The 226645-nt window shown below is 60.1% G+C and carries 225 protein-coding genes, 3 tRNA genes, 1 other RNA gene and 1 pseudogene (2 of these 230 only partly in view); 127 read left to right on the top strand and 103 right to left on the bottom strand.

The window, feature by feature from the left end; genetic code table 11:
- From plsX to D3P04_RS03935, 3 genes are all read right to left on the bottom strand, one after another.
- Positions 1–980 carry the 5' portion of a phosphate acyltransferase PlsX gene (gene plsX / locus D3P04_RS03945; protein WP_119746156.1) on the bottom strand. The gene continues 130 nt to the left of window position 1, outside the view, so 980 of the gene's 1110 nt are visible here — the first part of the coding sequence; its start codon is at positions 978–980; its stop codon lies beyond the left edge, outside the window.
- A 22-nt stretch (positions 981–1002) separates the two neighbouring features.
- On the bottom strand, positions 1003–1209 hold the full coding sequence (rpmF, locus tag D3P04_RS03940; protein ID WP_119746154.1) for a 50S ribosomal protein L32: 207 nt from the start codon (positions 1207–1209) through the stop codon (positions 1003–1005).
- Positions 1210–1441: 232 nt separating this feature from the next.
- Complete coding sequence (locus D3P04_RS03935; protein WP_119746152.1) at positions 1442–1972, bottom strand: YceD family protein; 531 nt, start codon at positions 1970–1972, stop codon at positions 1442–1444.
- 151 nt (positions 1973–2123) lie between these two features.
- Here D3P04_RS03935 and D3P04_RS03930 point away from each other — a divergent pair, with 151 nt between their 5' ends.
- The 5 genes from D3P04_RS03930 to D3P04_RS03910 all read left to right on the top strand — a co-directional run bounded on the left by D3P04_RS03930 (position 2124) and on the right by D3P04_RS03910 (position 5796).
- Positions 2124–2573 (top strand): outer membrane protein assembly factor BamE, encoded by a 450-nt coding sequence (locus D3P04_RS03930; RefSeq protein ID WP_119746150.1) that lies wholly within the window; start codon positions 2124–2126, stop codon positions 2571–2573.
- A gap of 7 nt (positions 2574–2580) precedes the next feature.
- Entirely contained in the window at positions 2581–3318 is a 738-nt protein-coding gene (locus tag D3P04_RS03925) for an SseB family protein (RefSeq protein ID WP_119746148.1), read from the top strand.
- A 65-nt stretch (positions 3319–3383) separates the two neighbouring features.
- Positions 3384–4076: a CDP-alcohol phosphatidyltransferase family protein gene (locus tag D3P04_RS03920; protein ID WP_119746146.1), complete on the top strand. Its 693-nt coding sequence runs from the start codon at positions 3384–3386 to the stop codon at positions 4074–4076.
- A gap of 58 nt (positions 4077–4134) precedes the next feature.
- Positions 4135–5109 (top strand): iron exporter MbfA, encoded by a 975-nt coding sequence (gene mbfA / locus D3P04_RS03915; protein ID WP_119746144.1) that lies wholly within the window; start codon positions 4135–4137, stop codon positions 5107–5109.
- 18 nt (positions 5110–5127) lie between these two features.
- A complete protein-coding gene (locus D3P04_RS03910) occupies positions 5128–5796 on the top strand; it encodes a nitroreductase family protein (RefSeq protein WP_119746142.1) in 669 nt (222 codons plus the stop codon).
- 61 nt (positions 5797–5857) lie between these two features.
- Here the strand turns inward: D3P04_RS03910 and D3P04_RS03905 are convergent, their stop codons facing one another.
- From D3P04_RS03905 to D3P04_RS03890, 4 genes are all read right to left on the bottom strand, one after another.
- On the bottom strand, positions 5858–6280 hold the full coding sequence (locus D3P04_RS03905) for a thioredoxin family protein (protein WP_119746140.1): 423 nt from the start codon (positions 6278–6280) through the stop codon (positions 5858–5860).
- 27 nt (positions 6281–6307) lie between these two features.
- Entirely contained in the window at positions 6308–7021 is a 714-nt protein-coding gene (locus D3P04_RS03900; RefSeq protein WP_119746138.1) for a cytochrome c biogenesis CcdA family protein, read from the bottom strand.
- A 135-nt stretch (positions 7022–7156) separates the two neighbouring features.
- Positions 7157–7699: a molybdopterin adenylyltransferase gene (gene mog, locus D3P04_RS03895; protein ID WP_119746136.1), complete on the bottom strand. Its 543-nt coding sequence runs from the start codon at positions 7697–7699 to the stop codon at positions 7157–7159.
- Positions 7696–8925 carry an argininosuccinate synthase gene (locus D3P04_RS03890; RefSeq protein WP_119746134.1) on the bottom strand — a complete coding sequence of 410 codons (1230 nt, stop codon included), beginning with the start codon at positions 8923–8925 and terminating at the stop codon, positions 7696–7698. The genes mog and D3P04_RS03890 overlap by 4 nt, the downstream gene beginning before the upstream one ends.
- 207 nt (positions 8926–9132) lie before the next feature.
- On the opposite strand from D3P04_RS03890, the gene ilvA reads away from it, so the two are divergent.
- Positions 9133–10380: a threonine ammonia-lyase IlvA gene (gene ilvA, locus D3P04_RS03885; protein ID WP_119746516.1), complete on the top strand. Its 1248-nt coding sequence runs from the start codon at positions 9133–9135 to the stop codon at positions 10378–10380.
- A 44-nt stretch (positions 10381–10424) separates the two neighbouring features.
- Here ilvA and D3P04_RS03880 read toward each other — a convergent pair whose 3' ends face one another.
- From D3P04_RS03880 to D3P04_RS03825, 12 genes are all read right to left on the bottom strand, one after another.
- Positions 10425–10886 carry an NUDIX domain-containing protein gene (locus D3P04_RS03880; RefSeq protein WP_119746132.1) on the bottom strand — a complete coding sequence of 154 codons (462 nt, stop codon included), beginning with the start codon at positions 10884–10886 and terminating at the stop codon, positions 10425–10427.
- Positions 10887–10995: 109 nt separating this feature from the next.
- On the bottom strand, positions 10996–12813 hold the full coding sequence (gene ggt / locus D3P04_RS03875; protein ID WP_119746130.1) for a gamma-glutamyltransferase: 1818 nt from the start codon (positions 12811–12813) through the stop codon (positions 10996–10998).
- Between the two features lie 72 nt (positions 12814–12885).
- Entirely contained in the window at positions 12886–13428 is a 543-nt protein-coding gene (locus D3P04_RS03870; RefSeq protein WP_119746128.1) for a DsbE family thiol:disulfide interchange protein, read from the bottom strand.
- Entirely contained in the window at positions 13421–13564 is a 144-nt protein-coding gene (gene ccmD / locus D3P04_RS03865; protein ID WP_119746126.1) for a heme exporter protein CcmD, read from the bottom strand. The genes D3P04_RS03870 and ccmD overlap by 8 nt, the downstream gene beginning before the upstream one ends.
- Positions 13561–14286: a heme ABC transporter permease CcmC gene (gene ccmC / locus D3P04_RS03860; RefSeq protein WP_119746125.1), complete on the bottom strand. Its 726-nt coding sequence runs from the start codon at positions 14284–14286 to the stop codon at positions 13561–13563. Before ccmC ends, ccmD begins: the two co-directional genes overlap by 4 nt.
- A gap of 41 nt (positions 14287–14327) precedes the next feature.
- Positions 14328–14984 (bottom strand): heme exporter protein CcmB, encoded by a 657-nt coding sequence (ccmB, locus tag D3P04_RS03855; protein WP_119746123.1) that lies wholly within the window; start codon positions 14982–14984, stop codon positions 14328–14330.
- A 58-nt stretch (positions 14985–15042) separates the two neighbouring features.
- Positions 15043–15672 (bottom strand): heme ABC exporter ATP-binding protein CcmA, encoded by a 630-nt coding sequence (gene ccmA / locus D3P04_RS03850; protein WP_119746121.1) that lies wholly within the window; start codon positions 15670–15672, stop codon positions 15043–15045.
- Positions 15669–16022: an Mth938-like domain-containing protein gene (locus tag D3P04_RS03845; protein WP_119746119.1), complete on the bottom strand. Its 354-nt coding sequence runs from the start codon at positions 16020–16022 to the stop codon at positions 15669–15671. The genes ccmA and D3P04_RS03845 overlap by 4 nt, the downstream gene beginning before the upstream one ends.
- Positions 16022–16999 (bottom strand): protein translocase subunit SecF, encoded by a 978-nt coding sequence (gene secF / locus D3P04_RS03840; RefSeq protein ID WP_119746117.1) that lies wholly within the window; start codon positions 16997–16999, stop codon positions 16022–16024. Before secF ends, D3P04_RS03845 begins: the two co-directional genes overlap by 1 nt.
- 1 nt (position 17000) lies before the next feature.
- Positions 17001–18665: a protein translocase subunit SecD gene (gene secD, locus D3P04_RS03835; RefSeq protein WP_119746115.1), complete on the bottom strand. Its 1665-nt coding sequence runs from the start codon at positions 18663–18665 to the stop codon at positions 17001–17003.
- Positions 18666–18679: 14 nt separating this feature from the next.
- Positions 18680–19009: a preprotein translocase subunit YajC gene (gene yajC, locus D3P04_RS03830; RefSeq protein WP_119746113.1), complete on the bottom strand. Its 330-nt coding sequence runs from the start codon at positions 19007–19009 to the stop codon at positions 18680–18682.
- A gap of 175 nt (positions 19010–19184) precedes the next feature.
- Positions 19185–20348 (bottom strand): M20 aminoacylase family protein, encoded by a 1164-nt coding sequence (locus tag D3P04_RS03825; RefSeq protein ID WP_119746111.1) that lies wholly within the window; start codon positions 20346–20348, stop codon positions 19185–19187.
- Positions 20349–20410: 62 nt separating this feature from the next.
- Here D3P04_RS03825 and mazG point away from each other — a divergent pair, with 62 nt between their 5' ends.
- The 6 genes from mazG (at position 20411) to D3P04_RS03795 (ending at position 30620) form a co-directional block, all read left to right on the top strand.
- Entirely contained in the window at positions 20411–21223 is an 813-nt protein-coding gene (gene mazG, locus D3P04_RS03820; RefSeq protein WP_119746109.1) for a nucleoside triphosphate pyrophosphohydrolase, read from the top strand.
- Between the two features lie 155 nt (positions 21224–21378).
- Positions 21379–23181: a phosphogluconate dehydratase gene (edd, locus tag D3P04_RS03815; protein WP_119746107.1), complete on the top strand. Its 1803-nt coding sequence runs from the start codon at positions 21379–21381 to the stop codon at positions 23179–23181.
- A 174-nt stretch (positions 23182–23355) separates the two neighbouring features.
- Complete coding sequence (locus tag D3P04_RS03810) at positions 23356–24324, top strand: HesA/MoeB/ThiF family protein (protein ID WP_119746105.1); 969 nt, start codon at positions 23356–23358, stop codon at positions 24322–24324.
- 108 nt (positions 24325–24432) lie between these two features.
- Positions 24433–26976, top strand: coding sequence for a cation:proton antiporter (locus D3P04_RS03805; protein ID WP_119746103.1), 2544 nt, complete (start codon positions 24433–24435; stop codon positions 26974–26976).
- Between the two features lie 71 nt (positions 26977–27047).
- Positions 27048–29360 (top strand): Tex family protein, encoded by a 2313-nt coding sequence (locus D3P04_RS03800; protein WP_119746101.1) that lies wholly within the window; start codon positions 27048–27050, stop codon positions 29358–29360.
- A 15-nt stretch (positions 29361–29375) separates the two neighbouring features.
- Positions 29376–30620 carry an AGE family epimerase/isomerase gene (locus tag D3P04_RS03795; protein WP_119746099.1) on the top strand — a complete coding sequence of 415 codons (1245 nt, stop codon included), beginning with the start codon at positions 29376–29378 and terminating at the stop codon, positions 30618–30620.
- Positions 30621–30672: 52 nt separating this feature from the next.
- Here the strand turns inward: D3P04_RS03795 and D3P04_RS03790 are convergent, their stop codons facing one another.
- Positions 30673–31602: a LysR family transcriptional regulator gene (locus tag D3P04_RS03790; protein WP_119746097.1), complete on the bottom strand. Its 930-nt coding sequence runs from the start codon at positions 31600–31602 to the stop codon at positions 30673–30675.
- 85 nt (positions 31603–31687) lie between these two features.
- Between D3P04_RS03790 and D3P04_RS03785 the strand changes: the two genes are divergently transcribed.
- From D3P04_RS03785 to D3P04_RS03765, 5 genes are read left to right on the top strand one after another with little or no spacing between them, the layout of a single operon-like run.
- Entirely contained in the window at positions 31688–32875 is a 1188-nt protein-coding gene (locus D3P04_RS03785) for a CaiB/BaiF CoA transferase family protein (protein ID WP_119746095.1), read from the top strand.
- On the top strand, positions 32872–33825 hold the full coding sequence (locus tag D3P04_RS03780) for a hydroxymethylglutaryl-CoA lyase (protein WP_119746093.1): 954 nt from the start codon (positions 32872–32874) through the stop codon (positions 33823–33825). The genes D3P04_RS03785 and D3P04_RS03780 overlap by 4 nt, the downstream gene beginning before the upstream one ends.
- 24 nt (positions 33826–33849) lie before the next feature.
- Positions 33850–34836, top strand: a complete 987-nt coding sequence (dctP, locus tag D3P04_RS03775; RefSeq protein WP_220475262.1) for a TRAP transporter substrate-binding protein DctP — start codon at positions 33850–33852, stop codon at positions 34834–34836.
- 12 nt (positions 34837–34848) lie between these two features.
- Entirely contained in the window at positions 34849–35376 is a 528-nt protein-coding gene (locus D3P04_RS03770; RefSeq protein WP_119746091.1) for a TRAP transporter small permease, read from the top strand.
- Positions 35373–36659, top strand: a complete 1287-nt coding sequence (locus D3P04_RS03765; protein ID WP_119746089.1) for a TRAP transporter large permease — start codon at positions 35373–35375, stop codon at positions 36657–36659. Before D3P04_RS03770 ends, D3P04_RS03765 begins: the two co-directional genes overlap by 4 nt.
- An 84-nt stretch (positions 36660–36743) precedes the next feature.
- On the opposite strand, the gene D3P04_RS03760 is transcribed toward D3P04_RS03765, so the two are convergent.
- The 8 genes from D3P04_RS03760 to pyrC form a co-directional block, all read right to left on the bottom strand.
- Positions 36744–39968 carry an error-prone DNA polymerase gene (locus D3P04_RS03760; RefSeq protein ID WP_119746087.1) on the bottom strand — a complete coding sequence of 1075 codons (3225 nt, stop codon included), beginning with the start codon at positions 39966–39968 and terminating at the stop codon, positions 36744–36746.
- The gene (locus D3P04_RS03755; RefSeq protein WP_119746086.1) at positions 39965–41431 is read right to left on the bottom strand and encodes a Y-family DNA polymerase; all 1467 of its coding nucleotides are present in this window, start codon (positions 41429–41431) and stop codon (positions 39965–39967) included. Before D3P04_RS03755 ends, D3P04_RS03760 begins: the two co-directional genes overlap by 4 nt.
- Positions 41358–41927 (bottom strand): ImuA family protein, encoded by a 570-nt coding sequence (locus D3P04_RS03750; RefSeq protein WP_119746084.1) that lies wholly within the window; start codon positions 41925–41927, stop codon positions 41358–41360. Before D3P04_RS03750 ends, D3P04_RS03755 begins: the two co-directional genes overlap by 74 nt.
- 57 nt (positions 41928–41984) lie before the next feature.
- Complete coding sequence (locus D3P04_RS03745) at positions 41985–43181, bottom strand: multidrug effflux MFS transporter (protein WP_119746512.1); 1197 nt, start codon at positions 43179–43181, stop codon at positions 41985–41987.
- Positions 43182–43194: 13 nt separating this feature from the next.
- Positions 43195–43551, bottom strand: a complete 357-nt coding sequence (locus D3P04_RS03740) for a DMT family protein (protein WP_119746082.1) — start codon at positions 43549–43551, stop codon at positions 43195–43197.
- Entirely contained in the window at positions 43542–45029 is a 1488-nt protein-coding gene (locus D3P04_RS03735) for a replicative DNA helicase (protein ID WP_119746080.1), read from the bottom strand. Before D3P04_RS03735 ends, D3P04_RS03740 begins: the two co-directional genes overlap by 10 nt.
- A 330-nt stretch (positions 45030–45359) precedes the next feature.
- On the bottom strand, positions 45360–46031 hold the full coding sequence (locus D3P04_RS03725; protein ID WP_119746077.1) for an orotate phosphoribosyltransferase: 672 nt from the start codon (positions 46029–46031) through the stop codon (positions 45360–45362).
- On the bottom strand, positions 46028–47068 hold the full coding sequence (pyrC, locus tag D3P04_RS03720; RefSeq protein ID WP_119746075.1) for a dihydroorotase: 1041 nt from the start codon (positions 47066–47068) through the stop codon (positions 46028–46030). Before pyrC ends, D3P04_RS03725 begins: the two co-directional genes overlap by 4 nt.
- 227 nt (positions 47069–47295) lie before the next feature.
- Between pyrC and D3P04_RS03715 the strand changes: the two genes are divergently transcribed.
- The 6 genes from D3P04_RS03715 (at position 47296) to D3P04_RS03690 (ending at position 53274) form a co-directional block, all read left to right on the top strand.
- Positions 47296–47523 (top strand): antibiotic ABC transporter, encoded by a 228-nt coding sequence (locus tag D3P04_RS03715; protein WP_232844874.1) that lies wholly within the window; start codon positions 47296–47298, stop codon positions 47521–47523.
- Between the two features lie 95 nt (positions 47524–47618).
- Positions 47619–49037, top strand: coding sequence for a xylulokinase (gene xylB, locus D3P04_RS03710; RefSeq protein ID WP_119746071.1), 1419 nt, complete (start codon positions 47619–47621; stop codon positions 49035–49037).
- A 123-nt stretch (positions 49038–49160) separates the two neighbouring features.
- Positions 49161–49781: a 30S ribosomal protein S4 gene (gene rpsD / locus D3P04_RS03705; RefSeq protein WP_119746069.1), complete on the top strand. Its 621-nt coding sequence runs from the start codon at positions 49161–49163 to the stop codon at positions 49779–49781.
- Between the two features lie 133 nt (positions 49782–49914).
- Positions 49915–51312, top strand: a complete 1398-nt coding sequence (locus tag D3P04_RS03700) for a helix-turn-helix domain-containing protein (protein WP_119746067.1) — start codon at positions 49915–49917, stop codon at positions 51310–51312.
- A 167-nt stretch (positions 51313–51479) separates the two neighbouring features.
- The gene (locus D3P04_RS03695) at positions 51480–52784 is read left to right on the top strand and encodes a M23 family metallopeptidase (protein ID WP_119746065.1); all 1305 of its coding nucleotides are present in this window, start codon (positions 51480–51482) and stop codon (positions 52782–52784) included.
- On the top strand, positions 52774–53274 hold the full coding sequence (locus D3P04_RS03690; RefSeq protein ID WP_119746063.1) for a bactofilin family protein: 501 nt from the start codon (positions 52774–52776) through the stop codon (positions 53272–53274). Before D3P04_RS03695 ends, D3P04_RS03690 begins: the two co-directional genes overlap by 11 nt.
- 126 nt (positions 53275–53400) lie before the next feature.
- Here the strand turns inward: D3P04_RS03690 and coaD are convergent, their stop codons facing one another.
- The 3 genes from coaD to D3P04_RS03675 form a co-directional block, all read right to left on the bottom strand.
- Positions 53401–53892, bottom strand: coding sequence for a pantetheine-phosphate adenylyltransferase (gene coaD, locus D3P04_RS03685; RefSeq protein WP_119746061.1), 492 nt, complete (start codon positions 53890–53892; stop codon positions 53401–53403).
- 83 nt (positions 53893–53975) lie between these two features.
- Positions 53976–54437 carry a CBS domain-containing protein gene (locus D3P04_RS03680; RefSeq protein ID WP_119746059.1) on the bottom strand — a complete coding sequence of 154 codons (462 nt, stop codon included), beginning with the start codon at positions 54435–54437 and terminating at the stop codon, positions 53976–53978.
- A gap of 82 nt (positions 54438–54519) precedes the next feature.
- Positions 54520–55410, bottom strand: coding sequence for a LysR family transcriptional regulator (locus D3P04_RS03675; protein WP_119746057.1), 891 nt, complete (start codon positions 55408–55410; stop codon positions 54520–54522).
- A 100-nt stretch (positions 55411–55510) separates the two neighbouring features.
- Here D3P04_RS03675 and D3P04_RS03670 point away from each other — a divergent pair, with 100 nt between their 5' ends.
- From D3P04_RS03670 to D3P04_RS03660, 3 genes are all read left to right on the top strand, one after another.
- A complete protein-coding gene (locus D3P04_RS03670; protein WP_119746055.1) occupies positions 55511–57010 on the top strand; it encodes a CoA-acylating methylmalonate-semialdehyde dehydrogenase in 1500 nt (499 codons plus the stop codon).
- 72 nt (positions 57011–57082) lie between these two features.
- The gene (locus D3P04_RS03665; protein ID WP_408634350.1) at positions 57083–57505 is read left to right on the top strand and encodes a DUF952 domain-containing protein; all 423 of its coding nucleotides are present in this window, start codon (positions 57083–57085) and stop codon (positions 57503–57505) included.
- Complete coding sequence (locus D3P04_RS03660) at positions 57502–58575, top strand: quinone-dependent dihydroorotate dehydrogenase (RefSeq protein WP_119746053.1); 1074 nt, start codon at positions 57502–57504, stop codon at positions 58573–58575. The genes D3P04_RS03665 and D3P04_RS03660 overlap by 4 nt, the downstream gene beginning before the upstream one ends.
- Positions 58576–58690: 115 nt before the next feature.
- On the opposite strand, the gene cysE is transcribed toward D3P04_RS03660, so the two are convergent.
- Both cysE and D3P04_RS03650 read right to left on the bottom strand, forming a co-directional pair.
- Entirely contained in the window at positions 58691–59518 is an 828-nt protein-coding gene (cysE, locus tag D3P04_RS03655) for a serine O-acetyltransferase (protein WP_119746051.1), read from the bottom strand.
- A gap of 156 nt (positions 59519–59674) precedes the next feature.
- Positions 59675–60208, bottom strand: a complete 534-nt coding sequence (locus D3P04_RS03650) for a c-type cytochrome (RefSeq protein ID WP_119746049.1) — start codon at positions 60206–60208, stop codon at positions 59675–59677.
- Between the two features lie 119 nt (positions 60209–60327).
- On the opposite strand from D3P04_RS03650, the gene D3P04_RS03645 reads away from it, so the two are divergent.
- Positions 60328–61170: a prephenate dehydratase gene (locus D3P04_RS03645; RefSeq protein ID WP_119746047.1), complete on the top strand. Its 843-nt coding sequence runs from the start codon at positions 60328–60330 to the stop codon at positions 61168–61170.
- 21 nt (positions 61171–61191) lie between these two features.
- Here D3P04_RS03645 and D3P04_RS03640 read toward each other — a convergent pair whose 3' ends face one another.
- The gene (locus tag D3P04_RS03640; protein WP_119746045.1) at positions 61192–61647 is read right to left on the bottom strand and encodes a hypothetical protein; all 456 of its coding nucleotides are present in this window, start codon (positions 61645–61647) and stop codon (positions 61192–61194) included.
- A gap of 314 nt (positions 61648–61961) precedes the next feature.
- Between D3P04_RS03640 and ffs the strand changes: the two genes are divergently transcribed.
- Positions 61962–62058: signal recognition particle sRNA small type (ffs, locus tag D3P04_RS03635), an RNA gene on the top strand.
- A gap of 225 nt (positions 62059–62283) precedes the next feature.
- Here ffs and D3P04_RS03630 read toward each other — a convergent pair.
- Complete coding sequence (locus tag D3P04_RS03630) at positions 62284–62769, bottom strand: peroxiredoxin (RefSeq protein ID WP_119746043.1); 486 nt, start codon at positions 62767–62769, stop codon at positions 62284–62286.
- Between the two features lie 85 nt (positions 62770–62854).
- On the opposite strand from D3P04_RS03630, the gene D3P04_RS03625 reads away from it, so the two are divergent.
- Both D3P04_RS03625 and rsmD read left to right on the top strand, forming a co-directional pair.
- A complete protein-coding gene (locus D3P04_RS03625; RefSeq protein WP_119746041.1) occupies positions 62855–64057 on the top strand; it encodes an NAD(P)/FAD-dependent oxidoreductase in 1203 nt (400 codons plus the stop codon).
- A complete protein-coding gene (gene rsmD, locus D3P04_RS03620) occupies positions 64054–64629 on the top strand; it encodes a 16S rRNA (guanine(966)-N(2))-methyltransferase RsmD (protein WP_119746040.1) in 576 nt (191 codons plus the stop codon). The genes D3P04_RS03625 and rsmD overlap by 4 nt, the downstream gene beginning before the upstream one ends.
- A 51-nt stretch (positions 64630–64680) precedes the next feature.
- On the opposite strand, the gene D3P04_RS03615 is transcribed toward rsmD, so the two are convergent.
- Positions 64681–65853, bottom strand: coding sequence for a pyridoxal-phosphate-dependent aminotransferase family protein (locus tag D3P04_RS03615; protein ID WP_119746038.1), 1173 nt, complete (start codon positions 65851–65853; stop codon positions 64681–64683).
- 269 nt (positions 65854–66122) lie between these two features.
- Between D3P04_RS03615 and D3P04_RS03610 the strand changes: the two genes are divergently transcribed.
- The 3 genes from D3P04_RS03610 to dinB all read left to right on the top strand — a co-directional run bounded on the left by D3P04_RS03610 (position 66123) and on the right by dinB (position 69844).
- Positions 66123–67790 (top strand): ABC transporter ATP-binding protein, encoded by a 1668-nt coding sequence (locus tag D3P04_RS03610; RefSeq protein ID WP_119746508.1) that lies wholly within the window; start codon positions 66123–66125, stop codon positions 67788–67790.
- A 216-nt stretch (positions 67791–68006) separates the two neighbouring features.
- On the top strand, positions 68007–68729 hold the full coding sequence (gene ygfZ, locus D3P04_RS03605) for a CAF17-like 4Fe-4S cluster assembly/insertion protein YgfZ (protein ID WP_119746036.1): 723 nt from the start codon (positions 68007–68009) through the stop codon (positions 68727–68729).
- Positions 68726–69844: a DNA polymerase IV gene (dinB, locus tag D3P04_RS03600; RefSeq protein WP_119746034.1), complete on the top strand. Its 1119-nt coding sequence runs from the start codon at positions 68726–68728 to the stop codon at positions 69842–69844. The genes ygfZ and dinB overlap by 4 nt, the downstream gene beginning before the upstream one ends.
- Before the next feature lie 37 nt (positions 69845–69881).
- On the opposite strand, the gene pgeF is transcribed toward dinB, so the two are convergent.
- Genes pgeF through lgt form a run of 3 tightly spaced genes read right to left on the bottom strand, consistent with a single transcriptional unit; the run spans position 69882 to position 72563 of the window.
- The gene (gene pgeF, locus D3P04_RS03595; RefSeq protein WP_232844888.1) at positions 69882–70646 is read right to left on the bottom strand and encodes a peptidoglycan editing factor PgeF; all 765 of its coding nucleotides are present in this window, start codon (positions 70644–70646) and stop codon (positions 69882–69884) included.
- A complete protein-coding gene (locus tag D3P04_RS03590) occupies positions 70630–71688 on the bottom strand; it encodes a class I SAM-dependent methyltransferase (RefSeq protein WP_119746032.1) in 1059 nt (352 codons plus the stop codon). The genes pgeF and D3P04_RS03590 overlap by 17 nt, the downstream gene beginning before the upstream one ends.
- Positions 71685–72563, bottom strand: a complete 879-nt coding sequence (lgt, locus tag D3P04_RS03585; protein WP_119746030.1) for a prolipoprotein diacylglyceryl transferase — start codon at positions 72561–72563, stop codon at positions 71685–71687. The genes D3P04_RS03590 and lgt overlap by 4 nt, the downstream gene beginning before the upstream one ends.
- 117 nt (positions 72564–72680) lie before the next feature.
- Between lgt and D3P04_RS03580 the strand changes: the two genes are divergently transcribed.
- A complete protein-coding gene (locus tag D3P04_RS03580) occupies positions 72681–72932 on the top strand; it encodes an accessory factor UbiK family protein (RefSeq protein WP_119746028.1) in 252 nt (83 codons plus the stop codon).
- Here D3P04_RS03580 and D3P04_RS03575 read toward each other — a convergent pair.
- Positions 72920–73228, bottom strand: a complete 309-nt coding sequence (locus D3P04_RS03575; RefSeq protein ID WP_119746026.1) for a DUF6476 family protein — start codon at positions 73226–73228, stop codon at positions 72920–72922. The two genes, D3P04_RS03580 and D3P04_RS03575, sit on opposite strands and share 13 nt — an antisense overlap.
- On the opposite strand from D3P04_RS03575, the gene D3P04_RS03570 reads away from it, so the two are divergent.
- The 5 genes from D3P04_RS03570 to D3P04_RS03550 all read left to right on the top strand — a co-directional run bounded on the left by D3P04_RS03570 (position 73227) and on the right by D3P04_RS03550 (position 78453).
- The gene (locus D3P04_RS03570) at positions 73227–74252 is read left to right on the top strand and encodes an RluA family pseudouridine synthase (protein WP_119746024.1); all 1026 of its coding nucleotides are present in this window, start codon (positions 73227–73229) and stop codon (positions 74250–74252) included. The genes D3P04_RS03575 and D3P04_RS03570 overlap by 2 nt on opposite strands.
- A 158-nt stretch (positions 74253–74410) precedes the next feature.
- On the top strand, positions 74411–75319 hold the full coding sequence (rpoH, locus tag D3P04_RS03565) for an RNA polymerase sigma factor RpoH (RefSeq protein ID WP_119746022.1): 909 nt from the start codon (positions 74411–74413) through the stop codon (positions 75317–75319).
- Positions 75320–75444: 125 nt separating this feature from the next.
- Positions 75445–75855: a VOC family protein gene (locus D3P04_RS03560; protein WP_119746020.1), complete on the top strand. Its 411-nt coding sequence runs from the start codon at positions 75445–75447 to the stop codon at positions 75853–75855.
- A 54-nt stretch (positions 75856–75909) separates the two neighbouring features.
- The gene (locus tag D3P04_RS03555; RefSeq protein WP_119746018.1) at positions 75910–76932 is read left to right on the top strand and encodes a hypothetical protein; all 1023 of its coding nucleotides are present in this window, start codon (positions 75910–75912) and stop codon (positions 76930–76932) included.
- Positions 76933–77043: 111 nt separating this feature from the next.
- Positions 77044–78453: an amidase gene (locus D3P04_RS03550; protein ID WP_119746016.1), complete on the top strand. Its 1410-nt coding sequence runs from the start codon at positions 77044–77046 to the stop codon at positions 78451–78453.
- Positions 78454–78676: 223 nt separating this feature from the next.
- On the opposite strand, the gene D3P04_RS03545 is transcribed toward D3P04_RS03550, so the two are convergent.
- Complete coding sequence (locus D3P04_RS03545; RefSeq protein ID WP_119746014.1) at positions 78677–79438, bottom strand: NAD kinase; 762 nt, start codon at positions 79436–79438, stop codon at positions 78677–78679.
- Positions 79439–79614: 176 nt separating this feature from the next.
- Between D3P04_RS03545 and glyA the strand changes: the two genes are divergently transcribed.
- Together glyA and D3P04_RS03535 are read left to right on the top strand one after the other, a co-directional pair.
- On the top strand, positions 79615–80910 hold the full coding sequence (gene glyA, locus D3P04_RS03540; protein WP_119746012.1) for a serine hydroxymethyltransferase: 1296 nt from the start codon (positions 79615–79617) through the stop codon (positions 80908–80910).
- Positions 80911–80987: 77 nt separating this feature from the next.
- Entirely contained in the window at positions 80988–81830 is an 843-nt protein-coding gene (locus tag D3P04_RS03535; protein ID WP_333473091.1) for a DUF817 domain-containing protein, read from the top strand.
- Here D3P04_RS03535 and D3P04_RS03530 read toward each other — a convergent pair.
- From D3P04_RS03530 to D3P04_RS03485, 10 genes are all read right to left on the bottom strand, one after another.
- Positions 81787–82569, bottom strand: coding sequence for a crotonase/enoyl-CoA hydratase family protein (locus tag D3P04_RS03530; protein ID WP_119746008.1), 783 nt, complete (start codon positions 82567–82569; stop codon positions 81787–81789). The two genes, D3P04_RS03535 and D3P04_RS03530, sit on opposite strands and share 44 nt — an antisense overlap.
- Positions 82562–83425 (bottom strand): hydroxymethylglutaryl-CoA lyase, encoded by an 864-nt coding sequence (locus D3P04_RS03525; protein ID WP_119746504.1) that lies wholly within the window; start codon positions 83423–83425, stop codon positions 82562–82564. Before D3P04_RS03525 ends, D3P04_RS03530 begins: the two co-directional genes overlap by 8 nt.
- Complete coding sequence (locus D3P04_RS03520; protein WP_119746006.1) at positions 83418–84083, bottom strand: glutathione S-transferase family protein; 666 nt, start codon at positions 84081–84083, stop codon at positions 83418–83420. Before D3P04_RS03520 ends, D3P04_RS03525 begins: the two co-directional genes overlap by 8 nt.
- A complete protein-coding gene (locus tag D3P04_RS03515; protein ID WP_119746502.1) occupies positions 84080–86002 on the bottom strand; it encodes an acetyl-CoA carboxylase biotin carboxylase subunit in 1923 nt (640 codons plus the stop codon). The genes D3P04_RS03520 and D3P04_RS03515 overlap by 4 nt, the downstream gene beginning before the upstream one ends.
- A 76-nt stretch (positions 86003–86078) precedes the next feature.
- Positions 86079–86459: an ASCH domain-containing protein gene (locus D3P04_RS03510; protein ID WP_232844873.1), complete on the bottom strand. Its 381-nt coding sequence runs from the start codon at positions 86457–86459 to the stop codon at positions 86079–86081.
- 44 nt (positions 86460–86503) lie between these two features.
- Positions 86504–88108, bottom strand: a complete 1605-nt coding sequence (locus tag D3P04_RS03505; RefSeq protein WP_119746002.1) for a carboxyl transferase domain-containing protein — start codon at positions 88106–88108, stop codon at positions 86504–86506.
- The gene (locus D3P04_RS03500; protein WP_119746000.1) at positions 88105–89679 is read right to left on the bottom strand and encodes an AMP-binding protein; all 1575 of its coding nucleotides are present in this window, start codon (positions 89677–89679) and stop codon (positions 88105–88107) included. The genes D3P04_RS03505 and D3P04_RS03500 overlap by 4 nt, the downstream gene beginning before the upstream one ends.
- Positions 89676–90173, bottom strand: coding sequence for a lysozyme inhibitor LprI family protein (locus tag D3P04_RS03495; RefSeq protein ID WP_232844872.1), 498 nt, complete (start codon positions 90171–90173; stop codon positions 89676–89678). The genes D3P04_RS03500 and D3P04_RS03495 overlap by 4 nt, the downstream gene beginning before the upstream one ends.
- Positions 90174–90247: 74 nt before the next feature.
- Positions 90248–90778: a lysozyme inhibitor LprI family protein gene (locus D3P04_RS03490; RefSeq protein ID WP_119745998.1), complete on the bottom strand. Its 531-nt coding sequence runs from the start codon at positions 90776–90778 to the stop codon at positions 90248–90250.
- On the bottom strand, positions 90778–91938 hold the full coding sequence (locus D3P04_RS03485) for an isovaleryl-CoA dehydrogenase (protein ID WP_119746498.1): 1161 nt from the start codon (positions 91936–91938) through the stop codon (positions 90778–90780). The genes D3P04_RS03490 and D3P04_RS03485 overlap by 1 nt, the downstream gene beginning before the upstream one ends.
- Before the next feature lie 168 nt (positions 91939–92106).
- Here D3P04_RS03485 and D3P04_RS03480 point away from each other — a divergent pair, with 168 nt between their 5' ends.
- The 4 genes from D3P04_RS03480 to D3P04_RS03465 all read left to right on the top strand — a co-directional run bounded on the left by D3P04_RS03480 (position 92107) and on the right by D3P04_RS03465 (position 95074).
- Positions 92107–92652 (top strand): histidine phosphatase family protein, encoded by a 546-nt coding sequence (locus D3P04_RS03480; protein ID WP_119745996.1) that lies wholly within the window; start codon positions 92107–92109, stop codon positions 92650–92652.
- Complete coding sequence (gene cbiB / locus D3P04_RS03475; RefSeq protein WP_119745994.1) at positions 92649–93560, top strand: adenosylcobinamide-phosphate synthase CbiB; 912 nt, start codon at positions 92649–92651, stop codon at positions 93558–93560. Before D3P04_RS03480 ends, cbiB begins: the two co-directional genes overlap by 4 nt.
- Positions 93561–93680: 120 nt before the next feature.
- Positions 93681–94862 carry an acetyl-CoA C-acyltransferase family protein gene (locus D3P04_RS03470; protein WP_119745992.1) on the top strand — a complete coding sequence of 394 codons (1182 nt, stop codon included), beginning with the start codon at positions 93681–93683 and terminating at the stop codon, positions 94860–94862.
- A gap of 135 nt (positions 94863–94997) precedes the next feature.
- Positions 94998–95074 (top strand) — tRNA-Arg (locus D3P04_RS03465).
- A gap of 29 nt (positions 95075–95103) precedes the next feature.
- On the opposite strand, the gene D3P04_RS03460 is transcribed toward D3P04_RS03465, so the two are convergent.
- The 10 genes from D3P04_RS03460 to D3P04_RS03415 all read right to left on the bottom strand — a co-directional run bounded on the left by D3P04_RS03460 (position 95104) and on the right by D3P04_RS03415 (position 99447).
- Entirely contained in the window at positions 95104–96177 is a 1074-nt protein-coding gene (locus D3P04_RS03460) for a tyrosine-type recombinase/integrase (protein ID WP_119745990.1), read from the bottom strand.
- Complete coding sequence (locus D3P04_RS03455; protein WP_232844871.1) at positions 96153–96377, bottom strand: helix-turn-helix domain-containing protein; 225 nt, start codon at positions 96375–96377, stop codon at positions 96153–96155. The genes D3P04_RS03460 and D3P04_RS03455 overlap by 25 nt, the downstream gene beginning before the upstream one ends.
- Positions 96377–97012 (bottom strand): TRM11 family methyltransferase, encoded by a 636-nt coding sequence (locus D3P04_RS03450; RefSeq protein WP_119745988.1) that lies wholly within the window; start codon positions 97010–97012, stop codon positions 96377–96379. Before D3P04_RS03450 ends, D3P04_RS03455 begins: the two co-directional genes overlap by 1 nt.
- Positions 97013–97086: 74 nt before the next feature.
- Positions 97087–97731: an HNH endonuclease signature motif containing protein gene (locus D3P04_RS03445; protein ID WP_119745986.1), complete on the bottom strand. Its 645-nt coding sequence runs from the start codon at positions 97729–97731 to the stop codon at positions 97087–97089.
- Positions 97728–97967: a hypothetical protein gene (locus D3P04_RS03440; RefSeq protein WP_119745984.1), complete on the bottom strand. Its 240-nt coding sequence runs from the start codon at positions 97965–97967 to the stop codon at positions 97728–97730. The genes D3P04_RS03445 and D3P04_RS03440 overlap by 4 nt, the downstream gene beginning before the upstream one ends.
- Positions 97964–98161: a hypothetical protein gene (locus D3P04_RS03435; RefSeq protein WP_119745982.1), complete on the bottom strand. Its 198-nt coding sequence runs from the start codon at positions 98159–98161 to the stop codon at positions 97964–97966. The genes D3P04_RS03440 and D3P04_RS03435 overlap by 4 nt, the downstream gene beginning before the upstream one ends.
- Complete coding sequence (locus D3P04_RS03430) at positions 98158–98619, bottom strand: hypothetical protein (RefSeq protein WP_119745980.1); 462 nt, start codon at positions 98617–98619, stop codon at positions 98158–98160. Before D3P04_RS03430 ends, D3P04_RS03435 begins: the two co-directional genes overlap by 4 nt.
- Positions 98619–98939 carry a hypothetical protein gene (locus tag D3P04_RS03425; protein WP_119745978.1) on the bottom strand — a complete coding sequence of 107 codons (321 nt, stop codon included), beginning with the start codon at positions 98937–98939 and terminating at the stop codon, positions 98619–98621. Before D3P04_RS03425 ends, D3P04_RS03430 begins: the two co-directional genes overlap by 1 nt.
- Entirely contained in the window at positions 98936–99250 is a 315-nt protein-coding gene (locus D3P04_RS03420) for a hypothetical protein (RefSeq protein WP_119745976.1), read from the bottom strand. The genes D3P04_RS03425 and D3P04_RS03420 overlap by 4 nt, the downstream gene beginning before the upstream one ends.
- A complete protein-coding gene (locus tag D3P04_RS03415) occupies positions 99250–99447 on the bottom strand; it encodes a hypothetical protein (RefSeq protein WP_119745975.1) in 198 nt (65 codons plus the stop codon). The genes D3P04_RS03420 and D3P04_RS03415 overlap by 1 nt, the downstream gene beginning before the upstream one ends.
- A 133-nt stretch (positions 99448–99580) precedes the next feature.
- Here D3P04_RS03415 and D3P04_RS03410 point away from each other — a divergent pair, with 133 nt between their 5' ends.
- Positions 99581–99865, top strand: coding sequence for a hypothetical protein (locus D3P04_RS03410; RefSeq protein ID WP_119745973.1), 285 nt, complete (start codon positions 99581–99583; stop codon positions 99863–99865).
- Here D3P04_RS03410 and D3P04_RS03405 read toward each other — a convergent pair.
- A complete protein-coding gene (locus tag D3P04_RS03405) occupies positions 99862–100365 on the bottom strand; it encodes a hypothetical protein (RefSeq protein ID WP_147391879.1) in 504 nt (167 codons plus the stop codon). The two genes, D3P04_RS03410 and D3P04_RS03405, sit on opposite strands and share 4 nt — an antisense overlap.
- 237 nt (positions 100366–100602) lie before the next feature.
- Positions 100603–100914, bottom strand: coding sequence for a helix-turn-helix domain-containing protein (locus D3P04_RS03400; protein WP_119745968.1), 312 nt, complete (start codon positions 100912–100914; stop codon positions 100603–100605).
- A gap of 93 nt (positions 100915–101007) precedes the next feature.
- On the opposite strand from D3P04_RS03400, the gene D3P04_RS23920 reads away from it, so the two are divergent.
- The 19 genes from D3P04_RS23920 (at position 101008) to D3P04_RS03305 (ending at position 115971) form a co-directional block, all read left to right on the top strand.
- Positions 101008–101268 carry a helix-turn-helix transcriptional regulator gene (locus tag D3P04_RS23920; protein ID WP_119745966.1) on the top strand — a complete coding sequence of 87 codons (261 nt, stop codon included), beginning with the start codon at positions 101008–101010 and terminating at the stop codon, positions 101266–101268.
- Complete coding sequence (locus D3P04_RS03390) at positions 101237–101563, top strand: hypothetical protein (protein WP_182912721.1); 327 nt, start codon at positions 101237–101239, stop codon at positions 101561–101563. Before D3P04_RS23920 ends, D3P04_RS03390 begins: the two co-directional genes overlap by 32 nt.
- Before the next feature lie 337 nt (positions 101564–101900).
- A complete protein-coding gene (locus D3P04_RS03385) occupies positions 101901–102191 on the top strand; it encodes a hypothetical protein (protein ID WP_119745962.1) in 291 nt (96 codons plus the stop codon).
- A 2-nt stretch (positions 102192–102193) separates the two neighbouring features.
- Positions 102194–102484: a hypothetical protein gene (locus D3P04_RS03380; protein WP_119745960.1), complete on the top strand. Its 291-nt coding sequence runs from the start codon at positions 102194–102196 to the stop codon at positions 102482–102484.
- The gene (locus D3P04_RS03375) at positions 102481–103485 is read left to right on the top strand and encodes a hypothetical protein (RefSeq protein ID WP_119745958.1); all 1005 of its coding nucleotides are present in this window, start codon (positions 102481–102483) and stop codon (positions 103483–103485) included. Before D3P04_RS03380 ends, D3P04_RS03375 begins: the two co-directional genes overlap by 4 nt.
- Positions 103478–104611 carry a DUF7146 domain-containing protein gene (locus D3P04_RS03370; RefSeq protein ID WP_119745956.1) on the top strand — a complete coding sequence of 378 codons (1134 nt, stop codon included), beginning with the start codon at positions 103478–103480 and terminating at the stop codon, positions 104609–104611. Before D3P04_RS03375 ends, D3P04_RS03370 begins: the two co-directional genes overlap by 8 nt.
- A complete protein-coding gene (locus D3P04_RS03365; protein ID WP_119745954.1) occupies positions 104604–106436 on the top strand; it encodes a DNA primase family protein in 1833 nt (610 codons plus the stop codon). The genes D3P04_RS03370 and D3P04_RS03365 overlap by 8 nt, the downstream gene beginning before the upstream one ends.
- Before the next feature lie 317 nt (positions 106437–106753).
- Positions 106754–107635, top strand: a complete 882-nt coding sequence (locus tag D3P04_RS03360) for a hypothetical protein (protein ID WP_147391877.1) — start codon at positions 106754–106756, stop codon at positions 107633–107635.
- Between the two features lie 318 nt (positions 107636–107953).
- Positions 107954–108331: an HNH endonuclease gene (locus D3P04_RS03355; RefSeq protein ID WP_119745949.1), complete on the top strand. Its 378-nt coding sequence runs from the start codon at positions 107954–107956 to the stop codon at positions 108329–108331.
- Entirely contained in the window at positions 108321–108545 is a 225-nt protein-coding gene (locus D3P04_RS03350; protein ID WP_119745947.1) for a hypothetical protein, read from the top strand. Before D3P04_RS03355 ends, D3P04_RS03350 begins: the two co-directional genes overlap by 11 nt.
- Before the next feature lie 86 nt (positions 108546–108631).
- On the top strand, positions 108632–109183 hold the full coding sequence (locus D3P04_RS03345; RefSeq protein WP_119745945.1) for a resolvase: 552 nt from the start codon (positions 108632–108634) through the stop codon (positions 109181–109183).
- A complete protein-coding gene (locus tag D3P04_RS03340) occupies positions 109173–110891 on the top strand; it encodes a terminase large subunit (RefSeq protein WP_119745943.1) in 1719 nt (572 codons plus the stop codon). Before D3P04_RS03345 ends, D3P04_RS03340 begins: the two co-directional genes overlap by 11 nt.
- Position 110892: 1 nt before the next feature.
- Positions 110893–112137, top strand: a complete 1245-nt coding sequence (locus tag D3P04_RS03335; RefSeq protein ID WP_119745942.1) for a phage portal protein — start codon at positions 110893–110895, stop codon at positions 112135–112137.
- Between the two features lie 16 nt (positions 112138–112153).
- Positions 112154–113005: a head maturation protease, ClpP-related gene (locus D3P04_RS03330; protein WP_232844870.1), complete on the top strand. Its 852-nt coding sequence runs from the start codon at positions 112154–112156 to the stop codon at positions 113003–113005.
- Position 113006: 1 nt separating this feature from the next.
- Complete coding sequence (locus tag D3P04_RS03325; protein ID WP_119745938.1) at positions 113007–114236, top strand: phage major capsid protein; 1230 nt, start codon at positions 113007–113009, stop codon at positions 114234–114236.
- A gap of 61 nt (positions 114237–114297) precedes the next feature.
- Positions 114298–114912, top strand: coding sequence for a hypothetical protein (locus D3P04_RS03320; RefSeq protein WP_119745936.1), 615 nt, complete (start codon positions 114298–114300; stop codon positions 114910–114912).
- Positions 114909–115253, top strand: coding sequence for a head-tail connector protein (locus D3P04_RS03315; protein WP_119745934.1), 345 nt, complete (start codon positions 114909–114911; stop codon positions 115251–115253). The genes D3P04_RS03320 and D3P04_RS03315 overlap by 4 nt, the downstream gene beginning before the upstream one ends.
- Before the next feature lie 2 nt (positions 115254–115255).
- Positions 115256–115585: a phage head completion protein gene (locus D3P04_RS03310; RefSeq protein WP_119745932.1), complete on the top strand. Its 330-nt coding sequence runs from the start codon at positions 115256–115258 to the stop codon at positions 115583–115585.
- The gene (locus D3P04_RS03305) at positions 115582–115971 is read left to right on the top strand and encodes a DUF3168 domain-containing protein (RefSeq protein WP_119745931.1); all 390 of its coding nucleotides are present in this window, start codon (positions 115582–115584) and stop codon (positions 115969–115971) included. Before D3P04_RS03310 ends, D3P04_RS03305 begins: the two co-directional genes overlap by 4 nt.
- Here the strand turns inward: D3P04_RS03305 and D3P04_RS03300 are convergent.
- Positions 115968–116246 (bottom strand): hypothetical protein, encoded by a 279-nt coding sequence (locus D3P04_RS03300; protein ID WP_119745929.1) that lies wholly within the window; start codon positions 116244–116246, stop codon positions 115968–115970. The genes D3P04_RS03305 and D3P04_RS03300 overlap by 4 nt on opposite strands.
- 27 nt (positions 116247–116273) lie before the next feature.
- On the opposite strand from D3P04_RS03300, the gene D3P04_RS03295 reads away from it, so the two are divergent.
- The 11 genes from D3P04_RS03295 to D3P04_RS03245 all read left to right on the top strand — a co-directional run bounded on the left by D3P04_RS03295 (position 116274) and on the right by D3P04_RS03245 (position 128949).
- Positions 116274–116786 carry an HK97-gp10 family putative phage morphogenesis protein gene (locus tag D3P04_RS03295; protein WP_119745927.1) on the top strand — a complete coding sequence of 171 codons (513 nt, stop codon included), beginning with the start codon at positions 116274–116276 and terminating at the stop codon, positions 116784–116786.
- Positions 116779–116979 carry a hypothetical protein gene (locus D3P04_RS03290; protein WP_119745925.1) on the top strand — a complete coding sequence of 67 codons (201 nt, stop codon included), beginning with the start codon at positions 116779–116781 and terminating at the stop codon, positions 116977–116979. Before D3P04_RS03295 ends, D3P04_RS03290 begins: the two co-directional genes overlap by 8 nt.
- Before the next feature lie 2 nt (positions 116980–116981).
- Entirely contained in the window at positions 116982–117446 is a 465-nt protein-coding gene (locus tag D3P04_RS03285; protein ID WP_119745923.1) for a hypothetical protein, read from the top strand.
- Entirely contained in the window at positions 117443–117835 is a 393-nt protein-coding gene (locus D3P04_RS03280) for a gene transfer agent family protein (protein WP_119745921.1), read from the top strand. Before D3P04_RS03285 ends, D3P04_RS03280 begins: the two co-directional genes overlap by 4 nt.
- Before the next feature lie 167 nt (positions 117836–118002).
- Positions 118003–120783 (top strand): lysozyme family protein, encoded by a 2781-nt coding sequence (locus tag D3P04_RS03275; RefSeq protein ID WP_119745919.1) that lies wholly within the window; start codon positions 118003–118005, stop codon positions 120781–120783.
- Complete coding sequence (locus D3P04_RS03270; RefSeq protein WP_119745917.1) at positions 120783–121454, top strand: hypothetical protein; 672 nt, start codon at positions 120783–120785, stop codon at positions 121452–121454. The genes D3P04_RS03275 and D3P04_RS03270 overlap by 1 nt, the downstream gene beginning before the upstream one ends.
- Positions 121454–122059: a hypothetical protein gene (locus tag D3P04_RS03265; RefSeq protein ID WP_119745915.1), complete on the top strand. Its 606-nt coding sequence runs from the start codon at positions 121454–121456 to the stop codon at positions 122057–122059. Before D3P04_RS03270 ends, D3P04_RS03265 begins: the two co-directional genes overlap by 1 nt.
- Positions 122047–122442 (top strand): hypothetical protein, encoded by a 396-nt coding sequence (locus D3P04_RS03260; RefSeq protein WP_119745913.1) that lies wholly within the window; start codon positions 122047–122049, stop codon positions 122440–122442. The genes D3P04_RS03265 and D3P04_RS03260 overlap by 13 nt, the downstream gene beginning before the upstream one ends.
- Positions 122442–124463 carry a phage tail protein gene (locus tag D3P04_RS03255; RefSeq protein WP_119745911.1) on the top strand — a complete coding sequence of 674 codons (2022 nt, stop codon included), beginning with the start codon at positions 122442–122444 and terminating at the stop codon, positions 124461–124463. Before D3P04_RS03260 ends, D3P04_RS03255 begins: the two co-directional genes overlap by 1 nt.
- A gap of 61 nt (positions 124464–124524) precedes the next feature.
- Complete coding sequence (locus D3P04_RS03250; protein ID WP_119745909.1) at positions 124525–128400, top strand: SGNH/GDSL hydrolase family protein; 3876 nt, start codon at positions 124525–124527, stop codon at positions 128398–128400.
- A gap of 282 nt (positions 128401–128682) precedes the next feature.
- Complete coding sequence (locus tag D3P04_RS03245) at positions 128683–128949, top strand: hypothetical protein (RefSeq protein WP_119745907.1); 267 nt, start codon at positions 128683–128685, stop codon at positions 128947–128949.
- Between the two features lie 70 nt (positions 128950–129019).
- On the opposite strand, the gene D3P04_RS03240 is transcribed toward D3P04_RS03245, so the two are convergent.
- The gene (locus tag D3P04_RS03240) at positions 129020–129433 is read right to left on the bottom strand and encodes a type II toxin-antitoxin system HicB family antitoxin (RefSeq protein WP_119745905.1); all 414 of its coding nucleotides are present in this window, start codon (positions 129431–129433) and stop codon (positions 129020–129022) included.
- A gap of 30 nt (positions 129434–129463) precedes the next feature.
- Positions 129464–129652 (bottom strand): type II toxin-antitoxin system HicA family toxin, encoded by a 189-nt coding sequence (locus D3P04_RS03235; protein ID WP_119746496.1) that lies wholly within the window; start codon positions 129650–129652, stop codon positions 129464–129466.
- Positions 129653–129826: 174 nt separating this feature from the next.
- Between D3P04_RS03235 and D3P04_RS03230 the strand changes: the two genes are divergently transcribed.
- From D3P04_RS03230 to D3P04_RS03195, 9 genes are all read left to right on the top strand, one after another.
- Entirely contained in the window at positions 129827–130090 is a 264-nt protein-coding gene (locus D3P04_RS03230; protein WP_119745904.1) for an Acb2/Tad1 domain-containing protein, read from the top strand.
- 63 nt (positions 130091–130153) lie between these two features.
- On the top strand, positions 130154–130690 hold the full coding sequence (locus D3P04_RS03225; RefSeq protein WP_119745902.1) for a lysozyme: 537 nt from the start codon (positions 130154–130156) through the stop codon (positions 130688–130690).
- 3 nt (positions 130691–130693) lie between these two features.
- Positions 130694–131098: a hypothetical protein gene (locus tag D3P04_RS03220; RefSeq protein WP_119745900.1), complete on the top strand. Its 405-nt coding sequence runs from the start codon at positions 130694–130696 to the stop codon at positions 131096–131098.
- A 150-nt stretch (positions 131099–131248) separates the two neighbouring features.
- Positions 131249–131926, top strand: a complete 678-nt coding sequence (locus tag D3P04_RS03215) for a DNA-processing protein DprA (protein WP_220475261.1) — start codon at positions 131249–131251, stop codon at positions 131924–131926.
- 2 nt (positions 131927–131928) lie between these two features.
- On the top strand, positions 131929–132549 hold the full coding sequence (locus D3P04_RS23055) for a hypothetical protein (RefSeq protein WP_147391876.1): 621 nt from the start codon (positions 131929–131931) through the stop codon (positions 132547–132549).
- Positions 132550–132817: 268 nt separating this feature from the next.
- Positions 132818–133120, top strand: a complete 303-nt coding sequence (locus D3P04_RS03210) for a hypothetical protein (RefSeq protein ID WP_119745898.1) — start codon at positions 132818–132820, stop codon at positions 133118–133120.
- A gap of 65 nt (positions 133121–133185) precedes the next feature.
- Positions 133186–133434, top strand: a complete 249-nt coding sequence (locus D3P04_RS03205; RefSeq protein ID WP_147391875.1) for a hypothetical protein — start codon at positions 133186–133188, stop codon at positions 133432–133434.
- A gap of 3 nt (positions 133435–133437) precedes the next feature.
- Positions 133438–134055: an SOS response-associated peptidase gene (locus D3P04_RS03200; RefSeq protein ID WP_119745894.1), complete on the top strand. Its 618-nt coding sequence runs from the start codon at positions 133438–133440 to the stop codon at positions 134053–134055.
- A 9-nt stretch (positions 134056–134064) separates the two neighbouring features.
- Positions 134065–134322, top strand: coding sequence for a hypothetical protein (locus D3P04_RS03195; RefSeq protein ID WP_119745892.1), 258 nt, complete (start codon positions 134065–134067; stop codon positions 134320–134322).
- Positions 134323–134648: 326 nt separating this feature from the next.
- Here the strand turns inward: D3P04_RS03195 and D3P04_RS03190 are convergent, their stop codons facing one another.
- From D3P04_RS03190 to D3P04_RS03175, 3 genes and pseudogenes are all read right to left on the bottom strand, one after another.
- Positions 134649–134921: a hypothetical protein gene (locus D3P04_RS03190; protein ID WP_232844869.1), complete on the bottom strand. Its 273-nt coding sequence runs from the start codon at positions 134919–134921 to the stop codon at positions 134649–134651.
- 170 nt (positions 134922–135091) lie between these two features.
- Positions 135092–135220 (bottom strand): annotated as a pseudogene (locus tag D3P04_RS23915) (IS630 family transposase); the annotation flags it as partial.
- Positions 135221–135901: 681 nt separating this feature from the next.
- Complete coding sequence (locus D3P04_RS03175) at positions 135902–137374, bottom strand: MORN repeat-containing protein (protein WP_119746493.1); 1473 nt, start codon at positions 137372–137374, stop codon at positions 135902–135904.
- A 143-nt stretch (positions 137375–137517) separates the two neighbouring features.
- Between D3P04_RS03175 and D3P04_RS03170 the strand changes: the two genes are divergently transcribed.
- Positions 137518–139176, top strand: coding sequence for an NAD+ synthase (locus tag D3P04_RS03170; RefSeq protein ID WP_119745888.1), 1659 nt, complete (start codon positions 137518–137520; stop codon positions 139174–139176).
- Here D3P04_RS03170 and queG read toward each other — a convergent pair.
- The 8 genes from queG to D3P04_RS03130 form a co-directional block, all read right to left on the bottom strand.
- Entirely contained in the window at positions 139151–140176 is a 1026-nt protein-coding gene (gene queG, locus D3P04_RS03165) for a tRNA epoxyqueuosine(34) reductase QueG (protein ID WP_232844887.1), read from the bottom strand. The two genes, D3P04_RS03170 and queG, sit on opposite strands and share 26 nt — an antisense overlap.
- 76 nt (positions 140177–140252) lie before the next feature.
- Entirely contained in the window at positions 140253–140939 is a 687-nt protein-coding gene (fzlA, locus tag D3P04_RS03160) for an FtsZ-binding protein FzlA (protein ID WP_119745884.1), read from the bottom strand.
- A gap of 79 nt (positions 140940–141018) precedes the next feature.
- Entirely contained in the window at positions 141019–141732 is a 714-nt protein-coding gene (gene mtgA, locus D3P04_RS03155) for a monofunctional biosynthetic peptidoglycan transglycosylase (protein WP_408634349.1), read from the bottom strand.
- A gap of 120 nt (positions 141733–141852) precedes the next feature.
- On the bottom strand, positions 141853–146388 hold the full coding sequence (gene gltB / locus D3P04_RS03150) for a glutamate synthase large subunit (protein ID WP_119745880.1): 4536 nt from the start codon (positions 146386–146388) through the stop codon (positions 141853–141855).
- A 121-nt stretch (positions 146389–146509) separates the two neighbouring features.
- Entirely contained in the window at positions 146510–147238 is a 729-nt protein-coding gene (locus tag D3P04_RS03145; RefSeq protein WP_147391874.1) for a hypothetical protein, read from the bottom strand.
- Between the two features lie 28 nt (positions 147239–147266).
- Entirely contained in the window at positions 147267–148703 is a 1437-nt protein-coding gene (locus tag D3P04_RS03140) for an NAD(P)-dependent oxidoreductase (RefSeq protein ID WP_119745876.1), read from the bottom strand.
- 153 nt (positions 148704–148856) lie between these two features.
- Entirely contained in the window at positions 148857–149660 is an 804-nt protein-coding gene (locus tag D3P04_RS03135) for an undecaprenyl-diphosphate phosphatase (RefSeq protein ID WP_119745874.1), read from the bottom strand.
- Positions 149660–150646 carry a complex I NDUFA9 subunit family protein gene (locus D3P04_RS03130; protein WP_119745872.1) on the bottom strand — a complete coding sequence of 329 codons (987 nt, stop codon included), beginning with the start codon at positions 150644–150646 and terminating at the stop codon, positions 149660–149662. Before D3P04_RS03130 ends, D3P04_RS03135 begins: the two co-directional genes overlap by 1 nt.
- 231 nt (positions 150647–150877) lie before the next feature.
- On the opposite strand from D3P04_RS03130, the gene D3P04_RS03125 reads away from it, so the two are divergent.
- Positions 150878–150962, top strand: a tRNA-Leu gene (locus tag D3P04_RS03125).
- Positions 150963–151122: 160 nt separating this feature from the next.
- On the opposite strand, the gene D3P04_RS03120 is transcribed toward D3P04_RS03125, so the two are convergent.
- Together D3P04_RS03120 and D3P04_RS03115 are read right to left on the bottom strand one after the other, a co-directional pair.
- Positions 151123–152073, bottom strand: a complete 951-nt coding sequence (locus D3P04_RS03120) for a 1-phosphofructokinase family hexose kinase (protein ID WP_119745870.1) — start codon at positions 152071–152073, stop codon at positions 151123–151125.
- The gene (locus tag D3P04_RS03115) at positions 152070–152477 is read right to left on the bottom strand and encodes a metallopeptidase family protein (protein ID WP_119745868.1); all 408 of its coding nucleotides are present in this window, start codon (positions 152475–152477) and stop codon (positions 152070–152072) included. The genes D3P04_RS03120 and D3P04_RS03115 overlap by 4 nt, the downstream gene beginning before the upstream one ends.
- 79 nt (positions 152478–152556) lie before the next feature.
- Between D3P04_RS03115 and gltX the strand changes: the two genes are divergently transcribed.
- The 7 genes from gltX (at position 152557) to D3P04_RS03080 (ending at position 159794) form a co-directional block, all read left to right on the top strand.
- Positions 152557–153879, top strand: coding sequence for a glutamate--tRNA ligase (gene gltX / locus D3P04_RS03110; RefSeq protein WP_119745866.1), 1323 nt, complete (start codon positions 152557–152559; stop codon positions 153877–153879).
- 292 nt (positions 153880–154171) lie between these two features.
- Positions 154172–155101 (top strand): deoxyribose-phosphate aldolase, encoded by a 930-nt coding sequence (deoC, locus tag D3P04_RS03105; protein ID WP_232844885.1) that lies wholly within the window; start codon positions 154172–154174, stop codon positions 155099–155101.
- A gap of 11 nt (positions 155102–155112) precedes the next feature.
- A complete protein-coding gene (locus D3P04_RS03100) occupies positions 155113–157473 on the top strand; it encodes an aldehyde dehydrogenase family protein (protein ID WP_119745863.1) in 2361 nt (786 codons plus the stop codon).
- Complete coding sequence (locus tag D3P04_RS03095; RefSeq protein ID WP_119745861.1) at positions 157470–158129, top strand: HAD family hydrolase; 660 nt, start codon at positions 157470–157472, stop codon at positions 158127–158129. Before D3P04_RS03100 ends, D3P04_RS03095 begins: the two co-directional genes overlap by 4 nt.
- A gap of 126 nt (positions 158130–158255) precedes the next feature.
- Positions 158256–158897 carry a TetR/AcrR family transcriptional regulator gene (locus D3P04_RS03090; RefSeq protein ID WP_119745859.1) on the top strand — a complete coding sequence of 214 codons (642 nt, stop codon included), beginning with the start codon at positions 158256–158258 and terminating at the stop codon, positions 158895–158897.
- Positions 158890–159351, top strand: coding sequence for an SRPBCC family protein (locus tag D3P04_RS03085; protein WP_119745857.1), 462 nt, complete (start codon positions 158890–158892; stop codon positions 159349–159351). Before D3P04_RS03090 ends, D3P04_RS03085 begins: the two co-directional genes overlap by 8 nt.
- Before the next feature lie 11 nt (positions 159352–159362).
- On the top strand, positions 159363–159794 hold the full coding sequence (locus D3P04_RS03080; RefSeq protein ID WP_119745855.1) for a VOC family protein: 432 nt from the start codon (positions 159363–159365) through the stop codon (positions 159792–159794).
- Positions 159795–159968: 174 nt separating this feature from the next.
- Here the strand turns inward: D3P04_RS03080 and D3P04_RS03075 are convergent, their stop codons facing one another.
- The gene (locus D3P04_RS03075) at positions 159969–160625 is read right to left on the bottom strand and encodes a TetR/AcrR family transcriptional regulator (RefSeq protein WP_408634353.1); all 657 of its coding nucleotides are present in this window, start codon (positions 160623–160625) and stop codon (positions 159969–159971) included.
- Positions 160626–160761: 136 nt separating this feature from the next.
- Between D3P04_RS03075 and D3P04_RS03070 the strand changes: the two genes are divergently transcribed.
- The 8 genes from D3P04_RS03070 to D3P04_RS03035 all read left to right on the top strand — a co-directional run bounded on the left by D3P04_RS03070 (position 160762) and on the right by D3P04_RS03035 (position 170053).
- Entirely contained in the window at positions 160762–162798 is a 2037-nt protein-coding gene (locus D3P04_RS03070; RefSeq protein WP_119746492.1) for an NADH:flavin oxidoreductase, read from the top strand.
- 108 nt (positions 162799–162906) lie between these two features.
- Positions 162907–163752 carry a tRNA 2-thiocytidine(32) synthetase TtcA gene (gene ttcA / locus D3P04_RS03065; RefSeq protein ID WP_119745851.1) on the top strand — a complete coding sequence of 282 codons (846 nt, stop codon included), beginning with the start codon at positions 162907–162909 and terminating at the stop codon, positions 163750–163752.
- Between the two features lie 57 nt (positions 163753–163809).
- The gene (locus D3P04_RS03060; protein WP_119745849.1) at positions 163810–165096 is read left to right on the top strand and encodes an EAL domain-containing protein; all 1287 of its coding nucleotides are present in this window, start codon (positions 163810–163812) and stop codon (positions 165094–165096) included.
- A 132-nt stretch (positions 165097–165228) separates the two neighbouring features.
- Complete coding sequence (gene yidC / locus D3P04_RS03055) at positions 165229–167067, top strand: membrane protein insertase YidC (protein ID WP_119745847.1); 1839 nt, start codon at positions 165229–165231, stop codon at positions 167065–167067.
- Positions 167064–167822, top strand: a complete 759-nt coding sequence (locus D3P04_RS03050) for an MOSC domain-containing protein (protein ID WP_119745845.1) — start codon at positions 167064–167066, stop codon at positions 167820–167822. Before yidC ends, D3P04_RS03050 begins: the two co-directional genes overlap by 4 nt.
- Positions 167819–168469: a ribosome biogenesis GTP-binding protein YihA/YsxC gene (yihA, locus tag D3P04_RS03045; protein ID WP_119745843.1), complete on the top strand. Its 651-nt coding sequence runs from the start codon at positions 167819–167821 to the stop codon at positions 168467–168469. Before D3P04_RS03050 ends, yihA begins: the two co-directional genes overlap by 4 nt.
- A gap of 60 nt (positions 168470–168529) precedes the next feature.
- Positions 168530–169429, top strand: coding sequence for an acetylglutamate kinase (argB, locus tag D3P04_RS03040; RefSeq protein ID WP_119745841.1), 900 nt, complete (start codon positions 168530–168532; stop codon positions 169427–169429).
- A 105-nt stretch (positions 169430–169534) separates the two neighbouring features.
- The gene (locus D3P04_RS03035; RefSeq protein WP_119745839.1) at positions 169535–170053 is read left to right on the top strand and encodes a SixA phosphatase family protein; all 519 of its coding nucleotides are present in this window, start codon (positions 169535–169537) and stop codon (positions 170051–170053) included.
- A gap of 27 nt (positions 170054–170080) precedes the next feature.
- Here the strand turns inward: D3P04_RS03035 and D3P04_RS03030 are convergent, their stop codons facing one another.
- The 10 genes from D3P04_RS03030 to D3P04_RS02985 form a co-directional block, all read right to left on the bottom strand.
- The gene (locus D3P04_RS03030; RefSeq protein ID WP_119745837.1) at positions 170081–172360 is read right to left on the bottom strand and encodes a serine/threonine-protein kinase; all 2280 of its coding nucleotides are present in this window, start codon (positions 172358–172360) and stop codon (positions 170081–170083) included.
- A gap of 3 nt (positions 172361–172363) precedes the next feature.
- A complete protein-coding gene (locus D3P04_RS03025) occupies positions 172364–173131 on the bottom strand; it encodes a PP2C family protein-serine/threonine phosphatase (protein ID WP_182912720.1) in 768 nt (255 codons plus the stop codon).
- The gene (gene tagF / locus D3P04_RS03020; RefSeq protein WP_119745833.1) at positions 173128–173832 is read right to left on the bottom strand and encodes a type VI secretion system-associated protein TagF; all 705 of its coding nucleotides are present in this window, start codon (positions 173830–173832) and stop codon (positions 173128–173130) included. Before tagF ends, D3P04_RS03025 begins: the two co-directional genes overlap by 4 nt.
- On the bottom strand, positions 173811–177467 hold the full coding sequence (tssM, locus tag D3P04_RS03015) for a type VI secretion system membrane subunit TssM (RefSeq protein WP_119745831.1): 3657 nt from the start codon (positions 177465–177467) through the stop codon (positions 173811–173813). Before tssM ends, tagF begins: the two co-directional genes overlap by 22 nt.
- Entirely contained in the window at positions 177464–179215 is a 1752-nt protein-coding gene (gene tssL / locus D3P04_RS03010; RefSeq protein ID WP_182912719.1) for a type VI secretion system protein TssL, long form, read from the bottom strand. The genes tssM and tssL overlap by 4 nt, the downstream gene beginning before the upstream one ends.
- Positions 179215–180549, bottom strand: a complete 1335-nt coding sequence (gene tssK, locus D3P04_RS03005; protein ID WP_119745827.1) for a type VI secretion system baseplate subunit TssK — start codon at positions 180547–180549, stop codon at positions 179215–179217. Before tssK ends, tssL begins: the two co-directional genes overlap by 1 nt.
- Positions 180550–180665: 116 nt before the next feature.
- A complete protein-coding gene (locus D3P04_RS03000) occupies positions 180666–188285 on the bottom strand; it encodes a hypothetical protein (protein WP_119745825.1) in 7620 nt (2539 codons plus the stop codon).
- Positions 188286–188396: 111 nt separating this feature from the next.
- Positions 188397–190586 carry a peptidoglycan DD-metalloendopeptidase family protein gene (locus D3P04_RS02995; RefSeq protein WP_119745824.1) on the bottom strand — a complete coding sequence of 730 codons (2190 nt, stop codon included), beginning with the start codon at positions 190584–190586 and terminating at the stop codon, positions 188397–188399.
- 4 nt (positions 190587–190590) lie between these two features.
- Positions 190591–191838 (bottom strand): hypothetical protein, encoded by a 1248-nt coding sequence (locus D3P04_RS02990; RefSeq protein WP_147391873.1) that lies wholly within the window; start codon positions 191836–191838, stop codon positions 190591–190593.
- Positions 191839–191912: 74 nt separating this feature from the next.
- Positions 191913–192332: a DUF1036 domain-containing protein gene (locus D3P04_RS02985; protein ID WP_119745820.1), complete on the bottom strand. Its 420-nt coding sequence runs from the start codon at positions 192330–192332 to the stop codon at positions 191913–191915.
- Positions 192333–192403: 71 nt separating this feature from the next.
- On the opposite strand from D3P04_RS02985, the gene D3P04_RS02980 reads away from it, so the two are divergent.
- The 9 genes from D3P04_RS02980 (at position 192404) to D3P04_RS02940 (ending at position 200650) form a co-directional block, all read left to right on the top strand.
- Positions 192404–192892: a hypothetical protein gene (locus tag D3P04_RS02980; protein WP_119745818.1), complete on the top strand. Its 489-nt coding sequence runs from the start codon at positions 192404–192406 to the stop codon at positions 192890–192892.
- 21 nt (positions 192893–192913) lie between these two features.
- Positions 192914–193435, top strand: a complete 522-nt coding sequence (locus D3P04_RS02975; protein WP_119745816.1) for a hypothetical protein — start codon at positions 192914–192916, stop codon at positions 193433–193435.
- 19 nt (positions 193436–193454) lie between these two features.
- Positions 193455–194090 (top strand): MotA/TolQ/ExbB proton channel family protein, encoded by a 636-nt coding sequence (locus D3P04_RS02970; protein WP_119745814.1) that lies wholly within the window; start codon positions 193455–193457, stop codon positions 194088–194090.
- A gap of 69 nt (positions 194091–194159) precedes the next feature.
- Complete coding sequence (locus D3P04_RS02965) at positions 194160–194567, top strand: ExbD/TolR family protein (protein WP_182912718.1); 408 nt, start codon at positions 194160–194162, stop codon at positions 194565–194567.
- A complete protein-coding gene (locus D3P04_RS02960) occupies positions 194564–194962 on the top strand; it encodes an ExbD/TolR family protein (RefSeq protein WP_119745810.1) in 399 nt (132 codons plus the stop codon). Before D3P04_RS02965 ends, D3P04_RS02960 begins: the two co-directional genes overlap by 4 nt.
- Positions 194959–195996: a hypothetical protein gene (locus D3P04_RS02955; RefSeq protein WP_119745808.1), complete on the top strand. Its 1038-nt coding sequence runs from the start codon at positions 194959–194961 to the stop codon at positions 195994–195996. Before D3P04_RS02960 ends, D3P04_RS02955 begins: the two co-directional genes overlap by 4 nt.
- A gap of 200 nt (positions 195997–196196) precedes the next feature.
- Complete coding sequence (locus D3P04_RS02950; protein WP_119746491.1) at positions 196197–196916, top strand: Ntn hydrolase family protein; 720 nt, start codon at positions 196197–196199, stop codon at positions 196914–196916.
- A gap of 70 nt (positions 196917–196986) precedes the next feature.
- Positions 196987–198252 carry an MFS transporter gene (locus tag D3P04_RS02945; RefSeq protein WP_119745806.1) on the top strand — a complete coding sequence of 422 codons (1266 nt, stop codon included), beginning with the start codon at positions 196987–196989 and terminating at the stop codon, positions 198250–198252.
- Positions 198253–198373: 121 nt separating this feature from the next.
- Complete coding sequence (locus tag D3P04_RS02940) at positions 198374–200650, top strand: NADP-dependent malic enzyme (RefSeq protein WP_119746490.1); 2277 nt, start codon at positions 198374–198376, stop codon at positions 200648–200650.
- A gap of 6 nt (positions 200651–200656) precedes the next feature.
- Here the strand turns inward: D3P04_RS02940 and D3P04_RS02935 are convergent, their stop codons facing one another.
- A complete protein-coding gene (locus D3P04_RS02935) occupies positions 200657–201490 on the bottom strand; it encodes a hypothetical protein (protein ID WP_119745804.1) in 834 nt (277 codons plus the stop codon).
- A complete protein-coding gene (gene trhO, locus D3P04_RS02930; RefSeq protein WP_119746488.1) occupies positions 201487–202377 on the bottom strand; it encodes an oxygen-dependent tRNA uridine(34) hydroxylase TrhO in 891 nt (296 codons plus the stop codon). The genes D3P04_RS02935 and trhO overlap by 4 nt, the downstream gene beginning before the upstream one ends.
- A 103-nt stretch (positions 202378–202480) precedes the next feature.
- Between trhO and pncA the strand changes: the two genes are divergently transcribed.
- Together pncA and pncB are read left to right on the top strand one after the other, a co-directional pair.
- A complete protein-coding gene (gene pncA / locus D3P04_RS02925) occupies positions 202481–203077 on the top strand; it encodes a bifunctional nicotinamidase/pyrazinamidase (RefSeq protein WP_119745802.1) in 597 nt (198 codons plus the stop codon).
- Between the two features lie 69 nt (positions 203078–203146).
- Positions 203147–204439: a nicotinate phosphoribosyltransferase gene (gene pncB, locus D3P04_RS02920; protein WP_119745800.1), complete on the top strand. Its 1293-nt coding sequence runs from the start codon at positions 203147–203149 to the stop codon at positions 204437–204439.
- 232 nt (positions 204440–204671) lie between these two features.
- Here the strand turns inward: pncB and D3P04_RS02915 are convergent, their stop codons facing one another.
- The 3 genes from D3P04_RS02915 to arfB all read right to left on the bottom strand — a co-directional run bounded on the left by D3P04_RS02915 (position 204672) and on the right by arfB (position 207055).
- Complete coding sequence (locus D3P04_RS02915; RefSeq protein WP_119745798.1) at positions 204672–206099, bottom strand: inorganic phosphate transporter; 1428 nt, start codon at positions 206097–206099, stop codon at positions 204672–204674.
- A gap of 84 nt (positions 206100–206183) precedes the next feature.
- On the bottom strand, positions 206184–206636 hold the full coding sequence (locus D3P04_RS02910; RefSeq protein WP_119745796.1) for an NUDIX hydrolase: 453 nt from the start codon (positions 206634–206636) through the stop codon (positions 206184–206186).
- Positions 206633–207055 (bottom strand): alternative ribosome rescue aminoacyl-tRNA hydrolase ArfB, encoded by a 423-nt coding sequence (gene arfB, locus D3P04_RS02905; RefSeq protein WP_119745794.1) that lies wholly within the window; start codon positions 207053–207055, stop codon positions 206633–206635. Before arfB ends, D3P04_RS02910 begins: the two co-directional genes overlap by 4 nt.
- Before the next feature lie 200 nt (positions 207056–207255).
- On the opposite strand from arfB, the gene D3P04_RS02900 reads away from it, so the two are divergent.
- From D3P04_RS02900 to D3P04_RS02865, 8 genes are all read left to right on the top strand, one after another.
- A complete protein-coding gene (locus D3P04_RS02900; RefSeq protein WP_119745792.1) occupies positions 207256–208413 on the top strand; it encodes an NAD-dependent epimerase/dehydratase family protein in 1158 nt (385 codons plus the stop codon).
- Between the two features lie 254 nt (positions 208414–208667).
- Entirely contained in the window at positions 208668–209375 is a 708-nt protein-coding gene (locus D3P04_RS02895; protein WP_119745790.1) for a response regulator, read from the top strand.
- Positions 209375–210544, top strand: a complete 1170-nt coding sequence (locus D3P04_RS02890; RefSeq protein WP_119745788.1) for an FIST N-terminal domain-containing protein — start codon at positions 209375–209377, stop codon at positions 210542–210544. Before D3P04_RS02895 ends, D3P04_RS02890 begins: the two co-directional genes overlap by 1 nt.
- Positions 210531–211856: an ATP-binding response regulator gene (locus D3P04_RS02885; protein WP_119745786.1), complete on the top strand. Its 1326-nt coding sequence runs from the start codon at positions 210531–210533 to the stop codon at positions 211854–211856. The genes D3P04_RS02890 and D3P04_RS02885 overlap by 14 nt, the downstream gene beginning before the upstream one ends.
- A gap of 182 nt (positions 211857–212038) precedes the next feature.
- A complete protein-coding gene (locus tag D3P04_RS02880) occupies positions 212039–212665 on the top strand; it encodes a hypothetical protein (RefSeq protein WP_119745784.1) in 627 nt (208 codons plus the stop codon).
- The gene (locus D3P04_RS02875) at positions 212662–213003 is read left to right on the top strand and encodes a hypothetical protein (protein WP_119745782.1); all 342 of its coding nucleotides are present in this window, start codon (positions 212662–212664) and stop codon (positions 213001–213003) included. Before D3P04_RS02880 ends, D3P04_RS02875 begins: the two co-directional genes overlap by 4 nt.
- A gap of 117 nt (positions 213004–213120) precedes the next feature.
- Positions 213121–213807, top strand: coding sequence for a ribulose-phosphate 3-epimerase (gene rpe, locus D3P04_RS02870; protein WP_119745780.1), 687 nt, complete (start codon positions 213121–213123; stop codon positions 213805–213807).
- Between the two features lie 53 nt (positions 213808–213860).
- The gene (locus D3P04_RS02865) at positions 213861–214640 is read left to right on the top strand and encodes an SDR family oxidoreductase (protein WP_119745778.1); all 780 of its coding nucleotides are present in this window, start codon (positions 213861–213863) and stop codon (positions 214638–214640) included.
- A 45-nt stretch (positions 214641–214685) separates the two neighbouring features.
- Here D3P04_RS02865 and D3P04_RS02860 read toward each other — a convergent pair whose 3' ends face one another.
- Both D3P04_RS02860 and D3P04_RS02855 read right to left on the bottom strand, forming a co-directional pair.
- A complete protein-coding gene (locus D3P04_RS02860) occupies positions 214686–215006 on the bottom strand; it encodes a TM2 domain-containing protein (RefSeq protein WP_119745776.1) in 321 nt (106 codons plus the stop codon).
- Between the two features lie 87 nt (positions 215007–215093).
- A complete protein-coding gene (locus D3P04_RS02855; RefSeq protein ID WP_119746486.1) occupies positions 215094–215954 on the bottom strand; it encodes a D-amino-acid transaminase in 861 nt (286 codons plus the stop codon).
- Positions 215955–216130: 176 nt separating this feature from the next.
- On the opposite strand from D3P04_RS02855, the gene D3P04_RS02850 reads away from it, so the two are divergent.
- A complete protein-coding gene (locus D3P04_RS02850) occupies positions 216131–217090 on the top strand; it encodes an L-malyl-CoA/beta-methylmalyl-CoA lyase (RefSeq protein ID WP_119745774.1) in 960 nt (319 codons plus the stop codon).
- A gap of 102 nt (positions 217091–217192) precedes the next feature.
- Here D3P04_RS02850 and D3P04_RS02845 read toward each other — a convergent pair whose 3' ends face one another.
- Positions 217193–218062, bottom strand: a complete 870-nt coding sequence (locus tag D3P04_RS02845) for a TIGR02186 family protein (protein ID WP_119745772.1) — start codon at positions 218060–218062, stop codon at positions 217193–217195.
- Entirely contained in the window at positions 218062–218976 is a 915-nt protein-coding gene (locus D3P04_RS02840) for a sulfite exporter TauE/SafE family protein (RefSeq protein WP_119745770.1), read from the bottom strand. Before D3P04_RS02840 ends, D3P04_RS02845 begins: the two co-directional genes overlap by 1 nt.
- Before the next feature lie 159 nt (positions 218977–219135).
- Between D3P04_RS02840 and surE the strand changes: the two genes are divergently transcribed.
- From surE to D3P04_RS02825, 3 genes are read left to right on the top strand one after another with little or no spacing between them, the layout of a single operon-like run.
- Positions 219136–219954 (top strand): 5'/3'-nucleotidase SurE, encoded by an 819-nt coding sequence (gene surE / locus D3P04_RS02835; protein ID WP_119745768.1) that lies wholly within the window; start codon positions 219136–219138, stop codon positions 219952–219954.
- Positions 219955–219956: 2 nt separating this feature from the next.
- Positions 219957–220625, top strand: a complete 669-nt coding sequence (locus D3P04_RS02830) for a protein-L-isoaspartate(D-aspartate) O-methyltransferase (RefSeq protein WP_119745766.1) — start codon at positions 219957–219959, stop codon at positions 220623–220625.
- A gap of 36 nt (positions 220626–220661) precedes the next feature.
- Positions 220662–221810: a LysM peptidoglycan-binding domain-containing protein gene (locus D3P04_RS02825; RefSeq protein WP_119745764.1), complete on the top strand. Its 1149-nt coding sequence runs from the start codon at positions 220662–220664 to the stop codon at positions 221808–221810.
- A 43-nt stretch (positions 221811–221853) separates the two neighbouring features.
- On the opposite strand, the gene D3P04_RS23050 is transcribed toward D3P04_RS02825, so the two are convergent.
- The 3 genes from D3P04_RS23050 to D3P04_RS02810 form a co-directional block, all read right to left on the bottom strand.
- Positions 221854–222159: a hypothetical protein gene (locus D3P04_RS23050; protein ID WP_147391872.1), complete on the bottom strand. Its 306-nt coding sequence runs from the start codon at positions 222157–222159 to the stop codon at positions 221854–221856.
- A gap of 459 nt (positions 222160–222618) precedes the next feature.
- The gene (locus D3P04_RS02815) at positions 222619–224028 is read right to left on the bottom strand and encodes a TolC family outer membrane protein (RefSeq protein ID WP_333473090.1); all 1410 of its coding nucleotides are present in this window, start codon (positions 224026–224028) and stop codon (positions 222619–222621) included.
- Entirely contained in the window at positions 224025–224678 is a 654-nt protein-coding gene (locus D3P04_RS02810; RefSeq protein ID WP_119745760.1) for a protein-L-isoaspartate O-methyltransferase family protein, read from the bottom strand. The genes D3P04_RS02815 and D3P04_RS02810 overlap by 4 nt, the downstream gene beginning before the upstream one ends.
- Positions 224679–224804: 126 nt before the next feature.
- On the opposite strand from D3P04_RS02810, the gene D3P04_RS02805 reads away from it, so the two are divergent.
- A tRNA-Cys gene (locus tag D3P04_RS02805) sits at positions 224805–224878 on the top strand.
- A gap of 287 nt (positions 224879–225165) precedes the next feature.
- Here D3P04_RS02805 and D3P04_RS02800 read toward each other — a convergent pair.
- Positions 225166–226329: a mandelate racemase/muconate lactonizing enzyme family protein gene (locus D3P04_RS02800; RefSeq protein ID WP_119745758.1), complete on the bottom strand. Its 1164-nt coding sequence runs from the start codon at positions 226327–226329 to the stop codon at positions 225166–225168.
- Positions 226330–226528: 199 nt separating this feature from the next.
- Between D3P04_RS02800 and D3P04_RS02795 the strand changes: the two genes are divergently transcribed.
- Positions 226529–226645, top strand: partial view of a LysR substrate-binding domain-containing protein gene (locus D3P04_RS02795; RefSeq protein WP_119745756.1) — the 5' portion only. Its footprint extends 849 nt past the window's final position; 117 of the gene's 966 nt are visible here — the first part of the coding sequence; the start codon lies at positions 226529–226531; its stop codon lies off the right edge, out of view.

The following is a 226645-nucleotide window of genomic DNA, read 5'->3' as shown; positions in this document are numbered from 1 at the left end:
CCCGTGGCATCGGCAGAGCCGTGCGACTTCACGACAGTGCCGTTCAGTCCAAGAAATATCCCGCCATTGACGCGGCGCGGGTCAATTCTTTTCTGCAAACGCTTGAGCGAGGTCATCGCCAATAAAGCCGCGAATTTGGACAAGATCGAATTGGCGAATGCCTGACGCAGGAACTCACCGACCAGTTTCGCCGTGCCTTCCCCGGTCTTGAGCGCGATATTGCCCGTAAATCCATCAGTCACGATGACATCGACGCGCGCGGACGGAAGATCGCCCCCTTCGACGAAACCGACATAGCGGAAATGCCCCGCCTCGGCGGCGGCGGCGATCAGGTCGTTGGCATGTTTCAGTTCTGCCCGGCCCTTATGTTCTTCGGTGCCGACATTCAGAAGCCCGATTCGCGGATCGGGAATGTCCAGACCGTTGCGGGCATAAGATGCACCCATCAACGCGTATTTCAGGAGATCAGATGCATCGGCACGGATATCGGCGCCCACATCCAGCATGACATTGAAGCCGCCCGAATTCTGCGACGGCCACAGGCAAGCGATCGCCGGGCGGTTCACGCCCGGCAATTTCCGCAGCCGCAACATCGACAGCGCCATCAGCGCCCCGGTATTGCCGCAGGACACAGCGGCCCCCGCTTCTCCGGCGCGAACCGATTCGAGGGCGGACCACATCGAGGTATCACTGCCCTTGCGCACGATCTGACTGGGCTTGTCGTCCATCTTCACCACGCCTTCGGCATGGCGGATATCACAGCGGCCGACCAATTCCTTGCGCCGAGAGATCAGGCGGCCAAGCTGGCTTTCATCACCATGCACGACAAACCGTATCTCGGGATTCTTCATGGCGCTTTCGGCCATGCCGGCGACGACCACCGCGGGGCCACGATCGCCCCCCATGGCGTCAACCGAAATCACCACGCTTCCCCCTTCTCCAGAGGCGCATGGTGCCGATGTGTTCGGTTCGGTAGTCATCAAATGGCGAAGCCGACCCCGATCAGGCCGCGTCGTCGTCGAGATCGATTTCGTCAGCCTGCGCGATCACTTCGCGGTCACCATAGTGGCCGCAAGACGAGCAAACATGATGCGGGCGTTTCAACTCGCCGCAATTCGAGCATTCATTCGGGTTTCCCGCAACCAGAGCATCATGCGCACGGCGCATGTTACGCTTGGAACGGGTTACGCGGTTCTGAGGGACAGCCATGTCACAACCTCGGTTAGCTGGGTGCCCTGCCCTTGCGGCAAGCGCACCATGTGTATTGAATTCGCAAATGAACCGCGCAGATACGCCATGACGGGCGCGCCTGCAAGCCCTTGCAGCGGTGCTTGAGCGGGAAATGTGTTCTATCCGCCGCCGTGCGCCCGGATCGTGGCGCGAAACCCACGCTTTCGCAAGAGGGTTTCATCGCCGGAGGGCGCAGAAAGGGACGATCCCGTCACTCCTGATTCCCATCGCCTTTCAGCAGTTTGTCCAGACCGGCGAATGGTCTGCGGATTTCAGGCTCTTCGGTGTCGTCCGCCTCTGCCGGCAATTCCGCATCGGGCGCGCGCGGATAATCCGGCAAGGACAGCGTCAGTTCCTCGATCATCACTTCCGTCAGGTCGATGAACTGGCCCAATGGTTCCTGCGTCTCATCCGGCATTTCGACCTCTTCACCTTCAGGTGACTGGAAATGCGGCGAATAATGGCGTTGCACGGGCTGCGAAAGATCGGTTTTCACCGGCTTCAGGGTAATAACGCATGGCTGAACCACGCGCGCCGACAATTGACCTTCCAGTCCCCATGACTCGCCACCCTCGGCCCGCACATGCCCGGAAAATTCAAGCCTGGTCAGCCGCAGAAGCCCCAGATCCTCTGCGATGGCGGCCCGGGTTTCCTCGTCTGGACGCAGAATGAAAGGCGTGGCGGCACGAGGATTCAAATGCGCGACACGCAGACGTTGCGGATGAGATTCGGGGGCGGTCATAATGGTCCTCTGGGGGCCGGCAGGCAGATCGGCATCCACAAGGATACGAAACAGCGATGCCGAACGATGATGGATATTCTTGAGCGTCGGTGACGAGTTTGCTAAGGCGGACGGGCCGCGTCAACAGTCCGAGCAAAGGGAAACCGAATTCATGGCCGCCATACGGCAGATTTTGATTCTGGGCCTAGTGGCCATTCTCGGGCTTGCAGCCTGCTCCCCGGTCTATCGCAATCACGGCTTTGTTCCGCCTGACATTGACCTGGCGCAGGTCGTTGTGGGCCAAACCACGATGGATCAGGTGCCACAGCTTATCGGACGCCCATCCGCGCAGGGGCTGCTGACCGGATCGGGTTGGTACTATGTCGGCTCGCGCTGGCGCCATTTCGGCCCCCAGAAACCGCAGGAAGTCAGTCGCGAGGTCGTGGCGATATCCTTCGATCAGCAAGGTATCGTCCGCAATGTCGAACGATTCGGACTCGAGCAGGGTCGGGTCGTCACGTTGTCACGTCGCGTGACCGATACAAGCGTGACCGAGATCTCGCTGATCGGGCAAATCCTTGGCAACCTGGGCAATTTCCAGGCCGGCGATTTCATCGACTAGGGACGGCATGACCGCGCTTGATGAACTTGCGGTGGTGCCATTCCATGACGCCGCGTCGCCTCAGCGGGCAAGGATGCTGTCGCGGCTGGCGGATACCGAATTGTCGGTTGCGCTGGCCCGCGAACCCGCTGGGGATCGGCTCGAATTGCAGATATTCCCTCTGGAGTCGGGACCGGTCGCGCTGGCCTGCGACGGTGAAGACCGGCTGGCCGGCTTTTTCGGAAAGCCGGTATCCTTTGCCGCGATGCCGGGGCGTGTGCTGGCAGGGCTGCTGCAGCAGGAGAAGGCGGGGTTGCTTGTCAATCCGGGTTTTCCCTCGGAAATGCTGCTTGATGCCGCAATGCTGCACTGGCTGACAGATGCCCTAGCAGCAACGCCCGAGACCGACGAGGCGCGATTGCGCTTGACCGCCGCCGACCCGGCGACGGTCGAGGCATTGGCCGAGCCCTTGGCAATGCGGTTTGCGGATATGAGCGGGCTCATTTCAGCAGCGGCACTTGCCGGAATAGAGGGCGAAAATGGCCCCTCCGGCCATATTCTGCTGATCGCCGGAGCCGCGACCGAACATCAGCCCGCCATCGCCAAGGCGCTTGCCGAGGCGCTTTCCTTCCTGCCCCCGCAACCCGGCGGGGTGGATATCAGCTTCTCGGATACCAGGCCGCCACAAGCCGCCCTGCGTTTCAATCTTGAATCTTCCGAAACGCCGCCCGCAGAAAAGCCGAAGGCTCCCCCGCGATTGCGCTGATCGCCGCCGGACACGCGGGGAACAAGCCTGTTGCGCGGCACTCGCGAAACTGCCAGAAACGACGAATGCAGCTACGTCACAAGGCTTTGTTGGTACATCTTCTGACCGCAACCGGTGCGGTGCTGTCCATGCTGGCGATGCTGGCGGCGGCCCAATCCGAATGGTCGCTGATGTTCCTGTGGCTGGTCGTCGCCTTCGCCGTGGACGGAATCGATGGCCCCCTGGCGCGCAGATACGACGTCAAGACGAACTGGGCCAATTATGACGGCGTGCTGATGGATCTGATCATCGATTACCTGACCTATGTCTTCATTCCGGCTTTCGCATTGTTCCGGTCCGGCCTGCTTTCGGGCTGGACGGGATGGGTCGCGATCATCGTGATCGTTTACGGCAGCGTCGTATATTTTGCCGACACTCGCATGAAAACGAATGATAATTCTTTTGCGGGCTTTCCCGGATGCTGGAACATGGTGGTGCTGGTCCTTTTCGCGGTGAAACCGCATTGGGCCGTGATCATGCTGATCGTGATCGCACTGACGATCGCCACATTCACCAATATCAAGTTCATCCACCCGGTCAGGACGGAGCGCTGGCGGATGATCTCATTACCCGTCGCGATTCTCTGGGTGATCTTCGCCGCCCGCGCCGCCTGGGTCGATTTCCATCCGTCAAGCTGGGCGAACTGGGGGCTCGTGCTGACCTCGATCTGGCTGCTGCTTGCCGGCCCGTTGCAGCAATTGCTGCCAGAGCGCAGATGACCCCTGCAATGTGATCCTTCTGCAGCGATAGACAGGCCCCTGTATAAAGAAGAATACCATGCGGATGCTGAGCAATCGAAAGAGATTTTCCGACCTGACCGAACGCGAAGTGCTGGCGCTTGCCATCTCATCCGAAGAGGATGACGCGCGAATATACCGTAACTGGGCCGAATTCCTGCGCGAAGATTACCCTGCGACGGCGGCGATTTTCGACGGCATGGGCGAGGAAGAGGATGAGCATCGCAGGATCCTGATCGATGCCTATCGGCAGCGTTTCGGTGAAGCTCTTCCGGTGATCCGGCGCGAGCATGTGGCGGGCTATTACAGCCGTCGTCCGGCATGGATGATGCAGAATCTGTCTTTGGAAACCATCCGGGGCGAGGCCGCATTGATGGAACATGATGCGGCGGAATTCTATATTCAGGCGGCGAGGGTCACGACCGATGCGGCCACGCGCAAGCTGCTGGGCGATCTGGCAGCGGCGGAACGCGGGCATGAGCATCGTGCCGAGGAACTTGCCGATGAGCATCTGACACCCAAGGCGCGCGAAGACGAAGGCGCGGTCGCATATCGGAATTTCGTGCTGACATGGGTCCAGCCGGGGCTGGCCGGGCTGATGGATGGCAGCGTTTCGACGCTTGCGCCGATTTTCGCGACGGCATTCGCCACGCAGGACACATCGACGACATTTCTGGTCGGTCTGGCCGCCAGTCTGGGCGCAGGGATAAGCATGGGCTTCACCGAGGCCGCCTCGGACGACGGAATCGTGTCGGGACGCGGATCGCCGATCCGGCGGGGCATTGCCTCGGGGGTGATGACGGCACTTGGCGGTCTGGGTCACGCCCTGCCCTATCTGATTCCGCATTTCTGGACCGCCACGATCATCGCCTGCATCGTGGTTTTCATCGAGCTTTGGGCGATCGCATGGATACAGAACCGCTGGATGCAGACCCCGTTCTGGCGGGCTGCGCTTCAGGTGGTCGTCGGCGGCGGTCTGGTATTCGCAACCGGAGTATTGATTGGCGCAGGTTGACGCCGCAGGGAGGAAAAAATGACCTACAAACCCGTTCCCTTGCCCGATCGGGTGCAGCTTTCTCCGGATATGTCGCTGGCGAAACTGCGGGACTTCCGGGATTACATGCGGCGACGGCACAGCGTACGGGACTTCGCGGATACGCCCGTCTCGCGCGAGGTGATCGAGACCTGCATCGAGGTTGCAGGAACGGCGCCTTCCGGGGCAAACCAGCAACCTTGGCATTTCGTGGTCATCGGCGATCCCGCGATGAAAGCCCGCATCCGCAAGGCGGCAGAAGAGGAAGAGCAGGCTTTTTATGCGGGCGGCGGCGGGGATGAGTGGCTCGCCGCTCTGGAACCGGTCGGCACCGGACCGGACAAGCCGCATCTGACGATCGCGCCCTGGTTGATCGTGGTTTTCGCACAGCGTTACGGACTGAGCGGCGGCGAAAAACGCAAACATTACTATGTTCCCGAAAGCGTTGGTATCGCCTGTGGAATGCTGATCGCCGCGATTCATCACGCCGGGTTGGTCACGCTGACCCATACGCCCAACCCGATGCGCTTTCTGAACGAATTATGCGGCCGGCCAGTGAATGAAAAGCCGGTGATGATCCTGCCTGTCGGCCTGCCCGCGGATGACGCGGTCGTTCCGGAAATCGCCAAGCGCAAGAAGCCACTTGGCGAGATCCTTTCGGTTTTCTGATATCCTGTCCGACATCCCGGTCCCGTTGTCGGATTGAATACCGGTTCTGTCCCGGAAACGCTTAACCCTTCAGCCCCAGATCCATCAGGGACTGGATTTTTTCCTTGGATGTTTCCGCCACGACGCGCCCCAGTTCCTCTTCTCCGCGCAGGACGACAAGGGTCGAGCGACGCGGAATATTCATCTCGCTGACGATAGGTTTGTCTTTCCACATATCCCAATCGGCCAGCATGAAGGTCATGGCCTTGTCATAAGCTGGGTCCTCTTCGCGCAGGGCCGAGATCACCCTTGCCTGCGCCGCACAGGTCGTGCACCAGCTTGCCTTGAAATCAAGAAAGACGGTTTCGCCATTTGCCAATGCCTGCTCAAGCGCCTTGGGGTCGTAAATCACAAAATCATTTTCAGGCGTCTTATTCGCGAGCGTGACATGGGGCAGCGCAAATGTCAGGGCAGTACAGACGGTCAGAAAATTTCGGCGTTTCATGATTGGTAATCCTTCCTTGGTTGAAAATCAGATCGAGACAGAAAGATCCTGCAACCAGATCGGTAGATACTGGACGGCAAGAAATTCGAGATATTGAACGAACCCGGACATCAGGGCGATTCCGACAAGGATGAAGATGATCCCGATGACCGGTCGCGCCCTTATCGCCAATGCCTGCGCCCTTGCGCGGTTGCGCATCAGAAGATCGCGGGCGCCATATCCAAGCGCGAGGATCAGCGTGGCGACCCCGAAGGAAAATGCCAGCATGATCGCCCCTGCCTGAAACAGGCTTTCACCACTGCTGGCCAGGGCAATCGCCCCGCCAAGTGTCGGCCCGATGCAGGGGCTCCATGCGGCGCCAAGCAATGCGCCGCCTAAAGCCTGCCCCATCAGGCCGTGATTCCGGGTCTGGTCGATCCGGGCATCCGCGCGGGCGGCAAGCCCGGCAGTCGCGGTCTGGAACACGGTACCTGCCTGCGGCAGCAGCAATGCCGCGCCGAACAGCATCATGCCGATAGCCGCGATCATATTCAGCCTTTCCTCGGTCAGGCCAAGCGCCTGGCCGAAAGCCGCGACGAACAGGCCAAGAATGACAAAGGAAACGCTCATCCCGGCGGCCATCGCCACGGGGCCAAGCCGGTGTTGTCCCAGCGCCGAACCGATGACGATGGGCAGAACCGGCAGCACGCAGGGATTGATAAGCGTCAGCAAACCCGCGAGATAGGCAAAAATCAATGTCATCCTGTTCTCCTTTGCATGGAGATACGGATGTCCATTCGATGCCGTTACAAGGGCCGCCTCACGTTTCCGAGATGCATCCTGATCCCCTGTAATCCGCCCTCCGCCGTGGCCAAGGGCATTCTGTCCGTCCCGGCATCACGCGCCTTTCGGCCGGAACGCCCCGATCTTCGCCGGGTCGGTTTCGATCCGGGCGGCACCGATCAGATCAAGGCAATAGGGTACCGCCGCGAAGACCGCATTCATGCAGGTCGCGATCGCAGAGGGTTTGCCGGGGATGGTGATGATCAGGGTTTCTCCCCGGATCACCGCCGTCTGACGCGAAAGAATCGCGGTCGGCACCTCGGTCAGCGAGGCGCGGCGCATTTCCTCGCCGAACCCCGGCAGTTCCTTGTCGGCCACATCCATGACCGCCTCGGGGGTCTGATCGCGGGGCGCGGGGCCGGTGCCGCCGGTCACAAGGATCAGATCGGCGCCATTATCGGCCAGTTCACGCAGCTTCACGGCAACGCATTCGCGGCCATCCGGGATGATATGGCGGTCGATCTCGATGGGTGAGACGACCACGTCACGCAACCAGGTTTCGGCCCCCGGACCGCCCTTGTCCTCATATTCGCCGCGCGACGCCCGGTCGCTGACCGTGACAATCGCGATCCGGGCAGTCAGGCGCTGTTCGCTCATGGCTTGAAACGGGCGTTGCGGTTGCTGATCAGTTTCAGCCGCAGCGCATTCAGGCGAATGAATCCCGCCGCATCCTTCTGATCATAAGCGCCCGCATCGTCTTCGAAGGTCACATGCGCCTCGGAATAAAGCGAATGATCCGACCAGCGGGCCACGGTCCGCGCCAGCCCTTTATAGAGTTTCAGCCGCACCGTGCCGGTCACATGCTCTTGCGACTTGTCGATCAGGGCCTGCAACATCTCGCGCTCGGGCGAGAACCAGAAACCGTTATAGATCAGTTCCGCATATTGCGGCATGATCTGGTCTTTCAGATGCCCTGCCCCGCGATCCAGCGTGATCTGCTCGATCCCGCGATGCGCCTCAAGCAGAATGGTGCCGCCCGGAGTTTCATAGACGCCGCGCGACTTCATCCCGACGAAACGGTTCTCGACCAGATCGAGGCGGCCGATACCGTGCCTGCGGCCATATTCGTTCAACGCGGTCAGAAGCGTGGCCGGAGACATCGCCTCGCCATTGATCGCCACCGGATCGCCCTTCTCGAAACCGATCTCGATGAATTCCGGCTGATCGGGGGCGTTTTCCGGATGATCGGTGCGTTGATAGACGTAATCCGGCGCTTCCTCGCCCGGATCCTCCAGCACTTTTCCTTCGGACGAGGTATGCAGAAGATTCGCGTCCACGCTGAACGGCGCCTCGCCCCGCTTATCCTTGGCGATGGGAATCTGGTTCTGTTCGGCGAATTCCAGCAGCCTGGTCCGTGAAGTCAAATCCCATTCGCGCCATGGCGCAATGACCTTGATCGCGGGATCAAGCGCATAAGCGGCGATCTCGAAGCGCACCTGATCGTTTCCCTTGCCGGTCGCACCATGGGCAACCGCATCGGCGCCATGCTCTTGCGCGATCTCGACCAAGCGCTTGGAAATCAGTGGACGCGCAATCGAGGTGCCAAGAAGATACTGCCCTTCATAGACCGCATTGGCCCGAAACATCGGGAAAACGAAATCGCGGGTGAATTCCTCGCGCAGATCCTCGATATGGATATTCTCGGGCTTGATGCCCAGCATCTCGGCCTTCTTGCGGGCAGGCTCCAGTTCTTCGCCCTGCCCCAGATCGGCCGTAAATGTGATGACCTCGCAACCATATTCGGTCTGAAGCCATTTCAGGATGATCGAGGTGTCGAGCCCGCCCGAATAGGCAAGGACGACTTTTTTCGGCGCGTCGGACATGCGTTCAACCTTTTGTCAATTTTCCCGGGGAATAAGCCTCTTTCGCGGCTGTCACAAGAGCAGGCGCCGGTTTAACTGCCGGTTTCGCACCGCGATGGCCATTTCACGAGAATATTTGCCGCCGGGACCCGGCACTTTACATCGGATCCGCCCCTATCACGCAACGCCCCCTTGCCAATTCCGTTCATTCGCGGCATGGGCAAGACCATGGAAAACTTCGCTCAATCCGTCCGTCAGGCCGAGGCCGCGCTACGCGACCTGTTCGAGCCGACTCCGCTTCAACGCAATGACCATCTTTCTGCGAATTTCGGCGCCGATATCTGGCTCAAGCGCGAGGATCTGACCCCGGTCCGCAGTTACAAGCTGCGCGGCGCCTATAACGCCATGCGCAAGCTGATCGAAAGCGGCGCGGGCAGCAATGCGCATGTCGTCTGTGCAAGCGCGGGCAATCATGCTCAGGGCGTGGCCTATGCCTGCCGCCATTTCGGCGCGCGTGGCACGATCTTCATGCCGGTCACGACTCCGAAGCAGAAGATCGACAAGACCCGGATCTTTGGCGGCGACTCCATCGAGATCGTGCTGACCGGCGATTATTTCGACCAGACATTGGCGACCTCGCAGTCATTCGCGACCGAACATGGCGCCCAATTCCTAAGCCCCTTCGATGCCGCCGACGTGATCGAGGGGCAGGCAACGCTGGGTCTGGAACTGCTGGAACAACTGGGTCATGCGCCAGATCTTGTTGTCTTGCCCGTGGGCGGCGGTGGCATGTCCTCGGGCGTGGTCCGATATCTGGGCGAAACCGCACCCGAAACCGGCTTCGCCTTTGCCGAACCCCTTGGCGGGGCCTGCCTGCACGCGGCATTGAAAACCGGCGCGCCCGTCGCCCTGCCCGCCATAGATACATTTGTCGATGGGGCAGCCGTCGCCCGCATCGGCGGCCTGCCATTCGAAACCCTGTCCCGCTTCTCGCCCGAGGATGTGCATATCGCGCCCGAGGATCGCATCTGCCGCACCATGCTGGAGATGCTGAATGTCGAGGGGATCGTGCTTGAGCCATCCGGCGCGCTTGCCATCGACGTCTTGTCCGATATCGGCGATCTGACCGGCAAGACGGTGGTCTGCGTCTGTTCCGGCGGAAATTTCGATTTCGAGCGGCTTCCCGAAGTGAAGGAGCGCGCGCAGCGCTTCTCGGGCGTCAAGAAATATTTCGTGCTTCGGATGCCGCAGCGGCCCGGCGTGTTACGCGATTTTCTTCAGCTTCTTGGCCCGGACGACGATGTCTCACGCTTCGAATATCTCAAGAAATCCGCCCGCAACTTCGGGTCGGTGCTGATCGGGATCGAAACCAGCGAACCGGCCAATCTGATCGCTTTGATGGAGCGTCTGGACCACTCCGAATTCACCTATCGCGACATTACCAGCGACGATTTGCTTTCGGAATTGCTCGTATAACCACAGATTTTGCTCTGCCGGAGGTCATGGAACCCCGGCGGGCATCACGACCGCCGCCTTTTCCCGCCATAGCGCAGCGCGATCGTCAGCATCTCCCTTGCACCCGGATCGGCAAGCATGGCTGCCGCCCGTCCGGCAGGAAACCAATGCGCTTCATGGCCGGGCTCGGTTGGTGCCGACACTTGCATGACCGGGCGCGCAATCCAGACCGAGCACAGCTTTTCCGCGTAAAACCCATATTCCGGCATGAAACAAAACCTTCGATAGGCCCCAACCCTCCGTGGCGGGGCTATCGTCCAGCCGGTTTCTTCCATAACCTCGCGATGCAGCGCGTAAATCGAAGCCTCGCCAGGATCTATCCCCCCTCCCGGAAGCTGGAATTCAGGCTCGGCCCCATCCTGATATGTCAGCAAGATCCGTCCCTCACGTAACAGGACGGCATAGGCTCCGGGTCTGCGTCGATATTGCCGCCCCGGCTCGGGGGTTGCGCCAAAACGTGGGATCATCGGCTTTTTCTTTGCAAGAACTGAAACGCTCGACGCAGGCACGGCGCCTGACAACCCACAGCACATGGAGGCCCATCCATCCGCTTTCCGGTTTTCTTCGCAAACCGCCTCATCCGCCCAGCGCGATCCCTTCGCGGCGCGGATCGGCGCCCCCCGAAAGCCCTTCCGGTGTAATGGCAATGCCGTGAAGACCGGAATTCAGATCCGTCTCTTCGACCTCAAAACCGATATCCTGCAGCGGTTGCGTCAACTCAGCGGCGCTTGTCCCGGCCTCGACATCCATCGGACCGAAGCGATTGACGATATTCGGCAGGCCGATTGCCTGCTGAACATCCAGCCCCCAGTCCAGATAGCCGATGATCGCCTTTGCGGTATAGCCGATGATCTGGCTGCCACCCGGAGATCCGATCACCAGCACCGGCTTGCCATCCTTCAGCACGATGCTGGGCGTCATCGAGGATCGCGGCCGTTTGCCCGGTTCCAGCCGGTTGGCAATCGGATAGCCTGCCTCGTCATGCGTTTCGAATGAGAAATCGGTCAACTCGTTGTTCAACAGGAATCCCTGCGTGAACAGGCGCGATCCAAAGCCGTTCTCGATGGTCGTGGTCATCGAGAGGGCATTTCCCTCAGCATCGACGATCGAGATATGCGAGGTCGAGGGAAGTTCCAGCGCGCTGTCCTGCCCCCAGTTCATCGCATGCGACCAGCCGGGAGAACCGGCAGTGACCTCGGGCAAGGCATCATCACCGGCCAGCAGTTTCCCCCGCTCGGCCAGATATTCCGGCGCGACCAGCCCTTCGACGGGAACCGGAACGAAATCGCTATCGGCCATGTAACGCTCGCGATCGGCGAATGCCAGGCGCGAGGCATCCGCGATCAACCGCCAGCTTTCCGGATTTTCGGCCCCCAGCGAGGCCAGATCATAACCGCCCAGCATGCCAAGAATCTGCCCCATGGTCAGTGCCCCCGAGGAAGGGGGCCCCATCCCGCAGACATCGTGATCCCGATATTCCGCACAGACGACGGGACGTTCCTTGACCCGATAGGCAGCAAAATCACCCAGTGCCAGCAGGCCGGGATTGCCCTCGGCATTGCGCACGGTATTGACGATTCCCTCGGCAATCTCGCCGCTGTAAAAGGCGCTGCTGCCCTCTTGCGCCAGCCGTCGAAGTACATGCGCATATTCCGGGTTCTTCAGGCGATCCCCCGCTGCGATCGCCGTACCTCCGGGAAAGAAATATTCCTCGGTCGCGGGGAAGCGGCGCAGCCTTTCACCCTCTTCGGCGACCAGCCCGGCAAGGCGGGGTGAAACGGCAAAACCGTCCTCGGCCAGCGTGATGGCATCATCGAACAACCCGCCCCAGTTCACCTTACCCCAGCGGCGATGCGCCTCTTCCAGAAGCGCGGGCGTGCCGGGCGTGCCGACCGAACGCCCACCAACCACCGCATCATAGAATTCCAGCGGCTCGCCTTCCTCATCCTGGAAATAGCGCGGTGTCGCAGCCATCGGTGCAGTCTCGCGCCCGTCAAGCGTGGTCAACTCGCCGCTTTCAGCGTCATACCAGACAAGAAACGCCCCACCGCCAAGTCCCGAACTTTGCGGTTCTACCAATCCCAAAACGATTTGCACCGCCACCATGGCATCCGCCGCGGATCCGCCGCGTTCCAGGACCTTAGCACCCGCTTGGACCGCCAGCGGATTCGCCGCACTCACCATCCAGTTCTGCGCGGTAACCGGTTCGCCCGCTTCCTTGCTGGTCAATGCCGCCCGCGCCGCCTCGGAAAGATCGGCAAAGGCATCGCTTTCCGTGCTGGTTTCAGAACTCGCAGCTTCAGGAGCGACGGCATCCGTCGCCTGCTGCGCCATCCCCGGAAATGCCCATGCGCTGCCCAATAGCAGCGCCGTCACAAGACTGAACCTTGTCATGACTGCCCTCTCCATGCCTATCGCGATCAGGGGCAGTTTGTCGTGCAGCACTGCCGGGCGCAAGACACCCGATTACTCTTCGGCGGCAAGCGCCTTTTCAAGTTCCGGCAGGAAACGGTTGGTGTAATCCTCGCGGACCATCGGCCCCGCAAAGCGATAAAGGATTTCACCCTCGCCATTGATGATGAATGTCTCGGGCGGCGCGCTCACGCCCCAGTCGATCGCCCCGCGTCCCTTGGGATCGGTTGCCAGAGCATGATAGGGATCACCGTCCTTTTCCAGAAATTCGATCGCATTGGCCTCGGGGTCTTTCAGATCGATTCCGTAAACCGGCATGTCTTTCGACAATTCCATCAGCGTCGGATGCTCGGCCCGGCAGGGCGGACACCAGCTTGCCCAGAAATTCACCAGCTTCACGCCCGGCTGGCGCAGCAGCTCATCAGTCAGCTGCTCCTTGCCGGGTAATGTGGTCTGCGGCACGGCAGGCGTTTCGCGCCCGATCATGGTCGAGGGCAGCGATTGCGGATCGTCGCGTCCCATACCCCAAAGGAACAATCCTGCAAGCGCAGCAAAGACCAGCGGCGGCAGAATGACAAGCGGGGAAATCCTAGCCATGTTTCTCGTGCTTCTCCAATTCGCGGCGGGCGCGGGCATTCGCCGCCAAAGTCTGCCAGACGATCCCGATCAGCAGCAGGATGGAAACCCCATAGGCCGCCAGCACCGTTCCGGCATATTTTCCAAGCTCGATCATCCACGCATCTCCCTTGCCTGCAATGCGGCGAGACGCCGCCTTCGGATCTCGGTGCGGGTCCGGATCAGGACAAGCGCCAGAAACAACAACAGAAAACCCAGCATCGAAAGGTAAAGCGGATAGCGGTAAACCGCGCTCATCCTTTCACCCTCGGCGACCGAGAGCGAGGCGCCCTGATGCAGGCCCTGATTCCAGAACATGACCGCATAGCGGCTGAGCAAGGCGAAAACCGAACCGACCAGACACAGCACGCCCGTCAGGTCGGCGGCGCTGTCCGCATCCTCGATCGAGGACCACAAGGCGATATAGCCAATATAGAACAGCAGCAGGATCAGGAACGAGGTCAGCCGCGGATCCCATTCCCACCACGTTCCCCACATCGGCTGCCCCCAGATCGCGCCGGTCGCAAGGGCGATCAGTGTCATCACTGCCCCGACAGGCGCGGCGGCCTTCGCGGCAAGAGCACTGACATGATGCCGCCGGATCAGCCAGATCAACGAGGCGACCAGCATCATCACCCAGATATTGATCGCCATCATCGCCGCCGGCACATGCAAGAAGACGATCTTGACCGTCGAGCCCTGCCGGTAATCTTCCGGAGTCAGGAAGCCCCATGCGACACCGCCTGTCGTGCAGATCGCGGCGGTCGCCACCAGCCACGGCAAAACCGCGCCGGAGACGCGCATAAATTTGACAGGATTGGCGTATTCCCAGATCGACATGTGCTTCCCCTATCCCCGGAGCCTGCGCCCCTCAAGCCCGATCACCGCAGATTGACCCGCAAGGCGGCGGCGGCGGCGAACGGCACTAATGCCAGCACCCCCGCCGTGATACCCCCGAGGAACAGCATCGGCGTGAACGGATCCCCGGCTTCGGCGCCCCGTCGGGTGACCTCGGTGCCGAAAATCAGCGTGGGGATATACAGCGGCAGAACCAAGAGCGACAAAAGTAGCCCTCCGCGCCGCAGCCCGACGGTGACCCCCGCTCCGAACGCGCCCAACATGGACAGCGCCGGTGTCCCGATCAGCAGTGACAGGATCAGCCAGGAAACCGCCCCGCCCGGCAGATGCAGCAGCAGGCCGAAGACCGGTGCGGCCACCACCAGCGGCAATCCCGTGGTGATCCAATGCGCAAGCGCCTTGACCGCGACGACGCCCTCAAGCGGAATCGGTGCGGTTGCCAGCAGATCAAGACTGCCATCCTCGTGATCCAGTGCGAAAATCCGGTCCAGCGACAACAGGCTGGACAGCAATGCACCCACCCACAGGATTCCCGGCGCAATCGGGCGCAAAGCCTCGCTGTCGGGACCGACGCCAAAGGGCACCAGCGCGCAAAGGATCAGGAAAAACGCAACCGCCAGACCGAATCCGCCTCCGGCGCGGGTGGCAAGGGTGAGGTCGCGTTTCAGAAGGGCCAGCATCTGGGCCTCTTCATTGCGAAGCCGCGTTGCCCTGCATTACCGCTGACGGCCGGTCCGTTCATGCGAATGCCTCATTGAAGCCTGCGGGCCGTTCGACCCGGCCGGGCGTAGCGCGATACGGGGTCAGATCCAGCACCTGCGCTTCGTCCAGCCCCAGATCGATATGCGTCGCCATCAGTGCTGCCCCGCCACCCGACAAATGCATCCGGATCATGTCGGCAAAGCGCGCGACCGAGGCGGCATCCAGCGAGACGGTCGGCTCATCCAGCACCCAGAGGGGGCGGCCGGATACAAGCAGGCGAGCAAGGCCCAGCCGCCGCTTCTGCCCGGCGGATAATGCGAGCGCCGGGCGGTCGGCAAGCGCGGCCAGATCCATTCGTTCAAGCGCCCGGTCTTCATCGCCGCCGCCGAAAACCTGCGCCCAGAAGCGCAGATTCTCTGCCACGGTCAGAGCGGATTTCAGGCCGTCGGCATGGGCGGCATAAGCCACCGCATCCGCCGCCATCTCGATTCGCCCCGCTACCGGGGGTTGCAGGCCCGCAACGCAGCGCAGCAGGGTCGTCTTGCCGATCCCGTTCGGGCCGCGCAGGATCAGTGCCTTGCCCCCCTGCAAGGTGAAGGATACGCCTTCGACCGCCCGCAGCCCGCCGCGTGCCACGGCAAGGTCATGGACGGCCAGCAGGCTCACAGCGGCAGGAGCGCGCAGGCGACGCGACGCCCTTCTGACAGAGTCACGTTATAGATGCGCGCGGCAGTCGGGGAAGCCATGACCTCGACCATGACGCCGGCATCTTCCAGGGCCTGCGCGAGATCGGCAGGCGGGTGAGCAATCTCTTCGCCCATGCCAAGAAACAGCACGTCGATCTTGCCCGCCAGCGCCAGTAATGGCGCATGATCTTTAATCCCACCCCAGGGCTGCGCGCCACCCGCCTGCACGATTACCGGCCCATACAGCACGTCTCCGCCCACCCGGAAGAAGCCGGGGCCGTAACCGTCGACCGGCTGCGCTCCGTCAAAATCTGTGGGCTTCATTGCCATCAGGGAGCCTCGGCCCCCGGGAAGTCGGGCGAATCCGCCGGGGATTTCTTGGACCAATCGCGCTTGACACCCAACCAGAGCACGATGTTCTTGGCCATGTAGATCGAGGAATAGGTACCGATCACGATCCCGAAGGTGATTGCGAAGACAAAGCTGCGGATCACATCTCCGCCAAGAACCAGCAGGGCAATCAATGCCAGCAGCGTGGTTCCGGAAGTCATCACCGTCCGGCTAAGGGTCTCGTTCACCGACAGGTTCATCACCTCACGCAGTGGCCGTTTCTTGTATTTCATCAGGTTTTCGCGCAACCGGTCGAACACGACCACCGTGTCGTTGATCGAATATCCCACAATCGTCAGCAGCGCCGCCACCGTGGCCAGATCGAATTTGAGCTGAAGCAGGGAAAAGATACCCAAAGTGATCAGCACGTCATGGGCCAGGGACACGATCGCGCCTATTGCGAACTGCCACTCGAAACGCAGCCAGATATAAAACGAAATTCCGACCAGCGCGGCCAGAACTGCGTAAATGGCAGTGTTGATCAACTCGCCCGAGACTTTGGGACCGACCGACTCTACCGAGGGGAAGGTGATTGCCGAATCGACCTCCTGCAACGCTACCTTGACGGCATCAACGGTTTCGGCGCTCGCGGCTTCCGCACCTTCCTGCGCGCTTATACGAATCTGCGCGACATGCTGATCGGGGCCGAATGTCGGATCGAAAACCTCGGAAATCGCCACGTCGCCAAGCCCAAGAGGTTGCAAGGCTTCGCGATAAGTGGCGACATCCACGGATTGCGTCGATTCAGTACGGATCGTGGTGCCGCCCCTGAAATCGATGCCGAAATTCAGCCCGTATATCACCAGAACGACAACCGACAGAACAGCAAACAGCGACGATATACCGAAGGTCAGGGCCTGCCACCGGAAAAAATCGATCTGCGTATTGTCCGGGACCAGTTTCAGACGAAAAGCCATGTTACACCTCGATCTGGCGGGGACGGGCGCGGTGGAACCACATGACTGTCAATAGTCGTGTGACCCAAAGAGCGGTGAAAACCGAGGTGACGATACCGATGGTCAACGTCACCGCAAAACCCTTGACGGGCCCCGAGCCAAGAAAGAACAGGATCGCAGCGACGATCAGCGTCGTGATATTGGCGTCCACGATCGCGGACATCGCCCGTTCATAGCCTAGTTCAATCGCCCGTGCCGGGCCTTTGGCATGTCTCAGTTCCTCTCGTATTCGCTCGAAGACCAGCACATTGGCGTCGACTGCCATACCGATGGTCAGCACGATCCCGGCGATACCGGGTAAGGTCAATGTCGCACCGATCATCGACAGCACACCGAAGAGCAGTCCCATATTGATGGCAAGCGCAATCGAGGCAAAGACGCCGAACTGCCCATATGACAGGATCATCAGGGCAACCACCGCCACGAACCCCACGCCGGCTGCGATCTTGCCCGCATCGACGCTGTCCTGCCCCAATTCCGGGCCGATCGTGCGCTCTTCCAGAAAGTTCAGTTCGGCAGGAAGCGCGCCCGCGCGCAACAGCACTGCAAGGCGATTCGCCTCGTCAAAGGTCATCGAACCTGAAATCTGACCCGAGCCGGTCTCGATCGCCTGCCGGATCACCGGAGCCGAGATGACCTCGTCATCCAATACGATCGCGAAGGGCTGGCCGATATTGGCCGATGTATAATGCCCGAATTTCCGCGCTCCGGACGGGTTGAAACGGAATGTGACCGAAGGAAATCCGTTCTCGTCCGTGGCCGGAAGCGCATCGTTCAATTCTTCACCCGTGACGACCGGGTTTTCTTCGATCGTATAATAAACGCCTTCATTCTCGGCGTCGGGCAGCACGATCTGCCCGATATCGACCGATGCATCCGGGTTCGAGCCGGTACCCGCGACCGGGTTGAATGTCAGTTTCGCCGTCGTGCCGATCAGTTCCTTGAGTTCGGCAGCCGAACCGATGCCCGGCACCTGAATCAGAATACGGTCATCGCCCTGCCGGATAATCGTCGGCTCGCGAGTGCCGACCTCGTCGATACGGCGGCGGACAATCTCAAGGCTTTGCTGCATTGTCCGGTCATTCACGGCGATCTTTTCGGCATCCGACAACTGAATCGTCATCGTTTTGCCGCTGCCCGAGATATCCAGGCTGGACTGCCCCGCCCCTGTCAGACTGGTGATGGGATCCGAAAAGCCGCGGGCGATCTCGATTGCACGGGACATCTGATCGGGATTGGCAATCTCGATTTTCAGCGTCCCTTCCGGCGATTGCACCCGCCGAATCGCGCCGATGGTGGATCGCTCATCCGCAAGCGCGCGACGAAGTTCCGGCCAAAGCCCATCCATCCGCGACTTGTAGACCTGCTCGACCTGCACCTCGGCCAGCAAATGCGCGCCGCCACGAAGATCAAGCCCCAGATTGACCAGACCGCTCGGCAGCCAGCCCGGCCAGCCAGCCTTTGCCGCCTCGAGTTCCGGAGTGCTAGCCCCCGTCCTTTCGATCTGCGTGACGGCGTCGTTATGCGCCTCTACGCGTTTGTAGAACAGGTTGGGCGCGGCATAGGCCAGACCCAGCACGCAGAGCCCGATGATCAGGATACGTTTCCATCGGTCGATCTGAAGCATCTGTTATCCGGCCTTCAGCTATTGGCGGCAACGGGTTGGGTGGCGCTAATCACCTGCGCCACGGTCGAGCGCACCACGCGAACACGCACGCCCTGCGCGATCTCGACCTCCAACTCGTCATCGCGCGCACTGACAACCTTGCCGATCAAACCGCCCTGCGTCACGATCTGGTCGCCCTTTTTCAGCGCGGCCACCATCTCGCGATGCTGTTTCACCCGCTTTTGCTGAGGTCTGATCATCAGGAAATACATGATCGCGAAGATCAGTACCAGCGGGATGAACTGAGCAAAGGCGGCCCCGCCGGAACCACCAGCGGCCTGTGCATAGGCAGGAGTAGCGAACATTCAATTTCCTTTCGGCTGTCGGCCCGGGTCAATATGCCGGACCATCTCACGAGTTGGCGCGCAACCTATCTGCGTGACCGGTTATTGGCAAGAAACCGCATGCCCAAAGCTAACCTTCGGGTTCAGAACCGCGTGAACAAGCTTCCACCTCGTCATGCGGCGGGTATTTCCGGCTTCAATCCACCGGCTGGGCGCGTTCGACCAGACATGCGAAGAAACTGGCGCCGATCGGAGCGATATCGTCGTTGAAATCATAGCCCGGATTATGAACACCCGGCCCATCGCCCTGCCCCAGAAACAGGTAACAGCCCGGGCGCGCGTTCAGCATGTAACTGAAATCCTCGGCCCCCATCTCACGGCCATAATCATCGGCGACATTCGCCTCTCCCACCACCTCACGGGCGGTCTGCGCCGCAAAGGCTGTCTGATCTGGGTCGTTGACGGTAGCGGGATATCCCTCGTGATAGGTTAACGTTGCCGTAACATTGTAGGCCGCACCCTGCCCCGTGCAGATCTCGGACAGGCGGCGGCGGACCATTTCGCGCACATCCGGATCAAAGGTTCGTACGGTACCACAGATCCACGCATCATCCGGCACGATATTATCGGCACTGCCGGTATGGATCTGCGTCACGGACACGACCAGATCGTCCAAAGCGTAATGGTTGCGGCTGGAAATCGTCTGGATCGCAGTCACGATGCCCACGGCCGCCACCACCGGATCCGCGGTCAGATGCGGCATCGCGCCGTGGCCGCCGCGGCCGCTGATATCGATCTCGAAACTGTCCACGGCCGCCATGATCGGCCCCGGCGTGGTATAGAAGCTCCCCTGAGGCTGGCCGGGACTATTATGCATCGCGAAGACCCGGCCAATCCCGAATCGCTCCATGACGCCTTCCTGAACCATGACGTCTCCGCCGCCCCCAGCCTCTTCTGCGGGCTGGAAGATCAACGCCACGCGCCCGGTGAAATTCCGCGTCTCGGACAGATATTTCGCCGCCCCCAGAAGCATGGTCGTATGCCCGTCATGCCCGCATGCATGCATCCGTCCCGGCACGGTCGAGGCCCATTCCGCCCCGGTTGTCTCGGACATCGGCAGCCCGTCCATATCGGCCCGCAATCCGATCGTGTTTCCTCCGCCCTTGCCATTGATAATCGCGACAATGCCGGTCTTTCCGATTCCTTCGTGGATTTCGTCCACTCCGAACTCGCGCAGCTTCCCTGCGACGAATTTCGCCGTTTCATGGCACTCGAATCCCAGTTCCGGATGCTGGTGCAGATACCGTCGCCATGCAGTCATATCGTCAGCGAAGGAAGCGATTCGGTTCAGGACTGGCATGTGGACTCACCCTTCATGCTGTGGCAATCGGTTCATCGGAGCCGAGGACGGGATGAATTGCAATGGCTGACAGCAAGAACGCAGGCGCCGAGATCGCCCGCCTGATCGACATCATGGTCGAGTTGCGGGATCCGAAGACCGGCTGTCCCTGGGATATCGAGCAGGATTTCGCCTCGATCGCACCCTACACGATCGAAGAGGCGCATGAGGTCTCCGATGCCATAGACCGCAAGGCATGGGATGAATTGCCGGGCGAACTGGGCGATCTGCTGCTGCAGGTCGTGTTCCATGCGCAAATGGCGCAGGAACAGGGCATGTTCGATTTTGCGGATTGCGCCGCGGCAATTTCCGACAAGCTGATCTTCCGGCATCCGCATGTCTTTGGCGATGAAAGCCGCGACAAATCCGCCGAACAGCAGGTGAAGGACTGGGAGGCGATCAAGGCCGTCGAACGCGCGGGCAAGGCCGAACGCGGGACATTGGACGGGGTCGCGCTTGGCCTGCCGGCCTTGACACGGGCGGTCAAGTTGCAGAATCGCGCGGCGCGGGTGGGCTTTGACTGGCCCGATGCCGCGAATGTTCTGGACAAGATTGCCGAGGAAACCGCCGAACTGGTTGAGGCGCGCGATCATCTGGGACCGGACGAGCTTGAAGAGGAGTTTGGCGATCTGCTGTTCGTCATGGCCAATCTGGCGCGGCACCTGAAGATCGATCCGGAACAGGCATTGCGTCGCGCGAATACCAAGTTCACCCGAAGGTTTCAGGCAATCGAGGCCGCCCTGGCCTCGGATAACCGCCGCCCGGAGGATAGCGATCTTATCGAGATGGATCGCCTGTGGGATCAGGCGAAGCTGGCCGAAAAAGCCACCGGCTGAACGATCCCGCTTCCGAACCGGCGAATTTGACGGCTATTTCCCGCATGTGACGATCTGTTGAAACTTTGCGCGGTTATCGCTGCAAATCTCAAGCATGGGTTGAATTGTTATCGCTAACAGACTATTGTGTCTCCGAAGCCAGAGGAGGCCGCAAGATGACCCTTCACGCCACCATCGACCGTGTGACCGACCGCGTCCGCGAACGCTCGCAAGCCACCCGCAGCGCCTATCTGAAAAAGATCGCCAAAGCCGCCGAGGATGGCCCTCGCCGCGCGCATCTGTCTTGCGGCAATCAGGCCCATGCCTATGCGGCAATGGATGACAAGGACGATCTGGCGGGGTCGCGCAAACCGAATATCGGGATCGTCACGGCCTATAACGACATGCTGTCGGCGCATCAGCCCTATGAACGCTATCCCGATATCATTCGCCGCGCCGGGCGTGAAATCGGGGTAACTGTACAGGTTGCGGGCGGCGTTCCCGCCATGTGCGACGGCGTCACGCAGGGCCGCGCGGGGATGGAGCTGTCACTGTTTTCGCGCGATGTCATCGCTTTGGCCGCCGGGGTGGCGTTGTCCCATGATTGTTTCGATGCGGCGCTTTACATGGGGGTCTGCGACAAGATCGTGCCCGGGCTGGTGATCGCTGCGGCAACATTCGGCCATATCCCCGCCGTATTCATTCCCGCCGGGCCGATGCCGTCCGGCCTGCCGAATGACGAGAAATCGAAAATTCGCCAGCAATTCGCCGCTGGAGAGGTCGGACGTGACGCGTTGATGGCGGCGGAAATGGCCTCTTATCACTCCCCCGGGACCTGCACTTTCTACGGCACCGCCAACAGCAATCAGATGCTGATGGAATTCATGGGGCTGCATCTGCCCGGCTCCAGCTTCGTGAACCCGAATACGCCCCTGCGCGAGGCCCTGACCGTGGCCGGACTTGAACGCGCGGCAGCGATCACCCGGCTGGGCAACGATTACCTGCCCGCGGGCGAGGTTCTGGACGAACGCGCCTTTGTCAACGGAATCGTGGGCCTGATGGCAACGGGCGGCTCGACCAATCTGGTCATGCATCTGCCGGCCATGGCGCGGGCGGCCGGGGTGCTGCTGGATATCGCCGATTTCCATGATATTTCCGAAAATGTCCCGCTGATGGCGCGGGTCTATCCGAACGGTCTGGCGGATGTGAATCATTTCCATGCCGCTGGCGGCATCGGCTATATGATCGGGCAATTGCTGGAGGCGGGTCTGCTGCATGCCGATGTCAGAACGATCAACGGAACCGGCATGAACGGTTACACAGCTGAACCGAAGCTGGACGGAAGGCGTGTGCGCTGGGAGGCCGGGGCGAAAGAATCCCTGAACGACAAGATCCTCCGCCCGGCCAGCGCTCCCTTTGCCCGGACCGGCGGACTGAAACAGCTGGAGGGCAATCTTGGCCGGGGCGTCATCAAGGTCAGCGCCGTGGCGCAGGAACGCCATGTGATCGAAGCGAAAGCCCGTGTTTTCACAGATCAGGAGCAGGTGAAGGCCGCTTTCAGGGCGGGCGAGTTCATCGAAGACACGATTGTCGTCGTCCGCTTTCAGGGACCGCGCGCGAATGGCATGCCCGAGTTGCATTCGCTGACGCCATGCCTGGCTGTCTTGCAGGACCGGGGGCTTAAGGTCGCGCTCGTGACCGACGGGCGCATGTCGGGGGCTTCGGGCAAAGTGCCCGCCGCGATCCATATCTCGCCGGAAGCATCGGTGGGCGGGCCGCTTGCGCGCGTGCGGGATGGCGATCTCATCCGCATGGACGCCACCATGGGCACGATCGATTGCCTGGCCGAAGATTTCGACCACCGACGCCCCGCAGGTTTCGATCCCTCAGGCAGCAACGAGGGCATGGGCCGCGAGTTATTCGCAGCCTTCCGGGCCGTTGCCGGCCCTGCGACCGAAGGCGCCGGCGTGGTGGTCTGATCCTTCCTGGCAGCAAGGATAGCTTGCCGACGAAAGTGATAAATATATTGCCGCGTTTTGCAGATCTGAAGGCGCCGCCACGCGCCATATGAAACGCCATCCGTCAAATTCCGGTTGAAACACGTCGCGGGACACTCATATTTCTATCCGGAACCCGCCCAAGGAACCGCCGGAATGACCCGTTACGACCGTCAGACCATCCTGCCCGAGATCGGCTCTGCCGGACAGACCCGGCTTGCCGCATCGCATGTGCTTGTGGTTGGTGCAGGCGGGCTTGGGTCAAGCGTGATCCCGGCGCTTGCCGGGGCCGGGATCGGACGATTGCGACTGCTGGACGATGATCTGGTCAGTGAAAGCAATCTGCATCGGCAGACGATCTTCCGCATGTCGGATATCGGACAGCCCAAGGCCGATTGCGCGGCGCGGGAAGCCCGGCGGCTGAATCCGGAAATCGAACTTCAGGCAATTCGCGGATGGCTTGATCCCGACACGGCGGGGCCACTGCTGGAAAATGTCGATCTGGTCGTCGATGCGGCAGACAGCTTTGCCGTGAGTTACATTCTTTCGGACGAATGCGCCCGCCGCCGCTTGCCGCTGATCGCCGGATCGGTACTGGGCCGACAGGGATATGCCGGTGGTTTCTGCGGCGGGGGTCCATCCCTGCGCGCGCTTTTTCCCGAACTTCCGCGCAATGCCCAAAGCTGCGCGACAGCGGGCGTCATGGGCCCCGTGGTCGCGACCGTCGGTGCCCTGCAGGCGCAGATGGCCATGTCGGCATTGCTGGGCCTTGAACCTTCCCCCATCGGGCAGATGGTGACCGTCGATCTTGCCGGATGGCGCTTCAGCAGTTTCCGCTTTACCGATGCGCCCGAGCCTGACGGCCCTGCCCTGCCTTTCATTTCACGCAACGGGCTGCGCCCTTCTGATTGCGTGATCGAATTGCGCCCGGAAAGCGAATCCCCTTCACCCGTAGCACCCCATGCCCTGCGGCTTGGCCCCGAAGCAATCGCCGAATGGGAACCTCCTTCCGGGCAGCGCGTGGTGTTATGCTGCCGCAGCGGTCTCAGGGCATGGCGGGCGGCGCGGCAACTGGCGGACCGGGGGCATGCGGATCTGGCATTGCTGGCCGATGGACAGGCGTAAGCCACGGTTCGCTCGAATTTTAGCCGAAACGCATCAACGCTCCATTGTGATCGATTTTTGTTCCGGCAAGATATTCCCTGACCCGAAAAATCCGGCTATCGCAGAGCAATGGACATCGTTCTTCTGACCACCATTGCGGCGTCGCTTTTCGTCCTCATCGGGCTTGCCGAACCTTTGGCGGCGCGGCTGGCATTGCCTTACAGCGTGATTCTCGCGGTTCTGGGCATTCTGATCGGTGCCGCCGCAATCTTTTTCCTGCGCACCAGTCTGACCAATGCCCTGGACCCGGTGGCCGAGGCGATTCTGGCCCTGCCGATACGCTCGAACGTGTTCCTCTATGTCTTTCTGCCGACACTGATTTTTCAGGCAACGCTGGAAATGAACGTGCGGCGGATGCTGGATGACTGGGTGCCGATCCTGACACTGGCCGTCGTAGCCGTCGTCGTCGCCACCCTGACAATCGGTTATTCGCTGGCGTGGTTCAGCGGTTTGCCTCTGGTGGTCTGCCTGCTGATCGGATCGATCGTCTCCACCACGGATCCCTCGGCCGTCGTGGGGATTTTCCGCTCGATCTCGGCGCCGCGGCGTCTGGCACGGATCATCGAAGGCGAAAGCCTGCTGAACGACGCCGCGGCAATCGCGTTGTTCGGCCTGTTCATGGGCTTCGTCACGCTGGGCGGCGCGGACCCGGCTCTGGGCGAGGCGATCGGCGGATTTCCGATGTTGTTCGTCGGCGGTACGCTTGCCGGATTTCTGACCGCGCGTATCGCCGTCGTCCTGATGATGTGGTTCGCCCGCTTCGAACTGGCACAGATTTCGGTTTCGGTCGCGGTCCCGTATCTGTCCTTCGTTATGGCGGAAAGATTATTCGACGCGTCGGGCGTGATCGGCGTCGTGGTCGCAGGGCTGACCATGAGCATCATCGGCCCTGTCCGGCTGTCACCCGCCTTCTGGACCAATCTGCGCGAAGTCTGGGCCCTGCTTGCACATTGGGCCGGGGCACTGATCTTCATTCTCGCCGCATTGCTGATCCCGCGCCTTCTGGAGGATACACATGCCGGTGATTTCGCGCTTATTCTGGTTGTGATCGCTGCCGCCACCGTGGCGCGGGCAATCATCCTGTTCGGTCTGATGCCGCTACTATCAGCGGTGCGCGTCTCACCGCAGGTCAGCGGACTCTATCGTAGTGCGATCCTCTGGGGCGGCTTGCGCGGCGCGGTCACGCTGGCGCTGGCGCTGGCAGTGACCGAAAACCTGCGCGTACCGGTCGAAACGAAACGGCTGGTGGGGATTGTCGCAACCGGGTTCACCCTGTTCACGCTTCTGGTTCAGGGAACGACGCTGCGCTGGGTGATCGGAAAGCTGGGGCTGGACAAATTGTCCCCTCTGGATGTCGCGCTGTCCAATCAGGTGATCGCCGTATCACTGCAAACCGTGCGTGAGGAAGTCGCGGAAACCGCCGAGGATTACGAACTGACGCGCGAAACCGTCCGCTCGGAAGCCAAGCGTTTCGCCCAAAGGCTGGATGAGGCGGTCGCACATGCCGAAGCAGAGGATAATACCGAAATCCTCGACCGCGACCGGATCACGCTGGGCCTGATCGCGCTTGCAGGATATGAGCGCGAAGTGATCCTTGAACGGTTCCGAGAACGGGCGATAAGCGCACGACTGTCAGAAACGATGCTTTTCGACGCGGACCGGATGATCGAAGCTGCGCGGACAGGCGGGCGCACCGGATATCAGCGGGCGGCGCGGCGCAGTCTGCGCTATGGCAAGGATTTCAGATTGGCGGCATTCCTGCGCAACCGGCTGCATATCGCCACGCCACTTGCCCGCATGACCGCAGATCGTTTCGAGATGTTGCTCGCAAAGCGGCTGATATTGCGTGATTTATACAAATTCATCGATCGCCGGATCCGCCGCATTCACGGCCGCAGGGTCGCGGAACTCCTGCATGAATTGCTGAACCGTCGGGTCGAAGCCGTCGAAACTGCGATCGAGGGGTTGCGTCTGCAATATCCCGGCTATGCCGAAAAGCTGGAGCGGCGCTTTATCCGCCGCACCGCCCTGCGTCTGGAAGAACGCGAATACAGCGCCATGCATGACGACGGGCTGATCGGGTCAGAGCTGCATACAGCATTGATGCAGGACATCAGCCGGCGTCGCGCCGAGTCCGAAGGCCGGCCCCATCTCGACCTTGCGCTACCCAAAAAGGAACTGGTGCGGCAATTCCCGCTCTTCGCCGACCTGAGCGAAAGCGAGATGCGCAAACTGGGCCGCGCGCTGAGCACCCGCTATGTCAATGCGGGAAAGGTCATTCTTCGCAAGGACAGTACGGCGCATAGCGTCTTCTTCGTGTCCTCGGGCGCGGTTCAGCAGGAGACGGCCGGACAGACTGTCCGTCTTGGGCGGGGCGACATGTTCGGGCAACTGGCGGTCCTGACAGGCAAGCCGCGCCGGGCAGAGGTTACGGCGATTACGCCCACCAGCCTGCTGGAACTGAACGAAACCAGCTTCCGCCGGATTCTGAAACGCTCGCACGCGCTGCGCGAGGCCGTGCGTCAAAGTCTGGCGGGCAATCCCCGCCGGGCCGAACTCCTCGAGCTTCCGGAACTGAAGCTTGAAGAGAAAAAAACTACAGCCGCCGAGTAGCGCGGGTTTTCGCGCTTGGCGCATGGACGCCGCAAGGCTAGGACATTGTTTCCGGAACGAATGAGGATAAGATGGAGTCAGCCGAACGTATCACCCGCGTCATTGCGACCGAGATCAATGCCAGCGCCGGGCAGGTCAATGCCGCTGTGGAACTGCTTGATGGCGGCGCGACGGTCCCCTTTGTCGCGCGATACCGCAAGGAGGTGACGGGTGGGCTGGATGACAGTCAGTTGCGGGTCCTGTCCGAACGGCTTGCCTATCTGCGGGAGCTGGAGTCCCGGCGCGAGACGATCCTGAAATCCATCCGGGAACAGAACAAGCTGACCGACGAACTCGCGCGCAGCATCGCCACGGCGGAAACCAAGGCAACGCTTGAGGATATCTACCTGCCGTTCAAGCCCAAGCGCCGCACCAAGGCGATGATCGCCCGCGAGAACGGGCTGGAGCCATTGCTGCGCGCCATTCAGGAAAATCGCGGCTCCGAACCGCAGGAACTGGCGCAGGGCTATATTTCCGAAGCCGTTCCCGAGGCAAAGGCGGCGCTTGACGGCGCCCGGGATATTCTGGTCGAAGAATTGTCCGAAAATGCCTCTTTGCTGGGTGCATTGCGCGATTTCATGCGGACCGACGCGTTTATCGCGGCAAAGGTCGTGGGCGGCAAGGAAGAGGCCGGGGCGAAATTTTCCGATTACTTCGATCACCGCGAGAAATGGGCCGATATCCCCGCCCATCGCGCACTCGCCATCCTGCGGGCCGCCAAGGAAGAAGTGGTGACCATCGATATCTCGCCCGATCCCGACACGGGTATGGCGCGGGCTGAGGGGATCGTCGCGCAGGCCATCGGCAAATTGGGCGAACAGCCGGGGGATAAATGGCTCCGGCAGGTCGCCGGCTGGACATGGCGGGTGCGGCTGTCGAATAACATGTATATCGACCTGCTGACCGAGTTGCGCAAACGCGCCCATGACGAGGCCATCCGGGTCTTTGGCCGCAATCTCAAGGATCTACTGCTGGCCGCTCCGGCGGGAACGAAAGTCACGATAGGTCTTGACCCGGGCATTCGCACCGGGGTCAAGCTGGCTGTCGTGGATGCAACGGGCAAGCTGCTGGAAACGGCGACGCTGTATCCCTTTCCCCCAAAGAAGGATTTGGCGGGGGCAGAGGCTGCCCTGCTCGCTCTGATCGCGCGGCACGGTGTCGAATTGATCGCCATCGGCAATGGCACCGCCAGCCGCGAGACCGAACGGATGGTCGCGGATGTGCTGAAACGCTTGCCAAAAACGGTGAAGGTGCCGACCAGGGTTGTGGTGTCCGAGGCGGGGGCCTCAGTCTATTCGGCCTCGGAACTGGCGGCAAGGGAATTTCCCGATCTGGATGTTTCGCTGCGCGGTGCAGTCTCTATTGCCCGTCGCTTGCAGGATCCGCTGGCGGAACTGGTCAAGGTGCCGCCCGAATCCATCGGTGTGGGGCAATATCAGCATGACGTCGATCAGCGGCAGTTGACCAAAGCGCTTGAAGCCGTGATCGAGGATGCGGTGAACGCGGTCGGCGTCGATCTGAACACGGCCTCATCCGCGCTGCTCTCGCATGTGGCGGGACTGGGGCCGTCTCTGGCCGGGGCCATCGTCACGCATCGGGACGGCAACGGCGCATTCCATTCGCGCAAATCGCTGAAAGACGTCGCGGGCCTTGGCCCCCGCGCCTTCGAGCAATGCGCGGGCTTCCTGCGCATCCGCGAGGGCGACGAGCCTCTGGATGCGTCAAGCGTCCATCCCGAAGCTTATGGCGTGGCACGAAAGATCGTGAAGGCTTGCGGGCGCGACATCCGCGCGATCATGGGCGACGCCACGGCATTGAAGGGACTTCGTGCCGAGGATTTCGTAGATGACAAATTCGGCCTGCCCACGGTGCGCGACATCCTCTCCGAGCTTGAAAAGCCCGGCCGCGACCCGCGTCCCGGCTTTGTAACCGCGTCATTCGCGGAGGGCGTCGAAGATATCAAGGATCTGCGTCCCGGCATGTCGCTGGAAGGCACGGTCACCAATGTCGCGGCCTTCGGGGCTTTCGTCGATATCGGCGTGCATCAGGACGGGCTGGTGCATATCAGCCAGCTTGCCGACCGTTTCGTGAAGGACCCGAACGAGATCGTGAAGGTCGGCGATGTTGTCAGGGTTCGCGTGACCGAGGTGGATATCCCCCGCAAGCGCATCGGCCTGACCATGCGCAAGGATGGCGGGGCGCAGGAAGGACGAAAGGCGGGGGCGCAGGCACGCGGCCCGGCGGGGAATGCGCAAAATCCGGGACACGGCAAATCCGCGCCGCGCGGGAATGATCAGAACGGATCGTTCGGCGCCGCGCTTATGGATGCCATGCGGAAACGGTGAACCGGGAAGGAGCGGATGATGGGCGAACCCGGCAAGATTGATGCTGCGGGCTTGTGGCTTGAAGATGAAACGCATCGGGCCTTTCTTGTGCAGGATGCACGGAAGGCGCTTGATTTCTTCGATGCCAGCCCGCGTGCGGGGGGTGGTTTCCATACGCTTGACGACAGCGGCCGGCCCCTGCCCAGCGAATTGCAGGAACTGCATACGACAACGCGGCTTGTGCATTGCTATGCCCTTGCACAAATGGCCGGGCGGGCGGACAAGGCCGGGATCGTGGATCAGGGGATGACATGGCTGTGGCAGGGGCATCGCGACCGGCAGCATGGCGGCTATCTCTGGTCCGTGGATGCGGAGGGCGTCGCCGACGGGACCAAGCTGGCCTATGGTCATGTCTTCGTCCTGCTGGCGGCTTCCAGCGCGAAGCTGGCTGGCCACCCGGATGCGGATCGTCTTCTGGGCGATATCGTCGAGATTCTGGACCGGCATTACTGGGACGAAGACCAAGGGTTGTTTCGCGACGAGTTCACCCGCGACTGGCAGGTGTTTTCGACATATCGCGGCATGAATGCGAATATGCACGGGGTCGAGGCCCTGCTGACCGCCCATGAAGCCACGGGGGAAACCGCATTTCTGACCCGCGCCGGACGCATTCTCGCGTTTTTCATCGCCGGTGAGGCGGCCCGCAATGGCTGGCAAATCCCCGAGCATTACGACGAAAACTGGACTGCCGACCCGGACTATTCCGGTAACCCGATGTTCCGGCCGGCAGGCACGACGCCCGGGCATTCCTTCGAGATGGCACGACTATTGCTGCATTGGTGGGATCTGGCCGGAAGACCCGAGGGAGCTGCACCCGCTCATGCCCGCGAACTGGTGCAGCACGCCCTGCGCGATGCCTGGGATCGGCAGCGGGACGGACTGGTCTATACCCTGCGTTTCGACGGCGCTCAGCTTGACCTGTCGCGCTACTGGTGGCCGGTGACTGAAGCGATCGGCGTTCTGGCAAGCCTGATCAAACTGGAAGCCCGCGACGAAGACGAGACGTGGTACCGGCGCTTGTGGCAATTCGCGGATTCAGCTTTGATCGATCATGAATATGGCGGATGGTTTCCCGAGCCGCGCGACAATAAAACTCGGGCACAACCGCAGTTTACCGGCAAGCCGGATATTTACCACGCGCTGCAGGCCGACCTGTTCCCGCTTTTGCCCGGTCTGTCGCGAATGGCCGATACGCTTGCCCGGATGCACCCCTTGGCATGAAACGGCACGGCTTCGCGGCGGCACCACCGGAGGCATAACCTTCTGGCCGCATTCATCCGACAAGTTGCGCCTCCCATCGTCCATCGGTGACGGCTTTTCGCACCAGCGCAAGCAACAATGCGCGAATTGCCTCGGAGGCAAAGGTTCGTGGACGCGTGGCGACCTGACACAGATGCAAAGTACGTGACAGTTCCGGATTGGTGATCGCGCGGGCATGGACGGATCCGCGTTGCAACTGATCCTGCATGAACAGCCGCGTTCCGATCACACAGCCCAGCCCCGCATCGATACTTCCGGCAATGGCCTGAACCGAATTCATCTGTAGGCGCGCCCGCGCCTCGATCTTCTTGAGCAACGTATTGTCATCGATGAGTGCGCGGGCCGACACACCCTGACGCAGCAGGATAATCGGCAGTTCGAGCAATTCGGCAAAACTGATCGGGTCCTTGGTTTCTCCGATGATTTCCGAACGGCCAACGCAGACCATCGTTTCCTCAAGCACAGGTTCGGAATGGATGGCGGGGTCATTGGGCGGATTGTAAACCAACGCCAGATCCACCTCCGAGGCCAGCAGATAAGGCAAGGCGGTTCCCGAAAGGCTTTCGGTCAGGACCAGTTGCACATCCGGGTAATCATGCACCACTCTCGAAATGAACTCGACCCCAATCGCTTTGACGGCGGAAAAGGACATTCCGACCGAGACCGGGCCCGATACCTGCCCCACGCTATCCCTGAGATCCGTCTCGGCAGCGGCAATGGACCGCAGTATCGACCTTGTATGTTCATGCAGCCGATGCCCCGCGGCGGTCGGCTCCATTCCGCGTGGTTTGCGCAGGAATAGCGGGCTTCCAAGCCGGTGTTCAAGCTGTGCCAGATGATGGCTGAGCGCCGAAGCCGCCACCCGGAGGGTCTGCGATGCCTGTGCAAGCGAACCGCTTTCATAAATGGCTGCGAAATACTGTAGCTGACGGGTATCAAGCATTCTCGTTTCCAGAAGGGTTACATCCAAACATTATATTATTCCGCTGATTGGCTTTTGACTAATCTGCGAGTCGGGAGGATACCGAATGAATGATGATTTCAAGCCGCTTGCCGGTCTGCGCGTGATCGAGATGACCCATATGATCATGGGGCCGTCCTGCGGGATGTTCCTGGGCATGCTGGGTGCAGAAGTCATCAAGGTCGAACCGCCCGAGGGTGACAAGACCCGTGCGCTTACCGGGATGGGACGCGGGTTCCACCCGACTTTCAACCGTGGGAAGAAAAGCATCACATTGGATCTGAAATCGGATGCGGGCAGGGCCGCGATGCACCGCATTCTGGAAAGCGCCGATATCTTTGTCGAAAATTTCCGCGACGAGTCGCTGGCCGGAATGGGATTTGACCCCGAGATGCTGCGGAAGAAATATCCCCGGCTTATCGTCTCGTCTCTCAAGGGTTTTCTCAAGGGTCCCTATGAAAATCGCACCGCCATGGACGAGGTGGTGCAGATGATGACCGGCATGGCCTATATGACCGGCCCGACCGGACGACCGCTGCGGATCGGCTCTTCCGCCAATGACATCATGGGTGGACTGTTCGGCGCTTTCGCGGTGCTGGCCGCACTTCTCGAGCGCGGCAAAGATGGTAAAGGCCATGTGCTGCGCACCGGGCTGTTCGAAAATTGCCTGCTTCTGGTCGCCCAGCACATGGTGCAGTTCGATATCGAAGGCCGCGAGGCGCCGCCAATGCCCGAACGCGAGTTTTCCTGGCCTGTTTATGACATTTTCGAGTCCGGCGACGACCGGCAGGTCTTTATCGGCGCTGTGACCGAAGGCCAGTGGCTCACACTATGCAATCTTCTGGGTCTCGACGGTCTGCGCGACGATCCCCGCCTGCAAAAACGCATGGACCAGATAGAGGCGCGCGATTGGACCATTCCTATCGTCGCCAAAGCTGTGCGGGAATTCCGTTTCGATCAGCTTGCCGCGATGTTCGAAGATGCGGGCATCCCCTTTTCACCGATTCACCGGCCCGCCGAAATGTATGACGACCCCCATGTCCTGCGCCCCGATGGGTTATTCGCTTCGCGCTTGCCCGAGGGACAGGTTTTTCGTGCCCCGGTGATGCCGTTCGAGGTCGATGATGCCGCGGTCACCGGTGGCGCGCTCGACGTCGCGGGCATCGGCGAAGATACCCGCGAGATTTTATCCCGGGCTGGCTTGAGCGAAACCGAAATCCTTCTTGCCAGCGGCGCAAAGGACGTGATCGCATGAGCCGGATCGATGCGATCTATCCAACAGACAGGATAACCCTGAGAGAGGTCGGGCTGCGCGACGGCTTGCAGCTTGCCCGGGCTATCCCCTCTACCAGGGCAAAGATCGGCTGGATGAAACGCGAAACGCAGGCCGGTGTGCGGCATTACGAGATCGGTTCTTTCCTGCCCGCCGCCCGCTTTCCCCAATTCGCCGATATCGAGGCAATGCTGGATGCCGGTGAACGGCTGGACATTCATTCCGCCGGGCTGACGCTGAATGAACGCGGAGCGGAAACCGCGCTCCGGACCGGATTGCATGAAATGGTCTGTGTCATCTCGGCCACCGATGAGCACAGTCAGGCCAATATGCGCCGCTCGCGCAAATCCGCGGTGGAACTGGTCGGCAAGATCGTCACCATGCGCGATAACGATGCCCCGGACAAGATCGTCAATGCCGGGATCGCAATGGCTTTCGGTTGCTCGATCGCTGGCGAGGTAAGCCATGATGAGGTGATACGACTGGCCGAAACCTGCCTTGCCGCCGGCGCCGATATCGTCGGGATTGCCGATACGGTGGGCTATGCCGGGCCGAAACAGGTGGGGGCGCTATGCGCCCGGATAGAGAAATTATGCGCTGGCCGCGCCTTCATCATCCACTTGCACGACACGCGCGGCATGGGCATCGCCAATGCCGCAGCCGCACTGGACAATGGCGCGCGCGTCATCGATGCTTCGCTCGGGGGACTTGGCGGCTGCCCCTTTGCACCGGGTGCAACCGGCAATGTCGTCTTCGAGGATATCGTCTATCTAGCGGAAACCATGGGTTATCGGACCGGAATCGATCTCGCCGGCCTAAAGGCCGCACGGGCCATCGCGGAGGAGGCGATGCCGGGCGAACGATTTCACGGGACTCTGAATCGAGCCGGTCCGCCACCGAATATCAGTTGGAAAGCCAGCCGCGCGATCTGAAAAACATTAGGGAGGAAACCAATCATGAAATATATGACATCCGCCGCAATCGGCGCGGCCCTGTTTGTCTCGACGGCAACCGGTGTCGTTGCCGCAACCGAAATGCGTTGCAGCCACCAGCTTCCGCCGGGACATCATATCGCCAAAGTCGTCGAGCGCTGGGCGGAAGAGGTCGAGACACTTTCCGAGGGTGAACTGGATGTGCATGTCTTCGGTGCCGATAGTCTGGTCGGTGCCCGTGAAAACATCGTCGCCACCGCCAAGGGCGATATCGAATGCGCCTTCTCGCTGAATTTCCAATGGGGCAAGACATTGCCGATCATGAATGTGACCGTGGCGCCCTTTGCCTTTGGCGATATCGAGATATGGAAGAAATGGCCGGAATCCGAAGCTGCCGCATTTCTTGAGGAAAAATTGCTGGAAAAAGGCGTGAAGAATGTTGTCTGGATGTTCCAGACCAATACATCCGTCTTTACCACCAAGGGCGAACCACTGGTCAAGCCGGAAGACTTCAAGGGGTTGAAAATCCGCGGCCTCACACCGCCTTTCGATGCCGCTTTCGAGGCGCTTGGCGCTACTCCCACCGCATTGCCGGGTTCAGAGGTCTATCAGGCACTTGCCACCGGCGTGGTTGACGGCGCGATTACCGATGTGGCTGCCGCCGTTTCGCGCAAATATTACGAAGTTCAGGACGCATTCACGGTCGTTCCGGTCCTTTCTGCCTATCTGCACGGCTATCTGAATCCCGAATTCTACGATAGCCTGTCCGACACCTCGAAGGCCGCCTTGACGGAAGCCGGACTGAAAGCCTCGGAATGGGCGATCGAGGCATCGGTGGAAGCCGGCGATGCCGGCCCCGAGCAATTGCTTGAGAAAGGGGTAAAGGTCCATATCGCAACGCCCGAAGAAAATGCCGCGCTGGAGGCGGTCATGCGGCCGGCTTTCGACAAGGCTTTCGGTGAAGGCGATCCCGACAGCCAGAAGCTACTGGAATTGCTGAGCAAGATATGACCGGCGGTTTCCATGCATGACATCCGTTCCGAGAAAGGGGTAGGAAACGCCCCCTTCTTCCCCGATCGCATCATTACCGGACTGGTCCGCTTTTGCGGCGCGATCAGCACGGCATTGATCCTTGTGGTGCTGATCCAGATTACCTTCGCAGTCACGCGCCGCTACCTGATGGGTCGTCCTTTACAGTGGAACGACGAGATGGTTGGCTATCTGCTGGTGACCATGGTGATGCTTGGCGCCGCCGAAGCGCTGCGCCGGGGCGATCATATCGCGATTGATCTGGCGACTGCGCGGCTTGGCCCCCGCATGGGGCGTATCCAGTCCGTATTCGCCAGTTTCACGATCATGGTTTTCGCGGTAATCGTGGGGATATCGACCTGGGATTCGATCTCCTTCGCCCGCGCTTTCGGCTCTTATTCGGTCGGTTATATCGAAATCCAGACATGGATCCCGCAGGTGCCGGTCGTGATCGGGTCGGTGCTTCTGTTCCTTGCCGCCGGCCTTCGGCTGCTGCGCAGCATCCAGGAGGTGCCGAAGTGACGCTTTTTCTGGTCTTTGCCGTCCTGCTTCTGCTGCTTCTGAGCGGTATTCCGATCTTCGCTGCACTGGGTCTGACGGCCGGCGGAATCCTTTTGCTGGTCGAGGGCGATATCGACGGGCTTGGGGACGCGGTCTACATGCATATGAACAAGCCGGTCCTCAGCACCATCCCGTTATTTGTCTTCATGGCGCAGGTCATGATCAAGGCGCGGGTGATCGACGATCTTTATGATTTCGCCCATACGGTGATCGGCCATGTCAAAGGCGGCCTTGGTGTCGCAACCGTGCTGGCCTGCACCATCTTCGCCGCCATTTCCGGCTCATCCGTCGCAACCGCGCTTTCCATAGGGTCAAGCGCGATCCCCCAGATGAAACGCTTCGGCTATCCCGAACGCGATGCATTGGGCGTGGTCGCAGCCGGGGGCACACTTGGCATCCTGATCCCGCCTTCGGGCCCGATGATCCTGTATGCCGTCGTTTCGGACGCATCGATCGGTGCGCTCTTTCTTGCCGGAGTGGTGCCCGGCCTGTTGCTGGCGCTGGTCTTTTCGATCTTCTGCGTGCTGCAGGCCCGCGCCCGCCGCGGAATCGCTTCACCGGAATGGGCTGGCTGGCCCAGGGCCGTCGCGGCGTTCCGCCGATCGGTCTGGGCATTGCTTGCGCCACCGGTTGTGATGGGTGGCATCTATTTCGGCGTCTTCACCGCCACCGAGGCTGCCGCGGCTGGATCTCTTTATGCGCTTCTGGTCGCTGTTCTGGTCTATCGGAACTTTGGCCTGCGCGAGCTGTGGGACTGCGCCTATTCCACTATGCGCACATCAATGATGGTATTCATGATCATTGCGGGCGCGGCAATGTTCGGACATGCGATCACCCTGATCCGCCTGCCCGTCGGCGTAACGGAGACGGTGGCAGGCTTCGGCCTTGGTCCGATCGGTTTCATCCTTGTGGTCATGGGGCTGATCTTCGTGCTTGGCATGTTTCTTGAATCCATCGCCATCATCCTGATCACCACGCCCATCCTGCTGCCGACGATCACCAGTCTCGGGATCGACCCGATCTGGTACGGTATCCTGCTGATGGTCAATCTGGAACTCGCCATGATCACGCCGCCGGTGGGGATGAACCTGTTCGTCATCAAGGGCATTACCGATGCCACGCTTGGCACTATCGTCCGAGGTGCGGCACCTTTCGTTCTGCTGATGCTGGGTGGTATGGCCGTTCTGATTGCCGTTCCGGAACTGACGACCTGGCTGCCGAATGCTGCGGGTTTCGGTCGATGATCCGAAGTTGATCCCGGCGGCAAGATATCAGTTCCGGGCGACACGATCAGCTCTGGCACGCTCGGGGCTGCTTTTCGCACCGGATCAGTGAAAATCCCGGCTTGGGAAAAGCCGCTTCGCCTGCTCCCGCGGGTGCCGGGCCGAGGGTTGCGGCGGCCCGTTTCCGGCAATGCGTACGGGACCGTTGATGCTTGCCAGCATCAGGGACAGATCTTCGACTTTTTCCGCGATGACATGCACCACCTGCCCTTCACGCTCGATACGGCCGGTAACGCGTAACAGGCGGCCACCGATGATCGCATTGCGGTAACGTTCGTAGATTCGCCTCCAGACAACGATATTCGAGGTGCCGGTTTCATCCTCCAGCGTCAGGAAGATGACGCCAGAGGCTGTCGCCGGTCGTTGCCGGGTAATGACAAGGCCGGTCACGGAAACCCGGCCATTCATGATGGATAATCGCTCATGCACCATGCTTTCGGGCAAGTGCCGGCGCAGTATTTCCAGCGGATGCGCCCGCAGGGAAAGGCGCATCGAAAGATAATCCTCGATCACCTCCTGCCCCAATGTCATCGTGGGCAATGTCACTTTCGGTTCATCCACGCCCTCACCATCCGCGCCGAACAATGGCAGCATTCCCGGAGAGCGCAGGGCGCGGGCGGCCCATAATGCGCCGCGGCGGCCAACTCCGATTGCAGCGAAGGCATCCGCTTCGGCCAGCCGTTCCAATATCTCGGGCTTGATCCCGGCCCGGAGCCACAGGCTTTCGACATCGGGATACCCATTGCCCCGAGACTTGACGATCTGTTTCGCATCCTCTTCCTTCATCCCTTTGATCTGACGCAAGCCAAGACGCAATGCGAGTTCGCCATCGCCGCACGCCTCCAATGTGCAATCCCATTCGGAGTGATTGACCGAGACCGGCAAAACCTCGATCCCATGATCGCGGGCATCCCGTACAAGCTGCGCCGGGCCGTAAAAGCCCATCGGCTGGCTGTTCAGCAGGGCACAGGTAAATACCGCCGGATGATGACATTTGATCCATGCCGAAATATAGACCAACCGCGCGAAACTGGCCGCATGGCTTTCGGGAAAGCCATAATCGGCGAAACCTTCGATCTGGGCGAAACAGCGGGCGGCGAAATCCGGATCATAGCCGTTTTGCAGCATTCCCGTGATGAAACGATCACGAAACCTGTGGATCGTGCCCATGCGTCGGAAGGTGGCCAGCGAGCGCCGCAGATGATCCGCCTCGGCTGGCGTGAAGCCGGCAGCGATCACGGCGATCTGCATCGCCTGTTCCTGAAACAGCGGTATGCCATAGGTGCCTTTCAGAACCTCCATCAACTCGGGACCCAGATCCTCGACACTCTCCCGTTTCTGACGGCGATTGAGGAAGGGCTGGACCATGCCGCCCTGAATCGGGCCGGGGCGGACGATGGCGACCTCGCAGATCAGATCATAAAGGTCACGCGGCTGCATCCGGGGCAGAAAATTCATCTGCGCCCTGCTTTCGACCTGAAACACGCCCACGGCATCGGCCTTGCAAAGCATATCATAGACGGGTGATGCATCCGGATCGTCGTCGGGCCGAAAACTGTCCAGCGTCAGTTCCAGTCCGCGATGATCCTTCAGCAACTTGAAAGCCTTGCGGATGCAGGTCAGCATGCCAAGCCCCAGCACATCGACTTTCATCAACCCAAGGCTGTCGATATCATCCTTGTTCCATTCGATCACGGTGCGATCCTTCATCGCCGCGTTCTCGATGGGGCAAAGGTCATCCAGGCGACCCTGGGTGATCACGAAACCGCCGACATGCTGCGACAGATGCCGGGGGAAGCCGATGATTTCGCCGATCAGCCGGGCCGTCAGTCCGACGCGCCTGTCATTGGGATCAAGGCCGGCCACCCGCAACTCCCCGATATCCGGCCCTTTCGAGGAGGACCCCCACATCAACCCGGTCATCCGAGCCAGCACATCCTGAGACAGGCCCATGACCTTGCCGACCTCGCGAATGGCGGCGCGCGATTGGAAACGGATGACGGTCGCAGTCAGCCCCGCATGTTCGCGGCCATATTTCTCATATATCCACTGAATGACTTCTTCCCGGCGCTCATGCTCGAAATCCACGTCTATATCCGGGGGTTCACCGCGTTCTTTGCTGATGAAACGCTCGAAGATCAGGGTAATGGAACCGGGCTGCACCTCGGTAATGCCTAACAGATAGCAAATAACCGAATTCGCCGCCGAACCGCGCCCCTGACAAAGGATCCCTTCTGATCGCGCGAAACTCACAATATCGCGCACGGTCAGAAAATAGGGCGCATATTCCAGTTCCGCGACCAGCCGCAATTCCGTTTCGACACGCGCGGCGATGTTCGACGGCAGCCCATCGGGATAGCGCCAGATACCCCCCTCTCGCACCAATCGTTCCAGCCGCTCTTGTGCAGGTTCGCCATCCTGTTCCTCATCCGGATATTGCCCACGCAAATCACCAAGCTCGAAGGCGCAGCGGTCCGCGATGTCCATTGTGCGCCGGATCGCAGTGGGGTGGTGCTGAAACAGCCGCGCCATCTCGGCCCCGGGTTTCAGGCGGCGTTCACCATTGATCAGACGGTTCAGGCCGATATCGTCGATGGTGCAGCCGATCCGCAGACAGGTCAGCACATCGGCCAGGGGGCGGCGCGCGGCACGATGCATCAGCACATCGCCAACGGCTGTCATCGGCAGACAGGTCTTTTGCGCAACCCGCTCCAGATGATCGAAACGCAGCGGATCGCGCCCGTCATAACGCGGGACAGCCCCCAGATAGCAAAAACCGGGAAAACGGTGCCCCATGGCACGCAGATCGGCATGGCTGCAACCGCTTTCCAAAGGGTCCGGCGGCAGGGCGATCAGGATCATCCCCCTGCCCCATTCCTGCAAATCCCGGCTGCCCAGATGACATTCGCCCTTTGACGCCCGTCTCTTGCCCAGCGACAGCAGCCGCGTCAGCCGCGACCAGGCCGCGACATCGGTTGGCAATGCCAGCCATTCCACCGGGCTATCGGTCAGCACAAGCCGGCAGCCCGCGATAAATTTCGGCAAAGGCATATCGCGCGGAACGATAGGAGTGTCTTCCTCTGCCTGCGAGCGCTTCATCTCTTTCAACGCCGTCCAGGCGCGGACCACACCTGCGACCGAGTTACGGTCAGTAATCGCAATAGCAGCAAGGCCGAGTTGTGCGGCACGGGTGATCAGTTCCTCGGGATGCGATGCACCGGTCAGGAAGGTGAAATTGCTGGTCACGCAGAGTTCGGCATAATCTTTCATGCGAATTCTCCCTGCATGGCCCATGCCGGTGCCTGTGGCGTATGGAACAACCACAGACGCGGCCCCTGCCGCGTCTCGATCCGCCAATAGTCGCGGATCCCGCTGCGCCATGCCGGATCATCGAACCACCATTCCGGGGCAATCCGCTCGGGGCCCGTGGCCCGCAAGGTCGTGTATCCCCTCCGACGCCAGCGGAAGCGCACGGGCGGGTGGCCAGAAACGGCTGTGACCGGTTCGGGCGGGAAAATGATGAGCGGGCGCAACGGTCCGTATCGCGGAGGTCTGATCTCGGCCCGGCTATAGGCTGCGGCAGAAAGCGTGAAGCTACGCTCGGGGATGTCGCTATCGGCAGGAAGCAGGCGCTGCACATGCTGAAATCCCAGACGATTGCCAAGACGCGAGAACAGATCGGCAAGCGCATCCTCCTGATCTGGCGTATTGCCGATTTGCTCGGGCGGCAGGTTTTCCGTGACATGGGCATGAAGCCGCATGGCCTCAATGCCGAAACCCGCATCGACCTCTTCAAGCTTTCTGGTGAACAGCGCCGCGATCCGAAAAGGATCACGCATCGGACGGGCAAGACCGATCTCGATCCTTATCGTCGCCCGGTCCACCCGCATAAGCTCCAGCCGCAACCGGCGGGCACCCATCTCATGACGGGCCAGTTTTCTGCCGAGTTGTTTCAGCAGACGCAGCAAAGAGGCCATGACATCCGCCTGCAGGCCAATGGGTTCGGGCAGGGTCATCCTGACCCCGAAATGCGGCGCTTCGGGCTCCGCCGCCACCGGTTCGGACCGTTCCCCCAACGCCTGATCCAGCCGCATCATCAGCCCGGGTCCAAAGCGCCGCGCCAAAGACGCCCGCGGCTGGCAGGCCAGATCCCCGATCCGGGTCAGACCCAGCCGGGTCAGCCCTTCGGCTATCTCGTGTCCGATCCGCAAACCCGCGACCGGAAGCGTCGCGATTCCCCGTTGCAAAGCTCCGCCAGGAATGATCCCGCCACCATGGCGCGCCAATGCGAATGCCGCTCCGCGCGATCCGGCAATCGCCGTATCGATCGTGATGCCCGCCCGCGCAAACCGCGCATGCAGATCGTCACGCAGGGCTTCCTCGCCCCCGAACAGATGCGGCACCCCGGAAATATCCGCGATCAGCCCATCGCTGCCATCCTTTGCAACCAAGGGCGCGTAACGCAGCGTAAAACGCCGCAGCGCCATTAACCCCGCTGCCTCCCGCTGCAGATCGGCGGGATGAGTCACAAGCCGAGGACAGATCGCGCGCGCATCGGCCAAAGGCATTCCCCGGCGCAGCCCCTGCGCTTCGGCAGTCATGTTCAGGCAATGCAGATGAATTGTATTGCCTGACCGGTGACTTAAGGCAAATGGCCCCTTACCGGGTCGATGTCGCAGGTGGAGATCGCTTGCCAGTCTTGGAAACCAGATCGAAAGCAGCCGTTTCGCCATGCCAATGCAATATCCACTCGCCAAATGTTCCCTTTTTGTTCTTTTTAAGGGACCAGCGATGCAGAGTCGAGTCCGCGCCTCCCGCCACAGGATCACAATGCCATCTTGTTTCGGTGGCATTGCTGCCTGCCCCTTCACGGATCAGCATCAGCCCCGGAGTCTGCCCGGCCTCGGCAGCCAGTTGCAGCCGGCGGGCAACGGTCAGGGACATGGGAATTTCAGGTTCGGCGATGACCAGCCCGACCGGCTGGCTGCGCAATGCTTCCTCGGTGGACCACAGCAAATCCGTCTCGTTTTCGGGACGGATCAGATGCAGCCGCTCACCCACACCCTCGGGCAATCCGGGTAGCATCGGACTATGCAAAGCGCGGGCAGGCGTAATCCAGATCAGCGGGCCATCGTGGCGCACCGCCTGAAACAGCGCGAAAGCATGACGGCCCTGCCCCTCGGCTTCATGCATCCGCGCCGGAGCAAGATGGAACGGATCATGCAGCATGCCCGGTCATTCCTTCCAAATCTTCATCTTACGATCTATTGGTTATATCGCCCCGGTTTATTTTGCCCGGCTCAACTGCGCCTCTCGCCGAAGCACCCACAGGATCGCCAACAGCGCCCCTGCCGCCGAAACCGTCATGATGATCATCAGCGGCATGGCCCCTGTTCCGGGCTGCAAAAGTGCCCCGGCAAGCGCAGACAACACTGCGCCCCCGGCAATGGCAAGCGCCCCGCCCAATCCGCTGGCGGTTCCCGCAAGCTCGGGCCGCACACTCATCATTCCGGCATTGGCGTTAGGCATCACCAGCCCGTTACCCAAACCCATGCCAGCGATCGCACCGAAAAAGATAAACGGATCGACAATCCCGAAAAGAAGTACCGTCAGCGAAGAGGCAACGAAGAACAGGCAGACACATGTGCCGATCAGGATCATCCGATTCAACCCGAACCGCGCAGTGAACCGGGCCGACAGGAAATTGCCCGTCAGATAACCGACCGAAGGTGCGGCAAAGAAATACCCCACTTCAGCAGGAGAAAGCCCAAAGACATGCTCGCCCACGAAAGGAGCCCCGCCGAGATAGGCGAAGAAACAGCCTGATGACAGGGTTGCCGCAAGACAATAGCCCCAGAACCGCACCGAACGCGCAAGAATCGGGTAGTTCTGCGCCTGCTGCCGCATCGACAACCCGCCATCCCGAACCGTCTCGCCCAGATCGCGCCATGCCACGATGCCGACCAGCAAGGCCAGAATCCCCATCACCGCGAAATTCGCACGCCATCCATAGGCCTCGTCAAGGATCCCGCCGACCACCGGCGCCATCATGGGAACGACGGCCATGCCCATGGTCACGTAACCGATCATCGACGCCGCCTGCGCACCATCATACATATCGCGCACCACGGCGCGGGGCACCAGCATGCATGTTGCTATAACCGCCTGAATCAACCGGAAAATCAGGAAAATTCCGACATTCGGGGCAAGCAATGTCCCGATCGTCGCAAGGATGAAAATGGCCAGCGAAGTCAGCACGACCGGCCGTCGGCCCCAGCGATCGCTGATCGGGCCACCCAGAAGCTGCAGCACCGCACTGGCCCCGATATAGGCCGAAACGGAAAGCTGCATCACGCCGTATTCCACCCCGAAATCCCGCGCCATGCCGGGCAATGAGGGCAGGAACACGTTCATCGACAGCGCCGATACACCGGACAGCGCCACCAATGTCAGGATATGCGGAGGCGTTCTCCTACCTGCCATGCCTTCGGTCACCTTATCCCCAGTCATGGAATACGAACCATGCGCCGGCGCAGATCAGCATGAAGCCGACGCCATGCTGCCAACTCAGCTTCTCGCCAAGGTATCCCCACGAGAAAAGGGCAAAGACCGACAGGCTGATGACTTCCTGTATGGTTTTCAGTTGCGCGGCACTGAAATATCCGTACCCGATACGGTTGGCAGGCACCTGCAGGATATATTCAAATAAGGCGATCCCCCAACTGATCATGATCACGGTCAGAAGCGGCGCCGCCTTGAATTTCAGATGCCCATACCATGCCACCGTCATGAACAGATTTGACAGGATGAGCAAACCGATCGTGACAACCGGAACCGACAGGCTCACTCCCATGAACTTTGCCGATCCTTTGCCAGATTGCCGAAACGGGTGAATTGCCCCTCGAAGGCCAGTTCGACCGTGCCGATGGGGCCGTGCCGCTGCTTGCCAAGGATTACCTCAGCCTTGCCATGCACCTGCTCCATGATCTGCTGCCACTTGGCCATCGCGTCCAGATCGCTGTCGGATGGTTTTTCGCGTTCCCGGTAATATTCCTCGCGGAACACGAACATGACGATATCGGCATCCTGCTCGATACTGCCAGATTCGCGCAGGTCGGACAATTGCGGACGCTTGTCCTCGCGGTTTTCGACCTGACGCGAAAGCTGCGACAGCGCGATCACCGGGATATTCAATTCCTTGGCGATGGCCTTCAGGCCCTGGGTAATCTCGGAAACCTCGTTCACGCGGCTGTCCTTGGCCGTCGCCGGGCGCAGCAATTGCAGATAGTCGATAATCAGCACATCCAGCCCATGTGTCCGCTTGAGCTTGCGGGCGCGGGCAGCAAGCTGATTGATCGGCAGCGCGGGCGTGTCGTCGATATAAAGCGGGCAGTTCTGCAACGCATGCGCCGCCTCGACGAAACGACGGAATTCGGCCTCGTCCATATTCCCGCTGCGGATACGCTCGCTGGGAACCTCGGCCGCTTCCGACAGGATACGGGCGGCAAGCTGCTCTGCCGACATTTCAAGACTGAAAAAACCGACCACACCGCCTTCCACCGTGCCATGCGTGCCATCCGGTCGCTCGCCCAGCTTATGCACCTTGGAAACGTTGAAGGCGATATTCGTCACCAAGGACGTTTTCCCCATCGACGGCCGTCCCGCCAGGATGATCAGGTCGGAATTGTTCAGGCCGCCCATCTTGTTGTCCAGATCGATCAGTCCGGTCGGAATCCCTGACAACTTGCCGTCCCGCTGATAAGCTGCGTTCGCCGCCTGAACTGCGCCCGTCACCGCTTTGAGAAAGCTTTGGAATCCGCGCTCGGCCACGCCCTGCTCGCCCAGCTTGTACAGCGTCTGTTCGGCCGCCTTGATCTGCTCTTCCGCGTCATCATCCACCTCGACGGTCGAGGCCCGCGCGGCGATATCCTGCCCCAATGCGATCAATTCGCGCCGTAGCGCGAATTCCCGGATCATCTGCGCGTAATCACGCGCCGCATAGGCCGAAATCGCCACGCCAGCGATCCGCGCCAGATAAGGCGCACCGCCAAGCTCCTGCAAACCTTCGTCATTCTCCATGAAGGCCTTGATCGTGACCGGGCTTGCAAGCGCGTTCTTGCGGATACGTTCGGCGCAGATCTCGAAGATGCGGGCGTGAACGGGGTGATAGAAATGTTCGGGCTTGATGATCTGGCTGACCCGGTCGAAGACATCGTTATTGGTCAGAAGCGCACCCAGAAGCTGCTGCTCGGCCTCAAGCGAATAAGGAACGGCCTGCGCTTCGCCTGCCTCGCCTTCCTGTCCCGGAACGATCACCCGAAGATTGGTCATTTGCCCGCTGCCCCCGCATGCTGATTATTCGAAACATGATACGCTAAGTTATGGGTTTCGCAAATGGCGGGCTCACAAAATCTAGTGGGTAGAACGGGGGATAAGCTGTGGATAACCTGCTACCAGGAAAGTTCAGTTGTGATCGTTTTGCCTGAGCAAAGCCAGATAGGGCAGAAGCCCAATTCCCCCGATCAGCCATCTCGCCCAGCCAAACATGGGAGCGACAAAGCTCATCATTAATACGAAAAAGATGCTATATCCGATAACAAGAAGTTTCACCCGGTTCTGTTGCTTCATAAATTCACCCAAACTGTCTACCATTGTACTCTCTCACCCATTCGCCGCCTGCCACCCTTTCGGATCGCTCAGGAAGGTCTGCACCTCAGTCAGCGTGGCATCGTCGAAGGCTCCGCTTTCCCGCGCCTCGTTCAACACATCCCACCACGTGCACAGGTGATGCAGGCTGACGCCATGATCGGCAAGGCGCTGCGTCGTCTCGGGGAAAATGCCGTAATAGAAGATCACTGCCGTATGGGCGCAGCTCGCCCCGGTTTCACGGATCGCATCAACAAAGGACAGTTTGCTGCCGCCATCCGTGGTCAGATCCTCGACCAGAAGCACCCGCTGCCCCTCGGTCATCACGCCCTCGATCCTTGCATTGCGGCCATAGCCCTTGGGCTTCTTGCGCACATAGCTCATCGGCAGACCAAGACGTTCCGCAACCATCGCAGCAAAGGGAATGCCCGCCGTTTCTCCACCCGCGATATTGTCGAAGGCTTCGAAGCCGGCATCGCGCATGATGGTCGCGGCAAGGAAGTCCAGCAAGGTCTGACGCACGCGCGGAAAGCTGATGATCCGGCGGCAATCGACATAGGTCGGCCCCTTCTTGCCCGACGCATAGGTGAAGGGTTGCTTGGCATTGAAATCGACCGCCTTTATTTCCAGCAGCATTCGGGCCGACAGGCGGGCGATCTCTTCGCGTGTGGGATAGGGCAGACTCATAGGTCCTCCAGATGCCAATAGAGGGGAAAGCCGGGATCGAAGACGGTAACGGTTTCGTCTCCGGCAACAATGGTTGCGGGATATTCGGCAGGAATATCGCGGCGAGTCAGGCGAATGCGATCCTCATTCGGCGGCAGGTCATAGAACGCGGCTCCGTTCAGACTTGTGAATGCCTCCAATCGGTCCAATGCGCCCTCTTCCTCGAAGACATGGGCCAGTATCGACATCGTGTTCGGCGCGGTGAAGCACCCCGCACAGCCACAGGGCTGCAGCTTGGCCCGGTCGGGATGAGGCGCCGAGTCGGTTCCAAGGAAAAACCGCGCATCGCCACTGGTCGCCGCCTCGCGCAGCGCCAGCCGATGGGTTTCGCGCTTGGCAATCGGCAGGCAATAATAATGAGGGCGAATGCCCCCGGCAAAGATCGCATTGCGGTTGATCACCAGATGATGCGTGGTGATGGTCGCGCCGATATTCTCGCCGCTGCGCGCATAGGCCACCCCGTCAGAGGTGGTGATATGCTCCATTACCACCTTCAGTTCGGGATTTGCGCGGCGGACCGGATCCAGAACGCGGTCGATGAACACGGCCTCGCGGTCGAAGATATCGACATCGGGATCGGTGACCTCGCCATGCACGCACAGGGGGATGCCGGCCTCGGCCATCGCCTCGAATACCGGGCGGATACGATCGAAATCGGTCACCCCGCTATCCGAATTCGTCGTTGCGCCTGCCGGATACAGTTTCACCGCCCGGATGATGTCGCCCTGATGCGCCTTGATCACATCTGCCGGATCGGTCGTATCGGTCAGATAGAGCGTCATCTGCGGCTGGAAGGTCGCGCCTTCAGGCAGCGCCGACAGAATACGCTCACGATAAGCGGCAGCCTGCTGGCCGGTCACGACCGGCGGCACGAGATTGGGCATGATGATCGCGCGGCCGAAACCGGCGGAATGAGGGGTCACGGCGCGCAGCATCTCGCCATCGCGCAGATGCAGGTGCCAATCATCGGGACGACGAAGGGTGATATGATCGGTCATGAAACGCCTCATTGCATGCCGAAACAGGCTTTCCAAGCCGGATTAACCGGAAACCGAACAGTTTTCCGGGCGTTGCACTTGCGGCATCGCGTAAAACTGACGAAGAATGCCTTTTTTGGCGATAATGCCATCCGATTGGTAAAAATAAACAAATGACAAGAAAAACAGTTTCTTCATCGCCTTTTCAACTTTGGGCACAACTCACGCGAATCTCGGTGGAATCGCAAATGGTAATCGGCTTGCGTGTGGCGGGAATGCTTGGTCTCATCGCTCAGGCTCCGGGTGAACCTTACCGTATGGTTGCGGAAAAACAGGCGGCGGCCTCGGAATCCCTCTACGCCATGGCGCAGGCTGCCAGCCGGGGCGCCAGCCCCGAACAAGTCTTGTCCGAAGCGCTTAGGCCGTATGATAAGCGCATATCCGCCAATTCCCGCCGGCTGACACGTCAACTCTGAAAATTGGCCGCAAGGCAATTTCCACCGCTATCGCGAATTGCGCCGCAGCGATGGATAACGCAAGAATGCGACGACCAGTAACGGGGAGGGACATAATGTTTCTTGGGATCGATCTCGGCACCTCGGGGGTGAAGGTGGTGCTGATTGACGATGCGCAGCGCGTAGCGGGTACGGGGCATGCCGCCCTGACCGTGGCGAATCCGCATCCCGGCTGGTCCGAGCAGATACCCCAAGACTGGATTGCCGCCACCCGCCGGGCGATTGCTGATCTCGGCATGCCGCTGAACAAGGTAGCGGGGATCGGACTGTCGGGCCAGATGCATGGCGCAATCTGCCTTGACGGCAACAATCGGGTTCTGCGCCCTGCGATCCTGTGGAATGATGGCCGCGCCTCGGAGGAAGCGGCGCGGCTGGACGGCGATCCGCAATTCCGCAAGCTCACCGGCAATATCGTCTTCGCGGGTTTCACCGCCCCGAAACTGGTCTGGATGCAGAACCACGAGCCGGATCTGTTCGCACAGACCCGCCTGGTGCTTTTGCCCAAGGACTATTTGCGCCTCTGGCTGACCGGCGAGGCGATCAGCGACATGTCCGATGCCTCGGGCACCGCATGGTTCGATCCGGCGAAACGGGACTGGTCCGGCGATCTGCTATCCGCGACGGGCATGGAGCGCAGCCAAATGCCGGCGCTGGCAGAAGGCAGCGAAATTGCCGGATATCTGCGGGCGGACATTGCCGGCGAACTGGGCCTTCCCCCCGGTATTCCGGTTGCCGGAGGCGGCGGCGACAACGCGGCCACCGCGATCGGCGCAGGGATTACCGGTCCGGGGGTCGGTCTGGTCTCACTTGGCACATCGGGCGTCATTTTCGCGGCCACCGACCGTTTCCTGCCCGCACCCGAAACCGCGGTTCACGCATTTTGCCATGCCCTGCCCGGTCAATGGCACCAGATGGGGGTGATGCTTTCCGCTGCCGCCTGTCTGGACTGGTGGGCGGGGATCGCCGATCAGCCGGTTGGCAATCTTCTGGCGGAGTTGGACGATCAGCCCACCCCACCGGGCCCCATCGCATTCTGGCCCTATCTGAGCGGCGAACGGACGCCGCTGAACGATCCTGCACAGCGGGCCGGGTTCACCGGGTTGTCCTCGGGCACGACCCGGCCTCAGATGACCCGCGCCGTGCTTGAGGGCGTGACACTGGCTCTGGCCGAGAACATGGCCGCGCTGCGCGATGCCGGAGGCGGGGCAGATTCGCTGATCGCGATGGGCGGGGGCGCACGTTCGGATCTGTGGCTGGCAATGTTGGCGCAGGCGACCGGCGTGCCGATTCTGCGCCCGGCGGGCTCCGAGACCGGGGCTGGTTTCGGCGCGGCGCGTCTGGGGCTGATGGCCGCTCTGGGGGCTGGCGCAGATGCGATCTCGCAGCCGGATATTGCGGCGCGATTCGAACCCGACCCGGCACTGGTTTCCGGCTGGTCCGAAGGATTGGCGCGATTGCAGGTGCAGCGCGCTTGACTCTGGCGCCGGTGGGGCTATAAGCGCGCACTTCATTGGTGTTGGCGGCCCCCGCAAGGGGATGCCTGTCGGGCTTCGGCCAAAGGACAACGCCCTTCGTAACGCAAAAGAAGGAGATCAGCGATGACCAAACGCACCGCTGCCAAGTACAAGATCGACCGCCGCATGGGCGAAAACATCTGGGGCCGCGCCAAATCCCCGGTCAACCGCCGCGAATACGGCCCCGGCCAGCATGGCCAGCGCCGCAAGGGCAAACTGTCCGATTTCGGCACCCAGCTTCGCGCCAAGCAGAAGCTCAAGGGCTATTACGGCGATCTGACCGAAAAGCAGTTCCGCCGCATCTATGCCGAGGCCGAGCGGATCAAGGGCGATACCGGCGAAAACCTGATCGGCCTGCTGGAGCGTCGTCTGGATGCAGTCGTTTATCGCGCGAAATTCGTACCGACCATCTTCGCCGCACGCCAATTCGTGAACCACGGCCATATCGAAGTTAACGGCAAGCGTGTGAACGTGCCGTCCTATCGCGTCCGCGAAGGCGACGTGATCTCGATTCGCGAACGCTCGCGCCAATTGGCCATCGTTCTGGAAGCCGTCGCCCTGCCCGAGCGTGACGTGCCGGATTATGTGGAAACCGACCACAACAAGATGACCGCGACCTTCCTGCGCACTCCGTCGCTGGGCGATGTGCCCTACGCGGTGCAGATGGAACCGAACCTCGTGGTCGAATTCTACGCCATGAACTGATCTTCAGGGAAAATCGCAAGTTCCGGGCCGTCCTGTTGGGGCGGCCTTTTCATTTCCGCCCCCGATACGTGCCACCACTTGCCGAACCAGCTTTGCAAAGGATAAAATCAAGTTTGCAAAGTAAGGGACAGTCATGGCCACGCAAAAGATCTATGCCGGAACAGCCCTGCGGGAAACGCGGGCGCGAGAGGGGCTGACGCAGCGGCGCTTTGCCGAAACCCTGGGCGTCTCGCTTCCCTATCTGTCGCAGATGGAAAACAATCATCGCCCGATCTCCGCCGGTGTTCTGCTGCGGCTTGCCCGGGAATACGGGATCGACCTGACCACGCTGGCGGCCGGCGATGCGGAACGCATGGTCATCGACATGCAGGAGGCTTTGGCCGATCCCTTGTTCGATTCCACGCCGCCATTGGCGGATCTCCGGCTGGCGGCCACCAATGCTCCCATGCTGGCGCGCGCCTTTCTGGATCTCTACCGCGCGCATCGTCAGGGACAGGAACGATTGGCCGCGCTGGACGAAGCCATCGGGGCGGCCGGTCAGAACGCGGTCATCACCGCATGGGAGGAAGTGCGGGATTTCTTTCATTACTGCGACAATTACATCGACGCCGTGGACCATGCGGCGGAACGTTTCGCCTGCACGGATGGCAGGCGCGGCGATCCCTGGCAGATCGCCGTCGACGCCCTGGCCCAACGGGATATCCGCGTATCGGTCGTGGAACTCCCGACCAATTCGGTGTTCCGCCGCAATGGCGGAGAATTGCACATGAATGCGGCGGCCGAAAAACCCACGCGGGTATTTCAGCTTCTGCATCTGGTCGCGCTTGAATTGCAACGCGACCTTTTGGAAGCCACGCTTGACCTTGCCCGTTTCCGCACCCCGGTTGCCCGCGAAATCGCCCGTGTCGGGCTGGCGAATTACTTCGCCGGAGCGGCCTTGATGCCCTATCGCGAATTCCTTCAGGCCGCGCAGACCGAACGCCACGATCTGGAGCGTCTTTCACATCTGTTCGGCGCATCGCTTGAGCAGGTGGCGCATCGCCTTTCGACCATGCAACGTCCGGGGGCAAAGGGTGTCCCGTTCTTTTTCGTTCGTGTGGATCAGGCGGGCACGATCACCAAGCGGCATTCGGCGACACGGCTGCAATTCGCCCGTTTCGGCGGCGCATGCCCGCTTTGGAACGTGCATCAGGCCTTCGAACAGCCGGGTCGGTTCCTGCGGCAACTGGCGGAAACGCCGGACGGGGTCCGTTATCTGCTGTTGTCGCGCGACGTCTCGAAACATGCCGGGGCGTTCAATGCGCCGGTCAGGCGCTTTGCCATCGGTCTGGGCTGCGAGATCAAGCATGCGGATGGACTGGTCTATGCCAACGGGCTTGATCCGGGCAATCCGCTTGTGTTTGAGCCGATCGGGATTTCCTGCCGGATCTGCCCGCGACCGGATTGTCACCAGCGATCGGTTCCTCCGATAGACAGACCCTTGCGCATCCCCGACAACCGCGACGGCCCCCTGCCTTACGAGATCGCCTGAGCAAACACAATATCGGCGGATTATCGCCACTCAAAGCGCGTTTCAGCCAAAATATAGAGGTGCGACATAAGGAGAGTTGCCTTGTGGGCACAGCCTATTATTACCGCTAGGCAACTGGAACTGCAGCACCTCGAATAAAGAAGCGGGTGCGACATGAGGGACACACATTGCCAAAGCGCCTTATCAGCAGCCTGAACTCTTCCCTTGAACGATGGCTGCCCGAGAAACGTTTGTTTCTGCGTTCAGACGATGCGACCCGCTTTTTACGCCTCCGCCCCCTGACACAACTTGGCTGCCTGATGGGCGGCACGGTGATGTTCGGATGGACATTGTTCGCAAGCTCGGTGCTGGTCATCGACGCGATCAGTTCCGGATCGAATGAAGAGCAGATGGTTCAGGCGCATGCTGCATTCGAAGAACGGCTTGCTCAGCTTTCGTCCGAGCGCGATGCCCGCGCGGCCGAAGCATTGGCAACGCAGAACCGGTTTACCGCCGCCCTTCAGCAAGTGTCTGAAATGCAATCGCAACTCCTTGCATCCGAAAAGAAGCGGAGTGAACTCGAGACAGGTCTGCAGACCATCCAGTCAAGCCTGCGCCAGGCAATTTCCGAACGCAACGATGCCGAAGAGCAAATCCGCATGACAGATGGCAATGACGCGACGAACCATGCGCGGGATGAGGAAATCGCCGCTGCGTTGGATATTCTGTCTGGCGAGTTGCGCGATACCGCCAAGGCCCGGGGCGAAGCAGAGCGCAGCGCGGAAGTGGCCCTGAAAACGGCCGAGGAATTGCGGATCGAACGTGACCAGATCGTTACCCGCAATGATGAGATTCTGAACCAGCTTGAAAACGCCGTCACGGTCTCGGTCAAGCCGCTGGATGATGTCTTCCGTTCGGTCGGGATGGATCCGGATGAGGTACTGGAAGCCATTCGGAAAGGATATTCCGGTCAGGGTGGTCCGCTGAACCCGATTTCTTATTCGACCAGCGGCAATGCGGCCCTGAAGCAAAGCGAAACCAAGGCCAAGCAGATCGTCGTCACGCTGGACGAGATGAATACCTATCGCATCGCCATCGAAAAGCTTCCTCTGGCGATGCCGCTGAAAACCTCTTATCGCCTGACGTCGGGTTTCGGTCGCCGCTGGGGCAGGATGCATTCCGGAATCGATATGGCCGGCCCGACCGGTACCGCCGTTTATGCAACCGCGGACGGGGTCGTGAATTTTGCAGGCCAGCAAAGCGGTTATGGCAACCTGATAAAAATCTCGCATGAGCTGGGAACGGAAACCCGCTTCGGGCATCTGTCACGAATTCGTGTAAAACAGGGGCAAAGGGTGTCGCAAGGCGATCTGATCGGTGATATGGGGAGTACTGGACGCTCGACCGGACCGCATCTTCATTACGAAGTGCGTATGAATGGCCGGGCCGTAGATCCGATGAGTTTCATCAAGGCAGCAAACAATGTTTTCTAAGACTCGTGTGACCGAAAATCAGTCTCAGCAGCCAGCTTCCGCACCCAAGGAAGCCGAAGCCTACAACGCCCCCGCGCCCGAGCGCGCTGGCGAGAATGTGGTGCCAACCGCGCCGCGCGGCCGGACCACGCCATCCGTTCTGTCCTCTGATCTGACCGTGGTCGGGAATATCAAGACCGAGGGCGATATCCAGATCGAAGGCACGATCGAAGGTGATGTTCGTGCGCATCAGCTTACCGTCGGCGAAACCGCTACGATCAAGGGCGAAATCGTCGGTGACGACGTTGTCGTCAATGGCCGGGTCGTTGGTCGGGTCCGGGGTCTGCGTGTGCGGCTTTCGGCCAGCGCGCGGGTAGAGGGCGATATTATTCACAAGACCATCGCAATCGAATCCGGCGCCCATTTCGAGGGATCGGTTCAGCGTCAGGACGATCCGCTGGCGAATGGCGGCGGAACCAAGAAGCTCGCGCCGCCTGCCGCTAGCACGTAAGATTGTGATAACTTCGCGCTTCATTGCGTGAACAAGGCCCGCTTCAGCGGGCCTTTTCATTTTGTTGCCGATGTCTGACGCCGATCAGGCAGCCGCAATGGCACTTTGCCCGAAAATCTGTCCGGATCAGGTCAATTTTCTTATCAGGGCAGCCCGTACATCCGGCGTCACGAATTTCGACACATCGCCGCCCAGTCTGGCGATCTCCTTGACCAGTTTCGACGCGATGGCCTGTCTGCGCGCATCAGCCATCAAAAACACCGTCTCGACGCCGGAATCCAATGCGCGGTTCATGCCAACCATCTGAAATTCATATTCGAAATCCGCCACCGCGCGCAATCCGCGCACAATCACGGTTGCTCCGACATTGCGGGCGCAATCTATCAGCAGGTTCTCGAATGGATGAACGAGGATCTCTCCTCCGGTTTCCGCCATGATCGCATCGCATTCGGCGCGAACCATGGCGACTCGTTCCTCAAGACTGAACAGCGGAGCCTTGTCGCGATTGATCGCGACACCGATCACCAGCCGATCGACCAAAGCCATTGCCCGCTGAATGATATCAGTATGGCCCAAGGTGATCGGATCGAATGTACCGGGATAAAGGCCAGTGCGCATTGTTAGAATTCCTTATGCGTGAACTTGCCCTCAGGGAAAACTGATTTCCACCGGATCTGCAAGGCTTTGACTGAATTTCAGCCTTAGCTGCCCATGATCATGCCGGTCAGTGCCTCCTTCTCGGCGGCCAATTCCTTCAGCCGCCCGCTGACCGCATCTCCGATAGAAAGCACGCCCAGCATGTTCCCGTCATCATCGACCACCGGCAAATGGCGAAAGCGCCCTTTGGTCATACGGTCAAGAATGCTCAATGCATCTTCACCCACAGTACAGGTCTGGACAGAGGTCGTCATGACCTCGCGGATTGGCGTGTTCAGGATACCGCTACCCTTTTGCCCCAGTTGCCGGACGATATCGCGTTCGGACAGGATACCTTCCGGCTTGTAGCCATCAGAAGAAACAACGACGGCACCGATCCGCTTTTCGGCCAGAAGTTTTGCCGCGTCCTCAAGCGTGGCATCCGGAGCGATGGTGAAAATGGTTGCCGACACGACGCCGGGCTTGCCCGACAGGCCCTTCATCGACAAAAGCTGATTGACAAGCATTACAGTTCCTCCGCCCAGATTATTCTTTTATCATTTTCTTACATTCGCTTCACGTCAAGTCCGACCTCTCGCTGATGCCGCGTCAATCCGGCTTTGCCTCAAGCAACGCAATTTCTTGTCTGATTTCACGCCCCAATTCATCGGCAAGCAGGGTCATTCGACGAGAAGCGCGGTCATCCGCATGACGCAGCAGCCAGAAATTCCGGGTCAGGGCGATCTCATCGGGCAGAACCTTGCGCACGCCGGGCGCGAAGGGGATGGCAAAGTCATGCACGATCCCCAGCCCCGCCCCTGCCCTGATCGCCTGCATCTGGACGGAAACCGAATTCGAGGTGATCGCAGCAGCCTCGACCCCGGTTTCGGACAGATAATCCAGTTCCCGGTCGAAAATCATGTCGGGAATATACCCGATCATCCGGTGGTGACGCAGATCGGCCAGGCGCGCAATCGGGGGATGACTGCGCAGATAATCATCATGAGCGGCCAGATGCAGATGGTATTCGGACAGGCGCTGTACCGTCAGCCGCCCGGTTTCAGGCGGGGAAACCGCAATCGCCATATCCGCTTCGCGTTTCGACAGATTCACCACGCGCGGCAATGCGACGATCTGGATCTCCAGTCCCGGATGCCTTTCGCTCATCCGGTGGGCGATCTGCGGAAGCAGATAATTCGCACAGCCATCCGGTGCGCCGATTCGCAACTGCCCGGATATCCCCTCGTCCCGCCATGTCGCCTCAAACGCAGCGGCGGCCGCCTTTTCGGCCGCCTCGGCAGGTGCAACCAATCTGCCACCTTCGGTCGTCAATATGTAGCCTTGCGGGGTCTTGGCGAACAGAACCGCGCCGACCGCCTGTTCAAGCCGCGCGATCCGCCGCCCCACGGTCGAGGCATCCAGACCCAGCCGCCGCCCCGCCCCTGACAGGCTTTCATTTCGTGCCACGGCAAGAAATATGCGCAGATCGTCCCAATCCATGTCTGACCCTTGCAATTTTGCAAAATGCTTTTGTCACCCTGCCCCTTTCCGCAGCATTTGCGCAAGACTATGCTGCATCTGACAAATGCAGGAGGACAGCATGAAAGAGATTCACCACTGGATTGACGGGAAAGAGGCCAAGGGTACATCCGGGCGCTTCTCTGATGTGTATAATCCGGCCACCGGCGAGGTGCAGGCGAAATTGTCGCTTGCCACCAGATCCGAGCTGGACGCCGCCGTCGACAGCGCCGCGAAAGCGCAGATCAAATGGGGCGCGACCAACCCGCAGCGACGCGCCCGCGTGATGATGGAATTCGTACGCCTGCTGAACCGCGATATGGACAAACTGGCAGAGGCGCTGTCCAGCGAACATGGCAAAACATTCCCCGACGCCAAGGGCGATGTGCAGCGCGGGCTGGAAGTGATCGAGTTCTGTATCGGCGCACCACATCTGCTGAAGGGCGATTTCACCGACAGCGCCGGCACCGGCATCGACATGTATTCGATGCGTCAGCCGCTTGGCGTTGTCGCAGGGATCACGCCTTTCAACTTCCCGGCGATGATTCCGCTGTGGAAAATGGGACCGGCGCTGGCCGCCGGAAACGCGATGATCCTGAAACCGTCCGAACGCGATCCATCGGTTCCGCTGATGCTGGCTCAGCTTCTGAAAGAAGCCGGACTACCCGATGGCGTGTTGCAGGTCGTCAATGGCGACAAGGAAAGCGTCGATGCGATCCTCGACAATCCGGTCATTCAGGCGGTGGGTTTTGTCGGCTCGACCCCGATTGCGCAGTACATCTATGAACGCGCAGCGCAATCCGGCAAACGCGCGCAATGTTTCGGCGGTGCCAAGAACCATATGATCATCATGCCGGATGCCGATCTGGATCAGGCTGCCGATGCGCTGGTCGGTGCAGGCTATGGCGCTGCGGGTGAACGCTGCATGGCGATTTCGGTTGCGGTTCCGGTGGGCGAGAAAACCGCCGATGCATTGATCGAAAAGCTGGTGCCGCGTATCGAGAAACTGAAGGTCGGCCCCTGGACGGCGGGCGATGATGTGGATTACGGCCCGGTGGTGACCGCGGCGGCGAAAGAGAATATCCATCGCCTTGTCCAGTCCGGCATCGATCAGGGCGCGGAACTGGTCGTCGATGGTCGCGATTTCAGCCTCCAGGGTTACGAGGATGGCTTTTTCGTCGGCCCGCATCTGTTCGACCGCGTGACCCCGGATATGGATATCTATAAGACCGAGATTTTCGGCCCGGTCCTGTCCACCATCCGCGCCGGCAGCTATGAAGAAGCGATCGGGCTCGCCATGAGTCATGAATATGGCAATGGCACCGCGATCTTCACCCGCGACGGCGATGCCGCCCGCGATTTCGCCAACCGGATCAATATCGGCATGGTCGGGATCAACGTTCCGATCCCGGTACCGTTGGCCTATCACACCTTTGGCGGCTGGAAGAAATCGGGCTTTGGCGATCTGAACCAGCATGGTCCCGATGCCTTCCGTTTCTATACCCGGACCAAGACGGTCACGGCCCGCTGGCCCTCGGGCATCAAGGAAGGCGGAGAGTTCAACTTCAAGGCCATGGATTAATAGTCTGCCGGGGGGTTCTGTACCCCCCGGTATTCGTATGCCGGAGTACTGGCGATACGAAGAAGCCGGCCGATGATCCTTTTCGCGCCCCGAGAACTTCCCGCGATTCTGTGCGATACGCTCTTGACCACAAGGCGATGCCGGACGCAAAACGGCATCATGCTGATTTACAAGATCCTCCGAGAATCCGAATGGGCTGAACTCAGCGCCAAGGGCACATCCCCTGGTGCGCCGGTCGATATTACAGATGGATTCGTGCATTTTTCGACCGCCGCCCAACTGCCCGGAACACTTGCAAAACATTTCGCGAATGAGATCGGGCTGACTCTGCTGGCCTGCGATTCACTCGCAATGGAAGCGGATCTGAAATGGGAACCGTCGCGTGGCGGAGATCTTTTTCCGCATCTGTACCGGCCGCTTGCGTCATCCGATATTCTCTGGGCACGGCCGATCGAAGACGGGCCGGATGGCCATGAGATCGGGCCGCTGGAATGAGCATCATCGAAAAAATCGGCCTCAATGCGTTACTCCGTCTGGATCCGGAACAGGCGCATGATCTTTCGATCCGGGCACTTGCGCTTGGATTGGTGCCGTTGCCCGGCGCGCCGGTCACCTCCGACCGTCTTCGTGTTGCACTTGCCGGATTGTCACTGCCCAATCCGGTCGGGCTGGCAGCCGGTTATGACAAAAACGCCCGCGCTGTCCCGGCATTGATGCACGCCGGATTCGGTTTTATCGAACTGGGTGCCGCAACCCCGCGCCCACAGCCCGGCAACCCGAAACCCCGCCTGTTCCGGTTGCGCGAAAATCAGGCCATCATCAACCGCTTCGGTTTCAACAATGACGGCGCAAGCGCCATCGCCGCGCGGCTATCCGAACGCCCTTCGGGTATTCCCGTCGGGTTGAATATCGGCGCGAACAAGGACAGCACCGACCGTGCCGCCGATTTCGCAGAGGTGACACGTATCGCCGGTTCGGCCGCAGATTTCCTGACCGTCAACGTCTCCTCCCCGAATACAGAAAAACTCCGCGACCTTCAGGGGGCCGAGGCGCTTGCCGCGCTTCTGGACGGCGTGATGGAGGCGCGTGATGCCTTGCCGCGCCGGGTCCCGGTTTTCATCAAGATTGCACCGGATCTGGACAATGCGGCCCTGTCCGATATCGCCGCAGTCGCCCGCAATGCACAGATAGACGCGATCATCGCCACCAATACGACCCTGTCGCGCGACAATCTGACAAGCCGCTGGAAAACCGAGGCCGGGGGATTGTCGGGCGCACCGCTATTCGAACGCTCGACCGAGATACTTGGCAGGCTATATCGGGAAACGGGCGGAAAAATTCCACTGATCGGAGTCGGCGGTATCGGTTCGGCCCAGCAGGCATGGGATAAGCTTCGCGCGGGCGCGACAGCGATTCAGCTATATTCGGCGCTTATCTATCAGGGCTTCTCACTGGCATCCCGCATAGCCGAAGAATTGGATGACCGGTTGTCGCGTGAAAAAATCACGCTGCCGGAACTGACAGGAAGCGCACCGGGTCTTGGACCCGACAGCACTGCCTGGTAACCGGCCACACTCGCCAAAATCCACCCGCGCCTCAAATATCCCGGCGTCCGGAGACAGCACCCCGGTCGTCGCAGGACGCATAACAACGACCTTTCCAGTCACGCTGGCCCGCGCGTTAAATGTAATCTTCGATTCCCAGCAACTGGTTCATGCTTTGCGACGGCTCGGCGCAACCGGCATCGCCGATCACCCGCGCAGGAACACCGGCAACCGTCTTGCAATCGGGAACTTCATGCAACACGACCGATCCCGCCGCGATCCGCGAACAATTCCCGATCCGGATGTTCCCCAGAACCTTCGCCCCCGCGCCGATCATCACGCCGTCGCCAATCTTGGGATGGCGGTCGCCATCCTCTTTCCCGGTTCCGCCAAGCGTAACGGAATGCAGCATCGAGACATCATCGCCAACCGTAGCCGTCTCACCGATGACAATGGAATGGGCATGGTCGATCATGACACCAGTGCCGATCCGGGCTGCCGGGTGAATATCGACACCAAAGCATTCCGAGCAGCGCATCTGCACGAAATAGGCCAGATCGCGCCGCTCTTCCTGCCAGAGCCAGTTCGCCATGCGATAGGCCTGCAATGCCTGATACCCCTTGAAGAACAGAATCGGCTGGATCAGCCGATGCGTCGCGGGATCACGCTCGTAGACGGCAAGCAAATCCCTGCGCGCCGCATCCCCAAGCCCGGGCGAGGCGCGATAGGCCTCATCGGCGATTTCCCGCAAAATCTGTTCGCTCATCTCGCCGGAAGCCAGTTTTTGCGAGAACCGATAGGCCAGTGCGGCTTCAAGGCTGCGATGATGCAAAAGCCCCCCGTGGATCACCGAGCCCAGCAGCGGTTCGTTCCGAATCGCCTGCGCCGCCTCATCGCGTATCTGTGCCCAGACCGCGTCACGGTCGAGTTCCAACGGCTTCTTGTCGCCATATTGCATATTCATCGGGAAACCCGCGCTTGATGTTTAAGAGACAAGCATAGACCAAAACCCATATAGGGAAAAGCAGAGGGTGATACCATCCCCTGCCATGGTCTTACGGCCATTCCAACCGGGCAGGCGCGGATCAAATTCCCCGCAAGCCCGAAAGGCCGCCTTGGTTTATTCCACGCTTTGCAGATAAGCGATCAGATCCGCCCGATCTTCAGGCTTTTTCAAACCGGCAAAGGACATTTTGGTGCCGCTGACCACGCCTTTGGGATTGGTCAGGAATTCCTGCAGCGCCTCTGGCGTCCATTGCGGCGCTTCTGCTGCATGATCGGTCATACCGCTCGAATAAGCGAAGCCGCTGACAGAAGCCACATCGCGGCCCACGACTCCGTTCAGATGCGGACCTACGCCATCGCTGCCATCCACAGCGTGACAGGCTTTGCACTTGCCGAAGCCCTTTTCGCCCGCGGCGGGGTCGGCAGCTTCCATAAGAGCTGCGAAATCGATCTCTTCCTCACCGCCTTCGCCACCTTCCTCGGTTTCCGGAACCGGGATGGTGTAAGCCTGAGCATGTTCCTCACCCTCGCCATGCCCGGCCGAGCCAACGTGATAAAGAGCACTGGCCCCCCAGTTTACAAGCAGCAAGAACAGAAGTGCCCCGATAAGTGCCCCGGCTGCCTTGGTCACGGTCATGGTGTCGAACATCGCGTGCGGTCCCCGATTGGTAAGCTCGTCAATTCCGGCATTGTCTATCCGCTTTCGCTTTCCGGGATCAAGGTATAGTTATCCTGCCAAACCTAAAATTCCGACACTGGAACACAGACATGACCACGAATCGCATCGCATTTCAGGGCGAGCCCGGTGCCTATAGCCACGCCGCCTGTCGCAGGGCGCGCCCGGATATGGAGGCCATGCCATGCCGGACCTTCGAGGATGTGATTGAAGCTGTCCGATCGGAAAAAGCCGATCTGGCGATGCTTCCGGTCGAAAACTCCACTTATGGCCGGGTGGCAGATATCCACCATTTGCTGCCCGAATCCGGGTTGCATATCGTCGACGAGGCCTTTGTGCGGGTTCATATCAGCCTGCTGGCCCTGCCGGGAACCGAGTTGCACGAGATCCGCGAGGCCATGAGCCATACCGTGCTTCTTGGCCAATGCCGGGGCTTCATGCGTCAGCACGGCATCCACGGTATCACCGGTGCCGACACCGCAGGATCTGCGCAAGAGGTGGCGGCCCGCGGCATAAAGTCGCTGGCAGCGCTTGCTTCGCCGCTGGCGGGCGAGATTTACGGGTTGAACAGTCTGGCCGATCAGATCGAGGACCGCCAGAACAACACCACGCGCTTTCTGCTGATGTCGCGCGAGCCGGATCGCCGCCGCCGGAGCGAGGACATGCTGACCAGTTTCGTATTCCGGGTCAGAAACATCCCCGCGGCGCTTTACAAGGCCATGGGTGGATTCGCGACGAATGGCGTAAACATGACCAAGCTGGAAAGCTATATGGTCGATGGTGTTTTCACCGCAACGCAGTTTTATGCGGATATTCAGGGTCATCCCGATGATCCCAATGTTCAGCGGGCGCTGGATGAACTCAGCTATTTCACATCGATGCTGAATATTCTCGGGGTTTATCCCGCCGATCCGCTGCGGAAGACCCAGGCCTGAACGGAGCGCGGCCGCGCGGTCTCAGCCCAGCGCCCCCAGTTCGGAAATGAGTTCTCGAATCCGATGCTCGTAACGCCGGTCCAGTCTGGCCTTGCCCAGCTTGGCGGTTTGCAGCATCAGCCGCGCCCGCATGTTCCGCGGATGGATGTCCAACTCGTAAACAAGTCGTGAGCGATTTTGGCTCAGGGCGATGATGGTCGAATCGATCGTGATCTCAAGCGAATCGGAATGGCCGGTCATGGTCACATGTTCGGGCCGATCGAAACGTGTCACTTCCATGCGAATCCGGCGCTCTTTTCCCCGCCAGTCGAATACGATGTCCCAGGCCATTCCGGTGCCGGGCTCCTTGGCCGGATCGATTCGCGTGACACTGGCGCCGCGTGCGATCAGCAATTCTTCAAGCCGGTTGAAATCGTTCACTTTGTCAAAAAACTGCGGTGCAGGTTGATCTGCATCAATCCGAGTAGAAAATTTCATTATGGATCGCCCTGAAAACATGCCGGAATACGACGCGTCAATTGCCGCGCTCCGTTGCTGATAGTCGATTCCGGGCGAGCTATTCAACCATGTCGTCAACATCGGGCAGATCCAGTCATCAGTTGCTTACCGCATCTTAACCCATTTGATTCGATTGGCCCCGCCCACTCCCGAATCTCGGCCAGGATTCGCCCAAAGGTTGCAATGTTCCGCCGGTCGGCACGTCACCTGCCTCTGCGACGCCATGATCGTTCTGCGCGGGAACGAAACCCGACGGGGTTGCATCGCCCCGTTCGGCGTTCTACATGAATCGTGAGAGGTTGGTGCGGGCAGGCACCTCGCCAACCCGGTCAGGTCCGGAAGGAAGCAGCCGTAACGAGTCCCGCTTGGGTCGTTATCCAGCCTCTCACCTTCCTTCAAATCGGTATGCCGAAGATGACGGTTTCCTCTGCGGTTCCGCGCTGGTTCCATTGACGGTTGCGGCCATCGTCAAGATCAGGTCCGATACGATAATCCTATGCCGTCGATCATCCTGTCATGCCCGGCAATTTACGTATTGAGAACGGCCCCTAGCGACCAGACCGTTCAAGGCGGTTTGCTCCCCGGCCCTTCGGCCGGGAAGACCGCAGCTTTTCGTCAGACCTTCTCGAGCAGCGCTTCTCCGGCACTGACGCTGCATTGGCCGGGCGAATCCTCGATCTGGATCACCTCAACCTTGCCATCATTCAGCAATGCCGCAAACCGCTTGCAGCGGCCGAAAAGACCAGCCGGCGGGGCATCGAAGCTCAGCCCAAGAGCCTTGGTGACGCTGCCATCCGCATCTGCAAGAACCTCGATCCCGGCATCAGGCGCACCGGTCGCCTTGGCCCAGGCGTCACAGACGAACGGATCATTGACGGTCAGACAGATAATCCGGTCGATGCCCTTGGCGCGGAAATCATCAGCTGTACGGATAAAGCTGGGCATATGTGCGTTGGTGCAGGTTCCGGTAAAGGCTCCGGGAAGACCAAAAATAGCGACGCGCCCTTGAGCGAGATCATTGGTGTCGACCTCTTCGGGACCGTTTTCGCCGACCCGAAGCAGCTTTCCTGAGGGAAATGCGTCGCCGGTGGTAATGCTCATTGCCTGTCCTCCGTGAATTGCAATGGATTCGCGCCGACTATAGGTTGCACTGCGGCGACGGACCAGACGGCGGAAGGACAGGCTAATGCGGATCGTGATCCTGGGGGCGGGACAGGCGGCAGCGTCGATGGCCGCACGGCTACGCGCCAATGGGCATCACGGCCCGCTTACCGTGATCGGAGCGGAAGCCGCTGCCCCATATCAACGCCCTCCGCTTTCCAAAGCCTATCTGCTGGGAGATATGAGTCTCGACCGGCTGACCCTGCGTGCCCCCGAATGGTGGCAAGAGCAGGAAATCACCCTGCGCCTGAACGAATGCGCCCGGTCGATCGACCGCGAAACGCAAGAGATCGTCACCGAAAAGGGACGGATCGGATATGACATCCTTGCGTTGACGTTGGGGGCATCGCCGCGACGCCTGCCGGAAAACATCGGCGGAACTTTGGCCGGAGTTCACGTGATCCGCAATCTCGCAGATGTCGATCATCTTGCGCCGGAATTGCAATCGGGCCGCCGTCTGGTGGTGGTCGGAGGCGGCTATATCGGTCTGGAAGCCGCCGCGGTCGCACGCAAACTTGGCCTTGATGTGGCATTGGTCGAGGCCGCGCCACGCATCCTGAGCCGCGTCGCCGCCGCAGAAACCGCAGACATGATCCGCGAATTGCACCGGAAACATGGCGTCGAGATCATCGAAAATGTCGGGGTTTCCCGCCTTAACGGTGACAAGCGGGTCAGCGGAGTCACACTTCAGAACGGCCGGACCCTGCCCGCCGATTTGGTCGTGACGGGGATCGGTGTCGCCCCGGAAACAGCTCTTGCGCAAGAGGCCGGACTTGCCGTCGAGAATGGCATCGCGGTTGATGAATACGGACAAAGCTCGGATCCGGCGATCTGGGCCGCCGGTGACTGCGCCAGCTTTCCGCATCTGGGCAAGCGCATCCGTCTGGAAAGCGTCGGGAATGCCATCGACATGGCTGAACTCGTCGCGGACAACATATGTGGTGCGCGAAAACCCTATGTCGCGAAGCCGTGGTTCTGGTCGGATCAGTTCGACGCCAAGCTGCAAATCGCCGGGCTGGGCAACGGTCACGACCATATCGTGACAAGGGCCGGCGACCGGCCGCATTCCGGCTCGGTCTGGTACTATTCCGCGTCGCGCCTGCTGGCCGTGGACGCGTTGAACGATCCGCGCGCCTATATGATCGGCAAACGCCTGATCGAAGCCGGACGCTCTCCCACGCCCGAAGCCATTGGCGCTGCGGCCGATCTCAAGGCATTGCTTGCATGAGAATCGTCGGCGGCGCATTCCGGGGCCTGAAACTTGCCGAACTGGGTCAGGGCAGTGAGGCGACGCATCTGCGCCCGACTACGGACAGGATCCGCGAGGCGATCTTCAATCTGCTTGTGAACGGCAAATATGGCAATCCTGTCGCGGGGGCACGGGTGCTGGACCTGTTCGCAGGGACCGGAGCGCTGGGATTAGAGGCCCTGTCCCGTGGTGCGGATTTCGTGACATTTGTCGAAAACGGGCCGAAATCCCTGGGACTTATCCGCGATAATGCGGAACGCGCGCGTGCGATGAACAGCATATCCATCCTGCGGCGCGATGCGACAAGACCGGGCCTGAACGAAGGGCCACCCCATGATCTGATCTTCCTCGACCCCCCCTATTCCAAGGGGCTGGGAGAAAAGGCGATTGCGTCATGCCTGCAAAACCGCTGGATCGCGCCCGGGGCGGTCATCGTCTGGGAAGAAGCCACGGCGCCCAAGATCGCCGCGCCGATGCTGATGATCGATCAGCGAAAATATGGCCAGAGCATCATCACGATTGTCAGAATAGAAGGCAGCCTGACCGATTGATCCGCCCGAACCGGACAAGACCGCGCAAATGCCTCGGCAACCGCCCGGGTGTCACGCACGCGCAGCGACGATCCCGGCGGCGGCTTCAAGCGCGCCGCGGCCACGCGGGATGGACAGGGCAGCCATCCCCGCCTCCATAGCTCCTAAGGACGCCATCAACATGGCAGCGTTGCAGTAACCCATATGGGCAACCCGCAAGGCATTGTCCGGGTCACTCGCCCCCAGCCCGACACCAAGCGTCACTCCGGTATTGGCGCTCAGCCACTGACGCAGGGCGGAGGCGCCGGGCAATGACAGGGCCGTCACCGAATTCGCCCGGCTTACCGGATCCGCAATGGTCAGCCGGATATCGGGGTTTCCCGCGCCCCAGGCATCCACCGCCGCCCAGACGGTTTCTGCCAAAGCCGCGTGACGCGCCCAGACCGCATCCAGCCCTTCTTCGTCAAGCAGCATTCGCAGGGCTTCATCAAGCGCGAAAATATGCTGAACGGGGGGAGTACCGCCCCAGAACCGCCACAGGGCCTCGGCCCCGGCGCGTAAATGCCAGTCCCAGACCGGTGTGGTCAAAGCGGTACGGCCCCGTGCCGCAGCCCGGTCAGAGAACCAGACAAAGGCGATCCCCGGCGGGCACATCAGCCCTTTCTGACTGGCGGAGATCAGAACATCCACGCCCCAATCATCCATATGCATCGGCGAGCATCCCAGAGAGGCGATCGAATCAACGACCAGAAGCGCCGGATGCTGATCCATGGCGGCCCGGATGGCCGGAATATCCGCCGCGGCGGAAGTTGCTGTATCCGTCTGGCACAGCATGACCGCGCGGATACGGTTTTCGCGATCCTGCGCCAATCGCTCGGCCAACCGCCCCGGATCGGCAGGCGCGCAGCCGAAATCCATCACCTCAACCGCAATGCCCATCTCGGCCATCTGACTGGCCCAGGAACTGCCGAAATGCCCGGAAACAAGTAAAAGCGTTTCATCGCCCGGCGAGAAGATATTGGCGGCGACGGCCTCCCATCCCGCATGTCCGTTGCCGATATAGGGCGCGAGATTGGCACCTGTTCCGGCAAGCCGTTTCAGCTTTGCCATGACCTGCAGATTGAACTCTGCCAATTCCTCGCCGTAGATATCCGGAGACGCGCGGTGCATGGCGCGCAGCACCCGGTCGGGAACGGGCGAAGGGCCGGGAATGGCGATAACGGGGGGGCCGAAAGCAAGGCTCATTCTGTTCTTCCTTCACAGACTGCAAAATCGGTATGCCTGTTCCGATCTTTCGTCAACGGCCCCGACCGGAAGATCTTCACGACTTGCCCGCCCAGACCCAGACAGGCTATGCCCTATAGAGCGTTGCCCCTGCCGCAGACGGTCGGAGGTCTACCGCCCCGGCCAAGGAGACGAGCGTTCACGTGACCAGACCCGCCCCCCAGGAACTTCCCTCCCGCGAGCTGTTTTTACGTTTTTGGCGGGATTACCTGTACAAGAACCGCGGCGCCATGGGCCTGGCCTTTGTCCTGATGTCGATCGAGGGCGCGACTTTGGGGCTGATCTCCTGGATGCTGAAGCCGCTTTTCGACCGGGTTTTCGTCGGCAAGGACGCGGATGCGATCTGGTGGGTCGGGATGGCGATCTTCGGCATCTTCCTGCTGCGCGCCTTGACCCTGATCGCCAGCAGATCGCTGCTGAAACAGATCTCGCTGAATATCTCGACCGAGATGCAGCGCGATTTGCTGGCCCATATCCTGACACTCGATGGCCGCTTCTTCAATGACAATTCCCCCGGCGCATTGATCGAGAGGATACAGGGCGATACGATCGCGGTTCAGGGTGTCTGGTCAACGCTGATCACCGGGGCAACCCGGGACGTGATATCGCTGATCGGCCTGTTCGCCGTCGCCGTCGCCATCGATCCGTCATGGACAGTTGCCGCATTGATCGGGATTCCCCTGCTGATCGCCCCCTCCGCACTGATCCAGCGATATATCCGCCGCAAGATGCGGCAAAGCCGAGCGAATGCCAGCCTGCGCGCGACAAGGCTGGACGAAATCCTGCATGGCATCGCCTCGATCCGGCTGAATCGCGCCGAAACGGTGCAGACGGGCCGCTTTGACGAGATCATCAACCGGATCCGCCGCGCCGAGGTCAAGGTCGCCACGACCAGCGTCCTGATGCCTGCCTTGACGGATATCGTCACCGGAATAGGCTTTGTCGCCGTTCTGGCGCTTGGCGGCTCGCAGGTGATGGAAGGCACGCGCAGCATCGGTGACTTCATGTCATTTTTCACGGCGCTCGCGCTGGCATTCCAGCCGATGCGCCGCCTTGGCGGAACAGCGGGCAACTGGCAGACCGCCGCCGCCAGCCTTGAGCGGATTTACCAGACACTGGACACAAGGCCCACGATCCTGTCCGGCCCCCGACGCAATCCGCCCGCCGAGCTGTCGATCGAACTGGAGGATGTCTGGCTGTCTTACGAAGGCCAGACAGTTCTGCATGGGCTGAACTTTCGCGCCGAAGCCGGTCAGACGACCGCCCTTGTCGGGCCGTCCGGCGCGGGGAAATCCACCGTGTTCAATCTGCTGACACGAATGATCGATCCTGATCGGGGCAAGGTGCTGCTGGGGAACATACCGGTTTCCGATTACGATCTGGAGACGCTTCGCGACCAGTTCTCGACCGTATCGCAGGAATCGGCTCTGTTCGACGACAGCCTGCGTGACAATATCCTGATGGGCCGCCCCGATGCGGAAGAGCCCGCATTGCGGCAGGCACTCGAGGCGGCGCATGTGCTGGAATTCACCGAAGCGCTCAGCCGAGGGCTGGATTCTCAGGCCGGCCCGCGCGGCTCGGCCTTGTCCGGCGGGCAGCGTCAGCGGGTAGCGATTGCGCGGGCAGTGCTGCGTGACGCGCCGATCCTGCTGCTGGATGAGGCGACGAGTGCGCTTGATACAGGCAGCGAACGACTGGTGCAGGAATCGCTGGACCGACTGTCCAAGGGCAGGACCACGCTGGTGATCGCACACCGGCTTTCAACGATCCGCAATGCCGACAAGATCGTGGTGATCGACGCGGGAAGGGTTGTCGAACAGGGCAGCCATGACCAATTGATGGCAAAGGGCGGTGCCTATGCCAGCCTCGTCGCAATGCAATTCGGGGAAAGCACATGAAGAACCGCGCTTCCGTGAGTTTTTTCAGACGTTGCCGGACCGTCGCGATATATCGGTCTGCTGCGGCTCTGATCCCCGTCACCATCATCCTGCGGAGGTTCGCTTTGCGCGGCTCGGCAGTAGCACTCCCGGTATTTCTTTCCTACCCGAGCCATCTCAGGATCGATATTCCATAACCATATCGCCACGATATCGTGGCTTGCCGGAGAATTATGAATGAGCAATCGCCAACTCATCCGCATCACCGGCGAGGATCGGGTAGCATTCCTTCAGAACCTGGTCACCAATGATGTCAGCAAGGGTCCGTGTTGGGCGGCGTTACTGACACCCCAGGGAAAATATCTGGCGGATTTTCTGATCATACCGGTTGATGACACCTTGCTGCTGGATGTCGATGCCGGTCTGGCCGAAGATCTGCTGCGCCGCCTGACACTCTACAAACTGCGCTCAAAACTTGTTCTGGAGCCTGTTTCGATGTCCCTTGCCCGCGGCACGGGGCCGGCCCCCGAGGGCGCGATCATCGATCCACGGCACGAGGCGCTTGGCTGGCGGCTTTACGGCGGCACGGGCGAGGATGGCACCGACTGGGACGCCATCCGGGTGACGCATTGCATTCCCGAATCGCTGATCGAACTGATCCCCAATGAGACATTCATCCTTGAAGTCGGGTTCGAGCGTCTGCATGGCGTCGATTTCCGCAAAGGCTGCTATGTCGGACAGGAAGTCACCGCGCGGATGAAGCACAAGACCGAGTTGCGCAAGGGTCTGACCACCCTGCGCGTCGAGGGCAGCGCGCCTGTCGGCACCCCGATCACGCGTGAGGGCCGCGCGGTCGGCACGCTGTTCACGCAGTCGGGCGGACGCGGGATCGCGCATGTCCGCTTTGACCGGCTGGGCGACGGAATGGAGGCGGGCGCGGCCCGTGTCTTCCCCGAATGACGGAAGGGGCCGCAGCGCCCCGTGACGGCGGGCCAGAGCGGGTCCGCAAGATCATCCATATCGATATGGATGCCTTCTATGCCTCGGTCGAGCAGCGGGATGATCCGGAACTGCGGGGCAAGCCGGTCGCCGTTGGCGGCGCTGCCCTGCGCGGCGTAGTGGCGGCGGCAAGCTATGAGGCGCGGGTCTATGGGGTGCGCTCGGCCATGCCCTCGGTCACGGCCAAGCGGCTGTGCCCCGATCTGATCTTCGTGCGGCATCGTTTCGACGTCTACCGCGCCGTCAGCGGACAAATCCGTGACATTTTTCTGGATTACACGCCTTTGGTCGAACCCCTGTCACTGGACGAGGCTTATCTGGACGTCACCGACCATCTCTGGCCCGGACAGACCGCGACACAGGTCGCAAAAGAGATCCGCGCGCGCATCCGCGAGACGACCCGCCTGACGGCAAGCGCGGGGGTCAGCTACAACAAATTCCTCGCCAAGCTGGCATCGGACCAGAACAAGCCCGACGGTCTATGCGTCATCCCACCCGAGCGCGGACCGGATTTTGTGCTTTCTCTGCCGGTCGGCAAGTTCCACGGCATCGGTCCTGCCACCGCCGCCAAGATGCAGGCCATGGGCATTCATACGGGCGCAGATATGCGCGCACAGGAGCTGGATTTCCTGACGCGCCGCTTCGGCAAATCCGGGCGATATTACTGGAACATTTCGCGCGGGATCGACCATCGGCGCGTCAGCCCCGAGCGGGTCCGCAAATCTGTTGGCGCAGAGAATACCTATTTCACCGACCTGATGACCATAGCCGAGGTGAATGAGGCGCTTGCCCCCCTGTCGGACAAGGTCTGGCGGCATGTCTCGAAGAACCAGTTGCTTGGCCGGACAGTGACGGTCAAGGTGAAATTCGCCGATTTCAAACAGGTCACGCGGGCGAGAACCCTGCCCCACGCAATTGCATCACAAGAGGAATTTCTGATGCTGGCCCGCGAATTGGCCTCCACCGTCCTGCCCGATCCGCGAGGCGCGAGATTGCTTGGCATCACCTTGTCAGGTTTCGAACAGGACGACGCGCAGGATCAGGTGCAACTCGATCTTTTCCAGGATCAGGAATGACATCCTGCCCTGAATACGCCCCCCGCGCGAGGCTTTCCTACAATGCGATTGCCGAGATCAGCCTGCCGTAATCGGCATGCCCCTCATGCGTCGCACGGCGATAACTGAAAAAGCGTTCGGGATCGGAATAGGTGCAATGCCCGCACCATTCGGCTTCGACCCCTGCCGCGCGAAGGCGCGACAGGCCGAAGGATGGCAGATCAAACATCGGGCGACCATTCGGACCACCGCTGAAGAACCGCGAATATTCCGGGTCTTCCATCAGGAAATCTTCCATGAATTCGTCACCGACCTCATAGGCGCGCTGGCTGATCGTCGGTCCGATCACCGCGTGGATTTCACCGGCGCCCAATTCCTGCATCGCCGCGACCGTGGCCTCGATAATCCCGGAAAGGGCCCCGCGCCATCCAGCATGGCATGCTCCGATGATCCCGGCCTTCGAATCGGCCAGAAGGATAGGCTGACAATCCGCGGTCAAAATCCCCAGCGCCACATCGCGGCGCCGGGTCACCATCCCATCGGCCCTGATATCGCCGATCTTGTCCGGATCGTCATCCTCGCCCAGTGTCACCACATCGGCGGAGTGAACCTGCTTCACCGCCGTCAGCCTGTCAGGGGAAACACCCATGGCTGTCGCGACTCTCGCCCGGTTCAATGCAACCATTTCCCGTTGATCGCTGCTCCCGCGTCCACAATTCAGCCCGGCGAACAGACCCGAGGAGGCCCCGCCCTTTCGCGTGAAAAATCCGTGCCTTACATCAGCAAGCAGCGGGTAGGTCAGGATTTCAAGCGTCATCTGCATCGGCATTCAGCTCATCAAATCCGGGCACCGGGGGCGCCCCTTTCGGCCAGACGGCCATCGCTTTGAACAGGTGACCCATTTCCTGCCTGTCGGTCAAGCGTCTGAGCGCATCCAATGCGCCTTTATCTCCGGCGTCGTACAATCGCCGCGCGCGTGCTTCGGCACCAAGCGACAGCAGCCAATCGCCCTGATAGACCGGTCGCGACACCGCGGCACCCGCCCGGATCGCCACCGCCGCCAGTGGCGCGAAATCCACATGGGCCGTCAGATCCGCCTCGCCCGGGTTGGCCAGCGGATCTTCCGATGAATGTCCCCGAACCGCCTGAAACGTATCGCCAAAACCGTTCCAGCCGCCATAATCGACGATGATCGCGGCACCGCCGCAGGCGGCGATTCTTCCCGCAATCGCGGCCATGATCGCAATTGCTGCCGGGCAATCTTCAACGATATCGCCAATGCGCCCCTCTCGTGGAAGATCGATCGGGGGGGAAAGGCCCATACGCAAACCGTCATCCCCCAATCCGACAACCCGCTCGGCCCAACCCGTTTCGACACGCTGAAATTGCCGGACCGGCAGGGCATCAAAAAATTCATTTGCCATCATGAACAAAGGCTTGTTCGGTAGTTCCTCGATATTTTTTAGGTGCCGGACCTGACCCAACCGCTGCCGCTGCACCTGTCGCAGATGCGCCGAAGCCTCGATCAGCGTCACCTCAGCGGCTTGCGTCATGCCCGGAACGGCCTGCATGGCGCGCAGCATATCCGCCATCAGCGTTCCGCGTCCCGGCCCCGGCTCGGCCAGGGTGAAAGGCGCCGGACGGCCCTGATCCGTCCAGGATTGCACCAGAGAAAGCCCGCATAACTCCCCGAAAATCTGCGATATTTCCGGCGCAGTGATGAAATCTCCACCTTTCCCGAACGGATCGCGGGTCGCATAGTAGCCAAAGCGGGGATGCAGCAGGCAAAGCTCCATGTAATCGGCCAGCGTTATCGGCCCGGTCGCCCGGATACGCTGCACGATGATCTCGGCCAGCGGGGTCATGCGACCGGGTCACGACGCCATGCGCGAATGATGAAGAACAGCCCGACCAACAACATCGGCAGGGACAGAACCTGCCCCATGGTCAGCCCGATCACCGGCCCGCCGATGACATGGCCAAGCGGGTTGTCCGGAGTGATGAATTGCTGATCAGCGACCCGGAACAATTCCACGAATATCCGCGCAAGTGCGTATCCTGAAAGGAAAATCCCGAATGCGAGTCCCGGCCTGCGCAAACCGCCTGACCGCACGCAGGCCCAAAGGATCAACCCAAGCGCCAATCCCTCCAGTCCCGCCTCGTAAAGCTGGCTGGGATGGCGCGCGCATAGTCCCTCGATCCCGGGGCAGTTCTGCGCGGCCTCTCCGGGGAAGATCACGCCCCATGGCAGATCGGTCGGACGCCCCCAGAGTTCGGCATTGATGAAATTCGCGATACGCCCGAAGAACAGTCCGATGGGCGCGACCACGGCCATCGCATCGGCCAGTCGCAACGCAGGAAGCCCGCGTGCACGGCAGAACAACCATGCGGCCACGATCACACCCGCAAAACCGCCGTGAAAACTCATACCGCCTTCCCAGACCTTTACGATCTCGGCCGGATTGGAAAGATAATATGCCGGCTCATAGAAGAAAACGAAGCCAAGCCTGCCACCAAGAATCACACCAAGAATCACCCATGTCAGCAGATCATCCACCGCCTCGCCACTCATCGGTGCCCGGTCACCCCAGATGACGGACCCGCGCATCATGCGCACCATGATCCGCCAACCAAGCAGCAATCCGGCCAGATAGGCCAGCGCATACCAGCGAAGACTGAGCGACAGCCCCCCAAGTTGAATTGTGAATATTTCGGGTGATATCTCGGGAAACGGGATCATGCTGCCTCTGGGCCGGTTTTGCGGGCGCACGCTAGCGCCACCCGACGCAGTGTCAACATTGAACCCGGACAGAATGCAGCCCATATAGGGAGCGATCAACGCAGAGGAGCGGGTTAAATGGCTGCGCAGAACAAATTTTTCGACGATGTCTCGCAATTGATGACAAATGCGATGGGTGTCGCCCAAGGGGCCAAGACGGAGGCCGAGACCGCCATGAAAGGCTGGATCGACCGCTGGCTGGCGGATCGCGATTTCGTCACCCGCGAAGAATTCGAGGCCGTGCGCGAAATGGCGATCAAGGCGCGCACCGAGAATGCCGAACTGAGAGCGCGGCTCGATGCGCTGGAAACAGGGCGTCAGCGCGACTGAGCCTGATCGCGCAGCACCCCGTTGCGGTCGTAAAGCAGCACCTCACCCGTATCGGTGACGACCACGATCCAGTCACGGGCAAAGGTGACGGCATCGGCGCCTGCGCCTTCGGGCAGGGTAATGTTCTCGGGCAGTTCCGGCAGCACCGGTTGCCCCAGACGCGCCCATAGCAGCGCCACGATCGCCACCATCCCAAGCCCCATCACCAGCGACAATGCGGTGACAAGCGTTTTCAGGAAACGCAGCTCTGGTACCGCTTTCGCTGTCTCTTTCCAGTCGTTATCATCCTTGGTCATGTCGAACCTTGTCGTCACCATCCCGGCCAATCCGCCTGAGCGGCTTGATAAGGCCCTTGCGCTCGCAGTGCCAGAGGAAGCGGCGCTTTCGCGCACGCGCCTTGCACGGCTGATCGCGGATGGTGCGGTCAGCGGCCCCGAAGGCGTGGCGCGGGACGGAAAGGCGCGGGTGATCGAGGGACAGGAATACCGCATCGCCCTGCCCCAACCGGAACCCGTCGAGACGCGGCCCGAAAACATCCCGCTGGATATCGTCCATGAGGACGCGGATCTGCTTGTGATCGACAAGCCCGCAGGAATGGTTGTGCATCCTGCCCCGGGCTCGCCCTCGGGAACGCTGGTGAACGCGCTGCTGGCCCATTGCGCCGACAGCCTGTCCGGGATCGGCGGAGAGCGGAGGCCGGGGATCGTTCACCGGATCGACAAGGAGACGTCCGGCCTGCTGGTCGTGGCCAAATCCGACCGTGCGCATCACGGTCTGGCTGCGCAGTTCGAGGCGCATACAGCCCAGCGCCGATATCTGGCGCTTGCGCATGGCATCATCGATGCCGCAGACCCGAGGCTGCGCGGAATCGCGGGTGTCAGCTTCGAACCGGGTGGCATTCTCAGGATCACGTCGCGTCTGGCGCGTCACGCCACGGACCGGCAACGGCAGGCGGTTTATTTCGACCGGGGCCGCCACGCGGTGACACGGGCTCGAATGCTGGAGAGTTTCGGACAGCCTCCGGCGGCGATGCTGATCGAATGCCAGCTTGAAACGGGCCGCACCCATCAGATCCGGGTACATATGGCGCATGCGGGTCTTGGCCTGATCGGTGACCCTGTCTATGGCGGCGCGCGAAAGGCCTCTGCCAAAGCGCTGGGAGATGCCGCGCAGGCGGTCAAATCCTTTCCGCGACAGGCGCTTCATGCCGCATTTCTAGGCTTCATCCATCCTGTCAGCGGCACATCGCTGAGCTTTGAGAGCCCGCTCCCCGGCGATATGCAGGGGCTGTTGGCAGAGCTGCGCCTCGCGAAGTCTTGACATGAACGTGAGCCATTCCCACGTTATCATCCCAGAGAGTCCGGACAGTTATCCTCCAGCCCAATTCGCCCCTTGGCGGGCAAGCGCAGCCTCCTCCGCTCACGGAACCGTAACCGTGATATCTGCGTTATGTTTACCTCCGCGAAAGGCCTTTGATTATGGCTAATTATGCAAATCTACCCGCCCCCAGTCCCGAGCAGGGCCTGAATCGTTATCTTCAGGAGATCCGCAAATTCCCGCTGCTGGAACCCGAAGAGGAATATATGCTGGCCAAAGCATGGGCCGATCACGAAGATTCAGAGGCCGCGCACAAGCTGGTGACCAGTCATCTGCGTCTCGCTGCCAAGATCGCCATGGGCTATCGAGGCTATGGCCTGCCGCAGGCCGAGGTGATTTCGGAAGCGAATGTGGGTTTGATGCAGGCCGTCAAGCGCTTTGATCCGGAAAAGGGTTTCCGGCTGGCCACCTATGCGATGTGGTGGATCCGCGCATCGATCCAGGAATACATCCTGCGGTCATGGTCGCTGGTCAAAATGGGCACCACAAGCGCGCAGAAGAAGCTGTTCTTCAATCTGCGTAAGGCCAAATCCCGCATCGGCGCCCTGGAAGAGGGCGATCTGCGTCCTGAGCATGTCGCCCGGATCGCCAACGATCTGAACGTCACCGAAGACGAAGTGACCCAGATGAATCGCCGCCTGTCGGGCGGCGATGCCTCGCTCAATGCGACGGTGGGATCGGCGGACGGCGATTCCACGGCGCAATGGCAGGACTGGCTGGAAGACGAGGACGCCAATCAGGCCGAAGCCTATGCCGAAACCGAAGAACTCGGCACGCGCCGTCAGATGCTGATCGAAGCCATGAGCGTGCTGAACGACCGGGAAAAGGATATCCTGATGGAGCGACGCCTGCGCGACGACCCGATGACGTTGGAGGATCTTTCTTCCCGCTACAACGTTTCGCGCGAACGTATACGCCAGATCGAGGTTCGCGCATTCGAGAAACTTCAGGATCGGATGCGGATTCTGGCGCGCGAAAAGGGAATGCGGGTGCCGGAAGCGGCGGATTGATGTCCATGGGCGCCGCTGCCCAATCCCGTTTTCCTGTACGCTTTGTATTTTCAGTTCAAATTGTCGCGGCAGTTGGCAATATCATTCCCAATTGCTGTGGCTGGTGATGGCAGGCGCGGATAATCATGCTGGATCATCTTTGCATAACGGTCTCTGACCTGGCCCAAAGCAAGCGTTTTTATGCAAGGGCATTGGCACCGTTGGGCTACAGGATGACGATCGACCGTGCGGAAGGTGTCGGTTTCGGAGTGGCGGCAGGCGCGCTTCGATCCCGCGATCCGGATGGCGAGTTCTGGATCGCCCCCGGCACGCCGCGGCCCGAACTGGTGCATTTCGCCTTTGCGGCCAAAACACATGCCGATGTCGATGCCTTCCACGCCGAAGCCGTTGCCGCCGGAGGGGAAGATAACGGCGCGCCGGGACTGCGGGTACGATATCACCCGCATTACTACGCCGCTTTCATCCTGGACCCGGACAGATACAATATCGAAGCTGTTTGCCACGATGCCGCACGGCATTCTGACAGCAAGCATTGACCAGCCCTGTAGCCGCGCTATGGTCTTTGAAAACGATGGGTAAATTCCAAAACCATGACGGCGCTGACGCAATTCGAACGCCTTGAGGCGCAAGGCTCGTGGCGCGAGACGCCCGAGGCGCGGCTGCGTGAGGTGATCGTCTCTGTCGGAGAAGCCACATTAACGCTTTCGGACCCGAAATCGGAACGTCCCCTGTCGCATTGGTCCCTGCCCGCCGTGACCCGACTCAATCCGGGAAAACTGCCCGCAATCTACAGCCCCCGCGCAGATGGACCGGATGAAACGCTGGAAGTGGATGATCCGCTGATGATCGAGGCCATAGATCGCGTTCAGCGCGCGGTTCTGGCACGGCAGGCCCATCCCGGGCGGCTCAGGGGCGGACTTACATTGCTGACCGCATTGGCCATGGCCGCCGCAGCGGTCGTCTGGCTGCCCGATGCACTGACGCGTCATGCGGCGAATATCGCCCCTCCGGCCCAGGCCTTTGCCGTTGGGAATGCCATTTTGGCCGATATCTCCCGCAGCACCGGAGCCGTCTGCGAACGTCATTCGGGTCAGGCTGTTCTGGATTGGATCGCGCCAAAGCTGATCGCCGAGGATGCGAAGATCCGTGTTGTTCCCTCTCCGGTCAATGGCGCGCGTCGCCTTCCGGGCAATCTGTATGTGCTTGGCAATGATGTCCTGTTGACCGCCCCCGGACCGGCAGCGGCGGCAGGGCATCTGATGGCCGCGGAAATGGCGGTTTCGGATAAGGAGCTTTTGCTGAATGCATTGGAATATGCCGGTACCAGAGCGGTTCTGCAATTGCTGACGCTTGGAACGCTGCCCGAAAAGGCCATGCATGGATACGGAGAAACGCTTCTTCAGCAACCGGCCCCGCCTCCGGACCGCGACAGCTTGCTGAAAGCATTCAGGGAAAAGGGAATTCCAAGCGCGCCCTATGCGCACAGCCTTGATCCCACCGGCGCATCGGTTCTGGACCTGATCAAAGAGGACCCCTATCGCGATTCACCGCCACCGAAGGCGCTGCTGACGGATCCGCAATGGCTGGCGCTACAGCAGATCTGTGCAGGATGAAGGCCGATATGCGGAAACCCGAGGCGAACATATCCGCTGAGGCCAAGGCATTCCGCCTCTTCGCCTGCAACCGCTTAACCCCGTAACCGCCAAGACGAAAGCCCGGAACCGATGAGCAATCCAATCCATATGGACGCCGACACTCTGACCCGCGCCATGATCGCGGGCGAACTGACAGCGGAAGAGATCATGCAGGCCCATCTGGACCGGATCGCGGACACCAATTCCCGGATCAATGCCATTATCAGCCTTCGGGATCACGACGAATTGCTGGCCGAGGCAAGAGAGGCCGACCGTTCGCCCCGCAAGGGCGGGCTGCATGGATTGCCCATAGCAGTCAAGGACCTCGCGGCGGTTCAGGGTATCCGCACCACATGGGGCTCGCCCATCTATCGCGACCACATGCCGACGGAAGACCATGTAATCGTGACCCGAATGCGCGAGGCGGGGGCGATTTTCATCGGCAAGACCAATACGCCCGAATGGGGTCTTGGCTCGCATAGTTTCAACGAGGTCTTCGGCGTCACGCGCAACCCCTATGCCCCGGATCGCAGTGCCGGGGGCTCGTCGGGTGGCGCGGCGGCGGCTTTGGCGGCAAGGATGGTGCCGGTCGCCGATGGATCGGATATGATGGGCAGCCTGCGCAACCCGGCAGGTTTCTGTAACGTCTACGGTTTCCGGCCAAGCTGGGGGCTGGTGCCCGGCGAGCCCATGGGCGACAGCTTCATGACAACCATGGCGACATTGGGACCGATGGCCCGCAGCCCGCGTGATCTCGCGCATCTTCTATCGATCATGGCCGGCCCTCATCCCGCCCTGCCATTCGGCCGCCCGGGCGAGGATTTCGCAGCCGCGCTTGATGCCCCGGTCAAAGGCACCCGAATCGGCTGGCTGGGCGATTGGGGTGGCGCTTATCCCTGCGAAGAGGGGATCCTGCCGCTTTGCGAAGCCGCGTTGACGCAGATGGAAGGATTGGGATGCGAAATCATCCCCCTTTCACCCCCCTTTCCAGGGGAAAAGCTGTGGGAAAGCTGGATGACGCTGCGCGCCTTTCAAATAGCCGGAGGAAAACGCGCCCTGTATGACGACCCTGACAAACGCGCCCTGATGAAGCCGGAAGCGATATGGGAAATCGCACAGGGCCTGAGCCTGTCCGCCTCACAGGTTTACGAGGCAAGCGCGATCCGCAGCGAATGGTATCGCCGTGCGGCACGGTTATTCGAGGAGGTAGACATCATCGCACTGCCGACCGCGCAGGTCTGGCCCTTCCCCGCCGAATGGCGCTGGCCGCAGGAGGTGGGAGGCAAGCCTGTCGACACCTATCACCGCTGGATGGAAATCGTGGTGCCGGTCAGCCTTGCCGGATTGCCTTGCCTGTCAGTGCCGGTAGGCTTTGGCGCGAACGGCCTGCCGATGGGAATGCAACTGGCCGGAGCGACGGGAAGCGATGCTGCGATTCTCCGGCTGGGACAAGCGTGGCACGAGGAGACCAATTGGCCGAGCCATCTGCCGGATTTGTAATGAAACGATCAGTTCCGTGATGCCCGGAGGCAATGCCCGCCGCTGGCAGGTTCTGGAATCATTGGCGCGTAAACAGGCCGGGGGCGCTGCCCGTCGCCGGCTGGTTCTTGAACCAGTGGCGCACCAGCCGGCAACCCCCGAGGTATTTGGGCAAAGAAGAAGCAATAGCGAAGCGCCGACAAGATGTTGTTTGCGGTGGGGGCTTGGGAAGGGTCTTGCGCTGCTAGACAAATTGTTCGCGGATCAGCCGTTCTTCCAGCCCATGCCCCAGATCGAACAACAGGCGATGCGAGATATCGGCGGCACTATGGACATGCACCCGCGTGACATGCCGGACTGCGCCCGAATCGGCATCGGCCATGACCGGGCGGCGATCCGGGCTCAGCACCTCGATTTCGACCTGCGCCGCCTTTGGCAGCAACGCGCCACGCCAGCGACGGGGACGGAACGGAGCGATTGCCGTCAGGGCAAGCACCTCTGAATCGATAGGCAGGATCGGGCCATGGGCCGAATAATTATATGCGGTGGATCCCGCCGGGGTCGATACCAGAGCTCCGTCGCAGACCAGTTCTTCCATGCGCAGCTTGCCATCCACATGGATGCGCAGCTTCGCGGCCTGTGGCCCTTCGCGCAGCAGGCTGACTTCGTTGATGGCAAGCGCTTCGTGCAGGGAACCGTCCCGACAGGTGGCGCTCATCCTCAACGGATTGATGACCGTCTCTTCGGCCTCGGCCAGTCTGACGGGCAGGTCATCCTCGGAATAGGCATTCATCAGGAAGCCGACCGTGCCGCGGTTCATTCCATAAACCGGCAGATCACGTCCCTGCATCGCATGCAGGGTCTGCAGCATGAACCCGTCTCCGCCAAGCGCCACGACCAGTTCCGCGCTATCGGCCGGCGCACAGCCATAACGGGCCGACAAGGCGACCAGCGCCGCTTGCGCGACATCGGTCTGACTGGCGGTAAAGTGAATCCTGGGCGTCATTTTCTGCAAGCCTGTCTCTCTTGCCGCGCAGCATCGGTGCTGATCGGGTTGAACGCAAGCCCTCCTTCACGCCGCACTCGGAACCAAAGCTGTCGTTTTGCTGCTTTCAAGCTGCCCGGGCTTACGCTAAGACATCGCCATTCCGCCGCAGCTTTGCCAGAAAGGACGCGCGACCGATGAATGCATCTCTTCGCGACAATGGATTTTTCACCGAAACGCTGACCAGCCGCGACCCCGAGATCGCCAGCGCGATCGACAAGGAACTGGGCCGCCAGCGTGACGAGATCGAACTGATCGCGTCGGAAAATATCGTCTCCAAGGCGGTGCTGGAAGCACAGGGAACCGTCCTGACCAACAAATATGCGGAAGGTTATCCGGGCAAACGCTATTACGGTGGCTGCCAATATGTCGATATCGTCGAAACCCGCGCCATCGAGCGGGCCAAGGAGCTGTTCGATTGCGAATTCGCCAATGTTCAGCCCAATAGCGGCAGCCAGATGAATCAGGCGGTATTTCTGGCGCTTTTGCAGCCGGGCGATACCTTCATGGGGCTTGATCTGAATTCGGGTGGCCACCTGACTCACGGCTCGCCGGTCAATATGTCGGGCAAGTGGTTCAATGTCGTGAGTTACGGCGTGCGCGCGCAGGATCAGTTGCTGGATATGGACGCGATCGCCGAAGCCGCGCGCCAGAACAAGCCAAAGCTGATCCTTGCCGGTGGCACGGCCTATAGCCGCGTCTGGGACTGGGCCGCCTTCCGCAAGATCGCGGATGAAGTCGGCGCCTATCTGATGGTGGACATGGCGCATATCGCCGGTCTGGTCGCGGGCGGCCAGCATCCCTCGCCCCTGCCGCATGCCCATGTCGTCACCACGACCACGCATAAATCCCTGCGCGGCCCGCGCGGCGGGATGATCCTGACCAATGACGAGGGTATCGCGAAAAAGATCAACTCGGCCGTCTTCCCCGGTCTGCAGGGGGGCCCGCTGATGCATGTGATCGCGGCAAAGGCCGTCGCATTGCGCGAGGCGCTGCAACCCGGTTTCAAGGATTACGCCGCACAGGTCGTCGCCAATGCCCGCGCCATGGCGGATGAATTGATGAAGGGCGGCATCGACATCGTCTCGGGTGGCACCGACAATCATCTGTGCCTCGCCGATCTGCGGCCAAAGGGCGTGACCGGCAAGGCGACCGAAGCCGCGCTTGGCCGTGCGCATATCACCTGCAACAAGAATGGCGTGCCTTTCGATCCCGAGAAACCCTTTGTCACCTCGGGCATTCGTCTTGGCGCGCCGGCGGGCACGACCCGTGGCTTTGGCGAAGAGGAATTCCGTCAGATCGCCCGCTGGATCGTGGAAGTCGTTGACGGGCTTGCCGCGAATGGGGAAGAAAACAACGCCGCCATCGAAGACAAGGTTCGGGCCGAGGTGGCCGAGCTTTGCGCGCGTTTCCCGCTTTATCCCGATCTGTGAGATCAACCCGGCGGCTTGAACGCGCATTAGGGGACCGGGCGCGGCGGCATCTGCCCGAATGGATGGCAGAGTTCGCCATGTTCGTGTTCAAACAGGGCTGGGCCTGCCTGTTCGGCGGGCTCATGCTGTTGGCGATTTTCGTTACCCGAGCGATCTGGTCGCCCGACTGGCCGATACAACGCTATGATGCATTATTCGCCTTTGCCCTGCTGACACAGGCGGCATTCCTGATCTTCCGGCTGGAAACCCCGGCCGAAGCACGGGTGATCCTGTTGTTCCACCTGACCGGCACGGCGATGGAACTGTTCAAGGTCAATGCCGGGTCATGGGTCTATCCCGAGCCCGGCTTCTTCAAGCTTTACGGGGTGCCGCTGTTTTCGGGCTTCATGTATGCCTCGGTCGGTTCATATATGGCGCGGGTGATCCGTATCTTCGATATGCGTTTCGCGCCATATCCGCCCTTTGCCGTGACCGTGATCCTAGCCGTCGCAATCTATGTCAATTTTTTCACGCATCATTTTCTGCCCGACATCCGGCTGGTCCTGTTTGCGGCCACGATCCTGATCTTCGGCCGCACCCGGATCTGGTTCCGTCCGGGCCGCTGGTACTGGATGCCCCTGCCACTTGCGGCATTCCTGACCAGCCTGTTCCTGTGGCTGGCAGAAAATATCGGAACCCTGACCGGCACATGGATTTATGCCGGTCAGTCGGTTCTGGATCATGTTTCATTCGCCAAGATCGGCTCGTGGTATCTGCTGCTTTATGTCAGCTTTGTCACCGTAACCATTGCCGCGCGCGATGCGATCCGCGGCGACGCGCCTGCCCGGTTGGAAGATGGCTCGCAAATGGCGAAACCGGCCACGCCGCCGGACGAGATCAATTCTGCCAGCGCGGTTTACGTTTCTCGAAAAAGGCACTGATCCCCTCGGGGGCCTCATCGGTTTCCCAGACGGCAACCAGCCGGTCGATGCTGTCCTCGATCTCGGTCTGGGTGATCTTCGGACCAAGAAAGCGACATTGCGCCTTGGCCACAGCAATCGCCCCCGGCGCACCCAGCAGAAACGGCGCGATCTCGGCCTCGACCGCCGCGTCCAGATCGTCAGGCGCGACATGCCGGGCGATCAGGTTCAGGCTCATGGCTTCTTCAGCGCCGAAAATGCGACCCGAGAAGAACACCCGCCGCGCCCGGTCCTCGCCCATCCGGGCCAGAACATAGGGACCGATGGTCGCCGGGATCATGCCAAGTTTGACCTCGGTCAATCCGAATTTCGCGGTATCGGAGGCGATGGCGATGTCGCAGACCGACATCATCCCGATCCCCCCGCCAAATGCGTTGCCATGCACCCGCGCGATCAGGGGCTTGGGCAGAAGGTTCAGGGCCGACAACATCCCGGCAAGCCCCCTTGCCCCAGCCCGTCTGGCATCCGCATCTGCGGCGATCTGCTGCCGCATCCAGCCCAGATCGCCGCCGGCGCAAAAGCTTGCACCCTCACCGGCCAGCACCACCACCCTGACGGCGGGATCAGAGGCAAGCTGCGCCGCAGCCTTCGTCAGTTCCTCCTGCATCTGCTGCGACAGGGCGTTATGCTTGTCGGCACGCGCCAGCCATAATGTCGCCACGCCACGTGCATCGGTGTCGATCCGTATTGTCTCAAACATCTTTTTCTCCTCGCATCGATCGGGCCATCGCAGCCGCCTTGCCGATCACATCCATGTCCAACCCGGTGGCATATCCCTGCCCCGCAAGATGCAGCGCCACTTTTTCCGTCGCCACATTGCCCTTGGCGCCCGGCGCATAGGGGCAGCCGCCCAGCCCCCCGACCGCCGCATCGAAAACGCGCAGCCCGCGCGCCAGCGAAGCGTCGATATTCTGAAGCGCCCGCCCTGCCGTATCGTGATAATGGCCAGCCAGCCGTTCCGCGGGAATTTCGTCCAGCACTGCGGCCAGCATCGCGTCGACGGTTTCGGGGCGGCCCTGTCCGATCGTATCGCCAAGGCTGATCTCGTAGCATCCCATATCCCTTAATGCCGCTGCGACACAGGCTACCGAGGCCGGAGGCGTCGGACCGTCAAAAGGGCAATCGGTCACCACGCTGATATAACCGCGCACCGGGAGCCCGTCGCGCCGCGCCGCTTCGGTAACGGGGACGAAACGCTCCAGCGACTCGGAAATCGTGGCGTTCAGATTCGCCTTGCTGAAACCTTCTGAAGCACTGGCGAAAACCGCCACTTCACTGGCACGCGCAGCCTTTGCGCCGTCATAACCCTTCATATTCGGTGTCAGCACCCCATAGCTGACCCCCGGCGCGCGGGTAATTCCCGCCATGACCTCGGCGGCATCGGCCAGCTGCGGCACCCATTTCGGACTGACGAAGCTGGTCACCTCGATCCGCCGGAAACCCGCGCTGGACAGCAGATCGACCAGCGCGATCTTTTCCGATGCCGGGATCTGGCGCTTTTCATTCTGCAACCCGTCCCGCGGGCCCATCTCGAAGATTTCAACTGTCTCAGGCATCGGGAACCTCATAGAATTTACGGGCGTAAATCACCTGCTCCTCCGGTGCGGGCAAAGTCGCGGAAAAAGCGGGTCGGGCAGCACAACGTCCGAGATAGGCATTCAAGGCAGGCCGGTCGTCAAAGCGCACGAAGCGGGAGGCGATATAGACCGCATATCCCACAGCGCAATCGACGCCCGAGAAACCGGCTGCCATCAGCCATTCCCGGTCAGCCACCACTTTTTCAACACTGCCCAGCGCACGGGAAAGCCGCGCCGCCTCAAGCTTCATGACCGTTGGCGAACGCATATGCGCCTCGCGCAGGACGATATGATGCTGGGTCAGATTGGCGAGATGCTGACCCAGCGTTTCTGCAAAATGCAGCCAGTTCAGCCAATCGGCGCGCCCATCCGCGCCGGGCGCATATCCCAGTTCCGGCCCGCGTGTCTCGCAAAGATATTCGATACAGGCACCGGATTCGCGCAGGATCGTGCCATCGATTTCAAGCGCAGGCACACGACCCAGCGGATGAATATTGCTATAGGGTGGCTGCCGCATGGATTTGTCGAAAAAGGAAATCTCGCGCAATTCGTAGTGGCAGCCGATCTCTTCCAGCAACCAGCGCACGCGCATCGATCGTGACAAGGGAACATGCCACAATACGATCCGGTCGCTCATGCCTCCTCCTCCAGCCGGATCAGTGGCGAACCTGCCTCCACCTGATCACCGGGCTGCGTCATGACTTCCGCAATCACGCCGTCCCGCCAGGCGGTCAGGCTATGCTCCATCTTCATCGCCTCGAGCACGGCCAGACGGTCGCCCGCCTTCACCGCCTGCCCGGCTTCGACATGAACCGATTTCACCAGTCCCGGCATCGGAGCAAGCGTCACCTCGTCACCCGCAGCCGCCGCATCTCGCGCCAGAAGATCAGTCGGCGTCAGATGAACGGTACGTCCGCCGAATACGCTGACCCCGGCGTCATGAGTGACGATCCGGTTTCGACGCAGGCTGCCATCCACCCACCAGCGATCCCCTTGCCAGCGAACTTCATGGGCCGTTTCATCAACGGTCACCCGGGCGGCGCCGGGGCCAAGCACCTCGATCACCGCCTCGTTGCCATCCCAGCTGACGGTCCGGCGCAGCGGCTGCCAAAGCGTCATTCCTCCCTTGACCGCAGGATCGGCCAGACCTGAAAGCCCGACCACGCCCAAAGCGCGGGTCCGGGGATCCGGTTCGGCAGCAGTCACCAAAGCGTCCAGATCACGCTCGATCAGGCCGGTATCCACCTCACCCGAGGCAAAACCGTCATGCCGCGTCAATGCGATCAGGAAATCCAGATTGGTGACGGAGCCTGCAACCTCGGTATCGACCAGCCCCGCTTCCAGAGCCCGCAAGGCCACGGCACGGGTCGGACCATGGGTCACGATCTTGGCGATCATCGGATCGTACCACGGGCTGATACTGTCGCCCTGCCGCACCCCGGTCTCTATCCGGGCGCCTTCGGGAAAACGCAAATGCGCAAGCCGCCCGGTCGCGGGAAGGAAACCCGCCGGCACGTCCTCGGCATAAAGCCGCGCCTCGAAAGCATGGCCGGTGATCGACAATTCTTCCTGCTTCGCGGGCAAAGGCTCGCCGCTGGCCACGCGCAACTGCCATTCGACAAGATCGACCCCGGTGATCGCCTCGGTCACGGGATGCTCGACCTGAAGGCGCGTGTTCATCTCCATGAACCAGAATCCGTCAGGGCGCAGCCCGTTCGAACCGTCCACGATGAATTCGATCGTTCCCGCACCCTTGTAGCCGATCGCCTCAGCCGCGCGAACAGCCGAGGCTCCCATGACCTTCCGCATCTCGGGCGTCATGCCGGGGGCCGGGGCCTCTTCGATCACCTTCTGATGGCGGCGTTGCAACGAGCAGTCACGCTCGAACAGATGCACGGCGCGGTGCCCGTCCCCGAAGATCTGCAGCTCGATATGGCGCGGCCGCAGGATATATTTCTCGATCAGCACGTCAGGATTCCCGAAGGCATTGCGCGCCTCGGACTGCGCCGAAGCAAGCGCGTCGGCGAAATCCTTCGGATCATCGACCCGGCGCATCCCCTTGCCGCCGCCGCCGGCCACGGCCTTGATCAGGACGGGATAGCCGATCTGCCCGGCCATCTGCGCAAGATGCAAGGGATCCTGTTCCGCGCCGTGATATCCCGGCACGACCGGCACCCCGGCCTTTTCCATCAATGCCTTGGCCGCATCCTTCAGCCCCATGGCCCGGATCGCCCGCGCCGACGGACCGATAAATATCAGTCCCGCATCCTCGACCGCATCGACGAAATCGGGATTCTCTGACAGGAAGCCATATCCGGGATGGATCGCCTGCGCGCCGGTCGCCCTGGCCGCCTCGACGATCGCATCACCGCGCAGATAACTGTCGGCGGGGGACGGACCGCCCAGATGCACTGCCTCATCGGCCATGGCAACATGGCGCGCGGCGCGGTCGGCATCGGAATAGACCGCCACGGTTGCCACACCCATCCGACGGCATGAATCCATGATCCGGCAAGCGATTTCGCCGCGATTGGCGATCAGGATCTTGTGAAACATGGCAGATGCCTCCGGCGCGGATATTTGCTTGAAAAAGAAATCATGCATTTGCCTGGGCAGGTGAGCCCCAGCCGCATCACGATACGGCGCATGACAGCACCTCAATCAGTCTGAACCGCTCGCAAACCAGTTCCATATCGGGATCAAAGCCGCCATTGCGCGAGAAGTAATCAATATGACCCGCAGTCCATGCGTCAAAATCACCCTCGCCCTCGGCCAAGGCGAAATCCTCCGTCACCTCGCGAAAGCGGCGGATGGACACCTCTGTCGTCTCAATCAGAAGCGCCGGATTGCCGTCCCAGTCAAGTGCGGTATCGCGCCGCCCGACCTCGGGCAGCTCCTCGCCGCCCTCCGTGAAATCCCGCAGAGCTCCGCAGCTCGCAGTCTTTTTCCCCGATCGCACCAGCGCCAGAAGCCGATCACAGAGTTCCCGGCTGTCTCCGAAAGTGAAACTCACCGGCTTCTTCTTTGTATAAATACCCGAATCCGACATATCCGTATTCACATCCGGAAGACGCCGAAGCGCGTTGATGCAATCGGTGCGTTCAGGCTGGCGCGCAGTGACAGTGCCAGCACCTCGCGGCTCTTGCGCGGGTCGATGATGCCATCGTCCCATAATCGTGCCGAAGCATAAAGCGGGTGCGACTGGCGTTCGAACATCTCGATGGTCGGGCGTTTGAATTCGGCTTCTTCCCCGGCACTCCATGTCCCGCCCTGCCGCTCGATCCCGTCGCGCTTGACGGTGGCCAGCACGCCTGCCGCCTGTTCGCCGCCCATCACCGAGATCCGGCTGTTGGGCCATGTCCACAAGAAGCGGGGCGAATAGGCGCGGCCTGCCATGCCGTAATTCCCCGCTCCGAAGGAACCGCCGACAAGCATGGTGATCTTCGGCACCGAGGTCGTCGCCACCGCCGTCACCATCTTGGCGCCGTGGCGGGCGATACCCTCGTTTTCGTATTTCCGTCCCACCATGAATCCGGTGATATTCTGCAGAAAAACCAATGGAATGCCACGCTGCGAGCAAAGCTCGATGAAATGCGCTCCCTTTTGTGCGGCTTCCGAGAACAGCACACCGTTATTCGCGACAATTCCGACCGGGCAGCCTTCGATATGGGCAAAGCCTGTAACCAGCGTTTCGCCGAAACGCGCCTTGAACTCGTCGAAGCGCGAACCGTCCACGACGCGGGCGATGACCTCACGGATATCATACGGGGTCCGCAGATCGGCCGGGACGGCGCCAAGGATTTCGTCCGGATCATATGCCGGAGGCTCGGGCGCCTGCCAGACCACGCTGTCGGGCATCCGGCGGTTCAGATTGCCGATCGCGCGGCGGGCCTGTGCAAGCGCATGGGCGTCGTCCTCGGCCAGATAATCGGCCACGCCCGACAGGCGGGTATGGACATCGCCTCCCCCCAGATCTTCGGCAGTGACGACTTCGCCCGTTGCCGCCTTGACCAGCGGCGGGCCGGCCAGAAAGATCGTGCCCTGATCGCGAACGATGATCGTAACGTCGGACATGGCAGGGACATAGGCGCCGCCTGCCGTGCATGATCCCATGACCACCGCGATCTGCGGGATGCCGAGGGCAGACATTCGTGCCTGATTGTAGAAAATCCGTCCGAAATGGTCCCGGTCGGGAAAAACCTCATCCTGATTGGGCAGATTCGCACCGCCCGAATCGACCAGATAGACGCAGGGCAGATGACATTCTCCGGCGATTTCCTGAGCGCGAAGATGTTTCTTGACCGTCATCGGGTAATAGGTGCCGCCTTTGACGGTCGCATCATTGGCAACGACCATCACGTCCTGCCCATGCACACGCCCCACCCCGGCAATCACGCCCGCACCGGGGGCCGCGCCGTCATACATGCCATGCGCTGCCGTCGCCCCGATTTCCAGAAAGGGCGACCCGGGATCCAGCAGATTGGCGACCCGTTCGCGCGGAAGCATCTTGCCGCGACCGATATGGCGGCTGCGCGCTTTTTCTCCCCCTCCGGCGGCGGCGAGTTCGGCGGCCTCGCGGGCAGTCGCAAGCACCGCAAGATGGGCTTCGCGATTGGCTTTGAAAGCATCGGATGCCGGAAGGACCGCGGATTTCAGTTTCATTGCCTGGTTCTTTCGTCAAAGGACATATCGTGAGCTGCCTCGCTGACCGCTAATGCCCGCAATTCACGTCGCATGACCTTGCCTGTCACCGTCATCGGCAGAGAATCGAGAAAGGCGATTTCACGCGGATAGGAATGCGCGGCAGAGAAGCGTTTCGCATGGGCCTGCAACTCGGCGGAAAGCTTGTCTGAAACTTCAAATCCATCTCGCAGGACAATGTAAGCCTTGACGATTTCTGTTCTGACGGAATCCGGTTTTCCGATGACTCCGACCTGCGCGACCGCCGGATGTTTCAGCAGGCAATCCTCGATTTCCGAAGGGCCGATACGATAGCCCGCCGAGGTGATCACATCGTCATCGCGGCCCACGAAGCGGATATACCCGCCCTCGATCACGCCGCGATCGCCGGTGACCAGCCAGTCGCCACGGAACTTCTCGGCAGTCGCATCGGGCCGGTTCCAATATTCCAGCATCATCGATCCTGCCCCGCGCCGCACGGCGATATCCCCCTCGCCTTCGGCCGGAAAGCCGTCTTCACCGATCACCTGAACCTCAAACCCGGGGACCGGCTTGCCGATCGCGCCGGGTTGGGCCGGAAACATGCTTGATGCGGAGGAGGCCACCATATTGCATTCGGTCTGGCCGTAGAACTCATTGATTTCCAGACCGAATGCCTGCCGCCCCCAGTCCAGAATCTGTCCCCCGAGGGTTTCTCCGCCCGAAGCGACCGAGCGCAATCCATCGATCCGGATATCGGCAGCTTTCAGCATCTTGAGCGCCGTTGGCGGGAAGAAGATATTCCGCACGCCGCAATCGGCGATCAGCTTCGCCACCACGCCCGGCTCAAATTTCGGCATCCGCGCGGCGACAACCGGAACGCCAAGCGCCAGCCCCGGCATCAGCACATCGAACAGCCCGCCGATCCATGCCCAATCGGCCGGAGTCCACAGACAATCGCCGGGCTGCCCCAGCAGATCATGGCTCATCTCGACACCCGGCAGATGGCCGGTCAGCACCCGGTGGCCATGCAGCGCGCCCTTGGGCGAGCCGGTGGTGCCCGAGGTATAGATGATCACTGCAGGATCCTCGGGGCCGGTCTCGCGGGTCGCAAACGAACCGGCATCGGACAGACCCTCCTCGGGTACGATGATCTCCAGATCGGCAAAGGGGCGCAGCATCTCGCGCCCTTCCGCATCGGCGATCACCTTGCGCACTCCGGCATCGCGCAGGCGCAGTTCCAATGCGTCGGAGCCGAACAGCTTGAACAAGGGGATCGAGATCGCCGCCGATTTCCAGACAGCCAGATGCGCCGCCGCCGTCCACGCCGATTGCGTTCGCAACACCGCCACGCACTCGCCCCGCGCGGCGTGAAGCGCGTCAGCAAGATCAGCCGTCATCCGCGAGAGCTCCGCATAGGTGACGGGATGCGGCGCGCCGTCATAATATTCGATGATGGCAACGCCCCCCGGCTTATGCGAAAGGCATTGATCGGCCATGTTCAGATGTTCAGGAAAATCCCAGGCGAAATCGCGCCGCAACCTCTGATAATCATGCCCGGACAATGTGGTCATTCGCCCGTCTCTTCCACCAGCCGGGCATTCAGCAGCGTCCAATGCCGTGCCGCCTCGTCTCGCTGGCATTCCAGTACGGCCACTTCTCCGCTGATGTCCCGCGTTTGTGCGGAAGCCTTGGCGAAATCGCACAGGCTGTCCCGAAATGCGATCCAGGCATGTTCGGTCTTGCGCAGCATCTCTTGCGAATCGTCCCCTGCCTCGCCTTCCTGTGCGATCAGGGCCTGATAGGTTTCTTCAAGCCGCGCCTCCCAGGCCTGATGCGCGGCATCCAGGCAATTCTTCTCGACGAAATCGGGATCGTCGCCGGTATATTTCTTGCTGGCATAGTCGCGGCAGGCCTGCATTCCGGCATCGGTGCAATCGCCTTCTCCGGACGCAACGCATTGATCTATCGTCGCAGGATCGAAGCCCGACGCATCGCCTGCATCGGCAGGCAGAACGCCATAACTCATGGCAAAACCCACCATCGCAATCATTCCGAATTTCATCATGCTGCCCTCCTGATGATGATGATTAACCAACCCTGCCAAATGCATTGTGTTCCTGCCAAGCCGATAAAACAGGTTCATCCCGCGTCACCCCTGTCCCGGTGACGCTCCAGCCGGATGGTCTGTTGCGCGGTCATCGAAAGCAGGCAGTTTGCCGTCGCGGTCGCCGCGCCTGTGCCGCTGCCCCAGATTGAGCGCTCAAATGCACAGCTGCTGTCACGGAACGCGATCCAGTCCCGTTGCATTTCCTTCAGCAGCGGCACCTGTTTCGGCGCCGCAGGATCGGCATCGGCATTTATCCGATCCGCCTCTTCGGCCGCTTGCATAACTGCGCGATAGACGTCATTCAGATAGCGATCCCACAAATCTCGTTCCTGCATGGTGCAGTGAGACATGCCCGCGGTGGAATACCCGCCTTCCTCTTCCATGCATCGGGCGGCAGCGACCCCGATACAGCTTTCTGCATCCGCGTCATCACCCTGTTCGGCAGGCTGGGACGCATTTTCTCGGCATGTCTCCAGGACAAGCGGATCGATTTCCGGCATGCCGGGCTCCTGCGCCGAAGCGGTTCCGGCCATCACGCAAACGGCAAATACAAGACCGCGCATCACATCAGCCCCAGCAATTCCCGCCCGATCAGCATCCGGCGAATCTCGCTGGTGCCTGCGCCGATCTCCATCAGCTTGGCGTCGCGGAACAGGCGGCTGACCACGCTGTCATTCAGAAAGCCCGCGCCGCCAAGCGCCTGCACCGCCTGATGCGCCTGAACCATCGCCTGCTCGCTGGCATAAAGCACCGCGCCGGCCGCATCCTGACGGGTCACCTTACCCGCATCGCAGGCCCGGGCGACCTCGTAGACATAGGCGCGCGCGGTGTTCAGGGCGACATACATATCGGCGATCTTGCCCTGCATAAGCTGGAACGAGCCGATCGGCTGGCCGAATTGTCTGCGCTCGGAAACATAGGGCATCACCTCATCCAGACAGGCTGCCATGATCCCGGTTCCGATCCCCGACAGCACCAGCCGTTCATAATCAAGACCCGACATCAGGACGCGTACCCCGCGCCCCTCTTCGCCCAGAACATTCTCGAACGGCACTTCGCAATTCTCGAAGATCAACTCACCGGTATTCGAGCCGCGCATGCCCAGTTTGTCGAAATGCGGGCCGGTCGAGAATCCTTTCATCCCGCGTTCGACGATGAAGGCCGTAATGCCCTTGCTGCCGGCATCCGGGTCGGTCTTGGCATAGACCACGAGAGTCTGCGCATCGGGCGCGTTGGTGATCCAGTATTTGTTGCCATTCAGAACGTAACGGTCGTTCTTCTTCTCGGCACGCAGCTTCATGCCGACAACATCGCTGCCCGCACCTTCTTCCGACATCGCCAAAGCGCCGACATGCTCGCCGCTGCACAGTTTGGGCAGGTATTTCCCCCGCTGCTCATCGGTGCCGTTCAGCTTGATCTGGTTGACGCAAAGATTGGAATGCGCTCCATAAGACAGGCTGACCGAGGCCGAGGCCCGGGCGATCTCCTCGGTCGCGACGACATGGGCCAGATAGCCCATTTCCGCACCGCCCCATTGCTCGGACACGGTGATGCCAAGCAGGCCCAACTCTCCCATTTCGGCCCATAACTCGTTCGGGAAGGCATTGTCGCGATCCACCTCTGCCGCGAGGGGCTTCACCCGCTCTTGCGACCAGCGATGCACCATATCGCGCAGTGCGTTCACATCCTCGCCCAGATCGAACTGCATAGCCTGGGTGAACATGACGCCCCCTCCCCAATTATTGAACATTCGTTCATTTAATACGACAGAGAATCCCCTTACGTCAAGCAAAGCCTGCGCTTGATCCTGTCACAGGTCAACAATGCAGCTTTCGGACTTCTGCGAAACGCGGTAATCCCGCCCCACATGCTGTAACCGGGATCGAACGCCATGCGGCTAAAACTCCTTCGCCACGCCACGCCGATAAACAACGGATGCCTGGCCGGACGGGGCGACGTGGATGCCGATTGCAGCGATTCCAGGGCCTTCGCACAGATGCGCGACATGATTGGCGATGCTGGCCATGTCATATGCAGCCCGGCACAGCGATGCCGGCAGACGGCGAAAGCATTGAACCTGTTCCCCGCCCAGTTCGAGCCTGCCTTATGGGAGCAGGATTACGGAAACTGGGAAGGGAAACGCTTCGAGGATTTGCCGGATCTGGGCAGGATGGAGCCGGATGAGCTTGCCACATACCGCCCCGAAGGCGGAGAAAGTTTCGAAGATATGGCCGCGCGTGTCCTGCCGGTTCTGGACAGGCTCGGGGATGACACGCTGATCGTCGCCCATGCCGGAACCGTCCGCGCCGCATTATCCCTGACCGTCGGCCCGGCGGCCCTGTCCTTCTCGGTGTCTCCGCTATCGCTGACGATCATGCGACGGACATCCCAGGGTTGGGCCGTCGAGGCCGTGAACCTGACCGCGGGTCATGCATGAGTCCCGGAATCGCCCTGATCGCCTTGCTGGCGGATGCGGCATTCGGATGGCCCGACGCGATCTTTCGCCGCATAGGGCATCCGGTGGTCTGGATAGGCATGGCGATCGAGCGTCTGGAACGGCGGCTGAACCACGGCGAGGGCCGGTTTGCCAAAGGGATCGCGGCAAGCCTGCTTGTCATCCTTGCCGCAATTCTGCCCGCATTGTTTCTGCAATCCTTGCTGGGCCCTGTCGCCGCCGGGCTTCTGGCATGGCCGCTGGTGGCGGCGAAGTCGCTGCACAGCCATGTCCGCGCGGTCGAGGATAGCCTGCTGGAACAGGATCTGGCCCAGGCGCGCCTGGCAACCGCGCAAATCGTCGGCCGTGATGTCAGCCAGTCGAATGAGGCCGCATTGTCGCGTGCCAGCATCGAAAGTCTGGCCGAGAACAGTTCGGACGGTGTCATCGCCCCGCTTTTCTGGGCAGCAATCGCCGGATTACCGGGAATTGCCGCCTATAAGGCCATCAATACGCTCGATTCGATGATCGGCCACAGAAATGCACGCTATGCCGAATTCGGCCGTTTTGCCGCACGGCTGGACGATGCTGCCAACTGGTTTCCCGCACGGCTGACCGCGGTTCTGATGGTTCTCGCCTCGGGCTCGTGGCAGACATGGCGGATCACGCGGCGCGATGCATACCGACACCGCTCACCCAATGCCGGATGGCCTGAAGCGGCGATGGCGGCGGCTTTGCAGGTGCGACTGTCCGGCCCGCGCAGCTATGGCAAGCATTTCGTCGACGAGCCCTGGCTGAACGGCACGGAACGGGACCCGTCGGGCCGCGACATCCGGCATGCACTGGCCCTCTACCGACGAACCCTGATAGCGGCGGGCCTGTTTCTGCTGCTGCTAAGCCTCGCGCAATGACCCGTTCCCGGCAGCGCCGAGGCCGAACTGCCCCAACGGCACGAAATCGTTCGCCCGAATATCCGTTGCCACGCGAGGACTGAAACGTAAGATCAGGACCTATCTAGAATGGAGAGAGTCATGTCCGAGAACGAAATCGTCATCCTGTCCGGTGCCCGCACCGCGATCGGCACATTCGGCGGCAGCCTTGCCGCCATTCCGCCGATTGATCTGGCCACGGCCGTGACCACAGCGGCGCTGCAACGTGGCGGCGTCTCTCCGGATCAGATCGGTCATGTCGTGTTCGGCCATGTCCTGAACACCGAGCCGCGCGACATGTATCTTAGCCGCGTCGCCATGCTGAATGCGGGCATTCCGCATACGACCCCCGCGATGAACGTGAACCGGCTTTGCGGATCGGGGGCGCAGGCGATCGTTTCGGCCGCGCAATCGCTGATGCTGGGCGATGCCGATTTCGCCGTCGCGGGCGGCGCGGAAAGCATGAGCCGGGCGCCCTATGCTGTGACATCGGCTCGTTTTGGCGCGAAGATGGGCGATCAGAAGATGCTGGACATGATGACCGGCGCACTGACCTGCCCCATGGGCACCGGCCATATGGGCGTCACCGCCGAGAATGTCGCGGCCGAGCATGACATCAGCCGCGAGGCGCAGGATGAATTCGCCATGGAATCGCAGCGCCGCGCCACGGCCGCGATCGCCGCAGGATATTTCAGGGACCAGATCGTCCCAGTCGAGATCAAATCGCGCAAAGGCGCCATCTCCTTCGACACGGACGAACATCCCAAGGAAACCAGCCTTGAAAAGCTCGCGGGATTGAAAGCGGTTTTCCAGAAGGACGGCTCGGTCACGGCAGGCAATGCCAGCGGCATCAACGATGGCGCCGCCGCCCTGGTCCTGGCACGCGCCGAAGCCGCAGAGAAAGCGGGGCTCACGCCACGGGCGCGGATACTGGGCTATGCGATTGCCGGGGTGCGCCCCGAAGTCATGGGCATCGGGCCCGTCCCGGCAGTTGAAGCCTTGCTGAAACGCACCGGACTGACGGCGGCGGATTTCGACGTGATCGAATCAAACGAGGCATTCGCCGCACAGGCTCTGGCCGTCAACAAGGCGCTTGGCCTCGACCCGGCAAAGGTCAATCCGAATGGCGGGGCCATTGCGCTGGGCCACCCGGTCGGCGCGACCGGCGCGATCCTGACGGTAAAGGCACTTCACGAACTTGAACGGGGCGGCGGCAAATACGCATTGATCACCATGTGCATTGGCGGCGGCCAAGGCATCGCCATCGCCATCGAGAGGCTTTGATCTCGGGATCGTCAGCAGGTCGCGCCGTTTTTCATCACAACGGCGCGGCCCCTGACCAGCCGCCACGCAGGATCAGCAAACGCGCCGATTTCGGCATTGCACAATGCGGCCGCGATCGTTATGCAGCCTTGCAAGGCACCCGTAGCTCAGCTGGATAGAGCGCTGCCCTCCGAAGGCAGAGGCCAGAGGTTCGAATCCTCTCGGGTGCGCCATCATCAGAAACAGGCATTGTTTTTATTGATTAATCTGGCGTTTTTGGAAACTTCTTGATTTTGGTTTCCAAAGTTTGTTCTTTCTTTGCCCCCAGAATCCCTTTCTGATCGGCCTGTCTCGTATAATGAGAGACCTCAGAAAGGCTCGCGTGACCCGTCCAAGCACCGATCTGAGATGCAGTTGCTCCTGCCTCGGCCAGCGAAGCCGCGCGCGCTTTTCTCAGGCCATGTGCCGTGCAATCGTCAGCCAGACCGGCAGTTGACGCCGCTGCGCTTAACCATTGAGAAAGCCCTTTAACGCTGCGCGGTTTTCCGGTCCGGGTGGCAATCCAGATCATCTGCCCTTCCGGCAGGGCTTGCAGGAAATGTTTATGGTCTGCCGACATCGACGCTGCCCAGTCCGGCAACGACCATACGGGGCAAGTGGCAGGGCCAGCGGTCTTCGCTTGAACATAGGAAAGCCATCCATCGCGATCGACCTTCTGCCACCCCAAGGTCACAGCATCGACGCAACGCGCGCCTGTCCAATAAATCACCTCAAAGGCAATCCGTTCGGGACTTCTCGCCTTCCAGTAAGTTCGATAGGTCTCGATCTCTTTGGCCGTCCATTGCCGATGCGGTGTCACCTCCCCTTTCTGGGCCTTGATGCCGATCGACGGGTCGACCTCTATCCAGCCTTCCTCGACCGCAAATTTCAGAATCGATCGCCATGCCTTAAGCCGGTTCTGCGCGGCTCCAGGCGATAGAGCGCGGATATCCTTGCGCAGGTGATCTTGACGCAGGTCTTTCACCAATCCCGCACCTCGATCGCGACCGATTCGATCGAGCGTTCTGCGCCAAGTCGCGCGGGTGCTGTCCGCCATGCGCTTGTAGTCATGTGATCCGAGATATGCCTCACAAAGAGCCGATATACTGCCAGCAGGATGTCGCAGCTTTGGTGTCAGGTTCCCTGCAGCGACATAGGCAGCGATAAAATCGGGATGATGCTCGGGCAGGTCAGGCAATGGCATCAGATTGCCGTTGACGCGGCGATATACATAGCGCCTGCCGTCCGCCTTTCTGACGATCTTAATTCCGGTCAATCCCCGAACACGTCGTCGCATGTGTTTCTCCGATTTTCTCCCTCATCTGGCAAGCCAGAGGCGTATTCGTCAAGCGCAAGCCGATCATAGAGGCGCTTGCCGCCGAGCACCTTGCGAGGAATATTCAGCCCGCGCAGGGTGGTTTCGCTGACACCAAGATATGCAGCAGCCTGCGGCGACGGCAGTAGCCGCGGTGCAAATGTCAGGTCGGCCCGAGCCATCAGAACATCACCTCCTGTCGCGCATCGATGCGGTCCATCCACCGGAAATCGGGATATTGCCGCGGATGCGAACGGCCACGCGGATCGCGCTTGTCCCAGACGAACCAGGCGTTACGCTGGGGCGGACTGCCTTCGCCGGTGAAATCCAGCTTCCAGCGCATCAGATAGCAGTGGCTGAATGGATGTGTGTCCAGCAGCTCGCCCAGGCCATTCGCACGCGCCGCCGGCCAGTCCCAGGACAACAGCAGTGCGAGATAGTCCCAGGCCTTCATATTCAACGTGTGACGCAACCATCGGCCTTTACCGTCACGGGCGTTGATTTCGCAATAAGGCGGGTTGGTGATGATCGCGCGAGCTGGGCTGCCCGTGTAATTATAATAATTAGCGATCCAGCTGTCGGGACAGCCTCGGTCGATCAGGTCAGAGGCAAGGCAACCGATGCCCATCGCGCGGATCTCCCGGACCATGGCGCCATCCCCGCATGCCGGTTCCCAAACGATCCCGGATTCGCGGATGCGCTCGCCGTCATAGGCAATAAGCGCTCGGATCGCCTCGGGCTGACCGGTGGGATAGAAATCATCGTCCCGCCGCGTGTCCGCCTGCGGCCGGCGCTGTTCCGGCAGATCATCGAACATCGAAGATGCTCCGGCCTGCCTCGAGGACTTGCCGCTGATGGCACGAAATAGGGGTTTCGTGGATGGGGCCCGCGTCATGCTTTCTTCCGCCCCCGCTTTACTTCATGCGCCGCATGCCTGACTTTTGCGATGGCCATCAGCGTTGGCTTCAGCTCCTCGGGCGCGGAATCATATTTCAAGCCGGTCCAACGGCCGTTTAGCCGCGGCAGCATACCTTGCGGCACAAGCTCCCAGTTCGATGGGTCACAATTGGTTTTGTCGCCGTCGAGGCATTTCAGAACGTGGCCTTCGGGGACGGGACCGTTTACCTTTTCCCAAAGATATCGATGCTTATGCACCGGTCGGGTATCGGCGCCCGTCCAGGGATTGGTTTCCTCGACGATCATGATCACGTAGCCATCCTTGCTGTCGATGCGCTCATGACCGGGACCGCGATAATTGTTCGGCAGATTGCCCTTCTTGAACTGGGTGCGGGCGCTGTTCGGATTATAGGGCATCTTCTTGCCCTTGTTTTCAGGTTCGCGCCCCGGTTCGTAGCGGCCGGTCCTGCCGGTCATCCAGCCCTTCCGCTTGCAAAGCGCTTTCAGGTTGGTGAATGAAACATCGTCACGCTCAAACCGCGCGCAGAAAAGCTGATGCAGCTCGCGGCGGGGCATTTCCTTGCGCGCCTCGATCCACGCCAGTTCATCGGCATGATACGTGATCGCGCGGCCCTTCATGCGTCGGACTTTCCGATCTTCGGCAGCATTGGCAATACGGCCTGGCCATGCTCCGCGAAGAGCTTCGCCGCCTTCAGCTGGAGTTCTGCATTGCCAACGATCTGATCAGCGACTGAGACAATGGCTTCGGTCCGTTTGACTTCCTGCTCGATCTGCTCTCCGGACATCTGCTCTTCCGACAGACGCTCGAGCTGCGCAAACAGGTGATTATTGAGGTCGCCAAGTTTGTTTTTCATGATGTCCTCCAGGTTTCATCGATCGCCAGGCGGATCAGCTGGGCTAGATGTTCAATCTGATCGTCATTGGCTTCATCGCCTGCCAGCTTCATTGCTGCGGCCGTCCGCCCCATGTCACCGGTGTAGCCCTGGCGGGCTTGGAACTCGTATGCCGCGCGCAGCTGCTCGGGGGTGAAGGTGGGGCGATCGGTCATGCGTCACCGCCTTTCACTTCCGGCGGCGGCAATCGCAGGGGCCCATCGGTAGAAGTGATGGCGTCCCCCACCCGCCTGCCGTCCGGCAAATGGATATGAGGCAGGAACGCGGTATCGGTATTGAGGAAGCCAGCCGTCATCATCGCAGCCTGCGCCTTGATCCAGTCGGCCATGATCGCCCAGGCGGCGCTTTCCGCGACCTTCCTGCCTTTGGCCGCATGATCGGCCTCTTTGGTCCGTGGGCCTTTTTTATTCTCGCGGAACCACGCCTCGGCATAGGCACCGACACGGACGGGAATCGTTACCTCACGCCCATGCAGGCGGAACTGCGCGATAATCTGATCTGCGTCGTCATCGACCATGAAGCCAACAGCCGATGCGCCAACGCTGCGGAGCGTGTCGCGGATTTCCTTCTCACGCGCTTGGCCAGCCGTCGAGGATGAATAGGGAAGCGCCATCACGCAGCGCCTTTCTCGGCAGCGCGGTCCATGCGCTCAATCTCGGCCATAATCAGTGCGGCGGCCTTGACGAGATCGCGGCGCGGTGTCGTTGGCTTCCACCATCTTTCATCCCATGGCCAGCCGGCGGGTGGGGTTCCGATCTTCAGGACTGCGTGGCGAAGGCGCGGCGTGTAACAGGCAAAATCAGCATAGCTGCGTGCGGCCTTCAGGAGTTCTCTCCTGTCATGCAGATCATCATGTTCGAACGACCAGCCTTCCGCCTCGATCTGCCGGCGGCGCTCGGCCAGCACGTCTTCGACTGCTTTGCTGTGGGTCATCTGAACCCCCAAAGCGCAATCAAGCCGCCGATCGCAGTTCCGACTGCGCCGAACACGACATAAATCAGATCGCGCGGGAACAGTTGGGGTGATTCGAGCGCCAAATCCCAGCCGTCGCGTAGTCCTTCCTCATAGGCGTCAAGCTTACGGACAGTGGCAGCAGGATCGTCATACGAATCAAAAACGCTGATTGGCCCCTCCTGATCATCGCAGGCAGGCAGGTCGATCGGCAGCGACCAGTTGGGCGCTTCGCTCTCAGGGCCCTGATAGGTGATATGACCCAGGTGGCGGGTGACGATTGGATCGGTCATCACCGCCTCCCCTTATTGCCGATGATCGGAATATTGCGCTGTGAGATTTTGACGCCGCGAGAGTTGGCCCAGATGAACCAGGCAAACCCGCGGGCAACAGGTCCGGCAGCTTCCGCCAGTTGGGGATTGGTCAAGACTTGCCGGACCTGATCATAGATCGGATGCCGGGCAAGGGCGTCGTCAGGAAGAAATGACATGGTGTATCTCCAAACTTGTCGCGCATCCCTACGGTTGCGCGGTTGTGGAATTTGCGGTCAGGTAGAAGATGCCAGCCGCACTGTGCAGGCGCGGCTGGCTATTCCCCACGCAACGCACAGGAGAACGCGGGAAATGAGTGATATCGAGGAGAGGCTGGATGCGATCGAGGAGCGCCTCAACGCACTTGAGGGTAACGCGGAGCACGGTGGGCTTTATCGCGAAAACGGCGGGTTGGAGATCAGCCTGCGAGACACCTTTCGATATCTCGAGCACGTTGCCCGCGTCATGAACGGCATCTATGCCGCCATCGATCAGAGTAAGCTTTCGCCGTCCGACAGGGCAGACCTGAGGCAGCGCTTCTCTGACTATGATGCGGCAGTTATGTCTTTGGTTCGGCATCCCCGTTCCCCCGGTTAGACGACGTCCTGTCGCGGTGTGCGGACGGTCGATCCATCCTGCGGGTTAATCTCCACCCAATTCCTGAGACCGCGCTTGGCGATCAGATTTCCCGCTTCGGTGAACCGGAAGTCGACGATATCGCCTTCGTCTAAACCGAGGGCTTGGCGTCCCATCTCCATTTGTGCCTTGGTGGGCCGCCATTGGGTTGGATCAGTCATGGCGCGATGAGTACGCAATAGCGTTTGAAGCGCCTCCACCCATTTGCTCGACCCGTCAGGGTCCTGACGAATGATCTCACGGACGCCACCGATCAGATCAGCCAGGGGGGCTGGATCGGCGGGGGTGCCGCCAACGATTGTCCGCGGCACCCCAATCGTCGTCGCTAGCAAGTAGATTGCGGCTCGGCCAGTTGGATTGAAGGTATCTTGGCCAGCCAACTCAGCGGCCTGGCTCAGCACGGTTCTTATCAGGGTGTCAGCATCCTGATCGGCAAGGGCGTCGTCGGAAAGAAATGACATTGCGATGGTCTCCATCGGGTTGCGATGCAGATAAAATGACTGTCAGGAATATTCCTGTCAATCTTAAAAATTCTTGGTAGGAATTTTAATATTGCCGATTATGCAACTGCTACGCCCGAAGGGGTTGTATACCACACCCACGATCGGCAAGATGTTGCTACTTTGTTCTATCGGGGGTGGACATGAAGAATGAAGAGCGATTCGCAGAGCTCATAGGAGGCATGAGCGACGAAAGCTTTATTCGTTTTGTTCTCGCTCTTTCGCGCCAGGGGGAGTTAATGCCTCTGCCAGGTCCAACCAGCCTTGCTGGCGATCGGCTGGAAGATTGCGAAAGGCAGAAAGGAGCGCTCGCTCGGCCACGGTGCGATCGTCATCGAATAAGTCACGAACCTCAACCCCGAGGGCAACGGCAATCTTCTTAAGAACCCGCAATGTCACGCCGTCGAAGCCATTCTCTATTTTAGAGATGGTTGACTGCTTCAGGCCCGACATCTCTGCAAGGTCCTCTTGGTTTAAGCCGCGCGCACTGCGGATGCGATCGATATTCATATCGTTATAATCACCCCTATTGCATGCAGTGACAAACGCTTGACAGGAATATGATGCTTGACAGGAATATTCCTGACATTCATATATTGCAGCATGGCTACGCTCAAACATCATCTTGAAGCATCTGGTGAGACGCAGGCGGATTTCGCGATGCGCATCAATGTCCGGCAGGGGACGGTCTCTAAGCTTGTTAGAGGCGTCATGTTTCCAAGCTTAAAACTCGCCCAGAGAATTGAGCGGGCCACTAGCGGTCGAGTTGCCGTTTCCTCTTGGGACACGATCGACCCAATTTCCTGCAATCCCAACCAAAGCGAGACCTCCAATGAACAGTCCAAAGATTCGGACGCAGCCTGACACGCGCTTGCGTCAAATGTCCCATGCCAATCCGTTCGAAGGTCGCGGTCGCAATCCCGCCGCTGCTCGGCGTGCGCATATTCACCATCACCCTGATCGGGTGGATTTCCTGCGCCGCTGGTCACTGCTGATGATCGCGAGCTTTCCGAACCGTGAAACCTGCGCCGTCCATTTCGGCGTGACCTTCCAGACGGCGTGCAACTGGTTCGATGGGTTCAACGCACCTTACGGCCAGCATGTCGATTACGCGATCGAGACCCTGCCCCGTTACGCGGAAATCATGCGGGGCCAGTGATGACTTTCGGGCTTTCAGGTTGCCCGGGGCGGGGGAGCGGTTGGGTCGCAGTACCTGTTCGTCCACTCGCCACGGTTCCGGCCGCCTCGGGCGGGCTATCTACCGGGACCGTGGAACCTGCGGCTGGCCCGGCCGAGAGCTGCCTTTTGGCGGCGGGGCACAAGTTTTCTTCGGTGCCGACATCGCCTGTTCGACATCGATGACTGGCAGGGCGCACTGCTCGCCGCCCTGCCCTTTTTATTCGAGTTCCGCATCGCCGCATTCACCCCCGGCGGCGCGACTGCCCTGCCGCCAATCCCCCTCTCCCATGGCGGCAGGGCGGAGTTAGGAGAAGTAGATGGCAACCGACCGCAATCGCATAAGTGCTCAGATGATCGCACTGGAACTGGCCATGAAAGCCGCCCAGGGCGAAACCGATCAGGCAATGCTATCGGCCGCCCTCTGCGCGGTTCACGGCTCCTTTCCGGAATCTGATCCGCTGACGATCGAGCTGGATGATTTTGCCGAGCGCTTCCCGCGTTCCCGCCGCGATCCAGAACTTTTGCGCGATGCAGGCTGTCAGCTCTGGGGCGCAATCCGGCGCTCAAGCTGGCCCGCATATGCTCGCCGCGCAGATATCGAGGGCTGACCATGAAGCTGTCCCATTATGACCGAGCGATGATCCACGGGCTGGAAATCATGACCCGCCCGCATGCCGGCGCGGAGCCGGAAAACCACGAGATGATGGTGCGGATCCTCGGCATCTGTGCGGAACGATCTTCCGCTTATCCACAGTTGCAACCGCTGGTCCGCGAAGTGCAGCGGATCTCCGACAATCGCGGGCCGCATAGCGGGATCATCTATCCGATCCAGCTGGCGATGAATGAATTCGACCGGATGTGCATGGCCGTGCATTGGGACGCGGCAAAGAAGGGAAAATGACACTGTCGATTGAAATTAACTTGTTGCGCGGGCTGAACGAGCGCTGTCCGCAATATTCTTTTGACCGAGGTGATCTGATCGATCTCGCCGAATATGTTGCAGGCGAGATTGCCCGGGTTCGGCAGTCAGACATGTTGTTGACCGAAATTCTGAAACCTGTCGAGCCGGCACCCCCGTCAGCGGAAGCGCCGGACGTGCAACCGGAGCCGCCGGAATCGCAACCGGAAACCGTGATTTCGCAACCGGACACCCCGCCCGCTCAACAGCGCAAGGATGCCTGGACCGAAAAGCAGGATGACAAGCTGATCCAGATGAAACGGGCCGGATGCACGATCACAGCCATGGCAAAGCAGATCGATCGGAGCGAAACCGCCATTCGCGCCCGAATCCAGAAGCTGAAAGCCACGAAACCCAGTGCATGTGCCTTCGGTCGCACCTGGTCCGAGCAGGATGACGCGCAACTGATCCGCTTGAAATCTGCCGGTATGACTTGGGGGGCGATTGCGGCGGAGCTGGACCGGACCTCGCGAAGCGCCGAACAGAGGTATCTCAGGCTGAAAAAGCTCGGCGCGGTTACCGATCAAAAGGATTCTTCCCCCACACCGGAGCCGGTTGCGGAGACGCCAAAACCTCAAAGCGATCCAAAGCCGATCACGCCCGCTCCGCATGTCATCCCGGACACTGCCCGCGTTTCAGATATCGGCGACCTCTCTCACTTAACCATCCGGCAGCGTGCGCTGGTTATGCATCTCGCGAACCTGAACGATGATTTCGCGCCGATCGACGATCTCGATATCGTCGAAGGACTTATGGCGGGCAAGAAATCCACCACAATAGCTGACGAACTCGGCTGCCGTCCGGATGATGTCAACAAGCGCTGGCGGGCCATATTGACTGCGGATGTCGTTAATCATCACGGCACGCCGACGATCGACGGCCAGCAGGATGTCCTCACGGCCGCCCGTCACCTGGTGAAATGCGTCGAGGGTGCACATGGTTGACGCCGATCCCCGCATCGATGCTGCCCATGCAATGCCAATGGCCGAATTGGTCGATCGGCTCCAGATCGCGGGCTTGGTCAGGACCAGCGGCGAGTTGGTCGGGCCATGCCCGTCATGTGGCGGCAAGGATCGGTTCGGGATCAACCTGCAGAAACAGATATTCAACTGCCGGGTTTGCGGCGCCAAGGGCGATCAGATTGCGCTTGTGCAGCTCGCGCTCGGTATGGATTTTCCGGCTGCGCTTGAATGGCTCGTTGGCCCACGGCAGGAATTGACGCCGGCACAATTGGCCGAGCAGCGCCGAAAACGTGAGGCGGCAGAGCGCCGACGGCATGAAGCCGAGGAAAAAGCCCGGGCGCGCACCATCCGGGCCGCGCGCAAGATTTGGTTTTCGACTCAGCCTGCGGAAGGGACGCAGGTTCGGGAATACCTCACATTGCGGGGAATAACTCGAGAGAGATTGCCCGTTCTGCCGCCCTCGATCCGATTTGATCCCGAAGCCAGATATATGATCCCGGTGTCCGGGACCCGTGACGAGTGGCAGACCCTCCATGTGGGCCCCGCCATGGTCGCCGCGGTCGTTGATCCATCCGGTCGCGTCACAGCCGTGCATCGAACCTGGCTGGATTTGTCGCAACCCAAAGGGAAAGTGATCCTGCCCGATCCTCATAAGGATGGGGAATTGCTGCCTGCCAAGAAGGTGCTGGGCTCCAAGAAGGGTGGCGCAATTCGACTGGCAAGCGATCGCGACGCGCGGATCATGGTGATGGGTGAAGGTCTGGAAACCACGTTCTCCGCGCTGGTCGCACATCCTTATTTAGAGCCAGCATCCTACTGGTGCGGCGTGGATCTGGGCAATATGGCCGGACGCCGCAAGCTCGGACCCGGCCTCAAATATGCCGGGATCCCCGATATGGACGATGATCGCGCCTGGGTGCCGCCAGAGTCGGTGCGCCGGCTGGTCTTTATCCAGGACGGCGACAGTGATCCGCGCCTGACGCGAGCCAAGCTCGAAGCCGGATTGCGCCGTGCCATGATGCGACGGCCCGGCCTGTCGGCGGCCATCGCCTATCCAGGCGAAGGCAAAGACCTCAATGATATTCTGATGGGAGACGATCATGGGTGACCGGATCGACCAGGCGCGGGACGCGCTGTCCAATGCCGATAACGTAGACCTTCCCGAGGGCATGTCTCCGCCGGATGAGGAGCATGATATTCCCGAAGATTATGCCCCGCCGCCACCGCCACCGATCAATGGTCAAGAAGGAAGCGGCGATCTGCCGCCTGATCCGTTCGAAGACGCGGCCAAACAACCGCTGAATGATCTGGGCAACGGTAAGCGCTTCATCATCCATTTCGGCGAGGATGTTCGCTATGTTTCGCAATATGGCTGGATTGTCTGGGATGGCCGGCGCTGGGAGCGCGACGCGGAAATCAGTCGGGGTGTTTCCCCTCGGATTCGCAGCCTTGCACAGAAGATGTCGGAGCTGATCGAACGGGAGATAGACTATATCCAGCCCTCGAAACGGGACCGGAACTTGCTCAATGAAGAGCGCGACCTGCGAAAGCGGCGCATCGAGATCGAGGCAACGCCCGGTTACGCCAATGATGAAACGCTGACCGAAGAGTTGTCCAATATTGCCGGCCGACTGCGCGGCATCGATGCCGCCCTGAAATCCCACAAGACGATTATCGGCCGCCGGCTCACGCATGCGAAGAATGCCGGGAACTCAGGCCCAATGACCAATATGGCCGCCGAGGCCTCTGTGATGGTGGCGCATACGGTCGATCAGTTGGACCAAGGTGATCTCGATATCAACACGCTTTCAGGCGTGCTTCGGTTTCGCCGGATTCCCCCGGACCCCGCTTCCGGCATGTCGGCCATGGCTGATTTCGCGCTCATCCCACATGACCGTGGCCAGCTGCTGACGAAGATCGTGCCGGTTGACTATGACCCGGATGCGACATGCCCGCGCTTCGATGCTTTCCTCAAGGAAATCCAGCCCAATATTGAGATGCGACGATTTTTGCAGCGCTGGTTTGCGTTGTCGATGACCGGGCTCGATGTTCAGAAGCTGGCCTTCTTCCATGGCGGCGGGGCCAACGGCAAATCGGTTCTGGTCGATCTCATTGCCCGGATGCTCGGCGATTATTCCGCAACGGCGAAAATCGAGTCCCTTACCGGAAAGAACAAGAAATCCGGTTCGGAATCCCAGCCAGACCTCATGCCGTTGATCAATTCGCGCATGGTACGGACTTCGGAGCCGGAGGAAGGTCAGCGATTGCAAGAGGCCCTGGTGAAGGCCCTGACCGGCGGTGAACCCATGATGATCCGCGATCTGTTTACAGGCATGATCACCTTCACCCCGTTCTTCAAGATCACGATCTCCGGCAATCATCTGCCAGACATTCGCGGCGGCGATGACGGTATCTGGCGCCGGGTAATGCTCGTGCAGTTCCCCGTCCAGATACCGGAACACAAGCGAATCCCGAAAAAAGACATGGATGACATCCTTTGGGCAGAAAGGTCCGGGATTCTGAACTGGCTGATCGAGGGGTTGATCGATTATCTCTCCGGCGGCTTGCAAGAACCGCCCGAGGTTCTCGCGGCGACAGCCGACTACCGGAAGGACAGCGATCCGGTCGGCACGTTCCTTGGCGATGCCACAGTCGCCACCGGCTATGAAGGCGACTTCATGACCTCAAAGGAACTGATCGAGGCGTTCAACTTCTGGATCGAAGAGCGCGGCGAAACCCGATGGGGCAATAGGACTGTATCCCTGCGGCTTAAGGCCAAGGCGGATTCATGGCGACATCCGGAGAACCAAAAAACATTCAGTCCGGGTAAATCGGGTGTCACCGGTTATCGTGGCATCAGACTGTCCGACGAGTTCGCGCGCCGCATGCGCGACGCCGAGGCACGGGAAGGCTGGTCGTCATGGCCCAAATAACCCCGCACCCCACTTCACCATCATCAACGATCTGGCGGGCCTGCGGGCCCGTCAAACATGTCTGGCCTTCGGTGTTGGGCCTGACGGGTCCGAATACCGGGGCAGCCGGGTTTGAGTTCGCACGGGGTCAGGGGGATCCGCCATGAATGATTTCAGGGGCTTAATGCCGGTTTTTGGGCTTGAGGGCCTGACGGGCTTGAAATTCCAAGGTACGTGCGCGCGCGTAATTTCAAGGGGTAAGGGGGAAGCCGTTTCCCCGCATAGGTCGAAATCTCAAGCCCCTCGATCCCTCAAGCCCAAAATACCCCCTTAACCCATTGATAAGAAACAATCTGCATCACTCAAATATCGTAGTTCTCAAGCCCACCACTCTTTTACTCAAGCCCATCAAGCCCAACGAAAGAAAAGACAGAGCAAGGGATAGTATAATGGCCAGAATGGAGCGCAAAATGTTGAATACAGGCAATGCAGCGACAGCCGAATATCCGGGTCAGAACCGGATTGTGCGGGATGGACATGCCATTTCCCGGCTCGAAGCGGAGCGGCAACGCATTGCCAAGTTGAAGGGTGACGCAACCCCGCCAGCTGAATGCGGCTGGTTGATCCCCTCTGCACCCGGGCGTGGCGGTTTCGTGACATTCATGCCAGCCTCGATGCAGCTGAACGCCAAAGGCAAGTGGGAAAAGCAGCCGTCAGGATACGCTGGTCGCCACGCAGTACGCGCCGCCGATGTGTTCGATCAGATGATCGCCGCTGCCGAACGCGCGAAGAAGGGCTGGCCTCTGACACCGGGACAGATTGCGATCGGGCGTCGGTATCGCGACCTGGTCGAATGGCGCGCTGCCGGTGCAATCAAATGTTCAACCATCGACGGCAGGGTTGCAGGTTCAGGTGAGCGCGATTTCATGGATGCCTATCTGTCGGCTGGCCGGGAACTCGACGGGATGCGTCGGCGGATCGGCACAGGCATCGCCATGCAGGTTCGGCGTATCCGCCCCTCTCAACGTGGCAAGGCAGAGGCAGTGCCAATCCGTGACAGCGTGCTGATCGAGATGGTTTGCATTCAGCAAAAACATTTGAGCGATGTACTGAAAGCGCATTACTGGTCCACCTATGGCGGCAATCGGAAAGCCATCAGAGAGGCGCTGTGCGCCGCGCTGGACCGCATGATCGGATATCTGCCCGAAAAAAGGTGTTGACGTCTTACCTCCGTCTGTGGCAGGAGAATCATTATTATCTAGAAGTGCGCCCGCCGGGACCCCACCCCTCGCGGGCGCTCTTCGTTTCCGCGCTTTTGCCTGTGCCCCTCCCGTTCTCCATTCGGGTCGTACTCACATACTTGGGGCACAGACATGAGCGCGGCCTCGCGGGATGTCGGAGGGACTTTCGTTAATCGCCGCGCTCTTCGTATCGGAATACCAGGGGAAGCTGCCGCGCCCCGACTATGCGCTGGTCCGCCCGATGCGGACCCCGGCAGCCGAGCGGGTGGGAAGCCTGCACCTATCAAGGATCAACACATGAGCAGACTTGGACAGATGCCGTCGCGCTTCGCCGGTGTGGCCTCGGCTGGTCAGCGGTTGAGCAAATCATTTGCCGATCGTTCGGCTCAGCGCCGCACAGTCACGCCATGGCGGAACTGGTATAACAGCAAGGAATGGCGCGACCTTCGCTGGTCTGTCCTGGTCGCCGATCAGTTCATCTGCCGTCGATGCGGCACGCTCTGCGATCCCGATCCGGCAAGCCGGAATGAACCGAACGCCCCGGTCGCGGATCATCGCAAGCCACATCGTGGCGATCGTGCATTGTTCTTCGACCGCGACAACCTGCAATGCCTGTGCAAGCGATGCCATGACGGTGCGAAGCAGGCCGAGGAAAGGAAAGCCGGTGGCTATTGAAATCGAAGACATACGTCGCCTTGAAGTCAGAGACGGTGACACGATCGTTGTTCAGGTGGCGCGCCCTGTGACTGATAGCATCGCGCAATCCATCGTCGATTACTTCAAGCGTTCGGTCACAGCCGAGGTGAAAGTGATCGTCATCGACCCCGATGTGGGTATCAGCGTGATGTCGCGGCCTGTCATGAAAGAAGCTGCCCCGTCCCCCTGCTGATCGGACCGAGGGGGGGGGTGAGTCGAAAGTCCGGGGGTCGATCGGCCTCAGACCCGCGCCCCCCTCATTCGGAGATTTTTTTTCACATGACCCATGAAAATCCGGGCGACATCATTGGCCGGACCTTGTGGGGCGATCCGGTTTACAGGGTCTCTCGTGTGCGCGGCCGTCCGCCATTCGAATGGACGGAGGAAAATTCATTCAAAGTCAGCATGTTGCTGGCGGCGGGGTGGACCAATACACGGATTGCCGGAACGATCCTCGATCCACGCACAGGAAAATCCATCAGCGTGCCGACGCTGAAACGGTATTTTAGAGCCGAGCTGACCCAGCGTGATCATGCGCGCGATCAACTGGTCGCCAAGCAGCTGATGGTCGCCGCCGACCAGGCATTCGCCGGGAATGTCGGCGCGATGCGTCTGCTGGACCAATTGATGGCCAAAAACGATCAGAGGCTGGCCGCGTCGAAAATGACCCAACCGGACGCTGGTGACGATGACGGCGAAGAAGATGCAAAACCGACCTCCCGATATGTCGGCAAGGGCGAGCTGTCGCGGAAGAAAGCCAATGCGCTGGCGTCTGGCGAGGAACAGTCGGACTGGGGCAGCCTGTTGAGGCCGGGCAGCTATGAGAACTGACACGGTGCAGGTGCCGGAGGTTTGGGACACGTCCCTGCCCGACTGGAAGTCCCGCATCGTTAATCGCCAGCCGCTGATTCCTGATCTGCCTCTGTTTGACGCCGTCGCCGATAAGGCCCTGGCGATCTTCAAGCGGCTGCGGCTACCAGACGTAATCGGCAACCCGACCTTCGCAGAGGCCGGAGATGACTGGATCTTCGATTTCGTCCGCGCGGTTTTCGGCAGCTATGACCCGGAACGCAAGGTGCGGATGATCCGGGAATTCCTGCTGTTGGTCCCGAAAGGAAACGCCAAGACGACATATGCAGCGGCGATCATCCTTGTCGCTGCCATCATGAATGAACGGCCACATGCCGAGCTGATGTTGATCGCGCCCAGCCAGAAGATCGCGAAGCGCGCGTTCAGTCAGGCGGCCGGCATGATCCGCCTCGATCGAGAACTAGTGGCGATGTTCTCACCGAAGGCTTACAGCAACGAGATCGTGAAGCTCGATGACGTGGTGCCATCGCGCATTCAGATCGTCTCGGCGGATCCATCGGTTGTCACCGGCGCGATGTCGACCTTCACGCTGATCGATGAAACGCATGAATTCGCGAAGATGTCGAAGGCGGCCGATGTCTTCGCGGAAATCAAGGGATCGCTCGGCAAGCGTCCGGACGGTTTCCTGTTGCAGATCACCACGCAATCCAAGGCACCTCCCACAGGCGTCTGGAAATCGGAACTGACCATCGCCCGTAAGGTACGGGATGGTGAAATGCGGCGCTCGCTTTTGCCAGTGCTGTATGAACTTCCGCCCGAAATGGCGGCCAATGACGGATGGCGCGACCCTTCGACCTGGGACATGGTCAACCCGAACCTGAACCGGTCAGTGTTCGAAGATTACATCGCGGGCGAGATCGAGAAGGCCGAGATCGACGGCCCGCACCAGATGGCCCTGATCGCTTCCCAGCATCTGAATGTCGAGATCGGTCAGGGCATGAACGCCGATCGATGGGCTGGTGCCCTATATTGGGCGAAGAACGCCGATCCGGATCTGACTTTCGAGCGCATGCTCGAAATCTGTGACGTGATGGTCGCCGCGGGAGATGTGGGCGGGGCCGATGACCTCTTTGGCTTCTCGGCGATCGGGCGGCACCGGCATAGCAGGAAATGGTTGTCATGGTCATGGGCGTGGTGCTTGCGCCCGGTTCTTAACCTTCGCAAGAGCATCGCCCCGAAGCTCGAGGAACTTTCCCAACTGGGCCAGCTCGGGATCACCGACAGCGCGCAGGAACAGGTCGAGGCCGCCGTGCAGATTTGTTGCCAGATCAGGGATGCTGGCCTTTTTCCCGAGAAAGCCGGGATCGGCCTCGACCCTCATGGTGTCGCGGCACTGGTCGATGCACTGGAAGAGGAAGGATTCGAACTCGGCAAGGATATCGTGCCGGTCGGACAGGGCTACAAGTTGAGCGGCGCAATCAAGGGCGTCGAGCGCAGGCTGTTCGACGGTCGGCTGAAACATGGTGGGCAAGAGCTGATGACCTGGTGTGTCGGCAATGCCAAGGCGGAACAGCGAGGCAACAACGTGTATGTGACGAAAGAGGCGGCCGGCGTCGCCAAGATCGACCCGTTGATCGCGCTGTTCACAGGTGCAATCCTCATGGATGGCAATCCGGAACCCGTGGGCAATATCGAAGATTTTCTCAACCATCCCGTAGGTGTCTTCTGACATGGCGGGAAAGTTCAGCCTTGTTGATCGTCACGGACGTCCGATGGCGGCGCTCAGCGATCTGACCAAGGATCAGCGGCTTGTGCTGGCCGGAGGTGACCTTGGCTATTACGTGGCCTCGAATGCATCCGGCAAGGTTGTCACGCTATCGTCTGCCCTGACCATATCGGCGGTTTGGGCATGCATCACGCGCGGCGCACAGGCCATGGCCTCCCTGCCCCTCGACCTTTACCGCAAGACTGCATCGGGCCGCGAACGTCAGGAATCGCCACTTTCGGATTTGATCGGCCTGTCACCGAATGCGGACCAGACGCCGGTTGAGTTCTGGGAGGGAATGTTCTCCTGGCTATTGTCGGTTGGCAATGCCTATGCTGAGATCATCTGGATCAATGGGCGTCCTTCTTCGCTGACGCCACTGCCATCGACGCATGTGAAACCGTTCCGGAACAAGGTGACCGGTGAACTCGCCTATGATGTACGCGACCCGGGCGCATCGCACCGCCGCGTCATCAAGCGGGAGGATATGTTCCATCTGAGAGGATGGGGGTTCGGGGGCGATGAAGGTATGTCGCCGATCCGCTGGGGAACGCAATCGCTCGGCGCGGCGATGGCTGCCGACGAAGCCTCGGGAAAGATGTTCGGCGCAGGCATGCAGGCCTCGGGAGTCTTGAAGGCCAATCAGCGGATCGACGACACACAGCGACCGCAACTGCAGAAGCTGATGGATGATTACAGCGGTTCCTCCAAGGCCGGAAAGCTGCTGATCCTCGAGGCGGGGATGGACTTCCAGCAGCTGACGCTGAACCCCGACGATGCCCAGATGCTGGAAACCCGGCGCTTTTCCATCGAGGAAGTTTGCCGTTGGTTCGGTGTCCCGCCCATCGTCATCGGCCATTCCGCCGAGGGCCAGACGATGTGGGGCACAGGTGTTGAGCAGATTTTCCTGTCTTGGATGCAGCTCGGCATCAACCCGGTTCTGAAAAAGGTCGAGCAGAGGATCCGCAAGCAGCTGATCCCACTGAACGACCAGCGCAAAGTTTATGCCGAGTTCAACCGCGAGGCCATGCTGCAAATGGACAGCAAGGCAAAGGCCGAATTCCTACGGGCAATGGTGTCGAACGGCATCATGTCCCGCAATGAATCCCGCGACAAACTGAACCTCCAGCGCTCGGCTCAGGACGGCGCGGACGATTTGATGGTGCAGACGGCGATGTCGCCGATCGACCTGCTCAACGAAAGGATCTGAGATGGCCAAGAACCATATGCCGGTCGCGCATTTCGGTGTGCGGCCCGATGACATACGCGCGGAAGCCGCCCCGCCCAAAGCCTTCGATCGGTGGCAGCCCGAGGTTTGCGCGCTCGCACAGGATGGCGAAGATGGTCCATTCGTCATCGATATCATGGATGTCATCGGCGAGACTTGGGACGGCTACGGCATCACCGGCCGCAAGGTCGGCGCGCTCCTGCGTTCTGCCGGCGATCGCGAGGTTACCGTCAATATCAACAGTCCCGGTGGCGACGTCTTCGAGGGACTGGCCATCTACAACATGTTCCGCAATCACAAGGCTGACGTCACCGTGCGCGTTGTCGGCCTCGCTGCCTCGGCCGCCTCTGTCATTGCCATGGCCGGTGATCGCGTCGAGATCGCCCGCGCCGGGTTCCTCATGATCCACAATACTTGGGTTCTCGCTGTTGGCGATCGCCACGATCTCAATACCATTGCTGGCCAACTCGCCGCTTTCGATGAAGTCATGGCCGAACTTTACGCCCTCCGAACCGGCGCGGACGCCGGTGAGATCGGCAAGATGATGGACCGCGAGACCTGGTTGTCCGGCCGCGCTGCCATCGACCAGGGATTCGCGGATGACCTGCTCGCTGCCGATCTGATCGGTGTGAATGATCAAGCCCGCGCGCAGGCGCAGCAAATCAAGGCACTCGCGAAGGCCGAGGCTGCCATGGCCCGCGGCGGGCTGTCCCGTTCGGATCGTCGCGCCGCCCTGAAGGAAATTACCAGCAAGCCGAGCGCTGCTGTCAGCGGCAAGCCGAGCGCTGCCGAAAAGCTGTCTGCCCTGACGGGGTGGGCAAAATCTACTCTTGCCAATATGGAGAACTGACATGTCCTTTGACATGGAACATGCGTTCGGCGAGTTCAAAGCCGAATTCGACAAGGTGACCGCGAAGCTTCAGGATAGCGCAAAATCTGCGCTGGACGAAAACAAGCGCCTCGGCACCTTGACCGATGAAACCAAGGCCGCCGTGGATAAGGCGTTGTCCGATCAAGGCGATCTGAAAACCCGCCTTGATGAAATGGAAGCGTCGGCCCGAGACATGGAACAGCGCTTTGCCAGCGGTCGCCGTGGCGGTCCCGGCGCGCCGAAATCGCTCGGGCAGATGGTGGTGGATGATGCCGCCGAAACCATCAAGGCCCTGCACAAATCCGGCGTGAACGGCGATCACAGCCTGGGCGTCTTCAACGCAATCACTTCGCTTCCGGATTCGGGTGGCGCGTTGCTGCCCGAGCGCCGTGAAAACGAGATCGTGGCGGAACCGGACAAGAAACTTGTGGTCAAGGATCTGATCACCGTTGGCCAGACCGGCCAGCCGCTGATCAAGTATTTCCGCGAGATTTCCCGCTCCGGTGCTGCGGGGATCGTTCCGGATGACGGCGTGACCGTGAAACCGTTGATCGACAAGGTCTGGGATGCTGTCGAGGCTTCGGTGAAAACGATCGCCGGCCGGATGGAGATTCACAAGCACATGCTGGACGACATCCCTGCCCTGCGCACCGATATCGACACCACGCTGACCTATGAGGTCAACAAGGTCGAGAACGCGCAGATACTTGCAGGGGATGGAACTGGCGAGAATTTCTCGGGGCTTATCACCAATGCCACTGCCTATGCCCAGGGGGCACGGGAACCAGCTGGCGCAACCATCCTCGATCGGCTGCGCCTTGCCATGTTGCAGGTGTCCGCCGCCGGGTATGTCGTCGATGCGCAGGTCCTCAATATCTGGGACTGGGCTCAGGCCGAGATGTTGAAGGACACCACAGGTCGCTACATCTTCGGGAATCCGTTCATGGAAACGCCGACGCCGCGCCTCTGGGGCCGCCGAGTTGTCGACACTGAAGACATGCCCGAGGGTGATTTCCTTACCGGTGCGTTCAAGATGGCCGCGACCTATTACGAGCGCCAGGGGATCGAGATTCTTCTGTCCTCGGAAAACCGCGACAACTTCGACAAGAACATGCTCACGGTTCGCGGCGAAAAGCGTGGCGTCGTGGCGGTCAAGCGTCCGCTGGCGCTCTGCTATTACACGGCCCCCGCAGAGGGCGGCGCAGGCTGATCCGAACATCGGGCGCGGGATCACCCGCGCCCGTTTTCCACCCTATAGAAGGATTTAGGCCATGCCTAAGCTCAAAGCCCTTCGGGGCGCTATTGGTTCTTACGGTCGCGTCGCCGCCGGTGGCATCATCGATGTAGACGAAGCAGTCGCCGACAAGCTGATCAAGACCAAGCGTTTCGTGCGCGCGACTGAAAAGGACATCCAAGCCGCACAGACTGCGCAGAAAGCTGCTCTGGCGGTCGATACCCCCGGCGCTGGACCCGGCTTCCTGCCCATGCCGAAAACGCCAGTGGCCGCAGACCGCCTTACCCAGATGATCGAGCGTGGCGAAATCAGCCGCAACAAGGCCAAGGAACTGGTCGCGCTCGAAATTTCTCTGTCCACGGAAGAGGTTCAGGCGTTCATCAAGAAAGAGGCGGAGGAAGTCGCTGCCAAAATTGAAGCCGCCCGGGATGAACTCGATGCACGCGCGCAGGCATTGGACAAGCGGGAGCATGATCTTGTCGAGCGTGAAAAGGCAGTTGAAGCCAGCGACGGTAAGGCGAAGGAGGAAGCCGAGACCACGGCGGAAGCGGGCGCAGCGGAAGAAGCGAAGTCCGACGCCGCCACTGGCGCGCCAGCGGAAGCCAAGACCAAAGCTGAACCCGGTGCAAAAGCGGCGAAGTCCTCGAAATGATTGTCTCGCTGGCCGATTTGAAATCTCACCTCCGTGTTGGCGGTGATGATTTCGATGCGGACATTCAAAGCTACGCGGACGCGGCCGAGGCGCGCGTCCGTAACTGGATTGGCCGCGCCGTGTATGCGGTCGGCGATCCCCTTCCTGACACAGATTCCCCAGATTACGACCCCTATCAGATGGTTGCCGATGGCGCGATCATCGTCGCGATCAAGATGCTTGTATTCCATATGTTCTGGAATCGTGGCGGCAATGACGGGACGCAGAACGATGCAGTTCCCCCGCAAGGTGTTCGTGATCTGCTGTCCGGATATCGCATTTTCTACCGATCGGAGGTGTAACAATGTTCACCTCCAATAACCTCATGAGATCGGCAACCTTTTTCCAGCCGATCAAAGGACGTGATGCAGATGGCAAGCGGATCATCGAGGAAGTCGAGCGCTTCACCGTTCCGGCTGGCCTGAAGCCGCTTCGCGGAGGTGAGAGCGTCATGCAGGCTCGGCTTACCGCCCGATCACCTGCGATCGTCACCGTCATGGCGGATTCGCGGACGCGGACCGTTACCAGCGAATGGGTGCTGTTGATTTCCGGCCGCAGATATGAGGCCAAAGAAGATCCGCGCGAAAGTGAAGATTTCTCGCTGTTGGAACTCTTGGTTGAGGCTGTGGGATGAAAGCTGGCCGAAAGCTTCGCCAGATCATCATGGATCGGATCATCGCCGAAGTGCCTGACTTGGCTGGACAGGTCTACGATAAGGCTACTAAGGGAGATGCTTATCCTTATGCCACGATGGGACCGAGCTATTGGCGTGATGTCAGCGTCACCTGCATCGAATCCCGTGCGCAGACTGTGCAGGTCGATATTTGGCATTCAAAGGAAAGCAAGGGATTGCTCGAGGATTTAACGGATGAGGTTGCCGACGCGCTTCGAGGATGGGCCGATCCCGAGAGCCTGAGGATGCATCCGGCACAGATTTCGCTAGTCCGCGTGATGGATGACCCTGACGGGGTAAGTGCACATGGCGTGGTGCAGGTCGAGGTACGCTTGGAGCGAAGTTAGCAGGCTGTCCCATCGATTGTAAGAAATACCCAGGCTTTCATTGCCTCAAGAGTTTGCTGGTTTTCGTTGATGGATATTTTCTGCGCACTGCTGCAAACCGGACCGGTTTGAATGCCAGCCTTACAGTTTTCGAGGATATCACCGACAAACGATACGTGATCCTTGTGGCTTTCAATCAGGGCCGCTGCGTATTCGCAGGTCTCGGGCAATTCTTGAGCTGACAACCAAGACGGCGCGGATGCAGCGAAAAGCGTGGACAGAATTATGAAACGCATGGATTGCCCCTTCCTCTGGATAAGCAAATGGCAACGTTAAATCCGCGCATTGTCAATAAGCTGAAGCAGGTCCCGGACGTTGCGGTGAAAGCAGCGGCCCGCGCAATGGAAGAGGGCGCCGAAGAAATCGTTCAGGCGATGAAAGCTATCGCTCCGGTTGGCGCCTATGCCGGGGGTGGCGATCTGCGTGACAGCATCGGCTGGACGTGGGGTGATGTTCCTGCAGGCTCTTTCATGATCGATGAAATCCGCAGCGGCAGGAACCGTGGCGATCAGTATGCGACCCTGCGCATCAAAATCTATGCCGGCAGTCGAGAGGCATTCTACGCCAGATTTATCGAATTCGGCACGGCCCCCCATTCGCTTGAAACCAATGCTTCGGTGTTGCGGGGCCTTCGCCAGGACAAGGGCGGTGTCCATCCTGGGACACCCGCCCAACCGTTCTTCTTCCCTACCTGGAAGCAGATGCGGACCCAGTATCGCAACAAAATCCGTGCGGCGGTTCGCGCGGCAGTCAAGGAGGCATGGAAAAATGGCTAAGGCAATATTCATTCGGCGCTTTGATGCGACCGATACCAAGAAGGGTATCTCGATCCGCGTCCAGCCGTCCGATGAACCCCAAACTGTCCCCGGTTGGGTGATCGAGTTGGCCGTCAAGGCCGGAGCGGCCACTCGTATCGAGGGCAATTCAAGATCCACGGCGGACTCCGCCAGCAACAAGAAGGATGCCTGATCATGGCGGAATATCCGGAACTTCATTATCGCGGTGACATCATCGTGATGGTCGCGTGGGATCCGGCTGCACCGGAAACCTGGGTAAATTTCTGCGGAGCGGAAGGTGGCAGCCTGGTCATCGATAACGCCGTTCAGGAAAAGGCGGTCGGCGGATGCGATGAATGGGGCGCGCCCATCAAGAATATTCTTTCCTATGGCGCGCAAAGCGTCACCATGAACCTGAATGCCAGCCTTGCCAGATCGCAACGCGACAAGCTTCTGCTCTGGGCCAAGGGCCAGCTGTCCCTTCCGGTGCGCATTCATATCGTTGACGCGCCAATCGGCGAGACAGAGTATATCGATGGTATAGGGATTCTGCCGAGCCTTAACATCGAAGGGCTTGGCAATGTGACCAATGAGGCAATTACCACCACGCTGAACATTCGCTTCAAGGATGGTGTCGAATTCACCGAAGCGGCGGCATGACGCGCGCAGTCGATTTGCCCTGGCCGGGCGGGGAGCATGCTTTCCGCCTTGGCCTGAACGATCTCCGGACGATCCAGCAGAAGACGGATTGCGGGCCGGAATTCCTGTTGCACAAACTGAAGATCGGTCAATGGTATGCGGATGAGCTTTATGAAGTTCTGCGTGTCGGGTTGATCGGTGCTGGGATGAATCATGTCGAGGCGCGGAAGCTTGTGCAGAACGCGATGGAACGTGATCCCCTGATTGGCTTCAAGGTTCCTGCGATGGAGGTCCTTTCGAACACCTTATTCGGACCAGCGGATGATCCTGTGGGGGAGGATATACCGGTGGAGCCGACACCGGAGCCCGAAAAAACGGCAAGTGGAAATTCAGCACCTATTACGGACTAGGCGCTGCGATGGGATTCGACGCCGAACGAACCGGGGCCATGACTCCTTGGGAGTTGCTGGCCTGTTACGATGGTTGGGCGCGCTCGACTGGTCGCAAGGATTCGAACAGTGCAAGCAAGCCTATGTCGGTTGAGAAAATGAAAGATTTGGGGATCGAGGGGTTCTAGATGGCCGAGGAAGCCGACCTTCTATTAACAGCGGGATTTTCTGATGCCCAGCTTGTCAGAGAGGCCAATCGCGTCGTCGCCCTTTACAAGAAAAAGGGCGAGGAGGCCCAGAAAGCCTTCACCGATGCCCAGGGCAAGGTTACGAATACACAGGCGGCGCGGGCGCATGTTCGTGAGTTGGATCGGCTGTCGAAGGCATATGACCCAGTATATCGCGCGGCCAAGCAGTATGAGAACGAGTTAAAGCGACTTGATCGGGCGCTGGATATCGGCGCGATTTCCCAGAAGCAGTATACGGCACAAGTGGAGCAAGCCGCGCTCGCTTTGCGACGCGTCCAGAATCCGATGGCCGGAATAGACAAGCAATCCAGAAGCTTCGGTGGATCGCTCCAGCAGGTCGGCTATCAGGTCGGCGACTTCGCGGTTCAGGTTGGTGCAGGCACCTCGGCAACGCAAGCGCTCGGCCAGCAGCTTCCTCAGCTTCTTGGCGCGTTCGGTACTTATGGCGCGCTGGCCGGTGCGGCGGCGGCAATCACGATACCTCTGGGTGCCGCATTGATTAAAGCGGCGCTGGACGCAGAAACGCTAGAAGATGCAACCAAGAATCTGACCGAATCCACGGATGCATTTGTCGATGCAGCCGAGGCTGCATCTATGCCGATCGATGACCTGCGGATCAAGTACGGCAGTCTTGCCGATGAAATCGCCCGCGCAAATTCGGTAATGGCGGGTCTTACGGCCATCCAGGCGCGATTTGATCTGATCAACACGAGCCAGCGCCTCGGTAGCGGTCTCGGTTTCGACCTGACACCAACGCCGTTTGAAAAGGCCGACCTCACGCCGGACCAAGCGCAGCTGAACCAGCGCGCACAGGAAAAGGCGATGGATCGCTTACGGCGGATCACGGGTGCGACGGCAGAGCAGTTCGAAAAGCTGCGCATGGCAATCAACCGTACCGATACGTCCAATTCCATTGAGGCCGTGGTTAAGGATGCGGAGAATCTGCTTTCTGTTATCGCCGAGCTATCGTCCAACGACGGTGCTGATCGCGAAATGCTATTCGGTTGGGCTCAACAGGTCGAGGCAGTGTTGCGTCAAGCTGAGCGTCAGGTCGAGAACAGTGTCGATGAGCAAACCCGGACCTATAATCGTATCATCGAAGAGTTTGATAAGGACACGCAGCAATTCAAGGCCCTTCTGGCTGACCGTGCCACGGCGCAGAAAGCGCTAGATGAGGCCGTCAAGACGGGCACCGATGCGCAGATAGCGCAGTGGAAACGAGTAATCGCCGCTCAGGACGAACAAATTGCCAAGGCCTATGAGCAGGCGCAAAAAAATGATGAGGCATTCCAGCGCATTGCCAAATCCTTCGGCGCCGTGGAGGGTGGCATCAAAAGTTACTCTCAGGCTCTGGATTCGCTTTTCCCCGCTGCGAACAAGGGCATCCTTGACCTGATCGGTCAGGCGGAAGGAACCGATAAGGGCCGCAGCTACAATGAAACCCTGGGATATGGGGCTTATACCGGTGGTGCCGTGAATCTCACCAGCATGTCACTTCGCGATGTGCTGGCACTACAAAAACAGATACTCGACCACCCGAACAACCCATACAATTCGTCTGCGGTTGGCCGGTATCAGATCGTCAGTAAGACGCTGCGGAGCCTGATCGGGGAATTGAACCTGTCGCTTGATGAGCAATTTACACCTGAATTACAGGACCGTCTTGCGTTGCAGCTGGTTCGTCGCCGTCAAGGTCAGGGTACTGCCGGTCTGCGAAACGAATGGGAAGGGCTTCGTAATGTCCCCGATGCATCTATTATGTCTGCACTGGGTCAGCAGGTCATTCCGTCCGCCGATCCGGAGGTAAGCAAGGCCCTGAAAGAGCAGATCAAGGAGCGTGAACGCCTTGCCGATCAGGCCAAGAAGTATGGCGAGCAGCTTTCAACCAACCTCCTGACCCAACAACAGACTGCTGAACTGGAGCGGCTGCGTTCTGAACAGATCGCCGCGATCAAAGCTCAGGGCCTGGGCGAGGATGAAGAAGCGCGCGCCATCTCCGGCGTCAACGCCGAGATAGAAAAGCAGCGCACGGTTCTCAGTTTGCTTGCCGAGGCGAAAAAACGAAATGTCGATCTCGATACCCTGCTCGCTAACGGGTCTATGACATACCGTCAGGCAATCGAAGCCCTGGGTGAAGCGAAACGGCAGGATATCATCGCAACCAATGAACGGGCCATTGCAGAGGGTAAGGCTGGCCAGGCGCAGCAGTTCTGGAAGCAGCAGCAGGAACAGACCAAAAACGGTTTGCTCGACGCGATCGTCGCCGGCGAGAGTTTTGCGGATGTTTTGGAGAATCTCGCCCAGCACTTCGCCAAGGCCGCACTGCAAGCTGCTTTGTTTAACGAGGGGCCATGGGCAATGGGAGGTAGCGGCGGAGGATTGCTGAGCGGTATCGGCGATCTTGTCAGCGGTTGGTTTGGCGGTTTTCGCGCAGGCGGTGGATCCGTCTCACATGGCCGCGCCTATGTCGTCGGGGAAACCGAACCTGAATTGTTCGTGCCCAATGTCAGCGGCACGGTCCTGAACTCCCGGCAGATTGAACGGGCAATGGGTGCCGCGCCCCGGGAGGGCCGGAACAGCCAGTATTCTCTGGCCATGACCCTCGATCTGCGCGGTACGACAGGCGACAAGGCACTGGACCAAAAGCTGAAAGCGAACGCGCAGCATATTCTGGCACAGGTTCCCCATGCGATGCGCGAATTTGAATTGAACGGTGTCTGATGCAAGTCACATTTCCCCACCGTCATCTGGTCCGCGATGTCAGGTTTTATCCTATAGGCATGTCTTTGGAGCCGCAGCGCTCAATCAATGGTGCCGAGACCATCGTTCCGACCATGCGCGCGCGATGGATGGCGGCAGCGGAGTTCTTGCTGCATGATGAAGCCGGGACATTGGAATGGGAAGCGTTTCTCGCCCAGATGGAGGGGCGTATCGGCACAACGCTGGTTCCCTCATGGACGCGGTACCGGCCGAAGGATCGAGATGGCCATTCCTTGGCTTTTTGCGATACCGCCAATCTCGCGAATGCCCAGACCTGGGAGCATTTCGGCTTCGAGAATACGGTCCTCGACCGTGTCGTTGTCGCGGCAGATGCGCCGTTGCGGGCAATGCAGCTCGACATCTCGCTGAATAATACCACCGGCATCAGACCGGGACACAAGTTCAGCATCGATGACCGTCTCTATTGGTGCCAAGCGCATTGGCAGCCTGACGCCAATACCCATCGGATCATGTTCACGCCTGCACTCCGCCAGAATGTGACAGCAGGTACGCGGATTGAGATCGACAAGCCGGTTTGCCGGATGCGCATGGTCTCTGAGGAAGAAGGTGTATTCGGCCATGGGATCGATCTTCTACCTACGGTTCAGGTCAATTTCGAGGAAGCGATCTGATGGGGGCGCGTGAGGATCTTCTCGCTATCCCCGACGAATTTCTGCGCCATGGCCGGGTCGGTCAGGCTGCCCTTGTCTTCATGGATTTCCTCGATGCGCCGAAACGATGGTGGTCCGGCTATGGCGATCTCCCGGTTGGCGGGTTTACCTGGCAGGGTCTTGGCGACCTGGTCAGCATCAGCCCGATCGACACCTCGTATAGCATCTCTGTAAAGAAGGTGACATTCGAGCTGGCTGCCACGTCAGAGATGCTGTCACTCGCGCTTGCTGCCAAGTCGCGCGTCCGCGACCGCGCCGTCACGATCAGCTTGCAGCTCTTTGCCATGGAGGATGTTGCGGTCGGCCAGGATGATATCCAGCGCGGTCAGCCGATCGGCTCTCCTTTCTCCCTGTTCAATGGAACCATGCAGAAAATGCCTTGGTCCGCGAGCGGACCTGATGAACGGACAATCCGGTTGGAATGCGTGGGCTTGTTCTTCCGCCGCAATGCCGCCCCTCTCGGGCGCTGGACGGATACAGATCAGAAAGCCCGTTACCCGGGTGACCGAGGGTTGGAGCGTTTGCCGATCTACGCGAATGATTACGAGACCAGATGGCGAGGATAAGGCCGGCCGGCGCCACCGATATCTTGCGCGTGGTGGATATGATTGAGGCGTTGACCGTTGCCGTGAACGGTCCTGTGGCCGTCAACAGGACGCATACCGCCGAGACTGTCGCAGGGCTGATCAGCAGCCATGATAGTGCTGTCTGGGTATCGAACGGCGGATTTATCGCGGGTGTCATCCGCTGCACGGTCATCAGCCCGGAGCCAATCGCGACGGAACTCGGCTGGTATGCGTCCGATGGCTCGGGCCTCCTCCTGCTGAAAACCTTCGAGAAATGGGCGACGGATAAGGGTGCGCGATTGATCCAGATGTCAACCGGTGCGGAAGGGATCGACTTGTCACGGCTCGGCTATCGCCTGGCAGAAAGGGCCTGGGTAAAATAATGGCAGTCTTCACGCTGATCACAGCATTTGTTCTGCCCGGCGCGGGCGCGTTCTCGCTTTTCGGTTTTTCCCCCGCCGTAACCAATGCGATCTTCAATATCGGCAAAGGTGTCCTCTGGTCACTGGCTGGAGCCGCTCTGAACAGCCCGAGCATTCCGCGCCAGCAGGTGCTGGCCACGATCAGCCAGACCGATGCCGCGCGTTTGCGGGCTTATGGCCGCAATCTGCTCGGCGGGCAGCGCGCGTTCTTCGAGGCCAATAACGGGCAGTTACACCAGATCGTCGTCGCGCATCATGGCCGGGTCAATGACCTGGTCGGCTTCTGGGTCGACGGTGAGTCCGTGACACTGGATGCCGAGGACAAGGTGAACCGCTATACCGAGCTGTTCTTCCGGGACGGAAGCGGTTCTGGTGGCGATTATCAACGGGTGATCGACACCTTCCCCACACTCTGGACGGATGATCATCGCTTGCAAGGTCAGGCGACATTCTATGCAGTGCTCGGCGATCCTGCTGACGAGGATTTTCAGGAGTTTTTCCCGAAAGGTCCGCACACCAATGTTCAGGTTGAGATTGAGGGATCACTGGTCCCGAGCCTCGCCGGCCCGCTGACCTATTCCGAAAATGCTGGCCTCTGCATTCGCGATCTTCTGACCCACCCGGATGGCTGGAATATACTTCCCGCGCGGTTGTCCTCGGTCAGCTGGTCGGCATTCGTGAATCTGTGCGATCAGGCCATTCCCCTGGCGGCCGGTGGCAGTGAACCACGGTATCGGCTCTCCGGCTACTACGGCCTTGACGATCCACTGAAGGATGTCACAGCCCGGATGCTCGCGACCTGCGACGGCCAGATATATGAAACTGCCGAAGGCGAGGTCGGGATCCTCGGCGGGGCATGGTCGGAACCGGATGTCACCATCACCGCCGAAGACATCCTGTCGATCGAGATGGATGATGGGTTCGATCCGCGCACAAGCTATAATGTTCTGAAAGGCTCTTTCGTCAGCCCAGGCCATGCATATCAACCGACTCCGGTCGAAGAAATCAGGGACGATGCCGCGCTTGCGACACAGGAACGGCGGGTGGATCAGTTCGATGTCGAAATGTGTCCATCCGGGTCACAGCTGCAACGCCTGATGACAATCAAGTTCGCCAAGGATCGCCGTGACCAGGTCGGGAAAATTCGGACGAATCTGGTCGGCCTGAAAGCCCGCTTCCCGAAAGGTGACGGAATCCACACCATCCGCGTGCAGGCCCCGGAATTCGATCTCGATGGCGTCTTCGAGGTCACCTCGCACAGTTTCTCGATTCCGGACGGTTTCTGCGAAATCGGCATCGCCAGCATCGAGAACCCCTATCCCTGGACCACGGCGATGGAGAGGCCCATCCCTCCGAGTGTGAGCGAGATGAGCAAGCCGATCCACACGCCGCCGCCGCTGGAGGGCATCACGCTCACCCAGGAACTGACACAGCTTTCATCCGGAGTGACAGGGGTCAAGCTCGCGGCCCGCCTCAATGACCCAGGTCGGGACGATCTGGAATTACGGGCACAGGTGGCCGAGGGAACCCCGCTGCCGTCCGACAATTCCGCCGGATGGTCGGAAATGCTTGTCGCCGGATATCGCGCCGAAACCAGCATTCTGAATGATGGCCAGCAATATACCGTGCGCCTTCGCTGGAAAGGCCGCGGAAGCTGGATTTCGGCTGGCACCGTTACCGTCGTCGCCAATCCGACGCCCCCTGCCCCACCTTCAGAGTTCGGGGCCATGATTACCGGCAGCGATGTGTATCTGGACTGGATCAACCCGGCCGCCGATTTCTACCGGACGCGCATCTACCGAAACACGGTGAATGATTTCGGAACGGCGGACCTGATCGCGGTGGTCGACGGGCTTGAAGGCCAGCCCGCGAATTATACCGATCAGGCGCTCGCGTCTGGCACATATCATTACTGGGCCGTGACCCTGAACCCGTCATCCGTAAGCTCAGCGCCAGCCGGTCCGGAAACCGTCACCGTCTGACATCTCGAAAAACAACCCGACAATCGCCCGCCTTTGCGCGGGCTTTTTGCTGTGAGGCCACATGTCCGTTGCACTGATCAATGAAGTTTTGCGAGATTTTGAGCGCTATACCGGTGACGGAAAGCCGAATGCGCCCATTGGTCATCCGCTGCCGATCGGCGATCCCCGCAGCGGCATCCACAACCCGGCCAAGTTTCGCCTGCGTGAACTGCTGATCGCCATCCTCCAGGCTATGGGCGATCCCGACGCGCTTCAGGATATCCTCGATCAGCTGAGCGACAAGGCAGATAATTCGGATGTCGAAGCGCTAGCGCAGCGAAACGTCGCGACGATATGGCTGGCCGATTTCTCTGGCGTCACCTTCCCGCCTGGTACCGACACAGTTCTGCAGAGACAGAATTCTGGTGGCGGTTTCTTTAGAATTTGGATGTCTGTAGATACTCCTACGCCTCCAAATCCTTCTATCCATCAGCAGGACGCCACGGGGCAGTGGTGGGAACTGTTTTACGATAGCACTCAAGTTGAGTTTAGAGGCACTCGCCTTTTCAATGGCCGTCAAGACGCCGCCGATCTACTGACCAGTAATCCCCCTGATGCGCGAATCCATCGGGTGTTTTCTCTGGAAAATGGCTTTCTGGCGGCGCGCGCTCGCAACGCCCAGCTGGACGCCTTGTTTTCAGTATCTCCATACTGGGGGATTGAGGCTGCAATCCGTCTTAACGGTTCACCCGCAAGCCCACTCATCAGTGGTCGAGCAAATGCAGGTGAGTTTCTTGACCTCGATCTAGGTCCTTTTGATTCCACTGATTATGAAATCAACTGGCAATGGTCTGCCACCGGAATCGGCACCCAGAATTGGTTCCTCATCTCCGGCGCGACGGGGGCATCCTATCGCTTGGGGGACGATCAAGAGGGCAGGTTCCTGCGCGCTCGGATCAGGCCCGCTGGCGAACTCGGCACCTGGACCGTTTCAAACGTTATTGGCCCGGTCGGTGAACGTCTTGCAGGAACGCTCCCAGACGATGTGAGCGCATCCACCGCTGGCATTGGCGACAGCCGTTCGCGACTGCCGCGCTTCCACGATAATGTGCTTCTTCCGCACGATTTCCGAGATGGCGTTGGCGCTGCCCCACCGCTTGATCTGTACAAGGATCATTCGATCGTAGCCGGTATGGAATGGCTCGGGAACGTCAAAGCCCCCCTTCCGTCAGCTGCCGCCAACCTCCTGACCACTTACGATCCACCCGAAAATGTAATCCATCCCTGTGTCGTGGAGTTCTTCAATGAGTTCTGCGGCTACCGGTTTGTGTGTGCGATCACAGCCTATCCCAATGGCCCGGCGCTGGAAGATCCTTTCGTCTACGGCTCGAATGATCGTGTGAACTGGACCTTCCTGGGGACAGCTCCGCAGCCGCTCGATGTGAAGTTGCCAGTCGGCGGCTCCTACAACAGCGATACCTTTGTCACTCACGATCCTCGCAAGGGCGAGTTGATTGTCGGATATCGTCGTTACGAGCCGCGCACGGATGGAGACAGCAGCGAAGCAAACTCAGATGTGGTTCTTCTCTGCCGCTCAAGCCGGAATGGATATTCCTGGTCAGATGCACGAGAAATTCTGCGCATCCCTGCGGATGAGCAGATCATGCTTGCGCCCACCATGATCTTCGATCCCGCAACAGGGATCTGGCACATGTGGGTGATCAATCGTCCGGTCATGAATCATTGGACTGCCCCATCTCTCTATGGACCATGGACCCTCGACGCTGCGGAAACTGACCTATCCGTTTTCGATACGCCACATCATCACGAGATCAAGTGGGTTGGCGATAAACTGGTCTGCCTGATGTATTCTCGAGGCGATGGCAATTTGTTCTTCGGCGTGTTCGAGGACGGTTCTTGGACGGACATCATCTGGAACATGACCGGTGTTCTCGATCCGCGACCGGCATCGCTATACAAGGCGTCCTTTGTTCCTCTGATCAATGCTGAAACGCAAAGGATTTCCTTTGATCTTTGGTGGACAAACGGGGCCGCTGGTCCAGCGGGCGGCACGGACATGGGGCATGGCCGAAAGCTCCAATATTCACGAACGAGCATTTCCGCCCTGACTGTAACAAAAATCCCAACCACTGTAGATCAAATCTCACAGAAAGTGAATTTGCTCGGCGCCGCAGTTGACGGTTTCGGAAACGCCAAAACCGAAGGATATCTGACCAAGGGGAACGGGCAGATTGCCAGTGCTTCGGCAAGCTGGACCTATACTGATTTCATCCCGGTCAGAGCAGGTCAGGTTGTCGAATATGTCGGCGGCATCAACCGCGATCAGGGCGCAGCCATCGCCTATTACGACTCCAATCAGGGTTACGTTGCAGACGGCCTGGTCGCCGATCCCGCCGGGTCCGGGCCGATCCAGAGCCTATCCGCTTCCGTTACCATCCCCGCCGGAGTGTCCTATCTGCGGGCAGCCACGATCAACACCGGGACGTATGGCCTGACCTATATCCCCTCCGGCTCGACCTCGCCGGAGGCGTTTGCAGAAAGCGTGATTTCCACCATGGAACATGCTGCCGGTGTTGAAAAAATGCGCCTGCAAACGGCCCTTAACGCATTGCTGAGCGGGTCAGCATTGCCGTCCAAGCTGGCAAACCTGCCCGGTATCGGTGACAGCATTACAGTCGGCGCGAATGCCACGACCGCTGCAAACCGGTTTCTGAACCGCGTTGCTGCCGCGCTGGGAGCGACGGTCACGAATTACGGCATCGGCGGCACCGTTCTGCAAAACAGCAATGGCTCAGGCGGCACGCCGTTGAACAACAATGGCCGGGATCGTTTTCGCGGTCTCTTCACGGGCGGCAGCAAGAAAGACTTCGCGTTGATTGCCTATGGCTTCAATGATGCCCGCTACACCGCGGCTCCGAGCACTTTCAATGCTGCAGCTTATAAGAACGATTACCGGGAGATTCTGGTCGGCCTGCTTTGCGACGGATACCGGCGCGATCAGATCCTCATCGTCGGGCCGCATTATATAACCGATATTGGTTTGAAAACCGGATCGGAGGGTTTCACTGGCCAGACCCGCGCAGGCTTCGAAGAATATGTGACCGCCGCGCGTGACGTGGCAGAGGAATTCGGCACCCTTTATTTCGACAGCTATGCGCATATGCGAGATTACATGCGCGCTAACGGGTCTCCCTACGACATGTCCACATTTTCAGACAATGACGCTTGGGATTTGGGGGATGATTCAGCGACCTATGTCGGGGCGCTCACAACCGTTTCCAACAATCAGGGAGGCAATGTATCACCCGTTCCGGAGGGCGATCTATGGATTTCAGCCGATATTCGCCGCCTCGGCGGAACGACCGGACGCGCTCGAGTTCAAATCCGCTGGCTAAGCTCAGAGAACCCCGACACCGTAATTTCCACGACCAGCGGCGATTACATCACGCTTTCGGACACGTCTGTTCAAATATTCACCAATGAAGGGACGCCCCCGGAAGGAGCTGTATTCTATGACCTGATGCTCACGGTTGACGGTGCAAATACTGACGGTCAGGTTCAGTTTTCGAACATAACTGTGGGTCAGGGCGTCATATCAGACGACAACATCCATCCGACCAATCTGGGACACGAGGTAAGCGCGACCGGAATTATCGAGGAAACGACCGTTCTTAATCAGCGATCGGGTCCAGTGATCACAGGGTGGAGCGCCTCGGGCGGTGACATGCTTCTGGCATGGGCGCCCGTAGCAGGTGCCGTGTCGTATGAAGTCGCGATTGTCGAGTTTGACAGCCTGGTCATTCCGGCCGCCGAAGCGGTTTCAGCTACGCAGCACAGGTTTTCCGCGCCGCCGACAGGACGCCATACCGGAATGGTGCGAGCTGTATTCTCAGACGGGCCCGGACCATGGTCCGTTTCGAACCCGGCGGCGATTTAGCCTCCGGCTCATCATCTGCATGATCATCTATGAGGCCCTTCGCCAGTTCCTTCTGGATCTTCCGCCTTTCCCGCGCCTCGCGCAAAGCGCGCTTTTTCGCCAGCTTTTCAAGCGCGTCTTTGAATTCATCCATGGGTCATACCGATCCTAGCCATAGGCGATAACTCGCCCATGGCTGCACGTTATGCAAGCGCATTTCGGCTAATTCTTTGTGTCCGCGACACTTCGATGTTTCGTCAGCCCCGCCTCGCGCGGGCCTTTCAACACCCATAAGGAGGCCACATGGCTTGGGAATTCGATAAGAGAGTCAGCTCCGGCAACCTGCTGGTGGCTGCCGGGATGGCTGTGTCAGTAATCTGGGGGTATTCTCAACTCACAGCCACCGCCGAGCGGCTAAATGAAAAAACCTCGGATCAAGCCAAGGCGATCGCCTCCAACGAAGCCCGCATTCGATCTGTCGAATACACGACAGCCCGACAGGATGAGCGGTTGATCCTGATCCTCGACAGCCTGCGCAAGATCGAGGCGAAGATCGACAGGGAGCCATGATCTAAGCGCCGACTAGCTCCCTGCTCGGCTCGATCGCGGGCGGTGACCCGACCTATCGGCCGGGTCCCGTTCAGGCAGGCTCCAGCTCAACCAGAACTGATTTGTCGAGCGCGGCAAATGCTTCTTCCAGCTGAGCCAGCTTATTTTCATGATTCGGGTCAAACAGGCGATCCACCTTGGTTCGTGACCAGCCGGTTGCGCGCACAAGATCAGCCCGGGACATGCCCGCTTCCGCCAGCGCCCAGAACATCTGAATCTTGAGATCCAGATACAGGGGAACGCGGGCATGATGCTCGCCTTTTGACGGCCGAGGAATATCAGTGAAGCCATCCATGCGGGCCGCAATTGCTTCCTGGACAGCATCAGCACCATGCGAGATGGCGTCAGCAATATCGTCGCCGAAGGTCGTCACTTCGGGAAGATCAGGGCACGTAACCAGATAGGTGCCGTTATCGTCAGGGGTCAGTTCCAGAGGGTATTCCATGGGTCGGGTTCCTTTCAGGTAACCCCGGCATCAGTTGATGCCGAGGTCTTTCTTGATCTTGTTCACCAGCCCTGTTCCGAGCTCTTTTCGGGAACCGTGCATCGGAATTTGTGAAGTCCGATCCCCGAGGCGAACAGTGAGGTGACCGCTTCCGCCCTTGTGGGTCTCGAATGTGGCACCGTGCTTCTTGAGCAGCTTCTGCAGTTCTTTGCTGTTCATGAAGATAATATACACATCTGTGTAATAATAGTCAACAGAAGTGTGTAATTATTCATGCAATGAATCTGCCTGATCCCGATCATCCGCCGCCCTCAGGGGCGGCTTTTTCATTCCGTATTAAACGGTTTCGCCTGCTCAAGCGTCAATGAGCCCAGTCAGCAGAAGGACACTGGCATGCACATTAAGATTCACACCGCCGCTATTCCCGATGGCGAAACCCACATCAGCAACAGCGCCGCCAAGCTGGTCCGGATGGGCTTTAATCCGAGTCGCCTTGAGCCTGTCGATCGCATCAAGGCCCTCGCTGCCGCACTGATCAGCGAATGCGAAGCGATCCGCGACCAGAAAGGGGAAGGCGCGCGCGAAGCCGCGATCGCTATCACCGATGTTCAGAAATCCAGCATGATGGCCGTTGCGGCCGCTACCGCGTACCTCTGATCGCGCCGGCAGTCCTGGACGCGTAATGCCGCCCTCAGGGGCGGCTTTTTCATGGAGAATGTTATGAACCAATTCCTGTCCGCGCTCTGGGCGTGGATTGCCTCGCTGTTTGCGACCAAGCGCAAAGCGGCGACCACGACCGGCGCTGCTGCCGTTCTCGCTGCCGCTGCCGCGTTCGTCGGCCCGTGGGAAGGCGAACGCACGGAAGCTTATCTCGATCGCGTCGCCAGCCCGCCGGTCTGGACGGTCTGTTACGGCGAAACGCGAGGCGTCAAGCAGGGCGACCGCTACACCTCGGCCGAATGCAGCAAGATGCTGATGACCGCCTTGGCATCGTTCCGAGACGGGCTGACGAAATGCATCCCTGCCCTACCCCAGCAGCCTCGTGACGTCCAGGTCGCGCTGGTGTCCTGGTCCTACAATGTCGGCACCGGTGCCGCTTGCAGCTCGACGCTGGCGAAGCGCGCCAATGCGGGCCGATGGCGCGATGCCTGCAACGAGCTGCCACGCTGGAACAAGGCCGGCGGAAAAATCGTGCAGGGCCTCGTGAACCGCCGCGCTGCGGAACAGCGCATCTGTCTTGCAGCCATTGGAGGTTAAGTCATGAGCATCATCGACAGCATGCAGAACATTCTGCAACCAATCATCGTGGATTATGCCGTCTGGCTGATTCTGGCAGCGCTGGCGTGGTTTTTTCGTCGCCTGCCCGAGCGCTGGCGGATCGACATCGAGGCTAAGCACCGCGAAGCACTGCATTGGGCGCTGTATACCGGTGTCGGCCTGGTCATCGATAACTTGCAGCGTCATCCGTCGATCGCAGTGCCGGATCGCGCGGCCGGCGAGATTGTGGATTATGTCCGCCGGTCAGTTCCCGGCGCAATACGCAAGCTCGGCCCGTCTCAGGAGCAACTGGAACAGATGGCCCGTGCAAAGCTACAGGAACGGCTGGACGCGATCACCGGTAGAGATAGATTGACTGAGGCTTTGGAGGACGCTGGGATAAGGTAAAGATACAGCAAGACCTATCGAATCCGTTGCATTTCACGACAGGATCCGTAATGTTTTTACATGACTTATCAGCGGCACGCAAATTCTGGGCCAAGTCGGGAGAATCTACGTAAGCGGTATATTCCCCCATCCTCCCAGCATGCGCTTCCAATGCGCGACCTGCTGGAGCAGATTGATCGAGGATCGCTTCAAGATCGACAGTATTCTATGCTCAGCATTGATGCAGCCGCCGCAAATGATCGCGGCCCACGCATTAATTATGCGGGTGATCTAAATATACTAGGGCGACCGGCTATAGCAGTAATCGGAGCGCGTGACGCAAGCGAAGACGGTAAGCACCGCAGCTATCAGTTGGGCAAACAACTTGCGAGTAGGGGTATCACGGTAGTGTCAGGACTCGCCGCGGGCATTGACCGAAATGCACTTGAGGGAGCCATTCAGGCAGGTGGGAAAGTCGCGGCGGTTATCGGAACCCCGATTGACACTGCTTACCCTGCTGCCAACAAAAGGTTGCAAGAGTTGATTGCCGCTAATCATCTGCTTGTCTCTCAGTTTCCGAATGGGTCGAGAGTTTTCCCGAGTAATTTCCCTGCTAGAAATCGAACAATGGCAGCTCTTACTGACGCAAGCGTAATAATAGAGGCATCTGAAAGCTCTGGCACATTGCATCAAGCCGCTGAATGTAAGCGCTTAGGGCGATGGTTGGTAATAGCGAAAAATATGCTCGATAATCACAGGGCGGAATGGCCGAAAAAATTTTTATCCTATGAAAAATGCCATGTACTTGTTAATACTGATAAACTGTTAGAGGCTGTATACGGAATATAGACTTGAAGGTCGTTTCTCTTGTTGGATATCCGAGTTACCAAGAATCCGGACTGCAGTTCGATAAACAGGATTGGGTTGCGCACAATCTTGTCAAGGCGCTGAAAGGAAAAGAGTTTCGAGGATATTCGAATGTTAAAATCAATGGTACCAACCACAGAATTACAAAGGACAACAGGCAACCAGTAATTGATCTCTTTGGAAGCGCGATTTCAAAATATATGAAGCGCCTTCCTGCTGGTGCGGCAGTCTTCATAGTTCCAAGTTCTGATTGCTTGGAGTTTTCTGATGATCCGAAAGCTCAATCCATTGCCGCTTCCATCGCGTCTGCTGGATGCGAGCATCGAGTTTTCATACCTTTTCGTTGGTCAAGCCGTCTCCCAAAAGCCGTCGATGGCGGCAACAGAAACTATCAGTTTTTGGCGCAACATTTAGAGCTTCATCCGCCACCGCATGTTGCGAATGTTGTGCTGATTGACGATGTAGTGACTACTGGCGGTCATTTGCGTGCATGCTCTGAAGTGTGCCGGCGTCACAATATCGTGGTTTCGTCGGCTATATGCTTTGCGAGAACAGTATGGGATCGACCAGAAGATATTTTAAAAAGTAGCGTTCAAATTTTATGAATCTGCTTGACGTACACCACTGCGGCTAGCTTTAAAATCGAAGTCTTACGTTTCTCCTATCATCGCTGATGATTTTTCCAGCACCCAGTTTCAAGCCCCTTCCTTACCCGTTCCCCCGGCGGCCATCTGTCATAGGCAAGACCATTCAGGCTCGGAGGTAGGTCCTTCCGACCGCATAATTCGAGATGTGAGGCCCACCTAACGTTGACTCAAATGTTCTCTTTATGTTCTCATTGAGGCTTGATTCGTCAAGAGGTGAAAGACTGGTATGAGACGCTCTACGCCACAGAAGAAAATCGACGATCGTGCGTTCCCCGTCCGCGTTATCGTGGAGCTCCCCGAGATCGGGAAGCACCGGCCACTCGATGAAATGTATCAATGGCTGGACCAGAATATCGGCAGGGGCGACTATGCGTGGCACTCCGGCGGCCGCAACCCCCTGTTGGGTGAATGCGTGGCCTTATATTTCCGCCACCCAAAGCCGGCCGTCGATTTTCTTGCAGCCATCCCGGAACTAAAGCTGTCGGACGGCACCATATTTCCAAGCTATACTTCGCCATACCGAAGCTAATGCCCGCCGTCCCGTCCTCCAACAAGTTCCGAAATCGCATGGTCTACCACTGTGCGGCGGACAGGATGCTGATGACCGTGTATTGCGGCGGCTGCCGCCGGCGCGTGCACTACTGGGCATCCGACCTGGTGAAGGTTCTCGACCGCTTCCACGAAGCGCACGATCCACCGTGGCCCTGTTCCCGTTGCCGAAGCCGGGAATATCTCGCCATGACCTGGCATGTGCCCTCTGCGGCAGAACTGGCCAACGGATTGACTGTGCGCCGCCCAGTCAAGAAGATCGAGAAATGGATCTGGCGCAACGAGAGGGCGTGAAGCATGTGCAATCTCTATAGCAATACGACCTCGCAGGAACTGGCGCGCAGGGTATTCGATCGGATTGACGATCGCGCGGGAAACGTTCAGCCCGGCGAGGTCTATCCGGATCAGCTTGGGGCAATCATCCGGCACGATGGCGACGGCTTCGAACTGGTCAAGGCACGATGGGGAATGCCCTCTCCAAAATTCGCCCTGAAAACCGAACGTGACCCGGGCGTCACCAATGTCCGCAACCTATCATCCGGCCATTGGCGGCGCTGGCTCAGCAAAGACCACCGCTGCCTCGTCCCTTTGACCAGTTTCGCGGAGCCGCGCGGCAAGGGGATGGGCAATCAGTGGTTTGCCCATGCTGATGACAAGCCCATGTTCTTCGCCGGCATCGAGGTCCGGGACTGGACCAGTGTCCGCAAGGTAAAGGAAGGCGAGACCACAGATGATCTCTATGCCTTTCTGACCTGCGAACCGAATGCCGAGGTCAAGGCGGTTCACCCGAAGGCGATGCCGGTAATCCTGACCGAACAAGAAGAATGGGACAGTTGGATGGGCGGCATATCGGCCGCCGAACTTCAGAGGCCGCTACCAGATGGATCTCTGAAGCTGATTGAAAACCCCGTTTAGGAGGTCGAAATGGCAGACAAAGACAGAGAGTTGATCATCGAGGTCTGCGCCAGCGGCACTGAACCCGCAGAATGGCTGGTGTCAGGCCCGAAATATGAAGACGAGGAAATTACTGGCGGCGACGTCATTCGCAGCACCCGCGAAGCTGCCATTGATGAGGCCAGGCATCGTGCGACATGGGTGAAGAAACAGTCGGTTCGCATCGAAGTTGCGGCCGGAGATGGCCACGACGCGGAAGAGTGGGTGGAAGACGCCGCATCTTCGTAGGTAATCTTACGGATAGCGTGCAAGTGAGGGTCCGAGGTACGTCACCGGTGTGCGGGCTTTGGCGGCCCGTGTGTCCAAACTTGACCCGCGCTGGCTCTCTGGCGCGGGCTTTTTCATTGACTCAACCGTTCCCGTGGTTGAAGCTGGCGGAATAGCGAATATGGATCTCATAGCCCGCGGCCCCTCATCTGGCGCGGGCTATTTTTTGCGCATTGCTACGTAGGTAATCTTACGGATTGGATCACGCAGGTAGACCCGATATCTTCCCTGCATTAGGCACTCACACTTACGATTAAGCCCGCGCACCGGAACCAGCGCGGGCTTTTTCATGAGCCGATCTCTTTCGCCAGCTTCTCCAGCGCCGCGATCGGCGCGTCATAAGCCCCGTTCGCCTTGGGGAACTTTGCTCGCTGACTGCGGTAAAAGGCCAATTGCTCCGGCAGTTCCTCGATCGGGAATGTTCCTGACCAGTATCGTCCGGTCAGGGTGAATGTCTTGTCGTCGTGAGTCGCTTTCATGGGGCGGTAGTGAACGAACATGGCCTGAAGCACAACACCGAAAACCGCCTTGACTGGTTTCCAAAATCGTTCGTAACTCATTGATTCTTATACGGCCAATGGGCTACCGGTTTCCAAACTACCTGACTGATAAATAACAATTACTTGGCACCTCTCGGGTGCGCCATAAAATCAATGACTTAGGATTCTGACCTGCTGACTTCGGTCCTGTTTCGGTACGGAAATGCTTCATTTTAGCCTCTCATTGATGTGCGGATCGCTTTTCGCACAGCACCGCCTTTATGGCTGCCGGGATTGTCCATCACGATGATGTCCCCGGGTTTCAGCGTGGGTGCCAGTACCTTCTCGACATAGGTGCGGAAGATCTCGCCATTCACCGGGTCGGCAAACCCGCTTCACATACGGGCGCGCTCCTTGGCGACCAGCGTCTTTTTTTGAAACTGGACCCGCAGGCAGGAACCACCAGACCGTGTCCCACACCGCGCTCAGCCAGCAGCGCCTGTGCAGCCCTTTCACCCGTCAACTCCGGACAGCGCCGGACCTGATCGAGCAGCCAGTCCCGATGTGGCTCAAGAACCGGCTTGCGATACCCGCAATCTGCTTGGGGCACCGAGCCGGGCCGGGCAGCGCGCTGTGTCCATTTCACAACGCTTGATGGCGCCATCGAAAACCGCGCGCCGACTGCACGGCAACTCTCTCCGGCCTGCATCGCAGCAATCGCAGGTTCACGAAGATCATTCGAAAAAGGTTTCGTCATCCATGCTGGCCTCCTTCATCAGCATGGATTCTGAATCACAGATACGCCCAAACGGGATCCTAAATCGATGCACAGATAACCGGATATGCTCTAGCTATCCCGGCGATCCGGGGCGGCGCTCCCGGCCGTCGCGGGACGCAACAATAGGGCTTCCGGTCAAACAGGACGCGGAATCTGACATGAGAACGCAGACAATCCGGTCATCACCCGCCCGAAAACAGAAACCGCGCAAGGCCGTTTCTGTTAATATCCAGCAGGATCTCCGGAATCCGAAATCTGGCGTGTTCCAATGTTGGCCCGCCAATCACTCTTCCCCGGCAGCCGGGGTCTCATCGGGCAAATCCGGAGTTTCCGCCGCTCCATCCTGCTGTTCGGGTTCCGGAGTGGCTGCCTCATCGTCGGGATCAACCAGCCGGTTTTCCTCCCATTCGCCGGAGGCGACCTGTCCGGTTGCGTAGCGCATGATCCCCTGACCCTGACGCTTGCCGATAACGAAGTTCCCCTCGTAACGGTCGCCATTGGAATAGGTGGCAACGCCCTTGCCGTGGATCTCGCCTTCTTTCCAGCCGCCGTCGTAAACGAATCCATCGGGGGTGGTCAGCTTGCCCTGCCCCTCGCGCAGCCCATTGACGAATCCGCCGGTATAAACCGTTCCATCGGCATAGGTGGCCTGCCCTTCTCCGTGCCGCTGCCCGTCTTTCCACGCGCCGGTATAGACATAACCATCGGGATAGGACATCCGGCCCTGGCCGTCATTCTGGGCGTTCTTGAAGCTCCCTTCGTAAACCGTACCATTGGCATAAGTCGCCTTGCCGTCACCCGCGATCACACCCTCGGCCCATTGGCCCTCATAATTCGAGCCGTCGGGATAGGTGATCTTGCCCATTCCATGAGGCCGGTCCCCCTTCATGCCTCCGTCATAGACCGAACCGTCGGGATAGGTGATCTTGCCCTTCCCCTCCATCCGGCCCTCGACCCACTGGCCGGTATAGACATAGCCGTCCTTGCCGGTGAATGTCCCCTGCCCATGCCTGCGGTCATTCCTGAACTGGCCATCATAGACATCGCCGTTGGCATAAGTCGCCACGCCATGCCCCTCGCGCTTGCCCTGCCGCATCTCGCCTTCGTAACGGTCGCCCGAAGGTTGCTCCAGAACACCCTTGCCCGACATCTGCCCGGCCGCCCAGATACCGTCATAGGTCATCCCGTCGGGCATGGTCAGCTTGCCCTGTCCGGCAGGCTGTCCCGCAAGCATCGCGCCCTCGTAAACCGAACCGTCGGGATAGGTGACCTTGCCCTGCCCCTCCTTGACGCCGTCATTCCAGTCGCCTTCGTAACGATAGCCGTTTTCCTGCGTCAGCTTGCCCTTGCCGTGATGCTTCCCGTCGACGAACTGACCGGTATAGACACTGCCATTGGCATAATGCGCCTCGCCCTCGCCGGTCGGCTCTCCGGCAGTCCAGTCTCCCGCATAGGTGCTGCCGTCGGCATAGGTGATCTTCCCTTCACCATCCGGTTTGCTGCCGGCGAAATGTCCCTCATAGACCGAGCCGTTGGGAAAGGTGGCCTTGCCTTGACCAAGGATCTCGCCATCCACCCAATCGCCCTCGTAACGATAGCCGTTGGGAAGACTATAGGTGCCCTGCCCATGCTGACGGCCATTGCGAAACGTGCCTTCGTAGACGCCGCCGTCATCATATTCCTTGGTGATGACCTCTTGCGCCAATGCCGCATCGCCTGCCGCTGCCAGCATCAGAGCAAACAAACCCGCTTTCATCGACGCCCGAATTGCCGCCATCATCGCCTCGTCCTTGACCTTTTGCCCCATGGTCTACCCTAAGCGCCCTGCTTGCGCAAAGGCCGACTTTTCCTTTCCCGCATCATCCCCTATCACAGGGGCGAGAGAACAGGGGCATTGCCATGACCGACCGCTTCCGCCTGACCATCGGCCAGTTGAACGCCACCGTAGGCGACCTTGCCGGCAACTCCGCCCGCGCCATCGAGGCGTGGCAGACGGCCAAATCCGCGGGTGCCGATATGCTGGCGCTGCCCGAGATGTTCATCACCGGCTATCAGACTCAGGATCTGGTGCTGAAACCGGCATTTACAGCACAGGCGGTCGAGGCGATCCAGAAAGTCGGCGCGGCCTGCACGGATGGCCCGGCGATCGGCATTGGCGGTCCTTGGCGCGACGGCGACAAGCTGCACAACGCCTATTGGATTTTCAAGGATGGCAAACTGATTGCCCGGGTTCTGAAGCATCACCTGCCTTACAAACAGCTTTTCGACGAATTGCGCCTGTTTGACAGCGGCCCGATCAGCGGCCCCTACCCGGTCGGCGCGGCCCGGATCGGCTCGCCCATCTGCGAGGATAGCTGGTATCCCGACGTCGCCGAAACGCTGGCGGAAACCGGGGCCGAGCTGCTAATCGTCCCGAACGGCTCACCCTATCATCGCGAGAAGCTGGATCTGCGCATGGGCCATATGGTCGGGCGCGTGATCGAGACCGGCCTGCCGCTGGTCTATGTGAATCTGGTCGGCGGGCAGGACGATCAGATCTATGACGGCGCAAGCTTCGTGCTGAACCCCGGCGGACAGAAGGTCGTGCAGCTTCCTGCCTTCGAGGAAGCCATCACCCATGTCAATTTCACCCGCTCATCAGAGGGCTGGCGCGCCGAGCCGGGCCAGATGGCGCCTCAACCCGACATATGGGAGCAGGACTACCACGCCATGATGCTGGGTCTGCGCGAATATCTGCAAAAATCCGGCTTCGCCAAGGTCGTATTGGGTCTGTCCGGCGGCATCGATTCGGCACTTGTCGCGACCATTGCCGCCGACGCGATCGGCCCCGAAAATACCCGCTGCGTCATGTTGCCCTCGGAATACACCTCGCAGGGCAGTCTGGATGACGCAGCCGACTGCGCCGGACGGCTGGGAACGCGGTTGGAAACCATCAGGATAGACGGCGCACGCAATGCTGTAGAGGGGGCACTCTCTCATCTGATGGAGGGCACCAGCCCCGACATCACCGAAGAGAACATCCAGTCCCGCCTGCGCGGCCTGATGCTGATGGCAATCTCGAACAAGTTCGGCGAGATGTTGCTGACCACCGGCAACAAGTCGGAAGTCGCGGTGGGTTATGCCACGGTCTATGGCGACATGGCGGGCGGCTATAATCCGATCAAGGATCTGTACAAGACCCGCGTGTTCGAAACCTGCCGCTGGCGCAATGCAAATCACTGCCCGTGGATGAAAGGCCCGGCGGGCGAGGTGATCCCGCCGCAAATCATCTCGAAACCGCCTTCGGCCGAGCTGCGCCTCGATCAGAAGGATGAGGATTCGCTTCCCCCCTACGAGGTGCTGGACGCGATCCTGGAAGGGCTGGTCGAAAAGGATCTCGCGCTGGGCGATCTGGTAAAGCAGGGTTTCGATGCCGAAACGGTAAAAAAGGTCGAAAAGCTTCTGTATATCAGCGAATGGAAGCGATATCAGGCCGCCCCCGGCCCGCGTATATCGACCAAGGCCTTCTGGCTGGATCGCCGTTATCCATTGGTCAACCGTTGGCGGGACGAGCTCTAGGCATCAGTCGCCCGGCCGCCCATCGGGCCGCATCGGCAACGGTTTCGTCGGCATCATCCGTCAGGCCCTGCGCCACCGCCATCAATTCCGGTGCGTCGGAATTCCCGATGGCGTAAAGCACATTCCGCACGAAGCGGTCCCGCCCGATGCGCTTGATCGGACTGCCCGAAAAGCGCGCGCGGAATCCGGCATCGTCCAGCCGCGCCAGTTCCTCCAGAGGCGGCGCATCGACAATGCCGCGATAACGCATTTCCGTTCCGGCCTGCGCGAACTTGTTCCATGGGCAAACCGCGAGACAATCGTCGCAACCATAGATACGGTTGCCCATCAAAGGCCGCAATTCCGGATCGACCGGCCCCTTATGCTCGATCGTCAGATAGGAAATGCAGCGCCGCGCATCCAGTTGAAACGGCGCGGGGAACGCGCCTGTCGGGCAGATATCCAGACAGGCGCGGCAAGAGCCGCATCGCTCCTGTTCCGGCTCATCTGCAGGCAATTCAAGCGTCGTGAATATCGACCCCAGGAAAAACCAGCTTCCCAGTTCCCGCGACAAAAGATTGGTATGCTTGCCCTGCCAACCCAGCCCGGCCGCCTGTGCCAGCGGCTTCTCCATCACCGGGGCGGTATCCACGAATACCTTGATTTCATTTCCGGGATTCTGCTCAAGCAGCCACCGGCCCAGCCGCTTGAGCCGCTTCTTGACCAGATCGTGGTAATCCTTGCCTTGCGCATAAACGCTGATTGCCGCCCGCTCGTGCTGTTCCAGCACTGTCAGCGGATCGTGATCCGGTGTGTAAAGCTCGGCCAGCATGATGACCGAGCGCGCCTCGGGCCATAAAGCTGCCGGATTTCCACGCCAATGGGCGCGTTCGGCCATCCATCCCATCTGCCCGTGTCGCCCGGCCGAAACGAAAGCCTGCAATCTCCCGGCAATCTCGGGCACGGCATCGGGCCGCGTCACGCGCATGGCCGAGAACCCCACGGCACGGGCCTCGGCCATCAGGTCGGCTTTCTTCTTCACGGAAATATCCCGGAGGGAATCGCCGGCAGGCAACGGGGAGCAGCGCCCCCCTGAGCTATCCGAAGTCCAGCTCGGCATAATGTGGAGCCGGTTGAATACCCGGCACCTGATCCGCAAGAATCGGGCGGAAAGCCGGTCGCGACTTGATCGTCGCATACCAGTCGCGCACCATCTCGGACCGGTCCCAATCCACGTCCGAAATGTAATCCAGACAAGAGAAATGCGCCGCCGCGGTGAAATCCGCCAATGTCAGGCTGTTACCCGCAAGCCAGCGGCGCGCCTCAAGCAAGCTGGCCAGATAGTCGATATGCTCCTTGACGGCGCGCAGCCCATCCTTGACGGCGCGGCTGTCGGGATAGCCCGCGCGGGTGATTTTCTTCCAGACCCGCTCTTCAAGGATCGGGCGCGTGACCTCGGCATTGAACTTGTCATCGAACCAGGCGCAAAGCCTGCGAACCTCGTGCCGTTCGGCCGGAGATTTAGGCATCAGGGATGGATTGGGCACCGTTTCGTCGATAAATTCAACGATGGCCTGACTTTCGGCCAGCATATTACCACGATAACGCAGGACCGGCAGCTTTCCGGCGGGATTGCGCCGCTTCAGATCGGGCGGATTTTCCCAATACCGCTCTTCGACCAGTTCCACTTCGATCTTCTTTTCCGCAAGGACCAGCCGCACCTTGCGACAGAAGGGGGACAGCATCGTGTGGTATAGTCGGGTGGTCTGGGTTGAACTGTTCATCGCCTGTCTTGAAATCTCTTCTTTGTGCAACGCTGTATTGTTAAGATCCCCCGCCTCGCGTTGCAACCGGTGCCACAACTCACAAGCAATCCGCGCGCCCGTCCCGCGCAATCGTGGCGGCGCCATCGGCAATTGCCCGCGACCGGTTCGAGGCCTGTTGCGGGCTGCGCAATTTCGGCGCGGGCAGGATTGCCGCCAGCCGGGCGGATTGCACCGGGGTCAGCATGTCCGGCGTTGTTCCGAAATATTCCCGGGCGGCGGCATGTATACCGAAAATTCCCGGCCCGAATTCGGCCACGTTCAGATAGACCTCAAGAATGCGCTGCTTCGACCAGAGCGCCTCGACCAGCGGCGTAAGGACGGTTTCCAGAAACTTGCGCGACCAGCTGCGCTCCTGCCACAGAAAGACGTTCTTCGCCGTCTGCTGGCTGATCGTCGAGGCCCCCCGCGAACTGCCCGAGGCAATGACACGGCGGATCTCGATCATGTCGAACCCCCAGTGCCGGCAGAAATTCGCATCCTCCGCCGCCACGACCGAGCGGCGCATGACCGGGGCGATATCCTCGAAATCCGTCCATTGGCGCGGCTTGATCGAATGGTTGCGGGAATCGGCCACGATCGTCCATGTGGTCGGTGGATTGATCAGTCCGAAGAACCCGACTACCAGCGCCATCAGCAGGAACAATCGCAGCAGAATCCATCGCAACCAGATCATCAGCCTGCGCATGGGCCGCCAGCGGCTGCCTTTGGCAGCCGGGACGGGCGCATCATGCGCGGGCGTTCTGAGCAACATCCGAAGGATCATGACCGGGCTTTGTCACGTCATGTCGCGTGCAGTCAAGCTAGAGGATTGAAAATGATGGAAACGACCCCGATCGGAGCCGTTTCCTGAAAGCGCGACCATCGAGGCGGATTATTCCGCCGGGATCGATTTCGTATCGTCAACCGCCTGAATCGGATGCGCCAGATGCGGCAGCATCTCTTTCGGGCAGACCTGAAGGAAATTATGCTTCTCTTGTTCCCAGTTCTGCAGGATCTCGTCGGCCTTGCGGGACAGGGTTTCCTTGCGATGCCGTTCGATCAGTTCCTTCAACTCGGTTTCCCAATGATCCTGCGTCACCGGGCACATGACCAGGGATTCCGGGTTGATATAGTCGCGCGCAATGCTGTCGGGATCGTAAAGATAGGCCATGCCACCGGTCATCCCGGCGCCGAAATTCGCGCCAATGGATCCAAGGATCACCGCGACGCCGCCGGTCATGTATTCGCAACCATTGGTCCCGCAACCCTCGATCACCACTTTCGCGCCGCTATTGCGGACGGCAAAGCGTTCGCCGGCACGGCCCGCAGCGAAAAGATAGCCGTCGGTCGCACCGTAAAGCACGGTATTGCCGATGATCGTATTATCAGAGGCTGCCAATGGCGAGATCATCGGCGGGCGTACGGTAATGGTGCCGCCGGAAAGCCCCTTGCCAACATAATCATTGGCATCGCCCGACACTTCCAGCTTCAGCCCCGGCGCAGCAAAAGCACCCAGCGATTGCCCGGCGCTTCCGGTCAGCCTGACCGTCAGGTGATCGGGTTGCAGATCGTTCCGCATGCCGAATTTCTGCACGATCATGCTGGATGTCCGGGTACCGATTGTCCGCAGCGTGTTGCGTACGGCATAGGACAATTGCATCTTTTCGCCATCCGAGAAGAACCGCTCGGCATCGCGGATGATTTCCGCGTCCAGCGTGTCCATCACTGCATTGCGGGGTTTCGAGCGGTCATAAACGATCTTGTCCCAGCCATCGACGGTGATCAGCAGCGGATTCAGGTCCAGATCGTCCAGATGCGCCGCCCCGCGGCTGACCTGGGTCAGCAGATCGGCACGTCCTATCACCTCATCCAGCGATCGTGCGCCAATGGAGGCGAGGATCTCGCGCACCTCCTGCGCATAGAAAGTGATCAGGTTCACCACCTTGTCGGCGCTGCCGGTGAACATCGCCCGCAGCTTCTCGTCCTGCGTGCAGACGCCGACCGGGCAGGTATTCGACTGGCATTGCCGGACCATGATGCAGCCCATCGCAATCAGGGCGGCAGTGCCGATACCGTATTCCTCGGCCCCCATCATTGCGGCCATGACGATGTCGCGCCCGGTGCGCAGACCGCCATCGGTGCGCAGTGTCACCCGTTCGCGCAGGCGGTTCATGGCCAGAACCTGATGCGCCTCGGTCAGGCCCATTTCCCATGGCAGGCCCGCGAATTTGATCGAGGTCGCGGGGCTGGCGCCGGTGCCGCCATTATGGCCCGAGATCAGGATCACATCGGCCTTGGCCTTGGCCACGCCTGCCGCAATCGTGCCGACACCGCTTGAAGCGACCAGCTTCACGGTGATCTTGGCGCGCGGATTGATCTGCTTGAGATCATAGATCAACTGCGCCAGATCCTCGATGCTATAGATATCGTGATGCGGCGGCGGCGAGATCAGCATCACTCCCGGCGTCGAGTGCCGCAGCCGGGCAATCAGCTTCGTCACTTTCATGCCGGGAAGCTGACCGCCCTCGCCGGGTTTCGCCCCCTGAGCAACCTTGATTTCCAGTTCTTCGCAGGCGTTCAGATATTCCGCTGTTACCCCGAAACGGCCCGAGGCAACCTGCTTGATCTTGGCAGAGCGATTGTCGCCATTGGCCATCGGATAGCTGTGCTCCGGATCTTCTCCGCCCTCTCCGGAATCCGATTTCGCGCCGATCCGGTTCATGGCAATATTCAGCGTCATATGCGCCTCGGGCGACAATGCGCCCAGCGACATACCAGGCGTCACGAAACGCTTGCGAATCGCAGTGATGCTTTCGACCTCTTCGATCGGAACAGGTTTGCCCAGCGGCTTGATATCCAGCAGATCGCGGATATGGATCGGCGGATTGGCCCGCATCTGCGCCGAGAACTGCTTCCACAGATCATAGGACGCCTTGTCGCAGGCCATTTGCAGCATCTTCATCGTCCGGGCTTCCCAGGCATGTTTTTCGCCCGAGCGGCGCAGTTTGTAAAAACCGCCAACCGGCAGCAACTCGACATTCTCGGCATGCCAGCCCTTGTGGTGGATATCCTTCAGCTTGTCCTGCAACCCGTACAGACCGATCCCGCTGATCCGGCTATGCATACCGGGGAAATACTCGGCCACCATGGCGCGGGACAGGCCCACGGCCTCGAAATTCAACCCACCGCGATAGGATGACAGCACAGAGATCCCCATCTTCGCCATGATCTTCAAAAGCCCCGCATCGATGGCATCCCGGTAGCGGCGCATATTCTCGATCAGGCTGCCTTCCAGAAGGCCCCGGTCGATCCGGTCACTGATCGAATCCTGCGCGAGATAGGGGTTCACCGTCGTCGCCCCGGCACTGATCAGCACGGCGAAATAATGCGGGTCGACACATTCGGCAGCGCGTACATTAATGGAGCAGAAGGTGCGAAGCCCCTTGCGCGTCAGCCAGCTATGCACCGCACTGGTGGCAAGGATCATCGGCATGCCGATCCGCTCTGGCCCCTGATGCTCATCCGTCAGCACCAGATGCCCGGCGCCCGAGCGAACCGCATCTTCAGCCTCGGCACGGATACGGGCCAGCCCCTGGGCCAGCGCTTCCTGTCCCGCACCATCGGCAAATGTGCAGTCGATATGCGTGACGGCCTCGCCGAACATCCGGCACATCTCGGCATATTCGCCGTTGGCGATGAACGGGCTTTCCAGAATCAGGATCTCGGTCTGGGACGAATTTTCATCCAGCACGTTCTTGAGGTTCCCGAACCGGGTCTTGAGACTCATCACCCGCGTTTCGCGCAAGCTGTCGATGGGCGGATTCGTGACCTGAGAGAAGTTCTGCCGGAAGAAATGGCTCAGCGGCCGGTATTGCCCGGACAGAACCGCTGGCGGCGTATCATCGCCCATCGAGGCAAGCGCCTCTTTTCCGTCCTCGGCCATGGGAGACAGGACATGTTCCAGATCTTCCATGGTGAAGCCGGCGGCGATCTGACGGCGGCGCAGTTCTTCGCCCTGATAATGGGTGCCTTCGGGCAGATTGCGCATGATATGGTTCAGGTCAACGACCTTCTCGATCCATTCGCCAAAGGGCTGGCTGGCGGCAAGACGGTCCTTGATCTCGGAATCGCGGTAAAGCTTGCCGTCCCACATATCGACCGCGATCATCTGGCCCGGGCCAAGCGCCCCCTTTTCCTTAACCGCGCTTTCATCGACAGGCACCATGCCGACCTCGGACCCGGCGATCAGCAAGTCGTCCCCGGTCACGACATAACGCATCGGGCGCAGCCCGTTCCGGTCAAGCCCGCCGCAAACCCAGCGGCCATCGGTCATCGCCAATGCGGCAGGGCCGTCCCAAGGTTCCATCACCGCATTGCAATAGGCATACATATCGGCCCATGCCTGCGGCATATCGGTCGTCGAGTTCGACCAGCTTTCCGGCACCAGCATCGTCTTGGTCATCGGCGCAGAGCGACCCGAGCGGACCATCACCTCGAATACCGCGTCAAGCGCGGCCGAGTCCGACGAGCCCGCAGGGACGATCGGCTTGATATCTTCAGCCATCTCGCCGAACGCATTGGAAGCCATGCGGATTTCATGGCTTTTCAGCCAGTTGAGATTACCTTTAAGCGTGTTGATCTCGCCGTTATGCGCCAGCATCCGGAACGGTTGCGCAAGCCACCATTGCGGGAAAGTATTGGTGGAATAACGCTGATGGTACAGCGCGAAGGCGGATTCAAACCGCTCGTCCTTCAGGTCGGGATAGAATTCCGCCACCTGCTCGGCCAGCATCATCCCCTTGTAGATGATCGACCGGCAGGAGAGAGAACAGAAATACAGCTGCGAGACCTGCGCGGCCACGGCAGCCTTCTCGATCCGGCGGCGAATGATGTAGAGTTCGCGCTCGAACTGGACGGTATCGATATCCTTCTCACAGCGGATCAGGATCTGCTCGATCTCGGGGCGTGTCGCATTGGCCTTTTCGCCAAGGACCGAGGTATCGACCGGCACATGCCGCCAGCCATAGATGTAATGTCCCATCCGCAGGACCTCGGATTCAACGATGGTCCGGCAAGCTTCCTGCGCGGCGAAATTCGTGCGCGGCAGGAACACCTGCCCCACGGCGATCAGCTTTTCGCGGTCGGGTTCGTGACCGGTACGGCGAATCTGATCATAAAAGAAGGGCACCGGGATCTGTACATGGATGCCCGCCCCGTCGCCGGTCTTGCCATCCGCATCCACCGCGCCGCGATGCCAGATCGCCTTCAGCGCATCGATTCCGTTCTGCACCACCTGACGGCTGGGCTTGCCGTCGATGCTGACCACGAAGCCAACTCCGCAGGAGGAATGCTCGTCATCCGCGCGATACAGGCTGTTTTCGGCCATCCAGTCGCGGCGGGCTTGTTCCTTGGCTTGCCAATCTTTCATTTCGGGCCTCTCTGAGGAAAGTCGGGATCCGTCTATGCGGAAGCCGAATAAATGTTGGTGTGGAATCACGCTGTTGAAAGGCAGAAGCGCAATTCGCCGCTGTCAGGGTTTCACCGCAAGGTCATAACGAAGGCTCCGACACTTTCCGTCCGCCCCACGACGCCAGCATCTCGCTGCAATCGAATTGCGGGGTCGTGTCCGCGAAACCATCCTCACCGGGGAAGCTGAAAATCACTGGAGAATCGTTGCTTTCCTGTTGCTGCCCGGTCCAGTCCCGCATCGTCTCGACACCGCCGAAGAAACGGCCCATGGCGCGATTGATGAACTGCTGGCCCTCGCGCTCGATCAGAACTTCATCATTCTGACTGCTTGTCGTCAGCTTGAACCGGGTTTTTTCAAGCTCGATCCCGTCGATTGTCACCTTCTCGCCGGTCAACTCGTCATGGCCCACATGATGAAGCCGTTCACCAGTGTTGGATTCGGTCCAGAAGTCGAAATCATCCCGGCCGGTTTCGATCAGGGTGCTGAAACTGGCGTGGTCCTTGGCTTCTTCGACCAGCAGATCCTCGATGCCGGTATCGGGATCGTTGCTTTCGATCCAGCGGGTCTCGGCATCGATCCGCGACTGATAGGTCAGGCCATTCTCATCAAAAATCGCGCTGCGTTGATGGCCCTGCGGATCCTGCTCGCAACGGAAGATCTGCGAGACGGTGCATCCCCGATTCTGAACCGTGACTTCCAGCTTGCAGCCTTCCGGCGGGGTGTAATTCCCGGCATGCACCGGAAACACCCATCCCGCAGTCATCACGACAAGCGACAGGAATGCTGCCCGTCCTGTTGTCAATTTCATCGAAGCATCGGGTTTCATCTCTACACTCTCACTCTGCGGCGACACGTGCTTCGCCCGTCAGGAAATCCGCAATTGCCTCGGCGGCCTCGCGGCCGTCGCGAATCGCCCAGACCACAAGGCTTGCCCCGCGCACGATATCGCCGACGGCATAAACCCCCGGGATCGAGGTCTGATGCGTTTGAAACTCTGCCTTGATCGTGCCCCAGCGGGTCACTTCCAGCCCTTCGACGCCCCACAGGCGGGGAAGATCCTCGGGCTCGAACCCCAGCGCCTTGATGACCAGCTCGGCGGGTTCATCGTAATCCGCGCCCTCGATCAGCTCGGGCGATTGACGGCCACTGACATCGGGGGCCCCCAGACGCATCTTCCGCACCCGGACGGTGTCGACCGTGCCCTGCGCCGCGAATGCTCCGGGGGCGGACAGCCATACGAATTCAACGCCCTCCTCTTCGGCATTCTGCACCTCGCGCTGCGAGCCGGGCATATTCGCGCGGTCGCGGCGATACAGGCATTTGACCGATTGCGCGCCCTGACGGATCGCCGTGCGCACACAATCCATTGCAGTGTCACCACCACCAATAACGACGACCCTTTTTCCTTTCGCGTTCAACTCGCCATCGTTGAAATCGGGGACATCATCGCCGAAATCGACCTTGTTCGAGGCGGTCAGATAGTCGATCGCGCGCACGACGCCGCCCGCGTCGGCATTGTCAATATCCAGATCGCGGGTCTTGTAGACACCCGTCGCGATCAGCACCGCGTCGTGCTTGCCCCGGATCGCGTCGAAGCTGATATCTTCGCCGACATTGCAGTTCAGCACATATTCGACGCCGCCATCTTCCAGCAATTTGCTGCGGCGCATGACGATATCTTTTTCCAGCTTGAAACCGGGGATGCCGTAGGTCAGCAATCCGCCGGGGCGGTCATAGCGGTCGTAGATCGTCACCTGAAAACCCATACGGCGCAATGAATCTGCCGCCGCCTGCCCCCCCGGTCCGGCACCAATAATCCCGATGCTTTCAGCCCGTTCCTGTTTCGGAGCGGTCGGCTGCACCCAGCCGTTTTCCCATGCGGTATCGGTGATGTATTTCTCGACCGCGCCGATCGTGACGGTGCCGTGGCCCGATTGTTCGATCACGCAATTGCCTTCGCACAGGCGATCTTGCGGACAGATCCGGCCGCAGATTTCGGGGAAAGTGTTGGTCGATTGACTGACCCGATACGCCTCTTCAAGCCGCCCTTCGGCGGTCAGGCGCAACCAGTCCGGGATATTGTTGTGCAAAGGACAATGCGTCTGGCAGTAAGGCACGCCGCATTGGCTGCAGCGACCGGCCTGCTCGGCAGCCTTCTGTTCAGCAAATTCGCGGTAAATTTCGTTGAAATCCTCGCTGCGCTCTTGCGCGCTGCGTTTCTCCGGCATCTCGCGCGGGGTGGAAACGAATTTCAACATCTTCTGCGTGGCCATTGCTGCGCAACCTTCCAAGTGACAGGAACTCCCGTCGCCGGAATAAACCAAGGCGCAGCGAATAAAAAGTCAGCAATACTGACTTAAATATAGATTTTTTACGTTCGCGAAGTTTTTTATCGCAACCAAATCCCAAATTTAGGTCAACTATACTTACATACCTGCCGCAAGAGCGAGCAAAACAACACTGCCGACAATGATTCGCCACCAACCGAAAAGCGCGTATCCCTGCTTTGAGACATAATCGAGCAGCCAGCGAACGACGATGATCGCCGTAATCATCGCACAGACAAAGCCGATGACGATATTCCCCATCGCCCCGGCATCCAGAACATCCAGATTCTTGTAAAGATCATAGGCGAACGCCCCCAGCATTGTGGGCATCGACAGGAAGAATGAAAACTCTGCCGCCGATCTCTTGTCCGCCCCCAGAAGCAGGGCGCCGACGATCGTCGCCCCCGAACGGGAAACACCGGGAATCATCGCCAGACATTGAATGAACCCGATTTTCAACGCCATCCCCAGGGGGAAATCCTCAGCACGGTGATAGGTCGGGTTCCTTGCCCAGCGATCCACGTAAAGAATCACGATCCCGCCAAGGACCAGCATCACCGCGATCAATGTCGGCGACTCGAACAGCACCCGCTTGATGATGTCATGCGCAAGCACGCCGATCACGACGGCGGGCAGGAATGCCAGCAGCACCGCGAAAATGAAACGGCGGGATTCCGGATCGCGCGGCGCGGCCGAGAAGATGCCCCAAAGACGTGCCGCATACACAGTCAGCACAGCCAGAACGGCCCCAAGCTGAATCACGACCTCGAATGCCCGGCCGGGAGAATCGAAGTCAAGGAAATGCCCGGCCAACAGAACATGGCCGGTCGATGAAACCGGAATGAATTCGGTCAGCCCTTCGAGAATCCCAAGGACGACGGCAACAATGCTATTGCTTTCCATCAGAGAGTACGAAGATTCTTGGCCGAACGCTTGATATCGTCATACTCTCCCGACGGACGGAAGCGCCACAGATATTCCTCGATTACCGCCGCAGGTGAAATTGGATCAATGCCCAGTTCTGCAAATCCTCTGGCACTATCGCTGACAACATTATCACGCTGCAGCAATGCCAGCTGATCACGGTTCATGATGTTATTCGTGAACAGCCCGCCTGTGACCATTTGCGCGACATTCAGCACAGCCGAACCAATCCGTGCCAGCCAGAAGGGCACATTCACCACCAGCCGGCGGCGGTAGATGACCTCCAGTATCTGTCTGGCGATTTCGCGCAGGGTCAGAATATCGGGCCCGCCCAGTTCATAAATGCCCGGCTCTGCCTTGCCTTCAGCGGCCATGACGGCAGCGGTCGCCACGTCATCCACATGCACCGGCTGCAACCGGGTATTTGCGCCCACAACCGGCATCATCGGACCGAATCGCGCGAGGCTGGCAAGACGATTGTAGAAAGCATCTCCGGAACCGAAGATCACCGAGGGCCGCAGCACCACGGCGTCCGGTCGATGCTCGAGCACCGAAGCCTCGCCCCGTGCCTTGGAGGCGATATATTCACTGACGGAATTGGCATCGACGCCCAGCCCCGAGACATGCACGATCTGCGGAACCCCCATCTCTTTCGAGAGACGGGCGATATGCTGGCTGCCATCTTCAAATACGGTCTTGAAGGTGCTTTTCCCCTGCCGCGACAGGATGTTGACGCAATTCACGACCGCATCTGCTTCGGTCATGGCGGCGCGGACGGACGCCTCGTCGCGAATGTTGCACAGAACCGGCACGACCTGTCCGACCGCGCCATAGGTGCGCGTGAACAATGCCTCGTTGGGGCGGCGCACGGCGATCCGTACGCGCCAGCCGCGCGCGGCCATCTGCCGTGCCACCTGACGCCCCAGAAACCCCGAGCCGCCGAAGATCGTGACAAGTTTCGCCATGGGCCTTTGCCTCCTTCGTCCGCGTCTTGGGCTTCAATACTGAAGGTCGGGCCACTCGACAAGCCGCCTGCCCGTTCTCCGCGGCGGAAAGCCGCAAATATTCGTGTAAAATCCACTCCGATAGCCCCGGCCGGACCATGCGCGCCCCTCTGCCGGCAATCGGCGATTTTTTTTCAAACTTCCCATTGACGGTCCCCACGACTGGTTATAGTTACCCCGCTCACACCACCTGCCCAGGTGGCGGAACTGGTAGACGCGCACGGTTCAGGTCCGTGTGCCGCAAGGCGTGGAGGTTCGAGTCCTCTCCTGGGCACCAAATAAGCCCGCGCGACCCGATTGGATCGCGCGGGCTTATTCTTTATCTATCGGTGACAAGTCCTGGAACACGCCGGATTATTACCCCCGGAAAACCTCGCGCCTCATCTGGCGCTAACGCGTCGCCATTTTAACCGGAACGGCCTTGGTTCTCTGCGGCCTCACAGTTTCGTCACCACTCTTCCGGCATAAAGCCGCTCCACCTGTTCCGCATGGCACAGCTCGGTCGCCGGCGTCATGACCGCCGCGGATGCAGCGGCAGCACCAAGCGCCAGGGCCTCCTCAACCGATTGTAGCCGGGATATGGCAAGCACGAAACCGGCGACGAAACTGTCGCCCGCCCCGACTGCACTGACGACCGGCACCCTAGCCGCCTCGGCATGCCATGCTCCATCGGCACCGGCAATGACCGAGCCATCAGCCCCGCGTGCCACGATCACCGATTTCGCCGCCCCGTCCTGCACCAGACCGGCGGCAAATGCCGCGCTGTCACTGCGCAGCGGCAGGGAGCGCCCGGCCAGCCCCTCGGCCTCATAGCTATCCATGCGCAGCACATCGACCGGCGTCGACGAACCTGCAAGCGCAAGCAGCGCATCTCCGGAGGTGTCGACCAACAGACGTGCATTGCCGCCTTTCAACCGCACGGTCAGCATCTGCTCGAAACCCGGCGCCACACCCGGGGGGTTCGAACCTGATACGACGACCCAGCCGCCTGCCCGCGCGGCCTCGCCGATTGCCTGCATCATGTCCGACACATGCGCCTTGTGCCATTCCGGACCCGGCATGACGAAACGATACTGGCTGCCCGTCGCGCGATCCCTGACCGCAAGGGACTGCCGCGTCTCGCCCGGCGCGGTCAGGCGGATCACCGACAGCCCGTCGGCCTTCAGCATCTCGGCGATCCGCGTTCCCGTCGCCCCGCCAAGCGCAACCATCGCCGTGGATTGCCCGCCCATGATCTTGATCGCCCGGCTGACATTGATCCCGCCGCCGCCCGGATCGGCTATCGGCTTGTCGCAGCGCAGCTTCTGATCGGGGCGAACCTCGTCAGCCACGGTCGAAAGATCAAGCGCCGGATTCAGCGTGACCGTCAGGATCGGAAGCTGATTCATTCCCACCACCTGTCGATCCGCGCGATATCCGCATCGGACCAGCCGAAATGATGCGCCAGCTCATGCGTCATCACATGACCCACCAATTCGCCCAGAGTCACATTCCCGCGCGCCGCCCATTCATCAAGGATCGGCCGGCGGAACAGCCAGACCACATCCGGCCCACCGGGCTGGTCCGATACCGATTTCTCGGTCATCGGGATGCCGTCATACAGCCCCGTCAATTCGAACGGATCGTCCATCTGCAATTCGTCCAGCATCTCTTCGGTGGCGAATTCCGCCACACGTATCGCAACATTCTGCGCGTGGCCCGCAAACTCCGCAGGCAATTCCGCCAGAACCTCGCGCGCCATGGCCTCTATCGCCGCCGCATCAGGGGCCTTCAGCCCTTCGCAATCGCCCATTGGTCACTCCTTGCTGCCAACGCAGATATGGACAAAAAAGCCCGCCTGTGAAAGAGCGTCCCTCAACAGGAGACATCTGATGACCACCACCCGCTTCGCCCCGTCACCTACCGGCCACATCCATGTCGGCAATCTGCGCGCCGCGCTGTTCAACTATCTGATCGCCCGGAAAGCGGGCGGCACGTTCATTCTGCGATTGGACGATACCGATCAGGAGCGCTCGAAGCAGGAATATGTCGATGGTATCATGCGCGATCTGGAATGGCTGGGTATGCACTGGGACCGGGTCGAGCGGCAATCGCTGCGGCTGGACCGCTACGCCGAGACCGCCGATCAGCTTCGCGCCTCGGGGCATCTTTACGAGGTGTTCGAGACGCCGACCGAGCTGGACCTGAAGCGCAAGAAGCAACTGAACATGGGCAAGCCGCCAGTCTATGACCGGAGCGGGCTGAACCTTACCGATGCGGAGAAGGACAAGCTGCGGGCCGAGGGGCGCGCGGGTTACTGGCGTTTCCGGCTGGACCACGAGCGGATCGAATGGAATGACGGGATCCTGGGCGATATTTCGATCGATGCAGCCTCGGTCAGCGATCCGGTGCTGATCCGCGCGGATGGGCAGGTGCTTTATACTTTCGCCAGCAGCGTGGACGATACCGATATGGGCGTGACCCATGTCGTGCGCGGCGCGGATCACGTGACCAACACAGCCACCCAGATCCAGATCATCCGCGCCATCGGCGGCACGCCGCCCTCATTCGCCCATCACAGCCTGCTGACCGGCGCGAAAGGCGAGGAACTGTCCAAACGGATCGGCGCGCTTTCCCTAAGGGATCTGCGCGATGCCGGGATCGCGCCCGAAGCATTGATTTCGCTGATGGCACGGCTGGGATCGGGCCAGCCGGTCGGGCTGACATCGCTTGACGATCTGGCGGCAGAATTCGACCTGTCGCATTTCGGCGCCTCCCCCACCAAATTCGACGCCGAAGACCTGTGGCCTTTGACGCGCGAGTACAACCAGTCCCTGCCCTTCGATTCCGTCCGCGACCGCATCGCCGAACTTGGCGTTCCCTCGGATCAGGCCGAGCGTTTCTGGCGCGTCGCCTCGCAGAACATCACCACGCTGGACGATCTGAACGGCTGGTGGCGTATCTGCCACGAGGGCGCGGAGCCGATGATCGATGCCGAGGATGCCGATTTCATCGGCGAGGCAATGAAACTTCTGCCTCCTCCGCCCTATTCCGACAGTTCCTGGGGCGAATGGACCGCAGAGGTCAAAGAGGCAACCGGGCGCAAGGGCAAGGGTCTGTTCATGCCATTGCGCAAGGCGGTCACGGGCCAGGCGCACGGGCCGGACATGTCCGAGCTGATGCCGCTTCTGCAGGTCGTCAGGGCACGGGAATAGCGGCGCAAGCATAGCTGCACGGCGGCTTTCCGCAGCGGCTACCTGCTGCCGTGCAAACCCCAAGAAACCAAGCAGGCCAAGCAGGCCCATGTCCTGGCAGCCGCCGCCTGATCATCGGGCAATGAACCGTTGAGGCCTTGCGCAAATGCTCCGTCAGTGATCTCGTCGAGGCTGATGCACCGCATTTGCGTATTGGAGCATACACATGACCGTTGATGTGAAAGCGCCCGAGCAGGGCAAGACCCACCCCGTCCCGGCCCGGACCGGGGCCGGACATGAACGCAATCCCGGGATGGCCCTGACGCCTGAGATGTTCGAAAGCCACGCCGTCAACCGCTCTGCCGCCGAGCGACGGACCGCGACACTTGCTGCGCGGCGCTCGGTGAAAAAGGCGTATCAGGCGGCATGGCTGGTCAACGCCCTGCGCTGCATCGATCTGACCACCCTGGCAGGAGACGATACGGCGGCCCGCGTCCGCCGTCTTTGCGCCAAGGCCCGCAACCCGCTTGCCCCGCATATCAAGGAAGGGCTGGGGCTGGGCGATATGTCCCTGACCACCGGCGCGGCCTGCGTTTATCCGACCATGGTGGGGCATGCGGTCCGCGCGCTTGACGGTTCGGGCATTCCGGTCGCCTCGGTCGCGACGGGCTTTCCCGCCGGATTGATGCCGCTGAACCTGCGGCTGGAGGAAATCCGTTATGCCGTGGCCGAGGGCGCGGATGAAATCGATATCGTCATTACCCGCGAGCATGTTCTGACGGCGAACTGGCAGGCGCTTTACGATGAGATTTGCGCCATGCGCGAAGCCTGCGGGCCAGCGCATCTGAAAGCCATTCTCGCCACCGGCGATCTGCAAACGCTGCGCAATACCTATGCCGCTTCGATGGTGGCGATGCAGGCCGGCGCGGATTTCATCAAAACCTCTACAGGCAAGGAAAGCGTCAACGCCACCCTGCCCGTCAGTCTGGTGATGATCCGGGCGCTGCGCGATTACGGCGCGGTCACGGGTCACAGGATCGGGTTCAAACCCGCAGGCGGCATGAAATCCGCCAAAGAGGCGATCACATGGCAAATCCTGATGAAAGAGGAACTGGGCCGGGAGTGGCTTAACCCTGATCTGTTCCGTTTCGGAGCCTCTTCGATGCTGGGCGATATCGAGCGGCAACTGGAACACCACGTCACCGGGCGCTACGCGTCCTCTTCCCGTCACGCAATTGCCTGAAGGAGCGGGACATGACCACGATCACGGATATTCTGAGCAGCATGGATTACGGCCCCTCCCCCGAAGACAGCAGCATCGCCGGCGATTGGCTGGACCGCCATTCCGCTGGTTTCGGCCATTTCATCAATGGCGCGTTCACGAAACCGGGCAAGACCTTCACCGTCAATAATCCCGCCACCGGCAAAGCGCTTGCCAAGGTCACGCAGGGCACAGCTGCAGATGTGAATGCGGCTGTGGCGGCAGCGCGCAAGGCACAGCCGAAATGGGCGGCGCTTTCCGGGCATGAGCGGGCGAGATATCTCTATGCGCTCGCACGCCATATCCAGCAGCATTCCCGTTTCCTTGCCGTGCTGGAAAGCCTCGACAACGGCAAGCCTATCCGGGAAAGCCGCGACATCGATATTCCGCTTGTCGCCAGACATCTCTATCATCATGCGGGCTGGGCCGAACTGATCGCGGATGAGTTCCCCGGCGCGGAGCCCGTCGGCGTTTGCGGTCAGGTGATCCCGTGGAACTTCCCGCTGCTGATGCTGGCATGGAAGATCGCACCGGCGCTTGCGGCAGGAAATACCGTGGTGCTGAAACCAGCCGAATACACGCCATTGACCGCGCTTGCCTTTACCGAGATCGCCGCCGAATGCGGATTGCCCAAGGGCGTGCTGAACATCGTGACCGGGGACGGCGAGACCGGCAGCGCCATCACCGGGCATGAGGGCATCGACAAGGTCGCCTTCACCGGCTCGACCGAGGTGGGGAGGATCATCCGTCGCCAGACCGCCGGATCGGGAAAATCGCTGACGCTGGAACTGGGTGGCAAATCGCCCTTCGTGGTCTTTGCCGACGCCGATCTTGACGCCGCGGTCGAAGGGGTCGTCGATGCGATCTGGTTCAATCAGGGGCAGGTCTGCTGTGCCGGAGCGCGGATACTGGTCGCCGAAGCGGTGGCCGAACGGTTCGAAACTTTGCTGACGGCACGCATGGCGACCCTGCGCGTGGGCGATCCGCTGGACAAATCCACGGATATCGGTGCCATCGTTCACCCGGTCCAGCTTGATCGCATCCGCGATCTGGTCGGGCAAGGCGTCGCGCAGGGTGCGGTGCTGCATCAGGGTCAGGCCCCCGATGGGTGTTTCTATCCGCCCACACTGGCAACCGGCGTGGAACCGGCCAGCGTGTTGGCGACCGAAGAGATATTCGGCCCGGTCGTCACGCTGACACCTTTCCGCACGCCAGTGGACGCGCTGTCACTGGCGAATAACACCCGCTACGGACTGGCTGCCTCGGTCTGGTCCGAGAATGTGAACCTCTGCCTCGACATCGCCTCGAAGATCAAGGCTGGGGTGATCTGGATCAACTGCACGAATGTTTTCGACGCCGGAGCGGGTTTCGGCGGTTATCGCGAAAGCGGTTTCGGGCGCGAGGGCGGGCGCGAAGGCATGAGCGCCTATCTCACCCGTTCCGCGCCCCGCGCGAAGAAACCCGAAACCGCCCCGCCTGCCCCCGATGCGACGCCTTATGCCCGCGGCCAGACGCAGGGGATCGACCGCACTGCCAAACTGTATATCGGCGGCAAGCAGGCCCGGCCCGACAGCGGCTATTCCTATACCGTCCAGGGGGCCCGGGGACCGGTCGGGCTGACCGGTCTGGGCAACCGCAAGGATATCCGCAACGCGGTCGAGGCAGCACATAAAGCCGCCGGATGGGGTAAGGCCACCGGGCATAACCGGGCGCAGATCCTGTACTACATCGCCGAAAACCTTTCCGCCCGCGGCCCTGAATTCGAAGAGCGATTGCGCAGCTTCGGCGCAGGCAAGAACGCGGCGGCGGAAGAGGTCGAAACCGCCATCCGTCGCTGTTTCTGGTATGCCGCGCAGGCCGACAAGTTCGACGGTGCCGTGCATCAGACCAAAAGCGCCCATGTCACGCTGGCGATGAAGGAACCGCTGGGCGTGATCGGCATCGCCTGCCCGCTGGCATTTCCCTTGCTGGGCTTCGTTTCGACGGTGCTTCCGGCGATTGCGATGGGCAACAGTGTTGTGGCGGTTCCCAGCCAGACCCATCCGTTGGCCGCAACGGATTTCTATCAGGTGCTGGAAACCTCGGATATTCCCGGAGGCGTGGTCAATATCGTCACCGGTCCGCGCGACGATTTGACCAAAACATTGGCACAGCATGACGAAGTCGCGGCAATGTGGTATTTCGGCACCTCGGACGGAGGCCGTATGGTCGAAACGGAAAGCGCCGGAAACCTGAAGCAGACATGGGTCGAGGACGGCGCGGCCCGCGACTGGATGAGCGCCGAAGGTCAGGGCCGCGTGTTTCTGGAACATGCGACACAAGTGAAAAACATATGGGTTCCATACGGCGAATGATTATCTTTGACTGCGACGGCGTACTTGTGGACAGTGAAATCCTGTCCTGCGAAACCGATGCCCGGCTGATGCGAACGGCCGGACACCAGATCACCACCGAAGACATCATCCACCGCTTCATCGGCAGGCCGAAACACGCCATCTGGGCCGAACTGGCCGAAGAGCGCGGGCAACCCTGGCCCTCGGATCTTCTGCAACAGGCCGATGAAATCCTGCTTGAAAGACTGCGGACGGAGCTCAAGCCGGTCAGGGGCATCACCGATGCCCTGCAAAAGCTTGATCTTCCGCGCGCGGTCGCGTCGTCATCTGGCGTCACGAAACTGAAGCTTTCGCTGGAGGTCTGCGGGTTAAGCGATTTCTTCGGCCCTCATATCTATTCCGCCGAGCAGGTTGCCCGCGGAAAACCTGCACCGGATGTCTTTCTTCTGGCGGCATCGCAATTGGGCGCGGATCCTGGGGATTGCCTTGTCATCGAGGACAGTGCGGCAGGTGTCACCGCAGCACGACGGGCCGGAATGCAGGCGCTGGGTTTCACTGGCGGGCGTCATACCTGGCCGACACATGCCGCGCGCCTGCGCGACGCCGGGGCAATCGATGTCATCACGCATATGGAACTGCTTCCCGGCAGGCTCGCAGATTGGAAACGCGCCGCCTGAGAATTCCCCCGACACGCCTTTCCAATCGAACGAATACCTGACTGCAGTATGGCAGCGGACTGCCCCGCGCCTGCCCTGACATTTTATCGCTTGACACGCATACCGACCGGTTGGTATTAACAATGCATGAACAGACCAACCAAACAAGATCCCGACCGGGGCGATGCGCGCACGAGACTGCTGGAGTCCGCGCGTGACGTCATAAGGACCCAGGGTTTCGCCGCCACCAGCGTTGATCAGCTTTGTCAGGCTGCCGGCGTGACCAAAGGGGCGTTCTTCCACCATTTCGCCAGCAAAGAGGCGCTGGGGGTGGCGGCCGCGCAATTCTGGGCGGAAACGACCAGTGAATTATTTGCGAATGCGTCCTATCATGATCATGCGGAGCCACTGGACCGGGTGCTGGCCTATATCGACTTTCGTCGCGATCTGATTGCGGGGGAGCTTGAGGAGTTCACCTGCCTTATCGGCACCATGACGCAAGAGGCATATGCCAAGTATCCCGCAATCCGCGAGGCCTGCGCAATATCGATGTTCGGGCATACCAGCACGCTTGAACCAGACATACAGGCCGCGATGGAGGCAAGCGGGATATCGGGAAGCTGGACCGCCGCAAGCCTCGCACGGCATATGCAGGCGGTTCTGCAAGGTGCATTCATCCTTGCCAAGGCAGGGAACGATTCTTCGCTTGCGATCGAAAGCGTCGACCACCTTCGTCGTTATGTCGAACTCTTGTTTAAAAACCGTCCAAAGGGAGGACAAAATGACTGACACGATCGAACTGGTACTGGACCGGGAATTGAACGCGCCCCGCGCCGCGCTGTGGCGCTGCTGGACCGAACCGGCCTTGCTGGAAAAATGGTTCTGCCCCAAGCCGTGGTTCATTACGAATCCCGTCATTGACCTGCGCCCCGGAGGAGAGTTTTCCTGCGAGATGAATGGTCCGGACGGTGAGAAATTCCCAAATATGGGCGTGTTTCTTGAAATCGTCGAGGGCCGCAAACTCGTGACCACCGACGCATTCACGCCGGGATGGCGTCCACAGGGACGGCCTTTCATGGCCTCGGAAGTCACATTCGAGGATGCCGGCGAGGGCCGCACCCATTATGTCGCCCGCGCCATGCACTGGACCGAGGAAGCCCGGAAGGAACATGAGGAAATGGGCTTTCACGAAGGTTGGGGTGCCGCAGCAGATCAGCTGGAGGAATTGGCGAAAACCTTGTAGGGGAGGTGAAGATGAACCCGACTATCTATCTGTTTTTCAAGGGTAACTGCCTTGAAGCGATGAATCACTATGCCGAAACACTGGGCGGCGAGATCGCCTATGTCTTCCGAAATGGCGATGCAGAGCCGGACATGCGCATGCCGGGCGGCGAGGATATGGTGATGAATATGGGCATGAAGCTTGATCAGTCGATGATCATGGCCTCGGACAATTCCGAAGACATGTATGACCGGCCGCAGGGCTTCTATGTTCAGCTAGAACCTGCTTCGCTGGAGGAGTTCGACCGCATTTTCGCGGCATTGTCGAAAGATGCGCAGAATATCAACATGGAACCGGCGGAAACCTTCTGGGCCGAACGGTTCACCATGTTCCGCGACCGTTTCGGCACGCCCTGGATGCTGAACTTCACCGGATCGAAAGCTCAGGGGAGCAGCCCGGAATGAAGGCAACGGCACATTTCAGGGTCCACCGGAACGCCGGGAAGATCTTCTGTCCCGCATTTGCCTGACAACCGGAGCAGAGGGATGATTCTTTGCCGCGGATGCGCCGCGGACAATTTCACCCTGCCCGGCCAAGAAATGACTGCCGTGACATTCGCGTAATATTTTGAAATCCTGCTACCCGGCGTCATGCGCGGCAAAATCGGCTTCTTGCGCCATGAATTTGTGCCGCGCATGAAAACGCGCCAGTTCCTTGCCGGTCGGGGCCTGCCCGGAATATATCCGGACATAGCCGGGAATCCGATCCATCCGGGTTTGCAGGCTTTCAGTCACCTGCATCGAGATATAGCCGATCTGGGTCAGGTAAACCGTGCGCGCCCGCGTGTCGGCATCTGTTGTCGCATAACCGAAACGCTCGAACATCGCGCGGATCGCCGCCAGACGGGTTTCATCGGCGGCATTGACACGCTCTGCGACGGAATCCGACCGATGCGCCCAGCCCCTGATGGCAAAATCCAGACGCGGTTCGAACAGGTTTTCATCTATGAACACGCCGATCAGGTTCAGCACCGCCTCGGCAGGGGTTTCGGCATAGGCTTCGCAGGCATCGACGAAAGCCCCGGTATTCTTCGCCTCCCATTCCTGCAGCAATGCATCCAATAATGCGCGCCGATCCTTGAAGAACCAGTAAAAACTGGTGCGGGAAATGTTCAGCCGACTCGCAAGCGGCTGGATTTTCACCGAATCCAGCCCTGTCTCCACCAACGCCTGTTTCGCCGCATCGAGCCAGAGTTCGCGCGACCCGCGCCAGCCCGAGGTTTTCGGCTCATCCATCTTGTCGTTCACCGCATCCATGCCCGTATCATAGATGCGGAGTTCCAGCCGAACAAGAAAAATGTACATCAATGATTTTGAATTTGACAGTTATGAACATTTCTGGAATCTTCCCATAAAGCCAAGGGAGGATGCCATGTCCAGCGACCCACTCCTTCAGCCATATCAGCTCAGGCATCTGACGCTGAAAAACCGGTTGATGATCAGCAGCCACGAACCGGCCTATCCCGAAGACGGAATGCCCAAGGAACGGTATCGCGCCTATCATGCCGAACGGGCGCGGGCGGGCGTGGCCCTGACCATGACGGCGGGGTCGGCCTCGGTTTCGCGGGACAGCCCGCCGGTATTCAACAACATCCTCGCATGGAAGGACGAGGTGGTAGGCTGGATGAGGCAACTGACCGACGAATGCCATGACCACGGCTGCGCGGTCATGATTCAGCTCACCCATCTGGGACGCCGCACCCGCTGGGACAAGGCGGACTGGCTGCCGGTGATTTCGCCGGGGCATGAGCGAGAGCCGTCGCATAAGGCATTCCCGAAGAAAGCCGAGGACTGGGACATCGCCCGAATCATCGAAGATTACGCGGATGCGGCCGAGCGGATGCAGGCGGCGGGGCTGGACGGGATCGAGTTGCAGGCTTACGGCCATCTGATGGATCAGTTCTGGTCGCCGCTGACCAATGATCTGGACGGGCCTTATGGCGGCAATCTGGACAACCGGCTGCGCTTTACCTTCGATACGCTTAAGGCGATCCGCGAACGGGTCGGGCCGGAATTCATCGTCGGTATCCGCTATACGGGCGACGAGGATCTGCCCGGCGGGCTGACCCGGACAGACGGGCTGGAAATCTCGCACCGGCTGAAAGATTGCGGCATGGTGGATTTCCTGAATGTCGTCAAAGGCCATATCGACACAGATGCCGGGTTGACCGATGTCATCCCGGTGCAGGGAATGCGATCCGCGCCGCATCTGGATTTTGCCGGGGAAATTCGGGCCGAAACCCGGTTCCCGACCTTCCATGCTGCCAAGATCCAGGATGTCGCGACCGCGCGTCATGCGATCGCAAGCGGCAAGCTGGACATGGTCGGCATGACCCGCGCACATATGGCCGACCCTCATATCGTCACCAAGATCATGCGCGGCGAGGAAGAGCGTATCCGCCCCTGCGTCGGCGCGAATTACTGTCTTGACCGGATTTATCAGGGCGGCATGGCACTGTGCCTGCACAATCCCTCGACAGGGCGGGAACTGGAGCAGCCTCACCAGATCCCGCAGGCGGATGAAAAGCGCCGCGTGGTCATTATCGGCGCCGGACCGGCGGGGCTTGAGGCTGCGCGCGTCGCCGCCGAGCGCGGTCATGAAGTGATCCTGCATGAAGCCGCGAGCGACCCCGGAGGACAAATTCGCCTGACCGCCCAGACCCCGCGCCGGGCCGAGATGATCCAGATCATCCAGTGGCGTTTCAGCGAATGCGAGCGGCTGGGAGTACGTTTTCATTTCAACAGCTTTGCCGATGCCGATACGGTGCTGGAAGACAAACCCGATGTCGTGATCGTGGCGACCGGAGGACTGCCGCATACTGAATTGCTGGAGGCGGGCAACGACCTGGTTGTCTCAAGCTGGGATATTCTCTCGGGCGATGTGCGTCCCGGCTCGAACGTGCTGATCTATGACGATGCCGGAGATTATCCGGCGCTTCAGGCCGCCGAGAAGATTGCGGCGGCTGGCGCGAAAGTCGAGATCATGACCCGGGACCGCAGTTTTGCGCCTGAAGTCATGGCAATGTCATTGACTCCCTCGATGCGCGAGCTTCAGAATCGCGACGTTATCTTTACCGTGACGTGGAAGCTCGACGCGGTGCGGCGCGACGGCAACGAATTGCTGGCCATGATCGGCAGCGATTACGGCGGTGTTACCAAAGAGCGGCGGGTTGATCAGGTTGTTGTCAATCACGGCACAAGGCCGCTGGACGACATCTATTTCGAGCTTCGCCCCGGTTCGATCAATTTGGGCGAGGTGGATTACGAAGCACTGATTGACGGACGCCCGCAGAAGGTCGCGCACAACCCGGAGGGCGGCTATCAGCTTTTCCGTATCGGCGATGCCGTCGCGGCTCGGAACACGCATGCCGCGATCTATGACGCGCTGCGGCTGGTCAAGGAAATCTGACCCGCAGCGCACCCGACAAACCCGGAACCGCCATCTTCCACTGGATTCTTCGCGCCTGCAAAGGTATCCGGGCCGATATTGACCCTCCCCGATCCGGGAAACGGAAACATGCTGGACGATATCGACGATACCGAAATTCACCCGCTTTTCGCAGGCGCGCCCTCGTCAACCGAGTTCCGCAAGCTGCGGAAACGGCTGGTGCGCGAGGCCCGCGCGGCGATTGACGATTACGGTATGGTCCGACCCGGCGACAGGTGGCTGGTCTGCCTGTCGGGCGGCAAGGACAGCTATACCCTGCTGGCTGTGCTGCACGAATTGAAATGGCGCGGGGTATTGCCGGTCGATCTGCTCGCCTGCAATCTCGACCAGGGTCAGCCCGGCTTTCCGGCGACCGTGCTGCCAGAATTCCTGTCGGATCGCGGCGTCGAACATCGGATCGAATATCAGGACACCTATTCCATCGTGACCGCCAAGGTCCCGCAAGGCCGCACCTATTGCGCCCTGTGTTCGCGGCTCCGCCGGGGGAATCTTTACAGAATCGCGCGAGAGGAAGGATGCTCGGCGGTGGTTCTGGGACATCATCGTGATGACATTTTGGAAACATTCTTCATGAATCTGTTTCACGGCGGGCGCCTGGCGACCATGCCTCCGAAATTATTGAACGAAGAGGGAGATTTGACCGTTCTTCGCCCGCTGGCCTATGTGGCCGAGGACGATTGCGAACGGTTTGCCCGTGCCATGAATTACCCCATTATCCCCTGCGATCTTTGCGGCAGCCAGGAAGGGTTGCAGCGAATGCAGGTCAAGAAAATGCTGGACGAATGGGAAATGCGCAGCCCCGGCCGGCGGCAGGTCATGTTCCGCGCACTCAGAAATCTGCGTCCCTCGCATATGCTTGATCCTCAGCTGTTCGATTTCGCTTCGCTGTTTCCCAAGGAAAGGTCACCGCATTAACGGATCGAAAATCTTTCGCCTTTAAAACCGGTCGTCAGAGATACCGAAAGGGCCGGCATGGCGACAGAGTTTTTGAAAACCGGATGGACCAGGCTGCGCCAAGGCGTCGCAACGGCGGTGTCGATACGACGGCCGGGCAGCTATCTTTTGCTGTTCCGCCTCGAAAGCATGGCGCTTTTGACCCGCGTCCTGAACAAATCCGAACATGAGCATGTCCTGTCAAGAATATCCACCCGGATCGATGAGGCATTAAAATCCGATCTGACCCATCCGGCCCCTCCCGGTTTCTTTGCGGTCACGCTGACGGGAATCCCGAAAGCGGAGGCAATGACCGCAGCGAGGCATGCGCAATTGCAGGGCGAGCGCATGCTGGCTGTATCGGGGCGAATGATCACTCCGGTCCTGAGCGGGCTGGTCATGCCGAACGCGGAACATCCGCACAATCAGACGGCTCTGATCGCGAAGGGATGTCGGATTCTGGAATGGATGGAAAGCAGCCTTCTGGGGCGGATCAGATTTTCGGATCCGATCGGCGGCGACGCGGTTTCACCCGTCGCGCAACCGGATCACGACGATTCATTCTTACCTTTATTTCAACCGGTTATTTTCTGTTATTCAGGTCGCGTGACCGGCTTTGAATTGCAAGGCGGCAAATTTGGTCACGTCGCAAATATGGACAGTCTGCTTTCCGATCTGCAAACCGCGAATGATCGCAGTTGCGAGATCCCGGTCCTGCCGGCACTACACGAGGCACGGAAGGCGCTGCATTTCTGGGACAAGGCCGATGCCGATATCCCGCGCCTCTCGATCAATGTGCCGGATGCGGAACTTCAGGCGCCGGATTTTGCCAACCGGGTGATCGATGAACTGATGCGTATGAAACTGCCCCCCGTCAGGCTGGTCCTGCGAATCGGCGGAAGCGAAGGATCGGACCGGGCTTCACCGTCATTGCGTGCCAATCTGCGGAATTTGCGCGAGATCGGATGCCGGATCGAACTGGGCGGTTTCGGCATCGGTCATAACGGGTTGGATCAGGTCCGCCAGCTTGCCGTGAATTCCGTCCGGATCGACCATAGTTTTGTCTTCTGCTGCGATATGGATCCCGTCCAGCAGCGGACGGTTCGCGCCATACTGGCCATGGCCAAGCAGATGGAGCTTTGCACGATCGCCGAGGGCGTTGAAAGCCCTGAAGAATATACCTATCTCGCCCAATCAGGCTGTCAGGAGGCGCAGGGATGCGCCATTGCTCCGCCCATGCTGCTGGAGCAGACTCTGGACTTCCTTGCCCGACAACGTGAAAAGGCGATGTCGCTTTCGGATACCCGCCGCGAGAAATTTGGTTGAAGCGATCATTCCGATGACGAGCCTGCAAGATCAATTTTGCTTACAAAACCCATAAAATGGGCGATAGCGCTTGACCTTTGATGGCCCCTTCTGTTGAACCGGCGCGACTGACGCGAATACGGTGGTAACGGAATGCAAGACAATAACCGCAATCTGATCCTGGCGACTGTTCTGTCGTTCCTGGTGATCCTGATCTGGTACACCGTCTTCGCCCCAGAGCCACCCGTGCAACAACCCGAGCCGCAGGTGGCCGAGCAAACCGCGGATGACACCGCGACACCACCCGCAGACTCTGGCGCAGGTGACCCGGCAACCGCCGATCTTGGCGAGGAAGGTGATACCCCGCAAGCCGGCCGCATCGATATCTCTTCATCGGCACTGCAGGGCTCGATTTCCCTGGCTGGTGGCCGGATCGACGATCTGCTGCTGAAAAAATATCAGGAAACGCAGGCCAAGGACTCGCCCAATGTCCGGCTGCTGTCGCCATCCTCCGCCACGGCCGATCCGTCGCTGGATACAACCGGCTCCAAACCCTATTATACCGTATATGGCTGGATTCCGGGTTCCGGCGTCGATCCTGCGCTTGTCCCGACCCCTTCGACGATCTGGAAAGTCGAGTCCGGTGACACGCTCGCGCCCGGAAAGCCGGTGACGCTGGTCTGGGACAATGGCGCCGGCCAGACTTTCCGCCGCGTGTTCGAACTGGACGACAATTACCTGTTCACCGTCAAGCAAAGCCTCCGGAATGACGGAGATACCGCGTTCAATGCCGCACCTTACGGAATCATCGCCCGGCACGGTCGCCCCGACACCACCAATTTCTTCATCCTGCATGAAGGTGCGGTCGGGATGCATGACGGCAAGCTGCTTGAGATGAAATATGACGACATCACCGAGCTTGATCCCGTCGAACGCGAAGGCCGAGCGGATGTCGTCACCGTCGAGGAAAACGGCTGGATCGGCTTTACCGACAAATACTGGATGACGACACTGGCCCCGGCGCCGGGCCAGTCCTTTACCTCGGTTGTGAAATATGCCGAGAATTCGGATATCTATCAGACCGAGGCGCGTTACCCGATGCAAACGGTTCAACCGGGCAGCGAGGCATCTGCGCAAAGCTATCTGTTTGCGGGCGCGAAGGTCTGGGAAGTCATTCGCAACTATCAGGAAACACCGGGAATCGAACGTTTCGTCGATGCGATCGACTGGGGCTGGTTCTATTTCCTGACCAAGCCGATCTTCCAGCTTCTGCACTGGCTGAACGGACATCTCGGCAATATGGGCTGGTCGATCATCGCTCTGACCTTCATCCTCAAGCTGCTGGTCTTCCCGCTGGCGCGGAAATCCTACATCTCCATGGCCAAGATGAAGGAGCTCCAGCCACAAATGGAAGCAATCAAGGAACGTACCGGCGACGACCGGATGAAGTTCCAGAAAGAGGTGATGGCACTTTACAAGAGTCAGAAGGTAAACCCCGCCGCGGGCTGTCTGCCAGTGCTGTTGCAGGTGCCGATCTTCTTCTCGCTTTACAAGGTGATCTTCGTCACCATCGAATTGCGCCACGCGCCCTGGATCGGCTGGATCCGCGACCTGTCGGCACCTGACCCGTCAAGCCTGCTGAACCTGTTCGGTCTGCTGCCCTTTGCCGCCCCTGCGCAAGGGACGATGCTACATTCCCTGTCGCTGCCGATTCTGGCAATCCTGCTGGGGGTCAGCATGTGGATGCAGCAAAAGCTGAACCCGGCGCCGACCGATCCGGCGCAGAAAATGATCTTCGCCTGGATGCCCTGGGTCTTCATGTTCATGCTGGGCGGCTTCGCGTCGGGACTGGTGTTGTACTGGATTACCAACAACACGATCACGATCATCCAGCAATATTCGATCATGTCGATGCATGGGCACCGGCCCGATCTGTTCGGCAATATCAAGGCCTCCATGCCGAAACGACCCCGAAAGGATAACCGCAAATGACCGCGCGTCTGGCCCATATCCGCCGCCATCCGATCAAATCGATCGGCGGCGAGGGGCTGGAGCGCGTGGCTTTGAACCCTGCGCAGCGCTTGCCGGGCGACCGGGAATGGGCGGTATTGACCGAGGCCGGCGAACGCAATGCCCGCGCCAGCGAAACCGATGGTGAACCGGATCGCTGGCTGCCGAAAGCCTGCTTTATCCGTGGCGTATCCTCGTCCCCGGTTCAGGCGATCAAGGGAAGCTGGCAAAATGAGCGCATCGCCCTTCGCCACCCCGAACGCCCGGCCCTGAGCTTCGATCCTGCATGCGAAGGCGACAAGCTGGTCGAATGGCTTCGCCCGCTATGGCCGACGAATGCTCCGCCGCCCACGCGGCTGATCAGGGGCGCGGCAATCTGGACCGACCAGAAATGGCCCTGGGTCTCGGTTCTGTCGCTGGACAGCCTGGCCGATCTGGAGACGCAGACGGGACAACGTTTCGGAATCGACCGCTGGCGGGGTAATTTCTGGATCAAAGGATGGGAGCCCTTTGCCGAGCGTAATCTGATCGGCAGCACCTTCCATATCGGCGCGGTGGAATTGCGGGTGACACAACATATCACCCGCTGCGAGGCGACCAGCGCGAATACCGATACCGGCGACGTCGATATCGATATGTTGGGCACGTTGGGGCAACTTTATGGCCATACGGATTTCGGTGTTTTCGCCGAAATCATTTCGGGCGGGGAAATCGCCATCGGCGATCCGGTCGCATGAAAGTCACGTTTTCCGTCGTACCCGAGCCGGAACGGGAAGAGGCCGAGGCCGCGCGCCAGCTTTTCGCGGGGCCAGTGGATTTCCTGAAAGGCGTGGTCGCCATGAACGGCCTGCCCCCCGCCGACCGGCCAGAGGTTTGTTTCGCAGGGCGCAGCAATGTCGGGAAATCCAGTCTGATCAATGCACTGACCGGTCGCAAGGGACTGGCACGCGCCTCGAATACACCGGGGCGCACCCAGGAAATCAATTATTTCACATTAGGCACGCGCAGTTATCTGGTGGATTTGCCCGGCTATGGCTTTGCCAAGGCACCGGTTCCGGTCGTACAGAAATGGCAAGCATTGCTGAAAGCCTATCTTGGTGGCCGCCCTACCCTGCGCCGCGCCTTCTGCCTGATCGATTCGCGCCACGGCATTAAACCGGTGGATCATGAGATCATGACATTGCTGGACCGCTCTGCCGTGCCATTTCAGGTCGTACTGACCAAGGCCGACAAACTGGGGCCGAACGCGATCAAACCTGTGCTGGAACAGGTGGAAACCGAGTTGCAAAAACACCCGGCAGCATTCCCCCAGCTCCTCGTGACATCGGCGGACAAGGGACAGGGAATCGCCGGTCTGCGAACCATCATTGCCGGGCTGGACTGACCGGCACCGCCGTCATACGCTCGCCATCGTCACTCAGAGGCCAGTATGAGAAAGCAGAATATGAACCGGAACTGGATCGCCACCGCTCGCACCCTATCCGAAGCCCTGCCCTATCTGCAGCGCTATTCCGGCGCGGTCGTCGTGGTGAAATTCGGCGGCAATGCCATGGGCGATGATGACGCAATGGCGGAATTCGCGCGTGACATGGTGCTGATGAAACAGGTCGGCATGAATCCGGTCGTCGTGCATGGCGGCGGACCGATGATCAACAGTCTTCTGGGCAGGCTAGGCATCGAAAGCCAGTTCGTTCGTGGCAAACGCGTGACCACGAAGGAAACCGTCGAGATCGTCGAAATGGTGCTGTCCGGGCTGGTCAATAAGCGAATCGTTCAGGCCATCAACGATGCGGGCGGGCGCGCGGTCGGCATCTCGGGCAAGGATGACGACATGATGGTCTGCGAGGCTGACGATCCGGAACTGGGTTTCGTGGGCCGTCCGGTCGAGATGAATGTGCAGATCATCCGCGATCTTTACACCGCAGGCATGATTCCGGTGATCGCCCCGGTGGCGACCGGCATGGAGGATAACGAGACCTTCAACGTCAATGGCGACACGGCAGCGGGCGCAATTGCGGGCGCGCTAAGGGCTGACCGGCTGCTGCTGCTGACCGATGTCGCCGGTGTCAAGGACAGCGCGGGAGAGGTTGTCACCCAGCTTAGCCCCGATCAGGTCCGCGACATGATCGCCGACGGGCAGATTTCCGGCGGTATGATCCCGAAGACCGAAACCGCGCTTATGGCGCTTGAAGAAGGGGTTCGGGCCGTCATCATTCTGGATGGCCGCGTACCGAACGCCTGCCTGCTGGAGCTTTTTACCGAGCATGGCGCGGGCAGCATGATCCGGTCAACCGAGCCACGGGTCAAACCTCGCGGGCTGCGTCAGGGCGAGGCCGGACTGTAAAGTTGCATATCTCGGTTAAGTAACGTGCTGCGAGTGCTTGCCCGACCGGCAACGGCTGTGGCAGGCTGCCTGAACGATTGGCATGGCATATGAGGCATCTTTCCCATGACTCCGCTTGGATACCGAAGACTGATCCTGACACGCCACGCCAAATCGGCATGGGACAATCCTTCGCTTGATGACCACGACCGGCCGCTGAACGCGCGTGGCCGACGTTCGGCACTGGCGCTTGGCGACTGGCTGGCAAGCCGGGATTACGAACCGGAAGAGGTCCTGTGTTCCTCGGCCAAACGCACGAAGGAAACCTGGGAAATGGTGGCAAGCGCCATTCTCGAGGTACGCCCGCTGATCCGCTATGAGCCGGGCCTTTACCACGCCAGCGCAGATAAGATGCTGACGATTCTGCGCAGCGCAAGTCATCAGACCGTCATGATGCTTGGTCATAATCCGGGTATCTCGGAATTCGCCGCAATGCTGCCCGCACGTGCTCCCCTGGATCCGGAATTCCGCCGCTATGCGACCGGGGCAACGCTTGTCATCGATTTCCAGATCGAAAACTGGTCCGAGGTCGCCTTGGGACAGGGCAGTGTGATGGATTTTCTTCGGTTCGACGGGCGCGACTGATCTTTGAACAGCTGCCGGATGCACGATTCAGTTGGCGGTTTCCTCGTCCGCATCATCTGATTCGGAAGCCTCTGCATTATCGACAGCAGGCACGTCAGCGGGCGCCTTTGCACGCAAGGCAAGAACACTGACTGCCGGGTTCTCCTCATTGGCATGCAATTCCTGTAGCACCCGTGGCAGCAATTCGTCGGCCGATGCCCCCGCCGGGGCGGCGGCGACTGCCGCGATTGGCTTTTCCGTGGTCAGGGCAACAAGCAGGAACGGAGCAACAGCAGGATCGTCATCTGCCTGCACCGCCGAAATGCCCACACCGAACTGGCGGCCATCCGAGGTTTCGCTGCTTTGTCCGGTCAGATCGTAGATTCCGCCAGTCGGAGAAACCAGAAACAGCCAAAGTTGTCGGGCGGTATCCGCATTCACGCTACCGACAAGCTGATACCCTTCTTCAGCCGAGCGAATCGTGGCCGTCAGCATGGGTGGCGCAGCCGGGCGCCCCGAGACTTCGCGCAGGAACTCAAGTGCCGGACAATGCTGCGGCATGACCTGTGTTTCGATAATCGTCGGGCGCGTGCCGAATTCGGCCTCGTAGGCATCGACAAGCCCGGATGACGGGAAACTGGTATTGCTGAGAACAGACACCATCCCGGCATTCTGCCCGGTGGCGATCCGATCCGCGAAACTGCATGCGGGCAAGGACTGGGATGCCAGAAAACCTTCGCGCGTGGATGTATCCCGCGCCGCAAGTTCCTTCGGTTCTTCTATCTCGGCTTCCGTGACCGCGGGAGGCTGTCCGCTCTCGCGCTTCATCCACCACCCCACGCCCGCCGCAGCGGCGAGCGCCAGAACGATGACGGCAATCAGGATCGTCCATGCCTGACTTCGTTCCGATCTGGCCAGTGGACTTCCCGAAGGTACGCTTTCCATCACCCCCGCCTCTGGCGGCCGCGCAAAGGGACTACTGGAATCCTGCGGAGCAGTTTGCCCGATCAATGTCTGAAACCCACCCGCACCACTATCATCACCGGAAGGGTTTCCGGTCACCGTCCACAGGGGCAAACGGTACTGCGCCGGGATCATCGCCGGATCGTTCAGCATTCGCAGCACGGTACCCATCGTCTCGGGACGCCGCTTGGGATCCGGCTCCAGCATGTGCTGCAATAACGGAAGCAACCGATGCGGAACCCCGGTCAGGTCCGGAATGGCCTGACGCGCGGCAGAGGCAGAAACGATCGAATCTCCCATGTCCAGAGGCTTGCCCCGCAGAACCATCGCCATCAGCAGGGCCAGCCCGTAAACATCGGTTTCCGGCTGGATATCACCGCCGAAATGGCCAAGCTGCTCGGGGGCGATATATTTGAATTTCCCGGCAAATCGCCCAGCAAGCCCATCCCCCAGCTCGGTCGAGCGGGCGATGCCGAAATCGATCAGAACCGCCTCGTCGATCCTGTCATCGCGGAGGATGACATTATCGGGGGACAGGTCACGATGGGTAACCCCGCGGCCGTGAGAGCGTTCAAGCCCCCGCGCAAGCCGCCGCAAAAGCGTGATTGCGGCATCGTCGGACAGGGGACCGTCTTCCTTGACCCGTGCGCCGAGATGACGCCCCTCGACGAATTCCATGATCAGGCAATAACGGTTCAGTCCACCATCAAGGACAAAATTGTGATAGCGAACGATCGCTTCGTCGCGAAGCTGAACCAGAACCCGCGCCTCGCGCCGGAACATGTCGAGAACCGATTCATCCTGTGCCAGATTCGGCAGGATCACCTTCACCGCCACCGGATCACCGGTAAAGACATTCTCGGCGCGGTATACCTCGCCCATGCCGCCAGAGCTGACCAGCGACACGATCCGGTAATTATTATTGATCAGGGTGCCCGGCTCGACGATGCGGATCTCTGCGGCCTGAGACGCCGGTTGCTCGCCGATCACGGTCGGCTCCGCTGGCGGCGGCACGGGAGGAGAAATCGGCGACGCATCGGACGAGATCATCGTCTGCGGTGCGTCCTCGTCTCCGGCTTCATTCGCATCTGCGGATCCGGAAAATACTGTCTTGTCAGCATCAGCATCAGCGGATGTTCCGGATGTCTGCGCGTTGTCTGGCGAGTCCGATACCTGCCGGATACCGTCCTTCGCCCCGGGCTTCGACCCGTCGGTTTCGGAAAAGACGGTTCTGTCATCTGCCGTGCCATCTTCTGCGGATTCGCTGGAAGCAGCAGGCTTTACCTTCTTCTGCGCGACCTCATCCGGCCCGGATGGCTCGGGCGGGTCGGTCTTGCGAGAAGGATCGTCCTCGGTCTCGGTCATCGGTTATTCGTCCTGCGCCTGCAGGGCTTCCTCCCTCGCTGCACAGTCCAGCACGATCACGCTGACATTATCTTTTGCGCCGCGCTCCAGAGTAAGTTCGATCAGTCTCTGCGCCAGCTCCGGCGCAGGTATCGACTGTATCAACAGATGCGCAAGCTCGGCATCGTCCAGATGCTCGGTCAGCCCGTCCGAGCACAGAAGAAGACGGTCCTCGGGCTTGATCACCCCGCCCGCGATTTCGGGATTCGCCGTTTCCCCGATCCCGATGGCCCGGGTAATGACGTTTCTTCCCGGCGCAAGCCGCGCCTCGGCCTCGCTCATGACGCCAGAGGCGATCAGTTGGGCAACTTCACTGTGATCGCGTGTCAAAGGCGTCAATTGGTCGTCACGCAGCAGATATATCCGGCTGTCACCCGCCCAGATGCAACTGAATTCGGCGTCATGGATCAACAGCGCCGCGATGGTCGCCCCGACCGTGCCCAATTGGTTCTGACGGGCATGTTCGGCGATCCGCAGATGCGCGCGGTCCAGCCGCTCCAGCACCCGCGCCCTTTGATCCTGCGCATCGACGGCGATCCCAAGCGAGCCGAGTTCCTCAACGATGATCGCACTGGCGACATCGCCGGCGGCATGTCCGCCCATACCATCCGCAACGGCCCAGACGCCGATATCCGAGAATGCGCCGATACTGTCCTCGTTATGCGATCTGATACGCCCCTTGTCGCTCAGCGCACCCACCTGAAATGAGAACCAGCGATTCGTCTCGTTCATGCCACATCCTCCCCACCGGGTGCCGTACCCGCCTGCCCCCCGCCTGCAAGCAGCCAGTCCAGTTCGGACAGGCCCGGCAAGCCCTGACATCCCAGTACTCCCGACGCAGGGGCCGAATCGTCGGCAAACCACCAATAACTTCTGGCCGTCACTGCATGTGCGTGATCGGCAGAGCGCAAATTTTCCAGCAGCGTTTCAGGCCCAAGTTCGGGATTAAGCGCCCAGAATGTTGGCCAACCCGGCTGTCCCCCCGGGGAAACCTGTCCGGGAAGTTCGGATTGCAGCCGGTTTGCCACGTCGCGCGGGTCGAAACCATCGCTGTCCAGCAGCCCGGTCAGTGCAGCCGAGGCGGCCATATGGAATTCCTGCGACGGGTCGATCACCGGCGCCGGTCCCGTGGTTACCTGCGCCACGATAAGCGGAAAACGGCGCCCGGTCCGGTCATGCGACGGGGTCCAGATGCCGCGCAGCGCCTCGCCGCCAAGCAATGCCGGACCGATCCAGAAATTCAGGCGCGGAGACAGATCAAAGCGGTTTTGCCAGCTTTCCCCGACCTGCGCCCGCCATTCGCCCAATGCGGCCTGCATCCAGTCGCCCAAGGGATTCAGGCAGGAATCCGGCAATCCCGAGGCGATAAAATCGCCAAAACCCGGATGCTTGCCATAGATCCCGGCGACGTTCAGTCGATGCTCTGCGGACATTCAAACTCACGAAGTTCGGGCATGGTAAACGGATTGACCAGCGCATTGATGGTGAAATCATAAGTGATATTGCGCCCGTCCAGCATGAAGGTCGCGCGCAACGTGTCGCCTTGCTGTTGCTTGTAACTGGCCGCATCCAGAAATTGCAGGAAAGTCCAGGAACTGCCTTCGAACCGCAAGACCGATTGGCGCGACTGCGGAGGCGACAATTGCAGGATCGTCGATTTTCCCGTGCCCGGCCAGACAACAGTACGAGGAAGCGAGCCGGTTGCGGTCTGCACCACTTCGTCATTGATCGCGAGTGCAGCGCTTTCAACCGTGGGATGGGCATCGACCTGACTGATGGTGATCTCGACCGATGGTTCCGAGGTTCCCCCGGCAAAGAAAGCCCGCCGAATCCGCTCGGCACGCTCGAACTGCTTCAGCGTGTTCGCCGAAAGCCGCTTGGTGATCTCTTCATCCTCGCGCCATTTCAGACCCTCATCCGTGCGTTCGACATAATGCTCGAGGAATTCGGCGAAATATTTATCCATCTCGCCGCCCGGGCCGAAGAAGCGCGAGAAATTGGCGATGGACAGGCTGCGAGAAGACGTCGTGAAAGGATATGACGTGGTGATCACATCGCGGCAGTAGAATGTCACGCGGTCGGTCAGTTCCCGGTTCATCGTTTCGATGCTTGCGTCCGAGGCCCCGGTGCGGAAATCGCCTTCCGCCCGCGTGACCATCCGCGCCAAAGAATCGGGCAATTGCGAATTGTACTGTGTCAGCTTGTTCAGCAGCGGAGGCAGTATTTCGGGGCCAATTTCCGGGTTATATTCTGCGTTTCGCAACGTCTCCCAGATGGCGCCAAGATTACCCAGCAGCGTATCGACGGGCCGCTGGCCTGCTTCGCCCTCGACCAGCAAATGCCAGTTCTCGAACTCCTTGGTGATCGCCTCGATCGGAGCGGTCACACTGTTGCTCTCGCCCGAAGCGCCATTTCCGCCGCCACCTCCGGGTAAGGCGTCGCCGCCCTGCTGGGCCGCCGCGTCAAGCAGGATACGCTGCACACCGCTGGAACGCGAACGCAGCCGGTCCCCAAGCTGTTTGCCGACAGCGCCAGCGACTTCGCCACCCTCGCCGCCCTGTTCGCCGCCTTCTTCTCCACCTTCGCCAGTCAGAGCCGCCAGATCAGCACCTTCAAGCTGTTCATATTCACGGCTGAGATTGGTTTGGGTCGCAACCGCCTTGACCAGTTCCAATATCGGCGATGCCTGAGCGGAAACCGCGGTTCTGAGCGCCGCGTAATTCGGCTTGTCGGCAACCATCGAGGTCAGCGTTATATCGTTCAGAACACCGTTCCACGCCGAAATGAATTCTCTGCGGTAACGTTCCAGAAGATCGCGGTCCAGACGGGCAAGACGGCTTTCGATCTCGGCGGTATTCGCAAGATCGCCCAGCACCCATTGATCGCGGCGCAGTTCCTCGCCGACGACGGCAAGCTGGTCGTAAAAATAGGACCAGAAGCCTTCATAGGTATAGAGCCCCGGCACCGTCAGCGATGACAGATCCTGCCCATCTCTTGTGGTAAAGACCTGCGCGGCCATATCGCCACCGGCGGCCTCTTGCAGGTTCCAGTCGCTCAGTCCGGCGGCCAGCGCGCCATCCTTGATCAAAGCATAGGCCTGTTCGTCCAGGGGAAGCTGCGCTATCGCGGCGCGCGCGCGGTCGACCGTTGCCTGATCCAGATCCACCAGAAGATTGCGTCTGTCATCCAGAGACAACATGGCCTCCAGATGAATTTGCAGCTGGTCGATCAGTTCCAGCCCCGTGCGACCGGGATATTCCTGCCGCCATGCCTGATTGAACCATGTCAGGATCGCGTCATCATCCTGCGTCTCACCCTGCTTGCCCAGAAGCAGATAAACCTTCAGCGCCCGGTAAATCTCGGTCATCTCGCCCGAGGCGATGATTTCCGGGATCCGGGTTTCAAGCTCAAGGATCAAGCGCGGGCGCAGCATCCGCTCAAGTGCCTCGGCATAGCTTTCGGTCGCGACACGGTTCAGACGATCACGCTGACCAAGACCCAGCCCTTCCCAGAAGCTGGTATCCTGACTGTCGCCATATCCGGCGGGCATCGTGGACAGATCGTTCAGCAGGGGTACGATGGGTCGCAGATCGGTGTCGTCGATGACGTCGCGGGCCAATTCTTCCTGCGCTGCCAGCTTGTAGGAGCGGGTTTCCCCTTCAGCAGTGCGCACAAGCTGGAAATTCTTCCAATAACTGTAGCCCAGCGCCGAAACGGCACCGATCGTGACCAATGCGATTGCCGAAAACGCCGCCGTGCGAATCATCAGGCTACGCCGAACGGCCTTGAGATCATGCGACACCCAGCCCTGTTCGGGAAAAATCACCCGGCGCAGCAAATCGTGGATGAAGAAGCTTTTACCCTTGCCCGACATGAAGGCGGACTGGAAGCCCATCGGCGCATCCGGTGTCTGGATCGCGCCCAGAACCTGATCGACCGGCGTGCCCTCCTGCGTGCCCGAGGTGAAATAGAAGCCGCGCAGAATCGCATTGGTCTTGTAGCGCGTCGGCTCAAAGACCCTGCGCAGAAAGGACGAGACATTGTCGCGCAACAGCGCCATCTGCCCGGGCAGACCGAAGATCGCGATCCGCGCCACGCCATCCGGTTCTTCGGACAGACGGTCGATGATCTCGTCCGACAGACGCGAGACCAGCCGGTCGAACTCTGCCGGAACGGATTCGTGAGTGATCGCCTTGCGATCCTTGTTCTGGAAGGTCACGCCCCAGACCAGCTTGCGGCGGTTCAGGCTGTAGCTGCTGAAATATTCGCGAAAGCCGGCGATAAGGTCGGCCTTGGTGAACATCACATAGACCGGAAAATCGATCTTGAGTTGCTCGTGCAGTTCGGCAAGACGGGCGCGGACGGTCTCGGCATGACGGGTCAGTGCGCCTGAATCGTCCTTCATCATGTCTTCAACCGAGAAAGACAGAATCACGCCGTTGATCGGGCGGTTCGGACGGGTTCGCTTGAGCAGATCAAGAAACGAATCCCAGCTGGCCTTATCGGCAACCGAGTCGCTGTCCTGCGTGGTATACCGGCCAGCGGTATCGATCAGCACCGCCTCTTCCGAGAACCAGAAATCCATGTTCCTTGTGCCGCCAAAGCCCGATACCGCCTGTTCCTGCGCAAGCGGGAAATCCAGTCCGGAATTGGCAAGCGCGGTCGTCTTACCCGCGCCCGGAGGCCCGATGATGACATACCAGGGCAGATCGTAAAGCGAAGAAGCGCCGCCAGATTTCTTAAGAACCGCAAGGGCTTCCTGCATCTTTTCGGCAAGCAGCTTGCCATCGCCCTCTGGCTCGGCCGGGATCATCGCATCTTCTATTTCGCGTGCCGCGCGAACCCGGCGGCGCCAACGGATGAACAGGACCAGGAAGAAGATGAATAGGATCGATCCGATCAGCGTCAGCCGCAGCCATAGGGTCGCCAACGGCCCCCAACCGGTCATCGGGCCACCGATCCAGATGGCGGCACATAGCAGAAGAATGCCAAGGACCGTTACCGTCCAACGCCACCATGCGTGCTTCTTCCAGCGGGGAAAGCGAATATTCAGCCCCAGCAGTCTCAATTCTGCGCCTCCGTCTCGGCGTTATCCATTGGCGCTTCCGTTTGGGGCGCTGCTTCGCCGTCAGAGCCTTCCGCATTGCCAGTCACCGCGTCGCCATATGTGCCTTCACGTGCCAGCATGATCTCGACCCGGCGATTCTCGGACCGTCCCTCGGGCGCGGCGTTATCGGCAACGGGTTCGTCCTCGCCACGGCCTTCGACCGTGACACGCGCGGCATCGGAAAGCAGCGGTCGCAGCACCTCGGCCACGCCTTCGGCGCGGGCTTCGGATAGCTGGTAGTTATCCTTGTACTGCCCACGCCCGGACATCGGCACATTGTCGGTATGACCTTCGATCAGGATCGGACCCTGCTCGCTGTTCAGAACCTCGGCAATGCGTCCGGCCAGATCGGCGAACCCCGGTTTGACCTCAACGGCGCCGGTATCGAACAATTGCAGATTACCCACCCGGATGGCGATGTAATCCCCCTTGGCCTCGACCTTGACCAACCCGTCCGAGATTTCTTGTGAAAATGCCTCGCGAAGGCGATCCAACTGCGTGTTTTCCGCCACAAAGGGTTTCACCTCGACATCCCTGCCGGTCCGGTCGACCTGGATGATCGGTACGCCCTTATGCAAACCTCGCATCGCCTCGGCCGCTTCGGCGCCGTCACGGTTAATCAGCGTGACGAAAACAGTGAACACCCCCAGCACCATCGCTGCGGCGATTCCCAGAACCGCCGGGATCGGGATCGCTCCAAACCGCCGCCCGCTCCCCTGCACCACAGGCTCCCATGTAACCGAGATATCTTCGGCAGGGCGCGGATTGACCCGGCGCAGGCTTTCATAGATGGCGCTACGGATACGGGCCAGTTCGGCGGCGCCGTTAGGCATGGTGCGGAATTGCCCCTCGAATCCCAGCGACAGACAGACCAGCATCAATTCCAGCAGGTTGTATTGCTGCGCCGGCGCCTGCATCGCCTTCTCGGCCTCCTGGAAGAAGCCGACACCGGAATCGCGCTTGTGAAAGAAACGCGCAACCATCGAATATTGCTGCCAGTCCCCGCGTGCGCTGCCCGGCAGGTTCTGCACGATATCATCCGCTGTGCCCGACAGCGCATATTTCGCCACCAACGCCTCGTGCTGGCCGATGCCCGCTGTCAGGGCGTTCCGTTCGAACCGGTCGATTTCGCGGGTCACATGCTCCATCAGCGGAGCGACCTGCAACTCGACCAGCCCGGTGCGCAGCCGTCCCAGCAGGATCAGCAGGCTGGCCGCAGAAGCCAGCAGGGGATTTGCGGAAGATGCCGCGCCCAGTTCACGGACATGCAACGCCTCGTGCAGGGCGATACGCGGGGCCTGCCGGGCGGGTTGCTGTTGATCGCCACGATTGAAATCGGGAAAGAACCCCGGCGCGTCCGCGCCCGACGCGCGGCCTATCTGCCCGGGATTGGCATGTTGTGACGGTGCGGGATTCCCCAGCCAGGTCTGTCCTTCCTGCGCCGCACCGAACGGAGAGCCTCCGGGCCGGTTGTCACCGAAAGGCGACGCGGAACCGGGCTGAGCCTGTCCAAAGGGCGCAGCGGCCGGACCAGCGGGTTTACCGAAAGGCGACGCGCCCGGCCCCCCGGGCTGCTGCGGAGAGACCGGTTTCCCCCAGGCGTCCACAGCCGGCGGCTGCCGACCTGCGGGAGGCCGCTGTCCGAAAGGCGTTCCGCCGGGCAGCGGACCACCGAATACCGTCTTGTCATCATCGTCATCAGCAGCCATCACGACCTCTCGGGTACAGCCCATAGCTCCAGTTTGAGATGCGGCCAGTCACCTGCGAAATGCATCCCGATCGCGGGCGCCGTGGAAAATTCCCGCCACAGGGGCGAATTCTTCTCTAGCCGGAAATACACGTTAGAGGACAATACGCGGATCTGTCTGGGCGGGTTGGGCAGATGCTGCAGGGCAATGCCCGGCAGGTTATTGTTCACGATCTCGGACATGCGGGTATTCGGCCCGACCTTGCACAGTTCCGGGAACTGGCTTTGCACTTCGGTCAGCGGTTTCGCGCTTTCGACCTCGATCACGAAAGCCGCATCGCGGAACAGGTTGCGGTCCGCGACTTCCGCCAGATAGGAATTCTGCCGCACTTCGCGCAGCGGCAGGCGGATGGCGCGCCCGACATCGCGGGACAGCAGCCGTTGAATATCCGCCACGATCTGCGAAAATGCCTCTTTCGGATCGTCGTGATCATAAGCCGCATAATCGGGCGCATGCCGGTTACCACTGTCGAAGGTCGCCAGTTCCCCGGCCAGCGAGACCAATTCGCAATACAGCGCCTCGGGATGCACGGCAAAGGTGCGGGACATATGCCGCAAAACGCCAATCCGCCGATTGAGCGCCATCAGCATCAGGTAATCGCTGGCCTGCAAACCGCCGCCCGCCGAAGGGTCTGTCGCATAGCGGGCAAGACTTTCAAGCCGGGCCTCAATCCAGCCGATCACCCGATTGAGATAACCCAGGATCTGCGGATGCGCCCCGATCACCAGCGAAGGCGGCGGAAATGTCTCATCCAAAGTCACGACACCATCGCGCACTTCGGTAATGCGCGCCAGCCGGATATTCTGATAGCCCGGCCGGGCTGTCTTGCGTATCGCAAGCTCCAACCGCGGCACTGCCAGTTCAAGCATCTGCTCGGATCGCATGGAGGAGGCGGAATCGCTGACTGTCTCGGTCACGATACCCCAGCGCGTCGTGGATCCTTCTTCGTCATAAGGGGCGGTGTCGCGCATATTCGGCGATCGGTCGGGCAATGTCAGCCAGACGAACTGTCCGGCGGCATCATCGGGTACGGGCACGGCCACCGGCAGCGGGCCGGTATCGGGCGCATCGAACGGCGTACCGTCAGGCATCAGCCCCGACACGGCCCGTAGCGAGATCATGCCCTGCTGCGCCTGATCCCGGTCAATCGCCAATTCGCCCACCCCCCACGGGTAAGGCGTGATCAACCGGGTCCGTGCATGAACCAGATGCTCGTGGTAACGATCAGCTTGCTGCAAATGCTGGGGCTGCATGAACAGCCCCTCCTTCCAGGCAACCTTACTGAACCAGGACATGAAGGTTTGGCCCCCAACCTATAATCGAATGCGGCAACGAGTCCGGCCGGGTTTCACCCGACCGGGCGGCTTCTGTCTGACGTGGCAAGCCTAAGCAATGGACCAACGGATGCCAATCAGAATTGCAATCGGATCTGGCCGGTCACACCCACGCTTTCCAGCCCGTCACCGGAACGCGCATCGATTCTTGCACTGGCGCTAAGCTGTCTGGGACGCAGTCCCGGCCCGGGCTGAAGAACTTTGATATAGTTCGCCCCGACACTGAGTTCCCCATAGGTTCCCAGATTGTCAGAGGTCAGCCGTTGCGGTTCGAAGCTGGCATTATTCGGGTCGAAGAAAGTCGAAACGCTGGGATCGGCAAAATCCTTGTAGATGGTACCGGTCGCAAAGGCGTAGAGGGCAGAGTTCGATTCGGCCTGCACAAAGGTCTTTGCGACCGTACCCGCCAGGAAGCCGATCTGCGCATCGCTGTCTTCGAATTCAAGCTGATAACCGTCGCTGAATGTGATCGTATCGGTTTCGGAACGGGTGAAAGCGAAGCCCACGCTTGGCACAAATGTCCAACCCTCTTCGCCGATCGGAAGCGTATAGCTTAACGAGCCGCTGAGCGTGTTACCCTTGCTCGAGAATTCCTCGTCATCAAGACCAAGACCTCCACCGTCCGTCAGGGCAGTATTGCTTGCGAGGAAATCGGTCTTCTCATGACGATACTGCAAATCGGCCTGGAAACGGCCTTTCGTCGCCGTCACATAAACGCCGCCATAGATCTGATCGAACTCGGTATCGTTGATACTGCTTGGCTGATTACCGATCCGGTCGCCTGTAATCGGATCAGGCACATAAACCGGTTGCGTAGTATCGCCCTGATTGACCCCCAGGAAACCACCGAAGGACATGCTCCAGCCTGCAAAGCGGTCATCGAAACAGGCGAAATCCGTTCCGACCTGCATGCCGTAGTAAGTCGCGTTAATGGTGCTGTCGACCTTGACCGCTCCGTTATCGGTACCGCCCGTGACTTCCGCCACGCCTCCGGTTGCACGGCCCCAGCTTCCTACGCCGCAAGGTTTGTCCGACGCATCGAAGGCCAGCCCGGTCACGAAGGGGCTTGTCGGGCGGTTGACCACGACGCCAATCAGCGACCGGGTCAGAGAAATATTTCCAAACAACGCGCCGATGCCCGGATGGATGCTGCTAACCATCTCGATATCGCCGGATGCGATATCCCGATGCAGCGAGTAAATGACTTTCTCGTTTGCGATCGCCTGCGGATTCAGAACCTTGTAGGTGAAATCATTTGCGGATTGATATTCCTCGGAGACATCGATCAGAGTTGTGCTTTGACCAACATCGCTGACCTTCACGTCGCCCATATAATTCAACTGGATATTGAAATTCCCCGTCGCCGGGCCACCGGCCACGACGATCGCATCGGATGTCATGTTGCTGAAATTGATATCAAGCGCATAGACCCCGGAACCGGAAACGCCGCCATTGACGGTCAGCTTATCGCCCACGGATTTGTTTTGGGCCAGGTTGATCAGACCGTCATTGGCAAGCGAGCCATCGATTTCGATCGAACGGACTGCACGAATTATTCCATCCTGACGGTTGGTCACATCACCGTTAAGAAGGGCATTGGCACCAGCCTGTACGATACCGGTATTGGTCAGATCGCCGTTCAGCGTGCCGTTCAGACCAAGCGCCACGTCGCGCCGGACCAAGGTATTTCCTGCCGTGATCTGACGTCCGTCGCGAATTCCGAAATTCGCCCCCAGATCAAGCGTCCCCCGAATCGCAGCAGCATCGGTGATATCGAGATCGGATCCGTCGCCCAACCCGCGGTAACGCAGATCGCCGGTGATCTCACCATTAACAAGCGCGACTCCGGTCGTGGTAAGCGATCCCTCAAGCCTGCCATTCTGCACATAGGTGCCGGAATTGCGGATATTTCCGTCGAAGGTTCCACCGATATTCATCCGGCCCTGGTTCTCGGCAACGGTTCTGGACGAAAGGGTATTGCCATTTGTGACTGCAACGACGCCCAGATTGGTAAGACCGCCCGTCGCCAAAGCGCCGTTTACGCGCAGCGTAGCACCCTCGCTTTGGGTCAGGTGACCGGCGATATTCCCTGCCCCCCTCAGAACGCCCGAATTGGTTACATCACCCTCGACGGTACCCTCTGACAGCACCACGGTTCCGTCTTGCCGGTTCTCCAGCCCCGAGCCAAGTGTGCCCGCGATCACGAAGCGCCCGGCATTCGCGATATCGCTTTCCGAATCCAGCCGGTGATCCGCCCGGACATTCACCGTGCCCGCATTGCTGAGACTGCTGACCGCCAGATCGCCGGCAGTCCGAAGCGTGCCGGTATTCGTGACGTCCCGCACCGAACCGGCCAGATCCGCCGTTCCGGCATTGTCGAGATTACCGGCAATCGTCACCGTTCCCTCAAGGCTGCCGATTCTGGTATCGGTCGAGCTGTTCCGGACATCGCCATTGATCACTGCGCCATCAAGCGTGACGGTTCCGGCAGCATTCGCCAACCGGCCGTTCAGAGTTCCCGAAAGATCAAGATTGCCCTGGTTTATGACACCGGCTTCCGAATTGGCCGTCAGCGTACCGGCAACCGTCATCGTGCCACCGGCCCTGTTGATCACATCCTCGGCGGCAACCTCTCCGCCCTCCGCGATATTCACTATGCCGCTCGCGCGGTTCGTCAGATCCGCAACATTGGTCAGGCTGCCCGAGGAGCGAACATCCAGCAAACCACTGTTATCGATACTATTACCGTTGCCATCGACCGCTGCCGACACCGCCACGCTGCCGATCTCATCGTTCAGCAGCGCACCGGCCAATGTCGTCGCCCGGTCGTAAAGCAAATCGATGCTGTTCAGCACGTCACCGATCAAGGTCACCTGGCTGAGTTCAACCGACGAGCCTTCCCGCAGCGCGATCCTGTCAGCGGTGATCGTCAATGAGCTGTTCGCCCCGTCGACCCGCACATCGCTGGTATTGGTAAATTGCCCCGAGACAGTCAGCGTCGCGTCGCGATCACCTTCGGTCATATTGATAAGATTATGATTGGTCAGACCGCCCAGCAGGCTGGAATCCGACAGCACATTGATGGTGCCGTGATTCAGCAGAATATCGCCTTCTGCGCGCGTCGATTCAGATGCAAGCTCGACCGTCGCACCATCAAGATTTATCACGCCCGACGCACGGTTCGCGATCACATCGTCAGAGGTCAGGGTTCCGTTCAGATTGACCGTCCCGGAATTTGACAGGCTGCCTACGGCAAGCGAATCCGAGACATTCAGCGTGCCGTTCTGCCCCTGCACAACCGCGCCGGTAATCGTGCCATTCGCGTCCAGCGTACCGCCATTATCCACATTTCCATCGACAGTACCGCCGCCGGCAAGCTGCATCGTTCCGCGATTGCGGACATCGCCATCGATCGTACCGCCCAGCACATCCAGCTTGCCGTCAGCCCGGTTCCATAGCTGGGATTCGGTCCTGACCGTACCTCTGACGGTCATATTGCCGGTATTCTCACCCTCTTCACTGGCAGAAGTGAGTTCAAGCGTCTGATCCCGGCGAACCGTCATGTTACCGGCATTCGTCAGATGCCCGGAAATCGAGCCCGAGGCCGACAGGTTGTTCGTATTGGCAAGGTTTCCGGTAATATCCGCGTCCAGCGTCATGCGGCCGGCATTGGTAATATTCACATCTCCACCAGCCGCGCCCCGCGCCAGCCCCGAAAACGTCATATTGCCCCCGGCGAGGTTCGCGAACTCTGTGCCGATAAGCACGCCGTCGGCGATATCTATCAGGCCAAGGTTTTCCAGATCGCCCCGGATCCTGCCGGACCCGGTAATCGCCCCCGAATTGCTCAGATTATCGGCGGTCAACGTGCCGTTATCCAACTGCACGGTTCCGATATATTCGCCACCGGCCAACTCACCGATATTTCCGAAGCTGGTACCGGCATCCAGCAAGCCGGACAGGGTAACCTTGCCCTTGTTATTGATGAACTCGGAAACGGCAGACAATTCCCCCGCCACATCGACGGCACCACCATCATTCGCGACACTCTCGGCCCGAACCTTGCCCGTCTGGCCATCCTTATTCCGAACGGTCAGCTTTCCGGAATTGCTCAGAGTTCCCAGAACACCGGCTGAATCCGACACCGCCAGATCACCGCCGGACACCACGACCGAGCCCGCGCCATTGTTCAGGAAACGTGTGCCAACGGTAACGGTTCCGACATTTCCATCTGCTGCATCAACATTCAGGGTGCCGGAATTCTCGAACCCGGCGACATCGGCGTCGCTGCCGGCGGAGTTAACCTCGAGCGAACCGCCATTGACGTTAATCGTGCTGCCAAACCCGTTGTTGACACGGGTCGCTGCCGTCACCGCACCAGCGATATGCAGGGTATCGCGGTTCATAACCTGGTCTGCCTCGACCGTGCCGGTATGGCCATTCGCCACATTAACCGAGACGACGCCCCAGTTATTCAGGTCCCCCAATGCGCCATCGGCATCCTTGACCCGCAATCGGCCGCCGTCAACATTGACCTCGCCTCCGGTATCATTGACGAATACTGTCCCGGCGGTGACCGTTCCGATAGCGGCCCCGCTGTCATCGCGGGCAATTGTCAGCTTGCCCGAATTGTCGAATGTGGCTGTGTCGATCTTGCCACCATCGACCACCACCTGCCCTGCGCTATCGTTCGCAAACGCCGACTCGGCGATCAGATTGCCGGCAACGGTAACGATATTGCTGTTCTCGATCGTATCAGCAGTGACCTTCCCCGCGGTATCCCCCGCCATGCCGACATGGATCTGGCCGGAATTGGTCAGGGTTCCCAGTGCACCTGCCGAATCCTCGACCGACAGATTTCCTCCGTCAACCGTGACGACACCGCCATTATTGTCGAAGGCGGTCGCGGCGGTTACCGTTCCGTCGCCGCCATTGATATCCAATGCCCCGATATTGACAAATTCATCGGTATTCAGCCCCCCGTCGTTGACGTTGATCCGGCCGCCACGTTCATTGGTGATCCGGGTTGCAGCCGCCAACTCGCCGGCAACATCGATCCTGTTTCGGTTTGCAACCGTATCGACGGTAACCGAGCCGGCAACCCCTCCAGTCTCGTTGACGAAGATTTCGCCCGAATTGTCCAGCGCGACGGTCTGGAGCACCCCGCCATTAACGTTAACAGTGCCATTGCCGTTATTCCTGAATTCGGAATCGGCGATCAGATCACCGGCAATATCGAATGTGCCACCATTCGCGACGGTATCCGCAGCGACCGTCCCGACATTAGCGCCGTTCAGATTGACTCTGAACCGCCCTGAATTGTTCAATGCGCCACGTGTTCCGTCAGAATCCACGACCTCCAGGCTCGTGCCGTTCAGGTTGACGGTGCCGTGAATATTATTGGTAAAGCTTGTGCCCGCCGTAACCGTGCCGATACTGCCGTTATTTATATTGACGGCAAGGGTTCCTGAATTCGTGACATTGGTGGCATCCACTGTGCCCCCCGCAACGATCAGCGCACTATCCCTTTGATTATGAAGCAAAGTCGTAGCGGCCAATTCACCCGCAACAGTAATGCGATTGCTATTCGTGATCGTGCCGCCTGTAACCGCGCCTGCGACGCCATTCGCGGATCGAATAACCAACTCGCCCGCGTTATCAAGGCGGGCGGCATCGACGGAGCCACCGCTGCCAACATCGATCGTACCACCAACCTTGTTGTACAGCAGCGCCGTGGCATTCAGTTCACCAGCGACATTGATGAGGTTCTCGTTATTAATCGTCCCGCCGATAACCCGGCCTGCGGTATCATTCACGAAATTGATGTTCAGCGAGCCGCGATTGACAAGGCGGGCCGCATCGACCAGCCCGCCATTGACATTGATTTCACCGCTGGTCGTGTTCACAAGCAGGTCGCGCGCCTTCAACTCGCCAGCAACGTCAATCAGACCGTTATTCGCGATCGTATCGCCCGCAACGGTTCCGACAGTGTCATTGACAGCATTAATAAAGACGTCACCCGAATTGGTGAATGTGCCCTGATGATCCGCATCGCCAACATCAATCAGGCCACCATTGACATTAACGGTAGCACCGCGATGATTATCAAACGCCTCTTCGACCCGCGCGGTACCGATATCGCCGCCGGCAAGGCCGACATTCACAATCCCCTGATTGCCAAATCCCTCAGTTTCGACCAGACCGCCCTGAATGTTCAGTTCGCGATCACTTTTATTGCTGATCCGGCCGACATTGAACAAATGCGCATCGGATGATTGCTGCGCGTCATCCGAACCCACGGTCATCTTGCCGTCGTTTACGATGATGTTGCCGCCGGCATCCACCTCGGTCCTGAACTGCAATACGCCAAGGAGAGGGGAACCGCCGTCAACCTGTCTGGACGCATTGATCAATGTGTCGTTAATGGTCCCTGTACCCGCGGCATCCTCGTAGGTCAGCGTACCGACATTCCGGATTTCACCATTCAGAATAAGGTTGTGACCAACAGTGATGTTAGATGCGGGTTCGAACTGAAATTTTTCGGCATTGATGGTCAGATTGCTGTTCTGCCCCAGAACAAAACCGCCATTCGTGCCACCGTTCAGGAAAACGCCGTCACCGTCGCCCTGAACGGCGGAATCGGGATCTTCGATGGTCAGTTCGACCGAAGCACCATCCGTAACGGTGATTTTCCCGTAATTGTTTACCCCACCGCGCACCGTCGGATTGCCTCTGTCATCCGCATCGGTCAATGAAATGATGCCTTGCCCGGCGTTAAGCAGTCTCGGCGTTTCCAGAACGCCGCCGAGTGCTACAATACCGCTATTATGCAAGCCGTCAGAGACAATCAGATGCTCATCCGCGCCGATATCGATCATTCCGCGCAGATCGCCGTTGCTCTCATTGACAAGCTGGCCGTCAATCGTCCCCGTCCCGTCAACGCTGAGCTGGCCGGTGCTGCCGTTGACGAAACGCCCGCTATGCTCGCCGCCATCCACAAGCACCGTATTGCCCTGGTTCTGCAGCGTCCCGCTGGTGGTTCCCGTGATCTCGAACAGCGCACCTTCTCGTACGCTCAACTGGCTGACCTCGGAATCATTTTCCAGCATATTGCCTGCATAGACGACCGCGCCATCCCCGGTGCCTGCAATCTCGACCTTACCCAGAAGGCCGGATTCAACCGTCAGATCAGAATCCACGTCGCCGGAGTTATTCTCCAGCAGAAGTGTGTCGCCGTTCAGACCGCCTCGGATCAATCCTTCGGAAAACGTATACTGTCCGGAATCCAGCCGAAGGCCGCCAACATCCACCGTGGCATCTCTATCAAATAAATTTAGGCGATTACCGATTGTGATCGTGACAGGGTCAGGAAGACCGTCACCGTCACCATCTGCCCCTTCGGTCAGGACACCTATCTGGCCAGATGAAATTTTCCCTGCCCTGCGCCACCACCCGTCATTGTTCAAGCCGCGCCAGAAGCTCGAATTATACCCTTTCGTGCCCCATTCACCGCTTTCCGGACGCAGTTCCACAGCATTGCCTGTCCCCAACGTATCCGTATTGTCGAAATAAAGATGGGAATCCTGGGCATGTGCCCCCTGGGCAAGTATCAATGCCCCGACGCCAATCAAAGCGGTTGAAAGCAGCAGACGAGAACGAAGGACAGAACGATGCGGACGGCGGAAATTGACAAACATGATCGAAGCTTCTCTGAATAAGATCAAATAGGGAAACTTGCCACGGGAATACCCTGTCAAACCCGGTTTTAACAAGTGCTAACTAAAACTTTCCGGCCCGTTGTGACCCGATCACCCCGGCTCCGGCCCGCGAAGCTGGTCGATCGCGGCAATATAGGCCCTGACTTCCGGCGAAAGCGGCGGCTCTGGTGCGATAAACGCCGGATTCGAACGGCCCGACATTTTACGCTCGGCCCAGTTCCGCAGATCGCCCAGGCTATAGCCGCGCAGGAACGGGTTGGCCGAGACGACACCTGCTCCCATTACGCTGCCGACTGGCAGTGACGGATCGGCGCGCAAGGCCAGATCGGCCCCGGCCGGCCCAAGGAAATGCGCGAGATAAAGACGCCCGGCGGTGATCGAGTGACCCCGGGCGCGAAGGAAAGCCTCGTTCTCCTGTGCCAGCCGCCGAACCATCTCGCGCGACATTCCGGGATCGAAACGCAGATCAAGCAGCTCGCGCGGGGACAGGCTGGCGACCAGATCGGGTCGATAGTTCCGCATCATGCGCAACCATGTGGAGTCGATGAACTGTCCCAGCCCGGCGGCCGATGATCGCGGATTCTTGGCGCGCGCATTGCCCGCGCTTTCCACCTGGATGATCTGACCGATCAGGGCTTCGACGGCATTCGAGGCCATGACCTGACCCGCCGAGCTAAGATAGGACATGGGGTCAACCGGCTGCCCGTCCTTCAGCAATTGGAACACCAGCCCCGTGTCCTGCCCGTCGTCAAGCGGCCGCCCTACGGAACCGATTGCCGTGCCGTGGGAAATCTTTCCGCCCTGTGCGACCTTGCCCGACAGGGATGCCAGCCCCGAATATCGGCTGATCATTCCATTGGGATGGGTAATCTCGACCTGCACCCCGTTTTCGCCCCCGACCGACGCAAGCGTCACCTCGCCATCGCCCGCCGCGACAACCGGACTGCCTGTCGGGGCCGACCAGATAACCCGCCCACGATCTTGCTGCCCCTCGGCGGGCGGCACGAAACGCTGCGACAGGACCCCGGCAACCGGTGCGATCATCTGCAACCCACCTTCGCTTTCCCGAACCCGGGAGCCCGGCGCATAGCACTCGAATCCCTCTTCTTCGTCCGGAACCACATAGCATTCGCGCGCACCCGCCTTGCCAGTCACTCCTATATAAAGGATCGCGCCGGGATCCCCATCGCTGCCCGGAGCATAGATCAGGGTCAGCCGGTCCGATTTGTCGGCATAGCTGTCCAGATCATAGACCTTGGCCATCATCGCGATCGCCTCGCCCGCGACCTGTGTGGGAATATCGTTACGCAACGCAGCGGAATATATCAGGTCAAGCAGACGCTGCTGCCCCGCATCCTGTCCTTCCTTACCCTCACTGGAAAGTGCCTGCTCCAGCAGGGACTGATCCGCCCAGGCATCCGCAGATGGCACGAGTTGCCCTGCGGAAGACATCCCCAATGCGCCGACAAAACCCTCGGCGTCGTAAAGGGCAAGCTGGATGACCTGCCGCTGGCCGCTTTGCATACGATAACGCAGGGCAAGCAGCGAACCTGTTGGCAGCGCCTCCTTCAGCGAAAGCTGATCCCGGATACGCTGCTCCAGATAAGCGGCATTTCCGTCGTCAAAACCGTTACGCTCCAACAATTCGCCAATGGCGACCGGAGCGGTTGTTTCAAGGACGATTTCGCGCCACAGGCTAGTCCGATATGCCGAGTCCCGCAAGAAGACGGTGCTGGATGTCGGCTCCTGCCCCGCATTGAACGCACCGCCAATATTGGTGTCATCCGCAGCGGCATCTATCAGCCGGGCACGATTTCGCTCTGACTGAAACAGCGCGAATTCCTCGCGGGTCGAGGGAAGCGTGGCGACAAGCTGACGATTGCTCAGAACCAGTTCGCTTTCAAGAACCGCAACGGCGCGCAATGCCGCCGGGAGGCGGCGCGTGATTGCAGGATCGGAAGGGACCGGCTTTTCGCGTATCTCTGGCGCCTCGCCATCGTCCGAGGTCGGGATGATCAGCGGATCGCCGGGAATATTGGTAAAGGTGTCCGAACGCACTACCGGCGCGATATCGAACTCGGACTCGACCTGTACAAGTGCTTCATTTTGATCCCCAAACCGAAATAACGCATTAAAATCCGGCTGGAAATATCGGATTCCCAGGAATGCGGCCAATGCAATGGTGGATATGCCTCCGGTCCAGCGGAACAGACGAAGCCGGAAACGACGACGGCGTGCGGCCCGGCCCATCTTCTGAAAGCGCGGGTCGACCCCGATCATCTTGTCACCGGATCGACCCCACCCCCAGCAGGCCGGGGCGCAGGTTGATCGCGCGCGTTGTTGGTGTCGTCGGCTGCGCAGACGCGCTGGCTTCCGGGGCTGCAGCCTGCGCGCGCGGGGCAGTGGGCGCAGGCTGTGAGCGGGTATTGCCGCCGCCGCTGCTTCTGCTTGGCGCCGCCTGAGCAACCGGTTGAATATCGGGGCATTCCACCGCCTCACGGCTGATCATGCCCCGATAAAGTCCGATTTCCGGGGTCGTCGATGCCTGCGCTGCCCCGGCCTCTTCGAAATAACGGCGCAGCGCCGAAGCCGAGCCCGAACCCCAGGCGCCGTCGATGCCGCCGTTATAACAGTTCATCCGCGCCAATTCGGTCTGCATCGCGGCGGCAACCTGTTCTCCCTCCGGATCGAACGCGCCACGGCCAAGAAGGCGGTTGAACATCGCCGGGTCGCGGCGGCGAATTTCTTCCCGTGCCTGATACGGCATCCCAAGCGGTCCCCGCGAATCGGCGGCCACAAGCACCGCCAGATCCCCGACGATGATCGAGGGCTCCGGCGCACCGGGTCGCAGCGCCGCAGCCGCAGCTTCGGGCGCAAAAGCACCGCCGTCGTCTGCGGTGCCGGACGCAATCACCGGATTGGGATCGGCGCTGGCCAGAATAACCGGAGACGCACCCGACGCACGCATCGATTCAGCCGGAAGGGCAGAGATCACCAGCCCGCCCGCAGGCGCCGATGCCGCAAGTGCAGTGGTTTCGCTCAGGCGATAACCGCCTTTCCGAAGCGCCTCGCGCCGCGCTGCGCCTTCTTCCGTGGCGGCGGCGGCGAATGACTGTGCCAGAGATTCGGCATCGCAATTTTCCGCCTTGTCCGGAACGGCAATCGTCACTTGCGAACCGTCGCGCAGGGCCGATTGCATATCGTCAAGATCGACGCTCTGCTGCTGCCATCCGCAATCGTTGACGACAAGCGTCATCGGACGATCCGCGGGCAGATCCGCCAGCATGTCAGGCAGCGACCCGCCCCCATTATCCGGCGCGGTCCCGATATAGATCAGATCCGCCCGCCCGCCGGCCAGTTCATCGACAATTCCTTCGGCTGACACGGCGGCAGCCTTGTCTGCCAGTATTGCAAGCGGCGCGGGCATGGACGCACCCACAATCAGCACAGCCGGATCGGTCTGCGCAAACGCCTGCCGGTCCGCTGTACACAGCATAAGCATGGCAAGTATTCCCACGCTTTCAAACCGCATGAAATGCCCTTTTCCGATCGCCATCTGACTCAATACAGTTCTTGAATATCAGCCACCGCCATTTCATCCAAGCCTCAAACCGGGCGAAGAGAAACGAATACGGTCCAATCCCGGCGTTCACCTGTATCCACTTCCATGAATCTTGCATCCAGAAAACCGCGCAGCAGACAGTTTTCCTGCCCGGTAATCTCGAAACGACGTGGCGCCACGCACATCGGCGTCGTTCCCGACAACACCTCGTTTCCGAAAACATCCGCAGCGAAAACGTAATAATTGCGGTCGCGCAGCGGTTCTCTTTTCAGGACAGCGCATTGATTCGGCGCAACCCGCCACCAGCCATAAGTTATGAAGCCCTCGCCTTCTGGAGCGCCGAAGGCTACGTTCAGCACGTCATATGACTGATTGCATATCCGCATTTCCGCGCGCGCGCCTTGCGGCGACAATATTCCGGCCAGACCAAAGACGGCTGCAAATATCGGTAATATTGATTTCATTTCCTTGACCAGAATAATTGAGCAAATGGTTTGGCCATGATAGGATTACGTTATCAGGGGGTATTTTGTACATGAAACCGATCTTCGTAATAGGTGCAACCATACTTGCTGCAGGTACCGCATTCGGTTTCGCGAAGGCGGTCGATCAGTTGGTATTGCCTTCTGACATCGCCACGCCGGAAACGGGACTCGCGGTCGAGCGCAGCACCAGCCCCGTCCTGCCGCTAAGCGAAATCCGGAAGGGAATCCGTCCGTTAGGCAATGATTCGGCCCGGATACGCGATTTCGCCGATATCCCTGCCGAACCCCCGGCATCGCCCGATCTTCCGCAAACGGAACTGCCGGCTTCAGAAGCGACACCCACAGCCTCACATCCATCCACAGAGGTTGCCGCATTGGATTCCGGCATCCAACCGGCGGCGCCGGTCAATTATTTTGTCGCACCCGGCGGGCAGGATATGTTGTCCGGTTCTCCCGGAACATTTTCCGAAACGGGCTTCCCGGACGAAACGGCCCGTGACAGGTTCGAGAATTTACCCATGATCGGGGTTTATCGCTGAATTTCTACGAAAGGATTATTCATGCGCCTCAGTGCAATCGCGCTGCTTAGTGGTGTCGCTTTGATTTTTGCCGTGCCGGCCTCGTGGTCGCAACCCGCCGAACAGGACACGGAACAAACCAACCAGCCCGAAGCGGCGGCCTCTGTTCCCGAAAGTGATGCCGCCGACAGTGCTGCCCTTGCCAATGGCAGTATCCTTCTCGAATTGAACGGTGCCGCCGCGACCGAGGATAACGGCTGCCGGTTGACGGTCGTGACCACGAACCGGCTTGATCAGGATCTTGATCGGGCGGCATGGCAGGTCGCGATTTTCGATGGGGACGGCTTGGTGAAATCCTTGCCGATTCTCGATTTTGGCGCAATGGTTACCGGCAAGACGAAAGTTGCGATGTTCGAACTGCCCGATCAGCAATGCACGGATATCGGACGAATCGTCGTCAACGACGTCGCCGCCTGCACGACCGGCGATGGCGAAGATTTGCGTGCAGCCTGCCTTGGTGGGCTTGCGACCCAGTCACGCACGGATATCGATTTCGGGCTCTGATCGCTGAAGGCTTTCAAAAATGATTTTTTTCAACGACCTGCCGCTAACCACCAAAGCGGTTTTTGCCGCATTGGCATTGTTGTCCGTCCTGACGCTGACCGTAACCATCTTCAAACTCGTCCAGTTCCGCAGGCTTGGCGTTGGCGGGCACAAGCGTGGAGAAGAGATCCTTGACGACTGGCTGAACGGCCGGCCCGACGAAGCGCAGCGCAAGGCTCAGGCCGGGCAGACGGTTCTGGCCCGGGTACTGGGCGCGGTAATGTCAGGGCTGCGCGCACGCCCATCCGAACCCGGTTACGGCGAAGAACTGGCGCGGCAGGTCGCATTGGCCGAAATGTCCCGCATGGGCGCAAGGATGCGCCTGCTCGAAGCGGTTGTGCAGATGGCGCCGATGCTTGGGCTTCTGGGCACGGTGATCGGCATGATCGATGCGTTCGGCAATCTGGCCCTGAGTCAGGAAGCCACCGATCCCCGGCTGCTGGCCTCGGGCATCTGGACGGCCCTCACCACCACGGCGGCAGGGCTTGCGATTGCGTTGACCGCCTATTTCATCGCGGCGTGGCTGGAAAGCCGGATCGAGGATGAGCGCCAGACCATCGAGCTGGTGATCTCGTCAGCCATTCATGGCCGGATCGCGCAACCGGCCCGCGCCTGAGCCATGGCCGCGACTGGCACATCATATTCGCATCAGGCGGTCCGGGGGCTAGGGCTTCCCCGGCGGCAGGTGCGCTACAGCTTCTCGATGACGCCTTTGGCAGATGTCCTGTTCCAGTTGTTGATCTTCTTCATGCTGTCGTCAAATATCGTTCCCTATTCCATGCTGACCCTGCGCAGCGGCGCATTGGAGGGCGGCAATGCCAACTCGCAGCAAGAGCGGCCGGAAACCACGGCAACCGCTGTCTCATCCACTGCGGTCTGGACCCTGCACCCCGACGGTCTGGTCGCGGGCGGTCAGCGCTTCGGCATGGACAGCCTGCCGTCACTGGCCGAGGCAATCTCGGCACAAGGCACTCAGAATGTGCTGATCGTCGTTCGTTCGGGCATTCGGGTCCAGCAGATCACCACGGTTCTGGAAACCCTGGCGACACAGGGAATCGAGTCGGTTCAGATCGCAAGCGGAGGGTTGGAATGAGCCTGCAACTGCCCGCCCGCAGCTCTGAGCGCCTGCGAATCGACACGTCGCTGGCAATCGTCAATATCGTGTTGCTGCTGATCTTCTTCTTTCTCGTGGCGGGGCAGGAAACCCGCCCGCCCCACGATATCAGCCTGGCCAGGACATCCCAGCTTGCACCCTCGAACCTGCCCTCGCCGCTTCTTCAGATCCGGTCCGAGGAAGACTGGCTTCTCGACGGGCAGCCCATCCTGCCGGATCTGCTTGCCGCGGCCCTGTCGGAATCCGACGAGGTTCTGCATCTCGTCATCGACAAGGAAGCCGATGCGAATCTGCTGATCAAGGTTCTCGACCATCCCGAACTGGTGAACCGTGATGTGCGGCTTGTCACATTGCGCGAGGGACCTGCGCAATGATCGGTGGCACCAGGGGATCGTGGGCGTGGGCACAGGCGGCGCTTTTGTCGGTTTCCCTGCATGGTGCGGCAGCGGCCACACTGATCTATCGCCCGAACTGGAATTTCACGCCGCCGCCCGCGCCTGAAGAAATGCGGCTTGAGGTCACGACCCTCAATCCCGCCGGGAATACTGTCCAGACCCAAACGCTGACCCCGGTTTCCACGCCGGAAACCTCTGCTGCCAGGATTGAACCAGAATTGGCGCGACAGCCGGAACAGGAAGATGTTCTTGCCCGGCTGGAAAACGAAGCCGCAGCGCCGGTGCTGTCGGATACGAGTCTTCCGATGGTTCAGGTGCCTGATGCCGAACCTGAACCCGGGCAAGATGGCGAGGATCAGTCGCAACCCGCTGCCGTGGATACAGCCGCGGCGGATACCGATCCACGCCTTGTCGAATTGTTCGACCGAATCCGTAACCTGTTAACCCAACCCTGTCTGTTGGCGCTGCCCGCCCTGCGCGGCGACAACCAGATCCAGCTTGGCGTCCTTGCCGCAAACGACCGCGAGATCTCGCAGTTGATGGACAGATTGACGGACGGTCTGGCTACTCAGGTGACCGAAGCGGCGGTTCTGCTGGATCAGCGGCAATGCCCGGGGCTGGCATTCGCCCGTCGCGATCCGCGTTATCCTGTGCTTGGCCTTGGCATACAGCTTGAAAGTCAGGATGTATCCAGCGGCGCATCTCTGCAGGGGCAGATATCCGGGGGGACCGGCTGGTATAACACCCTGCTTCTTGTGGATGACAACGGTGTCGTGCATGATCTGCGGCGCTTTCTGATCCGCTCGGCCGACCGGATCCGTTTCGAGGTGCCGATCGCGCGCTCTGGCGCCGCACGGGATACCCATCAGCTTGTGGTGGCCATTGCCACGCCCAACCGTCCGGAAACGGTTTCCCGGCTATCCGGCGAAACCGCCGAGCGTTTCTTCGATGCCCTCATCCGCGAAGTCGGACAAGAGGCAATGATCGGGGTCAGCAGCATCTATGTTCGCTGACCCATTTGCGTCCACGGCCTTGGCGGCACTCACATCCGGTTGTGGCGGATCGGCCATCTGTCCGGGCGAAATCGCGACAGGGATCACCGCATGAACGGACCCATTGCCGCACTCCCTTGCCAATCCCGTTTCATCCGGGAAAATTGTGCTACGCCGAGCCGGTATTCAACGGCCGGACATATTTTCGGAGTGCATTTCTTATGACTTATTGTGTCGGGCTGAAGCTGGATGCCGGCCTTGTTTTACTATCGGATACGCGCACCAATGCCGGGCTGGACAATATCGCCAGCTATCGCAAGACATTCTTTTTCGAAACCCCCGGCGAACGCGTGATCGCCATCATGACCGCCGGCTCGCTTTCGGTGACGCAGACCACGATCGCGCGGTTGGAGGAAGCGGCCGAGGATGCAGACGATGCGAATTCGGTTCTGAATGCGCCCTCGATGTTGCGCGTCGCATCGATCATCGGCGAAACGCTGGCCCGGACCCGCCGCGAGATCGTCGAGCAGCATCGCGATCTCAGCCAACAAGCCTCCGCCAGCATGATCGTTGCCGGGCAGCGCAGGGGTGGCGACATGCGGATGTTCCTGATCTATCCCGAGGGCAATTTTATCGAGGCGACCGAAGATACCCCGTTCCTTCAGATCGGCGAACATAAATACGGCAAGCCGATCCTCGACCGGGTAGTCCGGCGCGACACCAGTCTGGCGGATGCGCAGAAGGCGGTTCTTCTGTCGATGGATTCGACCCTGCGTTCGAACCTGTCGGTCGGAATGCCGCTGGATCTGAGTGTTATCAAGCGGGATGCCTGCGCCATATCCCTGAAGCGCCGTATCGAAGAGGGCGACCCCGATTTCATGAAGATGAGCGCAGCCTGGTCCGCCGCCCTGCGCGACAGCTTTACCAGGATCGAGGTCTGATCCAACCCGGCGCCCTGCCCCGCCAAGATCTCATCTTGCGGGGGAATGCGGGCGGGGATAGCTTCTGCCGATGCGCAATCCGCTGCCTCGTTTCATCGCTGCGTCCGGCCTGACCAATATGGGCGACGGGATCGCCCTTGTCGCCTGGGCATGGCTGGCGACCCAGCTGACACGTGATCCGCTGCTGATCGCACTTGTGCCGGTGGCGCTCAAGGCGCCGTGGTTCCTGTTCTCGCTACCTGCCGGGCTGCTGATCGACCGGACCGACCGCCGCCGGGTAATCCTTGCCGCCGATGCGATCCGGCTGATTGCCTACGCGGCTGCGGCGGTTGTGGTCTGGCTGGCCCTGCCGCTGAACCCGCCGCCGCTGCGCGGCACCGACCAGCCGGGGCTTTTCGTGCTGATCGCCATATGTGCCGTTACGGTGGGAGCAGCCGAGGTTCTGCGCGACAATGCTGCCCAGACGCTTTTGCCCGCATTGATCCCGGAACAGCATCTCGAACGGGCGAATGGCCGTCTGTGGTCGGTCGAGATGGTGATGAACATGTTCGTGGGCACGGCGCTGGCAGGGGTTCTGATCGGGATTTCCCTCGCCCTGCCCTTTGCCGTCAACGCCGCTGCCATGGCGGTGGCGATACTGCTGATCCTTAGCCTGCATGGCGATTTTCGCGCCGATACCTCGGATAATTCCACCCGCACCCGCAACTGGCGGGCGGAACTGCGCGAGGGGCTGACCTTCCTGCTAAGTCAGCCGATCCTGCGCGGTCTTGCCATCCTGACCGGCTTCTTCAACTTCGCCTTCGAGGCGATGATCGTCACGCTGGTCCTGATCGTGCAAGAGCGGCTGCAGCTTGGCCCGCTGGCGATCTCGGCGATCATGGCCTCGGGCGCGGTCGGCGGCGTGCTGGCCGGCACGATCAATGACCGGATCGTTATCCATTACGGGCGCAGCCGGGTGCTGCAGGCGGCAATGATATCGACCTTTGCCTTTCCGCTTACGGTTCTGCTGGCTGGTACCGGGAAGGGCGCTCTGATCTTGATTTGCGCGGGTTTCTTCGTCAGCGAGTTCATGGGCATCCTGTGGAACACGGTTTCCATCACCTACCGCCAGCGGCACATCCCCCGCCGGTTACTGGGCCGCGTCAACTCGGCCTATCGGTTATTCGCCGTCGGCATGGCCCCTCTGGGCATGCTGACCGCCGGTTTTCTGACCCGAGGCACCGCCGAGTTGTTCGGGCGCGAAACCGCATTGCTGACACCCTTCTGGCTGGCCATTCTCGTTTTCGCCGGACTAAGCGTGGTTTACTGGCGTTTCCTGAACCGCAGTTTCACCTGACCCGATCGGGCCATCAGCGGACAATCCTGAAATCCCGTGCCGGTTCAGATGCTTTTCCGGAAACTTATTGAGCGCGTGCCTGCCCCGCGTTAAGCAGGCCATGAGCAAGCCGGGGGAGCAGATGGCCAACAATAGCAGACACACAAGAACCACACCCGAAGAAGCGCTCGCTTACCACATGGAGCCGCATCCGGGGAAATTCGAGGTGATCGCCTCCAAGCCGATGACCACGCAGCGGGACCTGTCTCTGGCCTATTCCCCTGGCGTTGCTGTTCCCGTGCAGGCGATCGCGGATCAGCCCGAAACGGCCTATGACTATACCACCAAGGGCAATATGGTTGCGGTCATCTCGAACGGAACGGCCATCCTGGGGATGGGCAATCTGGGCGCGCTGGCCTCGAAACCGGTGATGGAGGGCAAGGCGGTGCTGTTCAAGCGTTTTGCCGATGTGAACGCCATCGATATCGAACTGGACAGCGAGGATCCCGAAGAGATCATCAATGCCGTCAAACTGATGGGGCCGAGTTTCGGCGGGATCAATCTTGAAGATATCAAGGCGCCGGAATGCTTCATCATTGAACAACGCCTGAAAGAGATCATGGATATCCCGGTTTTCCATGACGATCAGCACGGCACGGCGGTGATCTGCGCGGCGGGACTGATCAATGCGCTGGAACTGTCGGGCAAGAAGATCGAGGATGTACGGATCGTTCTGAACGGCGCGGGCGCGGCGGGAATCGCCTGCCTGGAATTGCTGAAATCCATGGGCGCACGGCATGAAAACTGCATCCTGTGCGACACCAAGGGAGTGATTTATCAAGGCCGGACCGAAGGCATGAACCAATGGAAATCGGCCCATGCGGTGGTGACCGAGGCCCGGACGCTGGAAGATGCCATGAAAGGCGCGGATGTCTTTCTGGGCGTGTCGGTCAAGGGGGCGGTGACGCCGGACATGGTCGAAAGCATGGCCGAGAATCCGGTCATCTTCGCCATGGCCAATCCCGATCCCGAGATCACCCCCGAAGAAGCCCACGCCGTTCGCGCCGATGCGATCGTTGCAACGGGCCGAAGCGATTACCCCAATCAAGTCAATAACGTGCTGGGCTTTCCTTATCTGTTTCGAGGGGCTTTGGACATTCATGCCCGCGCGATCAACGATCAGATGAAGATCGCCTGCGCCGAAGCGCTTGCCCGTCTTGCCCGCGAGGATGTTCCCGACGAGGTTGCCGCCGCCTATGGCCGCAAGCTGCAATTCGGGCGCGATTACATCATCCCGACGCCATTCGATCCGCGGCTGATCCATGTGGTCCCGCCCGCAGTCGCAAAAGCCGGGATGGATACGGGCGCGGCCCGCCGCCCGATCATCGATATGGACGGGTATATCCAGTCCCTGAAGGCCCGGATGGATCCGACAGCGGCGATATTGCAGGGCATGCATGCGCGGGCGCGGAATAGCCAGGCGCGAATGATCTTTGCAGAGGGCGACGATCCGCGCGTGCTGCGCGCCGCCGTTGCCTGGCAGCGGGGCGGTATGGGGCAGGCACTGGTCGTCGGCCGCGAACATGACGTGAAGGAAAAGCTGGAGGCTGCCGGGCTTGGCGATGCCGTGCGCGAGATCGCCGTGGTCAATGCCGCGAATTCCCGCCATCAGGAGGCATATCAGAATTTCCTCTATGCCCGGCTGCAGCGGCAGGGAATGGATCGCGAGGACACCAACCGTCTGGCCAATCGCGACCGGCATGTATTCGCGGCGCTCATGCTTGCGCATGGGCATGGCGACGGGTTGGTGACGGGCGCAACCCGCAAAAGCGCGCATGTGCTGGATCAGATGGGACAGGTCTTCGATCTGCGCCCGGAAGATGGCGTCGTCGGCATCACGGCCGTTCTGCACAAGGGCCGGATCGTGCTCATCGGCGACACTCTGGTTCATGAATGGCCCGAGGCGGACGATCTTGCCGATATCGCCACGCGCGGGGCAGCCGTCGCGCGCGGACTGGGGCTTGAGCCTCGCGTGGCCTTTCTGTCATTCTCGAATTTCGGCCATCCTCTCAGCGAACGCGCCATCAAGATGGCCAAAGCCCCGACAGTTCTGGACGCGCGCAAGGTCGATTTCGAATATGAGGGCGAAATGACTGTGGATGTCGCCCTGAACATGGAAGCGGCGGCGCGTTATCCTTTCAGCCGTCTGACCGGCCCGGCGAATATTCTGGTCATGCCTGCCCGTCACTCGGCCTCGATCTCGGTCAAGCTGATGCAGGAAATGGCGGGCGCAACCGTAATCGGCCCAATCCTGACAGGCGTGTCCAAGCCGATCCAGATATGCTCGACCAGTTCGACCGTGAATGACATCCTGAACATGGCGGCGATTTCGGCCGGCGGTCTGGGCGCGATTACGTAAGCGGCCTCAGGTCCTTTGTGGCAAGGGCATACCGGTTGCAGGGGCGGCTGCGGGATCGATCCCGTGCCGCTCGGCCGTCCGCGCCAGCCAGGAACCGGGCGGCGGCAGGCCGTTCCAATGCGTGACCATAGCCCGTTTCGTATAGCCGAAGATATGAACCGACTGAGTGTTATCGGCCACGATTCCTCGATCGGACATGCCCGGCGTCCATAATCTGGATAATGTCTGACGGAAAAGCGGGTAGAATACGGATTTCGGCAATGCCCGCTCGAATTCCCCGCATTGCTGCAGCGCATAGGTCAGAAGACGCGGACCCGTATCACCCCAGTTCAAGCTGTCAGGGCCAAGTGTCCCCTTCTTCCGGCGCTGCTGGATCAGGAACGGCTTGACCCATGGCGGTTCCAGTATTTCGGCACTCAGAAACTCATCCATCCATAATAATGTCGGCGATTCCGGTGGAAGCGCCATCACGCCGGACAAGACGCCCCCTTCACCGTTCAGACCGAACCCATAGCCGCCTTCAAGCTCGAACGGGCGAACGCAATATGCATCCGCATCGACCCAGACCACCTGCCGCTTGCGCAGCAGCGCCACCCGGAACAGATCGGACCATACCGCCAGTTCCTTGCGCGTCGGCGGGTCCGAGACGAAAGCGGGCTTTGGCATGATCTCGGCGGCATCGGCGATCCGTGCGCCCTCGGGGATGCCGGCGACAGGCTCGGCAAGGTAAATGGTGAAATCGCATCCCTGATCGAGATAAGAGCGGATCACCATCTGCTCGACAAAGGAAATCGGCTCGCCGGCCCAGAATGTCGCGACGGGCAAGGTCCAGCCTGTCATTGCCGCCCCCGCTCTTCCGCCAGATCGAACTGCCGCTGCCGTTCGCGGAAACGTTCCCGATCGGCCTCGTCATATTCATGCAGGCAGCGATGGCAGCTTACGCCCTCTTCGTATTCGGGACGACTGGCATCCTCGGGCGCAAGCGGTCGGCGGCAGGCATGGCACAGGCTGTATCCGCCTTGCTCAAGCCCGTGTTTCAGGCTGACGCGGCGATCGAATACGAAGCATTCACCCCGCCAAAGACTGTCTTGCTCGGGGATATCTTCCAGATATTTCAGAATACCGCCTTTGAGGTGAAAGACCTCTTCGACACCCTGCGACAACAGGTAATTCGTTGATTTCTCGCAGCGGATTCCACCGGTGCAGAACATGGCGATGCGCTTGCCCGCAAAGCGATGCGCGTTTTGCTGCCACCATTCCGGGAATTCGCTGAAAGATTTCGTCGCCGGATCGGCTGCGCCGGCGAATGTGCCGATGGCGGTTTCATAATCGTTGCGCGTATCGATCACCGCAACATCCGGGGCCGAGATCAATGCATTCCATTCCGCAGGCTCGACATAATGCCCGACGGCAGCGGTCGGATCGACATCCGGCTGTCCCATGGTGACGATTTCGCGTTTAAGGCGCACCTTCATCCTGCCAAAAGGCATCTCATCCGCAGTGCTTTCCTTCCACTCAAGCGTCCCGCATCCCGGCAGGCCGCGAATGTAGGAAAGGACAGCGTCAATGCCTGCGCGGCTTCCGGCGATGGTTCCGTTTATTCCTTCGCGAGCCAGCAGAAGCGTACCGCGAATGCCGTGCCGTTCACAGGTCTCGAGTAACGGTGCGCGAAGGCCCGCAGGCTCGCTGAAGCGGGTGAAGTGGTAAAGGGCGGCAACAATCAGCATAGGCGGGGCATATGCCAGCCCGATATCGCAAGGCAAGGGGGAATGCTTCATTGACGGCCATCCTGTCATTTTCTACCAATATGGCAATCAACCGGAGGCTTATATGCCCAAAGCTCTGATCGTCATCGACATGCAGAACGATTTCTGCCCCGGCGGGGCGCTCGCCGTTTCCGGCGGAAATGAAATCCTGCATCCGATCAATGCGTTGATGGATGAAGTCGATGCGGTCATCCTGACGCAGGACTGGCATCCCGCCGATCATAGCAGCTTTGCGCGAAATCATCCCGGGGCCGAGCCGTTCAGCATGACCGAAATGCCCTATGGTCCACAGGTCCTTTGGCCCGCCCATTGCGTGATCGGCAGCGAAGGAGCCGCTTTTCACTCTGCCCTGAACATTGATCGCGCCGATCTGGTGATCCGCAAGGGTTTTCGAAGCGAAATAGACAGTTACTCTGCTTTCTTCGAAAACGATCACAAGACCCCGACCGGTCTTGCAGGTTATCTGCGCGAACGTGACCTGCTTGATCTGACATTCGTCGGGCTGGCGCATGATTTCTGCGTGGCATGGAGCGCGATAGATGCCGCCGGGCTGGGCTTTACCGCCAGCGTAGCCGAGGCGGCAACCCGCGCGATTGATCTTGACGACAGCCTTGCGAAAGCCCGGAAGGATATGCGCGACGCGGGGGTCACACTTCGTTAACCAAGCGATCGCGCTTGCATTCCTTAACCCTGACATGCACCAAGGAAAAACCATCCGAGGAGTCCGCTCATGGTCGATATTGCCACGCGCGTATATAATCACAAATGGAAGATCGACCCGATCGTGCGCTCGCTGATCGACGATGACTTCTACAAGCTGCTGATGTGCCAGTCGGTCTTTCGCAACCGCCCGGATACGACGGTCAGTTTCAGTCTGATCAACCGCAGCACCGATGTCCGTCTTGCCGAACTGATTGATGAAGGTGAATTGCGTGAACAGCTTGATCACGTGCGGGGCCTGTCGCTGACGCGCGGCGAAAGCACATGGCTGCGGGGCAATACATTTTACGGTAAGCGCCAGATGTTCCGCCCCGATTTCATGGAATTCCTCGAGGGGCTGCGCCTTCCCCCCTATCACCTTGAAACAAGGGACGGCCAATATGAGCTGACTTTCGAAGGCCGCTGGCCCGAGGTGATGCTGTGGGAAATTCCGGCGCTCGTCATCCTGATGGAACTGCGCTCGCGCGCGGTGCTGAAGGATATGGGCCGGTTCGAATTGCAGGTTCTCTATGCCCGCGCCATGACCCGCGTCTGGGAAAAGATCCAGACGCTGCGGGAATTGCCCGATCTGCTGATCGCCGATTTCGGCACAAGACGGCGGCACAGTTTCCTGTGGCAGGACTGGTGCGTGCAGGCCATGATCGAAGGGCTGGGGGATCGCTTTACCGGCACCTCGAACTGTCTGATCGCCATGCATCGCGATATCGAGGCGATTGGCACCAATGCCCATGAATTGCCGATGGTTTATGCCGCCCTGGCCAGGAATGATGACGAATTGCGGCGCGCGCCTTATGATGTGCTTGCCGATTGGCATGAAGAACATGACGGCAATCTGCGCATCATTCTGCCGGATACCTATGGCAGCGAGGGTTTTCTGGATCACGCGCCGGACTGGCTGGCAGGCTGGACCGGGATCCGCATCGACAGCGGCGATCCGGCAGAGGGGGCGGAAACCGCGATTCGCTGGTGGAAAGAGCGTGGCGAGGATCCTCGCGAGAAGCTGGTGATCTTTTCCGACGGGCTGGATGTCGAGAAAATCGTTGAGTTGCACCGGCAATTTCACGGTCGCGTCAAGGTCAGCTTCGGCTGGGGCACCCTGCTGACCAATGATTTTCGCGGGCTGGTGCCGGGCGACGGACTGGCCCCGTTCAGCCTGGTTTGCAAGGCGGTTGCGGCGAATGGAAAACCAACGGTCAAACTGTCGGACAACCCGGCCAAGGCCATGGGGCCGGAAGAGGAAGTCGCTCGTTACAAACGGGTCTTCGATGTTGGCCAGCAGGTCGCTCAGAAAGTGATCGTGTAACCGGCAGCGACTGGCATCTGCGGAAGCATAAAGCTTTAACGAACGACCGGGCCAGAGCATGTCACGCCTGCCCGTATTCGCTTCCCCTCCCTCTGCTTCTTCTTTGTCCAAATACCTTGGGGGTCGCCGACGGGCCGCGCCACTGGTTCGAGAGACCTGCCGGCGACGGGGCACCGCCCCCGGCCATCGCGGGACGCAAGCAACCTGCGTTTCCGATTCAGCACGATATGCTCTAGGTCCGCATCACCAGCGCAATCACCAGATAGCTTGCGGCACCGAGCAAGGCGGTCACCGGCACTGTCACGACCCAGGCAGCGGTGATCGTGATCACATGACTGCGGCGGATCAGCAGGCGACGGCGATTTTCTTCGGCGGGCAGGTCCGGGCGGCGACGCTTTCCGTCAAGCCATTCGCGGGCAAAACCCACACCGAAAATTCCTCCGATCGCGATATGGGTCGTCGAAACCGGCAGTCCGGCGGCAGCGGCAAACAATACGGTCGCCGCAGTCGCCAGAGAAACGCAGAAGGCCCGAACCGGATTCAGCCTGGTGATCCCGCTCCCGACCATGACAACCAGCCGCCTTCCGAACAGCAGCGTGCCAACCGCAATGGCCAGCCCTGCCATCAGCAGGATCGTGATCGGCACCTGCATCGCCTCGCTTGTCCCGGCACGTGGCAGGATAACCGATAACGGACCCGCGACATTACCGACATCATTCGCTCCGTGGGCAAAGCCCATGATCACCACGGCCATAAGCAACGGCGGTCCGAACAATGGCTTCATTCGTGGCTTTTCCGGATTCGCAGCGATCTCGCCCCGAAGCTGCCGCAAGGTCAGCCACGCCATCGGCAGCCCGAACGGCAGCGCTCCAAGAACTACCGGCAGTGGCCAGATTCCTATCCGCAGCGCCAAAAGCAGCGCCAGATAGGCAAGAAACAGCGCCGCCATCACCCCGACCAGAAACGGCAACCATCTTAGCGCGGCTGCCGCGCGGTCCGGAGCATCCCGGACGCTGACGGTCACAAAGGCGAGAAGCGCAGCCGCAAGAGCTCCGGCCGCAAGTGGCGAAATGATCCACGCGGTCGCGATGATCATGAGATTGTTCCAATGGACCGCCGCAAAGCCAAGCGCGGCGATACTGGCGCCAGCGATGGCGCCGACGATCGAATGCGAGGTACTGACCGGAAGTCCCGCACCGGTCGACAGCGTTATCCAGAATGCCGCGCCGATCAGGGCAGCCACCATCAACATCTGCGCGTCCAGGCGAGAGGCAAGATATTGAGACTCGAAAATTCCACCGGCGAGGCGATGAGTGACCGCGGCGCCGGCAAGACTTGCGCCGGCGATTTCTGCCAGCGCCACAAGGATCAAACCCGGAACAAGACTGATCGCCCCGGCCCCCACAGCCGGACCCAGCGAGTTCGCCACATCGTTCGAACCGATCGCCAGTCCAAGCCAGCACGCCACGATCAGCCCCGCGCCCAGCCCGGTACTATACGGCTCCAGCCCCAGCCCCCCCATCAGGAGGATCAGCACCACAACGCAGAACAGGACAACAAGGCCAAGCCGCAATACCGGACGGAATGCCTGGCTTTGTGCGGCTTCGGCATGGGTGATCCGGCCCAGATCCTTGTCCAGGATGTGAAAGCCGGATTTCATGCGGATTGCACTCCTTTACCACCCTCGCATGTTATCGTTCATCCGGCTTCGATGCCGGTTTGATCGTCCCTAGCGCAGTCTGCCCTAGCTCGGCGCCGCAGACAATCCGCGTAAAATGGTTTTCAGGCCGGGTTCGGCCACTGCGGCTTCGGCCTCGATTGGCGTGAACCACTGGCGTTCGCGCTCTGCCGCCTCGGGGAATGCGTCCTGCAAGGCTGTGACCTTCAGGGCATAGACCGCGACATCGACGGGTACGGAAAAGCCACTCTCCTGCGCTTTGTCATAGCGATAGCGACCCAGTTCGGCATCGGAAACCTGCCCCTCCACCCCTGCTTCTTCCCATGCCTCGCGGGCAGCGGCACCGGCCAGGCTGCGCCCCGCCATCGGCCAGCCCTTCGGAATGACCCATCGCCCTGTTCCCCGGCTTGTGATCAGCAGAACCTTACCCGAGTCGGGATCACGGCAAACGGCACCGACCTGCAAGGAACGTGGTCGCTTGCCGAACAGCAATCTGATCGATCTGAGCAAAGCGTTCATTCGTCCGTCTCCACCCTGCCCCGCAACGTCTTGACCTGCCCGCGCACCGTCTTGGCCTTAAGCCGCCGTTTCTTGCTGGCAAGCGTCGGGCGGGTCGCGATGCGGCGTTTCGGCGCGACCAATGCGTTCCGGATCAGCTCTGCCAGGCGCTCGCGTGCGATGGCACGGTTCCGCGACTGGCTGCGAGTTTCCTGCGACTGGATCACGACGGCCCCGTCCGACGTCCACCGGCGCCCCGCCAGACGCCGCAGCCGCCGCTTGACCTGATCGGAAAGATTCGGCGAACGCTCTGCCTCGAAACGCAGTTGAACCGCGGTTTCGACCTTGTTGACATTCTGACCGCCAGGCCCCTGAGCCTGAATAAACTGTTCGGACAATTCCCACTCTTCAATAACCAAATTCTCGGTGACATAGATCATGATAGCTTGATATGGCAGCTTCTTCGATAATTCCAAGCATCAATTGCGACGGAATACCGTCGAAATGCAGCATCCCCGCGCTCCGCCGTTCTGCCGGACATCGCCGAGGGCGGATTTCCGCGGGTCTTCGCGCTTTAACTCGTATCGAGAATAGGACATATAGTCCGCGAATCCGAGGACCAAGGCAGGAAGTCCAGATCATGAAGATAGTCATCCTTGGCGGCGACGGTTTTTGCGGCTGGCCCACAGCCCTGCATCTGTCCGGATGCGGACATGAAATCATCATCGTCGACAATCTCAGCCGCCGCGCCATCGATCTTGAACTCGAGGTCGAAAGCCTGACGCCCATCAGCCCGTTGGGCGAGCGGTTGCGGGTCTGGAAGGATCTGACCGGCAATGAAATCCGGTCTCTCAATTTCACCGTGGGCAAGCATTACCATCGCCTGTTGACCCTGTTCAAAGAAGAACGGCCCGACGCGGTCATCCATTTCGCCGAACAGCGCGCCGCGCCCTATTCGATGAAATCGAGCTATCACAAGCGTTACACGGTCAATAACAACCTGAACGCCACCAATGACGTTCTGGCCGCGATCGTGGAATCCGGGCAGGATATTCATCTGGTGCATCTGGGCACGATGGGGGTTTACGGCTACGGCACCGCCGGAATGAAAATCCCCGAGGGCTACCTGAAGGTGAAGGTGGAAACGCCGGAGGGGGACGCCGAGCAGGAAATCCTGTATCCGACCAATCCCGGCTCGATCTATCACATGACAAAAAGCCAGGATCAGCTGTTCTTCGCCTATTACAACAAGAACGACCGAGTCCGGATCACCGATCTGCATCAGGGCATCGTCTGGGGCACTCAGACCACGGAAACCCGGATGGACGAGCGGCTGATCAACCGTTTCGACTATGACGGCGATTACGGCACTGTGCTGAACCGTTTCATCATGCAGGCGGCCATCGGCTATCCGATGACGGTTCATGGCACTGGCGGGCAGACGCGGGCTTTCATCCATATTCAGGATACCTGCCGCTGTATCGAACTGGCTCTGCGGAACGCGCCGGCCAGCGGCGACCGTGTACATATCCTCAACCAGATGACCGAGACCCACCGCGTCCGCGATCTGGCGCAGATGATCCACGATGGCACCGGGGTCGAGATCGCCTATCTGGACAATCCGCGCAACGAGGCGGCAGAAAACGATTTGCATGTCGTCAACGACCGGTTCATCGGCATGGGACTTGATCCGATCCGGCTGGAAGCCGGACTCATGGAGGAAGTGAGTTCCATTGCCCGGAAATATGCCGATCGCTGCAACAGGAGCAAGATTCCCTGCGTCTCACGCTGGAGTTGAACGCGCCTGCATCTGTTGCCACTGCCTCCAGAGTCATTCAAGACAATCGAACAGGTCTTGTTTTTCTGTAAGAAAATCCGCGTGACAGGGGTTTTCGACCAGCATGTCCTTGCCCGCCGGTGGTCACAATAGCACCGGATTCGCAGCTTGGGGTTGCGTTGTTCGCGTTCCGCCGTACAATCATCTCACGATAGGTGGATACTGCATGGGGGAGCAGTGCCGCATTTGACGTCATTGTCCGGGGAGGAGACATAATGACTGCCGCAGCTATGCAGGCCAGAACGCTGCATTCGCCACGACCCAGCGCCGATCAGGTCAAGGAAATTCTGATCGTCGATGACCACCCGTTAATGTGCGATGCTCTGGCTCTTACGCTCAAGATCAGCTTTGGTCTTAAACATGTCCGTACCGCTCGCAGCCTTGAGGCTGCGATCGAACAAATCAAGATGCAGGGCGCGCCCGACGCGGTAATCCTTGATCTGAATCTGCCCGATGCGCGCGGGGCCGAAGGTATCGTCACCCTTCGCCGCCAATTGCCCGAGGTGCCGATCACCATGATCTCGGCCGATCTGGAAGATGCAATGATCTCGACGGCCATGGCCGCGGGCGCACAGGGTTATATCAGCAAATCGCTTAGCCGCGAGGCGTTGGTGGACAGCCTGCGCCGAATGTGGGACGGCGAATTCGTGACGCCCGATTGCTATCAACCCGAACAGGCCGGGGCCGAGGACGAGGCGCGGGCGGAACTGGCTCGCCGCTTTGCCACGCTGACCCCGCAACAGATGCGCATCCTGCGACTGATCTGTCAGGGCAAGGCGAACAAGGAAATCAGTTACGAATTGTCGATTGCCGAGGCCACGGTGAAAACCCACATCACGGCGATCATGTCCAAGATCAATGCCCGCCGCCGTACTCAGGCGGTCTTGCTGGCCAATTCGATCAGGTTGTTCGAGGCCTGCTGATGAATACCGGCCCGGCTACGAAGGAGGACGTCGCCGGACCGGTGGCCGTGCAGGCCAGTCGTGAAGCCCCCGATCTGGCGGATCAGCTTCTGGCAGGCCTGCACGCCATTGCGCCGGGGCTTGTACTTGTCTTTGGCGCCGCCCATGAACGGCTGGGCAAGCTGGGCCAGGCCCTGCGCGCTTCACTTCCGGCGGAATGTGTCATATGCGGCTGCTCTTCGGCCGGGGAAATCGGGCCGTCCGGCTACAGTTCCGACAGTGTGGTTGCCATCGGCTTTCCCAAAAGCAGTTTCCGTGCCCATTCCATCACCCTGCGCAATCTTGCGACATTGCCCGTTTCCGAATGGATGACACTGCTGCGCAGGATGCATAAGGGGTTTGCCCCTGCCCCGGCGCGCTCGTTATTTGGGATCCTGCTGGTCGATGGCGTCTCGGGACAAGAGGATGCGCTGGTCTCGACCATCGAGGCCGCCCTGCCCGCCGTTCCCGTCATGGGCGGCTCGGCCGGCGACGGACTGGATTTCCGGCACACGAGTCTGCTGGCCGGGGACGAGGTTTTCAGCAATGCGGCGGTTTTTCTGCTGGTGGAAACCGACCTTGCCATCAGCGAAGTGAGTTTTGCGCATTTCAGCCCGACGGAAACCCGCGCCGTCGTCACCGCTGCGATTCCGGATAAACGCCGCATCGTGGAACTGAATGCCGAACCGGCAGCCGAGGAATATGCCCGCATTGCCGGTATCGCGCAGCAGGATCTGACACCCACCGAATTCGCCCGGCACCCGCTGATGGTGCGTATGGGCAAACATCACCATGTCCGCGCGATCAGTGCATTGACCGAGGATGGAGGATTGTCGCTGATGTCCTCGATCGATACCGGAACGGTTCTGACGCTTGGCCGCAGCGATGACATGACCCAGGGCTTCGCCGAAGTGCTGGAAAGCCTGCCCCGTCCGCCGCTGATGGTGCTTGGTTTCGACTGTATCCTGCGGCGGCTTGCGCTTGAACGCGCCGGGCTGATGAATACCATGTCCGAGATGTTCAGGCGTTACCGGGTCGCCGGGTTCAATACCTATGGGGAGCAGCACAGCGGCATGCATGTCAACCAGACATTCGTCGGCATGGCCTTCCTGCCCCCCGCCTCCGACAATGAGACCCATGATGCTGCGTGAAGGCGATCCGCCGCTCAGGCAGATCGAGAAACTGCAACGCATCAACAGCGTATTGATCAACCGGATCGACCGGCTCGAGGAAACCCGCGGTTCCGCATGGTCGATGTTTCAGGCCGCCGTCGCATTGGAGCAAGAGGTTCTGGCCCGCACCAGACAGCTTGAGCAGGCGATGGCCGACCTGTCGCAGCGCAACCGCGAACTGGCCGTCGCCCGCGCCGCCGCCGAAGAGGCGAACCGCTCGAAGACCCGCTTCCTGCGCGCGGCAAGCCATGATCTGGTTCAGCCCCTGTCAGCCGCGCGGCTGTTCCTGTCGGCCCTGACGGACACTCCGATGGACGAGCAGCAGAAGGAACTGACCGAACGCCTGTCAGGGGCATTCGAATCGGTCGAACAGTTGATGCATGCCGTGCTTGATATTTCACGGCTGGACAGCCAGCGGATCGAGTTTCACCGTCAGCCCGTCCCGCTGGGCGAGCTGTTCCGCCGTCTGGCTGCCGAATTCGCACCGATGGCCGAAGCAAAGGGCCTGCGGCTCAGCTTCGTTCCGACAACTGCCGTCGTCGAAAGTGACCCGGTGTTCCTGCGCCGGATTGCGCAGAATCTGGTCTCGAATGCGATCAAATACACCAATCGCGGCGGTGTGGTGGTCGGGGTGCGCCGCAGCGGTGAAACCGGTTGGCTTTGCGTGTTCGATACCGGTGTCGGTATTCCGGCAGTCGACAGGAATCGGATCTTCGACGAGTTCCAGCGGCTTGGAAACGATGCCGGTACTCCGGGTATGGGGCTGGGCCTGTCCATTGTGCGCCGCGCCTGCAACAAGCTTGGCCATCGCATCAGCCTGAGCTCCGAAGCCATGCGCGGCACCCTGTTCCGCATCGCGTTGCCACTTGTCCATGGCGATTACGAGCGTCACCCGCAGCCGAATACCGCCACGAACCAATTGCTGCGCGGACGGGTCGCCCTTGTCGTCGAGAATGATCTTGCGGTGCGCCGGGGTTACGAGATGATCCTCTCCGAAACGTTGGGCATGGTCGCGAGGGTCACCGGGGGCACGGCGGAAGCCCTGGCGACAATGGGGGACGAGCCGCCGGACATCGTCATCGCGGATTACAATCTGGAAGGTGGTGATACCGGTCTCGCCGCCATCGCGGCACTTCGCAATGAAGCAGGCCGGTATTTGCCTGCAATGGTCGTGACCGCTCATCGTGATCCCGAGATCGCACGACGCTGTACAGAAATGAAAATTCCGCTCGTGGAAAAACCCGTGCGGCCATCGGAACTCAGCGAAATCCTGATCCGGCTGCTTAGCTGATCCTGCGACCAAGGGATTAGGTAGGGCCATGCGGGGCTTGCTCTTCCGGGCGCAGGGCGCAAATCTTGCGCTTGGGGAAGAGAGCTTAATCACGTGCAAATGTCTTGCATTGCCGCCGCATCTCGGAATGTCGTGTATTTGCGACGTCACGGGTTTCGCGCGCCATCATGGAGGAAATTATAATGATCCGCAGCATCGCCACGATCTTCTTGCTGGGACTGTCGGCAGGCGGCCTTGCGGCTACCTCTCTGACTGCAGGCGAAGCCGGAGATGCCGTTTTTGCGGAACGGGGCCCGTGGTCGGTTTCGGATGAAGGGCTGAACTGGTCGATGCATGTCGAGGGTCCCGACATGGCCGGTTTTCTACCGGTGGAAGCGGGCTCGGTCATTTTGCATGAATTCACCGATCCAACCGACAACAAGCCCGCCCTTCAACTGACCGAGAAAACTGACAACCGGACCCGCAAGATCGGGCCATTCCCCATCTCTGGCGGAGATCCGGTGCTGACCTTCTTTTTGGAACAGACCACCCGCGACATCGCGAAACTGACCGGTGGTAGCCCTTTCTATATCCGCAACCGCATAAAGGAAGCGCTGTTCGAAAGCGGCAAGATCACACAGGATGACGACAACAGGACGGCAAGCTTTCAACCCCTGCGGGATGATCCGAATGCCAGCCAGATGAATGGCTTCGAGACGCTGACCCTGACTTTCGTGCTGGGTGAGGACCCCAAGGCCCCGATCCGTGAATTGCTGGCCCGGACCGAAGGCGACCAGCCCGGTTACATCAATCGCATGGTGCTGCAATGAAATTCACCCTCCTGATCGCAATCGCCCTGACGCTGGTTTCTTCGGCCGGCTGGACGCAGGCCGTGAACGATTATCCCACCAATGCCCGCGCCGAATATGTCTTTACCTGCATGGCCACCAATGGCGAGAATCGCGACCTGCTGGATCGCTGCTCTTGCGCGATAGATCAGATCGCATCGGTCCTGCCCTATGACGATTACGTCAGTGCCGAAACCGTGCTGCGGATGCGCCAGACCACCGGCGAAAGGGCATCGATGTTCAAGGGCATGCCGCAGATGACCGAAACCGTCGCCAAGCTTCGCCGCGCCGAGGCCGAGGCCGAAATTCTCTGTTTCTGATTTCTGCGCCCGGGACTCGTCCCCGGGACTCATCCTTGTGTTGCAGTTGACCTGCCGCCGCGTTCGTTCATAACCGTTAACAAACAGCGCCGGGACCATTCGCGGAAAGGATACATCATGAGCTTCGATCGCAACATCAAGATCGCGCCGTCGATCCTGTCGGCAGATTTCGCCGATTTCGGACGCGAGATCCGCGCGGTCGAGGCCGAGGGCGCGGATTGGGTCCATATCGATGTCATGGACGGACATTTCGTGCCGAACCTGACCTTCGGCCCTCCGGCCGTGAAGGCGTTCCGGCCGCATGTGAAAACCTTCATGGACGTGCATCTGATGATCGCGCCGGTGGACGCTTATATCGAGGCCTATGCCGAAGCGGGCGCCGACATGATCACTGCCCATGTCGAGGCAGGTCCACATCCGCACCGCACGCTTCAGGCGATCAAGGCAACCGGAAAACAGGCCGGGATCGCATTGAACCCCGGAACTCCGGTCGAAGCCGTCGAATATCTGCTAAGCCTTTGCGACATGGTTCTGGTGATGACGGTCAATCCCGGCTTTGGCGGTCAGAAATTCATCCATAGCCAGCTTGACAAGATCGCCCGCCTGCGCGGCATGATCGGCGACCGGCCGATCCATATTCAGGTGGATGGCGGCGTCGATCCGAAAACCGCGCCTCTTGTCGCCAAAGCGGGGGCCGATGTGCTGGTGGCGGGCTCTGCCGTGTTCAAGGGCGGCTCGGTCGATCAGCCGGGCGTTTACGGCGAAAATATCCGTTCCATCCGCAACGCGGCTCAGGCGATTTGACTTTCCCGCCTGACAGGCGCTTATCTTGCCGCGACTCAAGACAGGAGGACAGGATGGATCTGGGAATCAAGGGTAAGCGCGGTTTGGTCTGCGCCGCATCGAAAGGTCTTGGCCGCGCCTGCGCCGAGGCGCTGGCCGAAGCGGGTGTCGATCTGGTAATCAACAGCCGGACCGAGGCGGATATCACCAGAACCGCAGCCGAGATCGCCGATAAATTCGGCGTGCAGGTCATCCCTGTCGCAGCGGATATCACCACCGAAGAAGGGCGCGCCGATGTGCTGAAGGCTGTCGGTCAGGCCGATATTCTGGTCAATAACGCGGGTGGCCCGCCTCCGGGCGTCTGGACCGACTGGAGCCGCGACGATTTCATCAAGGCCATTGATGCGAATATGCTTTCGGCGATTGCCCTGATGCAGGCGCTTGTCCCCGGCATGATGGAGCGCGGATGGGGCCGGGTGGTGAATATCACCTCGCAATCGGTACGCTCGCCCATATCGGTATTGGGTCTGTCCAACACGGCGCGGACGGGTCTGACGGGCTTTGTCGCCGGAATGTCGCGGCAGGTGGCGGGTAAAGGCGTTTGCGTCAACAATATCCTGCCCGGCATCCACGCCACCGCACGTGCCGATTCACTGGATCAGGGTGTTGCTGAAAAGACCGGCATCAGTCTGGACGAGGCGCGCATCAAGCGGCAAGCGGGCATCCCGACCGGCGAATATGGTCAGCCCGAGGATTTCGGCGCAACCTGCGCTTTCCTGTGCAGCCAGCATGCCCGGTTCATCATCGGCCAGAACATCCTGCTTGACGGCGGCGCGTTGAACGTCTCGGTCTGAGGGATTCCTACCGCCTGAACGGGCGGCAGGCCCCTGCCCCGCCCGTCATCTTTCCCAGCCGGTTTCTGCAAGCAATCTCTGCCGGATAACGGCATTATCCTCGCGGATCATTCCGGGGATGAGGAACAGATCGAGAATCGCCCACAGACAGACGAAACCGATTGGAATCCAACCGATCAGGATGGCTGCCGTCAACCAGCCCAACCCCCACAGCGCCAGCATCAGAAAGCCGCTGACATAGCGGCCCAGATACATGCGATGGACACCGAAACCCCATAGCAGGATCAACAGCAGATAAGCGACGAGCTGGGATTTCCCTTCATTCGCCACGCGCTGTTCGATCAGTAACTGTTGCTCGACATTCATCGATATTCCATCCTTGTGCCTCTATTCTTCCCGTAAAAGATAGGGTCGGCCCAGGAATGGACAAGTGCCTGGCAAAATCCCCGGGCGTCAGACCGCCGACTTGCGGCTTTCTTCAAGATAGATTTCGCGCAGCCTGGTGGCCACCGGCCCGACATCGCCCTTGCCGACCTGCTTGCCGTCGATCTCGACCACCGGCATCACGAATGACGAGGCCGATGTGATAAAGGCTTCATCGGCCTCCTGCGCCTCGGCGATGGTAAAGCTGCGCTCCTCGACCTGCATCTGCGCCTCGCGGGCGAAACGCAAAACAGCGGCGCGGGTGATCCCGTGCAGAATGTCATGGCTGAGTTCGCGGGTGATGATCTTGCCGCCCTTGACGATATAGGCATTGTTCGACGTGCCCTCGGTCACGGTGCCGTCCTCGGTCAGCCAGGCATCGTCCACGCCGCGCGCCTTGGCCTCCATCTTGGCCATCGAGGGGTAAAGAAGCTGCACCGTCTTGATATCCCGCCGTCCCCAGCGAAGATCCTCGACACTGACGATTTTCAATCCGGTCTGTGCCACAGGGCTGTCGGCCAGCCCCGGCTTGGATTGCGTGAACATCACAACGGTAGGCGCGGTTCCCTCGGGCGGATAGGCGAAATCGCGATCTCCCGGATTGCCCCGCGTGACTTGCAGATAGATCAACCCGTCGGTGATCCCGTTCCGTTCGATCAACTGCCGATGGGCATCAAGATATTCGTCCGCGGACATCGGATTGGTCATGGCCAGCGCATCCAGCGAACGAGCCAGCCGCGTCATGTGCCCAGCGAAATCAAGCAATTTGCCGTCCAGAACGCTGACAACCTCGTAAACCGCATCGGCCATCAGGAAACCACGGTCGAATACCGACACTGTGGCCTGATCTTCAGGCAGATATTCGCCATTTACATATACGGTCCGTGTCATCGCTTTCTCTCCCTTGCGGCTGGTGGTTCCGGTCCTGCGCCGAAACTGCGGCAGGGTCAAGCGAAGGGGCGCGTTATCCCCTTCCCGGCATGGTTCCCCAGAGACGGCTTGCTGCCCGGAATAGGCTGCGGTAAAGGGTAGCGCAACATCGTTTCGTCTAGCAGCAGGGATTCGCAATGAGCTTTCGCCTCCAACCCGCACCTCCGGCCCGCCTGAACCGCTGCCAATTGTTCGGACCGGGGTCGCGCACGGCGCTGTTCGAGAAGATGGCCAAGTCCGAAGCCGATGTCATCAATATCGATCTGGAAGATTCGGTTGCCCCCGATGACAAGGATGCCGCGCGCAAGCAGACCATTCAGGCCATCGGCGATATCGACTGGGGCGACAAGACGCTTTCGGTTCGGATCAACGGGCTGGACACGCCTTATTGGTACCGCGATGTCGTTGACCTGCTGGAACAGGCAAGTGAACGCCTCGATTTGATCATGATCCCAAAGGTCGGAAATGCCTCTGACATCTACGCCGTTGACGCGCTTGCCACCGCGATTGAGCGGGCAAAGGGACGGCAAAAACGCCTTGGCTTCGAGGTCATCATCGAAAGCGCAGCCGGTATTTCACATGTCGAGGAAATCGCCGCCGCCTCGCCGCGTCTGCAGGCGGTCAGCCTTGGCGCTGCGGATTTCGCGGCTTCGATGGGCATGGCCACGACCGGAATCGGCGGAACGCAGGAGAATTATTACATGCATCGCGAGGGCCAGAAATACTGGTCCGATCCCTGGCACTGGGCTCAGGCGAATATCGTCGCGGCCTGCCGGACCCATGGCGTGCTTCCGGTTGATGGTCCTTTCGGCGATTTCAGCGACAAAGAGGGCTTCGTGGCGCAGGCACGACGCTCGGCCACGTTGGGCATGGTCGGCAAATGGGCAATCCATCCCAGCCAGATCGCACTGGCGAATGAGGTCTTCTCGCCCACGGAAGATGCCGTAACCGAAGCGCAGGAGATCCTTGCCGCCATGGAAGAAGCCAAACGCTCCGGTGCAGGGGCAACGGTTTACAAGGGCCGTCTGGTCGATATAGCCTCGATCAGACAGGCCGAGGTGATCGTGCGGCAGGCCGAACTGATCGCGAAAAAATAGTCGATCACAAGCGGGCGGGCCTTGTGGAGGGGGCCGGTTCGCGACGTGGGAGGGCGCGGGCTCTGTGGCAACACAGGGCCCGTTGCGTTTTCAGACTGTGCCTTACACCCGGCGCAACTTGCGGAACGCGGCAGAGGCCCCCCAGCCCGCAAATACCGCGACGGCCAGCGACATCAGGCCGTAAACCAACGGCTGATCGAATGCGAGGCGGTAAAGCCAGCGTTCCAACCCGACCTTACGAACCTCGATCGGGGCGCGATAGACGTCGATCACCTTGCCGTCACGCAGCAGGAAGATGCGGGTTTTATAGTCGCCTTCGATCAGATTCGCGGGCAATCGCACATCCGCACGAAACAGGGTCTGATCTACCAGCTTGACCGCGCCCTCGTCCAGTCGGTACAGGCCGTTGCTCTCGCGAATGCGAATCAATGCCTCGGTAAAGGGAACCGCGTCCTTGACCGCGATCTGACCGGCATAGGCCCGCAGCGCCAGCGGCAGCGAGATCCGGTAGCGGCGATCCCAATCCGGTTGCAGAATTTCATCCAGCGGCGCCGAACTCGCCACAGCATAGAAGCCCGGCGCAGCCCCGATCTCGACCTTTTCGGAATTGATCCAGATCCCCGCCTTACGCTCTTTCCGCCAGATCGTCAGAGGCCGCGACGGCGCCTCGACCGTGACGATGACATCCAGCGAACCCGAAGGTATCGGCGCCTCCCGCTTGATCGCGCCATAAATCAGGATATCCATCCGGTCATATCTTGCGGTGATTCCGACCGAATCCTGCGAAAGGCCAGCCACGACCCGTTCCCCGCGCTGTTCCTTGTCTTCTGATTCAGGACTGGGAGGAAATACCGTGACCGGATAGACGGGAACGGCCTCGCCCTCGGTCTGTCCGGTGCCGGTATCGGGACTTTGCGCATTGGTCGCGCCGCAGAACGAAAGCGCCAGAAGAAATGCTGCGATACGCCGCATCACTCGATCCCCGACGTGATCGAGTAGAGTTCATCCGGGCGCAAAACCAGATCAAGCGCCAGCTTGCCACAGACCAGAAGCACCAGCAACGCCAGAAGAATGCGCAATTGCTCGGCCCTGAGCCTTGCGCCCAGGGTCGTACCGACCTGCGCACCGACCACGCCACCCACGATCAGCAGCAATGCCAGCATGATATCCACGGTATTGTAGCTGACGGCGTGCATCACCGTGGTGAATGCGGTCACGAAGATGATCTGGAACAGCGATGTCCCGACGACGACCTTGGTCGGCACCCCAAGCAGGTAGATCATCGCGGGAACCATGATGAAGCCGCCGCCCACCCCCATGATCGCGGCCAGAACACCGACTGCAAGCCCCACCAGAAGCGGTGGAAATACGCTGATATACAGGCCCGACGCGCGGAATTTCATCTTGACCGGCCAGCGATGCACCCACATGTGCTGATGCAACCGCCTGCGATAGGTGGCATTCTTCGACCGGCGCAGGGCGCGTATGCTTTCCTGCAGCATCATCATGCCGATCAGGCCCAGAAACACCACATAGCAAAGCTGCACCACCAGATCGACCTGCCCGGCCGACTGCAACAGGTTGAACACCCACACCCCCAGCCAGGAGCCGATCAGGCCGCCCGCCAGCAGCACGCCGCCCATCCGGAAATCCACGGTCTTGCGCTTGACATGCGCCAGCACGCCGGAAACCGAGGAGGCCACCACCTGATTTGCACCGGTCGCCACCGCAATCGCCGGAGGAATCCCGATAAAGAACAGAAGCGGGGTGATCAGAAAACCGCCCCCCACGCCGAACAGCCCGCTCATCAACCCGACAAGACCGCCAAGTCCTACAAGTGTGAAAGCGTTGACCGAAACCTCGGCGATGGGAAGAAAGATCTGCATGTTGAGCGCTATCGGTCAGGTTACCCTAGGATGCAACGGCAAACTCGCTGCGTCAAACGGCTTTACGGATCGCCGTCAAGGGAATCTCAACGGGTTGCAGCCCATCCTGCACGCAGGTAAGCAGGGAAAAGAAACAACAAGCGCGTGAACGGAACCGCAATGCGCATCCTCATCACCAATGACGACGGGATCAACGCGCCGGGGCTGGCGGTACTGTCAGAGATCGCCGCGGAAATTGCAGGCCCGTCCGGCGAAGTCTGGACGGTGGCCCCCGCATTCGAGCAATCCGGTGTAGGGCATTGCATCAGCTATTCCCATCCGACGATGGTCGCCCGGCTGGATAACCGGCGCTATGCAACCGAAGGCAGCCCCGCCGATTGCGTGCTGGCGGCCGTTGCCGATGTCATGGCCGACGCCCTGCCCGATCTGGTCCTGTCCGGCGTGAACCGTGGCAACAATTCGGGCGAGAACGCGATGTATTCCGGCACGATCGGCGGCGCGATGGAGGCAGCGCTGCAGGGTCTGCCCGCAATTGCCCTGTCGCAATATCTGGGGCCGCGCACAGCCGGACTTGACGACCCGTTCGAAGCCTCGCGCCGGCATGGCGTGGCGATCATACGCGAGTTGCTTGATCATGCGGACTGGACCCAGAACGACGATTACTGTCTGTTCTACAACGTCAATTTTCCCGCGCTCCCGGCCGCCGAGGTATTGGGCACCAGAGTCGCCGCGCAAGGCAGGCGCAAGGATTCGCGCTTTTCGGTACAGCCCTACAGCGCCCCGAACGGCAGACGGTTCATGTGGGCCAAGGGCGGCGATCAGCAGGCGATAGCGAATGAGGGCAGCGATGTCGCCGTGAATATGGCGGGTTACATCTCGGTTACGCCGATGCGGGCCGATCTGACCTGCCATGATTCGCTATCCGGCCTTGCCGGAAAGCTTGATCGGGATCTCGTGGATAGCAGAGGCACCGGGTAACGATGAGCGACGATGATCTTCCAGATCAAGATGACTCGCCAGCCGAGCGCAAGATGCGCTTTCTTTTCCAGCTTCGCTCCCGTGGGGTAACCGATCCGCGTGTCCTTTCCGTGATGGAACGTATCGACCGGGGGATTTTCATCCGCGGGCAATTCGCCGACAGGGCCTATGAAGACACGCCTTTGCCCATCCCCTGTGGCCAGACGATCAGTCAGCCTTCGGTCGTCGGCCTGATGACGCAGGCATTGAACCCGCGCCCGCGCGATACGGTCCTGGAAGTCGGAACCGGCTCGGGCTATCAGGCCGCCGTTCTGGCGGGACTGTGCCGCCGGGTTTATACCGTCGACCGTCATCGCAGACTGGTACAGGAATCCGAGGCGATTTTTCAGAAGCTGGGCCTGTCGAATATCACCGCGCAGGTTGCCGACGGCTCTCGCGGGTTGCCGGATCAATCCCCTTTCGACCGCATCCTCGTGACCGCCGCGGCAGAAGATCCCCCCGGTCCATTATTGGCACAGCTCAAGATCGGCGGTATTATGGTGGTGCCTGTCGGGCAATCGGACGCAGTTCAGACCTTGATCCGCGTGACCCGGACGGATACCGGGTTCGATTATGACGAGTTGCGGCAGGTACGGTTCGTGCCTCTGGTCGAGGGGTTGGGACAAACATGACCCCCGTTCGGGCGGATACAGGTTGAGGATTTTAGAATGAGCAGAAATTTCAGGTACTTGGCGGGCACATCTATGGTAATTGCCCTGCTTTCCTCTTGCGGTCCGAATGGTTTTGATCCGGATCTGCGTGGTTGGGTTCCCGGTGCATTGAGCACGGCAGATGCTGCGGCCAAGGCCGTGCCGCGCCCGCAACCGGACAGCCGCGGATTGATCACCTTCCGCGATTATCAGGTTGTGGTTGCCAGATCCGGCGACACGCCGGCCAGCGTCGCGTCGCGGATCGGGCTGGGCGCCGAGGAACTGGCTCGCTACAATGCATTGCCTGCCAGCGCCACGCTGCAACAAGGTGCGGTTCTGGTCCTGCCCCGCAGCGTTCCCGGCGGCACACAGGTTCAGGGCGGCATCATCAGCAGCACCGGGCAGGTGTCTGATCCATTCGCGGGCCAGGGCATCGCCAAGCCGGACGTGCCGGGCATGGAAGGCGAACAACAGGCTGCCGCGCCCAAAGGCGAGCAACCGCAGCAGCATCAGGTCGCTTCTGGCGAAACCGCGTGGTCGATCGCCCGCAAATACGGGGTTAATGTGCAGGATCTGGCGTCCTGGAACGGATTGCCATCGGATATGCAATTGCGGGTCGGTCAAAGGCTGATGATCCCGGTCAAGGGCCAAGCCGCTCCGGCTGCCGGAACAGGGACCACCGCACCGGGCAGCGGCAGCCCCACTCCGCGCCCGCCTTCGGCGGCGGCCCCTCTGCCGGACGAAAAGACCGATCCCGCCTCGGAGCCGGGGCCTGCGACCGACACACCGGATCTGGGTGCGACGCGGACGGGCGCCTCGGGCAACGGTCGCTTCAGCATGCCCGCTTCGGGCTCGATCATCCGGGTCTATGAAAAGGGCAAGAATGAGGGGATCGACATTTCCGCGCCCGCTGGCACATCGGTCAAGGCAGCCGGGGCGGGACAGGTCGCCGCCGTTACCCGCGACACAAGCGGCGTGCCGATCGTGGTGGTGCGTCACAATGACGGGCTGATGACGGTCTATACCGGTCTGGACGAACTCAGTGTGTCCAAGGGCGATTCAGTCAGCAGCGGTCAGGCGATGGGCACATCGGGCAGCAGTGGCGTGGTTCATTTCGAGGTCCGCCGCGGTTATAACAGTGTGAACCCGGAAGATTACCTGAACTGATGGCAAACCGCCCGGTCACGGGATCGGGCGGCGCCATGCCTGCTCAGAGTCGGTCGAACTGATCGTCAACCGCGGCCGCAATCTCGCGCCGGATCACGATACGCAGGTTGCGGGAAAACCGCTCTCCCAATTCGCCCTGCAATTCGCTTTGGATCATTTCGCGAATCTGGCTGCGCACGCCTTTGACATCGTCTTCGATCACCGGGCCGAAAAGCGATGCCATGCTGGCCGAGGCGCTTTTCTGCCCCTTGTCGCCCGCGCCTTCCTTTAGCGCGACCCGGTCACGCAGATCGATTTTTTCCATCTCTTCGGTTTCGGAAACGGGGGTCAGTTGTTTTGCCGTCTGCATCTGGCTTTCCTCTCTTATGTCAGTGCCGTCATTCACAACGCCCGCACGGAACGGGCGAACATTCTTGTTCTCATCGCGCAAAGATGATGCGGGTTCTTCAATTTCGTTGCAGGAATTCAGTACGGCATTCGCCCGGGCATCACCGACTGGGTCATCGGACAGACTGTCCGTGACAACATCGGCGGCGGACGCATCCCGGCCGATGGCTTCATTTCCGTTATGTTCCGGGTTTTTTCCAACCAGCCAAACCGGCCATTTCGGACCCGCTGACCTGTCCGCCGCCTGCGGCGAACCGTCTGTCACGGGTTGTTCAATAACCGTCTGCGAGGCTATCGCCCCGTCACGCTTTGCTCGCCCGGACAAGGAGGTGCGGTTTTTTTGCCTGCCCCGTGACATCACAAGGCGCATTTCTGGACAAAACAGGTGTCAGCCACGCGCAGACAGCGCGTGGCCCCGATATCAGTTTTCGCGCCCGATTGCGCGCAGGACGCGGTCCAGGCTTTCACCCTGCTTGCTGGTGTAAGGCGCGTCGCGTACCGATTTATAGTATTCCGATGGGTCATATGTGGGAATTCCCAGCTTAAGGTCTTCTACCGTAAGCAAACCCATAGCGGCCAAAAGTTGATAATGTGCTAACTGAAGATTGGCCTCTGCGGAAATCTTGTCGGCCCGCGCCTCCAGAAGTGACTGTTCTGCATCAAGCACGTCCAGCGTTGTCCGGGCCCCAAGCTGAGCCTCTTCGCGCACGCCTTCATATGCCTGCTGCGCGGCCGCGATCTGTTCGTCGATCGCACCAAGCTGTGCGCCGGCCACCGAGATATTGGCCCAGGCGGTTCCGACCTGTTCATTGACGTCTCGCGCCGTGTTCAACAGCACCGCCCGCGCTTCATCGCGCGAGGCCATGGCCTTGCGATGCTCTGCGGGCAAACGGCCTCCGGAATAGATTGTCTGACTAAGCTCCAGACCGACCGAGGCAGTCCCCCGGGTTTCATAATCCCCTGATCCAGTAAAGGTATCCCGCTCGTAATCGCGACCCACACCGACCTGCGCATTTGCCGAAAGATTCGGGTTGCGCTCGGCCCCCGCCGCGGCAACCCCCAGTTCTGCCGCCGCGGCCATACGCTGCGCCTGCTTGATCGCTGGATGGTTCTTCTGGGCAACCGCCCGCGCCGCCTCGACATTTGCGGGCAGTGTCGGCAATGGCGGAGGAGCGGCCAATGTGCCGGGCTGCTTGCCGGTTGCCGCCAGATATTGTTCCTGCGCAACCTCCAGATCGCCTTCAGCGGCAGCCAGCGCCGCCCGCGATGCGGCCAGCCGGGCTTCGGCCAGCGAAACATCCGTCACCGTGATCTCACCGACATCGAAACGGTCCTGCGCCGCCTGACGTTCCTGACCAAGCACCCGGACGGAATTTTCCTGCAACGCGACCTGCTCGGTCGCCTGACGCACGGAAAAGAAAGCATTCGTCGCCTGAAGCAGAACATCCTGCTCAATCCCGACCAAAGCCTGCCGCGTGGCAAGCACCTGCTCTTTCGCGGCATCGATCGCCAATTGCGAGCGGCCCCAGTCATAAAGCGGAATCTCGGCCCCGATCATCAGCGAACTGGAACGAATGCTGCCATGATTGCCTTCGGTACGGCTGATCTGGTGGCTTGCCACCCATTGCAGAACCGGGCGAAGCTGTGCCACGGAACTGGCAACATCCTCATCCGCGGCCCGCAGAACCGCACGGTTCTGTTCGATCAGGGCAGAGCTTCGATAGGCGGAAACCATCGCGTCGGCCAGAGAATCGGCTGCCGCCGGAAGGGCAAGGCTGACCGAAAACGTCACGGCTGCTGCCACCCGCCCGAGATTGGGAATAATTTTCACAGGCTGAACCCCCGTTCTTTTGTAAAGGCCCGCAAAACGGGCGCGTGGGCGTTGAATGCGTAGCGCCAGTTGATCCGTCCGTTCAGGCGATGCCCGATCCGGGCGACCCCAAGCGAGCCTTCCATGAATATCGCGCCGATTCGCCCGCCCTCCTTAAGCTGATCCAGGATCGTTTCCGGCACCTCTTCGACCGCACCCTCGATCAGGATGACGTCATAAGGCCCCTGCCTGGCGTTCCCTTCCGTCAGATCACCATGAAGCGCGGCAACATTGAATACCCCGGCATCGGCAAGGCGCTTTTCCGCCTCTTGCGCCATGTCGGTGTCGTCCTCGATGGCGACGACCGCTTCCGACATGCGGGCGATGACAGCGGCCGAGTAGCCGTAACCGCTGGCAATATCGAGTACCAGATCGTCAGGCTCGATATCCAGCATATCGACAAGTTTCGCCAGCGTCCGCGGCTCAAGCATGACGCGACCTTCGCCGACAGTCAGGTTCTCGCCGGAATAGGCAACGTCGCGCAACGACGGAGGCACGAATTCCTCCCGGGGAATCGCCAGCATGGCTTCAATCACCGGGAACTTGGTTACATCATTCGGGCGAACCTGCGTATCCACCATCATGGTGCGCCGCGCGGCAAAATCGATCATCGTCAGAACCCCTGCTCGACCAGTTCTCGTGGCTTATTGCCACGTTTCACATAGGTGGGCAACGCCAGTCATTCCAGACTTGCACGCCGCCCACCAATCCTTTATCGGAGACGCACTCTCGACGGCGGTGGGTTGGCGGAGTGGTTACGCACCGGATTGCAAATCCGTGAAGACCGGTTCGATTCCGGTACCCACCTCCAAATCACATTGACATCATTGGATTAAGGAAATGCCAAGAAACCACTTGGCATAGCATGGGGCCGTTCGCATCCACGCAGGGGAACGGCCCGGCGCGAGGACCAATCGGGGCTCTTGTCATCGGTCGGAACATGCGGGCATGTCCGATCATGATCGCTATCACCTATATGATCCGATAAGGATTGAGGAAAGGCGCTCGGAGATCAAAGGTCGGACGGGAGTTTCGTGACGGTAGCAGTCATTCAGCTCAGCAGGATTACGGATATCCGGCAGAATGTCTTTAAGCCCGTTACTCCGCCAGTTCGCGCATGACCGTGATCAGGTCGGATTTACCCTCGAACCCAATGCCGGGAAGATCGGGCATGACGATATGCCCGTCTTCAACCTTTACCCCATCCGGAAACCCGCCATAGGGCTGGAACAGGTCGGGATAGCTTTCATTCCCGCCCAACCCCAAACCAGCCGCGATGTTCAGCGACATCTGGTGCCCGCCATGCGGAATACAGCGGGAGGGAGACCAGCCAAATTGATGCAGCACATCCAGCGTCCGCAGATATTCGACCAGCCCATAGGACAGCGCACAGTCGAATTGCAGCCAGTCACGGTCCGGCCGCATGCCGCCATAGCGCAGCAGATTGCGCGCATCCTGATGAGAGAACAGATTCTCTCCGGTTGCCATCGGCGGATCGTAGAATTCCGAGATCGCCGCCTGCAACGCGTAATCCAGCGGATCACCGATTTCCTCGTACCAGAACAGCGGATAGTCGCGCAGCATCTTGGCATAGACGATCCCGGTTTCCAGATCAAAACGGCCATTCGCGTCTACCGCCAGTTGCGCATCCGGCCCGATCTCGTCCAGTACCGCTTCGATCCTGCTGCGGTCTTCATCGATGGAGGCACCGCCGATCTTCATTTTCACGACATTATAGCCGCGATCAAGATAGCCGCGCATTTCGGCGCGAAGCGCGTTGTTATCCTTTCCCGGATAATAATAACCACCTGCCGCGTAGACAAAGACCTTTGGATTCGCCTCGCGCCCGTTCATCTCTGCCAGCAGCCGGAACAGCGGCTTGCCTTCGATCTTGGCCACCGCATCCCAAACCGCCATATCGATCGTGCCCACCGCGACCGAGCGTTCGCCATGTCCGCCCGGCTTTTCATTCGCCATCATCGCCGCCCAGATCCGATGCGGGTCAAGATTACTGCCGGCATCGTTCAACAGGCTCTTGGGATCGGCCTGAAGAATACGGTCCCGAAACCGTTCGCGGATCAGACCACCTTGCCCGTAACGGCCATTGGAGTTGAAGCCGTAGCCCACCACGCGCCGCCCGTCACGCACCACATCGGTGACAACCGCAACAAGACTGGCCGTCATCTTGCTGAAATCGATATAGGCGTTGCGGATGGGTGACGCGATGGGTTTGGTTACTTCGCAAATATCGACGATCCGCATGATTTCCTCCTGCCGGACATGTGATTCATTTGTCTAACGGTACGTTATCGCCGCCATTCCTAAGACAAAGCAGGGTGAAAAATCCAATGCCGATCAGGGCTATAATAGTGCCATATTGGCATAGTTTGAGCAGTAAAATTTTTGTATTTCAGCTGAAATGGTACTATCGATATGCAATATATGCACCGTGCGAGGACTCATGGACACGAATCTTCTTGCCGATTTTCAGGCTCTGGCGCGCGTGCTGAATTTTTCGCGCGCCGCCGAGTTGCGGCATATCACGCAGCCCGCCTTTGGCCGCCGCATCCGCGCGCTG

The sequence above is a fragment of the Paracoccus onubensis genome (assembly GCF_003591515.1).
Lineage (GTDB): Bacteria > Pseudomonadota > Alphaproteobacteria > Rhodobacterales > Rhodobacteraceae > Paracoccus > Paracoccus onubensis.
The sequence above is the reverse complement of the archived record's forward strand: the minus strand, read 5'-3'. Positions and strand labels throughout refer to the sequence as shown.

Coding starts and splice junctions, on each gene's coding strand:
- rpmF (WP_119746154.1), bottom strand. CDS start 1,209: ATGGCTGTCCCTCAGAACCGCGTAACCCGTTCCAAGCGTAACATGCGC.
- D3P04_RS03935 (WP_119746152.1), bottom strand. CDS start 1,972: ATGACCGCCCCCGAATCTCATCCGCAACGTCTGCGTGTCGCGCATTTG.
- D3P04_RS03930 (WP_119746150.1), top strand. CDS start 2,124: ATGGCCGCCATACGGCAGATTTTGATTCTGGGCCTAGTGGCCATTCTC.
- D3P04_RS03925 (WP_119746148.1), top strand. CDS start 2,581: ATGACCGCGCTTGATGAACTTGCGGTGGTGCCATTCCATGACGCCGCG.
- D3P04_RS03920 (WP_119746146.1), top strand. CDS start 3,384: ATGCAGCTACGTCACAAGGCTTTGTTGGTACATCTTCTGACCGCAACC.
- mbfA (WP_119746144.1), top strand. CDS start 4,135: ATGCGGATGCTGAGCAATCGAAAGAGATTTTCCGACCTGACCGAACGC.
- D3P04_RS03910 (WP_119746142.1), top strand. CDS start 5,128: ATGACCTACAAACCCGTTCCCTTGCCCGATCGGGTGCAGCTTTCTCCG.
- D3P04_RS03905 (WP_119746140.1), bottom strand. CDS start 6,280: ATGAAACGCCGAAATTTTCTGACCGTCTGTACTGCCCTGACATTTGCG.
- D3P04_RS03900 (WP_119746138.1), bottom strand. CDS start 7,021: ATGACATTGATTTTTGCCTATCTCGCGGGTTTGCTGACGCTTATCAAT.
- mog (WP_119746136.1), bottom strand. CDS start 7,699: ATGAGCGAACAGCGCCTGACTGCCCGGATCGCGATTGTCACGGTCAGC.
- D3P04_RS03890 (WP_119746134.1), bottom strand. CDS start 8,925: ATGTCCGACGCGCCGAAAAAAGTCGTCCTTGCCTATTCGGGCGGGCTC.
- ilvA (WP_119746516.1), top strand. CDS start 9,133: ATGGAAAACTTCGCTCAATCCGTCCGTCAGGCCGAGGCCGCGCTACGC.
- D3P04_RS03880 (WP_119746132.1), bottom strand. CDS start 10,886: ATGATCCCACGTTTTGGCGCAACCCCCGAGCCGGGGCGGCAATATCGA.
- ggt (WP_119746130.1), bottom strand. CDS start 12,813: ATGACAAGGTTCAGTCTTGTGACGGCGCTGCTATTGGGCAGCGCATGG.
- D3P04_RS03870 (WP_119746128.1), bottom strand. CDS start 13,428: ATGGCTAGGATTTCCCCGCTTGTCATTCTGCCGCCGCTGGTCTTTGCT.
- ccmD (WP_119746126.1), bottom strand. CDS start 13,564: ATGATCGAGCTTGGAAAATATGCCGGAACGGTGCTGGCGGCCTATGGG.
- ccmC (WP_119746125.1), bottom strand. CDS start 14,286: ATGTCGATCTGGGAATACGCCAATCCTGTCAAATTTATGCGCGTCTCC.
- ccmB (WP_119746123.1), bottom strand. CDS start 14,984: ATGCTGGCCCTTCTGAAACGCGACCTCACCCTTGCCACCCGCGCCGGA.
- D3P04_RS03845 (WP_119746119.1), bottom strand. CDS start 16,022: ATGGCAATGAAGCCCACAGATTTTGACGGAGCGCAGCCGGTCGACGGT.
- secF (WP_119746117.1), bottom strand. CDS start 16,999: ATGGCTTTTCGTCTGAAACTGGTCCCGGACAATACGCAGATCGATTTT.
- secD (WP_119746115.1), bottom strand. CDS start 18,665: ATGCTTCAGATCGACCGATGGAAACGTATCCTGATCATCGGGCTCTGC.
- yajC (WP_119746113.1), bottom strand. CDS start 19,009: ATGTTCGCTACTCCTGCCTATGCACAGGCCGCTGGTGGTTCCGGCGGG.
- D3P04_RS03825 (WP_119746111.1), bottom strand. CDS start 20,348: ATGCCAGTCCTGAACCGAATCGCTTCCTTCGCTGACGATATGACTGCA.
- mazG (WP_119746109.1), top strand. CDS start 20,411: ATGGCTGACAGCAAGAACGCAGGCGCCGAGATCGCCCGCCTGATCGAC.
- edd (WP_119746107.1), top strand. CDS start 21,379: ATGACCCTTCACGCCACCATCGACCGTGTGACCGACCGCGTCCGCGAA.
- D3P04_RS03810 (WP_119746105.1), top strand. CDS start 23,356: ATGACCCGTTACGACCGTCAGACCATCCTGCCCGAGATCGGCTCTGCC.
- D3P04_RS03805 (WP_119746103.1), top strand. CDS start 24,433: ATGGACATCGTTCTTCTGACCACCATTGCGGCGTCGCTTTTCGTCCTC.
- D3P04_RS03800 (WP_119746101.1), top strand. CDS start 27,048: ATGGAGTCAGCCGAACGTATCACCCGCGTCATTGCGACCGAGATCAAT.
- D3P04_RS03795 (WP_119746099.1), top strand. CDS start 29,376: ATGATGGGCGAACCCGGCAAGATTGATGCTGCGGGCTTGTGGCTTGAA.
- D3P04_RS03790 (WP_119746097.1), bottom strand. CDS start 31,602: ATGCTTGATACCCGTCAGCTACAGTATTTCGCAGCCATTTATGAAAGC.
- D3P04_RS03785 (WP_119746095.1), top strand. CDS start 31,688: ATGAATGATGATTTCAAGCCGCTTGCCGGTCTGCGCGTGATCGAGATG.
- D3P04_RS03780 (WP_119746093.1), top strand. CDS start 32,872: ATGAGCCGGATCGATGCGATCTATCCAACAGACAGGATAACCCTGAGA.
- dctP (WP_220475262.1), top strand. CDS start 33,850: ATGAAATATATGACATCCGCCGCAATCGGCGCGGCCCTGTTTGTCTCG.
- D3P04_RS03770 (WP_119746091.1), top strand. CDS start 34,849: ATGCATGACATCCGTTCCGAGAAAGGGGTAGGAAACGCCCCCTTCTTC.
- D3P04_RS03760 (WP_119746087.1), bottom strand. CDS start 39,968: ATGAAAGATTATGCCGAACTCTGCGTGACCAGCAATTTCACCTTCCTG.
- D3P04_RS03755 (WP_119746086.1), bottom strand. CDS start 41,431: ATGGCGAAACGGCTGCTTTCGATCTGGTTTCCAAGACTGGCAAGCGAT.
- D3P04_RS03750 (WP_119746084.1), bottom strand. CDS start 41,927: ATGCTGCATGATCCGTTCCATCTTGCTCCGGCGCGGATGCATGAAGCC.
- D3P04_RS03745 (WP_119746512.1), bottom strand. CDS start 43,181: ATGGCAGGTAGGAGAACGCCTCCGCATATCCTGACATTGGTGGCGCTG.
- D3P04_RS03740 (WP_119746082.1), bottom strand. CDS start 43,551: ATGGGAGTGAGCCTGTCGGTTCCGGTTGTCACGATCGGTTTGCTCATC.
- D3P04_RS03735 (WP_119746080.1), bottom strand. CDS start 45,029: ATGACCAATCTTCGGGTGATCGTTCCGGGACAGGAAGGCGAGGCAGGC.
- D3P04_RS03725 (WP_119746077.1), bottom strand. CDS start 46,031: ATGAGTCTGCCCTATCCCACACGCGAAGAGATCGCCCGCCTGTCGGCC.
- pyrC (WP_119746075.1), bottom strand. CDS start 47,068: ATGACCGATCATATCACCCTTCGTCGTCCCGATGATTGGCACCTGCAT.
- D3P04_RS03715 (WP_232844874.1), top strand. CDS start 47,296: ATGGTAATCGGCTTGCGTGTGGCGGGAATGCTTGGTCTCATCGCTCAG.
- xylB (WP_119746071.1), top strand. CDS start 47,619: ATGTTTCTTGGGATCGATCTCGGCACCTCGGGGGTGAAGGTGGTGCTG.
- rpsD (WP_119746069.1), top strand. CDS start 49,161: ATGACCAAACGCACCGCTGCCAAGTACAAGATCGACCGCCGCATGGGC.
- D3P04_RS03700 (WP_119746067.1), top strand. CDS start 49,915: ATGGCCACGCAAAAGATCTATGCCGGAACAGCCCTGCGGGAAACGCGG.
- D3P04_RS03690 (WP_119746063.1), top strand. CDS start 52,774: ATGTTTTCTAAGACTCGTGTGACCGAAAATCAGTCTCAGCAGCCAGCT.
- coaD (WP_119746061.1), bottom strand. CDS start 53,892: ATGCGCACTGGCCTTTATCCCGGTACATTCGATCCGATCACCTTGGGC.
- D3P04_RS03680 (WP_119746059.1), bottom strand. CDS start 54,437: ATGCTTGTCAATCAGCTTTTGTCGATGAAGGGCCTGTCGGGCAAGCCC.
- D3P04_RS03675 (WP_119746057.1), bottom strand. CDS start 55,410: ATGGATTGGGACGATCTGCGCATATTTCTTGCCGTGGCACGAAATGAA.
- D3P04_RS03670 (WP_119746055.1), top strand. CDS start 55,511: ATGAAAGAGATTCACCACTGGATTGACGGGAAAGAGGCCAAGGGTACA.
- D3P04_RS03665 (WP_408634350.1), top strand. CDS start 57,083: ATGATCCTTTTCGCGCCCCGAGAACTTCCCGCGATTCTGTGCGATACG.
- D3P04_RS03660 (WP_119746053.1), top strand. CDS start 57,502: ATGAGCATCATCGAAAAAATCGGCCTCAATGCGTTACTCCGTCTGGAT.
- cysE (WP_119746051.1), bottom strand. CDS start 59,518: ATGAATATGCAATATGGCGACAAGAAGCCGTTGGAACTCGACCGTGAC.
- D3P04_RS03650 (WP_119746049.1), bottom strand. CDS start 60,208: ATGTTCGACACCATGACCGTGACCAAGGCAGCCGGGGCACTTATCGGG.
- D3P04_RS03645 (WP_119746047.1), top strand. CDS start 60,328: ATGACCACGAATCGCATCGCATTTCAGGGCGAGCCCGGTGCCTATAGC.
- D3P04_RS03640 (WP_119746045.1), bottom strand. CDS start 61,647: ATGAAATTTTCTACTCGGATTGATGCAGATCAACCTGCACCGCAGTTT.
- D3P04_RS03630 (WP_119746043.1), bottom strand. CDS start 62,769: ATGAGCATTACCACCGGCGACGCATTTCCCTCAGGAAAGCTGCTTCGG.
- D3P04_RS03625 (WP_119746041.1), top strand. CDS start 62,855: ATGCGGATCGTGATCCTGGGGGCGGGACAGGCGGCAGCGTCGATGGCC.
- rsmD (WP_119746040.1), top strand. CDS start 64,054: ATGAGAATCGTCGGCGGCGCATTCCGGGGCCTGAAACTTGCCGAACTG.
- D3P04_RS03615 (WP_119746038.1), bottom strand. CDS start 65,853: ATGAGCCTTGCTTTCGGCCCCCCCGTTATCGCCATTCCCGGCCCTTCG.
- D3P04_RS03610 (WP_119746508.1), top strand. CDS start 66,123: ATGGGCCTGGCCTTTGTCCTGATGTCGATCGAGGGCGCGACTTTGGGG.
- ygfZ (WP_119746036.1), top strand. CDS start 68,007: ATGAGCAATCGCCAACTCATCCGCATCACCGGCGAGGATCGGGTAGCA.
- dinB (WP_119746034.1), top strand. CDS start 68,726: ATGACGGAAGGGGCCGCAGCGCCCCGTGACGGCGGGCCAGAGCGGGTC.
- pgeF (WP_232844888.1), bottom strand. CDS start 70,646: ATGCAGATGACGCTTGAAATCCTGACCTACCCGCTGCTTGCTGATGTA.
- D3P04_RS03590 (WP_119746032.1), bottom strand. CDS start 71,688: ATGACCCCGCTGGCCGAGATCATCGTGCAGCGTATCCGGGCGACCGGG.
- lgt (WP_119746030.1), bottom strand. CDS start 72,563: ATGATCCCGTTTCCCGAGATATCACCCGAAATATTCACAATTCAACTT.
- D3P04_RS03580 (WP_119746028.1), top strand. CDS start 72,681: ATGGCTGCGCAGAACAAATTTTTCGACGATGTCTCGCAATTGATGACA.
- D3P04_RS03570 (WP_119746024.1), top strand. CDS start 73,227: ATGTCGAACCTTGTCGTCACCATCCCGGCCAATCCGCCTGAGCGGCTT.
- D3P04_RS03575 (WP_119746026.1), bottom strand. CDS start 73,228: ATGACCAAGGATGATAACGACTGGAAAGAGACAGCGAAAGCGGTACCA.
- rpoH (WP_119746022.1), top strand. CDS start 74,411: ATGGCTAATTATGCAAATCTACCCGCCCCCAGTCCCGAGCAGGGCCTG.
- D3P04_RS03560 (WP_119746020.1), top strand. CDS start 75,445: ATGCTGGATCATCTTTGCATAACGGTCTCTGACCTGGCCCAAAGCAAG.
- D3P04_RS03555 (WP_119746018.1), top strand. CDS start 75,910: ATGACGGCGCTGACGCAATTCGAACGCCTTGAGGCGCAAGGCTCGTGG.
- D3P04_RS03550 (WP_119746016.1), top strand. CDS start 77,044: ATGAGCAATCCAATCCATATGGACGCCGACACTCTGACCCGCGCCATG.
- D3P04_RS03545 (WP_119746014.1), bottom strand. CDS start 79,438: ATGACGCCCAGGATTCACTTTACCGCCAGTCAGACCGATGTCGCGCAA.
- glyA (WP_119746012.1), top strand. CDS start 79,615: ATGAATGCATCTCTTCGCGACAATGGATTTTTCACCGAAACGCTGACC.
- D3P04_RS03535 (WP_333473091.1), top strand. CDS start 80,988: ATGTTCGTGTTCAAACAGGGCTGGGCCTGCCTGTTCGGCGGGCTCATG.
- D3P04_RS03530 (WP_119746008.1), bottom strand. CDS start 82,569: ATGTTTGAGACAATACGGATCGACACCGATGCACGTGGCGTGGCGACA.
- D3P04_RS03525 (WP_119746504.1), bottom strand. CDS start 83,425: ATGCCTGAGACAGTTGAAATCTTCGAGATGGGCCCGCGGGACGGGTTG.
- D3P04_RS03520 (WP_119746006.1), bottom strand. CDS start 84,083: ATGAGCGACCGGATCGTATTGTGGCATGTTCCCTTGTCACGATCGATG.
- D3P04_RS03515 (WP_119746502.1), bottom strand. CDS start 86,002: ATGTTTCACAAGATCCTGATCGCCAATCGCGGCGAAATCGCTTGCCGG.
- D3P04_RS03505 (WP_119746002.1), bottom strand. CDS start 88,108: ATGAAACTGAAATCCGCGGTCCTTCCGGCATCCGATGCTTTCAAAGCC.
- D3P04_RS03500 (WP_119746000.1), bottom strand. CDS start 89,679: ATGACCACATTGTCCGGGCATGATTATCAGAGGTTGCGGCGCGATTTC.
- D3P04_RS03495 (WP_232844872.1), bottom strand. CDS start 90,173: ATGATGAAATTCGGAATGATTGCGATGGTGGGTTTTGCCATGAGTTAT.
- D3P04_RS03490 (WP_119745998.1), bottom strand. CDS start 90,778: ATGCGCGGTCTTGTATTTGCCGTTTGCGTGATGGCCGGAACCGCTTCG.
- D3P04_RS03485 (WP_119746498.1), bottom strand. CDS start 91,938: ATGTTCACCCAGGCTATGCAGTTCGATCTGGGCGAGGATGTGAACGCA.
- D3P04_RS03480 (WP_119745996.1), top strand. CDS start 92,107: ATGCGGCTAAAACTCCTTCGCCACGCCACGCCGATAAACAACGGATGC.
- cbiB (WP_119745994.1), top strand. CDS start 92,649: ATGAGTCCCGGAATCGCCCTGATCGCCTTGCTGGCGGATGCGGCATTC.
- D3P04_RS03470 (WP_119745992.1), top strand. CDS start 93,681: ATGTCCGAGAACGAAATCGTCATCCTGTCCGGTGCCCGCACCGCGATC.
- D3P04_RS03460 (WP_119745990.1), bottom strand. CDS start 96,177: ATGCGACGACGTGTTCGGGGATTGACCGGAATTAAGATCGTCAGAAAG.
- D3P04_RS03455 (WP_232844871.1), bottom strand. CDS start 96,377: ATGGCTCGGGCCGACCTGACATTTGCACCGCGGCTACTGCCGTCGCCG.
- D3P04_RS03450 (WP_119745988.1), bottom strand. CDS start 97,012: ATGTTCGATGATCTGCCGGAACAGCGCCGGCCGCAGGCGGACACGCGG.
- D3P04_RS03445 (WP_119745986.1), bottom strand. CDS start 97,731: ATGAAGGGCCGCGCGATCACGTATCATGCCGATGAACTGGCGTGGATC.
- D3P04_RS03440 (WP_119745984.1), bottom strand. CDS start 97,967: ATGAAAAACAAACTTGGCGACCTCAATAATCACCTGTTTGCGCAGCTC.
- D3P04_RS03435 (WP_119745982.1), bottom strand. CDS start 98,161: ATGACCGATCGCCCCACCTTCACCCCCGAGCAGCTGCGCGCGGCATAC.
- D3P04_RS03430 (WP_119745980.1), bottom strand. CDS start 98,619: ATGGCGCTTCCCTATTCATCCTCGACGGCTGGCCAAGCGCGTGAGAAG.
- D3P04_RS03425 (WP_119745978.1), bottom strand. CDS start 98,939: ATGACCCACAGCAAAGCAGTCGAAGACGTGCTGGCCGAGCGCCGCCGG.
- D3P04_RS03420 (WP_119745976.1), bottom strand. CDS start 99,250: ATGACCGATCCAATCGTCACCCGCCACCTGGGTCATATCACCTATCAG.
- D3P04_RS03415 (WP_119745975.1), bottom strand. CDS start 99,447: ATGTCATTTCTTCCTGACGACGCCCTTGCCCGGCATCCGATCTATGAT.
- D3P04_RS03410 (WP_119745973.1), top strand. CDS start 99,581: ATGAGTGATATCGAGGAGAGGCTGGATGCGATCGAGGAGCGCCTCAAC.
- D3P04_RS03405 (WP_147391879.1), bottom strand. CDS start 100,365: ATGTCATTTCTTTCCGACGACGCCCTTGCCGATCAGGATGCTGACACC.
- D3P04_RS03400 (WP_119745968.1), bottom strand. CDS start 100,914: ATGAATATCGATCGCATCCGCAGTGCGCGCGGCTTAAACCAAGAGGAC.
- D3P04_RS23920 (WP_119745966.1), top strand. CDS start 101,008: ATGGCTACGCTCAAACATCATCTTGAAGCATCTGGTGAGACGCAGGCG.
- D3P04_RS03390 (WP_182912721.1), top strand. CDS start 101,237: ATGAACAGTCCAAAGATTCGGACGCAGCCTGACACGCGCTTGCGTCAA.
- D3P04_RS03385 (WP_119745962.1), top strand. CDS start 101,901: ATGGCAACCGACCGCAATCGCATAAGTGCTCAGATGATCGCACTGGAA.
- D3P04_RS03380 (WP_119745960.1), top strand. CDS start 102,194: ATGAAGCTGTCCCATTATGACCGAGCGATGATCCACGGGCTGGAAATC.
- D3P04_RS03375 (WP_119745958.1), top strand. CDS start 102,481: ATGACACTGTCGATTGAAATTAACTTGTTGCGCGGGCTGAACGAGCGC.
- D3P04_RS03370 (WP_119745956.1), top strand. CDS start 103,478: ATGGTTGACGCCGATCCCCGCATCGATGCTGCCCATGCAATGCCAATG.
- D3P04_RS03365 (WP_119745954.1), top strand. CDS start 104,604: ATGGGTGACCGGATCGACCAGGCGCGGGACGCGCTGTCCAATGCCGAT.
- D3P04_RS03355 (WP_119745949.1), top strand. CDS start 107,954: ATGAGCAGACTTGGACAGATGCCGTCGCGCTTCGCCGGTGTGGCCTCG.
- D3P04_RS03345 (WP_119745945.1), top strand. CDS start 108,632: ATGACCCATGAAAATCCGGGCGACATCATTGGCCGGACCTTGTGGGGC.
- D3P04_RS03340 (WP_119745943.1), top strand. CDS start 109,173: ATGAGAACTGACACGGTGCAGGTGCCGGAGGTTTGGGACACGTCCCTG.
- D3P04_RS03335 (WP_119745942.1), top strand. CDS start 110,893: ATGGCGGGAAAGTTCAGCCTTGTTGATCGTCACGGACGTCCGATGGCG.
- D3P04_RS03330 (WP_232844870.1), top strand. CDS start 112,154: ATGCCGGTCGCGCATTTCGGTGTGCGGCCCGATGACATACGCGCGGAA.
- D3P04_RS03325 (WP_119745938.1), top strand. CDS start 113,007: ATGTCCTTTGACATGGAACATGCGTTCGGCGAGTTCAAAGCCGAATTC.
- D3P04_RS03320 (WP_119745936.1), top strand. CDS start 114,298: ATGCCTAAGCTCAAAGCCCTTCGGGGCGCTATTGGTTCTTACGGTCGC.
- D3P04_RS03315 (WP_119745934.1), top strand. CDS start 114,909: ATGATTGTCTCGCTGGCCGATTTGAAATCTCACCTCCGTGTTGGCGGT.
- D3P04_RS03310 (WP_119745932.1), top strand. CDS start 115,256: ATGTTCACCTCCAATAACCTCATGAGATCGGCAACCTTTTTCCAGCCG.
- D3P04_RS03305 (WP_119745931.1), top strand. CDS start 115,582: ATGAAAGCTGGCCGAAAGCTTCGCCAGATCATCATGGATCGGATCATC.
- D3P04_RS03300 (WP_119745929.1), bottom strand. CDS start 116,246: ATGCGTTTCATAATTCTGTCCACGCTTTTCGCTGCATCCGCGCCGTCT.
- D3P04_RS03295 (WP_119745927.1), top strand. CDS start 116,274: ATGGCAACGTTAAATCCGCGCATTGTCAATAAGCTGAAGCAGGTCCCG.
- D3P04_RS03290 (WP_119745925.1), top strand. CDS start 116,779: ATGGCTAAGGCAATATTCATTCGGCGCTTTGATGCGACCGATACCAAG.
- D3P04_RS03285 (WP_119745923.1), top strand. CDS start 116,982: ATGGCGGAATATCCGGAACTTCATTATCGCGGTGACATCATCGTGATG.
- D3P04_RS03280 (WP_119745921.1), top strand. CDS start 117,443: ATGACGCGCGCAGTCGATTTGCCCTGGCCGGGCGGGGAGCATGCTTTC.
- D3P04_RS03275 (WP_119745919.1), top strand. CDS start 118,003: ATGGCCGAGGAAGCCGACCTTCTATTAACAGCGGGATTTTCTGATGCC.
- D3P04_RS03270 (WP_119745917.1), top strand. CDS start 120,783: ATGCAAGTCACATTTCCCCACCGTCATCTGGTCCGCGATGTCAGGTTT.
- D3P04_RS03265 (WP_119745915.1), top strand. CDS start 121,454: ATGGGGGCGCGTGAGGATCTTCTCGCTATCCCCGACGAATTTCTGCGC.
- D3P04_RS03260 (WP_119745913.1), top strand. CDS start 122,047: ATGGCGAGGATAAGGCCGGCCGGCGCCACCGATATCTTGCGCGTGGTG.
- D3P04_RS03255 (WP_119745911.1), top strand. CDS start 122,442: ATGGCAGTCTTCACGCTGATCACAGCATTTGTTCTGCCCGGCGCGGGC.
- D3P04_RS03250 (WP_119745909.1), top strand. CDS start 124,525: ATGTCCGTTGCACTGATCAATGAAGTTTTGCGAGATTTTGAGCGCTAT.
- D3P04_RS03245 (WP_119745907.1), top strand. CDS start 128,683: ATGGCTTGGGAATTCGATAAGAGAGTCAGCTCCGGCAACCTGCTGGTG.
- D3P04_RS03240 (WP_119745905.1), bottom strand. CDS start 129,433: ATGGAATACCCTCTGGAACTGACCCCTGACGATAACGGCACCTATCTG.
- D3P04_RS03235 (WP_119746496.1), bottom strand. CDS start 129,652: ATGAACAGCAAAGAACTGCAGAAGCTGCTCAAGAAGCACGGTGCCACA.
- D3P04_RS03230 (WP_119745904.1), top strand. CDS start 129,827: ATGCACATTAAGATTCACACCGCCGCTATTCCCGATGGCGAAACCCAC.
- D3P04_RS03225 (WP_119745902.1), top strand. CDS start 130,154: ATGAACCAATTCCTGTCCGCGCTCTGGGCGTGGATTGCCTCGCTGTTT.
- D3P04_RS03220 (WP_119745900.1), top strand. CDS start 130,694: ATGAGCATCATCGACAGCATGCAGAACATTCTGCAACCAATCATCGTG.
- D3P04_RS03215 (WP_220475261.1), top strand. CDS start 131,249: ATGCGCGACCTGCTGGAGCAGATTGATCGAGGATCGCTTCAAGATCGA.
- D3P04_RS03210 (WP_119745898.1), top strand. CDS start 132,818: ATGAGACGCTCTACGCCACAGAAGAAAATCGACGATCGTGCGTTCCCC.
- D3P04_RS03205 (WP_147391875.1), top strand. CDS start 133,186: ATGCTGATGACCGTGTATTGCGGCGGCTGCCGCCGGCGCGTGCACTAC.
- D3P04_RS03200 (WP_119745894.1), top strand. CDS start 133,438: ATGTGCAATCTCTATAGCAATACGACCTCGCAGGAACTGGCGCGCAGG.
- D3P04_RS03195 (WP_119745892.1), top strand. CDS start 134,065: ATGGCAGACAAAGACAGAGAGTTGATCATCGAGGTCTGCGCCAGCGGC.
- D3P04_RS03190 (WP_232844869.1), bottom strand. CDS start 134,921: ATGAGTTACGAACGATTTTGGAAACCAGTCAAGGCGGTTTTCGGTGTT.
- D3P04_RS03175 (WP_119746493.1), bottom strand. CDS start 137,374: ATGAAAGCGGGTTTGTTTGCTCTGATGCTGGCAGCGGCAGGCGATGCG.
- D3P04_RS03170 (WP_119745888.1), top strand. CDS start 137,518: ATGACCGACCGCTTCCGCCTGACCATCGGCCAGTTGAACGCCACCGTA.
- queG (WP_232844887.1), bottom strand. CDS start 140,176: ATGGCCGAGGCCCGTGCCGTGGGGTTCTCGGCCATGCGCGTGACGCGG.
- fzlA (WP_119745884.1), bottom strand. CDS start 140,939: ATGAACAGTTCAACCCAGACCACCCGACTATACCACACGATGCTGTCC.
- mtgA (WP_408634349.1), bottom strand. CDS start 141,732: ATGTTGCTCAGAACGCCCGCGCATGATGCGCCCGTCCCGGCTGCCAAA.
- gltB (WP_119745880.1), bottom strand. CDS start 146,388: ATGAAAGATTGGCAAGCCAAGGAACAAGCCCGCCGCGACTGGATGGCC.
- D3P04_RS03145 (WP_147391874.1), bottom strand. CDS start 147,238: ATGAAATTGACAACAGGACGGGCAGCATTCCTGTCGCTTGTCGTGATG.
- D3P04_RS03140 (WP_119745876.1), bottom strand. CDS start 148,703: ATGGCCACGCAGAAGATGTTGAAATTCGTTTCCACCCCGCGCGAGATG.
- D3P04_RS03135 (WP_119745874.1), bottom strand. CDS start 149,660: ATGGAAAGCAATAGCATTGTTGCCGTCGTCCTTGGGATTCTCGAAGGG.
- D3P04_RS03130 (WP_119745872.1), bottom strand. CDS start 150,646: ATGGCGAAACTTGTCACGATCTTCGGCGGCTCGGGGTTTCTGGGGCGT.
- D3P04_RS03120 (WP_119745870.1), bottom strand. CDS start 152,073: ATGAATCAGCTTCCGATCCTGACGGTCACGCTGAATCCGGCGCTTGAT.
- D3P04_RS03115 (WP_119745868.1), bottom strand. CDS start 152,477: ATGGGCGATTGCGAAGGGCTGAAGGCCCCTGATGCGGCGGCGATAGAG.
- gltX (WP_119745866.1), top strand. CDS start 152,557: ATGACCACCACCCGCTTCGCCCCGTCACCTACCGGCCACATCCATGTC.
- deoC (WP_232844885.1), top strand. CDS start 154,172: ATGGCCCTGACGCCTGAGATGTTCGAAAGCCACGCCGTCAACCGCTCT.
- D3P04_RS03100 (WP_119745863.1), top strand. CDS start 155,113: ATGACCACGATCACGGATATTCTGAGCAGCATGGATTACGGCCCCTCC.
- D3P04_RS03095 (WP_119745861.1), top strand. CDS start 157,470: ATGATTATCTTTGACTGCGACGGCGTACTTGTGGACAGTGAAATCCTG.
- D3P04_RS03090 (WP_119745859.1), top strand. CDS start 158,256: ATGAACAGACCAACCAAACAAGATCCCGACCGGGGCGATGCGCGCACG.
- D3P04_RS03085 (WP_119745857.1), top strand. CDS start 158,890: ATGACTGACACGATCGAACTGGTACTGGACCGGGAATTGAACGCGCCC.
- D3P04_RS03080 (WP_119745855.1), top strand. CDS start 159,363: ATGAACCCGACTATCTATCTGTTTTTCAAGGGTAACTGCCTTGAAGCG.
- D3P04_RS03075 (WP_408634353.1), bottom strand. CDS start 160,625: ATGGATGAGCCGAAAACCTCGGGCTGGCGCGGGTCGCGCGAACTCTGG.
- D3P04_RS03070 (WP_119746492.1), top strand. CDS start 160,762: ATGTCCAGCGACCCACTCCTTCAGCCATATCAGCTCAGGCATCTGACG.
- ttcA (WP_119745851.1), top strand. CDS start 162,907: ATGCTGGACGATATCGACGATACCGAAATTCACCCGCTTTTCGCAGGC.
- D3P04_RS03060 (WP_119745849.1), top strand. CDS start 163,810: ATGGCGACAGAGTTTTTGAAAACCGGATGGACCAGGCTGCGCCAAGGC.
- yidC (WP_119745847.1), top strand. CDS start 165,229: ATGCAAGACAATAACCGCAATCTGATCCTGGCGACTGTTCTGTCGTTC.
- D3P04_RS03050 (WP_119745845.1), top strand. CDS start 167,064: ATGACCGCGCGTCTGGCCCATATCCGCCGCCATCCGATCAAATCGATC.
- yihA (WP_119745843.1), top strand. CDS start 167,819: ATGAAAGTCACGTTTTCCGTCGTACCCGAGCCGGAACGGGAAGAGGCC.
- argB (WP_119745841.1), top strand. CDS start 168,530: ATGAACCGGAACTGGATCGCCACCGCTCGCACCCTATCCGAAGCCCTG.
- D3P04_RS03035 (WP_119745839.1), top strand. CDS start 169,535: ATGACTCCGCTTGGATACCGAAGACTGATCCTGACACGCCACGCCAAA.
- D3P04_RS03030 (WP_119745837.1), bottom strand. CDS start 172,360: ATGACCGAGACCGAGGACGATCCTTCTCGCAAGACCGACCCGCCCGAG.
- D3P04_RS03025 (WP_182912720.1), bottom strand. CDS start 173,131: ATGAACGAGACGAATCGCTGGTTCTCATTTCAGGTGGGTGCGCTGAGC.
- tagF (WP_119745833.1), bottom strand. CDS start 173,832: ATGTCCGCAGAGCATCGACTGAACGTCGCCGGGATCTATGGCAAGCAT.
- tssL (WP_182912719.1), bottom strand. CDS start 179,215: ATGGCTGCTGATGACGATGATGACAAGACGGTATTCGGTGGTCCGCTG.
- tssK (WP_119745827.1), bottom strand. CDS start 180,549: ATGTCCTGGTTCAGTAAGGTTGCCTGGAAGGAGGGGCTGTTCATGCAG.
- D3P04_RS03000 (WP_119745825.1), bottom strand. CDS start 188,285: ATGTTTGTCAATTTCCGCCGTCCGCATCGTTCTGTCCTTCGTTCTCGT.
- D3P04_RS02995 (WP_119745824.1), bottom strand. CDS start 190,586: ATGATCGGGGTCGACCCGCGCTTTCAGAAGATGGGCCGGGCCGCACGC.
- D3P04_RS02990 (WP_147391873.1), bottom strand. CDS start 191,838: ATGCGGTTTGAAAGCGTGGGAATACTTGCCATGCTTATGCTGTGTACA.
- D3P04_RS02985 (WP_119745820.1), bottom strand. CDS start 192,332: ATGAAATCAATATTACCGATATTTGCAGCCGTCTTTGGTCTGGCCGGA.
- D3P04_RS02980 (WP_119745818.1), top strand. CDS start 192,404: ATGAAACCGATCTTCGTAATAGGTGCAACCATACTTGCTGCAGGTACC.
- D3P04_RS02975 (WP_119745816.1), top strand. CDS start 192,914: ATGCGCCTCAGTGCAATCGCGCTGCTTAGTGGTGTCGCTTTGATTTTT.
- D3P04_RS02970 (WP_119745814.1), top strand. CDS start 193,455: ATGATTTTTTTCAACGACCTGCCGCTAACCACCAAAGCGGTTTTTGCC.
- D3P04_RS02960 (WP_119745810.1), top strand. CDS start 194,564: ATGAGCCTGCAACTGCCCGCCCGCAGCTCTGAGCGCCTGCGAATCGAC.
- D3P04_RS02955 (WP_119745808.1), top strand. CDS start 194,959: ATGATCGGTGGCACCAGGGGATCGTGGGCGTGGGCACAGGCGGCGCTT.
- D3P04_RS02950 (WP_119746491.1), top strand. CDS start 196,197: ATGACTTATTGTGTCGGGCTGAAGCTGGATGCCGGCCTTGTTTTACTA.
- D3P04_RS02945 (WP_119745806.1), top strand. CDS start 196,987: ATGCGCAATCCGCTGCCTCGTTTCATCGCTGCGTCCGGCCTGACCAAT.
- D3P04_RS02940 (WP_119746490.1), top strand. CDS start 198,374: ATGGCCAACAATAGCAGACACACAAGAACCACACCCGAAGAAGCGCTC.
- D3P04_RS02935 (WP_119745804.1), bottom strand. CDS start 201,490: ATGACAGGCTGGACCTTGCCCGTCGCGACATTCTGGGCCGGCGAGCCG.
- trhO (WP_119746488.1), bottom strand. CDS start 202,377: ATGCTGATTGTTGCCGCCCTTTACCACTTCACCCGCTTCAGCGAGCCT.
- pncA (WP_119745802.1), top strand. CDS start 202,481: ATGCCCAAAGCTCTGATCGTCATCGACATGCAGAACGATTTCTGCCCC.
- pncB (WP_119745800.1), top strand. CDS start 203,147: ATGGTCGATATTGCCACGCGCGTATATAATCACAAATGGAAGATCGAC.
- D3P04_RS02915 (WP_119745798.1), bottom strand. CDS start 206,099: ATGAAATCCGGCTTTCACATCCTGGACAAGGATCTGGGCCGGATCACC.
- D3P04_RS02910 (WP_119745796.1), bottom strand. CDS start 206,636: ATGAACGCTTTGCTCAGATCGATCAGATTGCTGTTCGGCAAGCGACCA.
- arfB (WP_119745794.1), bottom strand. CDS start 207,055: ATGATCTATGTCACCGAGAATTTGGTTATTGAAGAGTGGGAATTGTCC.
- D3P04_RS02900 (WP_119745792.1), top strand. CDS start 207,256: ATGAAGATAGTCATCCTTGGCGGCGACGGTTTTTGCGGCTGGCCCACA.
- D3P04_RS02895 (WP_119745790.1), top strand. CDS start 208,668: ATGACTGCCGCAGCTATGCAGGCCAGAACGCTGCATTCGCCACGACCC.
- D3P04_RS02890 (WP_119745788.1), top strand. CDS start 209,375: ATGAATACCGGCCCGGCTACGAAGGAGGACGTCGCCGGACCGGTGGCC.
- D3P04_RS02885 (WP_119745786.1), top strand. CDS start 210,531: ATGATGCTGCGTGAAGGCGATCCGCCGCTCAGGCAGATCGAGAAACTG.
- D3P04_RS02880 (WP_119745784.1), top strand. CDS start 212,039: ATGATCCGCAGCATCGCCACGATCTTCTTGCTGGGACTGTCGGCAGGC.
- D3P04_RS02875 (WP_119745782.1), top strand. CDS start 212,662: ATGAAATTCACCCTCCTGATCGCAATCGCCCTGACGCTGGTTTCTTCG.
- rpe (WP_119745780.1), top strand. CDS start 213,121: ATGAGCTTCGATCGCAACATCAAGATCGCGCCGTCGATCCTGTCGGCA.
- D3P04_RS02865 (WP_119745778.1), top strand. CDS start 213,861: ATGGATCTGGGAATCAAGGGTAAGCGCGGTTTGGTCTGCGCCGCATCG.
- D3P04_RS02860 (WP_119745776.1), bottom strand. CDS start 215,006: ATGAATGTCGAGCAACAGTTACTGATCGAACAGCGCGTGGCGAATGAA.
- D3P04_RS02855 (WP_119746486.1), bottom strand. CDS start 215,954: ATGACACGGACCGTATATGTAAATGGCGAATATCTGCCTGAAGATCAG.
- D3P04_RS02850 (WP_119745774.1), top strand. CDS start 216,131: ATGAGCTTTCGCCTCCAACCCGCACCTCCGGCCCGCCTGAACCGCTGC.
- D3P04_RS02845 (WP_119745772.1), bottom strand. CDS start 218,062: ATGCGGCGTATCGCAGCATTTCTTCTGGCGCTTTCGTTCTGCGGCGCG.
- D3P04_RS02840 (WP_119745770.1), bottom strand. CDS start 218,976: ATGCAGATCTTTCTTCCCATCGCCGAGGTTTCGGTCAACGCTTTCACA.
- surE (WP_119745768.1), top strand. CDS start 219,136: ATGCGCATCCTCATCACCAATGACGACGGGATCAACGCGCCGGGGCTG.
- D3P04_RS02830 (WP_119745766.1), top strand. CDS start 219,957: ATGAGCGACGATGATCTTCCAGATCAAGATGACTCGCCAGCCGAGCGC.
- D3P04_RS02825 (WP_119745764.1), top strand. CDS start 220,662: ATGAGCAGAAATTTCAGGTACTTGGCGGGCACATCTATGGTAATTGCC.
- D3P04_RS23050 (WP_147391872.1), bottom strand. CDS start 222,159: ATGCAGACGGCAAAACAACTGACCCCCGTTTCCGAAACCGAAGAGATG.
- D3P04_RS02810 (WP_119745760.1), bottom strand. CDS start 224,678: ATGATCGATTTTGCCGCGCGGCGCACCATGATGGTGGATACGCAGGTT.
- D3P04_RS02800 (WP_119745758.1), bottom strand. CDS start 226,329: ATGCGGATCGTCGATATTTGCGAAGTAACCAAACCCATCGCGTCACCC.